General features: G+C 64.3%; 203 protein-coding genes, 2 tRNA genes, 3 rRNA genes and 12 pseudogenes (2 of these 220 running past the window's edge). 98 read left to right on the forward strand and 122 right to left on the reverse strand.

From position 1 onward, the window contains the following. Positions 1-727 carry the 3' portion of an aromatic ring-hydroxylating oxygenase subunit alpha gene (locus tag AADZ78_RS18685; protein WP_085250766.1) on the forward strand. The gene continues 425 nt to the left of window position 1, outside the view, so the window shows 727 of its 1,152 coding nt (coding positions 426-1,152); its start codon lies beyond the left edge, outside the window; it ends in the stop codon at positions 725-727. Here AADZ78_RS18685 and AADZ78_RS18690 read toward each other — a convergent pair. Next, a complete protein-coding gene (locus tag AADZ78_RS18690; RefSeq protein ID WP_085250765.1) occupies positions 684-2,024 on the reverse strand; it encodes a lipocalin-like domain-containing protein in 1,341 nt (446 codons plus the stop codon). The two genes, AADZ78_RS18685 and AADZ78_RS18690, sit on opposite strands and share 44 nt — an antisense overlap. Positions 2,025-2,081: 57 nt before the next feature. On the opposite strand from AADZ78_RS18690, the gene AADZ78_RS18695 reads away from it, so the two are divergent. Beyond that, positions 2,082-3,572 carry an aldehyde dehydrogenase gene (locus AADZ78_RS18695; protein ID WP_085250764.1) on the forward strand — a complete coding sequence of 497 codons (1,491 nt, stop codon included), beginning with the start codon at positions 2,082-2,084 and terminating at the stop codon, positions 3,570-3,572. On the opposite strand, the gene AADZ78_RS18700 is transcribed toward AADZ78_RS18695, so the two are convergent. From AADZ78_RS18700 to AADZ78_RS18755, 12 genes and pseudogenes are all read right to left on the reverse strand, one after another. After that, positions 3,544-3,990 carry a MaoC family dehydratase gene (locus tag AADZ78_RS18700; protein ID WP_085250763.1) on the reverse strand — a complete coding sequence of 149 codons (447 nt, stop codon included), beginning with the start codon at positions 3,988-3,990 and terminating at the stop codon, positions 3,544-3,546. The genes AADZ78_RS18695 and AADZ78_RS18700 overlap by 29 nt on opposite strands. Beyond that, positions 3,987-4,460, reverse strand: coding sequence for a MaoC family dehydratase (locus tag AADZ78_RS18705; protein ID WP_372510610.1), 474 nt, complete (start codon positions 4,458-4,460; stop codon positions 3,987-3,989). Before AADZ78_RS18705 ends, AADZ78_RS18700 begins: the two co-directional genes overlap by 4 nt. Positions 4,461-4,507: 47 nt before the next feature. Beyond that, positions 4,508-4,933 (reverse strand): nuclear transport factor 2 family protein, encoded by a 426-nt coding sequence (locus tag AADZ78_RS18710; RefSeq protein WP_085250761.1) that lies wholly within the window; start codon positions 4,931-4,933, stop codon positions 4,508-4,510. Between the two features lie 41 nt (positions 4,934-4,974). After that, positions 4,975-6,531 carry an AMP-binding protein gene (locus AADZ78_RS18715; RefSeq protein ID WP_085250760.1) on the reverse strand — a complete coding sequence of 519 codons (1,557 nt, stop codon included), beginning with the start codon at positions 6,529-6,531 and terminating at the stop codon, positions 4,975-4,977. After that, the gene (locus AADZ78_RS18720; protein WP_085250759.1) at positions 6,531-7,652 is read right to left on the reverse strand and encodes an aromatic ring-hydroxylating oxygenase subunit alpha; all 1,122 of its coding nucleotides are present in this window, start codon (positions 7,650-7,652) and stop codon (positions 6,531-6,533) included. Before AADZ78_RS18720 ends, AADZ78_RS18715 begins: the two co-directional genes overlap by 1 nt. Before the next feature lie 391 nt (positions 7,653-8,043). Next, positions 8,044-9,187, reverse strand: a pseudogene (locus tag AADZ78_RS18725) (IS3 family transposase). A 127-nt stretch (positions 9,188-9,314) separates the two neighbouring features. Then, on the reverse strand, positions 9,315-11,111 hold the full coding sequence (locus AADZ78_RS18730) for an IS1634 family transposase (RefSeq protein WP_239656174.1): 1,797 nt from the start codon (positions 11,109-11,111) through the stop codon (positions 9,315-9,317). Between the two features lie 373 nt (positions 11,112-11,484). After that, on the reverse strand, positions 11,485-13,464 hold the full coding sequence (locus AADZ78_RS18735) for a hypothetical protein (RefSeq protein ID WP_085251411.1): 1,980 nt from the start codon (positions 13,462-13,464) through the stop codon (positions 11,485-11,487). After that, complete coding sequence (locus AADZ78_RS18740; RefSeq protein WP_085251412.1) at positions 13,461-14,039, reverse strand: hypothetical protein; 579 nt, start codon at positions 14,037-14,039, stop codon at positions 13,461-13,463. Before AADZ78_RS18740 ends, AADZ78_RS18735 begins: the two co-directional genes overlap by 4 nt. Further along, the gene (locus AADZ78_RS18745) at positions 14,036-15,256 is read right to left on the reverse strand and encodes a dsDNA nuclease domain-containing protein (RefSeq protein WP_085251413.1); all 1,221 of its coding nucleotides are present in this window, start codon (positions 15,254-15,256) and stop codon (positions 14,036-14,038) included. Before AADZ78_RS18745 ends, AADZ78_RS18740 begins: the two co-directional genes overlap by 4 nt. 122 nt (positions 15,257-15,378) lie before the next feature. Further along, entirely contained in the window at positions 15,379-16,302 is a 924-nt protein-coding gene (locus tag AADZ78_RS18750; protein WP_085251414.1) for a hypothetical protein, read from the reverse strand. Between the two features lie 1,017 nt (positions 16,303-17,319). Beyond that, positions 17,320-19,698: a CaiB/BaiF CoA-transferase family protein gene (locus tag AADZ78_RS18755; RefSeq protein ID WP_085251416.1), complete on the reverse strand. Its 2,379-nt coding sequence runs from the start codon at positions 19,696-19,698 to the stop codon at positions 17,320-17,322. A gap of 68 nt (positions 19,699-19,766) precedes the next feature. Between AADZ78_RS18755 and AADZ78_RS18760 the strand changes: the two genes are divergently transcribed. Both AADZ78_RS18760 and AADZ78_RS18765 read left to right on the forward strand, forming a co-directional pair. Next, the gene (locus AADZ78_RS18760) at positions 19,767-20,588 is read left to right on the forward strand and encodes a FadR/GntR family transcriptional regulator (RefSeq protein WP_085251417.1); all 822 of its coding nucleotides are present in this window, start codon (positions 19,767-19,769) and stop codon (positions 20,586-20,588) included. A 17-nt stretch (positions 20,589-20,605) separates the two neighbouring features. Next, positions 20,606-21,337 (forward strand): SDR family oxidoreductase, encoded by a 732-nt coding sequence (locus AADZ78_RS18765; protein WP_085251418.1) that lies wholly within the window; start codon positions 20,606-20,608, stop codon positions 21,335-21,337. Here AADZ78_RS18765 and AADZ78_RS18770 read toward each other — a convergent pair. Beyond that, a complete protein-coding gene (locus AADZ78_RS18770; RefSeq protein ID WP_085251419.1) occupies positions 21,309-22,166 on the reverse strand; it encodes an LLM class flavin-dependent oxidoreductase in 858 nt (285 codons plus the stop codon). The genes AADZ78_RS18765 and AADZ78_RS18770 overlap by 29 nt on opposite strands. Before the next feature lie 58 nt (positions 22,167-22,224). On the opposite strand from AADZ78_RS18770, the gene AADZ78_RS18775 reads away from it, so the two are divergent. From AADZ78_RS18775 to AADZ78_RS18795, 6 genes and pseudogenes are all read left to right on the forward strand, one after another. Further along, positions 22,225-23,280, forward strand: a complete 1,056-nt coding sequence (locus AADZ78_RS18775) for an acyl-CoA dehydrogenase family protein (RefSeq protein WP_085251420.1) — start codon at positions 22,225-22,227, stop codon at positions 23,278-23,280. Beyond that, a pseudogene (locus AADZ78_RS29185) lies at positions 23,277-23,909 on the forward strand (acyl-CoA dehydrogenase family protein); the annotation flags it as partial. The gene AADZ78_RS18775 and the pseudogene AADZ78_RS29185, both read left to right, overlap by 4 nt. Positions 23,910-23,966: 57 nt before the next feature. Then, positions 23,967-24,380: pseudogene (locus tag AADZ78_RS29190) on the forward strand (acyl-CoA dehydrogenase family protein); the annotation flags it as partial. After that, the gene (locus tag AADZ78_RS18785) at positions 24,377-25,537 is read left to right on the forward strand and encodes an acyl-CoA dehydrogenase family protein (RefSeq protein WP_204079770.1); all 1,161 of its coding nucleotides are present in this window, start codon (positions 24,377-24,379) and stop codon (positions 25,535-25,537) included. The pseudogene AADZ78_RS29190 and the gene AADZ78_RS18785, both read left to right, overlap by 4 nt. Beyond that, positions 25,534-26,454, forward strand: coding sequence for an acyl-CoA dehydrogenase family protein (locus AADZ78_RS18790; protein ID WP_085251422.1), 921 nt, complete (start codon positions 25,534-25,536; stop codon positions 26,452-26,454). Before AADZ78_RS18785 ends, AADZ78_RS18790 begins: the two co-directional genes overlap by 4 nt. Continuing rightward, on the forward strand, positions 26,451-27,947 hold the full coding sequence (locus AADZ78_RS18795; RefSeq protein ID WP_085251423.1) for a class I adenylate-forming enzyme family protein: 1,497 nt from the start codon (positions 26,451-26,453) through the stop codon (positions 27,945-27,947). The genes AADZ78_RS18790 and AADZ78_RS18795 overlap by 4 nt, the downstream gene beginning before the upstream one ends. A 20-nt stretch (positions 27,948-27,967) precedes the next feature. Here the strand turns inward: AADZ78_RS18795 and AADZ78_RS18800 are convergent, their stop codons facing one another. The 4 genes from AADZ78_RS18800 to AADZ78_RS18815 all read right to left on the reverse strand — a co-directional run bounded on the left by AADZ78_RS18800 (position 27,968) and on the right by AADZ78_RS18815 (position 30,280). Continuing rightward, the gene (locus tag AADZ78_RS18800) at positions 27,968-28,105 is read right to left on the reverse strand and encodes a hypothetical protein (RefSeq protein ID WP_204800654.1); all 138 of its coding nucleotides are present in this window, start codon (positions 28,103-28,105) and stop codon (positions 27,968-27,970) included. Between the two features lie 422 nt (positions 28,106-28,527). Beyond that, positions 28,528-28,785: a hypothetical protein gene (locus AADZ78_RS18805; protein ID WP_239656702.1), complete on the reverse strand. Its 258-nt coding sequence runs from the start codon at positions 28,783-28,785 to the stop codon at positions 28,528-28,530. A 195-nt stretch (positions 28,786-28,980) separates the two neighbouring features. Beyond that, positions 28,981-29,916, reverse strand: coding sequence for a hypothetical protein (locus AADZ78_RS18810; protein WP_139828820.1), 936 nt, complete (start codon positions 29,914-29,916; stop codon positions 28,981-28,983). A 13-nt stretch (positions 29,917-29,929) separates the two neighbouring features. After that, positions 29,930-30,280, reverse strand: coding sequence for a hypothetical protein (locus tag AADZ78_RS18815; protein ID WP_139828821.1), 351 nt, complete (start codon positions 30,278-30,280; stop codon positions 29,930-29,932). Positions 30,281-30,681: 401 nt separating this feature from the next. Between AADZ78_RS18815 and AADZ78_RS18820 the strand changes: the two genes are divergently transcribed. From AADZ78_RS18820 to vapC, 19 genes are all read left to right on the forward strand, one after another. Further along, positions 30,682-31,902, forward strand: coding sequence for a cytochrome P450 (locus tag AADZ78_RS18820; protein ID WP_085251453.1), 1,221 nt, complete (start codon positions 30,682-30,684; stop codon positions 31,900-31,902). 165 nt (positions 31,903-32,067) lie between these two features. Further along, on the forward strand, positions 32,068-35,016 hold the full coding sequence (locus AADZ78_RS18825) for a BTAD domain-containing putative transcriptional regulator (protein ID WP_085251454.1): 2,949 nt from the start codon (positions 32,068-32,070) through the stop codon (positions 35,014-35,016). A gap of 521 nt (positions 35,017-35,537) precedes the next feature. Beyond that, positions 35,538-35,669, forward strand: a complete 132-nt coding sequence (locus AADZ78_RS18830) for a hypothetical protein (protein ID WP_264033204.1) — start codon at positions 35,538-35,540, stop codon at positions 35,667-35,669. Positions 35,670-35,839: 170 nt separating this feature from the next. Beyond that, on the forward strand, positions 35,840-36,631 hold the full coding sequence (locus tag AADZ78_RS18835) for a 3-oxoacyl-[acyl-carrier-protein] synthase III C-terminal domain-containing protein (protein WP_341343615.1): 792 nt from the start codon (positions 35,840-35,842) through the stop codon (positions 36,629-36,631). Then, the gene (locus AADZ78_RS18840) at positions 36,628-37,545 is read left to right on the forward strand and encodes a diiron oxygenase (RefSeq protein WP_085251426.1); all 918 of its coding nucleotides are present in this window, start codon (positions 36,628-36,630) and stop codon (positions 37,543-37,545) included. Before AADZ78_RS18835 ends, AADZ78_RS18840 begins: the two co-directional genes overlap by 4 nt. Beyond that, positions 37,535-37,798 (forward strand): hypothetical protein, encoded by a 264-nt coding sequence (locus tag AADZ78_RS18845; RefSeq protein ID WP_085251427.1) that lies wholly within the window; start codon positions 37,535-37,537, stop codon positions 37,796-37,798. The genes AADZ78_RS18840 and AADZ78_RS18845 overlap by 11 nt, the downstream gene beginning before the upstream one ends. Then, entirely contained in the window at positions 37,795-38,727 is a 933-nt protein-coding gene (locus AADZ78_RS18850) for a hypothetical protein (protein ID WP_085251428.1), read from the forward strand. The genes AADZ78_RS18845 and AADZ78_RS18850 overlap by 4 nt, the downstream gene beginning before the upstream one ends. Then, positions 38,724-39,821 carry an SDR family oxidoreductase gene (locus AADZ78_RS18855; RefSeq protein ID WP_169726347.1) on the forward strand — a complete coding sequence of 366 codons (1,098 nt, stop codon included), beginning with the start codon at positions 38,724-38,726 and terminating at the stop codon, positions 39,819-39,821. The genes AADZ78_RS18850 and AADZ78_RS18855 overlap by 4 nt, the downstream gene beginning before the upstream one ends. Positions 39,822-39,830: 9 nt before the next feature. Then, on the forward strand, positions 39,831-40,412 hold the full coding sequence (locus tag AADZ78_RS18860) for a ferritin-like domain-containing protein (protein WP_085251430.1): 582 nt from the start codon (positions 39,831-39,833) through the stop codon (positions 40,410-40,412). Beyond that, positions 40,412-41,341, forward strand: coding sequence for a 4'-phosphopantetheinyl transferase superfamily protein (locus AADZ78_RS18865; RefSeq protein WP_085251431.1), 930 nt, complete (start codon positions 40,412-40,414; stop codon positions 41,339-41,341). Before AADZ78_RS18860 ends, AADZ78_RS18865 begins: the two co-directional genes overlap by 1 nt. 23 nt (positions 41,342-41,364) lie before the next feature. Further along, positions 41,365-41,958 (forward strand): methyltransferase family protein, encoded by a 594-nt coding sequence (locus AADZ78_RS18870; protein ID WP_139828822.1) that lies wholly within the window; start codon positions 41,365-41,367, stop codon positions 41,956-41,958. After that, entirely contained in the window at positions 41,955-43,688 is a 1,734-nt protein-coding gene (locus AADZ78_RS18875; protein ID WP_085251433.1) for an AMP-binding protein, read from the forward strand. Before AADZ78_RS18870 ends, AADZ78_RS18875 begins: the two co-directional genes overlap by 4 nt. Next, positions 43,685-44,533 carry an SDR family NAD(P)-dependent oxidoreductase gene (locus tag AADZ78_RS18880; RefSeq protein WP_085251434.1) on the forward strand — a complete coding sequence of 283 codons (849 nt, stop codon included), beginning with the start codon at positions 43,685-43,687 and terminating at the stop codon, positions 44,531-44,533. Before AADZ78_RS18875 ends, AADZ78_RS18880 begins: the two co-directional genes overlap by 4 nt. 19 nt (positions 44,534-44,552) lie before the next feature. After that, positions 44,553-45,914, forward strand: a complete 1,362-nt coding sequence (locus tag AADZ78_RS18885; RefSeq protein ID WP_085251435.1) for a condensation domain-containing protein — start codon at positions 44,553-44,555, stop codon at positions 45,912-45,914. Between the two features lie 20 nt (positions 45,915-45,934). Next, positions 45,935-48,202 (forward strand): MMPL family transporter, encoded by a 2,268-nt coding sequence (locus AADZ78_RS18890; RefSeq protein ID WP_085251436.1) that lies wholly within the window; start codon positions 45,935-45,937, stop codon positions 48,200-48,202. A 53-nt stretch (positions 48,203-48,255) separates the two neighbouring features. Further along, complete coding sequence (locus AADZ78_RS18895) at positions 48,256-49,581, forward strand: cytochrome P450 (RefSeq protein WP_085251455.1); 1,326 nt, start codon at positions 48,256-48,258, stop codon at positions 49,579-49,581. After that, positions 49,578-50,726, forward strand: a complete 1,149-nt coding sequence (locus AADZ78_RS18900) for an LLM class flavin-dependent oxidoreductase (protein ID WP_085251437.1) — start codon at positions 49,578-49,580, stop codon at positions 50,724-50,726. The genes AADZ78_RS18895 and AADZ78_RS18900 overlap by 4 nt, the downstream gene beginning before the upstream one ends. 105 nt (positions 50,727-50,831) lie before the next feature. Continuing rightward, positions 50,832-51,059 (forward strand): type II toxin-antitoxin system VapB family antitoxin, encoded by a 228-nt coding sequence (locus tag AADZ78_RS18905; RefSeq protein ID WP_085251456.1) that lies wholly within the window; start codon positions 50,832-50,834, stop codon positions 51,057-51,059. Beyond that, positions 51,060-51,458: a type II toxin-antitoxin system VapC family toxin gene (vapC, locus tag AADZ78_RS18910; RefSeq protein ID WP_085251438.1), complete on the forward strand. Its 399-nt coding sequence runs from the start codon at positions 51,060-51,062 to the stop codon at positions 51,456-51,458. 279 nt (positions 51,459-51,737) lie between these two features. On the opposite strand, the pseudogene AADZ78_RS18915 reads toward vapC, so the two are convergent. Then, positions 51,738-52,099: pseudogene (locus AADZ78_RS18915) on the reverse strand (VapC toxin family PIN domain ribonuclease). Between the two features lie 141 nt (positions 52,100-52,240). Here AADZ78_RS18915 and AADZ78_RS18920 point away from each other — a divergent pair. After that, on the forward strand, positions 52,241-52,471 hold the full coding sequence (locus tag AADZ78_RS18920) for a DUF167 domain-containing protein (RefSeq protein WP_085251439.1): 231 nt from the start codon (positions 52,241-52,243) through the stop codon (positions 52,469-52,471). 127 nt (positions 52,472-52,598) lie between these two features. Continuing rightward, positions 52,599-52,750: pseudogene (locus AADZ78_RS18925) on the forward strand (DUF433 domain-containing protein); the annotation flags it as partial. Between the two features lie 533 nt (positions 52,751-53,283). Here AADZ78_RS18925 and AADZ78_RS18930 read toward each other — a convergent pair. Together AADZ78_RS18930 and AADZ78_RS29195 are read right to left on the reverse strand one after the other, a co-directional pair. Beyond that, positions 53,284-54,543, reverse strand: coding sequence for an HNH endonuclease signature motif containing protein (locus tag AADZ78_RS18930; protein WP_085251440.1), 1,260 nt, complete (start codon positions 54,541-54,543; stop codon positions 53,284-53,286). A 122-nt stretch (positions 54,544-54,665) separates the two neighbouring features. Beyond that, positions 54,666-54,821: pseudogene (locus tag AADZ78_RS29195) on the reverse strand (hypothetical protein); the annotation flags it as partial. 81 nt (positions 54,822-54,902) lie between these two features. Between AADZ78_RS29195 and AADZ78_RS18940 the strand changes: the two are divergent. From AADZ78_RS18940 to AADZ78_RS18955, 4 genes are all read left to right on the forward strand, one after another. Beyond that, on the forward strand, positions 54,903-55,913 hold the full coding sequence (locus AADZ78_RS18940; protein WP_085251441.1) for a hotdog fold thioesterase: 1,011 nt from the start codon (positions 54,903-54,905) through the stop codon (positions 55,911-55,913). A gap of 52 nt (positions 55,914-55,965) precedes the next feature. Continuing rightward, positions 55,966-57,183 carry an amidohydrolase family protein gene (locus tag AADZ78_RS18945; RefSeq protein ID WP_085251442.1) on the forward strand — a complete coding sequence of 406 codons (1,218 nt, stop codon included), beginning with the start codon at positions 55,966-55,968 and terminating at the stop codon, positions 57,181-57,183. Positions 57,184-57,312: 129 nt separating this feature from the next. Further along, a complete protein-coding gene (locus AADZ78_RS18950) occupies positions 57,313-57,738 on the forward strand; it encodes an anti-sigma factor antagonist (RefSeq protein ID WP_085251443.1) in 426 nt (141 codons plus the stop codon). A gap of 155 nt (positions 57,739-57,893) precedes the next feature. Continuing rightward, positions 57,894-59,855 (forward strand): SpoIIE family protein phosphatase, encoded by a 1,962-nt coding sequence (locus AADZ78_RS18955; RefSeq protein ID WP_085251444.1) that lies wholly within the window; start codon positions 57,894-57,896, stop codon positions 59,853-59,855. An 8-nt stretch (positions 59,856-59,863) separates the two neighbouring features. On the opposite strand, the gene AADZ78_RS18960 is transcribed toward AADZ78_RS18955, so the two are convergent. Both AADZ78_RS18960 and AADZ78_RS18965 read right to left on the reverse strand, forming a co-directional pair. Continuing rightward, on the reverse strand, positions 59,864-61,099 hold the full coding sequence (locus tag AADZ78_RS18960; protein ID WP_085251445.1) for an acyl-CoA dehydrogenase family protein: 1,236 nt from the start codon (positions 61,097-61,099) through the stop codon (positions 59,864-59,866). Continuing rightward, positions 61,096-62,229, reverse strand: coding sequence for an acyl-CoA dehydrogenase family protein (locus AADZ78_RS18965; protein ID WP_085251446.1), 1,134 nt, complete (start codon positions 62,227-62,229; stop codon positions 61,096-61,098). Before AADZ78_RS18965 ends, AADZ78_RS18960 begins: the two co-directional genes overlap by 4 nt. Before the next feature lie 158 nt (positions 62,230-62,387). On the opposite strand from AADZ78_RS18965, the gene AADZ78_RS18970 reads away from it, so the two are divergent. From AADZ78_RS18970 to AADZ78_RS18980, 3 genes are all read left to right on the forward strand, one after another. Further along, on the forward strand, positions 62,388-63,197 hold the full coding sequence (locus AADZ78_RS18970; protein ID WP_085251447.1) for a hypothetical protein: 810 nt from the start codon (positions 62,388-62,390) through the stop codon (positions 63,195-63,197). Beyond that, positions 63,194-63,865, forward strand: coding sequence for a hypothetical protein (locus AADZ78_RS18975; protein WP_085251448.1), 672 nt, complete (start codon positions 63,194-63,196; stop codon positions 63,863-63,865). The genes AADZ78_RS18970 and AADZ78_RS18975 overlap by 4 nt, the downstream gene beginning before the upstream one ends. A gap of 173 nt (positions 63,866-64,038) precedes the next feature. Further along, positions 64,039-65,265: a cytochrome P450 gene (locus AADZ78_RS18980; RefSeq protein ID WP_085251449.1), complete on the forward strand. Its 1,227-nt coding sequence runs from the start codon at positions 64,039-64,041 to the stop codon at positions 65,263-65,265. A 116-nt stretch (positions 65,266-65,381) separates the two neighbouring features. Here AADZ78_RS18980 and AADZ78_RS18985 read toward each other — a convergent pair whose 3' ends face one another. Further along, the gene (locus tag AADZ78_RS18985; protein WP_085251450.1) at positions 65,382-65,942 is read right to left on the reverse strand and encodes a TetR/AcrR family transcriptional regulator; all 561 of its coding nucleotides are present in this window, start codon (positions 65,940-65,942) and stop codon (positions 65,382-65,384) included. Between the two features lie 320 nt (positions 65,943-66,262). Between AADZ78_RS18985 and AADZ78_RS18990 the strand changes: the two genes are divergently transcribed. Further along, positions 66,263-70,516: a PPE family protein gene (locus AADZ78_RS18990; RefSeq protein ID WP_204903362.1), complete on the forward strand. Its 4,254-nt coding sequence runs from the start codon at positions 66,263-66,265 to the stop codon at positions 70,514-70,516. Positions 70,517-71,294: 778 nt separating this feature from the next. Here the strand turns inward: AADZ78_RS18990 and AADZ78_RS18995 are convergent. Further along, positions 71,295-72,122 carry an SDR family NAD(P)-dependent oxidoreductase gene (locus AADZ78_RS18995; RefSeq protein ID WP_085251457.1) on the reverse strand — a complete coding sequence of 276 codons (828 nt, stop codon included), beginning with the start codon at positions 72,120-72,122 and terminating at the stop codon, positions 71,295-71,297. A 203-nt stretch (positions 72,123-72,325) separates the two neighbouring features. On the opposite strand from AADZ78_RS18995, the gene AADZ78_RS19000 reads away from it, so the two are divergent. Then, a complete protein-coding gene (locus tag AADZ78_RS19000; protein ID WP_204800652.1) occupies positions 72,326-73,933 on the forward strand; it encodes a PE family protein in 1,608 nt (535 codons plus the stop codon). Between the two features lie 10 nt (positions 73,934-73,943). Here AADZ78_RS19000 and AADZ78_RS19005 read toward each other — a convergent pair whose 3' ends face one another. Both AADZ78_RS19005 and AADZ78_RS19010 read right to left on the reverse strand, forming a co-directional pair. Then, positions 73,944-75,164, reverse strand: coding sequence for a cytochrome P450 (locus AADZ78_RS19005; RefSeq protein ID WP_085251740.1), 1,221 nt, complete (start codon positions 75,162-75,164; stop codon positions 73,944-73,946). Between the two features lie 11 nt (positions 75,165-75,175). Next, positions 75,176-76,198 (reverse strand): LLM class F420-dependent oxidoreductase, encoded by a 1,023-nt coding sequence (locus AADZ78_RS19010; RefSeq protein WP_085251681.1) that lies wholly within the window; start codon positions 76,196-76,198, stop codon positions 75,176-75,178. A gap of 44 nt (positions 76,199-76,242) precedes the next feature. Between AADZ78_RS19010 and AADZ78_RS19015 the strand changes: the two genes are divergently transcribed. Further along, positions 76,243-77,742, forward strand: a complete 1,500-nt coding sequence (locus tag AADZ78_RS19015) for an acyl-CoA carboxylase subunit beta (RefSeq protein ID WP_085251682.1) — start codon at positions 76,243-76,245, stop codon at positions 77,740-77,742. Between the two features lie 240 nt (positions 77,743-77,982). Further along, positions 77,983-78,972, forward strand: a complete 990-nt coding sequence (locus tag AADZ78_RS19020; RefSeq protein ID WP_085251683.1) for an alpha/beta hydrolase — start codon at positions 77,983-77,985, stop codon at positions 78,970-78,972. Positions 78,973-79,062: 90 nt separating this feature from the next. Here AADZ78_RS19020 and AADZ78_RS19025 read toward each other — a convergent pair whose 3' ends face one another. Genes AADZ78_RS19025 through AADZ78_RS19035 form a run of 3 tightly spaced genes read right to left on the reverse strand, consistent with a single transcriptional unit; the run spans position 79,063 to position 81,535 of the window. Continuing rightward, positions 79,063-80,106, reverse strand: a complete 1,044-nt coding sequence (locus tag AADZ78_RS19025) for a TIGR03857 family LLM class F420-dependent oxidoreductase (protein WP_085251684.1) — start codon at positions 80,104-80,106, stop codon at positions 79,063-79,065. Then, positions 80,097-80,399 (reverse strand): polyketide cyclase, encoded by a 303-nt coding sequence (locus tag AADZ78_RS19030; RefSeq protein ID WP_085251685.1) that lies wholly within the window; start codon positions 80,397-80,399, stop codon positions 80,097-80,099. The genes AADZ78_RS19025 and AADZ78_RS19030 overlap by 10 nt, the downstream gene beginning before the upstream one ends. Next, positions 80,399-81,535 carry a PHB depolymerase family esterase gene (locus AADZ78_RS19035; RefSeq protein WP_085251686.1) on the reverse strand — a complete coding sequence of 379 codons (1,137 nt, stop codon included), beginning with the start codon at positions 81,533-81,535 and terminating at the stop codon, positions 80,399-80,401. The genes AADZ78_RS19030 and AADZ78_RS19035 overlap by 1 nt, the downstream gene beginning before the upstream one ends. A gap of 92 nt (positions 81,536-81,627) precedes the next feature. Here AADZ78_RS19035 and AADZ78_RS19040 point away from each other — a divergent pair. The 4 genes and pseudogenes from AADZ78_RS19040 to AADZ78_RS19055 form a co-directional block, all read left to right on the forward strand. Further along, a pseudogene (locus tag AADZ78_RS19040) lies at positions 81,628-81,870 on the forward strand (Rieske 2Fe-2S domain-containing protein); the annotation flags it as partial. Then, positions 81,870-82,286: pseudogene (locus AADZ78_RS19045) on the forward strand (isochorismatase family protein); the annotation flags it as partial. The pseudogenes AADZ78_RS19040 and AADZ78_RS19045, both read left to right, overlap by 1 nt. Continuing rightward, positions 82,283-82,903, forward strand: a complete 621-nt coding sequence (locus AADZ78_RS19050) for a PaaI family thioesterase (protein ID WP_085251688.1) — start codon at positions 82,283-82,285, stop codon at positions 82,901-82,903. The pseudogene AADZ78_RS19045 and the gene AADZ78_RS19050, both read left to right, overlap by 4 nt. A 78-nt stretch (positions 82,904-82,981) precedes the next feature. Next, complete coding sequence (locus tag AADZ78_RS19055; RefSeq protein WP_085251689.1) at positions 82,982-84,625, forward strand: acyl-CoA synthetase; 1,644 nt, start codon at positions 82,982-82,984, stop codon at positions 84,623-84,625. A 15-nt stretch (positions 84,626-84,640) separates the two neighbouring features. Here the strand turns inward: AADZ78_RS19055 and AADZ78_RS19060 are convergent, their stop codons facing one another. Beyond that, a complete protein-coding gene (locus tag AADZ78_RS19060) occupies positions 84,641-85,003 on the reverse strand; it encodes a hypothetical protein (RefSeq protein ID WP_085251690.1) in 363 nt (120 codons plus the stop codon). Positions 85,004-85,331: 328 nt separating this feature from the next. Between AADZ78_RS19060 and AADZ78_RS19065 the strand changes: the two genes are divergently transcribed. The 4 genes and pseudogenes from AADZ78_RS19065 to AADZ78_RS19080 all read left to right on the forward strand — a co-directional run bounded on the left by AADZ78_RS19065 (position 85,332) and on the right by AADZ78_RS19080 (position 88,449). Beyond that, positions 85,332-85,709: a bleomycin resistance protein gene (locus AADZ78_RS19065; protein WP_085251741.1), complete on the forward strand. Its 378-nt coding sequence runs from the start codon at positions 85,332-85,334 to the stop codon at positions 85,707-85,709. 80 nt (positions 85,710-85,789) lie between these two features. Further along, on the forward strand, positions 85,790-86,611 hold the full coding sequence (locus AADZ78_RS19070; RefSeq protein WP_085251691.1) for a hypothetical protein: 822 nt from the start codon (positions 85,790-85,792) through the stop codon (positions 86,609-86,611). A gap of 26 nt (positions 86,612-86,637) precedes the next feature. Further along, positions 86,638-87,073, forward strand: a pseudogene (locus AADZ78_RS19075) (SRPBCC family protein). 206 nt (positions 87,074-87,279) lie between these two features. Then, positions 87,280-88,449: an ATP-binding protein gene (locus AADZ78_RS19080; protein ID WP_085251692.1), complete on the forward strand. Its 1,170-nt coding sequence runs from the start codon at positions 87,280-87,282 to the stop codon at positions 88,447-88,449. A 13-nt stretch (positions 88,450-88,462) separates the two neighbouring features. On the opposite strand, the gene AADZ78_RS19085 is transcribed toward AADZ78_RS19080, so the two are convergent. The 10 genes from AADZ78_RS19085 to AADZ78_RS19130 all read right to left on the reverse strand — a co-directional run bounded on the left by AADZ78_RS19085 (position 88,463) and on the right by AADZ78_RS19130 (position 99,652). Next, the gene (locus AADZ78_RS19085; protein WP_085251693.1) at positions 88,463-89,656 is read right to left on the reverse strand and encodes an acyl-CoA dehydrogenase family protein; all 1,194 of its coding nucleotides are present in this window, start codon (positions 89,654-89,656) and stop codon (positions 88,463-88,465) included. Positions 89,657-89,660: 4 nt separating this feature from the next. Next, on the reverse strand, positions 89,661-90,698 hold the full coding sequence (locus AADZ78_RS19090; protein WP_085251694.1) for an acyl-CoA dehydrogenase family protein: 1,038 nt from the start codon (positions 90,696-90,698) through the stop codon (positions 89,661-89,663). Between the two features lie 3 nt (positions 90,699-90,701). Further along, positions 90,702-91,541 (reverse strand): amidohydrolase family protein, encoded by an 840-nt coding sequence (locus AADZ78_RS19095; RefSeq protein WP_085251695.1) that lies wholly within the window; start codon positions 91,539-91,541, stop codon positions 90,702-90,704. Continuing rightward, on the reverse strand, positions 91,538-93,154 hold the full coding sequence (locus AADZ78_RS19100) for an acyl-CoA synthetase (protein WP_085251696.1): 1,617 nt from the start codon (positions 93,152-93,154) through the stop codon (positions 91,538-91,540). Before AADZ78_RS19100 ends, AADZ78_RS19095 begins: the two co-directional genes overlap by 4 nt. A 3-nt stretch (positions 93,155-93,157) precedes the next feature. Next, on the reverse strand, positions 93,158-94,378 hold the full coding sequence (locus tag AADZ78_RS19105; protein WP_085251697.1) for an amidohydrolase family protein: 1,221 nt from the start codon (positions 94,376-94,378) through the stop codon (positions 93,158-93,160). A 161-nt stretch (positions 94,379-94,539) separates the two neighbouring features. Continuing rightward, positions 94,540-95,766, reverse strand: coding sequence for a CaiB/BaiF CoA transferase family protein (locus AADZ78_RS19110; RefSeq protein WP_085251698.1), 1,227 nt, complete (start codon positions 95,764-95,766; stop codon positions 94,540-94,542). A gap of 63 nt (positions 95,767-95,829) precedes the next feature. Next, positions 95,830-96,984, reverse strand: coding sequence for an acyl-CoA dehydrogenase family protein (locus tag AADZ78_RS19115; protein WP_085251699.1), 1,155 nt, complete (start codon positions 96,982-96,984; stop codon positions 95,830-95,832). Positions 96,985-96,993: 9 nt separating this feature from the next. Continuing rightward, complete coding sequence (locus AADZ78_RS19120; RefSeq protein ID WP_085251700.1) at positions 96,994-97,815, reverse strand: enoyl-CoA hydratase; 822 nt, start codon at positions 97,813-97,815, stop codon at positions 96,994-96,996. Positions 97,816-97,824: 9 nt separating this feature from the next. Beyond that, entirely contained in the window at positions 97,825-98,832 is a 1,008-nt protein-coding gene (locus AADZ78_RS19125; RefSeq protein WP_085251742.1) for a dihydrodipicolinate synthase family protein, read from the reverse strand. 22 nt (positions 98,833-98,854) lie between these two features. After that, positions 98,855-99,652: an SDR family NAD(P)-dependent oxidoreductase gene (locus AADZ78_RS19130; RefSeq protein WP_085251701.1), complete on the reverse strand. Its 798-nt coding sequence runs from the start codon at positions 99,650-99,652 to the stop codon at positions 98,855-98,857. Positions 99,653-99,754: 102 nt separating this feature from the next. Here AADZ78_RS19130 and AADZ78_RS19135 point away from each other — a divergent pair, with 102 nt between their 5' ends. After that, positions 99,755-100,528: a TetR/AcrR family transcriptional regulator gene (locus AADZ78_RS19135; RefSeq protein WP_085251702.1), complete on the forward strand. Its 774-nt coding sequence runs from the start codon at positions 99,755-99,757 to the stop codon at positions 100,526-100,528. Between the two features lie 3 nt (positions 100,529-100,531). On the opposite strand, the gene AADZ78_RS19140 is transcribed toward AADZ78_RS19135, so the two are convergent. Further along, a complete protein-coding gene (locus tag AADZ78_RS19140; protein ID WP_085251703.1) occupies positions 100,532-101,419 on the reverse strand; it encodes an enoyl-CoA hydratase/isomerase family protein in 888 nt (295 codons plus the stop codon). Next, a complete protein-coding gene (locus tag AADZ78_RS19145) occupies positions 101,416-102,078 on the reverse strand; it encodes a hypothetical protein (RefSeq protein ID WP_085251704.1) in 663 nt (220 codons plus the stop codon). The genes AADZ78_RS19140 and AADZ78_RS19145 overlap by 4 nt, the downstream gene beginning before the upstream one ends. A 106-nt stretch (positions 102,079-102,184) precedes the next feature. On the opposite strand from AADZ78_RS19145, the gene AADZ78_RS19150 reads away from it, so the two are divergent. The 6 genes from AADZ78_RS19150 to AADZ78_RS19175 are packed head-to-tail and all read left to right on the forward strand — an operon-like array spanning position 102,185 to position 109,056. Next, positions 102,185-103,006, forward strand: coding sequence for an enoyl-CoA hydratase/isomerase family protein (locus AADZ78_RS19150; protein ID WP_085251705.1), 822 nt, complete (start codon positions 102,185-102,187; stop codon positions 103,004-103,006). Then, positions 103,006-103,806, forward strand: coding sequence for an enoyl-CoA hydratase/isomerase family protein (locus AADZ78_RS19155; RefSeq protein ID WP_085251706.1), 801 nt, complete (start codon positions 103,006-103,008; stop codon positions 103,804-103,806). The genes AADZ78_RS19150 and AADZ78_RS19155 overlap by 1 nt, the downstream gene beginning before the upstream one ends. Then, positions 103,797-104,585, forward strand: a complete 789-nt coding sequence (locus AADZ78_RS19160) for an enoyl-CoA hydratase/isomerase family protein (RefSeq protein WP_085251707.1) — start codon at positions 103,797-103,799, stop codon at positions 104,583-104,585. Before AADZ78_RS19155 ends, AADZ78_RS19160 begins: the two co-directional genes overlap by 10 nt. Beyond that, entirely contained in the window at positions 104,585-106,036 is a 1,452-nt protein-coding gene (locus AADZ78_RS19165; RefSeq protein ID WP_085251743.1) for a class I adenylate-forming enzyme family protein, read from the forward strand. The genes AADZ78_RS19160 and AADZ78_RS19165 overlap by 1 nt, the downstream gene beginning before the upstream one ends. Then, on the forward strand, positions 106,026-107,549 hold the full coding sequence (locus tag AADZ78_RS19170; protein ID WP_085251708.1) for a class I adenylate-forming enzyme family protein: 1,524 nt from the start codon (positions 106,026-106,028) through the stop codon (positions 107,547-107,549). Before AADZ78_RS19165 ends, AADZ78_RS19170 begins: the two co-directional genes overlap by 11 nt. Next, entirely contained in the window at positions 107,542-109,056 is a 1,515-nt protein-coding gene (locus tag AADZ78_RS19175) for a class I adenylate-forming enzyme family protein (RefSeq protein WP_085251709.1), read from the forward strand. Before AADZ78_RS19170 ends, AADZ78_RS19175 begins: the two co-directional genes overlap by 8 nt. On the opposite strand, the gene AADZ78_RS19180 is transcribed toward AADZ78_RS19175, so the two are convergent. The 6 genes from AADZ78_RS19180 to fabG form a co-directional block, all read right to left on the reverse strand. Continuing rightward, positions 109,051-109,416: a hypothetical protein gene (locus AADZ78_RS19180; protein WP_085251710.1), complete on the reverse strand. Its 366-nt coding sequence runs from the start codon at positions 109,414-109,416 to the stop codon at positions 109,051-109,053. The genes AADZ78_RS19175 and AADZ78_RS19180 overlap by 6 nt on opposite strands. A 139-nt stretch (positions 109,417-109,555) precedes the next feature. Further along, a complete protein-coding gene (locus AADZ78_RS19185; RefSeq protein ID WP_085251711.1) occupies positions 109,556-110,245 on the reverse strand; it encodes a GntR family transcriptional regulator in 690 nt (229 codons plus the stop codon). A gap of 4 nt (positions 110,246-110,249) precedes the next feature. Next, a complete protein-coding gene (locus AADZ78_RS19190) occupies positions 110,250-111,443 on the reverse strand; it encodes an acyl-CoA dehydrogenase family protein (RefSeq protein WP_085251712.1) in 1,194 nt (397 codons plus the stop codon). Continuing rightward, positions 111,440-112,639, reverse strand: coding sequence for a CoA transferase (locus AADZ78_RS19195; protein WP_085251713.1), 1,200 nt, complete (start codon positions 112,637-112,639; stop codon positions 111,440-111,442). Before AADZ78_RS19195 ends, AADZ78_RS19190 begins: the two co-directional genes overlap by 4 nt. Before the next feature lie 2 nt (positions 112,640-112,641). Then, positions 112,642-113,853 (reverse strand): acetyl-CoA C-acetyltransferase, encoded by a 1,212-nt coding sequence (locus AADZ78_RS19200; RefSeq protein WP_085251714.1) that lies wholly within the window; start codon positions 113,851-113,853, stop codon positions 112,642-112,644. Further along, the gene (fabG, locus tag AADZ78_RS19205; RefSeq protein WP_204903361.1) at positions 113,850-114,590 is read right to left on the reverse strand and encodes a 3-oxoacyl-ACP reductase FabG; all 741 of its coding nucleotides are present in this window, start codon (positions 114,588-114,590) and stop codon (positions 113,850-113,852) included. The genes AADZ78_RS19200 and fabG overlap by 4 nt, the downstream gene beginning before the upstream one ends. A gap of 92 nt (positions 114,591-114,682) precedes the next feature. Between fabG and AADZ78_RS19210 the strand changes: the two genes are divergently transcribed. Next, positions 114,683-115,855 (forward strand): acyl-CoA dehydrogenase family protein, encoded by a 1,173-nt coding sequence (locus AADZ78_RS19210; protein WP_085251744.1) that lies wholly within the window; start codon positions 114,683-114,685, stop codon positions 115,853-115,855. A gap of 6 nt (positions 115,856-115,861) precedes the next feature. Here the strand turns inward: AADZ78_RS19210 and AADZ78_RS19215 are convergent, their stop codons facing one another. The 6 genes and pseudogenes from AADZ78_RS19215 to AADZ78_RS19240 form a co-directional block, all read right to left on the reverse strand. Next, a complete protein-coding gene (locus AADZ78_RS19215) occupies positions 115,862-116,923 on the reverse strand; it encodes a phosphotransferase family protein (protein WP_085251745.1) in 1,062 nt (353 codons plus the stop codon). After that, entirely contained in the window at positions 116,920-118,659 is a 1,740-nt protein-coding gene (locus tag AADZ78_RS19220) for an ABC transporter ATP-binding protein (protein WP_085251716.1), read from the reverse strand. The genes AADZ78_RS19215 and AADZ78_RS19220 overlap by 4 nt, the downstream gene beginning before the upstream one ends. Then, positions 118,656-121,223 (reverse strand): ABC transporter ATP-binding protein/permease, encoded by a 2,568-nt coding sequence (locus AADZ78_RS19225; RefSeq protein ID WP_085251717.1) that lies wholly within the window; start codon positions 121,221-121,223, stop codon positions 118,656-118,658. The genes AADZ78_RS19220 and AADZ78_RS19225 overlap by 4 nt, the downstream gene beginning before the upstream one ends. Next, entirely contained in the window at positions 121,223-121,933 is a 711-nt protein-coding gene (locus tag AADZ78_RS19230) for a TetR/AcrR family transcriptional regulator (RefSeq protein ID WP_085251718.1), read from the reverse strand. Before AADZ78_RS19230 ends, AADZ78_RS19225 begins: the two co-directional genes overlap by 1 nt. A gap of 56 nt (positions 121,934-121,989) precedes the next feature. Beyond that, positions 121,990-122,529: a GNAT family N-acetyltransferase gene (locus tag AADZ78_RS19235; RefSeq protein WP_085251719.1), complete on the reverse strand. Its 540-nt coding sequence runs from the start codon at positions 122,527-122,529 to the stop codon at positions 121,990-121,992. A gap of 5 nt (positions 122,530-122,534) precedes the next feature. Further along, positions 122,535-122,843, reverse strand: a pseudogene (locus tag AADZ78_RS19240) (DUF1778 domain-containing protein); the annotation flags it as partial. A gap of 594 nt (positions 122,844-123,437) precedes the next feature. On the opposite strand from AADZ78_RS19240, the gene AADZ78_RS19245 reads away from it, so the two are divergent. Further along, on the forward strand, positions 123,438-123,905 hold the full coding sequence (locus AADZ78_RS19245; protein WP_085251720.1) for an excisionase family DNA-binding protein: 468 nt from the start codon (positions 123,438-123,440) through the stop codon (positions 123,903-123,905). 3 nt (positions 123,906-123,908) lie between these two features. Further along, on the forward strand, positions 123,909-125,414 hold the full coding sequence (locus AADZ78_RS19250) for a PIN domain-containing protein (protein ID WP_139828864.1): 1,506 nt from the start codon (positions 123,909-123,911) through the stop codon (positions 125,412-125,414). A 663-nt stretch (positions 125,415-126,077) separates the two neighbouring features. Here the strand turns inward: AADZ78_RS19250 and AADZ78_RS19255 are convergent. After that, a tRNA-Leu gene (locus AADZ78_RS19255) sits at positions 126,078-126,163 on the reverse strand. A gap of 137 nt (positions 126,164-126,300) precedes the next feature. On the opposite strand from AADZ78_RS19255, the gene AADZ78_RS19260 reads away from it, so the two are divergent. Continuing rightward, positions 126,301-126,678, forward strand: coding sequence for a hypothetical protein (locus tag AADZ78_RS19260; protein ID WP_085251721.1), 378 nt, complete (start codon positions 126,301-126,303; stop codon positions 126,676-126,678). Next, positions 126,675-127,025 carry a DUF3817 domain-containing protein gene (locus tag AADZ78_RS19265; RefSeq protein ID WP_085251722.1) on the forward strand — a complete coding sequence of 117 codons (351 nt, stop codon included), beginning with the start codon at positions 126,675-126,677 and terminating at the stop codon, positions 127,023-127,025. Before AADZ78_RS19260 ends, AADZ78_RS19265 begins: the two co-directional genes overlap by 4 nt. Here AADZ78_RS19265 and rdgB read toward each other — a convergent pair. The 13 genes from rdgB to clpS all read right to left on the reverse strand — a co-directional run bounded on the left by rdgB (position 127,022) and on the right by clpS (position 135,478). Then, entirely contained in the window at positions 127,022-127,621 is a 600-nt protein-coding gene (gene rdgB, locus AADZ78_RS19270; RefSeq protein ID WP_085251723.1) for an RdgB/HAM1 family non-canonical purine NTP pyrophosphatase, read from the reverse strand. The genes AADZ78_RS19265 and rdgB overlap by 4 nt on opposite strands. Before the next feature lie 49 nt (positions 127,622-127,670). Further along, the gene (rph, locus tag AADZ78_RS19275) at positions 127,671-128,450 is read right to left on the reverse strand and encodes a ribonuclease PH (RefSeq protein ID WP_085251724.1); all 780 of its coding nucleotides are present in this window, start codon (positions 128,448-128,450) and stop codon (positions 127,671-127,673) included. 37 nt (positions 128,451-128,487) lie between these two features. Next, complete coding sequence (locus tag AADZ78_RS19280; protein WP_085251748.1) at positions 128,488-128,910, reverse strand: VOC family protein; 423 nt, start codon at positions 128,908-128,910, stop codon at positions 128,488-128,490. A 5-nt stretch (positions 128,911-128,915) separates the two neighbouring features. After that, entirely contained in the window at positions 128,916-129,398 is a 483-nt protein-coding gene (locus AADZ78_RS19285) for a helix-turn-helix transcriptional regulator (RefSeq protein ID WP_085251725.1), read from the reverse strand. Further along, positions 129,355-130,128 (reverse strand): cyclic nucleotide-degrading phosphodiesterase, encoded by a 774-nt coding sequence (locus AADZ78_RS19290; protein ID WP_085251726.1) that lies wholly within the window; start codon positions 130,126-130,128, stop codon positions 129,355-129,357. The genes AADZ78_RS19285 and AADZ78_RS19290 overlap by 44 nt, the downstream gene beginning before the upstream one ends. A gap of 70 nt (positions 130,129-130,198) precedes the next feature. Beyond that, complete coding sequence (gene murI / locus AADZ78_RS19295) at positions 130,199-131,014, reverse strand: glutamate racemase (RefSeq protein ID WP_085251727.1); 816 nt, start codon at positions 131,012-131,014, stop codon at positions 130,199-130,201. Then, positions 131,011-131,694 (reverse strand): rhomboid family intramembrane serine protease, encoded by a 684-nt coding sequence (locus tag AADZ78_RS19300; protein ID WP_085251728.1) that lies wholly within the window; start codon positions 131,692-131,694, stop codon positions 131,011-131,013. Before AADZ78_RS19300 ends, murI begins: the two co-directional genes overlap by 4 nt. A 76-nt stretch (positions 131,695-131,770) precedes the next feature. Continuing rightward, complete coding sequence (locus AADZ78_RS19305) at positions 131,771-132,742, reverse strand: cysteine synthase (RefSeq protein ID WP_085251729.1); 972 nt, start codon at positions 132,740-132,742, stop codon at positions 131,771-131,773. Between the two features lie 21 nt (positions 132,743-132,763). Continuing rightward, complete coding sequence (locus AADZ78_RS19310) at positions 132,764-133,036, reverse strand: MoaD/ThiS family protein (protein ID WP_085251730.1); 273 nt, start codon at positions 133,034-133,036, stop codon at positions 132,764-132,766. A gap of 37 nt (positions 133,037-133,073) precedes the next feature. Next, positions 133,074-133,487, reverse strand: coding sequence for a Mov34/MPN/PAD-1 family protein (locus tag AADZ78_RS19315; protein ID WP_085251731.1), 414 nt, complete (start codon positions 133,485-133,487; stop codon positions 133,074-133,076). Positions 133,488-133,500: 13 nt separating this feature from the next. Further along, positions 133,501-134,547, reverse strand: a complete 1,047-nt coding sequence (locus AADZ78_RS19320; protein ID WP_085251732.1) for a P1 family peptidase — start codon at positions 134,545-134,547, stop codon at positions 133,501-133,503. 10 nt (positions 134,548-134,557) lie between these two features. Then, positions 134,558-135,145 (reverse strand): DUF2017 domain-containing protein, encoded by a 588-nt coding sequence (locus AADZ78_RS19325; protein WP_085251733.1) that lies wholly within the window; start codon positions 135,143-135,145, stop codon positions 134,558-134,560. A gap of 24 nt (positions 135,146-135,169) precedes the next feature. Next, positions 135,170-135,478: an ATP-dependent Clp protease adapter ClpS gene (gene clpS / locus AADZ78_RS19330; RefSeq protein ID WP_085251734.1), complete on the reverse strand. Its 309-nt coding sequence runs from the start codon at positions 135,476-135,478 to the stop codon at positions 135,170-135,172. A gap of 66 nt (positions 135,479-135,544) precedes the next feature. On the opposite strand from clpS, the gene AADZ78_RS19335 reads away from it, so the two are divergent. Together AADZ78_RS19335 and AADZ78_RS19340 are read left to right on the forward strand one after the other, a co-directional pair. Beyond that, positions 135,545-136,843: a nicotinate phosphoribosyltransferase gene (locus AADZ78_RS19335; RefSeq protein WP_085251735.1), complete on the forward strand. Its 1,299-nt coding sequence runs from the start codon at positions 135,545-135,547 to the stop codon at positions 136,841-136,843. A 13-nt stretch (positions 136,844-136,856) separates the two neighbouring features. Beyond that, complete coding sequence (locus AADZ78_RS19340; RefSeq protein WP_085251736.1) at positions 136,857-138,854, forward strand: ATP-dependent DNA helicase; 1,998 nt, start codon at positions 136,857-136,859, stop codon at positions 138,852-138,854. A gap of 48 nt (positions 138,855-138,902) precedes the next feature. Here AADZ78_RS19340 and AADZ78_RS19345 read toward each other — a convergent pair whose 3' ends face one another. Further along, entirely contained in the window at positions 138,903-141,497 is a 2,595-nt protein-coding gene (locus tag AADZ78_RS19345; RefSeq protein WP_085251737.1) for a glycosyltransferase family 1 protein, read from the reverse strand. 237 nt (positions 141,498-141,734) lie between these two features. Between AADZ78_RS19345 and AADZ78_RS19350 the strand changes: the two genes are divergently transcribed. From AADZ78_RS19350 to AADZ78_RS19360, 3 genes are all read left to right on the forward strand, one after another. Continuing rightward, positions 141,735-143,822, forward strand: coding sequence for an alpha-1,4-glucan--maltose-1-phosphate maltosyltransferase (locus tag AADZ78_RS19350; RefSeq protein ID WP_139828866.1), 2,088 nt, complete (start codon positions 141,735-141,737; stop codon positions 143,820-143,822). Between the two features lie 7 nt (positions 143,823-143,829). Continuing rightward, the gene (gene glgB / locus AADZ78_RS19355; protein WP_085251739.1) at positions 143,830-146,037 is read left to right on the forward strand and encodes a 1,4-alpha-glucan branching protein GlgB; all 2,208 of its coding nucleotides are present in this window, start codon (positions 143,830-143,832) and stop codon (positions 146,035-146,037) included. Positions 146,038-146,238: 201 nt separating this feature from the next. Continuing rightward, the gene (locus AADZ78_RS19360; protein WP_204903360.1) at positions 146,239-148,179 is read left to right on the forward strand and encodes a PE family protein; all 1,941 of its coding nucleotides are present in this window, start codon (positions 146,239-146,241) and stop codon (positions 148,177-148,179) included. A 39-nt stretch (positions 148,180-148,218) separates the two neighbouring features. Here the strand turns inward: AADZ78_RS19360 and AADZ78_RS19365 are convergent, their stop codons facing one another. Together AADZ78_RS19365 and AADZ78_RS19370 are read right to left on the reverse strand one after the other, a co-directional pair. Then, positions 148,219-149,148: a thioredoxin family protein gene (locus AADZ78_RS19365; protein WP_085250483.1), complete on the reverse strand. Its 930-nt coding sequence runs from the start codon at positions 149,146-149,148 to the stop codon at positions 148,219-148,221. Between the two features lie 158 nt (positions 149,149-149,306). Further along, positions 149,307-150,488, reverse strand: coding sequence for an acetyl-CoA C-acetyltransferase (locus AADZ78_RS19370; protein ID WP_085250482.1), 1,182 nt, complete (start codon positions 150,486-150,488; stop codon positions 149,307-149,309). A gap of 77 nt (positions 150,489-150,565) precedes the next feature. Here AADZ78_RS19370 and mce point away from each other — a divergent pair, with 77 nt between their 5' ends. After that, the gene (gene mce / locus AADZ78_RS19375; RefSeq protein ID WP_139828702.1) at positions 150,566-151,024 is read left to right on the forward strand and encodes a methylmalonyl-CoA epimerase; all 459 of its coding nucleotides are present in this window, start codon (positions 150,566-150,568) and stop codon (positions 151,022-151,024) included. Here the strand turns inward: mce and AADZ78_RS19380 are convergent. Then, positions 151,021-151,308 carry a hypothetical protein gene (locus tag AADZ78_RS19380; RefSeq protein ID WP_085250480.1) on the reverse strand — a complete coding sequence of 96 codons (288 nt, stop codon included), beginning with the start codon at positions 151,306-151,308 and terminating at the stop codon, positions 151,021-151,023. The two genes, mce and AADZ78_RS19380, sit on opposite strands and share 4 nt — an antisense overlap. 9 nt (positions 151,309-151,317) lie before the next feature. Then, positions 151,318-151,929 (reverse strand): TetR/AcrR family transcriptional regulator, encoded by a 612-nt coding sequence (locus AADZ78_RS19385; protein WP_169726294.1) that lies wholly within the window; start codon positions 151,927-151,929, stop codon positions 151,318-151,320. Between the two features lie 160 nt (positions 151,930-152,089). Between AADZ78_RS19385 and AADZ78_RS19390 the strand changes: the two genes are divergently transcribed. Further along, complete coding sequence (locus AADZ78_RS19390; protein ID WP_239656174.1) at positions 152,090-153,886, forward strand: IS1634 family transposase; 1,797 nt, start codon at positions 152,090-152,092, stop codon at positions 153,884-153,886. A 95-nt stretch (positions 153,887-153,981) separates the two neighbouring features. Then, on the forward strand, positions 153,982-154,479 hold the full coding sequence (locus tag AADZ78_RS19395) for a nitroreductase/quinone reductase family protein (RefSeq protein WP_085252717.1): 498 nt from the start codon (positions 153,982-153,984) through the stop codon (positions 154,477-154,479). 25 nt (positions 154,480-154,504) lie between these two features. On the opposite strand, the pseudogene AADZ78_RS19400 reads toward AADZ78_RS19395, so the two are convergent. The 6 genes and pseudogenes from AADZ78_RS19400 to nucS all read right to left on the reverse strand — a co-directional run. After that, positions 154,505-154,612 (reverse strand): annotated as a pseudogene (locus AADZ78_RS19400) (endonuclease); the annotation flags it as partial. Between the two features lie 3 nt (positions 154,613-154,615). After that, positions 154,616-159,043: a protein kinase domain-containing protein gene (locus tag AADZ78_RS19405; protein ID WP_085252716.1), complete on the reverse strand. Its 4,428-nt coding sequence runs from the start codon at positions 159,041-159,043 to the stop codon at positions 154,616-154,618. Positions 159,044-159,050: 7 nt separating this feature from the next. Then, a complete protein-coding gene (locus AADZ78_RS19410) occupies positions 159,051-159,920 on the reverse strand; it encodes a DegV family protein (protein ID WP_169726392.1) in 870 nt (289 codons plus the stop codon). Between the two features lie 157 nt (positions 159,921-160,077). Beyond that, positions 160,078-160,947, reverse strand: a complete 870-nt coding sequence (locus AADZ78_RS19415; protein ID WP_085252714.1) for a DegV family protein — start codon at positions 160,945-160,947, stop codon at positions 160,078-160,080. Positions 160,948-161,118: 171 nt separating this feature from the next. Next, the gene (locus AADZ78_RS19420; protein WP_169726391.1) at positions 161,119-161,274 is read right to left on the reverse strand and encodes a hypothetical protein; all 156 of its coding nucleotides are present in this window, start codon (positions 161,272-161,274) and stop codon (positions 161,119-161,121) included. A 127-nt stretch (positions 161,275-161,401) separates the two neighbouring features. Further along, positions 161,402-162,073, reverse strand: a complete 672-nt coding sequence (nucS, locus tag AADZ78_RS19425) for an endonuclease NucS (RefSeq protein ID WP_085252713.1) — start codon at positions 162,071-162,073, stop codon at positions 161,402-161,404. A gap of 45 nt (positions 162,074-162,118) precedes the next feature. Between nucS and AADZ78_RS19430 the strand changes: the two genes are divergently transcribed. The 4 genes from AADZ78_RS19430 (at position 162,119) to AADZ78_RS19445 (ending at position 167,443) form a co-directional block, all read left to right on the forward strand. Next, entirely contained in the window at positions 162,119-163,738 is a 1,620-nt protein-coding gene (locus AADZ78_RS19430; RefSeq protein ID WP_085252712.1) for an adenylate/guanylate cyclase domain-containing protein, read from the forward strand. A 22-nt stretch (positions 163,739-163,760) separates the two neighbouring features. After that, on the forward strand, positions 163,761-165,395 hold the full coding sequence (locus AADZ78_RS19435) for an adenylate/guanylate cyclase domain-containing protein (protein ID WP_085252711.1): 1,635 nt from the start codon (positions 163,761-163,763) through the stop codon (positions 165,393-165,395). Between the two features lie 63 nt (positions 165,396-165,458). After that, positions 165,459-166,949 carry a DNA-3-methyladenine glycosylase 2 family protein gene (locus AADZ78_RS19440; RefSeq protein WP_085252710.1) on the forward strand — a complete coding sequence of 497 codons (1,491 nt, stop codon included), beginning with the start codon at positions 165,459-165,461 and terminating at the stop codon, positions 166,947-166,949. After that, positions 166,946-167,443 carry a methylated-DNA--[protein]-cysteine S-methyltransferase gene (locus AADZ78_RS19445; protein WP_085252709.1) on the forward strand — a complete coding sequence of 166 codons (498 nt, stop codon included), beginning with the start codon at positions 166,946-166,948 and terminating at the stop codon, positions 167,441-167,443. Before AADZ78_RS19440 ends, AADZ78_RS19445 begins: the two co-directional genes overlap by 4 nt. A 42-nt stretch (positions 167,444-167,485) precedes the next feature. Here AADZ78_RS19445 and rrf read toward each other — a convergent pair. The 4 genes from rrf to murA all read right to left on the reverse strand — a co-directional run bounded on the left by rrf (position 167,486) and on the right by murA (position 174,151). Further along, positions 167,486-167,598: ribosomal RNA gene (gene rrf / locus AADZ78_RS19450) — 5S ribosomal RNA — on the reverse strand. A gap of 83 nt (positions 167,599-167,681) precedes the next feature. Beyond that, positions 167,682-170,796, reverse strand: a 23S ribosomal RNA gene (locus AADZ78_RS19455). Positions 170,797-171,076: 280 nt separating this feature from the next. Continuing rightward, a 16S ribosomal RNA gene (locus AADZ78_RS19460) occupies positions 171,077-172,607 on the reverse strand. Together the 16S, 23S and 5S rRNA genes form the textbook arrangement of a ribosomal RNA operon. A gap of 287 nt (positions 172,608-172,894) precedes the next feature. Next, entirely contained in the window at positions 172,895-174,151 is a 1,257-nt protein-coding gene (murA, locus tag AADZ78_RS19465; protein ID WP_085252708.1) for a UDP-N-acetylglucosamine 1-carboxyvinyltransferase, read from the reverse strand. Positions 174,152-174,209: 58 nt separating this feature from the next. Between murA and AADZ78_RS19470 the strand changes: the two genes are divergently transcribed. After that, the gene (locus AADZ78_RS19470) at positions 174,210-174,806 is read left to right on the forward strand and encodes a cob(I)yrinic acid a,c-diamide adenosyltransferase (RefSeq protein ID WP_085252707.1); all 597 of its coding nucleotides are present in this window, start codon (positions 174,210-174,212) and stop codon (positions 174,804-174,806) included. A gap of 50 nt (positions 174,807-174,856) precedes the next feature. Here the strand turns inward: AADZ78_RS19470 and AADZ78_RS19475 are convergent, their stop codons facing one another. From AADZ78_RS19475 to argS, 21 genes are all read right to left on the reverse strand, one after another. Beyond that, positions 174,857-175,300 (reverse strand): DUF2550 domain-containing protein, encoded by a 444-nt coding sequence (locus tag AADZ78_RS19475; RefSeq protein WP_085252706.1) that lies wholly within the window; start codon positions 175,298-175,300, stop codon positions 174,857-174,859. A 7-nt stretch (positions 175,301-175,307) separates the two neighbouring features. After that, a complete protein-coding gene (locus AADZ78_RS19480; RefSeq protein ID WP_085252705.1) occupies positions 175,308-175,673 on the reverse strand; it encodes a F0F1 ATP synthase subunit epsilon in 366 nt (121 codons plus the stop codon). Positions 175,674-175,703: 30 nt separating this feature from the next. Further along, positions 175,704-177,155 carry a F0F1 ATP synthase subunit beta gene (gene atpD / locus AADZ78_RS19485; protein WP_085252704.1) on the reverse strand — a complete coding sequence of 484 codons (1,452 nt, stop codon included), beginning with the start codon at positions 177,153-177,155 and terminating at the stop codon, positions 175,704-175,706. A gap of 38 nt (positions 177,156-177,193) precedes the next feature. Further along, a complete protein-coding gene (locus AADZ78_RS19490) occupies positions 177,194-178,093 on the reverse strand; it encodes a F0F1 ATP synthase subunit gamma (RefSeq protein WP_085252703.1) in 900 nt (299 codons plus the stop codon). Between the two features lie 6 nt (positions 178,094-178,099). After that, entirely contained in the window at positions 178,100-179,749 is a 1,650-nt protein-coding gene (gene atpA / locus AADZ78_RS19495) for a F0F1 ATP synthase subunit alpha (protein ID WP_085252702.1), read from the reverse strand. Between the two features lie 33 nt (positions 179,750-179,782). Next, complete coding sequence (locus tag AADZ78_RS19500) at positions 179,783-181,123, reverse strand: F0F1 ATP synthase subunit B/delta (RefSeq protein ID WP_085252701.1); 1,341 nt, start codon at positions 181,121-181,123, stop codon at positions 179,783-179,785. Positions 181,124-181,128: 5 nt separating this feature from the next. After that, the gene (locus tag AADZ78_RS19505) at positions 181,129-181,644 is read right to left on the reverse strand and encodes a F0F1 ATP synthase subunit B (protein ID WP_085252700.1); all 516 of its coding nucleotides are present in this window, start codon (positions 181,642-181,644) and stop codon (positions 181,129-181,131) included. 9 nt (positions 181,645-181,653) lie between these two features. Next, a complete protein-coding gene (locus AADZ78_RS19510) occupies positions 181,654-181,899 on the reverse strand; it encodes a F0F1 ATP synthase subunit C (RefSeq protein WP_003406686.1) in 246 nt (81 codons plus the stop codon). A gap of 29 nt (positions 181,900-181,928) precedes the next feature. Continuing rightward, the gene (gene atpB / locus AADZ78_RS19515) at positions 181,929-182,681 is read right to left on the reverse strand and encodes a F0F1 ATP synthase subunit A (protein WP_085252699.1); all 753 of its coding nucleotides are present in this window, start codon (positions 182,679-182,681) and stop codon (positions 181,929-181,931) included. Then, on the reverse strand, positions 182,674-183,120 hold the full coding sequence (locus tag AADZ78_RS19520; RefSeq protein WP_085252698.1) for an ATP synthase subunit I: 447 nt from the start codon (positions 183,118-183,120) through the stop codon (positions 182,674-182,676). Before AADZ78_RS19520 ends, atpB begins: the two co-directional genes overlap by 8 nt. Positions 183,121-183,374: 254 nt before the next feature. Next, positions 183,375-184,592 carry a UDP-N-acetylglucosamine--decaprenyl-phosphate N-acetylglucosaminephosphotransferase gene (gene rfe, locus AADZ78_RS19525; protein ID WP_139828998.1) on the reverse strand — a complete coding sequence of 406 codons (1,218 nt, stop codon included), beginning with the start codon at positions 184,590-184,592 and terminating at the stop codon, positions 183,375-183,377. 30 nt (positions 184,593-184,622) lie between these two features. Then, positions 184,623-185,276 (reverse strand): L-threonylcarbamoyladenylate synthase, encoded by a 654-nt coding sequence (locus tag AADZ78_RS19530; RefSeq protein ID WP_085252697.1) that lies wholly within the window; start codon positions 185,274-185,276, stop codon positions 184,623-184,625. Further along, positions 185,269-186,141, reverse strand: coding sequence for a peptide chain release factor N(5)-glutamine methyltransferase (gene prmC, locus AADZ78_RS19535; protein ID WP_139828992.1), 873 nt, complete (start codon positions 186,139-186,141; stop codon positions 185,269-185,271). The genes AADZ78_RS19530 and prmC overlap by 8 nt, the downstream gene beginning before the upstream one ends. A 101-nt stretch (positions 186,142-186,242) precedes the next feature. After that, positions 186,243-187,319 (reverse strand): peptide chain release factor 1, encoded by a 1,077-nt coding sequence (gene prfA / locus AADZ78_RS19540; RefSeq protein ID WP_085252695.1) that lies wholly within the window; start codon positions 187,317-187,319, stop codon positions 186,243-186,245. A gap of 93 nt (positions 187,320-187,412) precedes the next feature. Then, positions 187,413-187,652, reverse strand: coding sequence for a 50S ribosomal protein L31 (gene rpmE / locus AADZ78_RS19545; RefSeq protein WP_085252694.1), 240 nt, complete (start codon positions 187,650-187,652; stop codon positions 187,413-187,415). A gap of 69 nt (positions 187,653-187,721) precedes the next feature. Further along, positions 187,722-189,581, reverse strand: coding sequence for a transcription termination factor Rho (gene rho, locus AADZ78_RS19550; RefSeq protein ID WP_085252693.1), 1,860 nt, complete (start codon positions 189,579-189,581; stop codon positions 187,722-187,724). 273 nt (positions 189,582-189,854) lie between these two features. Next, a complete protein-coding gene (gene thrB / locus AADZ78_RS19555) occupies positions 189,855-190,790 on the reverse strand; it encodes a homoserine kinase (protein ID WP_085252727.1) in 936 nt (311 codons plus the stop codon). Positions 190,791-190,798: 8 nt separating this feature from the next. Then, the gene (gene thrC / locus AADZ78_RS19560) at positions 190,799-191,881 is read right to left on the reverse strand and encodes a threonine synthase (protein ID WP_085252692.1); all 1,083 of its coding nucleotides are present in this window, start codon (positions 191,879-191,881) and stop codon (positions 190,799-190,801) included. After that, positions 191,878-193,203 carry a homoserine dehydrogenase gene (locus tag AADZ78_RS19565; RefSeq protein WP_085252691.1) on the reverse strand — a complete coding sequence of 442 codons (1,326 nt, stop codon included), beginning with the start codon at positions 193,201-193,203 and terminating at the stop codon, positions 191,878-191,880. The genes thrC and AADZ78_RS19565 overlap by 4 nt, the downstream gene beginning before the upstream one ends. A 3-nt stretch (positions 193,204-193,206) precedes the next feature. Next, complete coding sequence (lysA, locus tag AADZ78_RS19570) at positions 193,207-194,541, reverse strand: diaminopimelate decarboxylase (RefSeq protein WP_372510588.1); 1,335 nt, start codon at positions 194,539-194,541, stop codon at positions 193,207-193,209. An 80-nt stretch (positions 194,542-194,621) separates the two neighbouring features. Beyond that, positions 194,622-196,274, reverse strand: a complete 1,653-nt coding sequence (argS, locus tag AADZ78_RS19575; RefSeq protein WP_169726390.1) for an arginine--tRNA ligase — start codon at positions 196,272-196,274, stop codon at positions 194,622-194,624. A 114-nt stretch (positions 196,275-196,388) separates the two neighbouring features. Between argS and AADZ78_RS19580 the strand changes: the two genes are divergently transcribed. From AADZ78_RS19580 to AADZ78_RS19600, 5 genes are all read left to right on the forward strand, one after another. Next, positions 196,389-196,461, forward strand: a tRNA-Arg gene (locus tag AADZ78_RS19580). 78 nt (positions 196,462-196,539) lie between these two features. Beyond that, positions 196,540-196,737, forward strand: coding sequence for a hypothetical protein (locus AADZ78_RS19585; RefSeq protein WP_085252688.1), 198 nt, complete (start codon positions 196,540-196,542; stop codon positions 196,735-196,737). Next, positions 196,734-196,952, forward strand: coding sequence for a hypothetical protein (locus tag AADZ78_RS19590; RefSeq protein WP_085252687.1), 219 nt, complete (start codon positions 196,734-196,736; stop codon positions 196,950-196,952). The genes AADZ78_RS19585 and AADZ78_RS19590 overlap by 4 nt, the downstream gene beginning before the upstream one ends. Next, complete coding sequence (locus AADZ78_RS19595) at positions 196,949-197,134, forward strand: hypothetical protein (RefSeq protein ID WP_085252686.1); 186 nt, start codon at positions 196,949-196,951, stop codon at positions 197,132-197,134. The genes AADZ78_RS19590 and AADZ78_RS19595 overlap by 4 nt, the downstream gene beginning before the upstream one ends. An 18-nt stretch (positions 197,135-197,152) precedes the next feature. Next, complete coding sequence (locus AADZ78_RS19600) at positions 197,153-197,413, forward strand: hypothetical protein (RefSeq protein WP_085252685.1); 261 nt, start codon at positions 197,153-197,155, stop codon at positions 197,411-197,413. Positions 197,414-197,606: 193 nt separating this feature from the next. Here the strand turns inward: AADZ78_RS19600 and AADZ78_RS19605 are convergent, their stop codons facing one another. Continuing rightward, positions 197,607-197,867 (reverse strand): hypothetical protein, encoded by a 261-nt coding sequence (locus AADZ78_RS19605; protein WP_139828991.1) that lies wholly within the window; start codon positions 197,865-197,867, stop codon positions 197,607-197,609. 207 nt (positions 197,868-198,074) lie between these two features. After that, positions 198,075-198,263, reverse strand: a complete 189-nt coding sequence (locus AADZ78_RS19610; RefSeq protein ID WP_085252683.1) for a hypothetical protein — start codon at positions 198,261-198,263, stop codon at positions 198,075-198,077. A 289-nt stretch (positions 198,264-198,552) separates the two neighbouring features. Between AADZ78_RS19610 and AADZ78_RS19615 the strand changes: the two genes are divergently transcribed. After that, positions 198,553-199,074, forward strand: a complete 522-nt coding sequence (locus AADZ78_RS19615; RefSeq protein ID WP_139828990.1) for a hypothetical protein — start codon at positions 198,553-198,555, stop codon at positions 199,072-199,074. Position 199,075: 1 nt separating this feature from the next. Further along, complete coding sequence (locus tag AADZ78_RS29200; RefSeq protein ID WP_372510583.1) at positions 199,076-199,267, forward strand: helix-turn-helix domain-containing protein; 192 nt, start codon at positions 199,076-199,078, stop codon at positions 199,265-199,267. 161 nt (positions 199,268-199,428) lie between these two features. Here the strand turns inward: AADZ78_RS29200 and AADZ78_RS19620 are convergent, their stop codons facing one another. The 4 genes from AADZ78_RS19620 to AADZ78_RS19635 form a co-directional block, all read right to left on the reverse strand. Beyond that, positions 199,429-199,830, reverse strand: coding sequence for a type II toxin-antitoxin system death-on-curing family toxin (locus AADZ78_RS19620; protein ID WP_085252681.1), 402 nt, complete (start codon positions 199,828-199,830; stop codon positions 199,429-199,431). Then, a complete protein-coding gene (locus tag AADZ78_RS19625; protein WP_085252680.1) occupies positions 199,830-200,081 on the reverse strand; it encodes a ribbon-helix-helix protein, CopG family in 252 nt (83 codons plus the stop codon). Before AADZ78_RS19625 ends, AADZ78_RS19620 begins: the two co-directional genes overlap by 1 nt. A 602-nt stretch (positions 200,082-200,683) precedes the next feature. Beyond that, positions 200,684-201,166, reverse strand: a complete 483-nt coding sequence (locus AADZ78_RS19630; RefSeq protein ID WP_204903359.1) for a hypothetical protein — start codon at positions 201,164-201,166, stop codon at positions 200,684-200,686. Between the two features lie 39 nt (positions 201,167-201,205). Next, the gene (locus tag AADZ78_RS19635; RefSeq protein ID WP_139828989.1) at positions 201,206-201,937 is read right to left on the reverse strand and encodes a DUF433 domain-containing protein; all 732 of its coding nucleotides are present in this window, start codon (positions 201,935-201,937) and stop codon (positions 201,206-201,208) included. Positions 201,938-202,695: 758 nt separating this feature from the next. Here AADZ78_RS19635 and AADZ78_RS19640 point away from each other — a divergent pair. From AADZ78_RS19640 to AADZ78_RS19650, 3 genes are all read left to right on the forward strand, one after another. Next, positions 202,696-205,662 carry a PE family protein gene (locus AADZ78_RS19640; protein ID WP_085252726.1) on the forward strand — a complete coding sequence of 989 codons (2,967 nt, stop codon included), beginning with the start codon at positions 202,696-202,698 and terminating at the stop codon, positions 205,660-205,662. Positions 205,663-205,765: 103 nt separating this feature from the next. Continuing rightward, positions 205,766-206,629, forward strand: a complete 864-nt coding sequence (locus AADZ78_RS19645; protein ID WP_085252677.1) for a PPOX class F420-dependent oxidoreductase — start codon at positions 205,766-205,768, stop codon at positions 206,627-206,629. Positions 206,630-206,715: 86 nt separating this feature from the next. Then, positions 206,716-207,165 (forward strand): hypothetical protein, encoded by a 450-nt coding sequence (locus AADZ78_RS19650; protein WP_139828988.1) that lies wholly within the window; start codon positions 206,716-206,718, stop codon positions 207,163-207,165. Between the two features lie 6 nt (positions 207,166-207,171). On the opposite strand, the gene AADZ78_RS19655 is transcribed toward AADZ78_RS19650, so the two are convergent. Then, positions 207,172-207,828, reverse strand: a complete 657-nt coding sequence (locus tag AADZ78_RS19655; protein WP_139828987.1) for a winged helix-turn-helix transcriptional regulator — start codon at positions 207,826-207,828, stop codon at positions 207,172-207,174. 78 nt (positions 207,829-207,906) lie between these two features. On the opposite strand from AADZ78_RS19655, the gene AADZ78_RS19660 reads away from it, so the two are divergent. Together AADZ78_RS19660 and AADZ78_RS19665 are read left to right on the forward strand one after the other, a co-directional pair. Further along, on the forward strand, positions 207,907-209,475 hold the full coding sequence (locus AADZ78_RS19660; protein ID WP_085252675.1) for a DHA2 family efflux MFS transporter permease subunit: 1,569 nt from the start codon (positions 207,907-207,909) through the stop codon (positions 209,473-209,475). After that, complete coding sequence (locus AADZ78_RS19665) at positions 209,472-210,326, forward strand: alpha/beta fold hydrolase (RefSeq protein WP_085252674.1); 855 nt, start codon at positions 209,472-209,474, stop codon at positions 210,324-210,326. The genes AADZ78_RS19660 and AADZ78_RS19665 overlap by 4 nt, the downstream gene beginning before the upstream one ends. 10 nt (positions 210,327-210,336) lie before the next feature. On the opposite strand, the gene AADZ78_RS19670 is transcribed toward AADZ78_RS19665, so the two are convergent. After that, positions 210,337-211,125, reverse strand: a complete 789-nt coding sequence (locus AADZ78_RS19670) for an alpha/beta hydrolase (RefSeq protein WP_085252724.1) — start codon at positions 211,123-211,125, stop codon at positions 210,337-210,339. A gap of 24 nt (positions 211,126-211,149) precedes the next feature. Continuing rightward, entirely contained in the window at positions 211,150-211,539 is a 390-nt protein-coding gene (locus AADZ78_RS19675; RefSeq protein WP_372510582.1) for a hypothetical protein, read from the reverse strand. A gap of 157 nt (positions 211,540-211,696) precedes the next feature. Between AADZ78_RS19675 and AADZ78_RS19680 the strand changes: the two genes are divergently transcribed. The 3 genes from AADZ78_RS19680 (at position 211,697) to AADZ78_RS19690 (ending at position 214,056) form a co-directional block, all read left to right on the forward strand. Continuing rightward, positions 211,697-213,151, forward strand: coding sequence for a DUF2254 family protein (locus tag AADZ78_RS19680; RefSeq protein WP_139828986.1), 1,455 nt, complete (start codon positions 211,697-211,699; stop codon positions 213,149-213,151). A 136-nt stretch (positions 213,152-213,287) separates the two neighbouring features. After that, positions 213,288-213,623, forward strand: a complete 336-nt coding sequence (locus AADZ78_RS19685; RefSeq protein ID WP_085252672.1) for a DUF732 domain-containing protein — start codon at positions 213,288-213,290, stop codon at positions 213,621-213,623. 85 nt (positions 213,624-213,708) lie between these two features. After that, positions 213,709-214,056 carry a VOC family protein gene (locus AADZ78_RS19690; RefSeq protein WP_085252671.1) on the forward strand — a complete coding sequence of 116 codons (348 nt, stop codon included), beginning with the start codon at positions 213,709-213,711 and terminating at the stop codon, positions 214,054-214,056. Between the two features lie 9 nt (positions 214,057-214,065). On the opposite strand, the gene AADZ78_RS19695 is transcribed toward AADZ78_RS19690, so the two are convergent. Then, positions 214,066-215,289 carry a PucR family transcriptional regulator gene (locus AADZ78_RS19695; RefSeq protein WP_085252670.1) on the reverse strand — a complete coding sequence of 408 codons (1,224 nt, stop codon included), beginning with the start codon at positions 215,287-215,289 and terminating at the stop codon, positions 214,066-214,068. Between the two features lie 136 nt (positions 215,290-215,425). Here AADZ78_RS19695 and AADZ78_RS19700 point away from each other — a divergent pair, with 136 nt between their 5' ends. Then, positions 215,426-217,057, forward strand: a complete 1,632-nt coding sequence (locus AADZ78_RS19700; RefSeq protein WP_085252723.1) for a flavin-containing monooxygenase — start codon at positions 215,426-215,428, stop codon at positions 217,055-217,057. Here AADZ78_RS19700 and AADZ78_RS19705 read toward each other — a convergent pair. After that, positions 216,955-217,350 (reverse strand): annotated as a pseudogene (locus AADZ78_RS19705) (SRPBCC family protein); the annotation flags it as partial. The gene AADZ78_RS19700 and the pseudogene AADZ78_RS19705 sit on opposite strands and share 103 nt — an antisense overlap. A 52-nt stretch (positions 217,351-217,402) precedes the next feature. Between AADZ78_RS19705 and AADZ78_RS19710 the strand changes: the two are divergent. After that, positions 217,403-219,130 (forward strand): NAD-binding protein, encoded by a 1,728-nt coding sequence (locus AADZ78_RS19710; protein ID WP_204903358.1) that lies wholly within the window; start codon positions 217,403-217,405, stop codon positions 219,128-219,130. Here the strand turns inward: AADZ78_RS19710 and AADZ78_RS19715 are convergent. Next, complete coding sequence (locus AADZ78_RS19715; protein WP_085252720.1) at positions 219,091-219,969, reverse strand: LLM class flavin-dependent oxidoreductase; 879 nt, start codon at positions 219,967-219,969, stop codon at positions 219,091-219,093. The two genes, AADZ78_RS19710 and AADZ78_RS19715, sit on opposite strands and share 40 nt — an antisense overlap. Positions 219,970-220,007: 38 nt before the next feature. On the opposite strand from AADZ78_RS19715, the gene AADZ78_RS19720 reads away from it, so the two are divergent. Beyond that, on the forward strand, positions 220,008-220,421 hold the full coding sequence (locus AADZ78_RS19720; protein ID WP_085252721.1) for a VOC family protein: 414 nt from the start codon (positions 220,008-220,010) through the stop codon (positions 220,419-220,421). A 30-nt stretch (positions 220,422-220,451) separates the two neighbouring features. After that, positions 220,452-220,850: a VOC family protein gene (locus AADZ78_RS19725; protein ID WP_085252668.1), complete on the forward strand. Its 399-nt coding sequence runs from the start codon at positions 220,452-220,454 to the stop codon at positions 220,848-220,850. On the opposite strand, the gene AADZ78_RS19730 is transcribed toward AADZ78_RS19725, so the two are convergent. From AADZ78_RS19730 to AADZ78_RS19745, 4 genes are all read right to left on the reverse strand, one after another. Continuing rightward, positions 220,847-221,326 (reverse strand): Rrf2 family transcriptional regulator, encoded by a 480-nt coding sequence (locus tag AADZ78_RS19730; RefSeq protein WP_085252667.1) that lies wholly within the window; start codon positions 221,324-221,326, stop codon positions 220,847-220,849. The genes AADZ78_RS19725 and AADZ78_RS19730 overlap by 4 nt on opposite strands. A 49-nt stretch (positions 221,327-221,375) precedes the next feature. After that, a complete protein-coding gene (gene cysC / locus AADZ78_RS19735) occupies positions 221,376-223,229 on the reverse strand; it encodes an adenylyl-sulfate kinase (RefSeq protein WP_085252666.1) in 1,854 nt (617 codons plus the stop codon). Continuing rightward, entirely contained in the window at positions 223,229-224,158 is a 930-nt protein-coding gene (cysD, locus tag AADZ78_RS19740) for a sulfate adenylyltransferase subunit CysD (RefSeq protein WP_085252719.1), read from the reverse strand. The genes cysC and cysD overlap by 1 nt, the downstream gene beginning before the upstream one ends. A 137-nt stretch (positions 224,159-224,295) precedes the next feature. Continuing rightward, positions 224,296-224,787, reverse strand: coding sequence for a beta-class carbonic anhydrase (locus tag AADZ78_RS19745; protein WP_085252665.1), 492 nt, complete (start codon positions 224,785-224,787; stop codon positions 224,296-224,298). A gap of 215 nt (positions 224,788-225,002) precedes the next feature. Here AADZ78_RS19745 and AADZ78_RS19750 point away from each other — a divergent pair, with 215 nt between their 5' ends. From AADZ78_RS19750 to AADZ78_RS19765, 4 genes are read left to right on the forward strand one after another with little or no spacing between them, the layout of a single operon-like run. Then, positions 225,003-225,980, forward strand: coding sequence for an ABC transporter permease (locus AADZ78_RS19750; protein WP_085252664.1), 978 nt, complete (start codon positions 225,003-225,005; stop codon positions 225,978-225,980). Next, complete coding sequence (locus AADZ78_RS19755; RefSeq protein ID WP_085252663.1) at positions 225,977-226,891, forward strand: ABC transporter permease; 915 nt, start codon at positions 225,977-225,979, stop codon at positions 226,889-226,891. Before AADZ78_RS19750 ends, AADZ78_RS19755 begins: the two co-directional genes overlap by 4 nt. After that, the gene (locus tag AADZ78_RS19760; protein ID WP_085252662.1) at positions 226,888-228,726 is read left to right on the forward strand and encodes an ABC transporter ATP-binding protein; all 1,839 of its coding nucleotides are present in this window, start codon (positions 226,888-226,890) and stop codon (positions 228,724-228,726) included. Before AADZ78_RS19755 ends, AADZ78_RS19760 begins: the two co-directional genes overlap by 4 nt. Then, positions 228,719-230,398, forward strand: a complete 1,680-nt coding sequence (locus AADZ78_RS19765) for an ABC transporter family substrate-binding protein (RefSeq protein WP_239655089.1) — start codon at positions 228,719-228,721, stop codon at positions 230,396-230,398. Before AADZ78_RS19760 ends, AADZ78_RS19765 begins: the two co-directional genes overlap by 8 nt. Here the strand turns inward: AADZ78_RS19765 and AADZ78_RS19770 are convergent. Next, on the reverse strand, positions 230,368-230,686 hold the end of the coding sequence (locus AADZ78_RS19770) for an alpha/beta fold hydrolase (RefSeq protein WP_085252661.1). It continues 950 nt past the right edge of the window; 319 of the gene's 1,269 nt are visible here — the last part of the coding sequence; its start codon lies beyond the right edge, outside the window; its stop codon occupies positions 230,368-230,370. The two genes, AADZ78_RS19765 and AADZ78_RS19770, sit on opposite strands and share 31 nt — an antisense overlap.

The raw sequence follows: 230,686 nt of genomic DNA on the forward strand, positions 1-230,686 counted from the left end.
GTCCGACGGTTTGACCGAGCTTCCGGCTGCCGAATTCGCCGGATTCCTTTGGGTGGCGCTAGATCCCGGCACCACGCTGGATGTCGCAGCCCACCTGGGAGACCTGGCCGACGAGCTCGACTCGTGGGGCATCGGGCGGTGGTCGCCACTGGGCGAAAAGGTGCTCGAGTCCGCCATCAATTGGAAGCTCGCGGTCGATACCTTCGCGGAAAACTACCATTTCGCCACCGTGCACCGGCAGACCTTTGCCACCATCGCCCGTAGCAACTGCACAGTGTTCGACTCGTACGGACCCCATCACCGGTTGATCTTCCCACTCAACGCAATCCTGGAGCTCGACAACGTTCCCGAGGATCAGTGGGACCCGTTCCACAACATGGTCGTGATCTACGCGCTGTTCCCCAACATCGTGCTATCGGTGACGATCGCCAACGGCGAGCTGTTCCGGATCTATCCGGGCGCACACCCCGGCAGGTCTATCACCGTTCACCAAAACTCCACCCCGTTGGACCTTTCCGACGAATCCGTAGCCGCCGGCGCTCAAGCCGTCTTCGAGTACGCGCATGCCACGGTGCGCGACGAGGACTACCGGCTGGCTGAGGCGTTACAGGCCAACCTCGAGTCCGGCGCTCGCGACCGACTTGTGTTCGGCCGCAACGAACCCGGACTGCAGCACCGCCACATCACCTGGGATCAGGTGATAGCGCCAAGATCAGATCGTCGATAATGACACCGATGTTGTCATCCTGTCCGGGGCGCATCTTCGTCAACAACTCAATCGCCTCGCGGCGGTGTCCCGAGTTTACCAGCGGCACAAGCTGATCCATCGTCCCGCGCAGTTCGGACTCGAGGTTCGCGATAACGGCGGCCAGCACGTCGACCAGCTCCCAGTCCCGGTACAGCGCCAGCGAGCGCTCATTGAACGCGAAGGCACTCACCTGCTCCCCCGCGAGCATTCCGTGGTAACGGTATGGGCCCTCCATGTATTCAATGGGCAACCGATGTGCGGGCACGGGCACCAGCGGCTCCCCGACAATATCCAATCCCAGTGTGGTGCAGGTGATCCGGTGACGATCAGGTAGGTAGCGAGCCTGCGCAGGCGGCGGGATAAGGGGCCGTATCGAATTCGGCCACCGGACGTAGCTGCTGACTGTAACCTCGAGGTCTTCGGCGCACTCCGCTGCCCGTGCGGAGTCGGGATAGCTCGTCGTCACACCGGTAAACGGTTGCAGCGCATTACCGTTGCGTCGGTCGAACTGCCGCCAGACACTCATGTCCACGCCATTGTCGAAATTGATCGTGCGCCATTCGTGGGACCTCGCCCGCGGGTCGCCGCCGCCGCCCCCACCGCCGGCATACTTCGGAAACCACTGCCGGTCGACATGCCCCGCGGCGCCGGAAACCTGTTCGGACACCACGCCCCAGCGCAGCGTCCCGGTCATTGTCATCCCGGTCTGGAAGTAGGAGTACGTGTCGGCCTGACCAAAGCAGGCGATCTTGCCGTTATAGGTGGACGCCCCCACCGGCGTCGGGGCGCGAGTCGGCGTCACGGCCAGGTCCAGCCGCATGGGCCGACCGGTCTGGTCCGTACCTGGCAGGCTCACGCGGTAGCTGTAAGGCAGCAATTCGCCGTCATCGGCGCGGCAGGTAGACCACGATGCCGTGCCGGCACCGCTCTCGTATTCGAGGCGAAGATGCCCGACGGCGGCTGAGAACTTGGGCTTCGCACCCGGTTCCATGCTGGCCGGGGGCATGTCGTAATCGGTATAGGTGCCGTAGTCGCCGGCGTCCAGATCGAACAGCGCCAGCGTATAGAAATCGGCGACCACCGATCCCCCGGGCCGGTTCTTGTTGAAGATCGTCAGGAACGCGAATGACCGGCCGCTCTCGGGTGCGTCAAGTTGGCCCGCGATGAACCAGGTGTCCGACTCCTGGTCCGGGTGTGCGCCCTCGGCGGCGGGAAACTCCAGCCAGCTATCACCGGGCACCAGCTGGAAGGGGTAATCGCGCCAATCGCTGTTCATCAGGGGCCTCGAATCCGGCTATTTTGCTATGTTAGCAGCAATAGTAAAGTTACGGTCGTGACGGAAGCTCCCCGCCATCGCTCCTATGACGAACTGTTTATCGGGGGGCGCTGGCGTAAACCCGCCACGCCGGAGCGGCTCAGCGTGATTTCCCCACACTCCGAAGAACCGATCGGCCAAGTCCCGGCGGCCGGACCCGACGATGTCGATGCAGCGGTGGCTGCTGCACGGCAGGCCTTCGACCATGGTCCCTGGCCGCGGCTAGAGCCCGGCGAGCGGGTACGCAAGGTCGAAGAGCTGACCGCGATTTACGCACGACACCTCGACGAGATGGCCGACCTGATCACCGCGCAAATGGGTTCGCCGCGCAGCTTCAGCAGGCGTGGCCAGGCGGCCGGAGCGGCGACCATGATGCATTTGGCGCTGGCGGCCGCCCGCGGCTTTCCGTGGGTGGAACGCCGGCAGGGCGTGCTCGGCGAGGCGCACCTGCGTCGGGCTCCGGTGGGCGTGGTCGGGGCGATCGTGCCGTGGAACGTTCCGCAATGCGTGCTGATCCCCAAGCTGATCCCCGCCCTCATCGCCGGCTGCACCGTTGTCGTCAAGCCGGCACCCGAAACACCTTTGGACTCTTTGTGGTTGGCCGAGATGATCGAGCAACTTGATCTGCCCGAAGGGGTGGTATCGGTAGTCACCGGCGGGGCGTCGGTCGGCGAGGCACTGGTGCGCCATCCCGGCGTCGACAAGATCGCGTTCACCGGTTCCAGCGCTGTCGGACGCCGTATCGCCACCCTGTGCGGCGAGCAACTCAAAAGAGTGAGCTTGGAATTGGGTGGTAAGTCGGCAGCGATCATCCTCGACGATGCCGACGTCGACAAGACCGTCGCGGGGTTGCAGAACGCCAGTCTGATGAACAACGGCCAAGCCTGCGTCGCGCAAACCCGCATCCTGGTCAGCGAACGCCGCCACGATGAGATTGTCGACGCGCTGGCCACCATGATGTCGAACCTGCGAGTCGGAGATCCCACCGACGAGCAGACCGACATCGGACCCCTTGTCGCACAACGACAACAGCATCGGGTCCAGGACTACATCCGGTCCGGCCAGAAAGAAGGGGCCCGAGTCGTGCTCGGCGGCCAGGATAGTCCGGCGAAGCGCGGCTGGTATGTGCGACCAACGTTGTTCACCGACGCGACCAACCAAATGCGTATCGCTCGAGAAGAAATCTTCGGCCCGGTATTGACCGTCCTGACCTACCAGGACGAGGACGACGCCATCCGGATCGCCAACGACAGCGACTATGGTTTGGCCGGCTCGGTATGGACCGCCGATACCGCCCACGGCCTCGAGATCGCCGCCCGCGTCCGCACCGGCACCTACGGCATCAACATGTACCAGCTCGACATCAGCAGCCCGTTCGGTGGCTTCAAGCATTCGGGCATCGGGCGCGAGTTCGGGCCGGAGGGTCTCGCTGAGTATGTCGAGTTGCAGGCGGTGGTGTGCAACGGAAAGATGCCGGAGCTCAAGGGTTCTCCGGCAGCTGCAGGGTGATCTCGACCGGACAGCACAGTGCGCCGTGCTGGTTGGTCACCTCGACCTGGATGTCGACAAGATAGCGCGGCGGGTCGACCGAGGTATCACATCGCTTGGCCACCGCGCGCCCGCGACCGACCATCGTGTCGCCGGCGTAGATCGAGCCGATCAGCCGCATCGAGCGGCGCACCACACGAGCGCCCGGACCCGCCCAGTCGGTCGCGACCCGATCGGCGAATCCGGCAAGGTGCATGGTGTTGACGAAAATGGTCGGGTTTCCCTGGCTTTGGGCGTAAACCGGATCAAAGTGTCCGGGGAAATAGTCCCAGGTTGCCCCGGCGTTCTCCACCACCCGCTGATAGGTGATCTCGTCGACGACCTCCGGCAGGTCGACGGGAACGCTGATCGTGTTCCAATCCAGATCCGGACGAATCATGTGGGCGCTCCAGGAGTGAAGCGGAACAAGGTATTTCGGTTGATGGCCACGACCGCGCCGTCCTGGCGACGATAGGTCTCCAGCGTCTGAATGAAATGACCGACGCCAAGTCGCGTCTGCTTTTCCGGCGATACCGACACCAGCTCTTCGACAACGGTGAGCCGATCGCCTTCGACGATGGGCAGCAGGAACTCGACATCGTTTGCCGCATTGATGAACGTGGTACCCGGTAGCGGCACTCGCAACGCAAGCGAGGTCGCCGGTGCCCTCCCCTCAGGCTGCCACGGCGGAGGCACCAACCATCCCATGAGCAGCGCCGGCGGAGCCAGCAAACCCCCCCATCGTTGCCGGGCGTACTCGGGGTCCCAATACGAACGATTGTCGTCACGGACCATCGCGGCGAACAATTGGATGCGCGCGGCGCTGACCGCCGTCGCCGCGGTCCGCGGTTCACTCGCCGCGCCGACCATTGCCAGCGCGTCCTGGTAGGTACCGAAGGTCAGTTGGTAGCTCACGCTTACATGACGAGCCGGTGCCGGTTGGGCACCGAATCCCATTCGAGCACACGGGAAGTGAAGTACCATCCACCACGCTCGTAGACCAACCGATCCTGAACGGTCCCGGTGGCCCGCAGCGTCGCCTGGCCATTCACGGCGGCGAACAGCACGACGACACAGCGCTGGATCGCGTTGACCCCATCGACGTGGATTTCGTGATCGAGGCTGACCAGCCGTTGTCCGTCACCGCCGTCGAAGGCCGCGCGCAGCTCGGTGAACGTCTCGCCATCACGGGTATAGCTGGCACCGGAATGACGGAAGGTAGCGACCCAAGCGTCACGGTCGCCGTCGGAGTAGGCGCGATTGTGCCGCGCGGTCAGGTCTAGGATGGCAGCACGGCCCGTCGCGGCCTGCAGCATCTGCTGCTCCTGATAGGTCATGGTCATATTTGCTCACCAGCCTCCCGTGGACCTGACGAAACACTAGCTCACCGGCTCACGATGTATCCGTGGCTTTCACGATCCCAGGCACCCGGGCCTAAACCCCGAGCCCGCAGGAGGTCTTTACGTATCCGTCCGATGCCGTTCTTCGGGAGTTCACCAACCGTCTCGACGAATCTGGGCACGCAGAAGTAGGGCATGCGGGCAGCGCAATGGTCAAGCAACTCCGCGAAATCCAAAGCAGCCCCGGGGCGCAACGTCACGATTAGCAGGATGTCGTCCTCACCCAACTCGCTCGGTACTCCGACCGCGGCGGCTTCGGCTACCGCCGGATAGTCCATGGCGACGGTCTCGACTTCCACCGAAGAAACGTTCTCACCACGCCGGCGCAGCGAATCCTTCACGCGGTCGACGTAGGTCAGGTTTTGGTGGCTGTCGAGCTTGCCCAGATCGCCGGTGGGAAACCACTCTTCGTGGGCCTCCACCTGCAAATCGCGACCCACGTATCCTTCGCTCATTACATGCGGATACCTGGGCCGGCAGATGATCTCCCCGACCGCGCCGGCCGGTAGCTCAGCGCCTTCCTTGTCGACGATGCGCACGTCGAAATTCGGATTGGGTTGTCCCGATGTTCCGGGAACGCCCTCGTCGGCAACGCCTTTGACCGCGAGGGGAAACGCCTCGGTCATCCCATACATCGTGACGATGCGGCAGCCGTAACGCTTTTCGATCGCGTGGTAGGAATTCGCGTCGATGGGTGCGGCGGATATGAACCGCAACGGCAATCGCACGTCACGCGAATCCGCGGGCAGGTTCTGCAGCATCGACACCATCGCGCCGGCACCGGCGAAGCCGACGGCACCGTGGCCGCGCACATCGTCCCACACCTCGTTGGGATGAAAAGCGGCCGCCAGCACGGTGGTTCCGCCGACCAACATCGGCGCCAGCACGCTGGGCGCCGCGCTCAGGTGGAACAACGGCATCGCGGTCCACAACACCTCCCCCGGGCCGAATTCCCAGGCCGAAGCGACGGTCGCGGCGACGGTGAACAGGTAATGCCACGACGTGGCAACGGCTTTCGACGGCCCGGTGGTGCCCGAGGTGAAAAACAACGCGCCTATCTCCCCGGCATCCATCGGGGCAGGCTCACACATAAGACCACCGTTGAGCGAAACATCCTCCACCGCAACAATTCTCACTGGATGCAACCGGTCGACGACCTCCTCGACACGAGTGCGTCGCTCCGCGTCGGTGACGATCACCTTGGCCTGAGACAACCGAAGGTTGTGCCAGAGGAAGTCGCCCCTGTTCGCCGCGTTCACCGCTGCGCTCACCGCGCCGATCCGTGCCGCACCCAGCCAGAAATAGATCCATTCCGGGCAGGTCGCGGTGAACAATGCGACACCATCGCCCCGGCCAACACCGAGATCGGCCAGCACGTTGGCCGCCCCGCACGACCGTCGCCACATCTGCTCGAAGGTGATCTCGGTGCCGGCAACCGACATCATCACCCGATCGGGATGCTGCTCGGCTCGGCGATCCAGGACGGCCGGCACGGTGAAACGATCAACGCCGAAATCGGAAGGACCCAAGGGCCCGCTCATCACGCTCCCGCGGCGGCTGGGTCTGGGTCGCCCTCCGCGGTGTAGCCGAAGTCGTTGGGCGACGGTTGCTCACCCGGGTAGAAGCGGTGCGCCCAGCGACGCAGGGCCGCATAGTCGCGCGCCTCTTCGGGCGCCAGGTTCGGCTTCTCCAGGTATTTCATGTTCTCCCACGTGAAGAAGTCCTGTTTGATGACCTCTTGCTGCAGTGCCAGGAACTTGGCGGCACGGCCCGCGGGTACGTCGCCGGTGTCGCCGGGCTCGCGAATCGAAGCCTGGGTGTAGAAGTAGTCGGTGTAGTCCTCGTCGACCGGCGTCTGTCCGGTGACCTGGACGGTGGCCACCAGATCGCTTGGGAAGCGGACGATTCCCAGTCCCAGCGAGTAGTTGTCGTAGATGATCTTCGCGTCGACCGGACCGTTCGGGGTCAACCACGTCTTCGCCCTGCCGCCACCGAAATTGGCGTTGACCGTTGCGTGCAGGTGGTAGCCCGAGACCTCGAACGAGGCGGTGTTGGCCGGATTGGCGGCCTTGTGCACGTATTGCACGTGGTACGGGTCAGCGGCGTTCTCGATGATCATCTGCGGGTGCACTTTGACCCGGTTCAGCATCTGGGTGTGCGGATGCAGCGGGTAGTACTCGTTGGTCTCCAGCTCGGGCAGCACCGGCGGTTGCCAGTACGGCGCCCGGCCGTGGCGTTCGTGCCAGGCCAGGATGAACCCGTACCACTGGGTCGTCGGGTAGGTGCGGATGCGGACGTTGGTCTTGCAGCCGATCTTGCTATACGGAATCAGCGCGTTAGTGCCGTCGCCACGCCAGTGCCAGCCATGCCAGGGGCAGACGATTTCTTCACCTTCCACCGTGCCGCCTACGCCGAGGTTGGCGCCGAGGTGCTGACAATAGGCGTCCAGCACATGCACCTTGCCGGACGCGGTGCGGAACAGCACCAGCTCCTCACCGAAGTAGTGCATGCGTTTGACGTCACCGGCGGCCAGCTCGTTTGCGAATGCGACGATGAACCATCCCGTCGGGAACCGGTACGTCGACAGCGCGATGCCGCTGGGTCCGAATTCCCGTTCTGACGGATCGCTGGCCGGGTCTGAAATGGTATTCGTCACGAGCACTCCGGTTCGACTGCTGGGTCTATTTTTACTATTTTAGGCATTGCACGTCAACGCGGGCGCGGTAGTGCGGTCCGTCGCGGTGGATTTATCCGATTTAGCCCTATGGCGCAGTCGTTTTCCCGATGACTTGTTCGCCAATGCCAGTGGCGCTGCGCGGAGAGAGTGAACGACACGGCGGCCCATCCACCCGTTCTTCCACCGATCGTCTCAGAACGCAACGACTAGATCGCGCCATTCGTCCTGTCTGGGCCATTGCTGGAGGTGGCTTTCGATGCCCGCGGCGATCTGCCTGACCTGGCTGTGATCAAGGGTCCAGATGAGGATGATGCCGGTGGCGAGTCCCCGATACTGAGTCCACCCCGTTTTAGAGTCGGGTTTGTTTGATTCGGATTCAGTTGATCTCGTAGGCCACAGGGGTGTGGGTGTGTCTGCATGCCGAAGCGTACTCGGCCGGTGTGCGGTAGCCCAGCGCTGAATGGCGGTGTCGGTGATTATGTTCGTGCTTGAAGTCGCCGATGACCACGCGGGCCTCGAACAGGGTGTTCCAGTGGTTGCGGTTGAGGCACTCCTTACGTAGCCGGTTGTTGAACGATTCGATGTAGCCGTTGATCCACGGGCATCCTGGTGGGATGTAGAGCAATCCGGTTTGTTCTCGCAGAACCGTTGCAGTGCTTGGGAAACCAGCTCCGGGCCGTTGTCCATCCGCAGTACCTTTGGCGGCCCGCCGGCCACCGCGAACGCCGTTTCGAGTTCGGTGACGAGGCGTTCGGCTGTGATCGAGCGCTCCACGATGTTCAGCAGCGACTCACGGGTGTGCTCGTCGATCATCGAGGCGATCTTGATGGCCTTGCCGTCGGTGGTGGAATCGAACTGGAAGTCGATCGCCCACACCACGTTCGGCGCATCGGCCACCACCGGCGGGACCGAGGACACCCCGGGCCGCTTACGCGGCGACCGGATCTTGACCTGCAAGCCCTCCTCACGCCACAGGCGGTGGACCTTCTTCTTGTTGACCTCACGGCCCTCGTCGTAGCGCAACGCCGCCCAGGCACGCCGGAACCCATGGCAGGGGTGTTTGGTGGCATACGCGCGCAGCCAGGCCCTCATCTCGGCATCCGGATCGGCCGGAGTCTGCGCCGCAGGCAGGCGGCGATAGGTGGAGCGGGCAAGCCCAACAGCCTTGCACGCCAACCGTTCCGACATGCTCAGCGTGTGCTTGAGCATGTCCACGGCGCGGCGCTTGGCAGCTGGGCTCAGAATTTTCCCTTCGCGACCTCCCGCAGCGCGTCCTTCTCCAGTTCGGCCTCGGCCAACAGCCTCTTCAAGCGCGTGTTCTGCTCCCGCAGCTCCCGCAGCTCTTTAGCGGCATCAGTGTCCATGCCGCCGTAGGCGCGGCGCCAGTTGTACAGCGTGGCTGCTGAGACACCCAGTTCGGCGGCGATCTCGTCGCCGGTTTTGCCTTCAGCAGCCAACTCGTCCGCGCGGCGCAACTTGCGCACGATGTCCTCCGCGGAATGCCGCTTACGACCAGCCATGTGCTTCATCGTCCCTTCCAGCCCAACCTCGGGCCACAGGACTCTAAACCGAAGTTAAGGCTGTTGAACTAGGTGAATTCCCTGGTTGACCTGGGGATTGGCTGGTTTGGGTGGGTGGTGGTTCTGGCTACGCGGCGATGGTGAGGGGGATCGGAGCGTCAATGAGGTCGAAGGCGCGGCGCTGGGTGGGGGTGGGCTCGGTGAGTTTGTCGATTTCGATGTTGGTCTGGTGGTAGCGGATCCGGTCGCGGGTGAGGGTGGCCAGGTGATTGAGCAGGTCGCGGAAGCTTCGTACCGGGTTGCCAGCCGCGTCGTGTTTGGTGGAGGCTTTGGCGTGTGCAGCTGGGGAGCGCTGCGCGGGGGCGACGGGGTTGTCCCGATGCGGCGGTGTTTCGTCGGTGAATGTCAGTGGCGCCCAGGCCTTGCGCAGGTGCCAGATGAGGTAGCAGGCCAGCATGCAGATCAGCACGTGGGCTTTGACGCGGTCCTCGAGGCGGTGGTGGATGGGGCGTAGGTCGAGGTCGTCGGTCTTGATGATGCGAAAGTCGCGTTCGATGTTGGCGAGGTTTTTGTAACCCTCCACCACGGCGGCGGGGTCGAGGACCTTGGTGTTGACGCTGGTGCGCAGCACGTAGATGCCGTCGAGGGCGGCTTGGGCGTCGATGGCGGCCTGGTCGCGGTGGTAGGTGAACTCGGTGTCGGTGATCGTGAGGTGGAAGAGCTTGCCCACCTTGAATTTTCCGCTGACCTTGCCGACTGCGATGCCGATCTTGTCGGCGCCGGACAGGGTGGCTTTGGTGACGCGTTGGGCGATGTGGGCCAGTTCCTTCTCGGTGGCAGCCAGCAGGTCGTGGCGTTTGCGGGCACGTTCGGCGGCCAGGGCGGGGTTGCGGCAGGCGATCAGCCGTTCACCGGGGTAGTCGGGGTGGGTGATCTCGGCGAGATCCTGGGTATCGAACAGGCTCATCTGCAGCGGCCCGTCGTCGCGGGCGAGTTTGGCGATCGCGGGTGCGCGTAGCGCGGTGATCCAATCGAAGGCGGTTGGGGTGTCGGGGTTGTCGTTGAGTTCGCGCAGCGCGTCGATGCGGGCGGTGGTGATCATGCCGCGATCGCCGACCAGCACCAGCCGCTGGATGGCGAGCTTGTCCTTGATCACCTGCACGATCTGGGTGAACGCGGTCGGGTCGGCGGTGGCACCGGAAAACACGCGCACCGCGACCGGGCGGCCCTCAGGGTCGGTGAGCACCCCGTATTCGATCTGCTCGCAGCCCTTCTTGCCGTCGCGGGAGTAGCCGCGCGCGGCCAGCTCGCAGCATCGGCCGGTCACCCACGAGGAAGTCAGGTCGAACAACGCCATCCGGCCCGGGTTCACCGACTCGTTTAAATGCTTTGCCGCCAGCTTCTTTTCGATCCTATCCTGTCGGTCGGCCAGCCAGTCCATCCCGGCGTAGATCTCGTCGGTGGAGGCCTCGGCCACCCCCAAATCGACGCCGAGGGTGGTGTTGGGCCACCACGACAGGGTGGACAGCTTCGACTTGGGCCGCACCACCCGCGAGATGATCAACGCGAGCACGATATCGCGGGCTCGGCACGGCGGGCCCAGCACTGCGGCCAGCTCGAGCTTGCGCGCCATCGCGGCCACCGCCGCCACGTCCCCGTGTGGCAGCGACCGGGACTTGCTGAACTCGGAGCCGGCCGGCACCAGCGTGTGGCCCTTCAGCGTCGCCTCGATCGCATCGACGGCCTGCGGCGGCAGCATCGACAGGTTGGCCACGGTCTCGTTGCGCACCTTGGCCCCGTCTCGGTAGGTGCGGCGCAACAGTACAGACTCATAGACGCGCTCGTGGCCTTGCTTATCCACGTGAGTCTTCTTAACTCTGACTACGTGAGCTTTGCCGGTATTGCGTGGCACACCAAGAATCATAGCTGGATTCCGCTGCATTGATAGAAACGACACGCATCTATTCGTGACTACATATGAGCACACAACAACGCCCATATTGTCAGTTCAGACCACCAATACTCAGTCAAAACCATCGCAACTCCGATCTAAAACAGGCTGGACTCATTCACTGGGAACATGCCAGTAGGCCACCACCGCACCCTAAGAGCCCGGATTTAGTGTGCAAATTCCGACCCGACACCGACCGAAACCGCAGATCAGTGGGACTACCACAGAAAAATCGCCGGAAAATGTCCTAAGTCGGGTTCGTGTGCGACGGAAACGCTGCGGGCAGGCGTCCGTTTTCTAAAGTATTGGGACGTCACACTCCTACGTACGCGTGGTCGGCATGCGCTCACGAGGCAGGGGCTTTGCCCCCGGGCTCGGCCTCGGGCTCAGGGCCTTGCTCATTACTGGGGATGCCGATCAAACGAACAGCTTGGGAGAGCGTCAGCACTATTGACTCTGAAAGTCTGTCGCCTATCTCCGCCGGAAGGTCATTGTCGACCACAATCAACTGCAGCTGGTCGCCGTATTCTTGGGCAACTTCATCGAAGAGTTCATACATGTCGACGACTCGGTCACCTTCGAAGCCCTCCTTCCCAGAGTTGGCTGAGACTCCGTCCAACACGAGAAATCCCGGCATGCAGAGGCCTCGGTCGATCGCAACGGTGTGATGGGCAAGCGCATGCGCAACGTTGACAAGCGTCTTTAGGCCTTGGCTGGATAGCTCATCGAAGGTTCGAGCACTTATTTCAGGTAGGTAGGTGTCTCGGTTGATCTTGACGGTGAGAAGTTCACCGAGCTGAGGCACATGTAGTCGAGTGAGGTAATCGACCATACGCTTTTCAAGCGCCGCGATGTTCTCGTCGGCAGCTGCAACGCTACTTCGGTGCGCGTCAATTTGCTCTTCGATTTCAATTTTCTTTGCCTTCAGTGCATCGAGGCGACCAGCTTGGTCTGTTTGCCGCCCTACGAGAGTCAGGTACCGCTTGATCCATGCAATGTTCGCTGTGATCGTCGCAGTTTCGGACGCTACGCTTTGCAGCTCAGCTGCCCGTGCGGACACAAACTCGCCCGTCAACGATTCGAGTTGCGACGACGCTTCGGCCAACCGGACACCAGAGGCGGCTTCGTCATCGTGCAAACGAGAAAGGGTATCGGTTCTCTGCTCGATGAGTTGTCGCGTTTCGGCAATCTGGTAAGTCACGCGGTCTTGTTCCTGGATAAGCGCTTCTCGGTCGGGAGCGCTTTCAGGCTCGGGTTGCAAGCACAGGTAACACGTCGGACTCTTTGCGCGTTGTTGGTCGAGATCCTGACCGCAACGCGGACATACAATGAAACCGAAGTCGACCATCCATTCGTCGGCGACGATTGATCGAGTCAATCTCTTTGAGAGGCTCGACAACTGCTTTAGCAAATCCGAGAGATCGCGGAGTTGCGCCTGATGTTGGCGGATCTCTACCCGAAGCTCGTCCAAATGCTGCCTTGAGTTTAGGACCCGTGCACGAACGGAGGCGATTTCCCCGGCGGGCTCAACTTCGCTTGCAGTGTGCAGATCCTCGGCTTGTGTATGGAGCTGTGCAAGACGCGCCTCTTGCGACACCAGCTCGGCTTCCAACTCTTCAGGCTTACCGAGCGTCGTCCCTGCTAGAAATTCGCGAATTACCTCGGCTTCGCTTTCGGTGGCGCGAATTTCAAGGTCAGTTCGCCGAAGTTGCGCCGCGAAGCTTGCGAGCTGCTCATCGTATAGGCCATAGGCGATCTCGAAAACCCACCTGCGTTTGAGATCACGGAACTGGTCTCGGTGGCCGAACACTTGGGTATCCAGCTCGTCATCGAAGATGATGCAGTACAAGAGCCAGTCGTTAATTGTGACGGGTGATAGGTCATTGGTTGGCTCTCGTCGAGCACGTGGGACCTGCACGATCGGAAGATCTAATTGAGCAAGCAAAAACTCGCCATATCCGCCCTGTCCTGCCGCCGGTAATCGGATCGCGAGCGGGGTTTTATCGTCGTCCGTCGTCACGGATGCGAGATCGACTGGGGTCTCGCTCGTGGTAATCATGGGCCTGTAGATGTTCCAGGTTCGGTCACCGAGGACTACCCGGCCCTTCAGCGCTCGTACGGATTCCGTCTCGGGGGGCAGATGACGTGGAATGCTTCCGAGCAAGGCCCGGAGTAGGCGAATGAGGGTCGTCTTGCCCGTCGTGATGTCGCCTCTGACCAAATTCAGTCCACTTTGGAACATCACCATTCGCGAGCCGCCAATCAACTCAATCTGATCAACGCGAAGTCTGTGGCGGACAGAAGTCCCGGCTGCGGCGGCGGTCATTGAAGGTCCTCGTGCCATGTCGCATCTGCAACTTCAGGGAGGCCATAGAGCATCTTCTTCAACGACTCGCCCGTTAGGTCAAGGTGTCTCCGGAGCAGCGCAATCCGGCCTATGACTTCTTCGAAGGCTCCGTCATCCTCAAGGCGCTCGGCGAGAGCAGCCCCTGCTGCAGTCGTTCGATAGCCGAGGGCGCTCGTGCCCTGAGCCGGAACAATATCGATAAGCTTGCGGCCCACCAGCGAACCGAGCACTGCAAAATAGCTGGGGTCCCAAGGCCCGTATCGGTAACGCATCATCCGCGACTCCAACGGACTATCCTGCCGGATCAGATTATTCAGGTCTGTTTCCTTGATGCCCCGTGTGGCTAAGACAGTCGCTAGGTGCTTTGGGTACCTAAGCAGAAAGTCCAACTTTGCAAGTTTGACCCGTCCCTCGAGCGTTCGCGGACCAGTCTTTCTGCGACTGAACCCATCAATTAGGAGGAGTACGCGTGCCTCGGCCTCGCGGGATGCCCGGTAGATCGTACGACCGGAGTCTGCATTTTGGCCCGCCTGGGATAGTTCTTCGTCGCTCATGAAACCCCCCAGCCGAATCGACACTGATCAGAGACAGTGCACAAGTGGCCAACAAGCAACCGGTGATCGCGGTTGTAGAGTCGGTCGAGGTCGAGCGCCGCGGTGTTTGCCGCATTGCTCATGAGAGTGTGAAAGATGTGCTCTCCGGGTCGTTGCATGGTCACCCCGCTCGAAGCCGCGAGCGACGCAATCGAATGTGCCGTGTCGAGCAGTCGCAAATCAAGAGAACGCTCAGAATCGGCAGTCATTACGCCGGAAGCGCGAGCAGTCGTCGCCGCCACGTCTGCGTCTGCCCGAGCAACGAGCGCGTTCCGTACCGTTGCTTCGCGTGCCCCTGCTCGCACCAATTTCAATTCTAAGACTGTGGCTTCCCCCGTCGCCGCGCGTGCAAGTAGCTCTTGATCGGTGTCAGCAGGCAGCGGAGGGCAGATGGCTCGGAGCTGATCTTCGGTCAATGACTTGGACGCAATCGGATCCCATACGCCATCCTCCATCGGATTCACTTGGGCCGCCCTCATCGCAGCCCTAACGCTGGGGGGTAATGCGGTGGCGCTCTGGGCTGATTCGGCCGCTAGGAGGAGGGACTCATATAGCCGTTCGAGCTGATCCATAGTGAGAGCAGGCCAGATAGCGCCGAGCAGCCGGATGACCACCGCGTCGATGCAAGATCGGGCTGGTTGGTGACAACGAACAGATAGGCGCTCGAGGAAGTCGTCAAGTTTCACGCCCTTTAGGCCGAAGTCGCGGATCTTCTTCTTGGTAATCGAGGTGGCCGACGTTGGATCATTGAAAAAGTCGGTTGTTTCCTTGGCTTCCGACGGCGGTCCCTCCAGCCACACCTCGAATCGCGATCGGTCAACAATTCCTGCCGCATCCGCCAGGTCGTATGAAGCAGCAAGACGATCTACCGCGTGACCTTTTTCGCAGATCTTGGCAACACTCCAAGAGCCCCTGTCACGCGTCTTGAGTTGGGCGAAGCAAAAGCCTGACGCTTCGACAAACGCCAGATCCTCTACATGCTCACAGAGGACGGCCAGCGTGCCATCTCCCGCTAGCATCCCCAGCCACGAGCGTACTGCCAACTTAGCCTGCCACTGAAACCGTTCAAAGGTTGTTGTCCCGGTATCGTCTGATGAAATGCCAGCAAACGCTGCTACTGCTTCGGACTCGATGGGTGCGAAGCTGTCGCCTTCCCCGCCCACCGAATCGCTGGACATGTTCACACTCTGCCTGCCCTCAATGCGTCTTCATCGTGATGTGGAGCTGCGACTTCTCGTACGCGAGCAGTGGAGTCCGAATAGGCTTGGCAGCCCCGAATACCTGACATCTTGGCGCAAAGTCAGTCATTGCCGTACTCCTCACCGAAGTAGTGGGCAAGGTCGTCTTCGGTTCCTTCGACCTCGAAGATAGATTCGATTCCGGCCTGTTCCACAAGTTCGGTCCGATCCAGGACCAGGCCGCAGTTGGAGCAGCTGAAATACTCGGCGTAGACGGTGAGAGTGACTATGTATGCCCACTCGGCTTCGTCCACTTGATGCCCCTCGATTTCGCGGTCGTGGATTTCTTCGCCCTCGACCAGTCCCATCTCACCGCACGCTGGGCACGTGGTCTGATTGCAGCGAGGTAGCCCAGCCGACTTATCGAATCCTGGCGACCATTGCTTCGCGATCCGTGCAGGCAGCGTGCCCGCTCGGTATTGCGAGAGTCTTGTCTTTGCCTGTTGGATCAGCATTTCGGTCCGATGTTCTATATTTCTTCGATTCTGTTCAAGATTCTTCTCCACGATTGTCTCTCGGTCTTTTCCCACAAGCTCCGCGAGGTCCTTATCCACGGTGTTGTTCAGGATTATTGCTTGGCGCCAAAATAATGGCCACCAGGCTTCTTCTGGGATCGAAGTAAAGCCTGGCGTTGCCCCGTGGAGGTACTCATTTCGTGCACTGGTCAATTTTAGCGCTTCTTCCGCGCTAAACGGCCGAAATGCACGCTGGCAACGCAGAAAAACAGTCTTCGCGCGAACTGACATAAACTGCGCGTCACCGTCGAGAAGTCCTGTGGCGATTAGTAAGTTGGTTCCGTCTTCGCTCGGCTCCGCGATTAAGACGGGAGATGTGCGGGCGAGCGCAGCTTTCCCAAGAAGTTCTAACGCAAGGGTCGCCCATAGGGCACGCTCGTCAAACGAGCGTGCCTCCTTTTCATCCATCGCGCGATTCAGGAACATCTTTGCCTTGAGCCATAACGCGTCGTGGTCGTACGGCGCCGTCATTAGGCCTGCCTCAGCGGCACGCTGGTCTGGACCTCCTGGCTGTCGCTAACGCGCAACCCGACGCGCACCAGTCTTCGATCGGGCTCCGCAGTCGCATCACCTCGTGCATGCAGGACGAAGCGATTAGCAATCACGAGAACGACGCCCGCTACGTCCCACGAGAACTGGGTAGCAGCTGCCAACCGGGAATTTAGATAGTCGGCCGCACGCCTTGCACGCCCATCAGCGGCAGTCATGCAACCTGGGTCGTATCGAACACGACCAGACTGGACTGCGGACGTCAGAAAAGTCGCTTTGCCAGAACGAACTGTGAATAGGCCATTCCAAAGATCATTAGTAGGCCTAGCGTTATCGTTCGATCGAAAGTTCCAGAGAAACGTCGGCACACCAGTAGCTGAGGTGGAGGAGAGGACTACGTAATCCGGCGGATCGACGTGATGCGCTCCATCGGTGTGAAGCGGCTGCGGTCCGGCTCCATACATAGCGCTCAGCGACCGTTCGTGCGCTTCGGCGGCGGGAGACGGTTCAAGAATCGAGATCTGTGGTCCAGACTGCCTATCAGGCAACAAGTTGAAACCCGACAACCTCGCTTGGTCGATCAATCGACCCATTGGAATGTCACTGGTGCTAGACCAGCCACTTTGTCGCGCCTCATTGATCAATTCTGAAAGATCGTTCATCGGTCCGTCCTGCAGTGCTCATTCATCATCAAGAATCCGGTGCCAATGGAATGATAATCGGCACCCGATCTCCGGAAACGGTGTAAATAGAGGCGAGTGTCCCTTGGCACAGTGCTTCCGGGGCCGTGCCCGTATTATGACGCAGCCGGTCTCGCAAAGCGCCCCGACAAGCGCCCAGCCCTGAGCAGTTCTGATTGCGCACGCGGACGGTTAGATTTTCTCTCGATGGCCGTTGCTGACACTCCGCGATGTGGACAACCACACTGATCAACAGAGCGCTGAATGTCGATGCGCTGTAACGCCGCATCAACGAGCATCACTGCCTGACTGCCGATTCTCAAGAACCCTGAGGACGGGTCCCGATCACCCCGCTGTCTGCAAGTCGAGCGAGGTCCTCCACGGTCACCCCGCACAGTTCGCGCAGAACTTCGTCATTGTGCTCCCCCAGCGTCGGCGGCGGGCGTCGCAGCCATTCGCCCTGACCGGCGAGCAGGGCGAACGGCGGCGTCGGATACAGGCCAACTCCAGTCCGAGGGTGGTTCAGCGACTCAAAGAAGCCCCGGTGGCGCAGTTGCGGGTTGTCGGTCACCAACGATGGCGATACGACGGGCGCGGCCGGAATCCCGACGGTCGCCAGCCGCTCCACCGTCGACGCGAGATCTCGGCCGGCGAACCAATCGGAAAGGATGCCGTCGATCTCGTCGGCCCGCTGTCGTACTTCGGCCATCGTTACCGGCAGCCGGGACGCCATGCCCAGCACCCCAACCAACGCCTGCCACTGCCGGTCGTCACACACGCTGACCGCGATCCAATCGTCGTCCGAGCCGGCGCAGCGATAGATGTTCTGCAGAGCACCGCCGTGCCCACGGTTGCCGCGCCGGCTCAGGGTCTTCCCGAAGACCTCGTTCTCGATCGGCTGGATTGCGGTGGCATTCAGCACCGCTTCGACCATCGGCAGTTCGACTTGCTGGCCCGATCCGGTGCGCTCGGCGAAATCGAGCGCGGCCAGCACCGCGAATGCGGCGTGCACGCCGGCCAGCGGATCGCAGGCGCCGCGCGGCGTCACCGGGGGTGTTTCCGGCTGCCCGGTCACCCAGGTCAGTCCGCCGACCTGCTCCATGGTGGGGGCGAATCCGACGCGCTCGCGCCACGGCCCGTCCAGCCCGAATGCCGGCATCCGGGCGACGACCAGTTTCGGGTTCACTCCCAGCAGCACGTCGGCGGTGAGCCCGAAGTGGTCCATCACCCGGGGGGAGAAGTTCTCGATGACCACGTCGGCGGCGGCGACGAGCCCGAGGAACAACCGGCGCCCTTCGTCCGAGCCCAAATCCAGTGTGACCGAACGCTTGTTGGTGTTCATCGCGTGGAACACCCAGCCGTATTCCCACCAGTCGTCCACATCGGTGCGCATGCCGCCGGAGTACCGAATGCCGTCGGGGCGTTGGATCGACTCCACCTTGACGACGTCGGCGCCGAACGCGGCCAGCAGGTGAGTGGCGGCGGGCCCGGCCCAGAATGCGGTCAAGTCGACAATGCGAACACCCTGCAACGGCAATCCCCGTGGCGCCGGCTCCGACTCGGGTTCAGGTGCACGCCAACATGACTCGACGTTGTCCGCGCCCAGGGCTGCGGTACCGCGCACCGGTGCAGGCGCGCACCGCGACATCAACCACGGCGGGCGCGGCTGATGAAAACCGGCGGGGTTGCGGACAAACACGCCGCGTTCGGTCACGTAGTCCATGTCGCGGATGGTGGCGCCATTACCCAACGCCGCGATCGGCAACCGGAACAGTTGCCCCAGTGCGACGATCTCGTCGACGGTGCGTTCGGCCATCCACGGACCGATCAGCTCGCGGATCAGGTCGCGGTACTCCCAACGGCCGATCTGAAAACGCAGCTGCGGAATCTCGGCCAGCTGCGGGCATTCCACCATCGCGGCGAAGTCGAGCCACTGCTGACCGGTGACCATTGTGATCCCGACGTAGCCGTCCTTGGCCGGTTCGATCGAGGGCACCTCGAGGGTGCGCCGGACCGGAGGTACCTGCAGCAGCTGCGAATGCAGCCATTCACTGCTCTGCATCAGCGTGATCGCCTCGAGCATGGCCAGGTCGAGATGCTCACCCGGTCCGCCGCGCTCGACGCGGCGGCGCACGGCCAGCGCCCCGAACGCGGCGAACACGCCGCCCATGTACTCCCCGAGGTCGCCGCCGATCGAGATCGGCGGGCCGGCCGGGTCGCCGCGAAAGCCAGGCGACCCGGCCCAGGCTTGCAGCGTGAACTCGGTGGCCGCGCGATCGGCGAACGGACCGCTCCAGCCAAAGTCGGAGATGGTCACGATGACCGCCCGCGGATTGTCCGCCAGCAGGCGCGACGGATCGATGCCGAGGCCAGGCGCCCGCGACCGACCGGCGGTAACCACCACGACGTCGGCTGTGGCGAGTTCGACACGGTAGCGATCGGAATCCGGCGTCAGACTCAGGCTGGCTTTGCCGGCGTTGAGGTAGCTGAACAACGGGCCACTGGCACCGTCCGGTAAAAGCGAACAGGTAGCCGAGTACCGCCGCAATGGATCCCCTTGCGGCGGTTCGATTTTGCGTACCTGCGCACCTGCGTCGACCAACAGCTTCCCGCAGTAGCTGCCGGCTATGCGGTCGCTGACCTCGACGACACGCAATTCGTCAAGCGGTGTCGGCCGGTTACCGGCCTCGCGACTCACGCGGCTATTTATACCATTACTGCTAAAATAGCTAAGCCAGACAAGCACGCGAGCCCTGCGAGGACCGGATGACCGCCCTGGGAATTGGACCCGATGCCCGTCGCCGGTTGTCGGCGCCGAGGATCGCCGAAATCGTAGCCGATGAGTTGCGCCGCCAGATCATCGACGGCGAACTTGCCGACGGCGATCTGCTGCCGCGCCAGGAAGTGCTCGTCGAACAGTTCAACGTCAGCCTGGTCTCGCTGCGGGAAGCACTGCGAATCTTGGAGACCGAGGGTTTGATTTCCGTCCGCAGAGGAAACCGCGGCGGCGCCGTTGTGCACGCTCCCGCCAAGACCAGCGCCGCCTACATGCTCGGCCTGCTTTTGCAAAGCAAGTCCGTCGCGGTCGCCGACCTTGGCATGGCATTGCAGGAACTCGAGCCTGCGTGTGCGGCACTGGCGGCCCAACGGGCCGACCGTGCCGACACCTTGGTGCGGGAGCTCAAACAGATCAACGACGCCATGTCCGAGCACCTCGACGACGGTCCGCAGTTCACCGAAATCGGCCGCCAATTCCACGATCTCATCGTTCGCGGCTGCGGAAATCACACGATCATCGCAGTTGTCGGCAGCTTGGAAGCGCTGTGGACCAGCCATGAACAACAATGGGCCGACGAGAGCGCGGCGCGCGGCACCTACCCGTCGCTCGCCAAGCGCCGCGCAGTGCTCAACACCCACATCAAGCTGACCGAAACGATCGCCGAGGGTGATGTCGACCGGGCCCGGCGCCTCGCGGCCCGCCACCTCGCCGATACGCAGACCTACGTGTTATCCGGACGACCCGAGCAACGGATCTATGCGCTTTCCCCGCAAGCGTTGTCACGCCCTCGGGATATGCGCCGTCCATAACGGAAGCCGTCAAGTCTGTGAGAACCGCACTGGTCACCGGCGGGAGCGGTGGAATCGGAAAAGCGTGCGCTGCCAAGCTGTGTGAACTGGGCTATGACGTGGTGCTGGTGGCTCGGCGCGAAGCCCCGCTGCGCGCGGTAGCCTGCGAGCTGGGAGCGCGCTCCATCGTCGCCGACGCCTCCGACCCGGTCGGATTCCCTGCTGCGATAAGCGAACTCGAGACAATCGACCTCCTCGTTCATGCGGCCGGCACGCTGGGCGGAACTTACGCGCGCAAACAGACATTCGAGCAGTGGCGGACGATAATCTCGGCCAACCTGGATTCCTGCTTCGTGGTAACGTCCGCGGTGCTGCCGCGGATGCGCGCGGGTTCACGACTGGTGTTCATTTCATCGTCGGCGGCTCACGAACCGATGATGGCGCGGACGGCCTACTCCGCATCGAAAGCGGGGATGAACGCGTTCGCCCGCGCGTTGGCGCTCGAGGTGGACCGCGACGGCATCAGTGTGCACCTGGTGACGCCGGGGCCGGTGGAAACCGAGATGTTACAGGACGTTCCGTTCGAGATGTACGCGATTCAGGTGTCCGACATCGCCAATGCGGTCGCCTGGCTGGACACCGTCGACGCGTCGGTCGATCTGCCGGAGATCCGGCTCAGCGCCGTGCAGCGCGGTCCGTTCGCTCGCCCACCCATTGTCCCGACCGAGGCACGCCGACGCGCTAAGGCGCAGCGCTCGGGAACGCCTTGATCACCGATTCACCGAATTCGACAAGAGAATCCGGTACGGCGAAGTCGGCGAACCACACATAGAAACGCTCCACCCGCTGCGCCGCCAGACCGGCGAAGTGTGCGATCAATTGATTGGCATCACCACAGACCAGCCCCGATCCCAGATGACCGAATCGCCGGGTGCTCACCTGGTGCACGGCGGCCGGATCGCTGCCCGACCGGATGAAGCCCACCATCTGCTGCACCGATATCCGCGCCGAGCCCACTATCGGGGCCAATCGAGACAACTTGTCGAGATGGTTCGACTGCAGATTCCACCAATCCGCGTATCTGCGAACGAGTTCCATCATCCGGGGACCGCTACCACCCAGGATCAGCGGTATCGAATGGGCTCTCCTGGGCAGTTGGCTCGGGCCGGAACCAGCGTCGCCCCAATACTGCTTGATCAGGCCCAGATGCCGGCCGAGCTGCTCTACCCGCGCCACCGGATCCTGCTCGCCGACATCGAATCTGGTGAACTCCGCGGGCCAAGACCCCGAACCAAGGCCAAGCTCGAACCTGCCGTCGGACGCCGCGGACAGGGTGACGGCTTGCTTGGCAAGGACCGCAGGATGCCGGAACGCGTCACAGAGGACCAGGTGACCGATCTTCAGCCGCTGCGTCTTGGCCGCAACCCAGGTCGCAATGCTCATTGCCTCCCAAATGCTTTCGTTGGGCTGTCCAGGTGTCTCAAGGTGATCGATGAACGCGATCCCGTCAAACCCACTGGCCTCGGCATGCCGCGCCCGGTCCACGATATCGGCTACCGGCAGCCGCACCTGCGGCAGAAACAGAAACCACTCGACCATGCGTCCTCCGATTGCAACCGCGCGGCTAGTTTACTATTTTTATTATGTTAGGGGTCTTATGGATGTCGGTCTGACTTCGGAGCAGCTGGCGCTGCGCGACACCGTGCGCGACATGCTGCGTACCGAGTGTCCTCCCGACGTCGCCCGCCAGGCTCTGACCGATCCGGAGCGCTGGCGCACTCTGTGGAAGACCGTCGTGGACCTTGGCTGGACAGAACTCGCGGCATCAGCCGCCGACGGCGATTACGGCCCGGTCGAACTCTCGTTGGCTCTCGAGGAATGCGGTGCCGCCCTCGCACCTATCCCGTTGCTGAGCAGCGTCGGTCTGGCGGCAGGTGTGTTGCGGGCCTGCGGCCCAAACTTCGATGCGGTCCTCGCCGACATCGCCGCCGGTGTGGTCGCCACGCTGGCCGTGCACTCCCCCGGACACCGGCTACCCGGGCCACCGATGACGCTGCGGCATGGGCGCCTACGGGGACGCGCCGTGGCGGTCCCGAACCTGACGCGTGCGGAGTTGGTCGTCACGCTGGCCACCTCCGACGAGGGTCCGGTGGCCGCAGTTGCGCATGTGGGCGACGGTATGGCCATCCAGCCGGGCGAGTCCACCGATCCCGCACAACCCGTCGCCGACGTCGAAATCGACGCCGCACCCGTGGCCAACGCATCCCTGGAATCCGTCGACGCGGCCTTGACCGCACCGCTCGTCGCCGCCGCCGCCGACCTCGTTGGCGTCGCGAGCGCCACCCTGCACCGATCCGTCGAATACGCAAAGACGCGGCAGCAATTCGGCAAGCCGATCGGCGCCTTCCAGGGAATCAAACACGCGCTGGCCGACAACTACGTCAGCGTTGAGCGGGCCCGCAGCCTCACCTACGCGGCGGCCGCCCGTCCCGACGCTGACTGGATCGCCGCGGCGCTCGCCAAGGCAGCCGCCGCCGATGCCGCGGTCAGCTGTGCGCGCACCGCCGTCCAGGTGCATGGGGCCCTCGGCCAGACCTGGGAGCACGACATCCACCTCTACGTTCGGCACGCCTGGCAGGGTGCCGTCCTGCTCGGCGACAGTCGCGCGCTGTACCACGCGGTGGGCGCCCGCTTTGCCGGAGGCGCGCGATGACTGCTGTGATCGAGGAGTTCAACGCCTGGTTGACGGAGTTTCTGCCAGCCGACTATTACGAGCGCTATCGCCAGTACCGTTGGGATATCCAGCTGCGGCGGGACTATCAGCGGGCCGCCTTTGAAGCGGGATGGTTACAGCCCACCTGGCCGCGCAAGCACGGCGGTCGATCGCTGGGCCTGCAGGATGCGATGGAGATCCGTCTCGAGGCGGCCCTGCGCTCGGCACCCAAGTTGCCCAACATCGCCGGTCCCAACGTCGCCGCTCCTGGCATCCGGCAGTTCGGCACTCCCGAGCAGATCGACCGATATTTGGTACCGCTGCTGCGCGGCGACGAGTGGTGGGCGCTGGGCATGTCCGAGCCGGAGGCAGGATCGGATTTCGCCAGCCTGCGCACCCGCGCCGAGCGCGACGGCCCCAATGGTCAAGTGTTCCGGGTCAAGGGCAGGAAGATCTGGACCACCCAGGCCCACCTGTCGCGGTGGTGCACGCTGTATGCCCGCACCGATCCGGACGCGCCAAAGCACCGCGGCATCTCCTGCCTGATCCTCGACCTGCACTCACCTGGAGTGCGGATCGAACCGATCCGGATGGCCTCGGCGTCCGACGAGACGTTCTGCGAGGTTTTCCTCGACGACGTCGAGGTGCCGGCTGCGAACCTCCTGGGGCCGCTCAACGGCGGGTGGAGCGTTGCGCTGTCGTCGTTACACCATGAGCGGCAGATGATCTGGGTCATGAACTGGGTAGAGATCAAACGCGGACTCGACTCGATCCGGGGCACGCAAGACGAAGACATCTACGCCGAACTCGGCTCGCTGCTCGCCGACGCCGAAGCGCTGCGGGCCACCGGATACCGCGCCCTGGACAATGAACTCGCCAAGCGACCCAGCCCGGAAGCGGAGATCCTGAAGCTCCTAGGATCTGTTACATTGCAACGTGTTTGGGATCTGGGCGCGGCGGCCGCAGGCCCTAGCTCCGCCGGCGACCCAGGCCTGCTCTTCGAACGGCAAGATGCACTCGCGGCGACCATCTACGGCGGAACCTCCGAAGTCCAGCGCAACATCATCGCCGAGCGGCTGCTCGGGCTGCCCAAGGGATGACGACGATGGATTACGACCTCGGCGATGACGCGGACGAACTGCGAAGGCACCTACGGCGGTTGATATCCAACAATATTCCCGCCGACTTCTTGGGCGCCTGCACCGACGATCCGCGAGACCTTGCCACCACCGAGACATTCTGCAAGCTGCTCGCTGCCGAAGGGCTGCTGGCGCTGGCGTGGCCGAAAGAGTATGGCGGCAGCGGAGGTTCGATCTGGCAACAGACCGTGCTGCGCGAGGAAATGTGGGCACACCACGAACCGCGCGGTCCGCAATACATGGGCATCAACTGGGTCGGACCGGCACTGATGCGCTACGGGACGGCCGAGCAGAAGGAAAAGCATCTTTCGGCCATCGCATCTGGAGAAGTCATTTGGTGCCAGGGATTTTCCGAGCCGGAAGCCGGCACCGACCTCGCTTCGCTGCGGACCCGCGCCATACCGGACGGGGAAGGTTGGCGCATTACCGGACAGAAGGTATGGACGTCGTACGCACAAATGGCGACCTGGTGCGTGTTGGCGGCGTGCACCCACCCCGACGCCCCAAAGCCCAAGCGGCTCACCTTGTTTCTGATTCCGATGGATCGTCCGGGTTTCACCGTCCGACCGATCCCGTCGATGCTCGGACCTCATCACCTCAACGAGATGTTCCTCGACGGAGTGCAGGCATTCCCCGGCGACGTGCTGGGCGAGCCCGGCGACGGCTGGCGGGTGATACGGGAAGCGCTGGCGTTCGAGCGCGTCGGCATTGCACGCTACGCACGCTGCGAATCGCTACTGGACCGGATGCGCCGGCAACTCGCCGACGACTGGGAGCAGCTTCCCGAATCGATTCGCGCCCGATGGGTTCGGGCGCTCGTCGACCTGCGGGTGGCCAGACTGTTGGCCTACCGAGCCATCTCCTTGCAGGACGACGAATCGGCGGGCGCGGCCGCCAGCGCCGCCCGGATCGCCACCACCACTTGCGATCAGCAAGTTGCCGAGCTGCTTTTCGACATTTTGGGCCCGTCCGCACTGGACAGCGGCACATCGGCAGCGCTACATGGTGCGATCGAAGACCATTGGCGCTACGCACAGGCGGCCACCGTGGCGTCCGGCACCATCGAAGTGCAGCGAATGCTGGTGGCGCGCGACGTCTTGGGAGAACAGCACCGGTGAATCCCGAACTGCCACAGGCCATTACCGACTTCGCCGTCGTCGCCACCAAGCGGCTGACTCGGATCGGCGGGCCGCCGGCGGCGCTGCGGGCCGAGACCGACGACAGCGTTCGTGAGGCGGCACGCGACGGCCTGCGCGAGCTGGGCGCATTCGAGCTCGATGTCCGGTCGTCATCCGACGACGTGTTGGCTGCTGCAGTACTGTGCCAAGCCGCCGGCGCGACCGCGCTGCCCTATCCACTCGTCGAGGAGCTACTGGCGATCGACGGCGCCCGACTGGCTTTGGTGAATCCGCAAGCACCGCGCATCGACCACGGCGACCTGTCCGGAAGCTGGATCGCCGCCGATCTCGACGGCAATCGCTACCATCCGCGGCCGGCACCGCGAACGAGCGCAAAGCTGGGGCCCTTTCTGGTAGCCACCACCCTGAGCGCACCCGATGGAGCAGTGCCAACCAAGGACGTTAATCTTCACCTCGTGCTGGGGTCATGGCGGATTCTGGGTGCGATGCAGCAATGCCTGGATATCGTCACCGAGCACGTGCGCGCGCGAGTCCAGTTCGGCAAGCCGCTGGCAGATTTCCAGGCCGTCAGGTTCGCGGTCGCCGATGCTTCGGTCGCGGTGCGCGGACTTCACGAACTCGCCAAGTACACCATCTGGCGGTTGGAAACGACAGCGGCGCAAGTGCGTTCGTCCGACGCGCTGACGCTACGGCTCAAGGCCGCCGAGACCGCGCGACAGGTGCTGCGTACATCCCATCAGTTGCTCGGCGCCCTGGGCTTCTGCGACGAGTCCGACGTCAGCGTCCTCGACCGGCATACCCAACCGTTGACCCGGTTGCCGCTGGGGACCGAAGGACTCGCGCTGCGCCTGATACCCGACGTCCGTGACGGCCACCTGGAGACCCTTTTCACATGAGCCGCACCGAACCCATGACAGCCGTAGTGGCCGCGAACCCGTTCGAAGAAGGAATCCCCTTCGGGACCAAACTGCAGGAGCTCGCGCAGCAACGGCGCGACGACCCAGCCGTGACCATCGTTGCGCTGGACGGCACCGCGCAGCCGCTGACCTTCGGCGAACTCGACGCCCGGGCCAATCAGTGGGGGCGGGCATTGGCAGCAAGCGGAGCTGTAGCCGGTTCCCTAGTGGCACTTGCCATCCCGAATTCACAACACCTCGTGCTGGCCACGCTGGGGTGCTGGAAGATCGGCGCGATTCCGGTTCCCATGCACTGGGATCTACCCGAATGGGAGCGCAGCCGGGTGCGCGCGGTGATCGACCCCGTCGTCGTCGTCGACGAAGACAGCCGGTGGGAGCTGGCTACACGCGCCGCCGGCGAATCCGAAAGTCCACTGCCCGAAGCGGTTTCCCCCATGGCCAACGGAATCTGCAGCAGCGGTTCCACGGGCGTGCCCAAGGTCATTCTCAACTTGGCGCCGTCGTTGTGGATACCCCAGCAAGGTGAGCCGTTCTTGTCGAACTGGACACCGGTCGCCCAGCCGCAGACGATCATGGTGCCCGCGCCGATGTACCACACCAACGGCTTCGCCACGTTCCTCTTCCTATTGGCCGGCGACCATCTGGTGATCCTAGAAAAGTTCGATGCAGCACTGGTTTTGGACGTGATCGAGCACTATCAGATTAGCAATTTCACGGCCACCCCGACAATGCTGGCGCGCGTTGCGGCCCGGCCCGACGTCCGGCACCGGGACTTGTCCAGCATCGTGTTCGTCCTGCAGGGCGCCGCGGTGATGCCGCCGTCGTTGCTGCACACCTGGTTTGAGCTGCTCAGCCCGGAACAGATCGTGACGGCCTATGGGATGACCGAAAATCTCGGGCTCACCGCGCTGCGCGGTGACGAGTGGTTGACTCATCCGGGCAGCGTCGGGCGGGGCTTCCGGGACACCGAGATCCGGATTCTGGACGCCGAGAAACGACCGCTTGGCGCGGGCGAAGACGGTGACGTCTACCTGCGGGCCCCAATGAGCGCGGGATATCGCTACCTAGGCGGCGCCCCGCCGCTGCCGTCAACCGAGGACGGGTTTCGCTCCGCCGGCGACATCGGGCACCTGGACTCCGACGGCTATCTCTACATCGTCGACCGCCGGGCCGACATGATCATCACCGGCGGCGCCAATGTCTTTCCGGCCGAAGTCGAGTCCGCGCTCGCCGGCCACCCGGGTATCGCCGACGTCGTGGTCATCGGCATCTCCGACCCGCGCTGGGGGCGCCGGGTGCACGCCGTGGTGCAACCCGCGGAAGCGCTGACCGAGCAGCAAGTGATCGAGTACGCCAAAACCCGGCTGGCGCCGTACAAGGTTCCCAAGACGGTCGAGTTCGTCGAAGCCATCCCTCGCACCGCAGCCACCAAAGTCAACCGCTCGGCGATGATCGCGGCCCGGGGCGGATAGGAACATGAGACGTATTGCCGTCAATCCCCGCCGCTCTCGATGCGCGCCAGTGCCGAACCCGAGCGACGAAATGTGACCATCTCGCCGTCGACGCATCCGCGGTCGCCACCGCTGAACGATTGAGCATTCGAGAAATCGCCACAGTCAACCGCCGTCATTCCAGCGTCGTACGTTCCAATCATGTCGACGCTTTCACGCTGATTCCTTGATGGCCCTACTGCCTGACTTTTATTGGGCTGCGCAGTGAGGTCGTGGACTTTGTTGATGACTTCCGCGGTCGTCGATTTGGGTTGGGCAGCGGTGAATAGGGCGCACGACGCTCCAGATTCGCCCCGACCGGGCTCGCATACGTCCATACCGTGAACGAAAGGCGCTGCGCGACTGACCACGGTAATCACCTGGCTTGTGTGATTACCGATGCCGTCACGAACGATTACCGATTAGCTCGGCCGAAACCGGCACATCACCGCCCGCGCGCACATCGGCCACCGGCGCGCTCGGGGCGGCTCTCGCGTGCTGCGATGACGATCTGACGGCGTAGCAGCGACGGTCACCCGACGTGAGTTAGCTCTTGTTGATGCTACTCATCTATCGGCCACGCCAAAAAGTAAGCACCAATTGCGTTATCAACTGCCTTTCCGTATTCATTCGGAATGTGGCCCGGGCCATAGTTCGCGCTTAACGCGTGGATGAGCACATTCACGACGGCGCGGCTCTGGTCATTGGTTGGCTTCTCGGTTCCCTGAAGCTCGGCGAGGAGGTCGGGGTTACGGCGCGTCAATTCTTCCACGATAACGACACGATGTTCCGATGGAATAGCGTCGAAAACATTGCTCACGGATTTCTCCATCCATTACGGCTCTTCGCCCAGGCGGTCACCACTTTCCCATCCTTGTTCAAGACCACGACTGCATCTTTTCCCTCATATTCGTAAGTCCCGCCATACTGGTCCGGCTCAAACACGGGCGGTTGCGTTGGATTCGCAACGGCGTCCTGCAGTGCGCGGTCGTTGACTCCATGACCATCGCGGCCATTAACTTGCTCCTCTCCGTGTTTTTGTTAGTCCAGTGATTTGCGGTGGCGTCGGAAATGGTGGTGCACCCTCGCCTGGTGTGGGGAGTTCTGCACCCTCGACTGGTATGCCCAGGTCCGTTAAGCGGGCTCGGATGGCGGCCTGCCTCTCGAGGAGGTAACCCCTATCGGCCATGCAGGCGTCGTAGGCTGGCTGTTCGTTCGGCAGGACGAAGGTGCGTCCACATCGAGCGTTGTAGCGGGCAATGTCAGCGTTGACAGCCTCCCATGCTGCGCGGGCTTGCGCCTCGGTCATCTCTTTCGGGTCGTCCGGCCTGGGTAATCGCGGCTCTTGTTTCCAGCGGCTGTTGACGGCCTGGATGGCGCCCCTGCGGCTGTCGGTGGTGGTGTGCGCGGGTGCCGTCGCGTCGGTGGTAGCGGGGACGGGCCGGGCGAATTCGGTGACGGGCTGGCGCCAATGCGCCGGCGCCATACCCGCCATCTGCGCGGCCCCGGCGTGCAGCGTGGTGGCTATGGTTTCGTTGGCGCCTTGCAGCCGCACCATCCGGTGAGCGATGAAGCTGCGATGCGCCTGCGCCGTTTGTTGGCGGGCAACCCGCTCGGCGGGCGAGTTGTGTGAGCGGTTGTCGGTGACCGACAAGTCCGCACCCACACCGAAGCCGTCGATCTCGGCTTCGGCGATGGCCTCGAGCAACTGCTCACGCGCGCCGCGTAGGGCCTCGCCGCCCCGCTCGGCGACATCAGCCATCTGCTGTGCGTGACCGACAGCGCCGATCACTGCCGTCTTGTCGGCGTAAGCCATCTGCACGGCCGATCCGGCGGCCTGCCCCTGCCATTCGGTGCCACTGGGGCTACTCATTTGGTCGACGTAGGCGTTGGCGGCGCGCTCCAGCAGCGCTGCACGCACCCGCCAGTGCGCCGCGGCAGCGGTCAACATGTCGACCGTCTGATCAAATGCCTCGATACGCGATCGTGTCAGCGGCCCCTCGACGGCCCCCACAGCTAAAGCACCGCAACGGACTCGACCGACGCCAGCGCCGCGCTATTGGCTTCCTCCATCGCCGCAAACCCGCCGGACGCCACCACCAACGCCGCCGATACCGACCAAAGTCGCTGGCCGAATGCGCCGCAATACCCCCCAACGCGGCATGCACCGCCGCGGCGGCCACACCCCACAACTCCACCGACCCGCTCAAACTCCCCACCGACGACGCCACCTGCGCCGCATGCCCGCCGACGATCCCCGACGCGGCCCGCAACGCTCCGGCGACCACATCCAACGCCTCACTGCCACTTGCCACTTCGGCCCTCCACACCAACCGTACGGACCCCGAACTGCAGACATCGCCACATGAGGTTGTCACTCCGACGCCAGATAGTCGAACCAGCAGTGCCCTGAACCGTGAAACACGTCATGTGCGCAATGCCCCTCGCGGACGGAAATAGCTGGTCAATGTGACCGTAGTACTGGCAGCACGGCGCTGGTACATCTCGAAACAACGTTCAACCGCATCCTGCACAAGCGCAGGAGAAGTCGCAGGGCACAGATCCAAAATGATCTGTCCTGCGGCTCTGATGTCACTTGATGTGTCGCCTCGTCTTGAATGCCGCTCTACCACAAAGCTTTTGCCCGCCACAGCGTGGGCACCCACACAACCGGGGCTTTAGCCATTTGTCGGAGGGAGTTTCGCCAGTGGTCACGATGACGATGAACGCAGCAAAGGTACTGGCAGATCCTTGGGCCTACACCGACCACGAGCGGTTGCACACAGCGCTGACTCATCTGCGTGCCCATGCTCCGGTGTCATGGGTCGAAGCGCCCAACTACCAGCCCTTCTGGGCGATCACCAAGCACGCAGACATCATGGCCGTCGAGCGCGACAACGTGCTGTTCACCAATTCCCCGCGCCCGTTCCTGGCTGCTCAGGAGGTCGACCCGCGGTTGGCGGCGGGCGCACGCACGCTGATACACATGGACGGCCGGCAACACCGGGTAACACGTGCGATCGGCGCGGAATGGTTTAGCCCCAGGGCAATGCGGGCGCTGAAAGTCCGCGTCGACGAACTGGCCAAGATTTATGTGGACAAAATGTTGGACCGCGGCCCAGAGTGCGACTTCGTTCAGCAGGTTGCGGTCAATTACCCGCTCGACGTGATCATGTCGTTGTTAGGCCTGCCCGAGACGGCCTCTCCATGTGTGCTCAGGTTTACCCGGGAGTTGTTCGGCGCCAATGACAGCGGCTCCAAACGCACCACCATGACTGAAGGCCAGCTACCGGGATTGACCGAAGCGGTGCAATACTTCGGCGCGGTAATCGTGTCTAGGCGCGAGCAACCGACCGAAGACCTTGCGTCGGCAATCGCCAACGCCCGGATTGACGGCAAGCCGCTCTCGGATATCGATGCGTTGTCCTACTTGGGACTCTTCGCCACCGCCGGCCACGATACCGCGACCGCAACCATCGCCGGTGGACTGCACGCGCTGATCGAGAATCCAGACCAGCTCGCGCGCCTGCGCGATAATCCTGGCCTAATGCCGCTTGCCATTGAGGAGATGATCCGCTGGGTCACCCCGACCAAGCAGTTCATGCGCACCGCCACCAAAGACATCGCGGTACACGGAATTCCCATTGCCGCAGGCGACTCCGTGCTGCTCTCTTATGCGTCGGCCAACCGCGACGAGGACGTCTTCGACGAACCGTTCCGCTTCGACATCGGACGCCAGCCCAACAAACATTTGGCCTTCGGTCACGGTGTGCACTTCTGCATGGGCGCCGCCCTAGCCCGCATGGAAGTCAGTAGCTTCTTCACCCAGCTCCTGCCCCGGCTGAAATCCATTGAGCTGAGCGGTGATCCGGAATTCTTTCCTACGGTATTCGTCGGCGGCCTCGACCACCTGCCGATTCGCTACTCACTGAGCTAAGACGCCCGACGCCAGCTCGACCGGACAATTGGGGCACCGGAGGCGTTGCTGGCCGCGCTCAGGCCCGGCACGCGCATGGTTCGGCGGAGCCCCGATGGTCGTATGCTAAGCGGTACCGACACGCTGAGTTTGCTATGCGCTGTTTGCAGAGAGGGTGTGGCACGGTTGACGGTCGAGTTCCGGCTATTCGGCGGCGTCCAAGTTCTGGTCGACGGACGACGCCAAGATATCGGACCCGCCCGCCAACGATCTGTTCTGGTCGCGCTGCTGATCGATGTGAACCGCCCCGTGCGGCTGGATCAGATGGTGGATCGGGTGTGGGCGGATAACCCGCCGTATCGCGCCCGAAGTACCCTCGCGGTTTACGTGTCCCGGCTGCGGAATCTGCTGGCTGGTTCCGGAGACGTGACGATTTCGAGTGACCTGGGCAGCTATGTTCTCAGGGCCGACCCGTTATCGGTGGACCTGCACCGCTTCCGGTCTGTGGTCGCCCAGGCCCGGGCCAGCGCTGATCCGCATGAGGCCGCCGGCTTGTTCGACCGGGCCTTGGCGATGTGGTCCGGAGAGCCATTCGTGTTACTGGATACGCCCTGGCTAAATGACCTCCGTACCGCTCTGCAGGCGGAGCGGTTTTCCGTAGAACTAGACCGCAACGATGTCGCATTGCGTGTGGGGAGACACGACGCGCTGTTGGTCGAGCTATCTGCGGCGCAGGCCGCCAACCCATTCAACGAACGCGTGGCCGGACAGTTGATGCTGGCCCAATACCGGGGCGGCCGGCAGGACGATGCGTTGGAAACCTACCGTCGGATACGCGAGCGACTCGTGGCGAAACTCGGGGTTGATCCTGGCCCGGCGCTTCGCCAAGTGCATCAGCAGATTCTCGCCGGGGAGATCGAGGCGCCGGTGCCGACCCCGGCTGCATCGCTGGATCATCCGGTGCTGGCGCACCCGATCGCTGTGGATCGCTCACATTCGGGCCTGTTGCGACGCGCTACCAGCTTTATCGGCCATGAACACGAGCTGGGACAGATCGCCGAAGCGCTGGGTAAGGGCCCGTTGGTGACGCTCATCGGGGTCGGTGGTGTCGGCAAGACCCGGCTGGCCGTCGAAGTCGCGCGCCGCGAGCAGGACCGCTTCGGCGAAGGCGTGTGGATCTGCGAATTGGGGCCGTTGGAGCACGGCAACGCCGTGGCCCAGGCCGTTGCTGCAGCCGGTCGGGTGTGGCGACAGCAGGGCCTGGATCTTGAGGAATCGGTGATCGAGTACCTCCGGGCGCACGAGGTCCTCTTGCTGGTCGACAACTGCGAACACGTGTTGGAAGCGGCGGCGAGTTTGGTATCTCGGATCGTCCAAAATTGCCCGCGGGTGTCGGTGTTGGCGACAAGCAGGCAGCCGCTCGGCGTTGAGGGTGAGCAAATCGTCATTGTCTCGCCGCTGCTGGCCGAGGACGCGATCCGGTTGTTCGTCGATCGGGCCAAGGCCAGCCGACCGGACTTCACGCTGGACGAGCAACCGATGGGTGTGGTCGCCGAGATCTGTTCCCGCGTCGACTGCCTGCCCCTCGGCGTGGAGCTGGCGGCGGCGCGAACGCGGATGATGAGCACCCGCGACCTCGCGCGGCGTTTGGACGACCTGCGTCTGTTGGACCGCGCGGCGCCCGACGTCCATCCCCGGCAACAGAGCCTGGCCGCGACGATCGCCTGGTCCTACCGGCTGCTCACCGAAACCGAACAGTCGTTCTTCACCCGGCTTTCAGTGTTCGCCGGCACGTTCGACCTCGAAGCCGCCCACCGCGTGTGCGGTGCCCCCGGGGCCGCCGAGCACGACACGCTCAGGTTGCTTTCCGGCCTGGTCGACAAGTCGATGGTGGTCGTCCGCAACGTCACCGACCGGACCCGCTACGGAGTGCTGGAAACGTTGCGCGCGTTCGGGCGAGAGCGCTTGCAGGAGAGCGGGATTGACACGCGATGTGCGATGCGGCATGCACGCTATTTCGCCGAACTGGCCGAACGCGCCGGGGCCGGCTTGCAAACCGCGCAGGAGCGGGACTGGGTCGAGCGCCTGCTGCCCGATTACGACAACATGCGCGCGGCATTCGACCATGCGATGGAACGGCACGACACCGGCCTGGCGCTGCGATTCGGCGCGTCCACGCCCGAGTTTCTTGGCTGGCGCATGGGTTACGAAGACGCCGATCGGGCTGCGCAGCTCGGCGCCGTCGCCGACCCTGATCATCCGCTGTTCCCCGCCATAGTCGGGGTGGCCGCCCGCGCGGCGTGGAATCACGCCGACTTTGCGCACGCAAAATCGCTGGCGGCCATGGCGGGGGGACGGCGTCCCGCCCGCTGCACCGCACGCGTGGTTTATCCCTCAGACGTGCTGGCCGATATTGCGCTTTTCGAGGGCGACCGGCAGGGCGCTCGATCGTACTGGGATGCCGAGGTGGCGCTCGCTCGACGGGACGCTGACCCGATCAGGCTGGCGTGGACGCTTTATCTGTTCGCAGTCTGTGAGGCACTGGTGGGAAACCCTGACTCCGCCTTATCGGCCGCGCGGGAGGCCGTAGAGGTGGCCGACGGCACGGCCAATCCAACGGCACAGGCACTGGCCTACTTTGCCCTGGGCTTTGTGACGAGAAGGTCCGAACCCGAGCAAGCGCTGGCTTTGTTCGACGATGCGGCGCGGCTGGCCGCGGACGTGCAGAACTTCTGGGTGTACGGAACCGCGCTGATGGGGGCCGCGGCGACCCGGGCCATGCACGGCGAACCAACCGCGGCGGCGCAGATGCTGATCGCGGTGCTTGACCACTGGGACCGGTTCGGCGACGTGACCGAGCAATGGGTCGCCCTGCGCTATATCACGCGGTTGTTGTTCCGGCTCGGCAGTCACGAAGATGCCGCGTTCCTGCATTGCGCGCTCGTGAACGCCGGCAAGCCGCCTCCGTTGACCGCAGCCCAACTGGATGTCCTTGCGGACTGCCTGGGCCTGGCCGGTCTCGACGCCCGTGATGCGCCGACCAGCGGCGCGGTGTTCGCGCGGGCACGATCAAGCCTGCAACGGCATGTCGAACACGCGTCAATGTCTGCTACCGGGTCTGTTGCTGAGTCCTAGAAATTCGACATCGGCCGTCCGAGGCCCCTCTGACCAGGGGATTTTATAACTCGGCAATGATTCCCTGCAGGCGCGCCGGCAAGATCTTGCACGTGAGGGAATCGATCGTTCGGAAGCGAACCTGCCCTGTGGCAGCTACGCCGATGGGGATCGAGGTGGAGGCGGAGTCCAAACGATGGCACCCGGCTACCAAGGAGCAGTAAAGCAGTGCTGAGTCCTCAGCTCCACCATCCCGATTTCGTCGTCGACTCTGTCGAGGCACCGTCGCCCGCGCAGGGATAGCCGCGCTGAAGATCCGGGCACAGACATGTGTGCGTCGTAGTTGCCGCACGCCCGGGATGGTTGGCGCGGGCAAACCGCAATGAAATCGTCTGCCTATATGCCCTAGGGGGCATAGGTCAGATTTGAAAAATACTGTCCCACAACTTAAAACACCGCACTATACGTACACATATACCCCGTATAGGTATATAGCGGTGTATCCGGCGCAATGACAACAACCCCGGAGAAGAAAGAGTCCGATGACACAGGCTAGGAAGACGATCGCACGGTTTGGTTGTGCAACCGTGCTGGGAATGTCGTTTGGCGCTGCGGCGCCACGGACGGTGGCGGCGGCGTTCTACGACCTGAATTGGGAAAGCCCGGCATGGTAGCGGCATACGTCGATTCATTTGTCTATTCGCTCGGTGAGCGGAAGTGTGATGTCCGCGATTCGGCCGCGGCGGGCAAGCTGGTATCGAGCGCGGAGGATCTGGAGTCCGCTGGGTTTCGCTGGCATCACGTGTGCGAAACGTCAACCGGGCCATATGATCTGGCCAAGGCGGTGACCACCGAGCTTGCCGACACGGTCGGTTTGGCGGATATCGACGCGATCATCTACCCCACCTGCCTCCCGGTCAACGGCAACGTGGGCAGCCAGAAGATGTGGGAGCGTACTGGCGACGTCAAGCACCTCATGGACTTCCCGGCCAGTCGGCTTCAGGCCGACTTCGGATTAGATGGTGCGGTCGTCATCGGCCTCAATCAGCAGGGCTGCACGGGAATGCTGGGAAGCATCCGGCTAGCTACGACGATGCTTGCCGCGGAGGAGCAGTGGCGGCGGGTCCTGTGCGTAACCGCCGACCGCTTCCCGGAAACGGCGAGGTACGAACAGGCGTACAACCTGATATCTGACAGTGCGGCCGCCTGCATCGTCAAACGCGAGCCGCGCGGATTTCGGTACGTCGGCGCCCATCAAATCACCAACGGCGGGCTCGTCGACGCGGATGACGACGAGACCGTTGGCACCTTCTTCACCTATACGCATCGGGTCATCACCGAAACCCTGACGCGTAACGGACTGCGGATCGACGATGTGGCCTGGATTGTCACGCAGAACACCAACGACAAGGCGTGGCAGGTTCTCGCCAGATTCCTCGGCGTGGACATAGCAAAGGTCTGCTTCAGCTCGCTCGCCGATGTCGGCCACGCGATCTCGGCCGACCAGGTGATCAACCTGGTCGAACTCATCGGATCCGGCCGGATACGTCCGGGCGAGCTGTTGGCGCTCGTCGTGGCGGGCTCTGGTCTGACCTACCAGTGCGTAATCCTTGAAGCCACAACGGAGTTCGCATGACGAACGGTGCTGTGAGCTCCGGTCCGCGGCGGTTGCGTGATGCGCTGGCCACCATGGGCGAGACGTCGGCGCGACTCAGCCACCTCTCCCGGAAGTCCTATCAAAATCCCTACACCGCGGTGGACTGGCCCGAAGCCGTACATCCCGAGCGGGACTGGTTCAGCACCCCGGAGTATCTGAGTCTGTACGGCACGGCCATCTGGGACCAGTTGGCCGAACCTACCCGACGACTGCTCGCCTTCCACGAGGCGGCGAACTTCTACAGCCTGAACATCCACGGCGAGAAGTCGCTCATGCAGGGACTGGCGGCCCGCCTCTACCGCCGCGACCTGATGGACGTCGCCGACTACCTGCATCACTTCCTCGACGAGGAGAACAAGCACAGCATCTACTTCGGCGGGTTCTGCACCCGCTACGCGCAGGTGTACCGGACCCGGCAGCTCGCGCTGGATCACGAACGGCCGCCGAGCGACGTCGAAGACTTCCTCTTTTTCGCCAAAACGATGATCTTCGAAGAGATCGTCGACCGCTACAACTGGGTCCAGGCTCGAGACGCCCGACTGCATCCGATCGCCCGGTTCATCAACCACAACCACCACGTGGAAGAGGCACGGCATCTGGTTTTCGGGCGTCGGCTGGTGACCTTGCTGTGGGAGACATGTGCTCCGTCCTGGGACGAAGCGATGATCGCCGACGTGCGCGATCAGCTGGTGCAGTTCTTCGTCGCGAGCTGGCGGGAGTACTACAACCCAGACGTGTTCGCCAATGTCGGGTTCGACGACCCCTGGCAGCTCGCCGACGACGCGTGGAATGCCCCCCAGCAGCGGGAGCACCGGCGTGCGGTGTCCACCAAGTGTCTCGACTTCTTGTTGTCCAACCGGATTCTCCCCGAGGAGCCAGCCGATGCGTTCTGAACCAGAAATACGGGAGGCGTTGCGCCGCTGGGTGCTCGCCAAAGCGACAGGGCTCGAGCCGGTGGAACTCACCGACCAGACGCCGCTGTTCGAGGAGCGCCATGTCCGCTCGGTACATCTGCCGGAGTTGCTGCTGCTTCTGGAACGGTTGCGGGGCGCTCCGATCGACGTCGAGGATCTCCGTCCGGGCGACTTCCGGGACATCGATACGCTGCTACGCCGGTTCGGCGACGCGCGGGGGTTGACGGCATGAGCTCGATATCCCAACTCAAGGCTGGGGAACGCGTCGCCGCGCTGGCCCGGCTGGGGCTCGTCTGGCGAGATTCGGGCCAGGCCGGTTTGCGCGGTCAATTGCTTCGCCTGGCCGAAGAATGTGATCGTGCCTTTCAACGAATTGGCGCGGTGTGGCAGGCGCAAGACGAGCGACACCCGGCAACCCTGGCCGGTGACGTCTTGCAGCGCACTGACTACCTGGGGTCATTCCCGCAACAGGCGACTTTCGCGGTCCGGCTAGACCCGCAAGAGACGAACCTCGACGAGTTCGTCGCCGGCCCGGTGGTCGACGAGGCCGGCCACCTTGCCGTGACCCGCCTATCGCCGATCCGTGACGTCCTCACCCCGGCGGCCTGCTACCACGTGTACGCCGCCCACCAGGGTGAGACACTCGACCGCCCGCTGTACGTGACCACGCGCAACACCTGCTTTCGGCAGGAGACGGTCTACGAGCCGCTGCGGCGCCTGCGGAGCTTCACGATGCGCGAGATCGTGTGCTTGGCCGACAAGGCCGAGACCATCAACTTCGCCGAGGCGGCTCGCGAGCTGGTCGGTCGGTTCGCGACGCTCGTCGACGTACCCGTTAACTGGCAGTCCGCGACGGACTGCTTCTTCCGACCGGAGCGCAACCCGAAATACCTGTTCCAGCGCCTGCAGCCGGTGAAGCAGGAAGCTACCTACGGTGGCGGTCTGGCCATCGGGTCGGTGAACCTGCACCACGACCATTTTGGCGTGGGATTTCAGCTGAGCTATGGCGGCAAACCAGCAAGCACCGCCTGCCTGGCTTTCGGTATCGAGCGATGGTTGTTCGCCATCACCGACCGGCACGGCTTCGACCCGTCATCCTGGCCGGATGTGGAAGGCGCCGCCGCGTCGGCGTGCGCGGACGCGGCGGGGGTGCGCCGATGATCGGTATAACCGTCCTCACCGGTGCCGACGGCTACGTGGGGCACAAGATCGCCGCCGACCTGCTCGAGCACACAGACGACCGACTCGTCCTGGTGGTACGCGCGAGCGGTAAAGACGAGCTGGCCGCCAAACGGGCCAGACTTGAGCGGCTCCTCGGTCCGGTACTGGATCGCCGTACCACGATCGTGCCGGCGGACCTGCGGGAGGCAGACCCACTTGCCGACCTGGACACCAAGGGGGTGACGGCGGTGGTGCATGCCGCCGCGGTCATCCGATTCAACGTTGAACGGGACCTGGCCCAACGGACGAATGTCGATGGCACCGCCCGCGTCTGCGAGTTCGCGTCGCGCTGCCCCGACCTAGGACGTCTTGCCGTCATCTCCACCCTCTACGCGGCGGGAAAGCATCAGGGCAGGATCGCCGAGGCGCCACTTGGCGACGCCGGGTTCGTCAACCACTACGAATGGTCGAAGTGGGCCGCCGAACAACATGCTTTGGCCGCCTGCGCCGATCTGCCCCTGTCGGTGCTGCGACTGCCCACGATCATCGCGGACGACCTGTCCGGCACCGTCAGCCAGTACAACGCTTTTCACAACACGGTGAAGCTCTTCTTCTATGGACTGCTCTCCGTCGTGCCGGGGGCCAAGGACACCCCGGTCAGCGTCGTCACGGGCTCGTTCGTCGCAGCCGCGATCACCGCTCTTCTCGATCCGTGCAAGCCCGGCGGTGTGTTCAACGTGTGCCCCGAACACAAAAACAACGCGACGGTCGGCGAGCTGGTCGACACCGCGTACACCGTGTTGGAGCGCGACGAGGGATTCCGTCGGCGCAGGATCCTCCGGCCTCTGTACTGCGACCCGGAAAGCTTCAAGGACCTCGTTGAGACCGCAGAGGTGCTACGCAAGGGTCCGGTCAAGGAGTCGCTTGATTCGGTGGCTTCCTTCGGCGAGCAGCTCTTCTTATCAAAGGAATTCGCCACCGACGCGCTGTATGCGGTGTGGCCGGAACCCGTGATCGAGGATCCCCTCGCTCTCGTTGAATCGACCGTTTCCCATCTCGTCGCCACCCGCTGGGGACGAAATTCTCAAATCTAAGGAGATCCGATGAGCCTTTCCGAAAACGACCTGTGGCTGCTCAGCTACTACCGCCACTCAGAGATCAATGCGGCCCAATTTTTCGCCCGGGTGGCGCGGTTCGTCCGCGGGCCGCTCCTGCTCGACGTGACACACCACTTCGCCGACGAGGCCAACCACGCCAACTTCTGGACGAAGTGCATCGACGAGCTTGGCGAGCTGCCCCTGAAGACACAGCGTGCATACCAGGACCAGTACATCGACGCGATCGGGTTGCCGGCGAACGTCATGGAGGTCATGGCGATCACCCAGGTCCTCGAAAAGCGTGTGATCGGCCAGTACCGCCAGCACGTGCGGTTACCGGGTATCCATCCGGCGGTCAAGCAGACCATCGAAAAAATCATGCTGGACGAACGGTGGCATATCCAGTACGTCCGCGAGGCGCTCAAGGCGATGGAGGATAAGTACGGCGCCGAGGAGATCGAGCTGACACTCAAGCGGCATACGGCCGCCGACCAGGAGGTTTATGCCAAGACCCTCGACGAGTACAGCGAGCGTATCGCCGAGTTGACCGCCACTTACCACGCAGCCGCGGAAGCTCAAGCCCGCTGATGATCACGCTGCTCGCCACGACAACGACTCGGCCGCTGGATCCGGCCGTGCTCACTGCCGACGAATCTGCTCGGCTTGCGACGCTTGCCGGCGAGCAGCAGCGGCGGCAGTGGCTGACCTCGCGGCGCGCGCTACGACTGCTTCTGGGATTGGCCGGGCTACCGCCAGAGACGGCGCGCTATACCTTCCCGCACCCGCGGATCTCGTTGAGCCATACCGAACGGGTCGGCGCCGCGGCAGTGGTGGTCGATCCCACCCACCTGGTGACCGGCGTCGGGATAGACGTCGAGCCGGATCGCGACGCCGATCCCCGCGTGGCCCGGTTCTTTCTCGATAGACGCGCTCAGGCTTGGCTGGCCACCCTCCCCATCGCCGAGCGTCGGCGGCAGCAGGTCAGCCTGTGGACGGTAAAGGAGGCGCTGTTCAAGGCCGACATGAACAACGAGCGTGCGACGCTACGGGATTACGCACTCGTCGATCCGACCGCGGCCACCGGCTGCGCCGTCCGGAACCTGCCGCACGAAGAGCCGGCCCCCGGTCGATCCACGGTCTTCGGATACACCCGCACCAGACTGCCCGGAACCGGGGAGCACCTCTGCATGGCGGTGGCGTTCCGTCGTCCGACAACCCCCACATCAACGGATGCACCGATGCATTCACTACCGAGGAGAAACATGTCTACACAGGAAATCACGTTCGACGAGGTCGCCGAGCGCATCAGTGCCACTCTTTCTATTCCGCTGGCCAAGCTCACGCCGACGACCACCCTGGCAGACCTGGCCGCCGACAGCTTCATGCTCGTCGAGGCGGTCGTTGACCTGCAGGAGGAGTTCGACACCATGTTCACCCAGACACAGCTCCGCGAGGTCACCAATCTCGGCGAGCTGGTTGAGCTGTTGCAGCGGTCGCGGGTGACGTCGGATGCGTGACCGCAGCAGGTGATTGGCCGGTGATGAACACACCCCTCCTTGTTCTGTACGTCGTGAACTTCCTCGTGATCATCGTGACGCCCAGAATCTTCTTCCGGAAGGATGGCACCTTCAACCTCAGATGGTGGTTGACCGCCCTTCCATTCGGGCTGTGCCCGGCGGCACTCGTGGTGGCATGGGTGGCCGTGCTCGCCCCGTACCGACCGCGGAGCTGGGATGCTCCCTCGGAGCTACTCGCCACGCTCCTTGCGGCGGGCTCGCTCAGCCTGCTGTTTTTCACGCTGGGCACGCACCGCGTCCCGATCTCCCTGTGGCACCAGGTCAACGACACCCCGCGCCACATCGTGACCGAGGGTGCCTACCGCCGGATACGACACCCCTTCTACGCGTCGTACCTCCTCGCCGTCACCGGCGCCGTGGTGTTCTTCCCGTACTGGACGACGATTGCGCTGGCGATCTACGCCGGCGTGGTCCTGAACGCCACGGCTGCCAGCGAGGAACGCCGACTCACCGGCTCCGAATACGGGGCCCAGTACGCGCGATACCTGGCACGGACGGGCCGCTTCGTGCCTCGACTCAGGGAACCCCGCGCCCCCATCTCCGATGTGAGCACATGAAAGGAACGGATTACCAGGCCATGTCGATGTTCGTTGATTGGATGTTCGCGCCCCGGGACGACCGAGGGTTTTACCTGGCCGATGACGCCGGCGGCTGGCAACGCTTCACCTACCGCGCAATCGCCAAGGCGAGCGCCCAGGTGGCGGCCGAGTATCGCGCGGCCGGGGTACAGACCGGCGATGTCGTCTGCCTCACCGCGCCGACCACCTATGACACTCTGATCTCCCTTTTCGGCGTGTGGCTGGCCGGTGCGACCATCTGCCCGCTACCGGAGCCCTCCTTCCAATCCGATCAGGACTACGTCGATCACATCGGCGCGGTACTGCGCCGTGCCGAGCCCGCCGTCGTGGTCACCTCCGCGGAGATCGCGCCGTTGATGGGCAAAGCGATGGCGCAGGCCGGCATGTTTGGATCGCCGATGGTCGTCGACGGCCGGGCCGCGGTGGCGGGGGAACTGTCCGCAGCGCCGAACGGTTTGGCTGAAATCGCGCTGCTGCAGTTCACTTCCGGTTCCACCGGCAATCCACAGGGCGTACGCGTCTCCTGGGACAACCTGGCGGCGAACTTCGCCGTGCTGCGCCGCTGGACGCGGTGGGCTGAGGGGGAAGGAGGCGCCTCCTGGCTGCCGCTCTACCACGACATGGGACTGATCGGGTGCCTGCTGCCCGCCGTCGCCACGCAATCGGATTTGTGGCTGATGCGCCCACTTCAGTTCATCAGGGATCCCGGCCGATGGCTGTCATGCTTTGGACCCGGCAAGGCCCGGCATGCCGCGTCGCCGTCGTTCGCGTTTGCCTACCTCGCCCGGCGCATCACCCCCGACCGCTTGGTGAATTTCGACCTGTCCGCATGGCGCAGCGTCATCGTCGGGGCGGAAGTCGTCGATCCCTTGGCTCTGGCCGCGTTTGCGCGGTTCGCGGCGCCGGCTGGGTTCGCGTCCACCGCATTCGTCCCTGCTTACGGGCTTGCCGAGAACACGCTTGGCGTTACGTCGCCCGGCGGCGGTCAAGAGATGTTGCTGGTGCGCCCGGACTGGGCCTCCATGGGGATCGGCGAGCCGGTACGGATCCTCGAGCAGGCCCGGTTCAGCACCGATTGGGCCACGAACGAAACCGGCTGGCTGGTCGGACACGGGAGTCCCGGACCGGCGGACGGTATCGCGGTCCGAGTGATCGACGAGGACGGCACACCGTTGCCAGCCGGCCACCTGGGAGAGATCACGGTCACCGGTTCGTCAGTGGCTCTGGGCTATCACGGCCAGCATCCGGATCGGGCAACACGGTTCTCGGACGGGGTGTTGCGCACCGGGGACGCGGGCTTCTTCCACGGGGGCGAACTGTTCGTCGTCGGCCGGATGGGGGACAGCCTCAAACTCCGGGGCCGCAATGTCTACGTGGAGGATCTCGACGCAAAAGTGGCCGAGGCGGGGCCGCTCAACCGCGACCGGGTAGCGGTGGTGAGCAGCATGCACGAGGGTCGGGCGGGTCTGGTGGTGTTCGCCGAGGCCCGCCCGGGTTCGTGGACCGAAAAGGTGACCGAACGGCTGCGCGGCGAACTCGGCCCGGAGCCGCACATCACCATCGTGACCGGCCGCAGGGGCATGATCCGACGCACCTCCAGCGGCAAACCCCGACGTCGTCATATGTGGCAGCTGTTCTCCACGGGCGGGCTCAAGGGCGCAGTTGTCATCGACACCTCGGCCGAGCACGAGGAGAAATCAAAGTCATGAACAACAGCGCGCCAGTGTTGATCACCGGCTGTTCGTCGGGTGTGGGTCGGGCCAGCGCGCTGCGCTTCCTGCGCGCCGGGCATCCGGTCTACGCGACCGCGCGCCGTCCGGAGACGCTCACCGCCCTCGTCGAGCAGGGTGCCGTCGGCCTGCGGCTCGATGTCACCGACGAGGAATCGATGGTCGCGGCGGTCAAACGCGTCGAGGCCGACCACGGCGCGGTCGGCATCCTGGTCAATAACGCGGCCTACGGGTTGCAGGGCGCTGTCGAGGCCGTACTGCTCGACGACCTTCGTGCGCAGTTTGAGACCAACGTGTTCGGACTGGTCCGCCTGACACAGCTCGTCCTGCCCGGCATGCGTGCCCGGCGCTGCGGCCGGATCATCAATCTCTCCTCGATGGGCGGACACTTCACGCTGCCCGGCTCGTTCGGCGTGCACGCGTCAAAGCATGCGGTGGAGTCGATATCCGACGGCCTCCGAATGGAGATGCGTCCGTTCGGCATCAAGGTTGTCATCGTCGAGCCGGGTCCGATCGACACCTCGTTCGGCGAGACGCTCAACGCCAGCCTCCCCCCTCGCACCGGCGACGGCACCTACGACCGTTTCCACGCGGAGGTTGCAGCCCGGATCGACGCCGCCTACGAGCCGAAGGCCAGGAACTTCGTGCTCGGCGCCGACCAGGTCGCCAAGACCATCGTTAGGGCCGCGCATACCCGCCGGCCTCGGACCCGGTACCCGGTCGGGGCCTTTGCCAAATTCGCAGTCTCGATGAGCCAGCTGATGCCGGCAGCGGTCGTCGACGCATTCATTCGGTCACAGTTCCCCGTACCAAAGCCGCAATAGCAACCCCGAGGAGATATTGATGTCAGAGCGAATCCCGTTCAACCGAGTCGACACGGGGATCTTCCATTTCGACCAGGCGCCCGATCTCTGGAGCTGCCACTTCGAGGTGCGCGTGGCAGGACGACTGGACCCGGACCGCCTCGCCGCCGCCGCGCTCGAGGCGGTCCGGCGCCACCCGATGGCTCGCGCCCGGATGGCACCCTTCGGGCCCATGACACGGGCGCTGCATTGGTTGATCGACGACGAGGTCGCGGCGGTTCCACTCGAGATCGTCGACTGCACGACTGACGCCCAGGTCGAGGCGGCACGCGTGCGCCTGCTGAACTGGCGGATCGACCTGCGCGTCGGCCCCCCGCTTGCGCTGACGCTCGCCCACCACCCTGACGGCGACCACCTGATCATGAACATGAGCCACGTGGTGGGCGACGGAGTCAGCGTCTACCGGTTGATGTCATCGATCTGCCGCGTCTACACGGGCAGTGACGACCCACAGCCGGTCCTTCCGCTTGCCGAGGCACGCAACCTGCGCGGGCACATCGGATGGCGAACCCTAGCCGATGCCCGGACCCGGCTGCGTGCCATCGCGCGACACCTTTCCGACGCCCGCAACGACCCCGCCGTGTCTTTGGCCGTCGACGGCGGTTCGGAGGGCGTCCAGGGACAGGATGTCCACACGCTCCGGTTCGACCGCGACGAGGCCGCCCGCATCGCCGCTCGCCGGGTGAAGCCGGCGACGATCAACGACCTGCTGCTGGCTGCCCTGGCCGTCACGATCCGCCGCTTCAATGACCAGCGGGGCGTGGCCCCGGGACGGATCTCGTTATTGATGCCGATCAACCTGCGACCCGCCGAGTGGGGCACTGAGCTCGTCTCCAACATCGAGTCGATGGTTCCGGTGCGCGTTCCCGAGTACGCACAGTCCGACATCGTCACGGCTCAGGCAGCGGTCGCCGAGCGCACCGCGCAGCTGAAGAAGCAGCGGCTGGCAGGCACGATGGTCGACGTCCTCGGCATGGCCGGCATCTGGCCAGCGGGTCTGCGTCACGCGGCCGTCCGTTGGGCACTCGGTCTGCCGGGGGCCGAGACGGGGGTGCTGAGTAATCTGGCCAACCTGTCCCAGCCCTTCGACTTCGGGCCCGGGGCGGGTGTGGCGACCGAGCTGTGGGCCTCGGGGCCGGCCTGCACGCAGTTAGGCACCAGCGTGGCGGTCGCCACAATGAACGGCGAGATTTTCCTGACACTGCGCTACTGCCGCACCCAGTTCGACGCCGAGGGCGCAGCGCAATTCGCCGCGAGTCTGCGGGAGGTCCTGCTCGGCGAACCCGCACCGGGACTCGCCGCGAGCGTTGATCGAGGCATACCGCATCCGATGCCGGGCTGATTCGGGAAGCGCAAACGAACATGATCTTCACGAAGTTGAGCGCGCTCGCCCAGCGCGCTCCGCGAATCATCATCGCAACAGCAGCGTTACTTCTTTTGGCCGCAGGCATTTTCGGCGCGCCGGTGAGCGCACAACTGCCTGCCGGCGGGTATGACGATCCGGGGTCGGAGTCGGCGAAGGCTCAAGCAATTCTGGCCAACGACTTTCACGCCGGTGGCATGCCGATCGTCTTCGAGATCACCGATCCCAGCGGGGTGGACGCTCCTGCTGCACGCGCTTGTGCCCAGAATGTGCTTGAAGCGCTGCATAATTCGCGATACGTGCAGCAGATCAGCTCTTACTGGTCGACGTCGCTATCCGAGCCACCCGAGCCGGCGATCGCCGCATCGCTCGTCAGCAGTGATCACCGCACCGGCCTGATCGTCGCGCAGATCGCCGGCTCGGATAGCGATGCACCGCAGCGAGCTCACGACATCGCGAATCCCATCGTGGGCACCCACGGCGGTGTCACCGTGAAGCCCGGCGGTCAAGCAATCGCCTATTACGACGTCAATCGGCAGTTACGCAAGGACCTGACAACGATCGAAGCCATTGCGATGCCACTGTGTTTCGTTGTCCTGGTGTGGATTTTCGGCAGCGCGCTAGCCGCGATACTTCCCATTGCCGTGGCCGTCTTCGCGATAGAAGTAACAACCGCGGCGTTGCGAGCCCTATCCATGTTCACCAGTGTGTCGGTTTTCGCGCTTAACCTGGCCTCCGCCTTATGCATTGCTCTGGCGATCGATTACACCTTGTTCATCATTAACCGATATCGCGAAGAACTCGCCAGCGGTAAGACCCCCAGGCAGGCGATGGCGGTCACAATGAACACCGCAGGACGCACCGTCACCTATTCCGCGGTCACGGTAGCGCTGTCACTGGTGGCCATGACCATATTCCCGATGTACTTCTTACGTTCACTGGCTTACGCCGGACTCATCGGTGTGTCGCTGTGCTTGATCGGTGCCCTAGTGGTTGCGCCGGCGTTGTTAACGCTTCTCGGTGACCGCATCGACAAGTGGGACCTCCGCAAGCCCGCGTATCGGTTGATTGGTCGAGAGGCTCCGAAACACAAGGCGCCGCAGGAAACGTTCTTCTACCGAAGCGCCGTCTTCGCGATGCGCCACGCGGTACCGGTCGTGCTGCTGGTTACCACCTTGTACGTCATCCTCGGTATCCCAGCCCTCGGGATCAAGGTCGCTTACCCGGATGACCGGATGTTGCCGACCACCGCGCAAGCCCGTCAAGCAGGCGACACGATGCGAGAGTCATTTCCTCAGTCCGGCAATGCGATCCGGATCGTGATCCCATCCCGCGAACCGGCCTCGGCTGTGAGCGGATATGCGCTGCGGCTGTCGCGAGTGACCGACGTCGTTTCTGTCGCCGCACCGGACGGGACCTACGTCAACGGCAAACAGGTGAGCACCGACACCTACGGCGCAGCACAAGCCAAGGGTGCAACCTATCTGACCGTCTCGAGTTCACTCGATCCCTACTCCGCTGCCGGCAAGGCTCAACTCGCTGACCTCAAACACATCGAGGCGCCCGCGCCGACCCTGTTCGGAGGAGTTGCACAGCAGAACATCGATGATGTCAACGCAATAGTGAACAAAGTACCTCTCGCGTTCATTTTGATTGCGGCAACAACCTTGTTACTCGTATTCCTACTCACCGGAAGCATCCTGCTGCCGATCAAAGCGCTTGTTATGAATGTGCTGTCGTTGACTGCCGCGTTCGGCGCGATGGTCTGGATTTTCCAGGACGGCCATCTTGGCGGCTTCGGCACAACGGCCACAGGCCACATAAACGCCGAATTCATTCCGTTTATCTTCGGCGTCGCCTTCGGTCTGTCCATGGACTACGAAGTGTTCGTATTGTCTCGCGTCCGCGAAGAATGGCTCAACAACGACCGCGGGTCCGGCGCCAACGAGCGTGCGGTAGCACTCGGATTGGCGCGGACGGGCAGGATCGTGACCGCGGCCGCAACGGTGATGGCGATCGTTTTCGTCGCAACCATCACATCGCAGGTGCAGGCGGAGCGAATGTTGGGGACCGGACTGGCGATCACCGTCCTTTTGGACGCATTCCTGATCCGAACGATCCTCATACCAGCCTTCATGAGACTCCTAGGACGCGCGAACTGGTGGGCACCGACGCCACTGAGTCGATGGCACACCAGGTGGGGACTCACGGACGAGCCGCGCCGCGCCGCGCCCCAACCCTTCGAAGAGATTGGTCAGGCCGTATGACCGAAAATTGTTCAGCCAGTGCGGGTATCGATGACTTAACCGATGGAGGCCCCTTGCGGCAGAGACTGAACTGGGTTGCGCAGCATGGGTTCCTCCGCGGGGCCGTGCGGCTTGGAGTCCGGCTGGGCGACCTGCAGTCCCGGCTGCTCGCGGATCCCATGGTTAAGGCAAACCCGGCGCCGTTTTGCGACGAATTGCGGGCCATCGGCCCCCTGGCGTCGAGCTACGGCAGCCACCTCGCCGTTGATCATGCGGTCGTCCACGAGCTGCTGCGGTCCGAAGACTTCGAGGTGTTCTCGCTCGGATCGAACTTGCCGGCGCAGGCGCCACTGCGCTGGCTAGAGCGCCGCACTCGGGACGACGAGCTACTCCATCCGCTGCTGCCGCCGTCAATGCTGGCCGTTGAGCCGCCGGATCACACGCGTTATCGCAAGGCAGTGTCTTCGGTGTTCACGGCGAAAGCAGTGGCCGCATTACGCGATCGCATCACAGAGACTGCGTCGGCGCTGTTGGATCAGCTCACTGACCAGCCGACCGCCGTTGACATCATCAACCGTTACTGCTCGCAACTCCCGGTCGCGGTCATCGGCGACATCTTGGGCGTGCCCGATCACGACCGAAGCCGCATTCTTGAGTTCGGTGAGCTGGCAGCGCCCAGCTTGGATTTTGGGCTGTCCTGGCGTCAGTACCAGCAGATGCAGCGAGGGCTCAAAGGACTCCTGTTCTGGCTCACCGAGCACCTCGAGAAACTGCGGTCTAACCCCGGCGACGATCTGATGAGTCAGCTGATCCAAGCCTCTGAAAGTGGCCCCGCGGAAACACGTCTCACAGCAATGGAAGTGCGGGCAATCGCTGGGCTGGTGTTGGGCGCCGGCTTCGAAACAACGGTGAACCTGTTGGGCAATGGGATACAGACATTGTTGGACGCGCCCGAACAGCGGGACGCGCTGAACCAGCGCCCGCAGCTCTGGCCCAACGCGGTCGAGGAGATCCTGCGGTTGGAGTCACCGATTCAGCTCACCGGGCGAATAGCTCGCAAGAACGTCGAGGTGGCGGGTGCGGCCGTCAAGCGAGGCCAGCTGGTGGTGCTCTATTTGGCGGCGGCCAACCGGGATCCGTCAGTGTTCGCCGATCCGCACCGCTTTGACGTCGCACGCGCCAACGCCAACCGACATCTCACATTCGCCGGTGGTCGCCACTTCTGCCTGGGTGCCGCACTTGCCCGCGCCGAAGGCGAAATCGGATTGCGAATGTTCTTCGAGCGCTTCCCCGATGCGCGTGCGGCAGGCTCAGGAAGTAGACGGGAGACCCGAACTCTGCGGGGTTGGTCGCAGCTGCCGGTGCGGTTGGGAACTGCACGGACGGCGGTTGTCCAATGACGACGGGATTCCGGGTAGGTGTGCAAGACGGCTTGATTGCGGCACGACCGACGGCCAGCACTCTCGTTCGGGCCAATTACCTCGGCGCTGTTAGCAACCGCGTCGACTCGTTCTGGGTTCCAGATCACCTCAACGGCTTGTTCCCCCGTTCGTTGTGGAAGCAGAAGTATTGCGGTGCAACAAAACTGGTACCCAGGCTCGATGCGTACTTGGAGCCGTGGACCATGCTCGGCTACCTTGCCGCACATAACCGGGTCGGCCGACTGCGCCTTGGCGTCAGCGTCACCGACACCGGTCGGCGCAATCCTGCCGTCACCGCACAGGCTGCCGCGACACTGCATCAGCTGAGTCGTGGACGCGCGATACTCGGCATTGGAACTGGCGAACGCGAGGGCAACGAGCCCTATGGAGTGGACTGGTCAAAGCCAGTCGCGCGGTTCGAAGAAGCGATGGCCACAATCCGGGCGCTGTGGGACTCTGGCGGAGAACTGGTCAACCGCGATTCGCCATTCTTCCCGTTGCGGAACGCCTTGTTCGATCTCCCCCCGTACCAGGGTAGGTGGCCCGAGATCTGGATCGCTGCTCATGGCCCGCGGATGCTGCGCGCTACCGGTCGCTACGCCGACGCGTGGTATCCCGGGTTTCCGCACCAACCGAAGGACTACGCGCAACGCCTGGAAATCGTTCGCACCGCCGCATCCGACGCGGGTCGTGACCCCATGTCGATCACTCCCGCCGTGTGGCTGCCTGTTGTCACCGGCCGCACCCGCGCCGATGTTGACGAGGCGCTCGACTCCCCACTGATCAAGATCGGTGGACTGAATGCATCGGACGAAATCTTCGCCCGCCACGGCGCCCAGCACCCGTTAGGAGCAGGCTTCTCGGGAACGCAGGACTTGTTGCCACACGACATCGACGAACAAACAGCCCTGTCCTACCTCGACCAGATTCCGACCACGCTGCTCCGGGAAATCGGGCTCAACGGCACGCCCGAAGAGGCCATCGACCAAGCCGCGCAGTGGCGCGACTGCGGAGTGCGCTACATCGTCCTGGTTAACTTCAGTGCTTTCCAGCGGAGCCTGCGCAAAGGATTGGCATCGATTCAGCCGTTCAACAAGATCGTCCGCGAACTCAAGAAGTTTTAGACCGTCGCAGGCTTTCGGGGATGAATTTCCACCATACATTCCCCACCGGTCCTCCGGGCTCGACTAAGCGACACCTTGATACACATGAAGGTGCATAGTGGGGTGATGTCACGGACCAACATCGATATCGACGACGAACTCGTGGCCGCCGCGCCGCGGATGTACCGACTCGATTCCAAGCGGAGCGCCGTCGATCTCGCGCTGCGCAGGCTCGTGGGTGAACCGCTAAGCCGCGATGAAGCTTTGGCGCTCCAGGGCAGCGGTTTCGATTTCACCAACGATGAGATCGAATCATTCTCGGATGCGGACATAAAGCTCGCAGACGAGTCGTAGATGATTGTCGACACCTCAGTCTGGATTGAATTTCTCTCCACGTCGCAGTCGTTAGCCAGTCGTTGGTTGGCCGATCGCGTTGCCGCTAACTCGACGGTGATCGTGCCCGAGGTGGTGCTGATGGAGCTGCTGATCGGTACGACCGATGAGGACAGGGCCGCACTGCGGCGGCGGCTGCTGCAGCGATTCGACATCGAGCCGGTTGCCCCGGTCCGCGACGCAGAAGATGCCGCCGCCATTCACCGGCGCTGTCGTCGCGGCGGCGACACCTTACGCAGCCTGATCGACTGCCACGTGGCCGCGATGGCGTTGCGGATCGGCGTCGCTGCGGCACATCGTGACCGCGACTACGAGGTGATCCGCACGCATTGCGGACTACGCACCGAGCTCTTGTTCTGACACGCGCGCATCGCCGTACCCATGACAACCGGAATCGACGGTCCGCCGGTCGAACCCCGGGACGCCGGTTGGTCGCGTGTCCACCAACCTTCTGGCGGACATCGAACGGTTTCTCATGTTTTGCTCGGCCTGGTGTCCTGAGCATCAGGCTTGGTGATGACCGGTCACGCAAGCGCCCACGCGACGAAGACGACGGCAAAGACACCGCCGCTGTGATCTTGGCCCGGACGTTTGACCTGGAGAAAGAGGCCCAGCAGTTTAAGTATGGACTCCGGGCTGCTACGCGGTGACATGCAGGCGCTCGATCGGTTGCCCCGAAATCCGCGGTATCAGCTCGAAATCCTCGTCTAGCGCCAAGACCATGAGCCCGGGGTATCTCGGCGGGGCCGCGAAGAGGAGGTCAGGAATTGACGGTGCACGATGCTCGCCTCGATCGGCCAACAGAAGTTGCACTTCGACAGCACGGTCCTCGGCCGCCGGCGTCAGATATTCCACCGGCATCAGGGCAAGGGGCGCAGCGCGAACTCACTGCGTGCCTGCACCCTAGATCGGAACGAGAACCCAATCTCAAGGCGGGTGGCGGTGCTGATACGAACCGCGCCCCGTTCGATGCGATCGATCCACCCCCTGATGATCAACACATCTCCGCCCTCGTTACGGACTTTGCCAACTTCGGTCGCGCAGGCAAGTCAGCGCGCGCCCTCGTCGTCGACAGCAAGCGCGCCGCCGCGACCAAACCGCGCTCACGCAGCGCACCAAACAGAACGGTAGCGTTGCGCGACATGACCGACTCCGTCGTCGTCAAGGTCAAGCCCGGCAGTCGCAAGGGACCCCTGGTCGAGGTCGGCCCCCACGGTGAGCTGACAATTTACGTCCGCGAGCCGGCGGTTGACGGCAAGGCGAACGACGCGGTGACCCGATTGCTCGCGGCCCACCTCCAATTGCCAAGAAGTCGAGTCGAATTGGTGTCGGGAGCGACATCACGGCTCAAGCGATTCCGTCTGAGCCGCTAAGCAGGCGCCCGCTGTCGAGCGGGTGGTGGCGATGAGTCTGACTTCGTTTCAGAGTCGGGTTCGGGGAACACCACGACGCTGAAGTCTTGCCCGCATCGGCGAGGTACGACCGCACGTCGTGGTCAGCAGACCCCACCCGACCGGTAGCTACGCTCGGCTGCCGGTTCGTGGAGATCGCAGAAGCGTAGGTGCTTGAACGCCTTTCGCCGAGCGGGTGTACCGATGCGGCGGATCCGACCATCCGTCGACTGGCCGATCAAAAATGTCGGACCACATGCTGCCGTCGGCGCACAAGTCGTGAAGCCGCCACGGAAGCGGCTGCCGGACCAATCGTTTGGGGGTCGCTCGCGTGTGCGCGGAGATCAACTCCGATACGTGATGCCATGCCGCGGGAATAGGTTCGATCGGGATATGCACTGGCGCAAGGTCATGTCGACGGCTTCGCTTTAATGAGATCGACGACGTAGATGGGATCGACGCGCTCGTGCACCAGTCGTTGGGATCGCCGACGAATCGGGACGCTTTGTCGGTGGTGATGCGGTCGCGGTCGACGATCCAGCCCGGCCAAGCCCAGCGCCGAACGTGAACCGAGCAGGGTAACGCTCGGCCCCAACTAGCGCGCACCGTCAGCGCGGATCTTGATGAGGGCGTGCGGAGGTCGTCACGTCGCGGGTCGGCGGTGGTGCGGGTTTGATTGTCGGCCCCGATTTTCAGGATGCGGCAGAGCGGATAGTACGAACGAAATCCTTGATGCCCCAAACCGTTTAGGCTTCGCTCCAGGGTGCTGGTGCCGACCGGCACCGGTGACCGGCCTAGTTGTTTGTCGGTGGTGGTTGCGGCTGGAATGGTTCATACCACCACCAGTCGGCGCGCTCGCCGGTGGGTCCGGGGCAGGGCGCTACCTCAGGCGGAGGTTTCTTCGGTGGGCGGGCTAGCGATCCTGCGCTCAGCGGCCGACCGGCGCTATCGGTGACGGTCAGGTTGGTTGCGGGTCCGGTGATGGTGATCAGGCCTCGATGGTGCAGCCGGTGGTGATACGGGCATACCAGCACCAGGTTGGCCAGCTCGGTGGGGCCACCGTCTTCCCAATGCCGGATGTGATGTGCGTGCAGACCACGGGTGGCATCACAACCCGGAACCGCGCACGTGGGGTGGCGGTGCTCGAGCGCACGGCGAAGCCGGCGGTTGATCTGGCGGGTCGCTCGACCGGAGCCGATGACCTCGCCGTCGCGTTCGAACCAGACTTCATAGGTGGCATCGCACATCAGGTAACGGCGTTCAGACTCGCTGAGCAGCGGACCCAGGTGCAGCGCAGCGGCGCGCTGCTCGACGTCCAGATGCATCACCACGGTGGTGTGGTGGCCGTGGGGCCGGCGGGTCGCCTCGGTATCCCACCCAGCCTCGACCAGACGCATGAACGCCTCGACAGTGCCCGGCAACGGGGGTGCCTGATCGGATGCACCGTCGCGGTTGTCGTGATCGTGCTTCCACTCAGCGATCAGTGCGTCAAGATGAGACTGCAGTGCCGCGTCGAACTTCGCCGCGTCGAGGTGGGGAAGTTTGATCCGCCAGCAGCTGAACTCGTCGTCGGTGATCTTGGTGATCGAGGGCTGCGGTTGCGGTCGAGAATCGGGTTGGGGGCGCGGTGGGCGCGGTTCCAGCTTGAGCGCGGTGCGCAGCTGGTTGACCGTGGCGCTGCGGGCCAGCTCCGCATAGTGCTCATCGGATCCCTCGCCCGCTCGCGCCGCGATGACGCCGACCTGATCTAGCGACAGTCGGCCCTCCCGCATGCCTTGGGCGCAGCGGGGAAACTCCTCAAGCCGGCGCGCCACGGTGGTGATCGTGTGGGCGTTCGCCGATGACGAGCCGGTCTTCCAGGCCACCAACGCCGCCACCGACCGGGCGCCCGTAGCGCCGCACAGCTCGTCGCGATCCAGCTCTGCCACGATCTCCACGATGCGCCCATCAATCGCATTGCGCTGACCGGTCAGCTCCGCCAACTCCTCGAACAACACCTCAAGGCGCTGGTCAGGACGCACTGCAGCGGCGTCGGACGAGGCGGTCGAGGACATGACTTCATCATCGCAGCCGGGTACGACAACTCTGGGCTGCCCGATCCGCACCGGGGCTGTGCCGTCATCACCGGCGAAGAGATGCTCGGCCCCGCCGGTGCGGGCACACCAAGATCCAGCGCCGGCTCGTAGAACTTGCACAGGATCGCGGTGTGGTTGCCGGTCTCACGTTCGCGCGCGACCAGGTCGATTCCAGTGTCGGTCTTGCCCCTCCGGTCCGGCCAATCGATCCATCGCCACACCGCGTCGTACTGCTGCGCCATCGTCGGGTCCAGCTCGTGGAGCAGATTCGGGTTAGGGCTACCACCCATCCCATCCAACTTCACGGATATCACCGCAAGCGCGGTAACCTCATTCTCATGGCTGAAGTCACGCGTGCCGACCGCTTTATCAAGACGGCGGTCGAGATCCTGGGCGAAACCGGACGCACCGACTTCACTGTGCAGGAAGTCGTCGCGCGCTCCAAGACCTCACTGCGGGCCTTCTACCAGCACTTCAGCAGCAAGGACGAACTGCTGTTGGCGCTGTTCGACAGGACCATCGCGCAATCGGTGCAGGTTTGGCGCGCCGAGACCGCCGGACTGGACAGCACCGCCGCGCTAAAGCTGGTATTCGACCGCGTCGGCGCGCAGCCGGAAACAACTACCCAAGACAGTCTCAACCGGGCACTAAGCCTCTACAACCAACACCTCGCCGAAACCCGGCCGAGGGAATACGCCCGTGTTCTGTCCCCCCTTCATCGACTGATTCACGACATCGTCGTCCAGGGCATCACCGAGGGGGTCTTCAGCCCTGGCTTAGACGTCGGTGCAGCCGCGGCGATTGTCATGCAGACGATGGTGGGCGCACTCCGATTGCGTTGGCTGGGAACCGAATTGAACGGGTCCACCATCGACACCGGCCAACTCTACGACTTCTGCAGTCGCGCCCTCGGTATCCGTGACACCGACGGCCAATCCGCAACGCCCTCATTGGCCGAGCTGTTCGCGCAAATCGGGATGCGCCCGGCCACCGGTCACGGCGACGAGTTCGCGATGACGATGCCGGTCAGCCCCCAAGTGGTCAACACCTCCGGCGCACTGCAAGGCGGCTTGCTCGCCACGCTGGCCGACGTGGCGGGCGGGCAACTCGGCCTGGAATACCTACAGCCCGGCACCGCCATGACGACCGCCGATCTAGCGATCCGCTACCTACGACCGATCAGGCAGGGCTCGGCGCTCGCGGTCCCCCGGGTGCTGCGGGCCGGCCGGCGTTCTCTGGTGATGCAGATCGACATCTTTGGCGACAGTGACAGCGACAGCGAGCTGGCGGCGACGGCGACCGTGAATTTCGCCATCGTCAAGCACGATGGCGCACCCGTCGACAATTAGTGGTAACGTCATTACCAGCCACTGAGATCGAGATTTTTGCCAGGAGATCGCCATGCCTTCTCGCGAGCTTTCGTTTCCCGTGTTTGACGCCGATAACCACATGTACGAACCCCAGGAAGCGCTGACCAAGTTCCTCCCAGATAAGCGCAAGCACGTCATCGACTATGTCCAGGTCCGCGGCCGCACCAAGATCGTGGTGCGCGGGCACATTAGCGACTACATCCCGAACCCAACGTTTGAGGTGGTGGCGCGTCCCGGCGCGCAGGAGGAGTACTTTCGGCACGGCAGCGGAGGCAAGAGCTACCGCGAAGTGATGGGTGAGCCGATGAAGGCGATCCCCGCCTTCCGTGAGCCGGGTCCGCGCCTGGAGGTCATGGACGAGCTCGGCATCGACTACGCGCTCATGTTCCCCACGCTGGCCAGCCTGGTCGAAGAGCGCATGAAAGACGATCCGGAGATGACCCACGACGTCATCCATGCGCTCAATGAATGGATGTACGAAACCTGGTCGTTCAACTACCGAGACCGCATCTTCGCCACCCCGGTGATCACCCTGCCCATCGTCGACCGTGCGCTCGAAGAACTCGATTGGTGCCTGCATCGGGGTGCACGCACGGTGCTGGTCCGCCCGGCTCCGGTACCCGGCTACCGCGGCAGCCGATCGTTCGGCTTCGAGGAGTTCGACCCGTTCTGGCAAGCCTGCGTCCGCGCCGAGATCCCGGTCTCGATGCACGCCTCCGACAGTGGTTACTCCGAGCTGCTCAACATCTGGGAACCCGGCGACGAATTCCTTCCGTTCAAGCCGACGGCCTTCCGAAGCCTGGCGATGGGCCATCGGCCCATCGAAGATGCCATGGGCGCATTGGTCTGCCATGGCGCGCTGTCCCGCAACCCGGAACTACGCATTCTGTCCATCGAAAACGGTGCTGACTGGGTGCCGCACCTGTTCAAAGGGCTCAAAGGCGTCTACAAGAAGATGCCGCACGCGTTCAGCGAAGACCCGATCGAAGCGTTCAAGCGGTGCGTGTACATCAGCCCGTTCTGGGAGGACCGGTTCACCGAGATCGTCAACATGGTGGGCACCGATCGGGTGGTCTTCGGATCCGACTGGCCGCATCCCGAAGGCCTCAAGGATCCCATCTCCTTCGTAGACGAACTGTCCGGTTTCGGTCAGGAAGACGTCGAAAAGATCATGGGCGGCAACATGATGAAGGTGATGAAGGTTGCGAACCCGGCTTCGAAGCGGGTCTTCAAACCTGTCTCCGCCTGATCGATTCGCCAGCGGCGCACCCCCGCAGGTTCTATAGTTAGCCTATAGACGGTTTCGGCAGGTCTTGCGATACAAAGTCCGACTGTTTGTCGTCCGGGGGGTCCGGCGCGGTCGATTGGGGGATGGACCATGAACGTGCATTCAGCGGGGTCATTTACCACCCAGGTGGTATTGAGTGCGCGGCTCGCATCCGAGTTGGGTGAACCACACAGCACGCTCCGAGCGGTCACGCAGCGCAACGGTCCGGCGGTGGTCATTCGCGCGGGCGGCGAGGTCGACGCCGCTAACGAGCGAACCTGGCGACATCTGATCGGCGAAGCAGCCGCAATCGCCACCCCACCCGGATCACTCGTCGTTGACGTCAGTGGCCTCGATTTCATGGGGTGCTGTGCGTTCGCCACGTTGGCGGAGGAAGCACAACGCTGCCGCCGTCGGGGCATCGAATTGCGCCTGGTGAGTCGCGACCCGGGCCTCCCCCGGATCGTCGCTGCCTGTGGGTTCACCAACGTGTTGCCCGTTCATCGGGCCATGGAGTCTGCGCTGTCCATCGCATAGTTTGCGCATAACCTTCCTTCGGGTTCGCCGCGGCTCGTAATGAAATTGGTGCGGCGAGCTGGTAGCGGGCGTTGATAATCTGGTTGTTGCTGCTCGGCGAATTCGCCCGCGCACCCCGACTGTTTGCTGATTCGGTCCGTAGGAGGGACTGCCAAATGGCGGCCGAGATGGACTGGGACACGACGGTCGGCAGGGCCGAGGATGTGCGCCGCATCTTCGAGAGCATCCCCGCGATGATGGTCGGCCTGGAGGGCCCTGAACATCGCTTTGTCGCGGTGAACGCCGCATTTCGCGCATTCAATCCGTTGCTCACCAACGTTGGAAAGACCGCCAAGGAGGTCTATCCCGAACTCGAGGGCCAGCAGATCTACCACATGTTCGATCGGGTCTATCAAACCGGTGAGCCGCAATCCGGCTCTGAGTGGCGGCTTCAGGCTGATTACGACGGTTCAGGAATCGAGGAACGATTCTTTGACTTTGTCGTCACACCGCGGCGCCGGGCCGACGGATCGATCGAGGGTGTGCAGCTCATCTTCGATGACGTCACGGCCCGAGTGAAAGCCAGGCTGGCAGCCGAGGCGCGGGTGGAGGAACTTTCCGAGCGATACCGGCACGTCCGCGATTCGGCCACCGTGATGCAGCAGGCACTACTCGCACCTTCGGTACCCGTTGTCCCGGCCGCCGACATCGCCGCGGAGTATCTCGTCGCCGCGCAGGACACCGCGGCAGGTGGCGACTGGTTCGACGCCATAGCTCGCGGAGACCGGTTGGTGCTCATCGTCGGAGACGTCGTCGGTCACGGTGTCGAGGCTGCGGCGGTGATGTCGCAACTGCGCACCGCGCTGCGGATGCAAATCTCAGCGGGGCGCAGCATCGCCGAAGCGCTCGAGGCGGTGGACCGCTTCCGCGAGCAGGTACCGGGATCCAAGTCGGCCACCATCTGTGTCGGCTCGCTCGACTTCGCGACCGGCGAATTCCAGTACTGCACCGCCGGGCACCCACCGCCGTTGGTGGTGACCGCCGAAGCGAAGGCCCGCTATGTGGAACCCTCCGGAGCTGGTCCGCTCGGAAGCGGCACTGGATTCGCAGTACGCAGCGAAGTACTCAACGTGGGCGACACCGTCATGCTGTATACCGACGGACTGATCGAACGTCCAGGCCGGCCGCTGGGGGCCAGCACGGCCGAGTTCGCCGACTTGGCGGCCACGATCGTCAGCGGCGGCGGCTTTGTCCTCGATTCGCCGGCCCGGCCCATCGATCGCCTCTGTTCCGAGACGCTTGAATTGCTGCTCCGATCCACTGGCTACAACGACGACGTCACACTGCTTGCGGCACAGCGCCGGACGCCGGTGCCGGCGTTGCACATTACCGCGGATGCGACCATTTACGCCGCGCGCGCGATCCGGGCCCGGCTCCGTGACTGGCTTTCCGAGATCGGCGCCGATTCCGCCGACATCTCCGACGTCGTTCATGCCGTCTCCGAATTCGTAGAGAACGCAGTCGAACATGCTTACACCACAGAGGTTTCCGACGGAATCATCGTTGAAGCGGCGCTGGCTGGCGATGGCATTCTGCGGGCTTCGGTAGCCGACCGGGGCCAGTGGAAGCATCACCGCCAAGGCGAGCAGGGCCGCGGGCGCGGATTGGCGATGGCCGAGGCCCTGGTGTCCGAATCGCACGTCACCCACGACGCTGACGGGACGACTGCCGCACTTACGCACCGACTTTCGCGGCCGGCCCGGTTCGTCACTGACGCGGCGGCTGGCCGCCCAAGCTACCACCAGACACTCGACGACGAATTCGTTTCCCTGGTCACCGATGCCGGCCGCATCATCGTCCGGGGCGACATCGACTCGAACACCGCGCCGACCCTAGACCGCCAGATCGCCGTCGAAAGCCGCTCTGGCATAGCGTCATTGACGATCGACCTCAGCGCCGTCACCCACCTGGGATCGGCAGGGGTCAGCGCGCTCGCCGCGGCGCGCGAGCGGGCACATAAACAGGGCGGCGACTGTGTATTGGTGGCGCCGCCGGGCAGCCCTGCCCACCACGTCTTGTCACTGGTTCAGTTACCTGTTGTCACCGGCGATACCGAAAATGTCTTCGCCGAAGATTAGAACGGCCCCTAGCGCGCCCGACCGTGGCGCACCTGATTGAACGGCACGCCGCGATCGGCGGCGTACTCCCGCGGGAAGTTCAGGACTCGCTCGCCAATGACGTTGCGAGCCATTTCCGTTGTGCCGCCGCCGATGGCGACCGACTGCCGGGATAGGTAGCGGAATCCGGTCTGCAGTCCTTCGCCGTATTGCCCGACGACACCGGCGGCCCCCGCGATCGCGAGCGCCGTGTCGATCTCGAGGGTCACGGTCTCGGCATGGAAGAGCCTGATGAGCGTCCCAGCGGCCGGCGGCAAGGCGCCGTCTCGGACGCTGCGAGAGACGTGGTCGATCAGCTGCTCGGCAACCGCGCGATGCACCAGCGCTCGGCCGGCCATCTCCTTGACCCGATCGCTGTCGGCGTGGCCGGTCTGCTCCGCGAGGTCGGCGTAGTCGACCGGTGTTGTGTGGCCGCCCTCGCTACCGGAGCCGCTGGCGAACTCCGAGCCCTGCCCCACGGCGCGGCGTTCGTGGTACAGCTGCCGTGACGCCACCGCCCAGCCGCCGTTCACCTCACCGACCACGGCGTCGTCACCAACGTCCACCCCGTCCAGAAACTCCTCGCAGAATTCGGTGGAACCGTTCACCTGGGTGATCCGCCGCAATGTGATGCCCGGATGGGAGATCGGCACCAGGAACATGGTCAGGCCGTCGTGCTTGGGCACATCCCAATCGGTGCGGGCCAGACACAGTCCGTAGTCGGCAGCGAACGCGCTGGTGCTCCAGGTCTTGGCGCCGTTGATCACCCACCGGTCGCCCTGACGCTCGGCACGCGTGATAACACCAGCCAGATCGGACCCGCCGCTGGGTTCGGACAGCAGCTGCACCAGCACCTCGTCGCCGCGCAGCGCCGCGGCGATGTGCTGTTTCTTCTGCTCCGCACTGCCGGTGTCGAGCAGCGTCGCGCAGCAGATGGTGAACGTGGGCGTGTTGAGGATCAACGGCATCTCGTAGCGCAGCGATGCTTCGTCGAATGCTCGCTGGTATTCGTAATCCAAGCCCAGGCCGCCGTACTCGCGCGGGAAGCAGATCCCGGCAAATCCGCCTTCGTAAAGCCGCTTTTGCAGTTCTCGTGCGCGGCGCCAGGAACGTTCGTCGTCGCGGGGCGCGGGAGGCGGCGAGGCCGGATCTATGCGAGGCATGTTCTCGGCCAGCCAGGCACTGGCCCGTCCGGCAAACTCTGCAACCGATTCGGTGGGCGTCATCGCGCCGACCTCTCCGCCTCATACACCCGCAGGTTGTGTTCCTCGGGTGTGCCAAACATGGCCCGGTACAACGCAACTCGCCTCAGGTACAGGTGCAGGTCGTGTTCCCAGGTGATGCCGATGCCGCCGTGCATCTGCACGCAGCCTTGGACGATTCGGCCGGCAAGCTCTCCGACGTAGGACTTGGCGATGCTGGCCGACAGGCCGGCCGCGGGTGCGCGGGCGGATATGTCGGCGACGGCGGCCGCCGTGGTCGCACGGCACGCTTCCAGCCACATCTTCATATCCGCGAACGCGTGTTTAAGTGCCTGATACGACGCAAGCGGGCGGCCAAACGTGTGTCGGTCCAGCGCCCACCGGACGGTGAAGTCGAAGACCGTTTGCAGGATGCCGACCACCTCGGCGCACTGCAGCACCTGCGCGATTTGGCTTTGGCGCTCTATCAGCCTGGCGGTCTCGCCGGCTCCACCGACAGCTGCCGACCCAGCCACGGCAACACCGTCCAACTCCACTCGCGCATACTGCTTAACCAGATCCACCGATTGCTGGGCCGTAATCCGTACGCCGGGTGTAGCCGTTGGGACCAGGAACTGGCGGATCTCGTCACGGCATCGCGCCACGACCAGCAGTACCGCGCTCTGCGCCGCGGCTTCGACACGGTCTTTGATGCCGTCGATTCGGTAGCCGGTGTCGGTGGCTGTGGCTGTAACGGTGGGATCCAGCGGCGCCCACCCCCGGCCCGGCTCGCAAACCGCCCACGACGCCACCGTTTCACCGGACATCAGCGATCCGATCAAGTCGGCATGCGCCCGCGGATCGTCGCAGTCCACCAGCCCCGCGAGCACTGAGCTGACCGGGTACAGCGGACCGGGCGCCACCGTCTTACCAAGCTGTTCGGCGACCATGGCAAGATCGGCAACGCCATTGCCTGAGACGCTGCCGCCGCCCAACTCCTCCGGGACTAGCAAACCCGTCCACCCAAGCGCAGCGGCTCGTCGCCACCACGCCGGGTCAAAGGAAGTACCGGCGGCATGCAGCTCGCGGACGTAGCGCAGCGGCGCTTCTTTTTGTACAAATGCTTGGGTTGTTGAGGTAAAGAGTATCTTTTCGGGAGAGTCGACAGCGGTCATGACGCCGGCCGGACTTTCGGTGGAAAGTTTGGGTGGCTGACCATCGCCCCTGTTCGGTTCTCGTCGGAGTTGGCTGGCGACTCCGATGTTAGCAATGGGCAATACAGTAAGAGATACCGGAGTTCAGTCGATAATGAAGTTGACGAGCTATAACCGCCATGGCTGAGACGAGCGAACCACCGACGGATTCGGTGAACTCAAAGGCCGACGCAATGGCGTTGGTCGAGGAAGCCGAAGCTGAAGCCGCCGAAGCCGAAGCGCTCGCCGCTGCGGCGCGCGCCCGGGCGCGTGCTGCCCGGCTGCGACGTCAACTGGCCGGCGATGCCGACGCCGACTACGAGGACTTCGACGAGTACGGCGACGAGTACGACGACGAGTACGACGACGAGTACGACGAAGAGGACGCCGAGGACTACGAGGACGCCGAACTCGAGGCCACAAAGCCCGACTCATGGCGAAGCCGGTTGCCGAGCTGGGTGCGGATCCCCCCGCTGTCGACGCTTGCGACGGTGGCCGCGATCCTGATCATCTGCGGCTTTACCGCGTTCAGCGGATATATCGTCTGGACGCACCACGAAGCCACCGAGCGCCAGCAGCGCGCGGCGGCGTTTGCCGCGGGGGCCAGGCAAGGCGTCGTCAATATGACGTCTCTTGACTTCAACAAGGCCAAAGAGGACGTACAACGGGTCATCGATAGCTCTACCGGTGAATTCCGTGACGACTTTCAGGCACGGGCAGCCGATTTCACAAAGGTCGTGGAGCAATCCAAAGTGGTGACCGAAGGCACGGTCAACGCCACGGCGGTCGAGTCCATGGGCGACCATTCCGCGTTGGTATTGGTGTCGGCAACATCACGGGTCACCAATTCCGCGGGTGCCAAAGACGAACCACGCGCCTGGCGGCTGCGAGTGACGGTGACCGAGGAGGCCGGGCAGTACAAGATGTCGAAAGTTGAGTTCGTACCGTGAGCGATGAAGTGCGCGACACCGAGGCCACCGAAGCCCTGGAGATCGACGCGGATAGCGGAGCCGACGAATCGGCAACCGCGGAATCTGACGAAGCGCTTTCCGAGGAGTCTGACGAAGCGCCTTCCGAAGACGACTCCCCCGCGCCACGCCGGTTCTGGCGACGCGACTTGTGGCGTGTGCAGGTCAATGTGAAACCGGTTGCGGTAATCCTGATCCTGCTCGTGCTGATCTCCGGCGGGGTTACGGCGTGGCTGTATGTCAAGCAGTACAAGCCTGATCAGCAGACCGATCCCAGTGTCGCGCGGGCGGCCGTCAACGCCGCGTCTGATGGGACAGTCGCGCTGTTGTCGTACTCACCCGACACCCTCGACAAGGACTTCGCCACCGCCAAGTCCCATCTCTCCGGGGATTTCCTGTCCTACTACGACCAGTTCACGCAGCAGATCGTGGCTCCGGCGGCAAAGCAGAAGTCGTTGAAGACCACCGCTCACGTGATGCGCGCCGCGATATCGGAGTTGCACCCCCATTCGGCCGTCGTTCTGGTTTTCGTCGATCAGAGCACCACAAGCAAAGACAATCCGAATCCGACGATGGCGGCCAGCAGCGTGCTGGTGCACATGGCCCTGGTCGACGGCAAATGGCTCATTACCAAGTTCACGCCGGTCTAAAGCTAGCTGCCGAACGCACGACACCACTGCCGAGCGTGTAGCGCCCGGTTCTCTTGGGAGACAATCTAATCCGGATCTGCGGGCCTTCGTCTTCGAGCATGGGGCCAGCACCGGTTGGGGCTTCGTTGCTATTTATATTATGATAGCGATATTCCATCTCAGGAGGAGCGCTGATGACGCTCGACACCGATGCCAACCGCCAGGCCACTACCCTTGACCTCACCGGTCAAACCAGCCCCTACCCGTTCTTCGAACACATGAGGCGCACCGACCCGGTCTGGCATGGCGCCCTCGCGGACCACTCACAGATGCCGGAGGAATTGAGGCCCAACGACGAATGGGTCTTATTTGGTTATGACGCCGTGTTCCAGGCTTTCCGCGACGACCGGATCTTCACTTCCGCCAACTACGACAAGACCATCGGATTGGTCATGGGGCACACCATCTTGGCCATGGGCGGCAAAGAGCACCACGATCACCGCAATCTGGTGGCCAAGGCCTTCCGCGCGACAGCGCTGGAACGCTGGGAGCCGTCGGTAATCGGGCCCATCTGCAATCGGCTCGTCGACGAGATCAAAGACCATGGTGAGGCGGACCTGGTGAAAGCGGTGACCTTCGAATTCCCGACCCGGATCATCGCCACCCTGCTCGGACTCCCTCGCGAGGACCTTGACCTGTTCCGGCGGTTGTCGCTTGACCTCATCTCGATCCCGACCGACATCGTGGCGGGGTTGAATGCCGCGGCCGAGCTGCACGGCTACTTCCTCAACCAGGTCGAGCAGCGGCGCCGCAAACCGACCAACGACATCATCGGCGATTTGGTTGCCGCCGAGATCGACGGCGAAAAACTCACCGACGAGGCCATCATCGCGTTCTTGCGACTGTTGTTGCCCGCCGGCCTGGAGACCACTTACCGCTCGTCGGGCAACCTGCTGTACCTGCTGCTGACCCACCCCGATCAGCTGGCGATGGTCTACCAGGACCGGTCATTGATCCCCACAGCGATCGAAGAAGGTCTGCGCTTCGAAACGCCACTCACCATGGTGATGCGGACCACCACTCAAGAAGTCGAAATTGGTGGCAAGACAATCCCGTCCGATGCGCAGATCGATATGTGTATGGGCTCGGCCAACCGCGACGAATGCCGCTGGACCGACCCCAACACCTTTAACATCCGCCGACCGCGGCAAGCCCACATCGCGTTCGCCGGCGGGATCCACATGTGCCTTGGCATGCATCTTGCCCGCCTGGAAACGCGGGTAATGCTCAACAGCCTGTTCGACCGCGTCAAGGATCTGGCGTTCGTTTCCGACGACGGCACCGGTGTGGAGTCCAAGATCGTCGGGCTTACTTTCAGGTCGCCCAATAAACTTCCGGTCACGTTCGCGCCCGCCGCATAAGGAGCCGGGCGGCCATCCTGCATCACGTCGGCAGGCCGGGGTCTTTCGATGAATCGAACTGGACGCGCGCCCGGCGCCGGCGAGGATCGGCATTGCTGTCGTAACGAGTAAGCGGCTCAACGGCTCTGGACGAATGCCGGTGTGACAAAATTTGCGACCAGCTCGCGCTCGGCATCGTCGTCTTCGCCTGGCCAGTACATCAGTGTTAGCACGACGCGGACCCCCCATTTCGCGGCTTGCGGGTGACCGCCGGCGATCCCCATGAGTTCGGAAGCAAATTCGGCAAGTTGCGGCATCTCGGCTAGCCAGGCCACTTCGCGGGTGCCGCCGCGGACCGAAGACATCATGAGCCGGCACAGTGGCTCCGACCGGATTTCGTGGAGTGTCGACAGAATTGCGGTGGTGACTCGCTCCGGCCCGCTCAACGGCTCGACCGCCGAGCGCACGGAATTGGTGATGCGGGCCGCAACCCGGGCGACGACGCCATCTCGGATTTTGGCTTTGCCACCGACGTAGCGATAGATGGTCGCTCGCGAGCAGTGGACCCGGGCGGCCAACTTGTCGATATCAAGTCCGTTCATCCCGTCGTGTCTCATGAGGCAGATCGCCGCGTCGTAAATCCGTTCGGCGGCGGCTGCGCGGCGATCGCCGCCGACCACCCAATCCTCACCAGGCACTGGTCACATTTCCTTCCCGCTACGAAGCACCGGGAAATCCCACTTTCCAACGTTTGAGACGAAGATTACAGCTCTTCTCACTAACATCGCAGGTCGCACGCTCGCCGTGAGACCGCCCGGGCCAGACCAATGGGCGGCGTATTTCAGTTTGTCGCCACACCATTGACCTGCAGGTTTCCGCTGGTCAAAGTAGTTCGATCACACCCCTTGACCGGGGTTGCGGGATTCACGGATGTCGCCCGGTGGGCGTGGCGGATAACTCGACGACGGGCTGTCACGAGCTGTCACTCGCGTGCCGCGGCGTGAGGAAGGGTTGCGCAATGAGTTTCTTGGTGTTGCCGCCGGAGATCAACTCGGCATTGGTGTTCGCCGGGGCGGGGTCTGAGCCGCTCTTGGCGGCCGCAACGGCCTGGGCCAGTCTGGCAGATGAATTAAGTTCAGCTGCGGCATCTTTCGGATCAGTAACGGCAGAGCTGGTCGGCGGGTCATGGCAGGGTCCGGCGGCGGCGGCGATGGCGGCAGCGGCCACCCCCTACGCGGGTTGGCTTTCGGCGGCGGCGGTGCAGACACAGCAGGCGGCGACGCAGGCAGGCGCCATGGTGGCCGAATTTGAAGCTGTCCAGGCGGCGATGGTGCAACCGGTTGTGGTGGCGGCCAACCGCGCCGACCTCGTGTCGCTGGTGATATCGAACCTCTTCGGGCAAAACGCTCCGGCGATCGCAGCTATGGAAGCCACGTATGAAGAGATGTGGGCACTCGATGTGTCGGCGATGTCTGCCTATCATGCCGGAGCGTCGGCGGTCGCATCGGCACTGACGCCGTTCACCGATCCATTGCAGGCCGCCGCGTCAGCGGCCGCGGCCGAGGCCGTTCCGACCACCATCAATCTTGGGCTAGCCAATGTAGGCAGCGGGAACGTTGGCAACGCCAACAATGGTCTCGGAAACATTGGTAGCGGAAATCTCGGTAACTACAACGTCAGCTCCGGAAACCTCGGCAGCTCCAACATCGGCTCGGCAAACCTGGGCAGCAACAACGTCGGACTCGGGAACTCCGGCAGCAACAACTCCGGCTGGGGAAACATCGGCGATCTCAATACCGGGTTGGCCAACACTGGCTTCGGCAACTTCGGCCTCGCGAATACGGGCAACAACAACGTCGGCATCGGTCTTACCGGCAACAACCAGGTCGGTATCGGCGGGCTGAACTCAGGCGCCGGTAATGTCGGATTATTCAACTCGGGCACCGGAAACATCGGCTTCTTCAACTCCGGCACCGGAAACTTTGGCATTGGCAACTCCGGTAATTTCAACACCGGCCTTTTCAACTCAGGCCAGACCAATACGGGGTTCTTTAACGCCGGCTCGTTTAATACCGGCATGTTCGATGTCGGAAATGCGAACACCGGCAGCCTTAACACCGGCAGCTACAACATGGGCAGCTTCAATCCGGGGTCGTCCAATACCGGTACCTTCAACACGGGCAGCGCGAACACGGGTTTCTTCAACACCGGCAACATCAACACCGGCGCCTTCAATCTGGGCAACATGAATAACGGCCTGTTCAACACGGGCGACATGAATAATGGCGTTTTCTACCGCGGGGTGGGTCAGGGCAGCCTGAGTTTCAGCATTACGACACCTGATTTGACCCTGCCACCGCTTCAAATACCCGGGATATCGGTTCCCGCACTCAGTCTGCCCGCGATAACCCTGCCGTCGTTGTCGCTGCCGGCCGCATCGACACCCGACAACGTTACGGTGGGTGCGTTTAGCTTGCCGGGGTTGACGCTGCCGTCACTGAACATCCCGGCCACCACCACACCCGCCAACATCACCGTCGGCGCATTCAGCTTGCCCCAGTTGACCCTGCCCGCACTCAACATCCCCGCCACCACCACACCCGCCAACATCACCGTCGGCGCATTCAGCTTGCCCCAGTTGACCCTGCCCGCACTCAACATCCCCGCCACCACCACACCCGCCAACATCACCGTCGCCGCATTCAGCTTGCCCCAGTTGACCCTGCCCGCACTCAACATCCCCGCCACCACCACACCCGCCAACATCACCGTCGCCGCATTCAGCTTGCCCCAGTTGACCCTGCCCGCACTCAACATCCCCGCCACCACCACACCCGCCAACATCACCGTCGCCGCATTCAGCTTGCCGCAATTGACCCTGCCCGCACTCAACATCCCCGCCACCACCACACCCGCCAACATCACCGTCGCCGCATTCAGCTTGCCGCAATTGACCCTGCCCGCACTCAACATCCCCGCCACCACCACACCCGCCAACATCACCGTCGGCGCATTCAGCTTGCCGCAATTGACCCTGCCCTCACTCAACATCCCCGCCACCACCACACCCGCCAACATCACCGTCGGCGCATTCAGCTTGCCGCAATTGACCCTGCCCTCACTCAACATCCCCGCCACCACCACACCCGCCAACATCACGGTCAGCGGCTTTCAGCTGCCTCCGCTAGCGATTCCTTCGGTGACCATTCCATCAATGACGATACCCGCGGGTATCACGGTGGGCGCGTTCAGCTTGCCACCGCTAGCGATTCCATCGGTGACCATTCCTCCGGTGACGATCCCGCCTATTACGGTGGGTGCGTTTGATTTGCCTCCGTTGCAGATTCCGGCGGAGACTATTCCACCGCTGACGATACCCGCGGGCACTACCATCGGCGGATTTAGTTTGCCCCGATTGCACATTCCTCCGGTGATCATTCCGCCGGCGACGATACCTGGCATCACTTTGGGTGACTTTAGCCTACCGGCGATACATACTGCACCGATACCCGTTCCCCCAATAAACGTGGGCGGGTTTGTACTCCCCGGTATTGGCTGGAGTGACTTTATTAACACACCTCAGATAACGATCAATAATCTTTCAATACCTTTCCAGCTAAGCTTCACCACCAACATACCTGCACTTCAGCCGATACCCAACGGAACGAGCACTATCAACGGAAGCCTCAACATCGGCGACCAGTTCGGCGAACTCCACCTGCCATCACTGGCGATCCACCCATGGCAGTTGACCGTCCCCATCGTCGTCGACCCATTCGCTCTTCCCGGCTTCACCATCCCCGGGATCGACGTCCCCGCTATCCACGTCGACGGCTTCACCCTTCCCCAGATCACCACGCCGACAATCGCCACACCACCAGTGACCATCGACCCGATCGCTACCGAGGGGTTCGCGCTTCCCGAGATCACCATCCCGGCGATCACCACCCCGGCGTTTGCTATTGATCCGATCGGCGTCGGCGGGTTCACACTGCCGGCGATCACAACGCCGGAGATCGTCACCCCACCGCTGACCGTCGCGTCGATCGGTACCGGCGGGTTCACCCTGCCGGCGATCACAACGCCGGAGATCACAACGCCGCCGCTAACCATCAATCCGATCGGCGTGGGCGGGTTCACGCTGCCGCAAATCACCACCCCGGCGATCACCACACCACCACTAACCCTCGACCCCATCAACGTCGCCGGCTTCACCCTCCCCCAAATCACCACCCCAGCGATCACGACACCACCACTAACCCTCGACCCCATCAACGTCGCCGGCTTCACCCTCCCCCAAATCACCACCCCAGCAATCACCACACCACCACTAACCCTCGACCCCATCAACGTCGCCGGCTTCACCCTCCCCCAAATCACCACCCCAGCAATCACCACACCACCACTAACCCTCGACCCCATCAACGTCGCCGGCTTCACCCTCCCCCAAATCACCACCCCAGCAATCACCACACCACCACTAACCCTCGACCCCATCAACGTCGCCGGCTTCACCCTCCCCCAAATCACCACCCCAGCAATCACCACACCACCACTAACCCTCGACCCCATCAACGTCGCCGGCTTCACCCTCCCCCAAATCACCACCCCAGCAATCACCACACCACCACTAACCCTCGACCCCATCAACGTCGCCGGCTTCACCCTCCCCCAAATCACCACCCCAGCAATCACCACACCACCACTAACCCTCGACCCCATCAACGTCGCCGGCTTCACCCTCCCCCAAATCACCACCCCAGCAATCACCACACCACCACTAACCCTCGACCCCATCAACGTCGCCGGCTTCACCCTCCCCCAAATCACCACCCCAGCAATCACCACACCACCACTGACCATCCCACCGATCGGCCTGGCGGCCTTCACCACACCGCCGCTCACGATTCCCGGTATCCACCTGCCCAGCACCACGATCGGAGGGGTCGCCATCCCAGGGGGGCCGGGCTACCTCAATTCGAGCTCCGCACCCTCGTCGGGCTTCTTCAACTCCGGTGCAGGTGGCAACTCGGGCTTCGGCAACAACGGTTCGGGGCTCTCGGGTTGGTTCAACACAAACCCCACAGAGCTGTTCGGCGGCTCGGGTTACCAGAACTACGGTGGGCTATCCTCGGGCTTTTCTAATCTGGGCAGCGGCGTATCGGGCTTCGCGAACACGGGCGTCCTGCCCGTTGCGGTGATCAGCGTCGTATCGGGCTTTGCCAACATCGGCAACAACGTCGCGGGCTTCTTCCAAGGCACGAGAGCGTAACCCGTGACATCGTGACCGACGTTAATGGCGCCTACGGCCGACCCGATCGCGGCGGCAGATGCGCATGCATCGCGACATATCCGAAGCATGCCCTGGAATCTGGCCCCGCCCCGGCTTGGCTCACGGTTCGCAGCTCGGCATTGCTGGCGCCCGCTGACCTGTGAGTTTGCTTCGGGACGCGTCGAAAATTGCGCACTGAACCCAGACCTGCAGCGCGTCGCTCGAGTCTTCCTGGTGGGCCGGCCACTCAAGCGCACCTGGACGCGACGATAGCGAGCCGCGGCTACTCCGAACTACGTTGGCGCGCACCATGACTCAAATTTGACACGAGGTTCTGCTCTGGCTGTCTGTATTGCTCTCTAGTCACATCCGCAACTCTGGCCTGCGCCGGAGACTATGGTAGCGCTGCCCGCCTCCGCGCGACAACGCGGTTTCTGCAGGTCAACGCCACCCCGAAACCCGCACGGCCACCACCAACGTGGGCACAACACCGCAGCTCAGGCGGTTGTCGCTAGGAGCCGGGCACATCGGGTGTCCGCCGGGCGCAGCGACACATGTGACTGTTGTGACCGTGCGATGTGCCCGATTTATGGTGCACATCAATTTGATCCAAGACAGGTCCTACGGCCGACCCGACCGCTGCGGCAGATGCGCATGCATCGCAACATATCCGAAGCATGCCCTGGAATCTGGCCCCGCCATGCGGGCGGAGTCCGCAAGCGAACCCACCCGCGCCACCAAATCGACACTTGGGGGCTCGCTAGATCCGACTGCGCTGCTACACAAGCTTGCTCAGTGTGCGATCCCAGAGCTCGGCCCCAAGGCGGGGATCGTAAGCGGCGCGGTTGGCCTTCGCGATCTTGCGCCGTGAGTAGTATTCCCCTGGCCGCCAATCGATACCGGGTTTGGTTGATGCCAGCCAGACCAGTTGTTCGGCTCCCTCGTCCGATGTGGCAGTGAATCGGGCCGTCAGCGGCACATGGTGCTTCATGAAGGCGAGCGCCCGGGATCCCGATGCCTCACCGAAATTCGAGTTGACGTAGCCCGGATGCACCGTCGCGACCGATAGCCCCTCGGCGTGATAGCGCCGATGTAATTCCTTGGTGAACAACACAATTGCTAGCTTCGATCGAGCATAGGCGACGCTGGGCCGCCGCACGGCGGTGTTTTCCAGGTCGGCAACCCCGGTGATGCGAACCAGCCTATGCGACGAGCTTGTCGTGTTCACGATGGTGGCACGGGAATCCACCAGCAAATCCAACAACTGGGTGGTGAGCAAGAACGGCGCCAGATAGTTAACCTGATACGTCACCTCGTAACCATCGGGCGTGACATGGATCTTGTTGACCATCAACCCGGCATTGTTGACCAATACGTCAATGCGCGGATAGCTCGCGGGAAGTTTCGCAGCCAGGGCTCGCACCTGAGCCAAGTCGGCGAAGTCGACGACGAAGTGGTCTGCGTCCAATTCCGCTGCCACCGCTGCGGTCTTGCTCTGCGACCGACCTATCACGACAACGTTCTCGCCGTTCCAGCTGAGCTGGCGCGCCGCCGCGGCCCCGATGCCGTCACTGGCACCCGTGATGACAATCGTCTTACGTGTCATATCGTTGGCGTCCTCCTCGAGGAGTGTATCGATGCGCTCCAGGCGCGGATGGGTTCGCGTCGTCGCCCCGCGGTTGCCGGGCGACCAGTGCACTTTGCACATCGCGTTGCCGCCAGCTTGGTGAGTTTGACCTTCTTCGTTCGTTTTGCGGGCGCCATCATCTCGACCTGTGGTGGCGGCCATGACCCAGGCAGGAGTGCCAGATGTCATTTATGATCACGACGCCGGAGATGGTGTCGATTGCGGCAACTGATTTGGAGAGGCTGGGTGCGACGATCAACGCGGCGAACACAGCCGCGGCGCTCCCCACGACCAACGTGTTGGCCGCGGGTGCCGATGAGGTATCGGCGGCGATCGCGGCATCATTCGGCGCGCATGCCCAGGCATACCAGGCGCTCAGCGCACAAGCGGCGACATTTCATACCCAGTTTGTCCAGGCCTTGAACGCCGGAGCGGGCGCCTATGCGGCCGCCGAAGCCGCCAACGTCGAACAGAATCTGCTCAACGCGGTCAATGCGCCCACCCAGGCGCTGTTCGGGCGCCCGCTGATCGGCAACGGCACCGACGGCACGGCACCGGGGCAAGACGGCGGGGCCGGCGGGCTGTTGTACGGCAACGGCGGCAACGGCGCGGCCGGCACCAACCCCGGAGTGGCCGGCGGTAAGGGCGGTGCCGCCGGGCTGATCGGCAACGGCGGGGCCGGCGGGAAAGGCGGCGCCGGCGCGGCCGGCGGGGCCGGCGGGGCCGGCGGACTGCTGCACGGCAATGGCGGCGCCGGGGCCGCCGGCGGGGCCGACTTCGCCGGCGGTGGGGCCGGCGGCTTCGGCGGCAGCGCCGGGTTGTGGGGTAACGGCGGGGTGGGCGGCGCCGGCGCCACCGGCGGCTTCGGCGGCGGGGGCCTGGGCGGCGTCGGCGGGCGCGGCGGCAACGCCGGCATTCTGTTCGGCGCCGCCGGGGCCGGCGGCGCCGGCGGCGCGGCCGACTTCGGTGTGGCCGGCGGTGCCGGCGGAGCCGGCAGTCTGTTTGGCGCCGGCGGAACCGGTGGCACCGGCGGATTCGGCCAAGTCGCAGGCGGCGCCGGCGGTGACGGCGGGACCGGCGGGTTGTTCGGCGCCGGCGGGACCGGCGGGACCGGCGGACTCTCCCCCGGCGACGGCGGCACCGGCGGGGCCGGGGGCACCGGCGGGCTGTTCGGCGGCGGCGGCGCCGGCGGCACCGGCGGGCAGGGTACCAACGCCAACGGGGGTAATGGCGGGGCCGGCGGCAACGCCGGCATGCTGTTCGGCAACGGCGGCACCGGCGGCAACGGCGGGTCCAGCGAATTCAACGGGGCCGGTGGCGCCGGAGGCAGCGGCGGCAACGCCGGCATGCTGTTCGGCGCCGGCGGGACCGGCGGCAACGGCGGCAATGGCGGTGGTGGTGCGATTGGCGGTGGTCCGGGTGGCGGTGCGGGCGGCGCCGGCGGGGCCGCAGGCAAAGCCGGAACGCTGTTCGGCGACGGTGGCTCCGGCGGGAACGGCGGGAACGGCGGCGGGCAATTCCAAGGCCTCGCCGGCGGTGACGGCGGTGACGGCGGCGCCGCCAGCAACGCCGGGCTGTTCGGCAATGGCGGCGCCGGCGGCTCCGGCGGCAACGGCGGCTCCGGGACAACCGGTGGCGCCGGTGGTGACGGCGCCAACGGCGGCGACGCCTGGCTGATCGGCAACGGCGGAAATGGCGGCAACGCCGGGACCGGGGCGCCGCCTGGCCAGGCCGGCACCGGCGGCATCCGCCTGCGATTGTTCGGCCGGAACGGAACGAACGGGTCTTAACCCTGCCCGCTCAAACCACCGAGTAGCGAACCGGCAGATGCTTGAGGCCGCCGACGAAGGTCGTGGCTGTGAATTGCGGATCACCGGTCAGCTCAACGGATTTCAGCCGCGGCAGTAATTCGGTGAAGAAGCTGTTAACTTCCATGCGGGCCAGGGCGGCACCCATGCAGAAGTGCACACCATAGCCGAAGGCCACATGCCTGTTGGGTTCGCGGCCCACGTCGAAGCGGAACGGCTCGTCGAAAATGTCCTCATCGCGGTTAGCCGACACATAGGACAGCAGCACGGATTCACCTGCGGCGATGGGCATTCCGCGCACGGTCGTGTCCTTGGCGGACGTGCGCATGAAGTGCTTGACCGGGGTGACCCAGCGGATCATCTCCTCGGTCGCCAGCGGCATGAGGCCCAGATCGTTGCGCAGGCGCTCCAACTGGTCCGGATTCTCGATGAGCGCATGCAGGCCACCGGAGATGGTGGCGCTGGTGGTGTCGTGACCGGCGGTGGCGATGATCAAGTAGTAGGACACCGTTTCGATATCCGACAGCGGCTCGCCGTCAATGCGCGCGTTGGCGATCGCGGACGCGAGATCCTCGGTGGGCCGCTCGCGCCGCGACGCTGTCACCCCGTTGAAGTATCCGAACATATCCAGCAGCGCCGGCAACTGCTCGTCAGCCGTGGTGCCACGCTTGAATTCGCTGTCATCGCTGCCGAACAGCTCCTGGGTCAGCTTGAGCATGCGAGGGAAATCGGCTTCCGGCAAGCCGAGCAGCGACATGATGACGTAGAGCGGGAAATTGACCGCAACCTGCTGCACGAAATCGCATTCCGGGCCGACCGCCATCATCTTGTCGACGTAAGTCCCCGCCAATTCGTCGATGCGAACCTTCAGCGCCCGCATCGCCTTTGGGCGAAACCAGTCCGAGCCAATTGCGCGCACCACCCGATGCTGCGGGTCGTCCAGATGGATCAGTGTGCGCACGCCCGCGGCGGCCTGCAGCTCGTCACCCTCTTTCGTCGCCAAGACCGGGCGCGGCCAGTTGGTGAACAGCATGTTGTCGCGCTCGATGTCCATGACATCGGCATGCTTGGTGATCGCCCAGAACGGCCGGTAGTTCGGCACGTCGACCCACGACACCGGTGCGCTGGAACGCAGATGGGTCAGCGCATCGTGCAGCCGCGGCTCGTCGGTATACGCGACTGGATCTGCCAGCAGCTTGGCGGCCTCGTCGATCGTCGTCGTCCTCACTGGCGAAACTCCTTCAGTGCGGCGCTAATACAGTCCTGCGAAGCGCCATGGAAGATCGGCATCACGCGATCGACGATGCCCTCGCAACGACTACGAACGGCGGCGCCAACCTCTGCGACCGGGCCGACGACCGCGAACGCTCCCAACATGTCATCGTCGATGAGCGAGCCCATGGTGTCCCACTCCCCTTGCTTGGAGAGGCGATTCAGTTCAGTGTGCAGATCGCCCCACCCATGCAACTCAAGCACCTTGCGGTAAGCGGGTGTGGATCCATAGAAGGCGATTTGCTTGCGCGTGGCGGTGATCGCGGTAGCCAACTCGGCGTCGTTCTCGCCGGTGGCCACCATCACCTCGGCCGACACCTCGAAGTCGCCGCGGTCGCGACCGGAACGCTGAATGCCGCGCAGCAGCACCGGCATCGTCACCTCGGTGAGGTACCGCTTCGAGACCATAGGGTGTCCGAGGTGGCCGTCGGCAATCTCGCCACACATCTCGGTCATCGCTTCACCGACGGCGGCGAGGAAGATCTTCGGCGCGGAGTAGGGCTGCGGTTCGGGCGTGAACATCGGGGTCATGATCTTGTGGGTGTAGAACTCGCCCTCAAAGCGGAGCGTTCCGCCGTCGCGCCAGGCCGACCAGATCGCGTGCAGGGCGGCAACGAATTCGCGCATGCGACGCGCCGGATGACTCCACGGCATGCTGAATCGTTTCTCGATATGGGCCTGGATTTGCGTTCCAAGGCCAAGGATGAACCGGCCCTTCGAATAGGTCTGCAAATCCCAGCCCAGGTTGGCGACGATCATCGGATTGCGGGCGAACGCCACCGCGATATTGGTCCCGAGGTCGATCCGCGACGTGTGCTCGGCCGCTAGCAACAGCGGGAGGAACGGGTCATGGCTGGTTTCGAACGTCCAGCCCCCGTCATACCCGGTCCGTTCGAGGGCGCTGGCCGTCTGTGCCGCGCGAGTGAGCTGATTGGAGATGCCCCCATCGATCTTGAGGCGCGGGGCGCTACCCATTGGAGATACTTTACAGTAAGCAATCCAGTATGTAGGACGGATGCATGACGAAAGCCGAGGACTGGGAGGAGACGCTCGAGGATCTCGAACGTCGCCGTCAGCACGCGCGGAGTATGGGCGGGCCGGAGCGGCTCGACAAGCACCGCGGCAACGGCAAGCTCGACGCCCGCGCACGCGTCGAACGACTCCTCGATCCGGGCACATTCCGCGAAATCGGCACGCTTGTCGGCGGTGAGATCGCGGCGGACGCGATCGTCACCGGCTCCGGCCACATCAACGGAGTGCCGGTGATGGTGGGCGCGGAGGACTTTACGACAATGGCCGGAACCATCGCACCGGGCAGCAATTCCAAACGCTACCGCGTCGCCGAATTGGCGTTGCGCGACAAGATCCCGCTGGTGATGTTGCTCGAGGGAGCCGGGTTTCGCCCTACCGGTGTGCACTACGGGCGAACTCCGACCGACCTGTTAACTCAGGCTCGTTGCTCGGGCCGGGTTCCGACGGTCACGGCGGTGTTGGGCGCCTCGGCGGGGCACGGCGCGCTGGTCGCCCCGGTGTGCGACTTCTCTGTGATGAGCCAGCAGGGCGCGATCTTTACGGCTGGGCCGCCGGTAGTGAAAGAGTCTACGGGAGAAGACATTTCAAAGGAGAATCTTGGCGGGCCGGATGTTGCGTTGGCCAGCGGGGTAATTCACAATGTCGCCGAGGACGACGAAGCGGTGCTCGACACCATCCGCCGCTATCTGTCGTATTTTCCGCCGAGCGCCTGGTCCTATCCGCCTGTGCTGGCGCCGGATGACCCATCGGCCAGTCCGCGCCTGACGCCGGAGTTGCTGGGCATAGTCTCTCGGGATAACCGGCGCGTCTACGACATGCGCGCGGTGCTCGATGTGGTGTTCGATCGTCCCGATTGGTTCGAAGTCCAACCGTGTTTTGGCAAGGCGATGATCTGCGCCCTCGCCCACCTCGGGGGGCATCCCGTCGCCGTCGTCGCCAACCAGCCGCAAGTACTGGCGGGGTCCATCGACGCCGACGCCGCCAACAAGGCCGCGCACTTCATCATGGTGGCCGACTCATTCCACCTTCCGCTGATCTTCTTGGCCGACAACCCCGGCATGCTGCCGGGCAGTCGATCGGAGCGCCAGGGCGTGTTGCGCAGCGGCGCACGGATGTTCGCCGCGCAAACGGCGGCAACGACGCTGAAGCTCCATGTGACGCTGCGCAAGGCGTACGGCTTTGGCTCCATGGTGATGTCGCTGATCAGCTTCGACTCCCAGGTGGCCACATTTGCATATCCCGGAGCGACGATGGGCGCCATGGGCGCCGGGGCGCTGAGCCGCGCGTCGCACGCCGACGAAGATCTGTCCGCTAAGCTGCGCCACGCCGAGCTGCAAGCGTCTTATCGCTCGGCCGAGCACATGGGCTTCGACGAGCTCATCGATCCCCGCGAGACGCGTGATGTGCTACTCGCCGCCCTGCAGCGAGGCCTGCACAGCCGCCAGGCCGCCCCGGAACCAGTGACCCGCACGCTGATCATGCCCTGATTGTGGTTGCGCGAGTCCTACACCCGCACCCCCCGCATCATGGGCATTCAAGGATTGATCAACCCTTAGCCAACTTCTGCCCAACACTGTTGCCCTATCAATAGGACATCGACCGCGACCAGCGGCGGCGCTCGGGCACCTTCATTGCGTGCAGAGTCGCACGGCACCGACGTAGGAAGTGTTGAGCATGACCGCATTGAGTCAGCTATCCGGCTCTCCGCGCACCTTCGTCAGACGCAGATGCGCGGCCAACCTTGGGCTCCCTTTGGGGCTCCCGTCGAGGTCCTCGAGACCGAGCCCAGCATTGCCGCCCGACTGGTGGCCGTGGCATCGCGACTGACGATCAGGCCGATTCTGGCCATGGGCAGCTACGCGCCGCACCTGCCGTACCCGTGGGGCCTGGTCGACGTCGCGTCCCGAATCCGCCCGCGGTCACCAGGCACGATCGAAGCCACGATCAGTTTGCCCAACGCCACCGCGCACTTGTTCCGCGCGCCTGGAGTGCTGCCGGCGGACGGTACCCGAAGGGTGGTGCTCTACTCGCATGGCGGCTCGTTCCTGTTTGGTGGGGCGAACACGCACAGCAAGATGGTGAATGCGCTTTCACGATTCGCCGACTCGCCCGTTCTGGTGGTCAACTATCGGCTGCTCCCCAAGCACTCGATCGGGATGGCCATCGACGACTGCTACTACGCCTACCGGTGGCTTCGGCTGCAGGGATACCAGCCAGACCAGATCGTGTTAGCGGGGGATTCCGCGGGCGGCTATCTCGCACTTGCGCTCGCACTGCGACTGCGGGCAAAGGACGAGACACCGGCCGCGATGGAGGCGATCTCCCCGCTCATGCAGCTGGAATCTGCGCCCAAGCAATCGCATCCCAACATCAGGACCGACGCGATGTTTCCGGCCAGGTCGTTCGGTGCGTTCGCTGCGCTAGTAGCTGCCGCCGTCGCCAAGCACACGTTCAACGACACGCCCGCAGCCCTGTATGAGCCACTCGACCATGTCGAACCCGGCCTGCCAAAGACGCTCATCCACGTCTCGGGGTCCGAGGTGCTCCTGCACGACGCTCAGTTGGCCGCCGCAAAGCTGGCGGCGGCCGGCGTACCGACCGAGATCCGAGTCTGGCCCGGTCAGGTTCACGATTTCCAGGTCATCGCGCCGATCCTGCCCGAGGCGACCCGGTCATTGCGGCAGATCGGGGAGTACATTCGCGAGGCCACCGGCTAGCGGGCGCGCCTGCTCGCTTTGCAGTGGCGCGAGCGTGCGTGTCTGTACGGCGACACGCCGTATCGCGTGGCATTCTCCGCACGCTCGCGACTAATCGGTGCACCGGTAGGCGGCGACGATTGGCTCCAATTCGTCGGGTGTTGCCCCGTGCATGATCACGGCGTCGGCGCCGTAGTCGAACTCCTGGCGGATACGGTCGACGCACTGCTGGGCTGACCCGGTGGCCGACGGCTCCAGCCATTCGTCGGGAATCAACGTCGCGATGTGCTCGATCTGCTCGGACGTGGCCTTGTGATCGATCCCGCCGGCGATCGACGTCACCACCGGGTCCTCCCGAAACCGTTGCAGCACAGCGTGATCCCAGTTGTTTGTCCGCACCATCAGATCGCCATAGCCCTGCAAGTAGGTGGCCAGGCGCGCGACGGTCTTCTTCAGCCGAAGCCGCTGCGGTAGGTGGTCACCGACCGTCGCCAAGCACGACCACACTCGTACGCTGTCCGGGTCACGGCCGGCCTTCTCGGCGGCGGATTTGACGGCCATGACGCTGCGTTGCAACGTTTCCGGGGTGAAGTAGGTGTGCAGGATGACGTCGTCGAACGCGCGTCCGCCGAGCGCGAGCGTGTTGGGCCCGAAGGCCACCAGCGCCAATCGAATGTCTTCGTTGAAGTCCCGATCGAGAAACAGGATCGGGTACTTGCCCATCGGGCCATCGTGATTGAAGATCACCTCGCCGTGCCATAGCCGGCGCATCACCTGCGCCCAGTCCTCCATCTGCGCGGTCGTCACCGCCGGTATACCGAACGCGCCGTAGATCGCGGCAATGCCGCGGCCGATTCCCAACGTGAAGCGTCCGCCGGAGAGCCGATGCATGGTGGTCGCCCACGATCCCGTGATCAGCGGATGGCGAGTGTTGTGATTGGTTGCGGCGGTGGCGATCTGCATTCTGTTGGTGACTGCGCATGCGGCGCCGACGAGCGAGGAGGCTTCCTTGACGTTCCAGCGTTCGGAGATGAATGCGGTGCCGAAGCCCAACTCCTCGCCGCGGCGCGCCTCGTCTATCAAGGTCGCCGGGCCCTCTCCCCCGGCTCCGGCCAACAAGTAGTAACCCAATTCGTCGAGCGTGCTCACGTCCAAACTCCCTTGCCGTCGACGACACGGAACACCTCGATGCCGGCGACGTTGGTTTCGGTGCCGTCACCATCGTCGCCGGCGATCACAACGTTGAGGTCGAAGTGCAGCTTGTCGAACATCGCCCAGGTGTCTTCGACGCGCTTGACGGCCTGCTCGCGGGTTAGCGTGTGCGCCTCGGCGACCTCGTGGCGAATGACGGTGTCGGCGAACAACTCCTCGGCCAGCGCCAGGTTGCGTTCGTTCCAGACGACGAGGTTGTACTGTTCCACGACTTCGCGCGCGGTCCAGGCGGCCATTACTCGCACACCTCGGCGACCCCGCGCAGAAACCGCTCTGAGACCCGCTGCACGCGGCGGGAAAACACTTGACCGACGTGGCTGCCGTCGTACCAGTAGAGCTCACCGTCCCAGCGTTCTTGCAGCGCAATCGCGGGCTCGCGCATGGCCATCCGATCGTGCCAGGCACCGACGATGAGCCGGCGATGCGGCGGCGGCGCCGGGTCGACTGCCAGTGGATCGATGACGGAGGTCAACCGCGAAACCACCGGAGATACCAACAGCTCTCGGAATCCATTGCGCGACGGGCGCCAGCGCCCCAAGTGTCGCGCGATCATCGAGTTGAGTCCCAGGATCGGGGTATACAACGCTACCGCGTCGACGTTGCGCTCTAGGTGCGACACCAGCGCGGCAACCGGGCTGCCCAGCGAAATCCCGGCCACCATCATCGCGGTGGCCTTGGGTTGGATCCAGCGCAGCACCGCACGCACTTCCGACACGGCCCGCATCATCCCTGCGACGTTGCCGAGTGGATCTATGTCCGGATAGCGTGGCCATTCGCGACGCCGGCTACCGTGTCCAGGTTGCACGGGCATCGCGACGTTGAATCCCAGCTTGCGGTGCACCCTGTCGATTCGAGACAACAACATGTCCTCCGCGCCGCCCTGACCGGCGCCGTGCACCCAGACGAGCCAAGGTCGCGGCCCGTCGCGGTGCCGACACAGGTACACCACCGCTGTCGCGGGACCGCCAAAGCCCTCATCCAGCAGTGTCTTTGGCAACGTTGGCTCATGTCGGAATGTCATCCGCTGGTACGCCAACGCACCAATGCGACGGCGTCGTATCGTGCTAATCCGCAACGGTTCCGGGTCGACATGTGCGCCGCCAATGCCCAGCGCGGACAATTCCTCGGCGGCGGGGGAGCATGCGTCCAGCGTACGTATATCGGTGGGCAGATTTCCGCCCAGCAACGAAAAGCCGCTCAGCACAAGCTCATCCAGAAAGACCTCGCCGAACTGACGCACGCCGCGCCGCGAGGCCGGGACCCACCCGGTCGATTGGTTAAGGCCGGATACCGTCCGCGGGACCACAAGGGCGAACTCGCGGGCGATGTCCCGGGCACGAGTTGCGGGCGATAAGCGCTCCGCTCCGGTCATAAAGCTCCTTGCCGCGCTCTGGACGAACTTCCGAAGACCTGCTGAAATCTATACTGTAACGGATTTAGTATCATCCGCACCGAGGAGCCGACGTGGAAGTCCCATTCACCTGGAAGGTCACTGGCTGGTTCATGATCGGTTGGTCGCCCGAGTTTCCCGTCGGTGAGGTGCGGCCGTTGCACTACTTCGGCGAGGACCTGGTCGCCTACCGGGACGAGTCCGGTGAGCTGCACGTCCTGGAAGCGCACTGCAAACACCTTGGCGCGCACATCGGCCATGGCGGCAAAGTGGTCGGCGATTGCGTGCGGTGCCCGTTTCACGGATGGCGCTGGGGCGCCCCGATGGGCTCGGCGCCAACCACAACGCGCGGATTTTCGCCGGCAGGCGAGGCAGTGTCGACATCGCGCCTGGCTCTGCGGGAGCGGCACTGCTACCCGAATTAGGTCCTGAGCCAACAGATCTGGTGCTCAGCCGATGGCATGGCGTCGGACCGATGGGCGGCACCGACCTCGACGCGATCCTGCGCAACCTCGGGGTGTCGACCATCGTCGTGGTTGGCGTTTCGCTGAATATCGCGATACCCAACGTGGCGATGTACGCCGTCAACGCGGCCTATCGCGTCGTCGTACCGCGCGATGCGGTTGCCGGAATACCGACCGAATACGGCGAGGCAGTCATCGCCAACACGCTGTCGCTGCTGGCGACCATCACCACCACCGACGAACTGCTCAACATTTGGAAGGCGACATGACCGAGACCGCATCCGGGATCCGCGGCGGGTTTCCCGACATCAAACCTGTCGACGCACCGCATCCGGAGCTGGGGCGGTTCGCGGCGGCGATGCGGCGCCTGCAGGATCTGGCCGTCTCCACCAACCCGGAGGCCGCGTTGTGGACCAGCGCCGCCGAGCGGGTCGAAAGCGCCTGTGCGTTGCTCGAACGCCATCAGGTGCCCGAAGTCGAGGCACCCGGTGGCCGAGTCCTTGATCTGCCCGGGTTGGGGCATCCCTTGCTGCCGCCCTGGATTCTCGCGGAAGGCGGTCCTGACGGCGTGACCATGCAAGGCCACTTCACCCGATCCCACGTCGGCGGCAACAACGCCGTGCACGGCGGCATGATCCCACTGCTCTACGACTGGCTCTTCGGCATGGTGGTCTCCACCGCGAATATCCGCCCCACCCGCACGGGTTACCTGCACGTCGACTACCGCAGCATCACCCCCATCGACGAGCCGTTGACCTGCCACGGCCGCATCACCAATGTCGATGGTAGGAAGATCTTTATCGACGCGACCATGACCAGCGCCGACGGCACACTGCTCAACCAGGCCAACGGCCTGATGGTCCGGCTACTCCCCCACCAACCGTGATGCGCGAGCAGACACAGAATCGCACTGCGCGGGCCTCGCGAGTGCGATTCTGTGTCTGCTCACCGGAAAGGATTGACCTTGAGCGCTGCCTTCACAGTTCCTGAGGTCGCGGCGGCTGTCGCGAGCGCGATTGGCGAGCGTGACTTGGTCATCCAGGGCGGCCGGCGCTTCACCTACGCGCAGATCGTCGGGCGATCGAGCCGCCTTGCTGCCTATCTACATTCGCAGGGACTGGGGTGTCACACCGAGCGCTCCGCGCTGGCCGGCCACGAAGCGGGCCAGGACCTGCTCGGCATCTATGCCTACAACGGAAACGAATTCGTCGAAACGCTGCTCGGCACCTTCGCCGCGCGAGTCGCCCCGTTCAATGTCAACTTTCGCTATGTCAAGAACGAGCTGCAGTACCTGTTGTCGGACGCGGATGCGACCGCGCTTGTTTACCACGCCGCATTCGCGCCCCGGGTCGCCGAAATCCTAACGGACCTGCCCAAGCTGCGCGTGCTCATTCAGATCGCCGACGACTCGGGCAACGACTTGCTTGACGGCGCAATCGATTACGAGGATGCCCTGGCATCAGCGTCACCGGGCCCACCCCCAGTGCAGCACTCCCCCGACGACTTGTACGTCCTGTACACCGGCGGAACCACCGGCATGCCGAAGGGCGTGCTGTGGCGCCAGCACGACATCTTTATGACGTCGTTCGGCGGCCGCGATCTCTACAGCGGCCAGCCCGTCGCGTCTGTCGACGAGATCGTGGCGCGCGTGACCACGGGGCCGGGAACCAAGCTTATGGTGTTGCCACCGCTGATCCACGGCGCCGCCCAATGGACCGTAATGATGGCAATCACCACCGGGCAGTCCATCGTATTCCCCACTGTGGTGGACCATTTGGACGCCGAGGACGTCGTGCGCACCATCGAGCGCGAACGGGTGATGGCCGTAACCGTAGTGGGCGACGCAATCGCGCGGCCGCTGGTGGCCGCCATCGAGAAGGGCATCGCCGACGTATCGTCACTGGCCGTCGTCGCCAATGGCGGGGCGCTGTTGACTCCCTATGTCAAGCAGCGTTTGATCGACGTCTTGCCCAGCGTCATGGTCGTCGACGGCGTCGGATCCTCTGAGACCGGCGCGCAGATGCACCACCTGTCCAGCTTGGGCGCGGTCTCGACCGGCACCTTCAACGCCGGACCCGATACCTTCGTGGCCGCCGAGGACCTGTCCTCGATCTTGCCGCCCGGACACGACGGCATGGGCTGGCTGGCGCAGCGCGGTTACGTTCCGCTCGGCTACAAGGGCGACGCCGCCAAGACCGCGGCAACCTTCCCGGTCATTGACGGTGTGCGGTACGCCGTTCCGGGCGACCGGGCACGCCACTACACCGACGGCCGCATCGAACTGCTGGGCCGCGACTCGGTGACCATCAACTCCGGCGGCGAGAAGATCTTCGCCGAGGAGGTCGAAACCGCGATCGCCTCACATCCCGCGGTGGCCGATGTGGTGGTGGCCGGACGGCCGAGTGAGCGCTGGGGCCAGGAAGTGGTTGCGATCGTCGCGCTCGCGGAAGGGGGCAGCGCTGAGGCTGACGAACTGATCGCACACGCCGCAAAGTCCGTGGCGCGCTATAAACTTCCCAAAGCGGTCGTGTTCCGTACCGTGATTCAGCGCAGCCCGTCGGGTAAGGCCGACTACCGATGGGCGCGCGCGGAAGCGCTCAAAGGCTAATAGTGCGCGCCGCGGTCAGGTTGGGGGCGGGGCGGGCTCGTCGGGCGGAGCAGGCTGGTCGGGCGGAATCGCCCCGCCGCAGCCACCCGGGGGTGGCGGACCCGGGAGAGGTTCATCGCCGCTGACACAGTCGTAGTAGAACTGAGGGCCGACCACCCAGGTTTTCATCCACTGGTGCCAATACGACCCGTCGGGGTACTTCTCGCCGTCACACACGGCCAAATTGCCCCAACCCCATCGACCACCCGGGCACCAGCCCTTGGTCATGTCCGGCTGATGCGGGTCAGGCGGATCAGCGCTGGCAACCGCACCAGAAAACACAAGCGCCGCAGCACAACCCAATATCGCGGCGCCAAGGCGAGTGAGCTTCAACATCATTTCGACTCCTGAGTCGCGGCGATGAGGTGGTGGTGGTGGACGGGCCTTTCCCTAGGATGACCTGAAGTCCGGTTTACGACGCGATTATGGCATCAAACACTCGACCGCCGTCCAGAACTGATCGGAAATCACACCCAATCGCTCACCGGTCAATCCTCGACATTCAACGCCTTCTCATATGGGAGACATGCCCTACTCACACCGGCAGCACTATCCCGCTGGCCTGGCCGATCGGGTTGCTCGGGCCCGCCCCGGTGTACATGTCGTTGATCAGCCCGTGCCATCGGAGGAGTTAACGCACACGTGACAGACTCCTGGCGTGCCGCAAATCGACTTCACCTCAGTAGCGCCGATTGTTCCCGTCCGAAACCTCGACATCGCGCTAGCCCGCTACCGCCGACTCGGATTCGACGCCCGCGGCTACGAAGGTCCGGAACGCTACGGGTTTGTCGATCGCGGGTCCATCCAGATCCACCTCACCGAGTGGGCCGAGCACAATCCCCTCACCACCGCCTCCAGCGTGTATCTCTACGTGAGTGACGCCGATGCCCTCTATGCGGAATGGGCCACACTTGAGAACCTCGAGGGCCACCTGCACCCACCGCACGACACTCCGTACGGCTTGCGTGAATTCGCTTTCGTCGATGCGGATGGGACCCTGCACCGCATCGGGTCACCGCTCGAGCGCCCCAATCCGCTCGACTAGATCGCGAAGTAGCCAAGGAACGGTTCAGTGCCGGTTTCGACGCCCATATCGACGAAACGGCGCCGCGCTAGGATCCCCGGATGACCGACATGACCCCGGAAATGCGCGTCGCGGGTTGGCAGCGGGGGCTGCGGTGGGGGGCATGGCTGGGCTTCCTCGGCTTGGCAATCGCGCATTCTGATCGCGAATCCTTCGGTCCCGTCGAACTGTTGGCGCTCGCGGCGGCGATCGGCGTCAGCGTCTGGTGCATGGCCAAGCCACTTGGCGGCCCGAAGGTGGACATCGACGAACCGGCCCACGTGCGCGGCGCGTTCGTGTCGCGGACGAATTGGGGTCTAGTGCTGTTCGGTGTGGTGCTCACCATCGGAGGAATTGGCGCCACGGGCGCGGTCGTCTACGACGTGGCCACCGGTCGCGCCACCATCCGCGATGTGGTTAGCGACATGGGGTCCTTCGTCGTCGGCTGGACCGCCGAGGTCCTCACCGGCTGGTCGTACGACGGGCATTTGGAAGATACCCGCGGCTACGCGTTGTTCGTACTGGTCGTGCCGGGACTGTTGCTCGTCGGTTGGAATGTCGTTCCGTTCATCAAGCGAGGACGCGAGTTTCGCGTGGAACCGGATTCCTCGATTTCGATCCGTGGACCGCGCGGGTGGTTTCAGTTACTGGAATACCAGTACTCGGCAGTGTTCGGGGACGGAACGACGATCCGGTTCACCGCCGTGGGCGACGGGGCGCCGCCGATCGTCCTACCGCAAGCTCGGGTGTTTGCCCGGGAGACCGGCGCGCGGCTAAGCCGCGACGTGAGCGCAGCGTTTTTCCAGCAGCGACTCGCCCATCGCGGTTTCGCCATCGAAGCGATCGACGTGAAACGCGGTAGCTTCCTCGGACGTCGGCCGTAGCCGGAAGGGCCAGAAAGGAGATTGTCATGGTCGAGATTCACGTGGAGCGGACCATCGCTGCCCCTGTTGAACAGGTCTTCGACTGGCTGGCCGATCCGGCCAATTTGGCCACGGCGCCGTTGGCTCTCAGGGCCGGCTACGCGAAAGACTCGTCGGCCGCCGGGCGCGGGTGCGGTGCGCGAGGTGGTCGGTGTTGGCATGCGATTCCGCGAGGAGATCACGGCCTACGATCGACCGCACAGCTATTCCTACCTCATTGTCGGTTCATTCCCGCCGTTCAATCACAACGGCGGCACGTTGACGTTTACTGCGTCGGATGATGGCACCCGCGTCGACTGGTTGACCAACTACACCCACCCGGCACGTGCGGGCGGCAAACTGTTGGAGGCGGTCAGCCGTCCGCTGCTGCGCTCGAGTTTCCTGGCGGTGCTGGCCGCCTGCGCTAAGGCTCTTGAAAGGTAGCTGTGCGACCGCGCCCGTCGTGGGTGACGGTGAACAGCTCATGCGCTTCACGGCGGCGTGCCACCACGTTCTGGTGTTCGACTCCCAGGAGTCTCGGCGCTTGCCGACTCGGCGACTCGTACGTGCGAAACGGTGTCACGAGCAAAGCAGTGGTATGGGAATGCCCTTCCATGAAATATCAGCGCTAGGCGCTAGGATTGCATGTAATGCTGATCGACCGCCCCGACGCCGCTACCCGGCTACGACGCGCGTTGGACCGGGCACCTGTCGTGCTGCTCACCGGACCTCGCCAAGCCGGCAAGACCACCCTCAGCCGGCTGGTGGGCCAGTCGCCGCCGGAATGCACGTTTGACGCCGAGAATCCGGTCGACGCCGCGCGGCTCGCCGACCCGATGTTGGCCCTGTCTGGGCTCAGCGGGCTGATCACGATCGATGAGGCGCAACGGATACCGGATCTGTTTCCGGTCGTACGGGTGCTCGTCGACAGGCCGGGCATGTCCGCCCGGTTTCTGATTCTCGGCAGTGCCTCGCCCGACCTTGTCGGACTAGCATCTGAAAGCCTCGCCGGACGCGTCGAGTTGGTGGAGTTGTCCGGCCTGACCGTGCGCGATGTCGGAGCTTCGGCTGCTGATCGCCTCTGGTTGCGTGGCGGTCTTCCGCCGTCGTTCACGGCGCGCTCCGACGAGGACTCCGCGGCGTGGCGCGACGGCTACATCACAACGTTTCTGGAGCGCGATCTCGCTCAGCTCGGCGTGCGGATTCCGGCCGCGACAATGCGGCGCGCGTGGACGATGCTCGCCCATTTCCACGCCCAACTCTGGAACGGCGCCGAGCTTGCCCGATCGCTCGACGTGGCTCAGACGACGGCGCGACGCTACCTTGACGCGCTCACTGATGCACTCGTCGTCCGTCAGCTGACGCCCTGGTTCGCCAATATCGAAAAGCGACAACGCCGATCACCGAAGATCTATATCCGGGACACCGGTCTGTTACACCGGCTGCTCGGTATAGACGATCGGCTCTCCCTCGAACGCAATCCGAAACTCGGCGCTAGCTGGGAGGGGTTTGTGATCGAACAGCTTGCGGCCCTGCTCGCCCCGAGCCCGCTGTACTTTTGGCGCACCCAACAAGACGCCGAACTCGACCTTTACGTTGAATTATCAGGTCGCCCCTATGGGTTCGAGATTAAGAGAACATCGGCACCGTCGCTCACCCGGTCGATGCGCTCGGCTCTGGTCGACCTCCAACTGGCGAGGCTGGCGATCGTCTACCCTGGCCAACACCGCTTCCCCTTGAGCGACAAAGTCGTTGCCGTTCCCGCGGATCATCTCTTGACCACCCGCAGCGTCGATGAAGTGCTCGCGCTCCTGAAGTAACAGGCTGTCGTTATCAGAACGCCTTCTTCGCCGGCGATGAGTAGTGCGGCTTGCCGAGCCCCAACACATGCTGGGCGATCATGTTTCGGAAGACCTCAAGTGTCCCACCGTAAATCCCGGCCAACGGCGCGAATCGGTAGAGATACTCCGAAGTCCCGTTGTCGGCGGCACCATCGGTCTCGATGGGCAGCACCGAGGCGGGACCCGCGATGTCCATCAGATCGGCTCCGATGTCGCGCATGGCCTGCGCCTGCGCGACCCTGCCGAAGATGCTCGGAGTCGACAACGCCGCCTCCAGCCGGGCAACACTGCGGCCCAACCGATATGCCACCGATCCGTCGTCGATCGCACGCACCCTGGCAACGCCCGGCCCCGCGACGGCAGCCGCCACCGCGTCCACCGCCGCGGACATGAACCCTGCCTGGTGGGCCATGATCGTGACGTCCTGCAGCCCGTCCGGCGCCGGGACAACAGCGCCGTGCTCAGCGTCCAACGGTCCGCGCAGCACGGTCCAGCCGCCGTTGACCTCGCCGAGCCGGTATTTGTCGTCAACACGGACGTCGCCGTAGTACACGATGTTGGTTCGGTCGCCGTCGACGGTGCGAATGCCCTGGATCTCGATGCCCGGTAGGTCAAGGGGAACCAGAAACATGGTCAGGCTCTTGTGTTTCCGCGCATCCGGGTCGGTGTTGGTGATGAGAAACACGTACTGGCAGTTGTGCGCGCCAGTGGTGAACATCTTCGAGCCGGTGATCACCCACTGATCGCCGTCGCGCACCGCGCGGGTCTTGCACGTGGCGACGTCAGATCCGCCCTCGGGTTCGGTGTAGCCCAGGCACATCCGCACCTCGCCCCTGAAGACTTTGGGCAGCACCTCCTCGACCAGCTCAGGCTTGCCGAACGCGGCGACGGCCCGCGCCACCATCGACGTGGTGCCCCACGTCACCCACGGCGTATGGAAACGGCGCTTCTCCAGCTCCCAGATGCGACGGCGAACCCGGCTGAAACCGCCGTCCTCGAAAGCCTTCCACTCCTTCTCCAGATACCCGGCCGCGCCGATCGCCAGATGCACGCCTTCGTCGAAGTTGTCCCCGGTGTCACGGTCCCGACGGCGCACCTGGTCGGTCACGTGTTCGGCAAGAAACGCGCGAACCTCAGCCAGAAACGCCTTGTCCTCGGCGTCTAGCTCTACGAGTGTGAAATCCATTGCGTTAAGCGCTTTCGCGCTCGGCGACGAGCCGTCCAACTAGTTTGGCCGTGGCGCCCGGATCGCCGCCGGCCAGCGCCCAACCCCGGGCCCGCACCAGATACGCCGTCGCGGCCGCCTCCACGGACACCCCCAGACCGCCCTGGATGTGTACCGCCATGGTCGCGGCTTTGGGCGCCTCCTCGGCCATGAACACGAACGCGCACCCGGGCAGCTCAGGTCGCTCGTCGGGCTCGTTGTCGAGGAACCACGCCGCACGCCGGGCCAGGTTGCGGCCGCCCTGCACGGCAATCGCCATGTTGGCCAACGGATGCGAAATCGCCTGCAGCGTGGAGATTGGGACGCCGAGTGTGTAGCGGGTCTTGGCGAACTCGGCCGCGATCGTCATCGCCTGTTCGACGAGGCCGACCAGCGCCGCCGCACTCAACACCCGCCATTCGTCGAGCGCCCGACGATACGCAGCAACCGCGGTAGCGCCGCAGCCCAGCACAGTCCGCGAATCGGCCGCAGTCGGATCCACCCAGGCCATCGGAAGCTGGCCGAGGTTCGGCACCCGCGCGGGCCGGGTCGCAAACCGAAGCAACACCACGTCGTCGCCGTCCCGAACCAAAAGGCCATCAGCGACCGCCGCCGCAGGGATAAGTCGCGACCCTGCAACGGGTTCCAGCGCGGCGTCGATCCCGAGAATCCGGCTGCCCTCGATCACCTCGGTCTCGACACCGCCCAATCGTTCGGTCAGCCGTGCGGCACAGACATGGTCGATCCAGGGCACCGGGGCCAGCGCCCGGCCCAGTTCTTCGGCGACCAGCGCGAGATCCACCAGCGTCGCCCCGTCACCGCCGGCGTCCTCGCCGACCGCCATGGAGGTGGCTCCCATGGCGCACAACCGCTCCCACAGGCTCTTGTCGAACCCGGTTTCCTGTGCGGCCCACACCGTCTCGATCGGGCAGTGGGCCTCCAGCAGTTCGCGGTAAGCGGCCTGCAGGGCCTTGTGATCCTCGGTCAGGCTGTAGTCGAGGCGGCGCAATTCGTATCTATCCATCCCTTACCGCTCCTCGAAGAAGAATTCGTTGGCGTTGTTGTAGAGGTAGTTGTCCAGGACTTCGGGGGGCAGATCGAGAGCGTGAGCCTCGGGCACCACGCGGTGCTGGCGCAGCACCGGCCAGTCGGAGGCGAAGATGATCTTGTTCGGTCCTCGGGTGCGCATGTAGTGGATGAGACTCTCCGGCAACCTTTTCGGCGACCATGCCGACGTCATCAACCGTAGGTTGCGGTATTTGATCAGCATCCGGATCGCGATGTCCCACCACGGATCTGCGCCGTGGATCATGCACAGCTTCAATTCCGGGAAGCGCACGCACACCCGATCCAGGTGGATCGGGTTTTGCACCTCACCGGGAATCGGTGGCCCGGGAATGCCGGTGTTGACGCATAGCGGCAGGTCGAGCTCGGCGCACTTGGCATACAGCGGGTAGTACACGGCGTCGCTGGGCGGGTACCTGCCGTCGGCCCAGAAGCTCGGGCCGACAACGGCATACGCCACCGGAAGGTCGGCCACCGCCGCAGTCAGCTCCCGCAGCGGCGCCACCGGACGCAGCAGGTTGATGCCACCGAGCGCCAGCGCGAATCGGTCGGGGCGCGCATCGACGAACTTGCGAGCGGTCACCGACGGCTTGGCCAAGTTGTCCATCAGGATGGCCTTTTGCACGCCGTGTTCGTCCATCTCGTCCAGCAACTCGGACAAGTCCACCGGGTCGAACATCGACTCGGGCCCCTTGAAGTAGTCGTCGCGGACCTTGGTCATGAACTCGGGCTGGTTTTCCGTCTCACCGAAGTGGACGTTGACCAGACAGTCGATGACCGGCCGCGGGGTGGGCTGCGTCATCGGCGGCTCCTAACCGGCTGCGTGGCTTGTTGTTTGGCCCAACGGTAATCGGCCTTGCCATTGCCCAGCCGACGCACCTTGTCGACCACGATGAACGCCTTGGGCACCTTGAACCGCGCCAACTCCGCGCTGCAGTGCGAGCGCAATCCGTCATTGTCAGCTCCGTCGCGCAACTCGACGAGCGCCACCACTTCCTGCCCCCACCGCTTACTGTCCCGCCCGACCACCAACGCGTCGGCGACGCACGGGTGCGCGCGCAGCACCTCTTCGACCTCCTCGACGAAGACCTTCTCGCCACCGGTGTTGATCACCAACGAATCCCGGCCAAAGAGCCGAAGGGTGCCATCGGCGTCCACCGAGGCGCGGTCGCCCGATATCACCACCCGCTGCCCATCCACCACGGGGAACGTCCTGGCCGTCGCCAAACGATCATTGAAGTAGCCCAACGGGATTCGCCCGGCGCGCGCCACCCAGCCGATCTCGGGATCACCGGGTTCAAGAAAGCGACTATAGTCCTCCGACAGCACCCGCCCGCCCGTCCGCAGCACGAAGGTGTCGGCGCGGGCGCCGTACCGGCTGTGCCCGAAGCCCATATTTCCGGTCTCCGAGGACCCGTAACCGTTGATCAAGATGATGTGCGGCAGGTAGCCCAGCAGTGCCCGTTGATATTTGACGTTGGTGGCCGCCCCGCCGGTACCGATCGCAAGCAACGAAGACAGATCGTAGCCGCGCCGCCCGAGTTCGTCGACGAACGGCGCCGCGTATGCGTCGCCCACCATCGTCATCATGCCGACCTTCTCACGTTCGGCAATCTCGAGCGCCATAACCGGGTCGAACTTTTGCCGGGTGTCGTAGAGCACGGCCGTCTGTCCGCCCAGGAACGCCGCGAACGCGGTCCACATGCCCGCGGCGTGCATCAACGGCGAAACGGCGAACCACGGCGGGCCAGCGTTTCGCGCTCGCTGATGGATCTCGTCGACGGCAGCGTGGTCGTCACCGTTCATCGACGCAACATAGATGTCGGCCTGTCGCCACATCACACCCTTGGGCCGCCCGGTGGTGCCGCCGGTGCAGATCATCAGCACGTCGTCGGGTAGCGGCGTGTTCCCATGATCCGAACCACCCTGCGCCAGAGCATCTTCAAAGGCAACGGCACCGGCCAATTCGGCAAAGTCGCTGCCGTCGTCAACCGAAATCAGCGATTCGGCGCCCTCACAGGGCAGCACGTCGGCGAACTTGGCCCCTAGCGAGCGGTGGTAGACAATGCCGCGCGGCTTGACGTAGGCGAGCAGGTCGGCCACTTCGCGCGGTGTGTAGTAGTGGTTGACGTTGACCGGCACCACCCGCGCCTTCAGGCACCCGATAACCACGTCGGGGTACAGGTCGTTGTGCATGATGAGCGCGACGCGGTCCTGCCCGCACTCCCAGTTGCCCAGGGTGTCGCGTTCGGCATGCGCGCCAAAACCTTGTGCAGCCAGATAGTTAGCCAGCCGGCGAGTGCGTTCCGCGGATTCGGCGAACGTGCTGCGCCGCGACCCGCAGATCGTCATCACCCGATCGGGCACGGCCTCGGCGACCGCGTCGAGTACCGCCCCGATCGTCCATTCGCCCATGAGCTAGGCCGACACCGAAACGTTTACACCGAGCAGGTCAAGCGCATTGTCGCGCATGACTTTACGGGTGTCTTCGGCACTGAACTCCGGGAACTGTGGAATGTCGGCGGTGAACGACATCGGATCGGCAAGCCCCTCACCATGCGGCCAGTCCGAACCGAACAGGATCTTGTCCACCCCGATGGTTTCGGCGAGCAGCTTCACGTCGTCCTCGTAGTAAGGCGCGATCCACACATTGTTCCGCAGCTGCGCCACCGGATCCTCTTTGAAGTGATAGGGGGCGGTATTGGCCGCCTTCTTGAGCCGCTTGATCAACCGGTACACGAAGTACGAGCCGTTCTCGATGCTGACGACCTTCAACTTCGGATGCCGGGTAAAGACCTGGTGGACGATCATCGACGCCATGGTGTCGTGGATCGCCCTGTCATCCAACAAAACTTGGTCGAGCGGATCCTTCTTGCCGAACCCTTCGAAGGTGCCCTTGCCGCCCCACAGCGCATTGATCGCCAGATAGCCGCTGTCGCTGAGATGGAAACCGACGGGCACCCCGGCTTCGGCCAGCCGCGCCCAAACCGGATCGTGCAAAGGATCACCCAGCGAGCGCGGCTTGACCAGTCCGGGCACCGGGGCCGGACGTACCAGCACCAACCTGGCGCCCTTGCCTAACACGAACTCGACTTCCTCGACAGCCTTATCCGGGTCGGCCAGCGAAATGATTGGCGCCGAGATCATCCGGTGATCCGGCCGGTCGAATCCCCAGTCCTCGTCGAGCCACAGGTTGAACGCGTGCAGCGAGGCCATCGTGGCTTCGATGTCGTGCTTGAGCGCCTCCTCAACCCCGCAGGCGAACGTCGGCAGCATGAACGCCGTCTCGAGATTCTGGGTGTCCATGACTTTGACCCGGGCGGCCCGGTTCTGGTACTCGGGGTGGTTCGCCAGCCGGTCGACCTTCATCAGCGACGCCGGATCGACGCCCTCGGGGATCTCGCCGCGAAACAGCAGATCCAGACAGCCCGGCTCGATGATCGGGTCGAAGGTCGGGTTCGGGACGAACTGATTGATTCGCTCGCCGATGACCGCCCAGGTGCGCTTGCCGTCGTGGAGCATCTGCACACCGCGGCGCGTGAATTCCTTGGGCAGATGCCGGGTGAACGAGTCGATCGGTTCGTAGTAGTGGTTGTCGACGTCAATCGCCCGGTAGTCCAACGTCGTCATGATGGACATCCTCTCAATCGCTATGAGCTGTGAGCCGTCAGCCGTGAGCGTGATGACTACGTTCAAGAATAGGCGCGCAGTAGATACTGTATACCTATCGGTACTGCTTTCTACAAACCGGCCGCACCGCCAGCGCAGCCAATAAATGCCTGATCACGCGCCGTCTTCGGCTATGCGATGGCACCGCAGTTCTTCAGTTCTTCGATGCGGTCCCAGTCCATGCCCAGTTCGATCAACACCAACTCGGTGTGCTCGGAGGCCTGCGGGGCACGTGTGGTGGTCAACGGCTCATGGTTGAACTGCACCGGCCCGCGAACCACCTTGAACGGAGCTCCGCCGTCGGCGGCTTCCACATCGACGATCATGTCGTTGGCGATAGCCTGCTCGTCAACGCCGAGGTCCGTCGGGCTCTGGAACGGCGCCCACTGCCCTTTCATCGTCTTCAGATGCTGACGCCAATAGTCGAAGGGCTCGCCCGCAACGGCCTCAGCGATCAAATCGCTTGCGGCCGCTGCGTTTTCCATCAACGCCGGAGCGGTCGCGAACCGGGCATCGTTGGCGGCCTCAGCTAAGCCCAGGTGTTCGAAGGTGTCGCGGATGTACTCGGTCGGGCTCACGATGCACAAGTTGATGGTGCCGCCGTCGGACGTCTGGAAATTGCCCAGAAACGGATTGAATTCGGAGCCACCGGATTTCGGCATCTCTGCCCGCATGGCTGCACCGGTATCCATCGCCTGCGTCATGGTCGCCCCCGCCGCCCACCACGCCGTGCTGAGCAGCGAGACGTCAACCTCGAGGGCTTCACCGGTGCGCTCGCGATGCAGCAGCGCAGCCGCGATGCCGCCGGCGAGGTTCATCCCGCCAATGGAATCGCCGAACGCGGGAATGCCCTGACTCAGCGGCGCACCGAGCTCGGGCGGCGTCAGGCAGTGCCCGATGCCACTGCGAGTCCAGAACGCCGTACCGTCATAGCCGCCGACGTCGCGCTCGGGGCCCTTGTCCCCGTAGGCGCTGCCTCGCGCGTACACGATCTTCGGATTCGCCGCACGAATGTGCTCCACATCGAACCTGTTCTTCTGACGCACCGACGGCAGACAGTTGGTAAGAAACACATCGGCGCTCGTCGCGAGTTCGTAGATCACTTGCTGACCACCCGGCGTCGACACATCGATGCCGACGCTGCGCTTGCCGCGGTTGGGATGCTCGATGAGCGGATGCCGGTCGCGGTTGAGGTGGAAACCGCCCATGCGCAAGAAGCCGCGCTGGGTGTCACCGCGCACCGGATGTTCGACCTTGATGACGTCGGCGCCCCAGTCGGCGAGTATGGCGCCCGCCGCGGGAACGAACGTGAATTGTGCGACCTCCAGGACCCGGAAGCCCTCCATCACCTTGATCATGTGAACCCCTACTGTAGTACCAATATGGGCGCGTCGAGCGTGGGGGAAATGTACACATTTCCATCACTTTTCATCCATAGCACCCACGCTCGACGAGCTGAGTTGAGGCTTGCCCAAACCAAGCGTGTACTCCGCGATCATGTTGCGGAACACCTCGAGCGTCCCGCCGTAGATGCCCATCAGCGGAGCGAAGCGGTAGATGTATTCGGCGCCACCCGGCAGCGCTGAGACTGCACCGAGCATGTCCATCAGGTCCGGTGCGATGTCTCGCATGGTCTGCGCGATCGCGACGCGCCCGAAGATGTTTGGGGTGCTCAGCGCCGCTTCCATCCGAGCAACGCTGCGCCCCAGGCGATATGCCACTGAGCCGTCGGCGTAGGGCTGCCTGACGCATGCCGCGGCTGCGTCCACCGCCTCGGCCATCAACCCGGCCTGCTGCATCATCACCGACGTGTCCTGCAACCCGTCACGCCCGGCCCTTACCGCACCGTGCTCGACGTTGAGTGGCTCACGCAACACCGTCCAACCGCCGTTCACCTCGCCCAGCCGGTACTTGTCGTCGACGCGGACCTCGCTGTAGTACACGAGGTTGGTGCGCTCGCCGTCCACGGTGCGGATGCCCTGGATCTCGATACCCGGGGAATCCAGCGGAACCAGGAACATGGTCAGGCTCTTGTGTTTTCGCGCTATCGGGTCGGTGTTGGTGATCAGGAACACGTACTGACAATTATGGGCTCCGGTGGTAAACATCTTGGCGCCGTTGATGATCCAGCCATCACCAGCACGCACCGCACGCGTCTTGCACGTCGCAATGTCGGAGCCTCCCTCAGGCTCGGTGTAGCCCAGGCAGATCCGGACGCGGCCGGTGAAGACTTCGGGTAGCACCTCCGAAACGAGTTCGGGTGAACCGAACTTGGCCACCACGCGCGCCACCATGGCGGTGGTTCCCCACGTCACCCACGGCACGTGGGCCCGGCGCTTTTCCAGCGTCCAGATGCGTCGCTGCAATCGGGTCATTCCGCCCTCGGACGAGGCCGTCCACTCCGCCTCCAGATACCCCGCGGCGCCAAACGCCAAGTGCAGCTCCTCGTCGAAATTGTCCCCCGTCTCGCGGTCGCGCCGCCGGACCTCGTCGGTCACATGCTCGGCAAGGAAACTTCGGGCTTTGTCGAGGAAGGCCTGATCCTCGTCGGAGAGCGCGACACGGGAGAAATCCATCGTCTTGTCCTAGGAATCCAGCGGCGGAAACCGCGGCGGCCGCTTTTCCAAGAAACTCACGATCCCCTCGACGACGTCTGGGCGGGGCAGCGCCTCCCACATCAGCGCTTCGGCGGCCGCGGTGGCCGCCGCGACATCGCGGCCGGTGTCGGCATACGCCTGCCGTTTGATCGCCGAAAGTGCGGCCGGGGAACAGTTTTGGGCGATGTCCTCGGCGTACTCCAGCACCCGCGTCATCAGGCCTTCGGGCGCCACGACTTCCTTGACAAGGCCAAGCCGCGCCGCCTCGTCAGCAAGAAAGGTACGTCCGCTGAGCAACAAGTCCAGCGCTACGCCCCAGCCGGTCAGGCGCGGCAGTATCCAGGAGATGCCGAACTCGGCGATCAGTCCGCGGCGGGCGAATACCGCGGCGAACTTGGCGCCGGCCGCCGCGAACCTGACGTCACACATCAACGCCTGAGTCAGACCGATGCCGACGCAGGCACCGTTGATGGCGGCGATGACGGGCTTGCGCAGCTCGGTCACGAAATGCGGCGGACGCTCCCCTACCAAGTCCGCCACACTCTTGCCGCCCGCCTCGTTCAGCGAATCGCCGACGGCGGGCGCGGCACCCGGCGAGCCCAGATATGCGCCGGCACAAAAGGCCCGGCCCTGGCCGGTCAGCACGATCGCCCGGATTGCCGGGTCCTGTTCGGCGCGATCGATGGCGGAGTAAAAGGCGGGCGCCATATCGGGACCCCAGGCGTTGAGGCGTTCCGCGCGATTGAGGGTGACGATAGCGACGCCACTGGGAGTGGCCTCGTACAGGACCGCGTCCTCAGTGGCGTTCATCGGTTTCCGCTAAGCATGAACGAGTCCCAACCGCCGATAGGCGGCCTCGAGCTGAGTCTTGGCCTCGGGCGGCAGCTCAGCCTGCGGCGGTCGCGAATGCGGATAGGAACCAACGGGCAAACCGAGCAGCGACGCTGCGTATTTGAACGCACCGCCCCAGTGGGTGAAGTAGTCCGACCGTCCTGGGTAGCAGGTGAACCACGAGCCGAGGTCGATGTCGAATTGGTCCAGGCCAGACTCGCGTCCGTAATCCATGGCCTCGAGCAGCTTGTCGTTTTGGATCAGATCCCAATACTCGGAAAAGATTCTGCGCTGCGGGGTCTCGAACAGATAGCCGGCCGTGCCCAATTGTGCCGGGCAGACGATGCCGTCCCGCAGCCAGCCGGCGCGATATACCGTCTTGTCGCATTCCCAGACCATGAGATCCGGCGCCAGCTGGTGCAGCAATCGGCTGCTCTGGGGGCGGAAGGCGCCCTCCTTGGTGGCGCACACCGCGGGTACTTCGTCGTAGATGCGGGCGCTTTCGGCCGGGGTCAGCACGTAACCCGAGGACGGCGAATTGAACATGCCCAGCGCGATATCCGTGCGCGCGGCGATGTATTGGAAGAATCTGAGCACGCCCTCGCCGCCGTGCGCCTCCATCATCGGCGTTTGGATGTAGGCGATGTCGGCGCCCACCTGCTGTGCGTGCTGCGTCAATTCCAAGCAGTCCTTTGCCGCCATGGCCGCTGTGCACGCCTGCACGACGACGTCGGGGTTCGCGCTGTGCCCCACTTCGATTGCCGTCTCTAGCAAGCGCTTTCGCTCGTCGAGGGTCAGCGACCAGAACTCGGCGATCCCGCTGGTGCACCACAACATCGGGTGGCCGAGATCGGCGACGCAGTAATGCACCAAAGTCCGGTACGCGTCCCAGTCGATGTCGTCACCATCGGTGCCGCAAAACGGTGTATAGAGCGAGTCACCGATTCCGCGCAGTGCACCGCGTGCCCATTTTCTGGCTTCAGCGGCCGTGGCCATCATGTGCTCCTTCTACAGTCAGTCAGGTGAAATCCGAGCCGCCGTCGACGTTGATATTGGCCCCCGTCATATAGGAGTTGCGCCGCGACGCCAGGAAGGCCACGACCGGGCCGATCTCCTCCGGCAGGCCGGCTCGCGGCAAGTGCGCCGGGTGACCGAAATGCTCGGCGATCGCTCCCATTAGGGCGTAAGGGTCGTTGCCATCAACACCAACGGATTTGGCCCAGCCGACCAGCGACCCGGACGCGATGCTGCCCGGCGAGACGACGTTGACCAGGATCTCGTCCTTGGCCAGCAACAGGGACAGGTTCTTGGAGACACTCGTCAGCATCGCCTTGGCACCCGTATAGGCGGGCAGTATCACGCTTTGCCGCTGTGTCGAGTGCGCCGAGAAGTTAACGATCCGCGCCCACTGCGCCTTACGTAGCAGCGGAAGTGCGGAACGCACACAGCGCACCATTCCCATCACCCCCGCCTCGACCGCCTGGTGCCAGTGCTCGTCGGTCAGGTCTTCAAAGCTGCCAACCGAGCCCGGACCGACCGCGTTGATGAGCACGTTGAGTTCGCCGCCCCATCGCTTGGCCAGCTCGGCGAAGACTGCGTCGACCTGTTCAGCGTCGCAGACGTCGGCGACGAGCCCGAGGGCATCCGGGCTGCCGCAATGCGTAAGCTCGGCGGCGGCGCGTTCGACCTTTGATTGCTGCCGGCCGACCACAGCCACTTTCGCGCCGTCGGCGGCGAGGCAACGGGCGGTGGCCAAACCCATGCCACCACTGCCACCCACCACCGCCGCGGCGGCATCTGCCAGGCCTAGATCCATAGCACGTCGAGTGTTACCAAAAAGCCTACGATAGGCATTACAGTAGCAGACGGCGGATGTACCCCGGTAAGGTTGACAGACCGCGTACCAGAACAGCTCTTCATGGAGGTGCCCGTAGTGGCAAAGCAGGCAACCGTCGAGAAGCGTCAGCGACGCGAACGCGGTTCCATCAATCCCGATGACATCATCAGCGGCGCATTCGAACTCGCGGAGCAGGTGTCGATCGACAACCTGAGCATGCCGCTGCTGGGCAAACACCTTGGCGTCGGCGTCACCAGCATCTACTGGTACTTCCGCAAGAAGGACGATCTGCTCAACGCAATGACCGACCGCGCCCTGAGCAAGTACGTGTTCGCCACCCCGTACGTCGAAGCCAGCGACTGGCGCGAAACGTTGCGCAACCATGCGCGGTCGATGCGTAAGACGTTCATGGGCAACCCAATACTGTGCGATCTGATTTTGATTCGCGCGGCACTGAGCCCCAAGGCGGCGCGCCTGGGCGCCCAGGAAATGGAGCGTGCCATCGCCAATCTGGTGGAGGCGGGCCTGTCCCCAGAAGACGCCTTTGACACGTATTCCGCGATTTCCCTACACGTCCGCGGATCGGTGGTACTGCAGCGGCTCTTCGAAAAGAACCAGTCAGCCGACGGTGCCCCACGCACCATCGAGGACGCGGTGAGCATAGATCCACACAGCACTCCGCTGATCGCACAAGTCACAGGGAAGGGTCACCGCATCGGGGCACCCGATGAAACCAACTTCGAATATGGCCTCGACTGCATCCTGGATCACGCCAGCCGGTTGATCGCGGACGCCGCGAAGGCCGCCCGCAGGGCCCCGGCCCGCCAACGCAAGACCGCCGCGAAGTCGCGTTAACGGTCACTCCGCTTCGGGTTCCGGCACGTGAAAGTGCTCATCGCGCAACCGGAACGCTTCCTTGGTGCCGTGCTCCGCACGCGTCTTGACGAAGTTGAACTCCCCGGGCGCGAACTGCAGATTGGTGCCGAAGGCGTGGAAAAGGTAACTTGCGACTTCCTCGCCGCTGTAAGCCTGAGTCTGTTCGACCAAGCGGAACGCTTCCTTGGCGATGACGACACCATCGGCGGGCATCTTGGCCGCCTTCTCGGCCCAGTATCGAGCGCGTGCGGTGACCGAACCGGGATCGCAAGTGTCAGTGAAGATTCCGAGGTGCTCGATCTCGCCGGCCTCGATGATGTCGCCGGTCAGCAGCAGGCGTCGGACCAGTACCGGCCCCAAGCGGTGAAAAAACATGTGCAGGCTGCCCAGCGCGGGACCAAGGAAGCGCGTTGCCGGCATGCCGATCTTGGTATCGCGCGCAATGACCGAGATATCGGTCATCAGGGCGATCTCGAAGCCGCCGCCAAGGGCATATCCGGCGATCTCCCCCACCGTCACCTTCGGGAAGCCCAGGAAGTCGTGGTAGAAGCCAAATGACTTGCGGTCCACGGCAAGTCGGCGACGCTGACTGGGCCGGCGGTTGTCCGCCGGCGAGGCAGAGTCGCCGTACCAACCGTAGGCGTTGTTCATGTCAGCCCCGGTGCTGAAAATTCCGTCGGATCCGCGCAGCAGCACCACCGCGAGATCGTCGTCGTCGGCCACTTGGTCCAGACAGCGGGCGATGGCATCACGCATGGCGGCATCATAGGAATTGCGTTGCTTGGGGTTGTTCAAGGTGATAGTGGCGATTCGCCCGTCGTGATCGACCTCGAAAAGTACCCGCTGGTCCGAACCGTACGAGGAGGTCATGTAGCCGACTCCGTTCGCCGCGGGCCGAATTGGGATCCGGCAAGATTGTCGGGCTGCGACGCCAGCGTGTTGATCTCACCGATGCACAGCACTTCGTCGTCGAGCAGCAGGCGCGCCGTCGACGCGATGCCGCGTTCACTCTGCGACCGTGTGATGTCGAAGCGCAGCTCGGTCAACACCGGCGTGGGCCGTCGGAAGGTCACGGTCAGCGATCGCGTCTTACCGGAAAGCCCGGTGACGCAGCTCTGATGCTGTATGACGCAGTCGAAGAAGACGCCCAGAAAGCCGCCGTGTACCAGCCCTGGCGGGCCTTCATAGACCAGCGGGAAGATGACCCGGCCAGAAGCGGTTTCCGCGTCGAGGTGATCGAACTGGTACTCGGGAAAGCAGGGGTTGAACGCGCCGATGTTGGTTGCGTGGCTGAGGTAAACCCGACGTGAGTCGTCGGCGCGAGCGCCGATTCGAGGGGCAAGCTCGGGCGGTGCCGCAGCGGCTAGTTCTCGCTCCCAATCGGCGAATTGCGCCAGCATGGCATCGACCGTCGGGTGTGGGTGTTCGAGCGAGAGCAGCAACGAGCTGAGACGCCGGATGGCGCCGGCGGCGGCGACGGTCTGGGCCAGCGGCGTCTCACCGAATTTGGGTCCGGACTCAGGCCCCATACATCCCTTCCTCTTTGGGTTTCACCCGCTTATTCCGTCGGCAACGTTTCCTTGCTAACTTATACAGCGTAGCAATCGTATTGCCTACTGTAGGGGTAACGATATAGTGGGTCACGAGACCGACCCGGCCGGGACGAAGGGTTCGGTGACAACGTGCCGCGATGGCGCGGTGCTACGAATCACACTCGATCGCCCATCACACCGTAACGCGTTGACTCCCAACATGATCGAGGCATTCGTCGACGCGCTGTCCGATGCCGCAATCGACGACTCGTTGCGCGCTGTGCATATCCGCAGCACAGGTACCGACTTCTGCGCGGGCGCCGACTGGGTGGCCACCAACAGCGCCGACGCACCACGTCCTCGCGCCGGTGGCCTGGTGCGCCGTGTTCCCCACGCCGCTCATCGAGTCGTCGAGCTGGTGCACGGCATCCAGCTGCCGGTGGTCTGCAGCGTGCAGGGCTGGGCCGTGGGCCTGGGCTGCAATCTGGCGCTGGCCGCCGACTTCACCCTCGCCGTCACCGATGCGGTGTTCTGGGAGCCGTTCACCGAGCGCGGGTTCAGCCCGGACTCAGGGGCCACCTGGCTGCTGCCGCGACTGGTCGGCCTGGCGCGCGCCCGACGGATGCTGCTGCTCGGCGAGAAGGTAAACGCAACCGACGCCGCCGCCTGGGGCTTGATTCACCGGGCCGTGGACGCCCCGCAGCTCGACAAGACGGTCGAGGACCTGCTGTCGCGACTGGCCTGCGGGCCCACGGTTGCCATCGGGCTGGCCAAGCAGGCGCTGAACTTTGGCCAGCACGCAACCCTGAGCCAGTCCCTGACACAGGAGTTGTACAACTTGGAACTATCGTGTCGGACAAGTGATTTCAAAGAAGGCCTGCAGGCCTTTCGGCAACGGCGCGACGCGAAGTTCGAGGGCCGGTGATGTTCGACACCATTACCTACGAGGTGGACGCGCATACCGCCACCATCACGCTGAATCGCCCGGACGCCCTCAACGCGCTCAGCCCCCACATGATTACCGAACTGCGGGCCGCCTACGACCAGGCAGAAAACGACGACATGGTGTGGCTGCTCATCGTCACTGGCACGGGACGCGCGTTCTGCACGGGAGCCGACGTCAAAGCCATTCCCGGCGACGGCAAAGTGATCTACGACCGGCCTTATCTGTCGACCTATGAACAGTGGGAGGCACCTCAGGAAGGCACACCGCCATTTCGCCGCATGGCCAAGCCGCTGCTGGCCGCCGTTAACGGGTTGTGCTGTGGCGCAGGGCTGGACTGGGTCACGACCTCAGACATCGTCATCGCATCCGACAAGGCCACATTTTTCGACCCGCACGTCAGCATCGGATTGGTGGCCGGCCGCGAGTTGGTCCGGCTCGCCCGGGTGCTGCCCCGCACCGTCGCCCTGCGAATGGCGTTGCTGGGCAAGCACGAACGGATGAGCGCACAACGCGCCTTCGACCTCGGATTGATCAGTGAAATCGTCGAGCACGACCGGCTGCTGGAACGGGCTTACGAGATCGCCGATATCGTGAACTCCAATGCACCGCTGGCGGTCCGGGGCACGCGGCTAGCCATTCTCAAGGGTCTGGACCTGCCGCTGCACGAGGCCGAGATGCTCGCCGAAGCCTTCCGCGAACGGGTGCTACGGACACAGGACGCGCTGGAGGGCCCCAAGGCCTTCCTCGAAAAGCGGAAACCCGATTGGCAATGCCGATGAGCGCGTCGTTCGAAACCATCTTGCTCGACATCGATGCCGCCGACCACGTCGCGACCATTACGCTGAATCGCCCCAAGCAGTTGAATGCGTTCAACCGCACCATGTGTGAGGAGATGGCCCAAGCGTGGCGCGTCGTCAAACTCGACGACGCGGTGCACGCGGTGGTACTCAGGGCAGCAGGCCGCGCGTTCAGTGCCGGCCTCGATATCAAGACCCCCTATGGCCAACCGGAAAATGTGTGGAACCACGAAGACCCCGGTGAATTACTGAGTCCTAAGTGGCAGAAGATGTTCAAGCCGGTGGTATGCGCCGTGCACGGCATATGTACCGCCGGCGCGTTCTACTTCATCAACGAGTCCGATGTCGTCATCTGCTCGACGGATGCGACGTTCTTCGATTCGCATGTGTCGGCCGGTCTGGTCTGCGCGTTGGAGCCCGTCGGGCTGATGCGCCGCATCGGTCTCGGTGAAGCCTTGCGGATCGCATTGATGGGCAACGATGAACGGCTCGGCGCTGACACCGCGCTGCGAATCGGATTGGTCTCGGAAGTGGTTGAACCCGAGCAGTTATGGGCACGCGCACACGAGATCGCGGCGACCATCGCGGCCAAGCCGCCATCGGCCACCCAGGGCACCGTCAAAGCAATCTGGGAATCGCTGGACAAGCCCTACCGGGCCGCGATGGAACAAGGGCTCATCTACACCCGACTCGGCAATCCACTGGGCCAGGCGGAACTAGCGGCCGGCGAGGCCGCCGCGCATGAACCAACGATCCGGTGATGCACCCGCTGAGTCAACGCATCGCCGATGCGCTCGATCTGCAGCCGGGGGCAAACGCCATCGAGTATGACGGCCAATGGCTTTCGTGGGACGTGCTCGGCAACGCGGCACGGCGCATCGGGTCCCTCGCCGCACCCGATCCGCAGATCGGAATCCTGCTGCGCAACCGGCCCGCTCACGTGGCGGCGTTCCTCGGCGTGCTGCTAGGCGGCGGAACCGTAGTGACCCTCAATCCCGCCCGCGGCGACGACCGCGCCAGAGCCGACATCGACGCGCTGGGATTGCCGGTGATCGTCGGCGAATCCGACGATCTGGCGACACTGGTTGCTGACGTACCCGGCACCCGGACCGTGTCGCTCTCCAATGTCTTCGACCGGCCCGACGAACTACCGGCGGCACCGGCCGGTGCCCGGTGTGCCGTCGCGGTGCGCATGCTGACCAGTGGAACGACCGGCCCGCCCAAACGAATCGACCTGACTTACGACATGCTCGCACACAGCGCGATGGGCCCGGACTACGGCCGTGCGCCGGCGCCCCCCGAGCTCCGCCACGGTGTTGCGATCGTCAATTCACCTTTGGTGCATATTGGCGGCGTGTTCCGCGTGCTGCAATGCGTCGCTCAGGCGAGACCGTTTGTGTTGCTGGAACGATTCGAGCTCAACGCCTGGACCGCGGCCGTGCGCAAACACCGGCCCCGCACGGTGTCGCTGGTACCCGCCGCGTTGCGGACTGTGCTGCACGCCGACCTGCCGCGCGCCGACTTGGACAGCATCCGCGCCGTCACCTGCGGTACCGCTCCGCTATCGGCCGACGACGCCGATGCCTTCACCGCGAAATACGGTGTTCCCGTCCTGACCTCTTATGCCGCAACCGAATTCGGTGGCGGTGTCGCCGGCTGGACGCTCGCCGATTACCAGCAGTTCTGGAGAGCCAAACGCGGCAGTGTCGGCCGAGCCAACCCCGGCACACAACTACGAGTGGTCAATGAGCACGGCTCCCCACTCCCGCCGGACCAGGTTGGTCGGCTGGAGGTCAAACCGGGACAACGGGGCCCGTCGGCGCAGTGGATGCGGACCACGGATATAGCGCGCATCGATGCCGACGGCTTCCTCTGGATCGTCGGCCGGGCGGATCAGGCGATCGTCCGCGGCGGCTTCAAGATCCTGCCAGACGTTGTTCGCGTCGCGCTGGAGGCCCACCCCGCGGTGGCCGGCGCCGCCGTGATCGGGCGTTTCGACGAGCGTCTTGGGGCGACGCCGGTGGCCATGGTGGAATTGCGCCAATCGACATCCGCCGACACGGTCGAGTTGGTCGAATACCTGCGGTCCCGCCTGGCGCGCTACGAGATTCCGACCGATATCGCGATCGTCGACGCGATCCCGCGTACGGCGTCCGGCAAACCCGACCTGAACGCGATCCGGAGCTTCTTCGGTGCTGACCATGCCCGGTGATACGGTCGCCGACGTGCTGCGCCACCAATCCCGACGGCGCGCAGACCATCCGTTGCTGGTGTGCGACGGTGACCGGATCAGCTACAGCGAGGCCGATCGTCGCTCGGCGGAGCTTGCCCGTGGGCTGATCGCACTTGGCGCAGGCAAGGGAACCCACGTCGGGCTGCTTTACCCGAACGGCAGCGAGTTTGTCATTGGGATGCTGGCAGCGGGGCGTATCGGCGCGGTGGTTGTTCCGTTCTCCACCTTCGCCACCGCTCGGGAGCTGCGCGAACAGCTGGTCGACAGCGATGTGCGGATCCTCTTGAGCGCCGCCTCGTTTCGCTCCCACGACTATGTAAAGCGGCTAAGTCAGGTGCTGTCAGAGTCCGAATTCTACAGCGACGACCCATTGTTCTGCAGCGGCGTGCCGCAATTGCGCCACGTAGTTGTCGATTGCGAGCCTGTGTGTCAACGTGCCAACACGGTCGAACCCGCCCTGCTGGACGCACTGGAAGACGATGTCGACGGTTCGGACGTGCTGGCGATCGTGTACACCTCGGGCTCGGAGAGTACGCCCAAGGGAGTGGTGCACACCCATGCCGCACTGCTGCGACACCAGCGGAATCTCAACATGATTCGCGGCCTGACGGTAGACGACAAGCTGTTCTGCACTGCGCCGTTCTTCTGGATCGGCGGCTTTGCCTTTGGTCTGTTGGCCACTGTGGTTGCCGGGTCGACTCTGGTGTGCTCCAACGCCACCGACCCCGGCGCGATCCTCGACTTACTCGAGGCCGAAACGCCAACCATGACAAATGGTTTCGCCGCCAGCGTCGCGCATCTGGCCAACCATCCCAGCTTCACCGAACGCGACCTCTCGTCGACGCGACGGGGCAATCTCTATCCCATCATGGCGCCCGATGTCCGGCCGGCTGATCCCGAGCTACGGCACAACATGCTGGGGATGACCGAAGCCGGCAGTGTCGTGCTCATCAGCGAGGACGAATCCGACCAACCCGCGGGGCGGCGTGGCTCCTATGGCAGGCCGGCACCGGGCTTCGAGACCAGAATCGTTGACGGCGAACTCTATATCCGCGGGCCATTCGTGATGCAGCATTACTACAAGCGCAGTCGGGAAGAGTGCTTCGATGCCGACGGCTGGTTCCACACCGGGGATTTGGTGCGCGCCGATGGCGAGGGGTTCATGTATTTCATCGGCCGGCGCAGCGGAATGATCAAGACCGCGGGCGCCAATGTCTCGGCGGCCGAGGTGGAAAAGGCCATTGCCAAGCTCGGGCTGGTGGCGCACGTGGTGGGCATTCCGGATGCCGAGCGTGGACAGCTGGTGGCCGCCGTCATAGAGCTGGACGACGCTGATGACTTTGACCAAGCGGCGGCGCTCGATCGGCTCACGACGGAGCTGTCGGCGTACAAGATCCCCAAACGCTGTGTCGCCCTACCGCGCGCCGAGGTACCGCTGCTGTCTAGCGGCAAGGTCGATACGCGGCAACTGAAGAAGTTGTTCTGTGACTGATACCATCGATCACTTGGTGCGGTCGCAGGCCGCCAAGTGCCGTTCCAAACCCATGGTGATTGACCCGGCGTCACGCATCAGCTACAGCGAACTCGCCAGTTCCACAATGGATTTGGCCGCGCGATTCGTCGAGGCCGGTGTGGGCAAGTGCACCCGGGTGGGTCTAATCATGCCCAACGGCACTCGCTGGGTGCAGATCGCCATCGCGCTGACGCGCATCGGCGCGGTATTGGTTCCGCTGAGCACACTGCTGCGGCCCCGCGAGCTGATCGCACAGCTGCGGGTGGCTTCGGTGCAATTCCTGGTGAGCGTCGAAGAATTCCGGGGACACCGCTATCTTGACGACCTCCGTCCAACCGAGTTGCCCGCCTTGCGTCAGGTTTGGACGCCCGACCGGCTCGCCAATGCCGACGCTTCCGCAGGGGCCTGCCGCATCGTCGACGCGATGACCGAGACGGTGAACCCGGCCGACCCGCTGGTCATCATCTTCACCTCGGGCAGCAGCGGGTCACCCAAAGGGGTCATACACTCCCACGACAGCGCGTTAGGTGCGGTGCGATCGGGCCTCGCGGCCCGCTGCATCACCTCGGACACGCGCTTGTATTTGCCGATGCCGTTCTTCTGGGTCGGCGGCTTCGGTGGCGGAATACTGTCCGCGCTGGTCGCTGGCGCCACGCTGGTTACCGAGGAAGCACCAAGACCCGAAACGACGTTGCGTCTGCTGCAGGACGAGCGAGTCACACTGTTTCGAGGCTGGCCCGACCAAGCCGAAGCGCTGGCGCGGCACCGCGACCGCTCCGGCGTCGACCTATCGCCGCTACGGCCGGGCAGTCTGGAAGCCCTGCTGCCACCCGACCAGCGGGCTCAACCGGGAGCACGCGCGACCCTGTTCGGCATGACCGAAACATTCGGTCCGTACTGCGGCTACGCCGCCGACACCGACATGCCGCCGTCGGCCTGGGGTAGTTGCGGAAAGCCCTTTCCCGGCGTGGAGGTTCGCGTCGTCGACGTCGACAACGGCGCTCCCGTTCCGGCCGCGACCGTGGGCCTGATCCAGGTCCGGGGACCGCACACACTGCGCGGGATCTGCCGCCACAGCCGAGAAGACCTCTTCACCGCCGATGGCTTCTACCCCACCGGCGACCTCGGCCGGCTCAACGCAGACGGCTTCCTGTTCTACCACGGCCGTGCCGACGACATGTTCAAAGTCAACGGCGCGACGGTCTATCCCAGTGAGGTCGAGCGGGCGCTGCGCAGCATAGACGGGGTCGACAACGCCTTCGTCACCAACGTGCCCGTCGGCACGGGTCAACGGGTAGGCGCGGCGGTAGTGGGCCGCCGCGCGCTTAGCGCCGAGCAGTTGAGCCAGGACGCCCGGACGTTGCTGAGCGCCTTTAAGGTGCCGACGGTATGGCTGGTCCTGGAGTCCGACGACGACGTCCCACGCGGGCCCACCGGCAAGGTCGATTGGCGGCGGCTGCGTGAGCTGCTGCTGGGTGTCCTATGAAAGCTGCAGCCAGAGCTTGCAATTCATTGTCTGGAAGGCCGCTACCGTTGGGGGGATCACCACGGTCATCGGGCCCATAGAGGTGTTTGTGTTGACGATATCGGCAGGGCTCGGCGTAGGCGTGCTGTGCGTCGACCACACACACGTTGATAGCTCGGACACCCGGCCGAACACCAAAATCAGGGGATTGGACGGGCCCTCCGTGCGGTAGGTGCCCGGCGCAATGTCGGTTCCGACGAGAAAGACCCCATCCCCGGGGATTTGGTCTCCCGGTTCGGCAACGGCCGGCGACGCGACCACGACCGCCACCACACAGGCGACGAATCCGGCCGACGCGTGGAACGCGAGCGTTGGAAGCATTATTGTCTTCTCCCTATCATGTTGCCCACCCAAACGCAGCGTATGCCCAGCTGTGTTTGGGCAACAGCCATTTACCGAAATGACCGTGTTGAGTTTTGGCGGCTCGTCGCAATCGCTGGCCCGGCTGGGCCCTCGCCGTTCAGATATCCGATGGCGGTGGACCGACCACCACACCATGCGCGATGAGATGGTCTATCAACGGAATCGCGCTGGCGGCCAGGTGTTCCGACATCGCGGCGCGGGCAAGCTTGTCGTCGCGCTTCTTCAAGGCGGCTAACACCCGTCGATGGTCCTTCACCGCCTGGCTCGGCCAATGCGCGATGCTGGGAAACACCGATTCCGGTGCATAGCGGGTGATCTGCGACATCAACTGCGCGAGCTTGGGCGAGTCCGCTGCGATGTTGATGGCCCGGTGGAATGCGTGGTTGAGCCGGACCGCGCGCTCGTCGTCATCGGCGGCATAGGCCTTCTCGAGCTGAGCCTGAATGTCAGCGAGTTCCCGCAACTGGGCGTCGCTGATATTGATCGCGGCCCGCGCCGCCAGCTCGCCGCCGACGTGCGCCTGCACATTGGCGACGTCAGCGAGGTCGCGCTCGGTGAGCGGCAACACCACAAAGCCTCTGCGCGGCTGTTGGGCGACCAAACCTTCCGCGCGCAACGCGAACAGCGCCTCACGCACCGGTGTCACGCTGATCCCCAACTCCGCGGCCAGTTGGTCCAGACGAATGTACTTTCCCGCGGCGTATGTGCCGTCGAAAATCCGGCTGCGGACAAAGCGCGCGACATCTTCCGAAAGTTGCGGCCGTGCAGCGAAATCGGGAGCGGTCATCGCGTCAGACCCGATACTCGGCGAGTAGCCGCTTGCTGATGATGGACTTCTGGATCTCGCTGGTGCCCTCACCGATCAGCAGGAAGGGCGCATCGCGCATCAGCCGTTCGATTTCGTATTCCTTCGAGTAGCCGTAGCCGCCGTGGATCCGGAAGCTCTGCTGGGTGACCTCGGAACAGTATTCGCTGGCCAGATATTTCGCCATCCCCGCCGCGACGTCGTTGCGTTCTCCGGAATCCTTGAGCCGCGCCGCGTTGACCATCATCAGGTGCGCCGCTTCGACTTTGGTCGCCATCTCGGCCAGCTGGAATGCGATGGCTTGGTGCTCCGCGATCGGCTTGCCGAAGGTGTGGCGTTGCTGGGCATAGCGCACGGCGAGCTCGAAAGCCCGGATGCCAACCCCACAGGCTCGCGCCGACACATTGACCCGGCCGACCTCGATCCCGTCCATCATCTGGAAGAAACCCTGCCCAGTGGTACCGCCGAGGACGTCGTCGGCGCTGGCGCGGTAGCCGTCGAAGATGAGTTCGGTGGTCTCGATGCCCTTATAGCCCAGCTTGTCGATCTTGCCGGGAATCGTTAGCCCCGGCACCACTTCGCCGAAACCGACCGGCTTTTCGATAAGGAACGCGGTCAGGTTGCGATGCGCCCCCTCCGCGCCTTCATCCGTGCGCACCAGAACGGCCACCAGCGTGGAAGTGGCTCCATTGGTTAGCCACATCTTCTGGCCGTGGATGACATAGGTGTCATCGGGATCGCGTCGAGCCCGGGTGCGGATCGCGGCGACATCGGAGCCCAGCTCCGGCTCCGACATCGAGAACGCGCCGCGGGACTCCCCGGTAGCCATTCGGGGCAGCAAGCGCTGCTTCTGTGCGTCGGTGCCGTGCTGGCGCAGCATGTAGGCGACGATGAAGTGGGTGTTGAGCACGCCGGACACACTCATCCAGCCACGCGCCAACTCCTCGACACACAGGGCGTAGGTCAGCAGCGACTCCCCCAATCCGCCGTACTCCTGCGGGATCATCAGGCCGAACAGGCCCATGTCGCGCATCTGGTCGACGATTCCTTGCGGGTAGGTGTCGCCGCGCTCGAGTTCCGGCGCGTTGGGAATCACGTCCTTTTCGACGAATTGCCGTACCGTGGCGATGATTTCGGCCTGGAATTCGGTGAGGCCGAGTGTTTGGGCGAGTTTGGTCATGGGCCGTCTTTCCCTATCGTGTTGGCGCTCGTCAGCCGCGCGATGTCGGCGGCGGTCAAACCCAGGTATTCGGTGAGGACGTCGGCGGTGTCCTGACCCAGGGCGGGCGCGGGCGCGCTGGCGGGGTGCACGCCGTCGAACGCGGTCGGCAGGCCGGGGGCCAGATAGTCGCCGACACCCGGCTGGTGCAACCGGGAGAACAATGGATTGCCGGTCACCCGCTGGTCTTCAACCACTTCCCCAAACGTCCGATACCGCTCATATAGCACCGTCGTTTCCGACAAGGCCGCGGTGATCTCGTCGGCCGTGTGGTCGGCGAACCAGGTGGCGAACAGGCCGGAAAGCGCGTCCCGGTAACGGTACCGGTCGCCCTCCGCGGCGAAGTCCACCCCCAACGCCTCGGCGAGCGCCGACACCGCACGCCCGGTACCCGTCACGTCGACAAGGTCGCGAAAATGCCTGCCGGTCAACGTCACAACCATGAACGCGACCCCATCACGACTGGTGAAATCCTGGCCATACTGGCCGAAGATCGCGTTGCCCAGCCGCTGACGTTGCGTCCCGTTCACCTGTGGCTCGGTCAGCAATCCCAGATTGCCCGCGGTAGCCAGGGCGACGTCTTCCAGCGCCAGGCTGATGCGTGCCCCCACCCCGGACTGGTCACGACGACGGACCGCGGCGACAACGGCAAGCGCGGCATAAAGGCCGCAGCACACGTCCCACGCCGGCAGTGCATGGTTTACCGGACCGGCATGGTTGACCGGACCGGTGACAAGAGGGAACCCGGTCGCGGCGTTGACGGTGTAATCCACCCCGGTGGAGCCATTGCCGCGGCCGAGCAGCTGCACATGGATCACGTCCGGCCGCTGGGCCGCCAGCAGTTCATGGGTGAGCCAGGTCAGGCCCGCGGCGTTGGTCACAACGATACCGTCGCCTTCGATGATCAGCCGCGCAACCAGCTCCTGACCTTCGGTCGAACGCAGATCGATGGCGACCGAGCGCTTCCCCTTGTTCAGTCCGGTCCAGTAGATCGAGGTACCGGTTGCCGCGAGCGGCCAGCGGTGGATGTCGGAGGCGCCGCCGATCGGATCGATGCGAATCACCTGCGCGCCAAGCTGACTCAGTGTCATGCCGCACAGCGGCGCGGCGACGAAGCTGGACACCTCGACAACGCGGATTCCGTTCAGCGGCAACATGATCAGGTGACCCGTTCGAAGACCGCGGCAAGGCCTTGGCCACCGCCGATGCACATGGTCTCCAAACCGTAGCGGGCCTGGCGGCGGTCGAGCTCGCGCGCCAGGGTGGCCAGCATCCGCCCGCCGGTCGCTCCGACCGGGTGGCCGAGCGAGATTCCGGAGCCGTGCACGTTGGTGCGGTCCCGGTCGGCGGCGCCGAACTTCCACTCGCGCATCACCGCAAGCGCCTGGGCGGCAAAGGCTTCGTTGAGTTCGATGACGTCCATGTCGCGCAGGCTCAGGCCGGCCTTGGCAAGCGCGACCTCGGTGGCGGGCACCGGACCGATGCCCATGATGTTGGGCGCGACACCCGCCTGCCCCCACGACACCAACCGGACCAACGGCGTCAAGCCGTATTCGGCGGCCTTCTCCGGAGTGGTCACCACGCACATGGCGGCGGCGTCGTTTTGGCCGCTGGAGTTGCCGGCCGTCACGGTCGCATCAGGATCCTCTTTAAACAGAACCGGTTTGAGCTTGGCCAGCGATTCCACCGACGTGTCGGCGCGGGGATGTTCGTCGGTGTCGATCAAATCCTCGCCCTGCCGGGCTGGCACCGCAACCGGAATGATCTCCTGGGCCAGGATGCCGTCCTGCTGAGCGGCCACCGCGCGCTGGTGCGACGTCACCGCAAGCTCGTCTTGTTCCAGACGCGAAATGTCATACCGGCGGCGCAGGTTTTCGGCGGTTTCCAGCATTCCGCCCGGCACGGGGTAGTGCCGGCCGCCGGCGGTAGTACGGCCCCGTGTCAGCCCGTCATGCACCCGGACACCGGTTCGGCCACCGCCCCAGCGCATGTCGGTGGAATAGAACGCGACGTTGCTCATGCTTTCGCAGCCGCCGGCGATCACGAGATCGTTGTCGCCGCTGCTCACTTGCAGACACGCCTGGATCACCGCCTGCAGGCCGGACCCACAGCGACGGTCGACCTGCATGCCGGGAACCGTCACCGGCAGGCCGGCATCCAACGCGACTACGCGCCCGATCGCCGGCGCCTCACTGCTGGGGTAGCAGTGTCCGAGAATCACGTCTTGCACCGCGTCGGGCGCGATCCCGGTTCGTTCCAGCAGCCCTTTCAACGCGGCAACCCCGAGATCAACGGCGGTCTGCGACTTGAACATTCCGCCGTAGCGGCCGATCGGTGTCCGTATCGGTTCACAAATGACGGCGCTACTCATATGTGTCGGCCGCCGGTGACTTCCATGACGGTACCGGTCATATACGAGGACAGATCCGAAGCCAGGAACAACGCAACGCTTGCGACCTCGCTGGGCTCACCGGCCCGGCCCATCGGGACCTCGGCGACCTTTTCGTCCCAAATGCGTTGCGGCATGGCTTCTGTCATGGCGGAGCGAATCAATCCGGGAGCGATCGCGTTTACCCGGACGCCAAGGTAGGCAAGCTCTTTGGCCGCAGCCTTGGTCATCCCGACGATTCCGGCCTTGGCCGCCGAGTAGTTGGTCTGGCCGACCATGCCGACCTTCCCCGAGACCGACGACATGTTCACGATCGCGCCCCGCCTCTGCTCCCGCATGATCGCCGCCGCCAGCCGGGTGCCGTTCCACGTCCCCTTCAGGTGCACGTCGATGACCTGATCGAACTGCTCTTCGGTCATCTTGCGCATCGTCGCGTCGCGGGTGATCCCGGCATTGTTGACCATGATGTCCAGCCCGCCGAATCGCTCGACTGCGGTCCGGATCAGAGCCTCGACTTCGTCGGCCTGCGTGACGTCGCAACGCACGGCCAGCGCGACTTCGTTGCCACCGAGTTGCTTGGCCGCGGCTTCGGTCGCCTCCAGGTTCACATCACCCAGCACGATCCGCGCACCCTCGGCGATGAAGCGTTCCGCGATAGCAAAACCGAGACCTTGGGCACCACCCGTAACCACCGCTGTCCGCCCGCTCAGCAACGACACCTGTATCCCTCACTGTCATGGCCCAGATGGGCACCCATCGGTTCGAGCATCATATTTCATATAGGATCTTGCTCCGAAAGGAGCGTCCGCCGATGAGCACTGCCGATCTCCCCGAGGTTTCTGACGAGGACTTTCAGGAGATCCTGGCCCAGACCCGCCACTTCGTCCGCACCGCCGTGATCCCGCGCGAGCAGGAGATCCTCGACGCCGACCGGGTGCCCAACGACCTGCGCGACCAGGCCAAGACAATGGGGTTGTTCGGCTATGCGATCCCGCAGCAGTGGGGCGGCCTTGGCCTGAACCTCGTGCAAGACGTCGAGCTGGCCATGGAGCTGGGCTACACCTCGCTGGCGTTGCGGTCGCTGTTCGGCACCAACAACGGCATCGCCGGACAGGTGCTCGTCGGATTCGGCACCGACGAGCAGAAGGCCCGCTGGCTGGAGCCCATGGCATCCGGCGACGTCGTCGCCTCCTTCGCCTTGACCGAACCCGGCGCTGGATCAAACCCGGCGGGCCTACGCACCAAAGCCGTTCGCGATAACGATAATTGGGTGATCTCGGGGCAAAAGCGGTTTATCACCAACGCACCCGTCGCCGACCTGTTCGTGGTCTTCGCGCGCACTCGACCCGCCGACGACCGTGGCCCGGGTATCGCCGTCTTCCTTGTCCCCGCCGACGCCCCAGGAGTCGAAGTCGGCGCCAAGGACGCCAAGATGGGCCAGGAAGGCGCGTGGACGGCTGACGTCAGCTTTGCCGATGTCCGCGTCGACGGCGCCGCGCTGATCGGTGCCGACGCAGACATCGGCTACCGAGCGGCAATGACGTCGTTGGCGCGCGGCCGAGTCCACATAGCCGCCATCGCCGTTGGCGCCGCCCAGCGGGCGTTGGACGAATCGGTGGCATACGCCGCCACCGCGACCCAGGGTGGCACACCGATCGGTAACTTTCAGTTAGTGCAGGCGATGCTGGCCGACCAGCAGACCGGGGTGCTGGCCGGGCGCGCTCTGGTTCGCGATGCCGCACGGCAGTGGGTCACCTGCGAGGACCGGCGGATCGCACCGTCGGCGGCCAAGCTCTTCTGCACCGAAATGGCCGGCAAGGTAGCCGATCTCGCGGTGCAGATTCACGGCGGCAGCGGATACATGCGTGGCGTTCCGGTCGAACGCATCTACCGCGACGTGCGCCTACTGCGGCTGTATGAGGGCACCAGCGAGATTCAGCAGTTGATCATCGGGTCTAACCTGGTTCGGGCGGCGCAGCGCTGACCCAACTCAGCCGATCAGCTCGAGCGTCTCCAGATCGCGGATCGCCCGACAACCGCGGCGCAGCATGGTCACCACCATGTCGTCGCCGCGCTCGGTGCCGGCGGCGAAGGCGAATCCCAGTGCCGAGATCAGGACGACATGCGGCATGCCGAGCCGGTAATCGCGCCAACATGTTTCGCGGTCGTAGTCGTTGATGCCGTAGCCCGATAGGGCTTGGTAATACGCGTCGACGAGGTCTTCCTCGATGGCGGCCCGCAACTCGGAATTGAGACTGGTAGCGGTGAAGTACGCGAGATCCCGCGCCGGAAGGCCGACGCCGATGGTCTGCCAATCGACCACGCTTACCCAGGCGAGGTCGGGATCGAACAGCAGGTTGTCGAGGCGATAATCACCATGCAGCAGGGCGAATCGGTCCCGCTCGGCAAGTAGCCACGGCGCCACCAAACCCATTGTCGCACTTACTGTCTCACGATCATCGGGGCTGAGTCGGTCGCCGAGCTTGTCCAGTGTGACGTCGGCGCTCATCCGCGCGACCTCGCCCAGCCCCCGGGCGGATGCCTCATCCGGACGCTGAAACGCGATCTCGGGGAGATCAAGCCAGAACGGATCGCACCAGCCAGGTCCGTGTAAACCGGCCAGCGCGGTAACCGCCAACCGAGCCTCTCGTTCGCCACAGCCGGCGATCTGATCGCCCTGCACCGCGGGCGCCTGGTCGGCGAGTAGCAGCGCGAAGTCCATTGCGTCCTCGGCGATCCCGCTGTAGAAGCACTGCGGTGTCGGCACCTGGACCCGATCAACCATGTACGTGTAAAACGCGCACTCACTGCGATAGCCGATGGCGACCCGGCCACGCACGGTGTCATCCTGGGACGGCAGCTTGATCACAAAGGTTGGCGGCAATCCACCCGGGTTTGTCCGGTACTTGGCAGTCACCCGGTAGGTGGAGCCGGTCTGCCCGGTCCCGATGGCGTCGACGTCGGCCTGGGAGACCTCTACGGGTGTGCCCCGTTCACTGAGTACCGCCGACAACCACTCAGGCGTCACATCACCGGGATACCGGGGAATCACTCTGCGTGGATCCGCCACTCGGCGGCGTCGTGCTGCTGTCGCCAAAACTCGGCGAAACGTCCACTTGCAGTGAGCAATTCGTTGATCGAACCGTCCTCGACCACTCGGCCATCCTCGATAAAGAGGACGCGGTCGGCATGCCGAATGCTGGCCAACCGATGCGCGACGATCACCCGGGTACGCGATTGCGGATCGGCGGTGAGCGCGTCAACCACCGCAACCTCGTTCTCGGTGTCCAGGGCGCTCGTCGCCTCGTCGACCAGCAGTACCGGCGCGGGCTTCAGCAAGGCGCGCGCGATGCTGACCCGTTGCCGCTCACCGCCGGACAGCGCCGAGCCGGCTTCGCCGACGACCGTTTCCAGGCCGTCCGGCAACCTGCCCACCAGCTCGTCGACTCGCGCCAGCCGAACAGCCTGCGCAAATCGGTCGTCGTCGGCACCGGGGTCTCCGGCGCACACGTTGTCGCGGATCGTCCCGTGAAATAGGTAAGGATGCTGGAACACGACGCTGCTAACCGCCCTCCGGTGGTCGGCAGTCAGTGTGGCGGCGTCGACCCCATCGATGAGCACGCGGCCTCGGGTCGGCTCGTACAGACCGGCGATCAGCGCCAAGATGGTGCTCTTGCCAGAGCCGGAGGGGCCGACAATCGCCGTCGTGGTTCCCGCCTGCACGGAGAAGCTGATCCCGTCGAGCACCGGCCCACTTACGCCGTCATAGCTAAAGACAACGTCTTCGAAGTCGATGCGCGGAGCCGCGGCGCCGTCACGCAGCGCACCCGCTCCGGCCAGTACGACGGGCGCGCTCAGGACAGCACGAATGCGGTCGAGTGTGGCGCGAACGCTCTCCAGCGCCGGTGCGAGTTCGCTGACGGTGGTGAATGGCTCCAGGTAGCGGGCCATCACAACGATCAGCGCGATCGCCTCCGCCACCGTCAGCGTGCCCGTCACCGTCAGCGCGGTGGTGGCGCCCGCCAGCGCGACGAGAGCCAGCTGGCTGGCAAAAGTGAACAACAGCTGGCCCGGAATCTGCATGAGCAGCAACCGCATTGTCGCGCCGTGCTGCGCGTTCAGCGCGGAGCCCACCAGACTTCGCGCCGGCTCGACACGACGCGCGGCGCGCAACGCCTGCTGGGTCCGGGCGAACTCGATGATTCGCTCGGTGAGCGCGGTGTTGGCTGCATCGGCCGCCTTGTCCGCGCGACGCGTGAAGCGGGCCGAGGCCCACAACGCCGCTAGCAACAACGGCACCCCGGCCAGCGCCGCCACCCCGAGCTGCCAGGAGATCGGCAACAAGGCCAGCGCAATGACCGCGGGCAGCAGGATCGCCGAGGTCAGCGGGGTCAGCAAGTTGACCACCAGACCAACGAGTTCCGGCCCGGTTGAGGCAATCGCCTGCCGGGAGGCCGCGGTGTTGTCGGCGGTGAACCAGTCCAGCCGAACACCGGGAAGCCGATCGGCCACGTGATGCTGCGTGTGGTCGAGCACGGCAAAACCAAGATCGAAACCGATTCGCGCCGTGATGGTGTCGATCACCCACCCCGTCACGGTCGCGGAGGTGAGCCAGCCCAGCCAGACCAATGCTCGTTGCGGTGCGTCGCTGAACAACGCCCCCACCAACGGGACCAGCAACACCGTGCCGACCGCGCGCACCACCACGGACACGAATGCGAGCACGGCATAGCCAATCACTTTGGGGCGGAGCTCTTCTGGAACAAGGCGTATCCAGGTGCGGATCATCGGGCACCCTCTTGAGCCGCCGTGACGGCCATCGGATGGCCCTGGCCGGTTTCCCAGAGCCGGCGGTATCGCCCATCGGCGGCGAGCAATTCCTCGTGGGTGCCGCGTTCGACGATTCGGCCATGATCGAGCACGACTATCTGGTCGGCTCGAGTGATGGTGTGCAGTCGATGAGCGATCACCAGCACGGTGCGATCGCGAGTCAGACGGTTAAGGGCTTGCTGCACAAGGTATTCCGATTCCGGATCGGCGAAGGCGGTGGCTTCGTCGAGAATGAGCACCGGGGTATCGGCGAGGATCGCGCGGGCAATGGTAAGGCGTTGCCGTTCGCCGCCCGATAGCGCGGTGGTTGCGCCCAGTATGGTGTCGTAGCCCTCCGATAGCCGCAGCACCCGGTCATGGATTTGCGCCTCGCGGGCCGCGGCCTGCACTTGTGCGCTGGTGGCATCGGGGATGGCCAACGCGATGTTCTCGGCGGCGGTCCCGTGCACGAGCTGGGTCTCCTGCAGCACGAACCCTACCCGCGTGTAGAGCCCGTCAGCCGTCAGGGAGCGAATATCTTGCCCCCCAACACGTATCGTTCCTTGCTCGACATCGTGGAACCGAGCCAGCAAGGCGGCCAGCGTCGACTTTCCCGACCCGGAGGGGCCGACGAGCGCGGTAACGGTGCCCGGCCGTAGCTCCAGCGATACATCCCGGATCACCGGCACCCCCGGGCGATAGCTGAAGCTGACGCGGTCGAACATCACCGTCGCCGGTGAGTCCGGAGCCGGCGCTTGGTGTGGCGGTTCCTGCACGGCGAGTTCGGGCTCGTCGAGCGCGATTTGAAGTCGACGAGCGGCGAGCATCCCGGCTCGGATACCCCCGACGCCATAGCCGATGCCGAGCAATCGGACCCCGAATGTGGTGCCCAACAACAAGAATGGCAGTAGGTTGACCGGGTCCATCCGCTGGGTGATGACGAACATGGTGCCGGTCACCGCGATCAGCCACAGGAACGTCGCGGGCCGGGTGACCAGATCCATCACCGTTTTCTTACCGGCGAGGGGGCGCTGCCAGGCGACCAGGAAGCCGATGTAGGAGTCCAAGCGGCGCCGGAAGCTCGACGCCGCCGCGCCGCCGAAGACGCGAATCACCGGCTGGCCCTCTAGGTAGGCGCCCGCCTCGCCGTTCATTCTCTCGGCCCAGCGCTGAGCTTGAACGACGCGCGGGGCGGACTGAACCGCGAGTGTCGACATCATCACGACGTACACCAGCACCGGCCCAAACAACACCAGCGCCACCCGCCAGTCGACGACGAACAGATAGACCAGCACCGCCACCGGCGCGACGATTGCGTTGACCGCGTCCGGGATGGCATGAGTCACCAGGTAATGCAGAGATAGCGTGTCGTCTTGCACCAGTTGCTTGATCGACCCCGACCCACGCTCGGTGAACCAGCCCAGCGGTAGCGCGGACATCTTGCTCAACAGTCGTGAGCGCAACCCGCGCGCGAACCGCGCGTCGACGACGTGCAGCCACAACATGAGGGCGGCGCCGAGCGCAGCGCCAAGGCCCAGCAGCGAAATGGCGGCCAATCCGATGTCCCACAGCCGCGATGCTTCTGCGCCGGATACCAGTAGTCGAGCCAGTTCCACCAGCAGCACATAGGGTGCCAGCTGCAGCAGCGTTATCACCGCCTGCAGCAGCCCGGAGAGGATCAGCGCCGACCGCAGCGGCGCGAGTAACCGGCCCGCGGCCTGGGTGCGCCAACTGCCGCGGGAAGGCGGTGCGGCCGTAGGTTGTTGGGCCACCGGTTCGGCAGCTTTCGGTTCGCCACCGCGGCGGGTGCCCATCTCACGGCCTGCGCTCCAATACGCCTGCGCGTGTACCTCGGACTTGGGGAACCCGAACGCATCACGCAGCCGCTTGCGGACGTTCTTGAGCGTCGTCGCCTCGGGTGTCACCCAGGCATACCAATTCGACCAATCCCGGCTCTCGATCGCGTCGGCCAGTGATTTCTCGTCGCACCGGCTCACCCAATGCACCCGCAGCCGGGGATGGTGCGCGATGGGGATCAGCGTGTCGTTGTCGTCGTGTTGCTCGAGATACATCTCGATCGGGACATCGTCTGGCACCGTACCGACGATCCCGTTCATCCCCGGGATCGATGCCGAGTCTCCGATGAGCAGGTAGCCGGCCGGTTGCTCCTCGGGCGCGCTGAACCGTGACGAGCCCATCAGCGCCATGACCGCGATGGTCGCGCCGGGTTTGACGGTGCGCGCCCACAGCGAGGCCGGACCGGCCGGGTCATGCAACACAACGTCGACCGCGAAGCGGCCGGTAGCGGGATCTGCTTCGGAAATCGTGTAGGCCCGCTGGAATTCGGTATTGGACCCTTTGGGGTCGGGAAACCAGAACCGCAGCCAGGCCGCCGGCTCGGTCTCGGCGTCCTCGAACAGCGTCGGCGATACCATTCTTATCCGGACGAAATGCGGTGCGATGAGGAAGGTTTCGATCACCGTTGCCATGTGGTCGCGCGCTCCATAACCCCGCAATATCGCGCCCTGCAACCCGCGTGCCATCAACGGTCCTCTCCCGTGGCGTGCGCCGCCACGACTTCTAAGATCGGGCGACCCGGCGGAATCTCTCCGACCAGACCGCGGATCGACGCGGCCAACAACAGCCGCACAAACTCTGAACTCGACAGCTGCGGCAACGCGATGTGAGCCGCACTCAGCTGTGCGTTACCGGCCAACCGGCCTGCAACGGCATCGCGCTCCGCGGCGAAGCCGTTGGCCTGGTCACCGCCGGTTGCGATGGTGTTGCTCTCGTCCCGAGCGGCGAGACTAATCGCCACCGTGGCGACCGCGCTGCTCAACACCATGGCCGCATCCGCGGCGTACCCGTGGTGGCTCAGCGCCTCGACCTCGGCTACCAATAGCCGCATGCCGGCATCGCCGCGTGGGAACAACACCTGCAGGTATGCCGCGAGGCCGGGGTGGTCAATGGCGAAGTGCCACAGCTGCATTCCGAACGAAAGCAGGTGCCGTTCGACATCTTCCTGCGGGTCTTCGCGCAGCTCGAGTTCGGCGAGCAGGCTCTCGCCGACCAAACGCTCGAGTTCCCAACGGCTTTCGACATGGCGGTACAGGGCCGTCGCCGATACACCGAGTTGGGCCGCGACGGCGTTGACGCTCAGCCGTCGCATACCCAGCTCGCGACCGACCCGGACGATGTCGTCAACGGCGATGAGCGGCGGTCGCCCTCCGAGACGTGACGTCACGGTCTTCATCAGACAGTGCACCCAGACCTAGTAAGTTACCCCCACAAACTAAGGGTTACCTTAGCTTAGGTCAACCGGTGCTGGCGTGTTGGCCCCGGCGGCGGCGTCGCGATGAGCGCGCGGGCATCCTTCATCGTCAGCAAAAGGTGCATCGGGTCGGTCGGGGAAGGTTCGAAGTCGTACCGGGCGTAGAACGCGCGCGCGCCGTCGTGCAACGCGTGCACCAGTATCGCCCGTACGGCGACCTGCTCGGCCACCCAGATACACCGCCTGATCGCATCGCGCAGCAGATGTCTGCCCAAGCCGTTGCCCTGCTCTTGACGGTCGACCGCCAGCCGCGACAACAGGACCACCGGTATCGGATCGGGCATGTTGCGGCGTACCTTCCCCGGCACGCTGGCATGCTCCACAGACGACGACGCCAGTGCGTAGAAGCCGACCACCCGGCGCCCCCGGCACGTCACGAAACAGCGCGACGCCGCCTGCGCATGGTTGGCCAACGCCCGCCGACGCAGGTACTCGTCCAGGCTGTTTTCGCCACTGTCGAAGGTGGCAACCTCGTCAGACTCGCTGATCGGCCGCGGGCGGCTGTAACCGCCAGCCACGCGGGTCAGCTCTCAAAAATCGACGGCTCGGCGAACAGCTTGTCGAGCGCCGGCTTGGATACGACCGGCCGGTCCAACCTCGCCTGGAACTCTGCCCAGGCGGCGTCATCGAGGGCGAACAGTCGGCGGTCGGCCAGCACGTCGCGGGCATGCGCAAGCGTCGCCGTGACGGTGAAGTTGGTGAGGTCAGTTCCCTCGACTTCGGCGGCACGGCGAATCAACGCGTCCTGCTCAGGGGTCACGCGCACCGCGATACGCTCAGTCTTGGTAGCCATGTCCCCCATTGTGTGCCCGATAGGCGTACAGATCAAGGAAGAGTGTGGCGCTACACGGCAGCATCCGCACTTTCGCACGACTGAGCCAGCAAACACAGGACATACTTCGGCGTCCCACCGTTGGTGGGGGCGGAGGGAGTCGAACCCTATTCAGCTACCTGATCAGGGGTCTGATTTCGCCTCTACCTGCACAAATAAGCTACGACACTTAACGCCAGTTATCTGTAACTCTCGAAAAATTGTGGGCACGATGTGGGCACGGGAAGCCTGGAGACAGTGCAAACGCATCGCAGCCCCAGCACCTCCGCCGCCTAACGGCAAGAGGAATCGGAGCAAACACCGACCACCACGCTGTGCCGCCCCGCGTTGACCGCGTGTCACTGCATGGGGTGTAACCCTTGGCTATTGCTCCAGCCCGGCTGCGCCGCAGGGCCGCGAACAGTTGACATCCCGCGCGGGGCGAAAACGCTAAACTCCTGATCAGCGGTTGTTTTGGGAAACTACGCAAGGGGCCAAGCTGGATCTCTTGCGCGTCCGAAAGCCTGGCGACCTGAGTCACTTCGACTCATGATGTCGCTTGTCCTGGTCTAGCCGGACCTACTGCTTTCGTTTTTTTCGATTTATCATGGGCTGATGGATGTTCTTGCTGATCACACTGTTCTGCCGCCCGGCGGCTCAGAAGAAGGATCGCAGTTGAAAGATCTGGCCGAGATCCTCGACAGCGACGCGGAGCTGTTGTTGGTCACCCCAGACGGCCAGACATTCAAGTTGAGCAGGGAGCTTCGCAACGTCCTTAGCCACGCGAGTAGAGCGCTGGGCACAGGCCACGGCGTGACACTCGAACCGCGCTCCGCTCTGCTGTCCACACAGGGGGCAGCCGACCTGCTGGGGGTATCGCGGCCCACCCTGGTGAAACTGTTGAAGTCCGGCCAAATCGCATTCACCCAGCCGGGTCGGCACCGGCGCGTGCAGTTGAAGGATTTGCTCGAATACCAACAGCGGATCAGGCAACGGAGGCGTAGCGAATTGGAAGCGATGACTGACGAGGCCGCAGAAGACGACGCCTACCGGCACATCAACGGCTTTACGGAGACTCGCTGACCTGTGCCCAAGATTCGTGTCCTGCTGGACGCCTGTGTGCTTTTGCCATATCAGCTCGCCGATCTACTGCTTTGGCTGGCCGACGCCGAGATGTATGAGCCGTTGTGGTCAGAGGAAATCCTGGCCGAGGTTGAGCGAAACCTGACCGGAAAGTTCGGTGTCACACCCGAAAAGGCGTCACGGCGGCTAGGGCACATGCGATCAGCCTTCCCAAACGCGTTAGTCGAGGGTTACGAAGATTTGATCCCAGCCATGACGACGCACCCCAAAGACCGCCATGTGGCCGCAGCTGCGGTGCGTGGCGGAGCCGCACTGATTGTGACCGCGAACCTCCGCGACTTTCCGCCAGAATCGTTGTCACAGTACGACATTGAAGCCGTCCACCCTGACGACTTCCTACAAGACCAACTTGACCTCGACCGAGAGGCCACGCTTGCCTGCCTCGCTGAGCAACGCAAACAGTACACACGTCCACCGTTTACTTTCAGAGAGTTCTACCTCAGGCTGAGGACGACCGTACCCAATTTCACCGACCTCGCCGTTTCTGCCGAAGCTGCTGCTTGGGACCCCAACGAACCGATGCCGTTCGAAATCGTATCCGGACCCGAACTGATGCAAGCATGCTTCCCAGATGGGGGGCCAAAGCCCACCGACGCGCTGGGAGCGGCGTTCATATGGTGGAGCGCGCTGCTCGACAGAGCCCAATGCACCACGGCCCTACACAGTTTGACCTGGCATCCGCCAGCATGGGGCGACTACGAGGAGGCTTTTGAGCGGCTCTCAAACGCCGGAATGATGCAGTTCGTCGAGCGTTGTCCTGACGGCGACGATATCGCGTACGTAAAATTTCTGCCCAATCCCGGAGATCATCCGATACGAGCATTTGGTGACGCGCTGCTGCCGAACGTCCACGTCCTGACGATGCGTCTCTGCTCAGATGGTTGGTGGCGGGCATGGGGCCTGTCGGAGAACTACTTCCCCAGCGCTGAGGAAGTTCGAACCCTCAGAACCATGACCGGCGAGGCGCGCGACGCTCGACTTGAGAGCCATATCCGCGAGTTCCTGTCGGCGCTCAACGAGCGACTAGAGCGGGATCAATTCGTCAAGCAGCGCATGGCGGATGTCGCCCGCCCGGCCCCCCGCGACGTAGAAGACTTTCGCCGCTACATCAGCGAGTTCAGGGCGGTTCTCGTGGAGGCCATTGGTGACAAGTACGAGCGGATCGCAACTCACGGCCCCGCGATATTGGAGTTGACCGATGAACCGGAAATCACGGAACGCGTCCCCAAGATGCTGGGATTAGCGGCGCAAGAGGGCCGCGATGCGATCAAAAAGATCGAGAGCCTTGACGAGATAAGACAGCGCACCGATGGCGTGACGGGCTTAAAGACGTTGATCACGTTTGCCGTTGCACAAGCCCGCATCCCGCGCCTCAATCGCCAACTCAACGAGCTGACTGTTGAGCTTACAATCTACTGCCTGCGGCGCTTTCCGCCCGCCGAACAATAACCGTATCGTGAACGTTCACGCTGAGCGTGAAGACTGCAGCAAATGCGTGAGACACCTTGGCATAGACGGGCTTCGGCTTAGCCTTCACCGGCATGACCACCTGGCGCGACATCAAGCCTTGGCTACCGATGACCAAATCAGGATGCTGGAATCCGACGAAGCATCCGGGCACCCCGACTGGGTTCTGCCGCGCAACGCGCGGGACTACGCAACCCAAAATCTTTGGTGGCAAAGCAATTTAGCAGCCGGGAATGTATCGCGCGCCGACGCGCAACACCGAGCGGACTGACCCTGCCGAAACGCGGACCGGCGTTCCGGCTCGCCGAACCGACAACACCCGTTGCGGCAGGCAACCTTCACCGCCGACTACCGGATTGGGTGCTGATCAATATGGCTCGCGATATGGCCCCGGGGAGGCGTTGTGGCCGTTCAGCAACTCGGTTGAGTCGCGCGACTCACGTTGGCGCGGGAATGTCGCGTACGCGTGCACAACCTGGTGACGACCCACCGATAGAAAGGGCTCGATTGCTGGCAGAGCGGTGAAGTCAGGCTGGTGCCTGTGGCTACACCGGAGGCGAACCAACGTTGGCGAAGCGTCCTGCTGGAAACCGAGCAGTTGCATTCGCTGCCGCGCGGCCAACGAGTGCGTGCACAGTTGAGCGTTGGTGCGGGCGGAGGGACTCGAACCCTCACGCTCTTTCGAGCAATGGCACCTAAAGCCATCGCGTATGCCATTTCGCCACGCCCGCTGGCCCTCGCGATCTTATCGCTTCGTCTGTCCACGACTTGTCGGCGGTGCAGCCCAACTTGGCTTCCGTAGCCGAAAGGCTTTGGCGTGTCCCTCGCAGACGGCTGTGTCGTGAGCCGCTCGCGGTACCGTCGAGGGGTGTCCACTACACGTCGTCGCAGGCCCGCGCTGATCGCCCTGGTGATCGTCGCGGCCTGCGGCTGCCTGGCCCTGGGGTGGTGGCAGTGGACCAGATTCCAATCGGTGTCGGGCACCTACCAGAATCTCGGCTACGCGCTGCAGTGGCCGCTGTTCGCCTGGTTCTGCATCTACGCGTACCGCAAGTTCGTTCGCTACGAAGAGATACCGCCGACGCCGCGAAACAACGGACCCACCGAAATACCCGCCGGACTGCTCCCCGAGAGACCCAAGCCCGCGCAGCCACCACCCGACGACCCCGCACTGCAGGAATACAACGCCTACCTTGCCGAGCTCGCCAAGAGCGACGCCGAAAAGCAGAACAGGACAACCGCATGACCACACCCGAGACACCCGAAGCGCAGCAGTCAGTCTTTCCCCCCGAGAAGGTCCGTACGGCGCTGGCCGGCTACCGGGTCATGGCGTGGACGACGGGTATCTGGCTTATCGCGCTGTGCTACGAGATCGTCTCGCATCTCGTCTTCCACCACGAAATCCGGTGGATCGAGGTCGTGCACGGCTGGGTCTACTTCGTCTACGTGTTAGCCGCATTCAACCTCGCCATCAAGGTCCGTTGGCCGATCCCCAAGACGGTCGGTGTCCTGCTCGCCGGCACCATCCCACTGCTGGGCATCATCGTCGAGCACTTCCAGACCAAGAACATCAAGGCGCGCTTCGGGCTTTAAGCCAGCGCTCGCAGCGCCGGCAGTAATAGTCGCAGCGCGCGACCACGGTGGGATACCGCATCCTTCTCCGCCGGGCTCAGCTGCGCGGCGGTGCGCTCGGACCCGTCGGGAATGAAGACCGGGTCATAGCCGAACCCGCCGTCACCGCGCGGTTCCCGGGCAATCGCGCCCGGCCACTCGCCGCGCACGACGACCTCGCCGGAACCCGATACCAGCGCGCACGCCGAGACGAACGCGGCACCGCGCCGCTCGTCGGGCACGTCACGCAGCTGCGCCAGCAGCAGTGCGGTGTTGCCGGCATCATCGCCATGGCGACCCGACCATCGCGCCGATAGCACGCCAGGCATCCCGCCCAGCGCGGCCACCTCCAAACCGGAATCGTCCGCGACCGTCGCCAGACCGGTCGCGGCGAACCCACCGCGCGCCTTGGCCAATGCGTTGTCCTCGAACGTCGCTCCGGTTTCCGGAGCCTCGTCGAACGGCGCCACGTCATTGAGCGACACCAGCGTCAACCCGGACACCCCGGCGCCGTCGAGCATCCGGCGCAGTTCGGCCAGCTTTTTGGGGTTGCGGCTGGCAACCAGAAGCTTGGTCACAAGCGCCGCTCCTCCTCTTCGCTCCCGCTCTGCATCGTCGCCGGCGCGGTCAGCTCCCGAACGCCTTCGGCGGCGGCGGTCCCTCGGGCAACACACCCGGGTACGGCAACGCCAGCGCTTCGCGCTGCGCGGCAAACAACTTGTCGCAGGCGCCAAGCGCCATGTCGAGCAACTTGTCCAGCGTTGACCGCGGGAACGTCGCGCCCTCGCCGGTGCCCTGCACCTCGACCAGCGTGCCGGTGTCGGTGGCGACGACGTTCATGTCGACCTCCGCGCGTGCGTCTTCCTCGTATGGAAGGTCCGCCCGGATCCTGCCGTCGACCACGCCGACGCTGACCGCGGCGATCGCACACGACAGCGGCCTGGGATCCAACAGCTTGCCCGCCGCCGACAAGTAAGTCACCGCGTCGGCCAGCGCCACATAGGCGCCGGTGATGGCCGCAGTGCGGGTCCCGCCATCGGCCTGCAACACATCGCAGTCGACTGCGATGGTGTTCTCCCCCAGCGCCGCCAAGTCGATACACGCCCGCAGCGACCGGCCGACCAGCCGACTGATCTCCTGGGTGCGCCCACTGAGCCGGCCCTTCACAGATTCGCGGTCTGAGCGACTATGGGTGGCCGACGGCAGCATCGCGTACTCCGCGGTGAGCCACCCCAGACCCGATCCTTTGCGCCAGCGGGGCACGCCTTCGGTGACGCTGGCGGTGCACAGGACTTTGGTATGACCGAATTCGATCAGCACCGATCCCGCGGGGTTTTCGGTGAATCCCCGGGTGATGACCACCGGGCGAAGTTCGTCGTCAAGGCGGCCGTCTTCTCGTTTGGACACGACGCCACACTAGCCCGGCATCCAGTTGAAGAGTCTGTCAGCGCCGCTCTTGGATGCGCACCATGTTGCCAGCGGGATCACGCAGTGCGCAGTCACGAACCCCGTACGGCTGCTCGGTCGGCTCCTGGACCACCTCGCCATTGCCAGCTTGAAGGCGGGCCTGTAACCGCTCGAAGGTGCCATCGAGATCTTCGGTGGCCAACAGGAGCATGCCATAGGTGCCCTTGGCCATCATTTCCGAGATGATGCGGCGCTCCTCGTCGGTGATGCCGGGCGTGGCATTGGGCGGGTACAGAACGATGGAGGTCTCGGGCTGGTTGGGCGGGCCGAGGGTGACCCAACGTACCTTGCCCTTCCCGACGTCGAGGCGAACCTCAAAGCCGAGGACGTCGCAATAGAACGCCAGGGATTCCTCCGGGTCCTCGTGCGGGAGAAAGCTCGAGTGAATGGTGATGTCCATGACGCTCACGCTAGGTGCAGCCCGATGCCGGGCGCTTCTCGATTCCTGACCGGTCTGGACACCTGCTTTTCCACACACGACGGGATTCCCGCGGTCACGTGAGCCGTCTGGTCCCGATAAGCGCGGGGCGGCATGCCGACCAACTCGGTGAACCGAGTACTAAAGGTGCCCAGCGACGAACAGCCAACGGCGAAGCAGACTTCCGTGACAGACAGATCGCCGCGACGCAACAGCGCCATCGCGCGCTCGATGCGGCGCGTCATCAGGTAGGAGTATGGCGACTCCCCGTAGGCGATCTTGAATTGGCGACTCAGGTGCCCGGCAGACATGTTCACGCCGCGGGCGAGTGCCTCGACGTTCAGCGGTTGCGCGTACTCGCGGTCCATCCTGTCGCGGACGTGGCGCAGCAGCTTGAGATCGCGTAGGTGTTCCGCTGTTGTGTTGTCAGGCCCGCCGGACTTCGAACGTCTCACCGCAGACCACCGCATGCACGGGACCGTCGAATTCGGCCTTGGCCTCGGTGATCACATCCTCACGCGAGGTCCAGGGCGGGATATGGGTCAACAGCAATTCGCGGACGCCGGCCTGCGCCGCAGCCCTCCCGGCATCAGTGCCCGACAGATGCAGGTCGGGCGGATGTTTTGGTGAGTGCGTCCAGGAGGCTTCGCATAAGAAAACGTCGGCGCCGCGAGCCAGGTCGACAAGCTGCTCGCAGGCGCCGGTATCGCCGCTATAGGCCAGCGTAGCCCCGGTGGGATCAGTGAACCGCATGCCGTACGACTCGGTCGGGTGAGCAACCACCCGAGGCACCACCGTGATCGCGCCGAACGTCACCGGCTCACCGTCGACCCAGTGGTGCACGTCGAAGATGTCCGAGCAATCGTCGATTTCCCCGCCATATGGCGACGACGCCGCACCCAACCGCGACCAGGTGTCGCTCGGGCCGTACAGCAATGCCTTGCCTTTGGGACGCGACGGGTGGTAGCGACGCCACACGAATAGTCCGGGCAAGTCCAGGCAGTGATCGGCGTGCAGATGCGACAACAGCACGTGCACCGAGCCGGGATCGGTGTGCCGTTGCAGAGCACCGAGCACGCCCCCGCCGAAGTCGATGACCATCGGCGGCGTGCCGGCAGCTCGGAGCAAATAGCCCGATGCAGGCGAATCCGGACCCACGACGCTCCCGGAGCATCCGAGCACGGTTATTCGCACGGACACTACTGTGCCATGCCTGTTACCACGATGGAGAAAACATCGCCGCATTGCGTGACCAGAATCATCCCCATACCTATGAAACGTGGGTGTGACGGACAGGTTCAACACCGGTTAAAGCCGGGCCGAGGAATCGCGCCGCGAGTTTGGTGAACGCCTCGGGGTCACCCGTCGCTTCGAACATCCGGGTGGCCGGCGGCGCATCATGAGGGCGCAATAGGTCCGTTTCGGTGAGCACCCGGACCACCTCCTTGGCGGTCTCCTCGGCACTGGAGACCAGCGTGACGTTGTCCCCCATCGCCAGTTGAATCAGTCCAGACAACAGCGGATAGTGGGTGCAACCCAGCACCAGAGTGTCGACCTCGGCGCGCTGCAACGGCTCCAAATAACCCTCAGCCAATCCGAGCACCTGACGGCCGCTGGTGACCCCGCGCTCGACGAAGTCCACGAAGCGCGGGCACGCCACGGCCGTGATTTCGGTGTCGCGGGCAGCGGCGAACGCGTCCTGGTAGGCATGCGAGGTGATGGTCGCCCGCGTGCCGATGACGCCGATGCGGCCGTTGCGCGTGGCCGCAACCGCTCGGCGCACAGCCGGCAGGATCACTTCGACCACGGGTACCTCGTAACGCTCACGAGCGTCCCGCAGGCACGCCGCAGATGCCGAATTGCATGCGATCACCAGCGCCTTAACCCCCCGGCCGACCAGGTCGTCACCAATGGCCAGCGCGTGCGCACGAATCTCCGGGATGGACAGCGGACCATACGGGCCATTGCCGGTGTCGCCGACGTAGATGATGTCCTCGTCCGGCAGTTGGTCAATGATCGCCCGCGCAACCGTCAGTCCCCCGACGCCGGAGTCGAACACTCCGACGGGCGCCAGCGGCGAATTCATGTCTTCACGTGCGACGAACCGAGGGCCCGTTTTCGCTCGCGAGCCTTGCGCTCCGGTGCTGACAACAGATAGGCCGCCACTACGCCAGCGATCGCCCCGCACAGGTGACCCTGCCACGACACCCCGGGGGTGCCGGGCAGCACGCCGAGCAGGACGCCGCCATAGACGAACAACACGACGACGCCGACGACGATCTCCCACACCTTGCGGGTGAAAAACCCGAACACGATCAGGAACGCTAGCCAGCCGAAGATAAGGCCCGACGCACCGATGTGGTTGGTCTCGCAGCGCACGCCGACGTATGGGCAGTGCGCGCCGACATTGCCGATCAGCCACGTGCCGAAGCCACCGAGAATCCAGACGATGGCCGTGGCGAAAACGAACCGTGACAAGCCCGCGAGCGTCATCAGGAAACCGAGCACGAGCGCCGGAACGGTGTTTGCGATCAGGTGATCCCAATTCGCGTGGAGTAGCGGCGCGACGAGGATGCCCCACAGCCCGTCGGTCTCCAGTGGTCGGATGCCGTTGCGGTCGAGGCGATGATTGGTCAGGCCGTCCCACAACTCGATGACCCACAGCAACACGACGAACGTAAGGATCGTGGCCCCGCCGACCATCCAGCGTGGCCGCTTCTCCGGCCGCGTCGCAGGTGTGTGCGGATGTCCGGCTGACCCAGTCATGCGCGCCGCTCCTCTCCCCCGCAAGCGGGAGGTGCCCCCACATCGCTTTCATGCTCTGCATCGTCGCCGGCGCGGGTCATGCCCATAGCTGCCCTTCCAGAGCGGTTTCGGCATCATCCAGGCTACCGGCGTAGGCACCGGTCGACAGATACTTCCATCCGGCGTCGGCTACCACGAAGGCAATGTCCGCGCGCTCGCCGGCCGCCACCACGTTTGCGCCCACTCCGAGCGCAGCATGCAGGACCGCTCCGGTCGAGATGCCCGCGAAGATGCCTTCGGCATCCACTAGCTCGCGCGTGCGGCGCACCGCGTCGGCGGCGCCGACCGAGTACCGGGTACTGAGTACCTCCGGGTCATACAGTTCGGGCACAAATCCTTCGTCGATGTTGCGCAGCGCGTACACCCCCTCGCCGTAGCGGGGTTCGGCCGCCACGATCTTCACGTCGGGGACATGTTCGCGGAGAAACCGCCCGGTCCCCATCAGCGTGCCCGTGGTGCCGAGGCCGGCAACGAAGTGGGTGATCTCGGGCAGGTCGGCGAGCAGCTCGGGGCCGGTGCCGAAGTAATGCGAGTCGGTATTGGCCGGATTGCCGTACTGATACAACATCACCCACGATGGGTTGGCCTCGGCTAGTTCTTTGGCGGTCGACACCGCGGTGTTGGATCCGCCTTCGGCCGGGGAGAAGATGATTTGCGCGCCGTAGAGCTCCAGGAGCTGACGTCGTTCCACCGAGGTGTTCTCCGGCATCACACAGATCAGCCGGTAACCCTTGAGTCTGGCCGCCATTGCAAGCGAAATGCCGGTATTTCCGCTGGTGGGCTCGAGGATCGTCGCGCCCGGCGTGAGCAGTCCGTCGCGCTCGGCCTGCTCAATCATCCGCAGCGCCGGCCGGTCCTTGATCGACCCGGTCGGATTGCGGTCTTCGAGCTTCGCCCACAGCCGCACGTGCGGCCGGTCCGGCCCGTCATCCCAGCGCGGTGACAGCCGCTGCAGGCCAACCAGGGGCGTGTTGCCCAGGGCCTCCAACAGCGAGTCGTATCGCGTCATCGGCTCGGTTCAATCACCGGCTCACCCGCCCGCCACGGCGGGCAGGATGGTGACCGAGTCGCCGTCGGCGACCGCGGTGTCCAGGCCCCCGGAAAACCGCACGTCTTCGTCGTTGACATAAACATTCACGAAGCGGTGCAGCTTGCCGTTATCGATCAGACGCTCGGAGATACCCGAATAGTTGGCCTCCAGGTCGCTAATAACCGCACCCAGCGTGTCGCCGCTCGCGGAGACGCGTTTCTGGCCACCCGTATGGGGCCGCAGGATGGTCGGAATCGAGACGGTGACGCTCATGAGGGCCTTTCTCGAGGCTGTTTGATCATTTGACTGGCTAGTACTGCTCGACGACGTTGACAAGTTCTTCGGTGACGGCACCGTCGACGATGCGATAACTGCGGAGCTCGTGGCGGTCGGGGTCGCGCGTGGACACCAGTACGTAATGCGCGTCCGGTTCGGCCGCCAGGTCTATGTCTGTGCGACTCGGGTACGCCTCGGTCGCGGTGTGCGAGTGATAGATGACCACGGGCGCTTCCTCTGCTTCCTCCAGCGCCCGCCACACTGTGAGCTGCTCTTGGGAGTCGAAACGGTAGAAGGTCGGCGAGCGCTCCGCATTGACCATCGGGATATGCCGTTCGGGACGGTCGCTACCCTCCCGGCCGGCCAGCACGCCGCAGGCTTCGTCGGGGTGGTCTCTGCGTGCATGGGCGACCATGGCATCCACCAGGTCGGCACGTATCACCAGCACGTCCGCCCTTCCTCTATAGGTTGGCTTGCACCCCGAATGCCCCGGGCAACACGTCGCGGTAGGTTGGTATTCCGGCTACCGACGCGGCGGCCATTACCCCGACCAGCACCGCACGAGCCAGGCAATCGGCCGCGGCCGCGCCGATCGCGGTGACTAGCTCCGTCTCCGGGGACAGCGCGGCCGGCGTGTCAGCGGCCGGGGGCACCTCAACCGCCCCGGTGGCCAGCGCGAACACTGTATCGCCGTCCAGCGGGGTGTGCGAGGGCCTGATGGTACGGGCCAGCCCATCGTGGGCGGCAATCGCGACGCGCCGGCAAGCCGCAACGCTCAGCGCGGCGTCTGTCGCGACCACGCCGATCGTCGTGTTGAGCGGGCTGAGCGTGCACGGCAGCTGCGCCAACGCATCGACCTGCGCGGCCGGCGGGGCCGTCAACGCGAACTCGTCGATCAGGTCCGCCATCCACGGCAGGCCGGTGGCCGGATCAATGACATTGCCGACGGAGTTGACCACCACCATCGCTCCGACGGTCACATCGGATGCCAAGGTCATCGATGCCGTCCCCACGCCGCCCTTGAGGACGCCGGCGCGCGCCCCTACCCCCGCGCCGACGGTTCCGACGGCGACGGCCGCACCGTCGGCGCCAGCGGCGGCCTTACATGCGGCGTAGCCGAACTCCGCCGTAGGCCGACAATCCCAACCGCCGACGGGCAAGTCGAAGATCACCGCGCTCGGCACGATGGGCACCACCCCAGTCCCCATCGCCACGCCGCGCTGATGTTCTTCCAGCCAGCGCATGACGCCGTCCGCGGCGGCCAGACCGTAGGCGCTGCCGCCGGCAAGCAACACCGCATCGACAAACCGCACGCTGTTGGCCGGGTCCAGCAGATCGGTCTCCCGGGTCCCGGGCGCGCCGCCCCGGCAGTCGACCGCACCGACCGTCCCGGGCGGAGCCAGCACCACCGTGACCCCGGAGGCCCAGCCGGCGCCGAGGGCCGCATCCGGGGCCAGCCGCTGGTGGTGGCCGACACGGATGCCTCCGACGGCGGTAATGGAATTCATCCGGCCGCCATCACGATGATCGGGACCCCATCAACACCAGGACCAGGTATTCCTGCAGCACCGTCAGCCACTGGTACACGTCGAAGTGCGCGGCCAGCGGATGGTCGGCCGGCAGGCGCTCCGGACCCCGCGGGCCGATCTCAAGCATCACTCCCAACGTCAACCGAAGATCGTTGACCGCCGTAATCCACGCGTTGGCGCTGTCCTCGGTGAGCTCTAGCCGGCCGCCGTTCTCCGGAACCGTATCCAATAACTGCTGCGCGGCAACACGTTTGGCGTCGAGAATCTCCGGCTCGTGCAGGCTGCGCAGCGCGGCATTGAGGCTCTCGGCGCTCTCGGCGGCCAACGGGTTGTCGTCCTCGCCCTTGTAGAAGTCGGGGAGCAGCCGACGCAGCGTCGGATCCACCGGACGCTGCGTATGCCCGGTCCTGATACCGGTGATCTCTTCGAGTTCGTCTGACGGCGAGGAGGATTGGCGCTCATCGATCAAACCGATCATGGCGCCTACCAGGTTCTTGAGCAGGGCTGCCTCATGCGGAGCCAACGACGACCGAAATCTGGGTCCATTGCGGGTCTCGACGCGCTTCCATTTGCGCACGGTGGATCCGGATACCCTCGAATCTCACCGGTCCTGCTGCATCGTCGCCCACAACCCGGCGGCGTGCAGTTTGGACACGTCGGCTTCCATAGACTCCCTGCTGCCCGCCGAGACCACTGCCTTGCCTTCGTTGTGCACTTGCAGCATCAACTTGGTGGCATGGGGCTCGCTGTAGCCGAACAACTTCTGGAACACATAGGTCACGTAGGTCATCAAATTGACAGGGTCGTCCCACACGATGGTGACCCATGGGCTGGCCGTCACGTCGACGGGCGCAGACTCGCGTTGCCCAGTGGTGCCCGGCTTGGCGGGAGCTGACGTGGCAACAACCATGGCCCCAGAATACCGAGCCCCGGGCGTTGATACCGAGCCAGTGATGCGAACCGATAACGTTGCGCTGTGAACTTAGCGGGGCTGCTGACCGACAAGTACGAGTTGACGATGCTGGCGGCGGCGCTGCGCGATGGCACCGCCGATCGCCGGACCACGTTCGAGGTGTTCGCCCGGCGTCTTCCCGCGGGTCGCCGGTACGGGGTGGTCGCCGGAACCGGGCGACTGCTGGAAACCTTGCCGGAGTTCAGGTTCGACGATGAGGCGTGCGAGCTGCTGGCCCATTTCCTCGACCCCAACACGCTGCGCTACCTGCGCGATTTCCGCTTCGGCGGCGACATCGACGGCTACGCCGAGGGCGAGCTGTACTTCCCCGGCTCCCCCGTGCTGTCGGTACAAGGCAATTTCGCCGAATGCGTGCTGATCGAAACGCTGGTGCTGTCGATCCTCAACCACGACACCGCGATCGCGTCGGCGGCGGCACGCATGGTCAGCGCCGCCGGCGACCGCCCACTGATCGAGATGGGCTCGCGCCGGACCCACGAACGGGCCGCGGTCGCCGCGGCCCGCGCGGCCTATATCGCCGGCTTCGCTGCCTCATCCAACCTGGAAGCCCAGCGGCGGTACGGCGTGCCCGCGGAGGGCACCGCGGCGCACGCGTTCACCATGCTGCACAGCCAAGAAGACCGGGACGCAAAGATGGCCGAGCTGGCCGCGTTCCGTGCCCAGGTCAACGCCCTGGGGTCCGGCACCACGCTGCTGGTGGATACCTATGACGTGACGACCGGCGTGGCCAATGCCGTGGCGGCGGGCGGTGCGACGCTCGGCGCGGTGCGCATCGACTCGGGCGAACTCGGCGTCCTTGCCCGCCAGGTGCGTGACCAACTCGACCGGTTGGGCGCCACCCAGACCCGCATCGTGGTGTCGGGCGATCTCGACGAGTTCAGCATCGCCGCGCTGCGCGCCGAGCCCGTGGACGGTTACGGCGTGGGCACGTCGCTGGTCACTGGATCGGGCGCACCGACGGCGAACATGGTCTACAAGCTCGTCGAGGTGGATGGCATCCCGGTGCAAAAGCGCAGCAGCCACAAGGAGTCCCGCGGCGGCCGCAAGGAGGCGCTACGGCTGTCACGCCCGACCGGCACCATCACCGAGGAGATTGTTCATCCGGCGGGTCGCCCGCCAACCATCGACGAGCCGCGCCGAGTGTTGACCACGCCGCTCGTGCGGGGCGGTCGGGTGGTGGCCGATGCAAGCCTGGCTACGGCGCGAAAGCTTGTGGTGTCTGGATTGCACAGCTTGCCTTGGGAGGGGCTGAAATTGGCGCCCGGCGATCCGGCGATTCCGACGCAGACGATCCCGGCCTGAGCACAAGGAAGTCATCACGTCCGACGTTTCTGTGTCCGTGCCCGAGCTGTTGGCCATCGCCGTGGCCGCGCTCGGGGGCAGCGAACGCGCCGGCCAGCTGGAGATGGCGACCGCGGTAGCGGAGGCCTTCGAAACCGGCGAGCACCTGGTCGTCCAGGCCGGCACCGGCACCGGCAAATCACTTGCCTATCTGGTTCCCGCGGTTGTGCGTGCGATCGGCGACGACGGGCCGGTTGTGGTGTCGACAGCGACGATCGCGTTGCAGCGTCAACTTGTCGATCGAGATCTGCCTCGGCTGGCCGACTCACTCGCCGCCGCACTGCCTCGCCGGCCGCAGTTCGCGTTACTCAAAGGGCGACGAAATTATCTGTGCCTCAACAAGATTCATCAGGGCGGCGAGTCTGCCGAGGATGACGAGCGGCCGCAGGAGGAGCTCTTCAACCCGATGGCGGTCACGGCCCTGGGCCGCGATGTGCAACGTCTCACCGAGTGGGCGTCGACCACCGATACCGGTGATCGCGACGACCTCAAGCCCGGCGTGCCGGACCGATCGTGGTCCCAGGTCAGCGTGTCGGCGCGGGAATGCATGGGTGTGGCCCGCTGTCCGTTTGGCTCCGAGTGCTTCTCCGAACGAGCACGCGCCGCTGCCGCCCGCGCCGATGTTGTCGTCACCAACCACGCACTGCTTGCGATCAACGCTGTCGCGGATTCGGCGGTGCTGCCTGAACACACGCTGCTGGTCGTCGACGAAGCACACGAGTTGACCGACCGAGTGACCTCGGTTGCGACGGCGGAATTGACGTCGGCCGCCCTCGGCGTTGCGGCGCGGCGCATCACGCGGTTAGTGGACCCCGAACTGACCCAGCGGCTGGAGGCGGCGTCGGCCACCTTCGCCTCGGCGATCCACGACGGGACACCCGGTCGCATCGATCATCTCGACCAGGAGATGGCTGCGTATCTGGCCGCGCTGCGCGACGCTGCCGGCGCGGCACGCTCGGCGATCGACACGACCAGCGATGCGAAGGCGGCGTCAGCGCGCGCCGAAGCGGCTGCGGCACTGATCGAGATCTCCGATACCGCGTCGCGGATCCTGGAGTCGTTCGGCCCCGCCATCCCCGATCGCACCGACGTGGTTTGGCTGGACCACGAAGACAACCGCGGTTCGCCGCGCGCCGTGCTGCGTGTGGCTCCGCTGTCGGTGGCTGGGCTGCTGGCCGGTCAGGTGTTCTCCCGTTCCACGACGGTGTTGACGTCGGCCACGCTGACCGTCGGCGGGTCGTTCGACGCGATGGCCACCGCGTGGGGCCTGAGCGATGCCGATCATCGCTGGCGCGGGCTGGACGTCGGATCGCCGTTTCAGCACGCGAAGTCCGGAATCCTTTACGTGGCAGCCCATCTCCCGCCGCCCGGCCGTGACGGCACCGGCACGGCCGAGCAGTTGACCGAAATCGCCGAACTCATCGCCGCCGCCGGCGGGCGCACGCTGGGACTGTTCTCGTCGATGCGGGCGGCCCGGTCCGCCGCCGAAGCCATGCGCGAACGGCTCGCCACGCCGGTGTTGTGCCAGGGCGACGACAGCACCTCGGCGCTCGTCGAGCAGTTCGCCGACGACCCCGAGACCTCCCTGTTCGGGACTTTGTCGCTGTGGCAGGGCGTCGACGTGCCGGGTCCGTCGCTGTCGTTGGTGCTGATCGACCGCATCCCGTTCCCACGTCCGGACGACCCACTGCTGAGTGCCCGCCAGCGTGCGGTGGCAGCGCGTGGCGGCAACGGGTTCATGGATGTCGCGGCAAGCCACGCCGCTTTGTTGCTGGCGCAGGGATCAGGCCGGCTGCTGCGCCGCATCACCGACCGTGGCGTGGTGGCAGTGCTGGACTCGCGAATGGTCACCGCCCGATACGGCGGTTACCTGCGCGCCTCGCTACCGCCGTTTTGGCAGACCACCAACCCCACGCAGGTCCGCGGCGCACTGCAGCGGTTGGCTGCGGCCTCCCCGCGCGAGCAGACGTGAAAGCCCCCGAATCCCCGGGGAATCGGGGGCTTTCACGTCTGCTCGCGGTCAAGCCAGGGTGACCAGGCCAAGCTCGTTGCTGGCGGCCAGCATCGGATGACGGGGCAACACCCGCACCGTGTACCCCAGCGCGCCCGCCAGCGGCAACGGTGTCGTCGTCGAGAAGACCTGGTTGCCGCCTTCGGCGCCACCGGCATATGACATCTCGACGGTGACCGGATCCAGCAGCGCATCGCCGGCGTCCACCCTGCCCAGCACCGCCTGCACCGTCACTTCGTCAGGCGCCAGCCCGGCCAGCTGCACGGTCGCGGTCAGCGTCAGCTTCGATCCGAGCAGTGGCGTATCCGGCAGACCCGTGCTGTCGACATCAGTGATTTCGATCTTCGGCCAGGCTTCTTCCACGCGGCCGCGGTATGCGGCCAGCTCGCGGGCCGCACCGAACTCGCTTCCGTCAGCTTGTATCGCGATTGTCCGGCGCAACGACCGCGCCGCCGGCGTGTAGTAATGCTCGACGTAGTCGCGCACCATCCGCGAGGCCAGCACTTTCGGACCAAGCGTCTGCAAGGTGTGCCGCACCATTTCGATCCACCGCGGCGGCACACCATGCTCATCGCGCTCATAGAACTTTGGCGCCACGGCCTGCTCCAGCAGGTTATATAACGCGCTGGATTCCAGGTCGTCGCGACGGTCCTCGTCGGCTACGCCGACGGCAGACGGTATCTCCCAACCGTTTTCGCCGTCGTACCACTCGTCCCACCAGCCGTCGCGGATGGAAAGATTCAAACCACCATTGAGCGCGCTCTTCATGCCTGACGTACCGCAAGCCTCCAACGGCCGCAGCGGGTTGTTCAGCCAGACATCGCAGCCCCAATACAACAGCCGGGCCATCGACATGTCGTAGTTGGGCAAAAACGCGATGCGATGCCGCACCTCCGGCCGGTCGGCGAACCGCACCACCTGCTGGATCAACGCTTTCCCGCCGTCGTCGGCAGGGTGCGACTTCCCGGCGACAATCAGCTGGATGGGCCGCTCCGTATCCAGCAGCAGCTGTTCGAGCCGATCCGGATCGCGCAGCATCAGGGTCAGCCGCTTATACGTCGGAACCCGCCGGGCGAATCCCACGGTAAGCACATTGGGATCGAATGCCGTTGAAATCCAGCCTAATTCGGCCTCTGACGCGCCGCGTTCCAGCCACGATTGGCGCAGCCGCACCCGGACGTCCTCGACCAACAGCGCGCGCAGCTGCGAGCGGATCCACCACAGCTGTCCGGGGTCGACCTGCTGCAACCGCAGCCACACGGCGGGCTCGCTGAATGAATCCGATCCGGCCAGTTCGCGGCCCAGCTGTAGCCACTGGGGTGCGGCCCAGGAGCGCGCATGCACGCCGTTGGTGATCGACCCGATCGGCACCTCGTCGGGGTCGAAACCCGGCCACAGCTCGTTGAACATCGCCCGGCTCACCCGGCCATGCAGGAGCGAGACGCCGTTGGCCCGTTGCGCCAGCCGCAGGCCCATGTGGGCCATGTTGAACTTGGTCGGATCGTCCTCGGCGCCCAGCGCGAGCACCCGATCGGTCGGCACCCCCGGCAGCAATGTGGACACGCCATCGCCGAGGCTGTCATCGAAGTGGCGCCGCACCATGTCCAGCGGGAACCGGTCGATACCGGCGGGCACCGGGGTGTGGGTGGTGAACACGGTGCTGGATCGCACGACCGACAACGCGGTGTCGAAGTCCAATCCCGAATCGGTCACCAGCTCTCGGATGCGTTCTACCCCAAGGAATCCCGCGTGGCCCTCGTTCATGTGGAACACCTCGGGCGCCGGCAGCCCCTCGATGGCGGTGTACGCACGGATCGCCCGCACTCCGCCGATACCCGCAAGGATCTCCTGCTTTATGCGGTGTTCCTGATCGCCGCCGTACAAACGGTCGGTGACGCTGCGCAGTTCATGTTCGTTTTCCGGGACGTCGGAATCCAGCAGCAGCAATGGCACGCGACCAACCTGAGCAACCCAGATCCGCGCCCGCAGCTGCGCGGAATCCGGCATGGCCACCTCGACCAGCACCGGGTCACCTTGGGCATTGGTCAGCAGCCGCAGGGGCAGCCCCTGCGGGTCCAGCGATGGATACGTCTCATGCTGCCACCCCTCGGCGGTCAACGACTGACGAAAGTAGCCGGAGCGGTAATAGAGACCCACCGCAATCAGCGGCAAACCCAGGTCGGAGGCGGCCTTCAGATGGTCGCCGGCGAGAATCCCGAGGCCGCCGGAGTAGTTGGGCAACACCTCAGCAATGCCGAACTCCATCGAGAAGTAGGCGATCCCGGTTGGGCCGGCCGCCCCGTCGACCTGGTGCTGTTGGTACCACAGCGGACGGCTCAGGTAGTCGTTCAAATCGGCCGCCAGCGTATCGAGCCGGCGCAGAAACTCCTCATCGATGGCCAACTCGTCAAGCCGCGCGGGCTTCACCGCACCCAGCAGCGCCACCGGATCGTGGCAATTCGCCCACAACTTTGGGTCGATGGTCGCGAACAGGTCTTGCGTCGACTTCTCCCAGGACCACCGCAAGTTGGTCGACAGCTGGTCCAGCGCGGCAAGACGATCAGGTAGGTGAGCACGGACGGTAAACCGGCGGAGGGCTTTCACGCATCCTTACCTTACTGAGGATTCCGCCGCGCGCAGGGCCACCAGTCACCGTTCACCTCCCGGTGTGTGACCGGACACTAGGGTGGGTACGGCTAGGTGTTGGGACGCAAAGGTTGCTTCCCGACACAACCCAAGCAAAGGTTTCCCCACGAGAGGAAGTTTCCCGACGACAAGCATTCCGCGACGAAACACACCGCGGTTTTGCCGCCGAATCGGACGCACAGGAACGGAGTGGTGGTGCCCGGTCGCGTCGAGATCGATAATGTCCAGCCCGTCGTCTCGTGCGGCGCGTACCCCGCCAAAGCGGTGGTCGGCGAGGTAGTCCCGGTCAAAGCCTCGGTTTGGCGCGAAGGCCACGAGGCGGTGGCAGCCACCCTAGTAGTGCGCTATCTCGGGACGGACTACCCGCACGTTGCCGACGTACGCCGGCTCAAGGCCGTCCAGGCCCCCGAGGCCAGTCCGGTAGCCAGGCCGGCCCCATCGCAGCGCGTCAAACCGCTGCTGCTGCCAATGACCATGGGCGAGCAGCCGTACGTTTTCCACGGTCAGTTCACCCCCGACCACATCGGACTGTGGACTTTCCGGGTCGACGGCTGGGGTGACCCGATCCACACCTGGCGCCATGGACTGGTGGCCAAGCTGGACGCCGGCCAAGGCGAGACGGAGCTGTCCAACGACCTGTTGGTGGGCGCAGCGCTGTTTGAGCGCGCCGCGACCGGTGTGCCACGTCAGCAGCGCCAACCCTTGCTGCAGGCCGCAGCGGCGCTGCGGACTCCCGGGGATCCGCTCACCCGCACCGCGCTGGCCCTGACGTCGGAGATCGAAGAACTTCTGGGGAACTTTCCGTTGCGGGAGCTGGTGACCCGGGGCGAGCAGTTCGGGGTCTGGGTGGATCGGCCGTTGGCCCGCTTCGGCGCCTGGTACGAAATGTTTCCGCGCTCCACCGGGGGGTGGGACGCCGACGGCAACCCCGTGCACGGGACGTTTGCCACCGCCGCGGCGGCGCTCCCCCGTATCGCGGCGATGGGATTCGACGTTGTGTACCTGCCGCCGATCCATCCGATCGGCAAGGTGCACCGCAAGGGCCGCAACAACAACCCCACCGCCGCTCCCGGCGACGTCGGATCGCCCTGGGCGATCGGTAGCGCTGAAGGCGGCCACGACGCGGTTCACCCGAAGCTGGGCACCATCGACGACTTCGACGATTTCGTCGCCGCGGCGCGCGAGCTCGGCATGGAAGTGGCCCTGGACCTAGCGCTGCAATGCGCCCCGGATCATCCGTGGGCCCGCGCGCATCGCCAGTGGTTCACCGAATTGCCCGACGGCACCATCGCCTACGCGGAAAATCCGCCGAAGAAGTATCAGGACATCTATCCGCTCAACTTCGACAACGATCCGGCCGGGCTGTACGACGAAGTGCTGCGCGTGGTACGACATTGGATCGACCACGGCGTCAAGTTCTTTCGGGTCGACAACCCGCACACCAAGCCTCCCGATTTCTGGGCCTGGCTGATCTATCAGGTGAAGTCGGTCGACCCCGACGTGCTGTTCTTGTCCGAGGCGTTCACCCCGCCGGCCCGCCAGTACGGCCTGGCCAAACTGGGTTTCACCCAGTCGTACAGCTACTTCACCTGGCGCACGGCCAAGTGGGAGCTCACCGAGTTCGGCAACGACATCGCCGAGCTCGCCGACTACCGCCGGCCCAACCTGTTCGTCAATACCCCCGACATCCTGCACGCCGTCCTGCAACACCAGGGTCCGGGCATGTTTGCCATTCGCGCGGTGCTGGCGGCGACCATGGGTCCGGCCTGGGGGGTGTATTCCGGCTACGAGCTGTTCGAGCACCGCGCGGTGCGCGAGGGCAGTGAGGAATACCTCGATTCCGAGAAATACGAATTGCGTCCCCGCGACTTTGCGGGCGCCGTCGCCGAAGGCCGATCACTGGAACCGTTCATCGCCCGGCTCAACGAAATTCGCCGGCTGCACCCCGCACTGCAGCAGTTGCGCACCATTGCGTTCCATCACATCGACAACGACGCATTGCTGGCCTACAGCAAGTTCGATCCGACCACCGGCGACTGCATATTGGTGGTGGTGACGCTCAACGCATTCGGGCCCGAGGAGGCAACGCTGTGGTTAGACATGGCAGCTTTGGGTATGGAGCCCTACGAACGGTTTTGGGTGCGCGATGAGATTTCCGGCGAGGAATACCAATGGGGACAAGCCAATTACATTCGCATTGAGCCCGAGCGAGCAGTCGCCCACATCATCAACATGCCGCTGATACCGAACGAATCCCGAACCACGCTGCTCCGCAGGAGGTGAGGCCCCGATGAGCCGAACCGAGAGCCGAACCAACCACGTCACCGCGATGCACCTGGCGCCCGATCCAGCTGCGCTCGCCCGCTTGCTGACCGGCACACACCATAATCCGCACGACATCCTGGGCGCCCACGAGTACGGCGATCACACCGTGATTCGGGCGTTGCGCCCCCACGCGGTCAGCGTCGTCGCGCTCGTCGGTGCTGACCGGTTCCCCATGAAACACCTCGATTCCGGCCTATTCACGGTGGCGCTGCCGTTCGTCAACCTCATCGACTACCGGCTGCAGGTGACCTACGAGGGTTCCGATCCCTACACCGTCGCCGACGCCTACCGATTCCTACCGACCCTGGGCGAAGTCGACCTGCACCTGTTCGCCGAAGGCCGCCACGAACGACTTTGGGACGTCCTCGGTGCCCACCCTCGCTCGTTCACCACAGCCGACGGTGTCGTCGACGGGGTGTCATTTGCGGTGTGGGCGCCAAACGCCAAGGGCGTCAGCCTAATCGGTGAATTCAATGGGTGGACCGGCAACGACGCACCGATGCGGGTGCTGGGCTCTTCCGGGGTTTGGGAGTTGTTCTGGCCCGGCTTTCCCGCCGACGGTCTGTATAAGTTCCGGGTGCACGGCGGCGACGGTGTCGTCACCGAGCGAGCCGACCCGTTCGCGTTCGGCACCGAGGTGCCACCGCAGACCGCGTCCCGGGTGACGGTGAGCAGCTACAGCTGGGGTGACGCCGGCTGGATGGCGCAGCGTGCGCGACGGAATCCGGTGTTCGAGCCGATGAGCACCTATGAGGTCCATCTTGGCTCCTGGCGTCCTGGGCTCAGCTACCGCCAGCTTGCCTCCGAGCTCACAGATTACGTTGTGGCACATGGGTTTACCCATGTCGAACTGCTGCCTGTCGCCGAGCACCCATTCGCCGGATCCTGGGGATATCAGGTCACGTCCTACTACGCGCCGACATCACGCTTCGGCACACCCGACGATTTCCGGGCGTTGGTCGACGCCCTGCACCGCGCTGGTGTCGGTGTCATTGTGGATTGGGTGCCAGCGCACTTTCCCAAGGACGCCTGGGCGCTGGGACGATTTGACGGTACGCCGCTCTACGAGCATTCCGATCCGAAACGCGGAGAGCAATTGGATTGGGGCACTTACGTATTCGATTTCGGTCGCCCAGAAGTGCGAAACTTCCTGGTGGCCAACGCGTTGTACTGGCTGCAAGAGTTCCATGTCGACGGCCTGCGCGTGGACGCGGTGGCATCGATGCTCTACCTGGACTACTCGCGCCCGGAGGGGGGCTGGACCCCGAACATCTATGGCGGCCGGGAAAACCTGGAAGCGGTGCAGTTCCTGCAGGAGATGAACGCCACGGCGCACCGGGTTGCGCCGGGCGTCGTCACCATCGCCGAGGAGTCGACGTCTTGGCCTGGCGTGACCCGACCGACCAATCTTGGCGGCCTTGGCTTTTCGATGAAATGGAACATGGGGTGGATGCACGACACGCTGGATTACATCAGCCGTGATCCGGTGTACCGCAGCTACCACCACCACGAGATGACGTTCTCGATGCTCTATGCGTTCAGCGAGAATTACGTGCTGCCGCTCAGCCACGACGAGGTGGTCCACGGCAAGGGCACGCTCTGGAGTCGAATGCCGGGCAACAATCACGCCAAAGCCGCCGGGCTGCGTAGCTTGCTGGCCTACCAATGGGCCCATCCAGGCAAGCAATTGCTGTTCATGGGCCAGGAATTCGGGCAGCGCGCCGAATGGTCGGAGCAGCGCGGTCTGGACTGGTTCCAACTCGACGAAAACGGTTTCTCCAACGGCATTCTGCGCCTCGTGCGCGACATCAACGACATTTACCGCAGCCGCCCGGCGCTGTGGAGTCAAGACACCAGCCCCGAAGGCTATTCGTGGATCGATGCCAACGACTCGGCCAACAATGTCTTGAGCTTCCTGCGCTACGGCGCTGACGGCTCAGTCATGGCTTGCGTGTTCAATTTCGCAGGGTTGGAACACAGCGGCTACCAGCTCGGCCTACCGTGTGCCGGCCGCTGGCGTGAGGTGCTCAACACCGACGCGGCGGTGTACAACGGCTCCGGGATAGGCAATCTCGGTGGTGTTGACGCAACCGATGCCCCCTGGCACGGCCGCCCGGCATCGGCGGTGCTGGTGCTGCCGCCCATGTCGGCCCTGTGGTTGGAGCCTGAGTAGCGCGAGCAGACGTGAAAGCCCCCAAAACAGGCTTGTTTTGGGGGCTTTCACGTCTGCTCGCCGGAGATCAGTAGAGCGCGACTGGGCAAAATGCACAACGGTTGGGTGCAATTGTGGTCATTTTGTCGTCGAAAACTACTACTCAGCTCGATCGAATAATCGATACTGGCCCGCGATGAGCCTTGTCGGGAGGTATGTGGAATGTCGTTTTTGATCACGACCCCTGAGGTAGTGGCCACAGCGGCGACGGATTTGTCGAGCATCGGGTCGGCGATCGGCGCGGCAAACAGCGCCGCGGCGGCCTCCACCACCGAGGTCCTGGCCGCGGGTGCCGATGAGGTGTCGGCGGCCGTTGCGGCACTGTTTCGGCAGCACGGCCAGGCTTATCAGGCGCTCAGTGCCCAGGCGGCGACATTTCATGGCCAGTTCGTGCAGGCACTGACCGCGGGCGCCAACTCCTACGCCAGCGCGGAGGCCGCCGCGGCGTCGCCGCTGGAGGCATTGCTCAACCTGATCAATACTCCAACCCAGTTGCTGTTGGGGCGACCACTGATCGGCAACGGCGCCAACGGCGCTCCGGGGACGGGGCAAAACGGCGGGGCCGGCGGGTTGTTGTACGGCAACGGTGGAGCTGGAGGGTCCGGCGCCGTCGGCCAAGCCGGCGGCGCCGGTGGGGCAGCAGGGCTTTTCGGCGCCGGCGGCGCCGGCGGCGCCGGCGGCGATGCCCCTGCCGGCACCGGCGGCGCTGGCGGTGCCGGCGGCAGCGGCGGGCTTCTGTGGGGCGCGGGCGGAACCGGTGGGGCCGGCGGTAACGGCTTCACCGGCAACGGCGGAGTCGGCGGGGTTGGCGGCGCTTCTTTGCTGTTCGGGTCTGGAGGCGTCGGCGGCGCAGGCGGGGGCGGTAATACCGGCGGCGGGGCTGGCGGGGCCGGCGGTCGCAGCGGATTCTTAGAACTGTTCGGCACCGGCGGCGCCGGCGGCGTCGGCGGGTTCACCAGCGACAGCGGGTCCGGCGGGGCCGGCGGGGTTGGTGGGGCCGGCGGGCTGTTCAACAACGGCGGCGCCGGCGGAGCCGGCGGATTCGCTGTCGAAGATGCCATCGGCGGAGCGGGCGGAGCCGGCGGAGCCGGCGGCATTCTCTTCGGCAACGGTGGCGCTGGCGGCACCGGCGCCATGGGCAGCTCCGGCTCGGACGGCATGGCTGGCGGCGCTGGCGGGACCGGCGGGGCCGGCGGACTGTTCGGTTCGGGAGGCGCCGGCGGTGCCGGCGGCGACGGCGGGCTCAGCACCGACATCAGCGGTGTCGCCGGTGCCGGCGGTGCCGGCGGCGACGGCGGGGCCGGCGGGCTGTTCGGATCGGGAGGCTCCGGCGGGACCGGCGGGGCCGGCGGGAATAGCACCGGAGAAACCTCAACCGCCGGGATCGGCGGCGTCGGCGGCGCCGGCGGGGCCGGCGGGCTGTTCGGGCCCGGTGGCTCGGGCGGCACCGGCGGGGCCGGCGGGAACGCCGCCGGGAACGACTCGGCGGACGCCAATGGCGGGGCCGGCGGCGCCGGCGGCGCCGGCTTGCTGTTCAGCTCCGGCGGCTCGGGTGGAGCGGGCGGAAGTAGCGAGGCCATTGCGGGCGCCGGCGGCGCCGGCGGGGCCGGCGGACTGTTCGGCTCCGGCGGATCGGGTGGCACCGGCGGATCCGGTGTCGACAATGTCGCCGGCGGTGCCGGCGGAGCGGGCGGCAATGCCGGCATGTTGGCCGGCTCGGGCGGAGCCGGGGGCGCCGGCGGGTTTGGCAATACAGCCGGCGACGGCGGCGTCGGCGGCAATGCCGGCCTGCTCTACGGCGACGGCGGCACTGGCGGTGCCGGTGGGATCGCCATCGACGCCAACGGCGGGGCCGGCGGCCGCGGCGGCAACGCGGGGCTGATCGGCAGCGGCGGCACTGGCGGCGCCGGCGGCGCGACCTTCGGAGCGGGCAAGGCCGGTGGTGTTGGCGGCGTTGGCGGCAACGCCCAACTGATCGGCAACGGCGGTAACGGCGGCAACGGCGGCGCTAGCTTGGTACCCGGTGCCGGTGGAGCCGGCGGCGTCGGCGGTGCCGGCGGGTTCTTCGGCTTGTCTGGAATCGACGGGTTATCGGGTGGCTGACATGGCCTTGGAGCGCACGGCAACTGACTTGTTGGGCTTTTAGTAAAGCGCGTTGGCGAGGTTGCGCCGGCCCGCGATCACCTCGGGGTCCGCGGGGTCGAAGAGCTCGAACAGCTCGATCAGCCGGGTGCGCACTCTGGTGCGCTCGTCGCCAGATGTGCGGCGCACCAACGCAATCAGGCGTTCGAACGCCGCAGTGACATCCTGGTTGAGGATTTGCACGTCGGCTGCGGCCAACGCGGCTTCGAGGTCGTCCGGTGCGGCGTCGGCGATCACGACGGCATCAGGCCGCTGCGCAGTTGCGCGCGTGAGGAATTCGATCTGCCGGATGGCCGCCTTCGCTTCGACGCTGCCCGGATCCGCGTCCAATACCGCCTGATATGACTTCTGCGCGGCGTCGAAGTCTCCCGCCTCGAGTTCCCGTCTCGCCTGTGCGACGACTGGATCGACTTCGGTTGACTCCTCGGAACCCCTTGGGCCCTTGAGCTTTCCGGCCGTCGCCGAAACCAGGGAGTCCAGCCAGCGCCGTAGCTGATCGGCGGGCTGGGGCCCCTGGAAGCTCGACATCGGCTGTCCTGCAGCCAATGCCACCACGGTCGGAACCGCTTGGACGCCGAATATCTGGGCCACTCGAGGCGCAACGTCGACGTTGACCGACGCCAACCACCACTTGCCCTTGTCGGCTGTGGCCAGGCCGGTCAGCGTGTCAAGCAGGTCGACGCACACATCACTGCGCGGTGACCACAGCAAGACCACCACCGGCACCTCGTCGGACCGGACGATCACCTCGTCTTCAAAGTTGACCTCGGTGATGTCGGTGACACCAGGGCCACCCGCGCCGGCCCCTGCCGACGGCACCCGACCCGCTGCGTCAGCCGCCGCTGGGCTTGGTTGGGCTCGTTGCTTGAGGCCGGACAGGTCGACCGCACCAGCCATTGCAGGCCCGATCGGGGGTCGCGGACGCGTCACGGGATCCAGTCTGTCACGCCGCCTCGGTCCCGATTCACCCGGTCGCGCCGACCCGGATATTGCTGAAACGCGGCTTCCACGCGCCGCGCTGGGCAGCTATGACCAATCTCACACCAGCTTTCGCGGGCGGCGTTCCAGCAACGTCGCGGTAGGGCGCCTTAACCCGCCCGCAGGATCAGCGCATCGCCCTGGCCGCCGGCACCGCACAGCGCCGCCACCCCGTAGCCCGAGCCGCGGCGCGCCAGCTCCAGCGCTACATGCAAAGTAATTCGCGCTCCCGACATACCGATTGGATGCCCGACGGCGATCGCGCCCCCGTTGACGTTGACAATCTCGGGATTTACCCCAAGTTCCTTGGTCGAGGCGAGCGCCACCGCGGCGAACGCTTCATTGATCTCGATGACATCGAGCTGGTCGACCGAGATGCCCTCGCGGTGCAGTGCCTTCTTGATCGCGTTGGCCGGCTGCGATTGCAGGGTGGAATCCGGCCCTGCCACCACGCCGTGCGCACCGATCTCGGCCAGCCACGTCAGGCCCAGCTCCTGGGCTTTTTCCTTGTTCATCACCACAACCGCGGCCGCACCGTCGGAAATCTGCGACGCCGAGCCGGCGGTAATGGTGCCCTCCTTGCGAAACGCCGGCTTAAGCGCTGCCAGTGAGTCCGCGGTGGTGTTGGCGCGAATACCCTCGTCTTCGCTGAACTGCAGTGGATCACCCTTGCGCTGCGGGATATTCACCGTGACCACTTCGTCGGTGAACACGCCATCCTTCCATGCCGCGGCCGCTTTCTGGTGCGACCGCGCAGCGTATTCGTCCTGTTCCCGGCGGGTGAACATGTCGATATCGTTGCGTTGCTCCGTCAGAGCGCCCATCGGCTGGTCGGTGAACACATCGTGCAGGCCGTCATAGGCCATGTGGTCCAAGACCGTGACGTCTCCGTACTTGTAGCCCGACCGGCTATCCATCAACAGGTGGGGCGCCTTCGTCATGGACTCCTGCCCACCGGCCACCACGACATCGAACTCCCCGGCCCGAATGAGCTGGTCAGCAAGGGCGATGGCGTCGATGCCGGACAGACACATTTTGTTGATGGTCAGCGCCGGCACATCCCAGCCAATACCAGCGGCGACTGCCGCCTGGCGCGCAGGCATTTGGCCCGCTCCCGCGGTGAGCACCTGACCCATGATCACGTACTCGACCAAGGACGCCGGCACGTTCGCCTTCACCAGAGCGCCCTTAATCGCAATGGCGCCCAGATCGGTGGCGCTGAAATCCTTGAGCGAACCCATTAGCTTGCCTATCGGCGTCCGGGCTCCAGCAACGATCACCGACGTCGTCATGACTACCTCCTAGGGGCACTGGAATTCAGATCCGGGATACCGGAGAAGCAGATTCTTAGCCTTGAGGTTACCGTTGTGTGATGACGACTGATCAAGTTGACGCGCGTCACGTTCTGGCCACCGCTCTGGTGACCGGTCTGGATCATGTCGGCATCGCCGTCGCCGACCTCGATGCTGCGATTGAGTGGTATCACGACCACCTGGGCATGATCCTGGTGCACGAGGAAGTTAACGACGATCAGAAGATCCGCGAGGCGATGCTGGCGGTGCCAGGATCCACCGCGCAGATCCAGTTGATGGCACCTAGCGACGACTCGTCGACGATCGCCAAGTTTCTGGACAAGCGCGGACCGGGCATCCAACAGCTGGCATGCCGGGTCAGCGATCTCGACACCCTGTGCCAGCGATTGCGTAGCCAAGGCGTTCGGCTGGTCTATGAGGCCGCCCGCCGCGGAACCGCGAATTCACGGATCAACTTCATCCATCCGAAGGACGCCGGCGGAGTTCTGATCGAATTGGTCGAACCGGCGCGCTAGGACCACTTTCGGGTCGGACCGCGATTCGCGCGGTTGGCCCAGCACGGAGTATGCCAGTGCCGGCGGTCTTGAACCGCTCCCGGCAATTCTGCTGGCCAAACCACCACATGTGCAGTGCCAGAACGGATTTCGTGATCGCATCCCGGGCAGCGATAGGTCTTCACGGCGCGGGACGCGGCGACCGGACGGACTTCGTATTCATAGCCATCGGGTCCGGCTTCCACCCGACGCAGCGCCGGAAACACCGACTGTTGCCGGCGTGGCGGTTGGCGGCGCCGAGCCATCAGTCCACCTTAGTCGGCCTGCACGTCAACACAGGCTGCGAATACCAGCTCGACGACACCCTCGATGAAGTCGTCGTTCAGCGGCTCACCGGTGACCAGCAGCCGGAAGTAGAGTGGGGCGAGCAACGCTTCGATCACAGGTCGGGACGCTGCCCGCGCATCGATCTCGCCACGGGCCCTTGCCCGTTCGACGATGGTGCGGTCCAGCCGCAGCCGTTCGGTCCAAAATTGGCTGCTCGCGGCGGCCAATTCGGGATTGGCCGGCGACTCACCGGCGACGGCACGGACCACGGCGACGCCGGCGGGCGAGGTCTGGATCGCGACGGAGCGGCGGGCTAGCTCCATCAGGTCTCCGCGCAAGGAACCGGTGTCGGGAACGGCGACGGTTTGCTCCGCTTGGTGCAGCATGGCGTCGAGGACAAGCGCCACCTTGGTGCGCCAACGCCGGTAGATCGTGGTCTTGTGGACGCCGGCGCGCGTCGCGACGCCTTCCGGGCTGACGCCGGAGTAGCCGCTTTCGGCCAGTTCCTCGAGGGTTGCCGAGATCACCGCCGAACGGATGCGCGCACTACGCCCTCCGGGCCGCCGTGACGTGACGGGCAGTTCCGCTGGTGGCTGCACGGTGCTAATGTTAACGCAACATTTTGTTGCGTTAGTCCGAAGTTGCGATGGTTTTGACTGAGTATTGGTGGTCTGAACTGACAATATGGGCGTTGTTGTGTGCTCATATGTAGTCACGAATAGATGCGTGTCATTTCTATCAATGCAGCGGAATCCAGCTATGATTCTTGGTGTGCCACGCAATACCGGCAAAGCTCACGTAGTCAGAGTTAAGAAGACTCACGTGGATAAGCAAGGCCACGAGCGCGTCTATGAGTCTGTACTGTTGCGCCGCACCTACCGAGACGGGGCCAAGGTGCGCAACGAGACCGTGGCCAACCTGTCGATGCTGCCGCCGCAGGCCGTCGATGCGATCGAGGCGACGCTGAAGGGCCACACGCTGGTGCCGGCCGGCTCCGAGTTCAGCAAGTCCCGGTCGCTGCCACACGGGGACGTGGCGGCGGTGGCCGCGATGGCGCGCAAGCTCGAGCTGGCCGCAGTGCTGGGCCCGCCGTGCCGAGCCCGCGATATCGTGCTCGCGTTGATCATCTCGCGGGTGGTGCGGCCCAAGTCGAAGCTGTCCACCCTGTCGTGGTGGCCCAACACCACCCTCGGCGTCGATTTGGGGGTGGCCGAGGCCTCCACCGACGAGATCTACGCCGGGATGGACTGGCTGGCCGACCGACAGGATAGGATCGAAAAGAAGCTGGCGGCAAAGCATTTAAACGAGTCGGTGAACCCGGGCCGGATGGCGTTGTTCGACCTGACTTCCTCGTGGGTGACCGGCCGATGCTGCGAGCTGGCCGCGCGCGGCTACTCCCGCGACGGCAAGAAGGGCTGCGAGCAGATCGAATACGGGGTGCTCACCGACCCTGAGGGCCGCCCGGTCGCGGTGCGCGTGTTTTCCGGTGCCACCGCCGACCCGACCGCGTTCACCCAGATCGTGCAGGTGATCAAGGACAAGCTCGCCATCCAGCGGCTGGTGCTGGTCGGCGATCGCGGCATGATCACCACCGCCCGCATCGACGCGCTGCGCGAACTCAACGACAACCCCGACACCCCAACCGCCTTCGATTGGATCACCGCGCTACGCGCACCCGCGATCGCCAAACTCGCCCGCGACGACGGGCCGCTGCAGATGAGCCTGTTCGATACCCAGGACCTCGCCGAGATCACCCACCCCGACTACCCCGGTGAACGGCTGATCGCCTGCCGCAACCCCGCCCTGGCCGCCGAACGTGCCCGCAAACGCCACGACCTGCTGGCTGCCACCGAGAAGGAACTGGCCCACATCGCCCAACGCGTCACCAAAGCCACCCTGTCCGGCGCCGACAAGATCGGCATCGCAGTCGGCAAGGTCAGCGGAAAATTCAAGGTGGGCAAGCTCTTCCACCTCACGATCACCGACACCGAGTTCACCTACCACCGCGACCAGGCCGCCATCGACGCCCAAGCCGCCCTCGACGGCATCTACGTGCTGCGCACCAGCGTCAACACCAAGGTCCTCGACCCCGCCGCCGTGGTGGAGGGTTACAAAAACCTCGCCAACATCGAACGCGACTTTCGCATCATCAAGACCGACGACCTCGACCTACGCCCCATCCACCACCGCCTCGAGGACCGCGTCAAAGCCCACGTGCTGATCTGCATGCTGGCCTGCTACCTCATCTGGCACCTGCGCAAGGCCTGGGCGCCACTGACATTCACCGACGAAACACCGCCGCATCGGGACAACCCCGTCGCCCCCGCGCAGCGCTCCCCAGCCGCACACGCCAAAGCCTCCACCAAACACGACGCGGCTGGCAACCCGGTACGAAGCTTCCGCGACCTGCTCAATCACCTGGCCACCCTCACCCGCGACCGGATCCGCTACCACCAGACCAACATCGAAATCGACAAACTCACCGAGCCCACCCCCACCCAGCGCCGCGCCTTCGACCTCATTGACGCTCCGATCCCCCTCACCATCGCCGCGTAGCCAGAACCACCACCCACCCAAACCAGCCAATCCCCAGGTCAACCAGGGAATTCACCTAGTTCAACAACCTTAACTTCGGGTTAGTGAGGCACGTAATGAAGCGCTACCAGCAGGCCGGTGCGTTTCCGCGGTTGATCAGGCGGACGGCAGGGACACGTCCGATGGCGTGGCTCTACGGCCACATCCAGGAGCCGCTCGATCGCTTCGTCTGCCGACTCAGTTCGGGCCGGACGACACTGACCTCGTTGCTCGGCGACGTCGACACCACGATCCTCACCACGACCGGCGCAAAGAGCGGCTTGCCGCGAACGCACGTCGTGCTCGGGATGCCCGATGGCGAGCGAGTGATCGTTGTGGCGTCCAATTACGGTCGTGGTCGCCACCCAGCCTGGTATTACAACCTCATCGCCAACCCCCGCGCCTCCATCGAGATCGACGGTGTCACCCGCGACGTTGTGGCTCAACGACTGACTGGCGAGGAGCGGGAACGCTACTACCAAAGAAGCGTCGATATCTATCCAGGATTCGACCTTTACCGCCGTCGGGCAAACCGCGAAATCCAAGTGCTCGCACTCGATCCCGTGGAACTCTAACTCTGGATCGGTCGAGTCGTGCGAGTCAGAACAACCGGTACTCGTCGCTGCCCATCCCCCATATCTGGTCGTAATCCAGTGTCGCACAACGGATACCGCGGTCGGTGGTCAGGGTGCGGGAGAACGGCCGAATCGGCTATCGCCAGCACACCTCATAGACTCGCTGAGGGTCCCGCAGCCCCTTGAGCTGCTCGTCCCGGGGTTCCCCGAATCGGAACTCGTGACTGCCGGCGACCAGTCCACGCAACACCCCCGAGACGAGGATCTCACCGCCGGTCGCTTTCGCCCCAATCCGCGCCGCGAGGATCACGGTGTGCCCGAAGAAGTCCTCCCGTTCGCGGATCACCTCTCCGGTGTGCAGTCCGATCCGGACGCGAAGCACCTGACTGCCGGACTGATCGCGTAGCGCGGCCAACTCGCGCTGGATTGCGATCGCGCAGCGTAGCGCGCTGCGGGCACTGGCGAACGCGACCATGAATCCGTCGCCCTGCGACTTGACCTCGAAGCCGTCGTGCGCCACCAGCTGGCCGCGGATGAGCGCGTTGTGGCGGTGCAGAACCTTTAGCCAGCGGTCGTCGCCAAGCTGCTCGGTGAGCACGGTGGAGCCCTCGATGTCCGAGAACATGATCGTAACGGTGCCGTCGGGCGCTGCTACCGCTCGGAGGTCGGGCCGGTCCAGCTCAACAGATTGCACAACACTATCCAGAGCCGACCAGCCGAGCGTCGATCTCTGCTCCTGGTGCTCCTGGCGCAGCCGCGTAAGTCGCTCGGCCTCCAGGCGCACGCCGATCTGCCGCGCAACGGCAAGTCCCCGGTCGATCAGGTCCATCGCCTTCTCCCGGTCGGCCGGCTCAGATCTGTTGAGCAGTGTCCGAGCGTACTCATAGCAGACCCGTGGAGTCACATAGTCGCAGCCCATCTCCGCGTTGCGCACGAGCGCGAGTTCAAAGTGGTGCGCGGCGTCCTGGTGACGGGCGGCTGCCGCCGCGGCCAAGCCGAGGAATGCGTGGTTGGAACCAAGGCAGCCGGCGCCAGCCAGAAACAAGGTGCAGCGATCTTCGTAGGGCAGCAGCAGCTCGTACAGGTTGCTGGCGGCGTCGCGGTCCCCGATCGCGACCGACGCAATCGACAGCGCGCAGATCGACGTCAACGAGTCACCGCTGCGCCGCAGCGCCTCGAAGCCGTTAGCCGCAAGCTCCGCGAACCTAGAGCGGGCCTCATCGAGCTGGCCGATCTCGGTGAGCAGCCACACATACGCCGACGGCCACGCCTGGCCGTAACGTGCGGCGGCCTCGCGACCGGCGTCGCGCAGCTGTCCCAAGCTGCCGTCCGCGAACCGTGTCAGGAACGACTGAGCGCCAAACACAACCGCCGCCACCTCCCGCCGGGCACGCTGGCCGATCGTCAGCGCCGTCTGCGCGAGACGCTCGGACTCCTTGAAGCGCCCCTGCATCAACGCCCGCATCGTGCGGAATACCGCCGCCTGCCTCAGGTAGCGCGGCTGGCGCAGGTCGCCCGCCAACCGGTCGCACTCAGCGATCTCCTCATCGACCGCATGAAAGTCGCCGAGCTGAGCAAGCGCGATTAGCCGCAAATGGTGACCCTCGAACTCCATGTCGCGGTCACCGACGATCCGGGCGAGCCGCACCATCTCCTCGCCCGATGCGATCGCCTCATCGATCCGGTCGGGGCCCAGGGTCGACCACTGGCGGCTGTGCATGGCCAGTAGCAGGATCTTCGTGTCACCGACCCGCTCGGCCATCTCGATGGCTTGCGCGCTTGCCCGGTCGGCGTCCTTGAGGTCGCCCTTGCAGCGAAGCTCGAGGGCCAGCCGAGCAAGCACTGTCACCCGCAACGCGCTGTCCCGCGCCGGCAACACCCCAAGCGCCTCATCCAACATTGCTATCAGCCGTTCATCGGCGCGATCGGTGATCGAGAAGCCACCGGGACCACCACCGTATCCAAGCGCGGCACGGGCATAGTGGTCGTTCAGCGCAAGCTCACGCGCGGTCACCGCCGCCTCGCCGAATGTCTTACGGGCACCCTCGGCTTCGCCGGCTCGCCACTGGGCGTCCCCGAGCGCGAGCAGCAGATCACATCGGCGTTGCGGCACCACTTCCGAGAGCGTGTCGAACAGCCGCAGCGACGTCGCGTAGAGGCTAACCGCGTCTTCGTACGCATACGTCGCAGCCGCCCGTTCGCCCGCCCACCAGGCGTAGTCGGCTGCCTTGGCGATGTCACCCCGTGGCGCCGCCTTCGCGAAGTGGTATGCGATCGCAGACAGATGGGACTCGATCCGGTCTTCGTAGATCTGCTCGAGCGCCTCGCCGGCGGCGGTGTGCAGCTGGGAGCGGCGCAGTGCGGGCAGATCGTCATACAGAGCGTCGGGGGTTGCACCGTGCGCAAAGACGTATCCTCCCGGCTCGCCGGTAGCCCGCACGATCGCCCCCTCCAGCGCTGGCTGCATCCGCGTCAGCACGGCCCCTGCCTCGAGCCCGCTCACGTGCGTCAGGATTGGCAGATCGAACTCACGGCCGATCACTGCGGCCGTCGACAGCAGCTCACGTGTCTCGGCCGGGAGCTTCTCCAACCGATGGGAGACGGCCTCGCGGATACCTCGGGGGATCCCGAGCCCCTCGCCGTCCCGGATGCGGATAACCCAGCGACCGTCGCGCCAGTCAAGCACTTCGGAGTCGATCAGGTGACGGATGATCTCTTCGGTGAAGTAAGGGTTGCCTTCCGATTCACGGCAGACGGTATCCGCGAGCGTGAGTTCGTCGCGGCGCTCAAGCGGTTGTTGCAGCACGGCTTCGAGCATCGCCCTGACGTGTTGATCGGATAGTCCTCGCAGCCTGATACCGGCGTAGCCCCGCTCCTTGCTGAGCGCCGTGAGCACCTCATTCAGATAGTGTTCGCCGGGGAGCTCGTCGTCGCGGTAGGTGCATAGGAGGAATACGCGCGAGCGGGCAAGTTCGCGCACGACGAATGCCAGCAGCATCAGCGAGGGACGGTCAGCCTGATGCAGGTCTTCGAGGAATATCGCCAGCGGCTGGCGGTTGGAAGCGCCAACCAGGAACCGCGACACCGAATCGAACAGCCGGAATCGTGCCTGTTCTGAGTCCAGCGTCGGCGATTCAGGGATCTCCGGAATACGCTCGCGCACCTCGGAGACGATCTGTGCGATCTCAAACGCGCCAGAGCCGAGGTCAGAAGCTACCGTTTCGGCGTCGTGATCGCGCGCATAGTCGCGGATTACCTGCACCCACGGCCAGTAGGCAGGCGCACCCGCGCCTGCATAGCAGCGCCCCCACAGAACCTGCGCGCCCCGCAGTGCCGCATAAGCCGCGGCCTCCGACGCGAGCCGGGTTTTACCGATACCCGACTCACCACTTACGAGCACCGTGCGCCCACGGCGGCCGACCACGTCATCGATCGCCGCGCGCAGTGCCTGGATCTCCCGCTCTCGGCCGACGAAACCGCTGTCCGTGATCCGGTCCAGCGCCGCCACATCGTGAGTCAAGCTATCGCCACCAGCGGCGGCGGCAGCGATCAGCCCGAGTGCGTCGCGAACCTCGGTTGCGTGTTGGGGACGTGCGTCTGGCGACTTCGCCAGCATCCTCAGCAGCAACTGGTCTAGCGCCGCTGGGACCCCGGGCCGATGCCCGCTCGGCGCGACCGGCGCGGTCGCAACGTGCTGCGATACCACCGCGGCGGCTGATTCGCCCACAAAGGGTGGTATCCCACAAAGCAATTCGTACAACAGAGCGCCCAGCGAATAGATGTCCGAACGCGCGTCGGAACCGCGACCGAGGCTCTGCTCTGGCGGCATATAGGCGACCGTTCCGATCATCGTCCCCACAGCCGTCACGCGCGTCCCGCCTTCCGCGGCCGCGAGCCCAAAATCGCCGATCTTGGCCGTGCCGTCGGGCGCCAGCCACACATTCTGCGGCTTGACGTCACGATGCACTACGCCGTGGGCGTGCGCGTGCGCGAGCCCGCTGGCGATATCGCCGCCGATCCGGACCACCTCCTCGACCGCGAGCCGGTGCTCCGCCGCGTCCGACAGCAACCCATAAAGGTCACCGCCGGCCATGTACTGGCTGATCAGATAGAGCTGCCCCGCCTCTTCGCCGAAGTCATACACGTTGACGATGTTGGGGTGCTCGCCAAGCTTCGCCATTGCCTCGGCTTCCCGGCGCGCGCGGCGCAAGGCGGTCTCGTCCGAGTCGGCGGCCTTATACAGAGCGGCGGCCACCTCACGGTGCAGCCGTGTGTCGGTGGCCAGATACACCCTTTTGCCGGCACCCTCGCCGAGCAGGCGGCTCAGCGTATAACGCCCGTCTCCAACCGCCCGCACCGGAACTGCCGGCTGCACCGGCCCGGATCGGGCCCCCAGCTCAGTGCCGCACTCGTCGCAGAAGCGGACCGAGGCCGAGTTACGCGCACCGCACCGCGGGCATGCGAGCTCGGCCGTGATCGGGGCGCCACAGGCACCGCAGAACTTGGCCTGCGCGCGGTTCCCGGCCCCGCACTGACTGCATTCGACACTGGCGACCGTGCTCATTGATCGGTTACCTCAACGCAGCACCGGGAAGTCCGCCGACCAACAGCGCCCCCGGACCCGTGTGGGTTGCGACTACCGGTCCAATCTCGGCGATGAACTCCGGCGCCGTGCCGAAAAGCTCGCCGAGGCGCTCCACCAGCCGCTTCGCCTCCTCGTGCGCATGCGCGTGCTGGACGAACCATCGGTCGCTACCTACCGCGCGCCGCTGGCGCATCAGGTCGACGAGCCGCTCGACCCCACGCCGGTAGGTACGCACGCGCTCGACGGCCTTGAGCTCCGATTCGATCGCCAAGATCGGCTTGAGGTCGAGCGCCGATCCGATCCACGCGGCCAGAGTGCCAACCCGATCGCTCCGCCGGAGGTACTCGAGCGTGTCCACCAGGCCCCAGCCCTTGACCGCCGCACGGGCCTGGCGTACCCGCTCGATCACGCCCTGGACGTCGGCTCCCGCGGTCGCGGCACGCGCCGCCGCTAGCGCTTGGAGTCCAAGATGGCCGCCCAGGCCGGCCGAGTCGATCACCATCACCCGCTCGCCACCTCGGTCCTCGGATGCCAGCCGTGCGGCTGCCTGTCGAGCCATCGAGCAGGTCTCGGAAATGCCGGAGGAGATCAGGACCGAGACGACAGCGCTGTGCTGCCGCAGCAGCCGTTCAAAGACGACGACAAAATCCTCGACGGTCGGCGCCGACGTCGCAGCAACGCTCTTCGATGCGTCCAGGTGGGCATAGAACTGTGCGAAATCACCATCGAACTCCGCCTCGCGCAGCGCGCCGGCACCCACGTCGTAATACGACGACACCACCGTGATACCGACGCTGTCGACGAGCGCACCCGGCAGGTAGCAGGTGCTGTCAGTAACCACCGCGACGTCTGCCACCCGCACCCTCCAGCCAGGTCCCGACAGCTGTGAATACCCGCTCGCAGAGCATTATCGGACTCGGCGTGAACCACCGTCCAGCCACAAACCGTAACAGCTGACTTTCGCCAAATCGCCATCCCCAGGAATCGGCGGCAACCGCGCGCGCATCGGTCAGCTACCGCAGCGCTGTCCCGGGAAGACCTGCGACCCCTAACATCCCCGGACCGGTGTGCGTCGCGACTACCGGCCCGACTTCAGAGATGAACTCAGGCTCCCTGCCCAACACTTCCACGAGACGCTCGGCCAGCCGCTGTGCGTCCTCGTGCGCACATGCGTGTTGGACGAACCATCGATCGGCACCCACCGCGCGGCGCTGGCGCATCAGCTCGACCAACCGCTCGATAGCGCGCTTGCGCGTCCGCACGCGCTCCACGGCCTTGAACTCCGATTCGACCATCAAGATCGGCTTGAGGTCGAGCGTAGATCCAATCCATGCGGCCGCGCTGCCGATCCGGCCGCCGCGCCTCAGATACTCAAGAGTGTCGACAAGGAACCACGCTCGGGTCTCCTGGCGCGCCTGGCGCGTTCGTGCGATCACCTCTGAGGCGTCTTCCCCAGCGGCCGCTGCCCGCGCCGCCGCGAGGGCCTGAATACTCAGGTGGCCGGCCGTGCCGGCGGAGTCAATCACCACCACCCGCTCACCACCGCGGCCGTTAGACTCCAGCCTTGCGGCGGCATCCCGAGCTATAGCGCAGGTCTTGGAAATCCCCGAGGAGATGAGGACCGAGACGACGGTCCGGTGCTGCTGCAGCAGCGGTTCAAACACCGCGACAAAATCCTCGACGGTGGGGGGAGACGTGGTCGCGACGCTCTTCGACGCGTCCAGCTCCGCATAGAAGCGCGCGAAATCACCATCGAACTCGGCCTCGCGCAGCGGGCCGGCACCAACGTCGTAATACAGCGACACCACCGTGATGCCGAGGCTGTCAACGAGCGTGGCCGGAAGGTAGCCGGTACTGTCGGTCACCACCGCGACATCAGCCATGCGCGCCCCAACAGTGCACCAGCTCCGTGATCCCCGGCACGGCTTCACCGGCTGCTCTCGGCGCTACCTCGCCCATGCCCGCCACCTGGCGATGTGGCAACGTCGCTGAAACGCCTCCGTGGGCCACGAAAATTTTGTTGTACCTCCCTAACGGGCGCGCCGTCGCTGAGCTCAGGCGAGGGACACCGAGCCGAGCTCATTGCGGGCGGCGCGCATCGGATGTTTGAGCAGCACCCGCACGGCGTAACCAACGGCGCTGGCTGCCGGCAGCGACGTCGTCGTCGAGAATATCTCGTTGCCGCCCGTGAAAGTGCCTATATGCGACATCTCGACGTGGGCTCAGCCAGCCACGCGCTCGGCCGCACCTGGTATTCATGGCCATCGGTCCACTTCCGCCCGCCGCGCAGTCAGGTACATCGGCCGTAGCCGGCGCGGCAGTTGCGGCGCCGAGCCATCAGAACAGCCGGTACTCGCCGCTGTCCATACCCCTCATCTGGTCGTAATCCAGTGTCACACAACGGATACCGCGATCGATGGCCAACGTGCGCGCCTGTGGCTTGATCTGCTGAGCGGCGAACACCCCTTTGACCGGCGCCAGGACACTGTCGCGGTTGAGCAATTCGAGATAGCGCGTGAGCTGCTCCACGCCATCAATCTCGCCGCGCCGCTTGATTTCCACCGCGACCGAGCCACCCCGTTCATCGCGGCACAACAGGTCGACAGGTCCGATCGCGGTCATGTACTCGCGACGGACCAACGTGTACCCCTCGCCCAGCAGCTGAACATGCTCGGCAAGCAACGCCTGTAGGTGTGTCTCCACACCATCCTTGACCAGACCGGGGTCCACGCCCAGCTCGTGGCTGGAGTCATGCTCGATCTCCTCGACGGTGATACGCAGCTGTTCGCCGGACTTGTTCGCAACGACCCACACCGGCGCCACACCGCTGAGCTCTTCGGTCAACCAGCAGGGCGGGCTCATCCAATTCAACGGCTTATAGGCGCGGTCGTCGGCGTGCACGCTGACCGATCCGTCGGCCTTGAACAGCAGCAGCCTGCGCGCCGAGGGCAGATGCGCGGTGAGCCGGCCAACGTAGTCCACGGTGCACCGGGCGATGACTAGACGCACCCGACCCACCTTAGGGCCTGTCCGACAAATTAGGCTGACGCCACCATGTCGCCGCTGAAGGCCTCCAATAAAAGCATTGCGCAGCGCCTGGGCCGGGCGCTCGAGATGGTGACCCGGCAGAGCGGCCGGCTCACCGCGACCCCCGAGTATGGCTCCTGGTTACTCGGACGGGTCTCGGACAGCCGATCTCACCGGTGGCGGCGCATGAAGCTCATCGTGTACAGCTATACCCTGCTATCGAACGTCACCGGGATCGCCGTCGCGGTACTTGTACTGAGCTTCGCCTTTCCGGCACCAAGCATCTACACCGACGCACCGCGGTGGGTTACCGTCGGAGTCGCGCCGGCCTACGCCACGTTCGCGCTGGCCCTGGGGACCTACTGGATCACCACACGAATCGTCACGGGATCTACCCGGTGGGCGATCGAGGAGCGAAGGCCCAGCACAGCCGATGAGCGCAACACCTTGCTTGCCCCGTTTCGGGTGGCTGTCATCCATGTTGTCTTGTGGGATTTCGGGGCGGTGCTGCTGGCAACGCTGTATGGCCTGGCCAACCGCTTATTCATCCCGATCATATTGTTCACGGTGTCCATCTGCGGTGTCTTGGTAGCCACGAATAGCTACTTGTTCACCGAATTCGCCCTGCGACCAGTGGCGGCTCAAGCGCTCGAGGCGGGACGAACACCACGGCGGTTCGTGTCGGGCATCATGGGCCGAACAATGACGGTGTGGACGCTAGGTTCGGGCGCACCCCTGGCCGGCATCGCCCTCACGGCGCTGTTCGCGCTGTTGGTGCACGATCTAACCGAGACCCAGTTGGGGGTCGCGATCCTTATCCTGGCGACGGCAACATTGATCTTCGGGTTCCTTGTGATGTGGATCGTGTCGTGGTTGACCGCGACACCGGTTCGGGTCGTGCGCGCGGCGCTCAAACGCGTCGAGCAGGGTGATCTGCACACTGACGTCGTGGTATTCGATGGGAGCGAACTCGGCGAGCTGCAACGCGGTTTCAACGCGATGGTGAACGGCCTACGGGAACGCGAACGGATACGCGATCTTTTCGGCCGCCACGTCGGGCGTGATGTGGCCGCGGCCGCCGAACGGGAGCGACCAAAACTGGGTGGCGAAGAACGCCACGTCGCCGTCGTCTTCATCGACATCATCGGCTCCACCCAATTGGTCCGCAGCCGGCCGCCAGGCGAAGTCGTCCACCTGCTTAACCGGTTCTTCACAATCGTGGTCGAGGAGGTCGACCGCCACAGTGGGTTAGTCAACAAGTTCGAAGGCGACGCGTCGCTGGCGATCTTCGGGGCCCCGAATCGGCTTGATTGTCCCGAGGATGAGGCGCTGGCCGCCGCACGGGCCATGGCGCAGCGACTGGCAACCCAAATGCCCGAGTGTCAGGCCGGCATCGGTGTGGCGGCGGGCCAGGTCGTCGCCGGCAATGTCGGCGCGCACGAACGATTCGAATACACCGTGATCGGCGAGCCCGTCAACGAGGCCGCCCGGCTGTGCGAACTGGCGAAGTCACACCCCGACAAATTGCTGGCCTCCGCGGCGACGCTGGACCGCGCCAGCGAAAATGAACGCGCCCAGTGGTCTTTGGGTGAGACGGTGACGCTTCGGGGGCACGACGAATCCACCCAGCTAGCTCACCCGTCCTGACGCCGCTTAGGCTGACGCCAACATGTCGCCGAAGAAGGCTGCCAAGAAAAGCACTGCACAGCGCTTGGGCCGGGTGCTCGAGCGGGTTACTCGGCAAAGCGGGCGACCCGATACCCCAGCGTACGGCTCCTGGCTGCTCGGGCGAGTTTCGGAAAGCCCAAACCGCCGGCGCGTACGCATCCAGATCATCCTCACCGTGATGATCGTCAGCACCAACCTGGTCGGAACCGGCGTCGTATTGCTGCTGGTAACGGTGGCCATCCCGGCTCCCAGCGTGCTCGACGACAAGCTGTTGTGGATTACTTTCGGGGTCGCACCGGCATATATCGTGCTCGCGCTGGCAGTGGGCGCATTTTGGATCACCCGGCAGACCGTCCTCGCGCTGCGGTGGGCCATCGAGGAACGCACCCCGACCCGCGAGGACGAGCGCAACACCTTTCTCGCCCCATGGCGAGTCGCGATCGTCGACCTCGCCCTCTGGGAAGTCGGCGCGGTGCTGTTGACGATCCTGTATGGGATGGCCGACCACGCGTTCATCCCGCGGTTTCTGTTCGGGGTGAGCTTTTGCGGCGTCCTCGTCGCAACCGGCTGCTACCTGCTGACCGAGTTCGCGCTGCGCCCGGTGGCCGCTCAGGCACTCGAGGCGGGACCGCCGCCGCGGCGGCTCGCGCCGGGCATCATGGGCCGAACCCTGACGGTGTGGCTGCTCGGTTCCGCGGTGCCCGTCATCGGCATTGGGCTGGTGGCGTTCTTCGAGCTCTTGTTGCGGAACCTGACCCAGACCGAGTTCGCGGTCGCGGTGCTGATTCTCTGCGTGGCGACGGTGATCTTCGGATTCATCTTGATGTGGATCATGTCCTGGCTCACGGCGACACCGGTGCGGGTGGTACGTGCCGCGCTCAAACGCGTGGAGCAGGGCGACCTGCGCGGCAACCTGGTTGTCTTCGACGGGACCGAACTCGGTGAGCTGCAGCGGGGTTTCAACGCGATGGTCGCCGGCCTGCGGGAGCGCGAACGGGTACGCGACCTGTTCGGCCGGCACGTCGGGCGCGAAGTAGCCCTAGCCGCCGAACGCGAGCGACCCAAGCTAGGCGGTGAGGAACGGCACGTCGCGGTGGTGTTCGTCGACATCATCGGCTCCACCGAGCTGGTAACCAGCCAACACCCGACCGAAATCGTCAAGTTGCTCAATCGTTTCTTCGCGATCATCGTCGAGGAGGTTGACCGCAACCGCGGACTGGTCAACAAATTCGCGGGCGATGCATCGCTGGCCATCTTCGGCGCGCCCAATCTCCTCGACAACCCAGAAGACAATGCGCTGGCCGCGGCCCGCGCGATCGCCGACCGATTGGTCAACGAGATGCCTGAGTGCCAAGCCGGTATCGGTGTCGCGGCCGGGCAGGTCGTCGCCGGCAACGTCGGCGCCAAGGAACGGTTCGAATACACCGTCATCGGCGAGCCGGTCAACGAGGCCGCACGGCTGTGCGAGCTGGCGAAATCGCGCCCCGGCAAATTGTTGGCTTCTTCGCAGGCCCTGGAAGGCGCGAGCGAGGACGAACGCGCCCGGTGGTCCTTGGGTAGGCACGTCAAGCTTCGCGGGCACGACCAACCCACTCGGTTGGCGAAGCCGATCGAGCCGGCCAAGCCCGCGAAGTAACTCATCCACATTAATGTCGTTTTTCCGCCAGTCTTGTCGGAGGGCGGGTGTAACTGTGGAACTGTGCATGAAGATTTCGAACGCTGCTATCGAGCCGTCCAGGCCAAGGACGCCCGGTTCGACGGCTGGTTCGTCATTGCGGTGCTGACCACCCGGATCTACTGCCGGCCCAGTTGCCCGGTGCGGCCACCGTTCGCCCGCAACGTACGGTTCCTGCCGACCGCAGCGGCCGCACAGCGCGAAGGCTTCCGGGCCTGTAAACGATGCCGTCCCGACGCTTCTCCGGGCTCCCCGGAATGGAACGTGCGTGGTGACGCCGTTGCGCGCGCAATGCGGCTGATCGCCGACGGCACGGTGGACCGTGAGGGTGTCACTGGCCTTGCCGCCCACCTCGGATACACCACGCGCCAGCTGGAGCGACTGTTGCAGGCCGAGGTTGGCGCTGGTCCGCTCGCGCTTGCCCGCGCGCAACGGATGCAGTCCGCCCGCGTGCTGATCGAAACAACAGACCTGCCGTTCGGCGATGTCGCCTTCGCGGCCGGATTTTCCAGCATCCGCCAGTTCAATGAGACCGTTCGCCTGGTGTGCGACAGTACGCCGACGGCGTTGCGCAAACGCGCAGCCGCCCGGTTCGGGTCCGCCGCTACCTCGGCGGGGACGGTCTCGCTTCGGCTACCGGTGCGCACGCCATTCGCATATGAGGGTGTTTTTGGTCATCTGGCCGCCGGTGTGGTGCCGGGCTGCGAAGAGGTCCGTGATGGCGCGTATCGCCGCACGCTGCGGCTCTCGTGCGGCAACGGCGTCGTGAGCCTGACGCCGGCACCCGATCACGTGCGATGTGTGTTGACGCTCGACGACTTCAGGGACCTTGCGGCGGCCACCGCCCGGTGCCGACGGCTGCTCGACCTCGACGCCGATCCTGAAGCGGTGGTGGAGGCCCTCGGCGCCGACCCGGAGCTGGGCGCGGTGGTGTCCAAGGCACCCGGTCAACGTATCCCCCGCACGGTTGACGAGGCCGAACTCGCAATCCGCGCGGTCCTGGGCCAACAGGTATCTACCAAGGCGGCACGCACCCACGCCGGCAGACTGGTGGCCGCCTACGGAGATCCGGTGCAGGATGGCGCGGGCGCATTGACCCACACCTTCCCGTCCGTCGAGCAACTCGCCGAGATCGACCCCGCGCACCTGGCCGTCCCCAAAGCGCGACAACGGACGCTAAGTGCCCTCGTTGCCGGCCTTGCCGACGGAAGCGTCATCCTGGACGCCGGATGCGACTGGACACGCGCGCGCAGGCAATTATTGTCACTGCCCGGCGTCGGTCCCTGGACCGCCGAGGTGGTCGCCATGCGCGGGTTCGGTGACCCAGACGCCTTTCCGGCCAGCGACCTCGGCGTACAGCTGGCTGCCCAGCAACTGGGCCTGCCCAAGCAACAACGTGCCCTCACGGAACACAGCATCCGCTGGCGGCCCTGGCGTTCCTATGCCACCCAACATTTGTGGACCACGCTCGACCATCCGGTAAACCTATGGCCACCACAGGAGGTTGTCGCATGATTAACTACCGCACCATCGAAAGTCCAATTGGACCGTTGACGCTGGCCGGATATGGCTCGGTGTTGACGAACCTGCGAATGGTCGACCAAACCTACGAGCCGAGCCGCAACGGCTGGACGCCCGATCGTGGGGCATTTGCTGGGGCCGTCGATCAACTCGATGCGTATTTCGCGGGCAAGCTCACCGAATTCGATATTCAGCTGGATCTGCGCGGGACAGACTTTCAGCAGCGGGTATGGAAGGCATTGCTGACAATCCCCTACGGAGAAACGCGGTGCTATGGCGAAATCGCCGAGCAGATCGGTGCGCCCGGTGCCGCGCGCGCCGTCGGCTTGGCGAATGGCCATAATCCCATCGCCATCATCGTGCCGTGTCATCGCGTTATTGGCGCCAGCGGGAAACTCACCGGATACGGCGGCGGGCTCGACCGGAAGCAAACTCTGCTGGAATTGGAGAAAAGCCGAGAATCGGCGAGCCTGACATTGTTTGATTGACATGCAAAAACACCCCCGGCTAGCGGGGGTGTTTTTGTGTATGTTCGGCAGTGTCCTACTTTTCCACCCGGATGGGCAGTATCATCGGCGCTGACAGGCTTAGCTTCCGGGTTCGGGATGGGACCGGGCGTTTCCCTGTCGCTATTACCGCCGTAACTCTATTTAAATTTGTACTGGTGGGGGGTGTGGTGTTCAACGACAAATAGTCGTGAAACTAAATAGTGGTTGCGATTTGTGTGTTGGTAAGTTTTCGGCCGGTTAGTGCCAGTTCCCTGCACCCATTGCTGAGCTTCCAGGTCTGGCCTATCGATCCCGTGTTCTGCGGGGGGCCTTATCCCTCTAAAAGGGTGAGAAGCCTGATCTTGGAGAAGGTTTCCCGCTTAGATGCTTTCAGCGGTTATCCTGTCCGAACGTAGCTATCCAGCGGTGCCCCTGGTGGGACAACTGGTGCACTAGAGGTTCGTCCGTCCCGGTCCTCTCGTACTAGGGACAGGTTTCCTCAAGCTTCTGACGCGCGCGGCGGATAGAGACCGAACTGTCTCACGACGTTCTAAACCCAGCTCGCGTGCCGCTTTAATGGGCGAACAGCCCAACCCTTGGGACCTGCTCCAGCCCCAGGATGCGACGAGCCGACATCGAGGTGCCAAACCATCCCGTCGATATGGACTCTTGGGGAAGATCAGCCTGTTATCCCCGGGGTACCTTTTATCCGTTGAGCGACACCCCTTCCACTCGGGGGTGCCGGATCACTAATCCCGACTTTCGTCCCTGCTTGACGTGTAGGTCTCGCAGTCAAGCTCCCTTGTGCATTTACACTCGCCACCTGATTGCCGTCCAGGTTGAGGGAACCTTTGGGCGCCTCCGTTACATTTTAGGAGGCAACCGCCCCAGTTAAACTACCCGCCAGGCACTGTCCGTGAACCGGATATACGGTTCGACGTTAGGTGTCCAATACGATCAGAGTGGTATTTCAACAACGACTCCGCCCCAACTGGCGTTGAGGTTTCACAGTCTCCCACCTATCCTACACAAACCGTACCGAACACCAATACCAAGTTGTAGTGAAGGTCCCGGGGTCTTTTCGTCCTGCCGCGCGTAACGAGCATCTTTACTCGTAGTGCAATTTCGCCGAGTCTATGGTTGAGACAGTTGAGAAGTCGTTACGCCATTCGTGCAGGTCGGAACTTACCCGACAAGGAATTTCGCTACCTTAGGATGGTTATAGTTACCACCGCCGTTTACTGGGGCTTAAATTCTCCGCTTCACCCTTGCGGGTTAACGGGTCCTCTTAACCTTCCAGCACCGGGCAGGCGTCAGTCCGTATACATCGTCTTGCGACTTCGCACGGACCTGTGTTTTTAGTAAACAGTCGCTTCTCACTGGTTTCTGCGACCGGTTTCCGCTCCCACCGCAAGGGTGTTCACGGCATGCCGGTCCCCCTTCTCCCGAAGTTACGGGGGCATTTTGCCGAGTTCCTTAACCATAGTTATCTCGTACGCCTTGGTATTCTCTACCTGACCACCTGTGTTGGTTTGGGGTACGGGCCGTATGTGTGCTCGCTAGAGGCTTTTCTTGGCAGCAGAGGATCACCGAATTCGCCTCAACCGGCTATGCATCACCTCTCAGGATTAGTGAGCGACGGATTTGCCTATCGCTCTCCCTACGGGCTTGCCCCAGTATTACCACTGACTGGTACGGCTGCCTTCCTGCGTCACCCCATTGCTTGACTACTACCAGCGAAGGTCCCACGCAGCCCCAGAACTCCACGCCCCCGAAGGGGAATGATCGATCCGGTTTTGGGTGGTTAGTACCGCTGATTCATCACGGGCGCCCACACACGGGTACGGGAATATCAACCCGTTGTCCATCGACTACGCCTGTCGGCCTCGCCTTAGGTCCCGACTCACCCTGGGCGGACTGGCCTGGCCCAGGAACCCTTGGTCTTTCGGCGGGCAAGGTTCTCACTTGCCTTGTCGCTACTCATGCCTGCATTCTCACTCCCCCACCCTCCACCACCGGTCACCCGGCGGCTTCGCTGAATGAGGGACGCTCCCCTACCCACACCCACTCAAATGTGGATGTGCCGCGGCTTCGGCGGTGTGCTTGAGCCCCGCTACATTATCGGCGCACAATCACTTGACCAGTGAGCTATTACGCACTCTTTCAAGGGTGGCTGCTTCTAAGCCAACCTCCTGGTTGTCTCTGCGACTGCACATCCTTTCCCACTTAGCACACGCTTTGGGGCCTTAGCCGGCGATCTGGGCTGTTTCCCTTTCGACGTACGGAGCTTATCCCCCGCCGTCTCACTGCCACGTTTGACACCACGGCATTCGGAGTTTGGCTGACGTCAGTAACCTAGTAGGGCCCATCGGCCATCCAGTAGCTCTACCTCCGTGGTGAACCACGCAACGCTGCACCTAAATGCATTTCGGGGAGAACCAGCTATCACGGAGTTTGATTGGCCTTTCACCCCTACCCACAGCTCATCCCCTCAGTCTTCAACCTAAGTGGGTTCGGGCCTCCACGCGGTCTTACCCGCGCTTCACCCTGGCCATGGGTAGATCACTCCGCTTCGGGTCCAGAACATGCCACTACACCCCTTACGGGGATACGCCCTATTCAGACTCGCTTTCGCTGCGGCTACCCCACACGGGTTAACCTCGCGACATGTCCCTGACTCGCAGGCTCATTCTTCAAAAGGCACGCCATCACCCCACAAGGAGGCTCTGACGGATTGTAGGCACACGGTTTCAGGTACTCTTTCACTCCCCTCCCGGGGTACTTTTCACCATTCCCTCACGGTACTAATCCGCTATCGGTCATCGAGAAGTATTTAGGCTTACCGGGTGGTCCCGGCAGATTCACAGCGGATTTCACGGGCCCGCTGCTACTCGGGAATTGATACAAGGCAGGTGTTGGGTTTTCACGTACCGGGCTCTCACCGTCTACGGCAGACCATCCCAGGCCACTTCCGTTAACCACAACACTTTCTGACTGCCCCTCAGCCGAGTAGAGCTGAGATGTATCACTCCCACAACCCCGCACACACAACCCCTACCCGGTTATCCATGCATGCGGTTTAGCCATGTTCCACGTTCGCTCGCCACTACTTGCGGAATCACAATTGTTTTCTTCTCCTACGGGTACTGAGATGTTTCACTTCCCCGCGTTCCCTCCCGCACCCTATATATTCAGATACGGGTAACACGACATAACTCGTGTTGGGTTTCCCCATTCGGAAATCCTCGGATCCACGCTTGGTTGACAGCTCCCCGAGGCATATCGCAGCCTCCCACGTCCTTCATCGGCTCTCGATGCCAAGGCATCCACCATGTGCCCTTAGACACTTACAAACACTACAAAAACCAAAGAATTAAATTGCACAAAAGAACACGCCACCCTACGGGTAGCGCATCCAATTGATGCTCGCAACCACTATCCAATTCTCAAACACCACACCCCACCACCAAGATGGCGGGGACAACACCTTGGAACAAGCCCGAGTGTTGCCTCAGGACCCAATAGTGTGTCTGGCTTGTTTGTTGTCGTGCACCCGGCTCTCGTCCACTACAGACGAGAACCCCTCACGGCTTACACCCCACCAGTTGGGGTGTTTTTCGTGGTGCTCCTTAGAAAGGAGGTGATCCAGCCGCACCTTCCGGTACGGCTACCTTGTTACGACTTCGTCCCAATCGCCGATCCCACCTTCGACAGCTCCCTCCCAAGGGTTAGGCCACTGGCTTCGGGTGTTACCGACTTTCATGACGTGACGGGCGGTGTGTACAAGGCCCGGGAACGTATTCACCGCAGCGTTGCTGATCTGCGATTACTAGCGACTCCGACTTCACGGGGTCGAGTTGCAGACCCCGATCCGAACTGAGACCGGCTTTAAAAGGATTCGCTTAACCTCACGGCATCGCAGCCCTTTGTACCGGCCATTGTAGCATGTGTGAAGCCCTGGACATAAGGGGCATGATGACTTGACGTCATCCCCACCTTCCTCCGAGTTGACCCCGGCAGTCTCTCACGAGTCCCCGGCATTACCCGCTGGCAACATGAGACAAGGGTTGCGCTCGTTGCGGGACTTAACCCAACATCTCACGACACGAGCTGACGACAGCCATGCACCACCTGCACACAGGCCACAAGGGAACGCCTATCTCTAGACGCGTCCTGTGCATGTCAAACCCAGGTAAGGTTCTTCGCGTTGCATCGAATTAATCCACATGCTCCGCCGCTTGTGCGGGCCCCCGTCAATTCCTTTGAGTTTTAGCCTTGCGGCCGTACTCCCCAGGCGGGGTACTTAATGCGTTAGCTACGGCACGGATCCCAAGGAAGGAAACCCACACCTAGTACCCACCGTTTACGGCGTGGACTACCAGGGTATCTAATCCTGTTCGCTCCCCACGCTTTCGCTCCTCAGCGTCAGTTACTGCCCAGAGACCCGCCTTCGCCACCGGTGTTCCTCCTGATATCTGCGCATTCCACCGCTACACCAGGAATTCCAGTCTCCCCTGCAGTACTCCAGTCTGCCCGTATCGCCCGCACGCTCACAGTTAAGCCGTGAGATTTCACGAACAACGCGACAAACCACCTACGAGCTCTTTACGCCCAGTAATTCCGGACAACGCTCGCACCCTACGTATTACCGCGGCTGCTGGCACGTAGTTGGCCGGTGCTTCTTCTCCACCTACCGTCAATCCGAGAAAACCCGAACCTTCGTCGATGGTGAAAGAGGTTTACAACCCGAAGGCCGTCATCCCCCACGCGGCGTCGCTGCATCAGGCTTGCGCCCATTGTGCAATATTCCCCACTGCTGCCTCCCGTAGGAGTCTGGGCCGTATCTCAGTCCCAGTGTGGCCGGACACCCTCTCAGGCCGGCTACCCGTCGTCGCCTTGGTAGGCCGTCACCCCACCAACAAGCTGATAGGCCGCGGGCCCATCCCACACCGCAAAAGCTTTCCACCACAAGGCATGCGCCTCTAGGTCCTATCCGGTATTAGACCCAGTTTCCCAGGCTTATCCCGAAGTGCAGGGCAGATTACCCACGTGTTACTCACCCGTTCGCCACTCGAGTACCCCCGAAGGGGCCTTTCCGTTCGACTTGCATGTGTTAAGCACGCCGCCAGCGTTCGTCCTGAGCCAGGATCAAACTCTCCAAACAAAAACCCCTCGATAGCGAGGTGAATTTACAATCAGAGATACCTGACAAGACGCCAAGAACTGGCATCTGAAAATGCGACTACACCCACACACGGGGAGTGCAAGGTGTAGTCAAAAAAACAACAACAAACAAAAACACCAAACACACTATTGAGTTCTCAAACAACACGCTCGCTTGTTTTTGCCCTCTTCGGGGCAACCCTGCCAGCTTAATACAGACCAGGCAGAGCAGTCAACCCCCGGTTTTTGGTCATCTCGTGGGATGACCGTGCTAACGGGGGCCGATGTCTACAAGCATACCCTCTCAATCTCGCCTCCCAAACCAACCAGGTTCTCCACGAACAACGGGTAGCCCCGATCGATGTGGAAGACGTCGTGAACCTCGGTGTCGCCGTCGGCGACCAATCCCGCCAGCACCAGGCCAGCACCGGCGCGGATGTCGGAACACCAGACCGGCGCGCTTGACAATTGCGGGAGACCCCGCACCACGGCGTGGTGGCCGTCGGTGCGGGCGTCTGCGCCAAGCCGAATCATCTCTTCGACGAACCTAAACCGCGCCTCGAAGACGTTCTCCGTGATCATCGAGGTGCCATCGGCGATCGAGGCCAAGGCGATGGCCATCGGCTGCAGATCGGTCGGAAAACCGGGGAACGGCAATGTCGCAACATTGACGGCTTTCGGGCGCTCGTACTGGGCCACTCGGAAACTGTCGTCCGTCTGGGTCACGGTGGCGCCCGCGTCGTGCAACTTGTGCAGCACCAGCTGAAGATGCGCCGGATCGACGCCCGTCACCGATATGTCGCCGCGCGTCATTGCGGCGGCGATGCCCCATGTCGCGGCCACGATGCGGTCTCCGATCACCCGGTGCTCGGTCGGATACAGTCGCGGGACACCGGTGATGGTCATCGTCGGCGAACCCGCACCTTCGACTTGCGCACCCATCTGGTTCAACATCGTGCAGAGGTCAACCACGTCGGGCTCGCGCGCCGCATTGTGAATTGTGGTGACACCCTCGGCCACGACGGCGGCCATCAGGATGTTCTCGGTAGCTCCCACCGAGGGGAACTCCAACTGAATCTCCGCACCGCGCAACGTATCTGCCTGGGCCACGACGCAACCATGCTCGATGTTGCAGCGTGCACCCAACTGCCGCAGGCCCGCCTGGTGCATATCCAGCGGACGGGATCCGATCGCGTCGCCACCCGGAAGCGCGACCCTTGCCTGCTTGCACCGCCCGACCAGCGGCCCCAGCACACAAACCGAGGCCCGGAACTGGCGCACCGCGGCGAAGTCGGCGTCGTACTTCGGCTCGTCGGGCGAGGTGATTCGGGCCACGTCGCCGTCGAGTTCGACGGTGGCGCCTAGCCCACGCAGTACCTCCGCCATCAGTGGCACATCGAGGATGTCGGGACAGTTAGTGATGGTGCTGGTGCCCTCGGCCAACAACGCTGCGGCCATAAGTTTGAGAACGCTGTTCTTGGCACCCCCGACAGCTACTTCGCCTGACAACCGGTTGCCACCAGTCACGACGAAACGCTCTGCCACCCGGGTCAGTGTAGTGAAGCGCTATCGGCTTTGTCAGTCGGACAAGTACGGTTTGCGTATGGCCGTACACTTGACCCGTATCTATACCCGTACCGGCGACGACGGAACCACCGGGTTGAGCGATTTCTCGCGGGTCTCGAAGAACGACTCTCGTCTGGTGGCGTATGCGGATTGCGACGAGGCGAACGCCGCAATCGGTGCGGCAATCGCGCTTGGCAGTCCCGACCAACAAATCACAGAGGTGTTGCGACAGATCCAGAATGACTTGTTCGACGCCGGTGCGGATTTATCGACGCCAGTGGTCGAGAATCCTGAGCATCCTCCGCTACGTGTCACCCAGCCCTACATCGACCGACTGGAGGGCTGGTGCGACACCTACAACGAGTCCCTTCCGGCGCTGAATTCCTTTGTGCTGCCGGGCGGTTCGCCGTTATCGGCGGTACTGCATGTTGCCCGCACCGTGGTACGCCGCGCCGAGAGGTCGGCCTGGGCCGCGGTCGAGGCTTACCCGGGCGGTGTCAGTGCGCTGCCGGCGAAGTATCTGAACCGGCTATCGGATCTGCTGTTCATTTTGTCGCGGGTGGCTAACCCGCAAGGAGACGTGTTGTGGCGACCGGGCGGCGACAGGACGGCGAGCAGTCGCGAAAGCCCCTGAAAACCACGGCTTTTAGGGGCTTTCGCGACTGCTCGCCGCCAGTACGCGCGTCAGACGCTGCGGCGACGAGCCCGCGGTGAAGGACGCGACTCCACCCACGACAAGAACGCGGTCAATGCGCTGTGATCAAGCGCGAGCTCGTAACCCTGCCTACGGTCCTGGGTGGTGTCGCGCAGTTCGAGTATCACGATCTCGTCGGTCATGATGTCGAACTCGTCGCCTCGTGGCGCGCGCCGGGCCACGATCTCCAAACCCCGCCTGCTGAGCCGACGATCTGGCCACAACCGCAGACTGGACAGACGGTAGAACGCCGCTTCGCCGCCGCGGTAGCGGATCACTCCGTGGCGCCAGCCGTGTCCGCCGACAGCGGGAATGTCCCTCATGATTCCCGCCGTTCCGCCCTGGCGCAGTTTCCACAACCGGTAACTCAATGCCAGGACGGCCGTGCCCAGCAGAACTACGAGCACGGCCATGCCGATCATGGGCGCGCTCATCGGGCTGCTAGTCGATCGCGCCGATAGCGCGCAGTCTGGCGCGGCCCCTGGCGGCGATCTTCGGGTCGTCGGACTCGGAATCCCGCTTCGCGGCGCTCTCGTCGATGTCCTTCTCGAACTCGGCGGATTCGGCGAGAATGCTGACGCCCTCTTCCGTCACCGACAAGAAGCCACCATCCACCGCGATCCGCAGATCCGCTTTGCCTTCCCGCTCGACTCGCACCATGGCGTCGTCGACCAGTTGCGCAACCAGCGGGATGTGGCGCGGCAGGATGCCGATCTCGCCGACGGTGGTGCGGGTGAAGAGAAAGGTGCCCTCGCCCGACCAGATCTTGCGGTCGACAGCAACGATTTCAACGTTCAATTCCGCCATTCCACACCACCTTTCGACTCAGCCGGACGGTTAGAGCTTGGCCCCGAGGCTCTCGGCCTTCTTAGCGAGGTCATCGAGGCCGCCGATCAGGAAGAATGCCTGTTCCGGTACGTGGTCGAAGTCGCCCTTCGACAACTTGTCGAATGCTTCGATGGTCTCCTTCACCGGGACCGTCGAACCCGGCTGGCCGGTGAACTGCTCGGCCGCCATCATGTTCTGCGAGAGGAACCGCTCAATGCGCCGGGCCCGCCCGACCAACTGCTTGTCCTCTTCTGACAGCTCGTCGATACCAAGGATGGCGATGATGTCCTGAAGATCCTTGTAGCGCTGCAGGATTCGGATTACCTCCTGTGCCACACGGTAATGCTCGTCGCCGACGACACCGGGGTCCAGGATCGTCGAGCTCGACGCCAACGGGTCGACGGCGGGGAAGATGCCCTTGGAGAACACCGACCGCGACAGTTCGGTGGTGGCATCCAGGTGCGCGAATGTCGTTGCCGGCGCGGGGTCGGTGTAGTCGTCGGCCGGCACGTAGACGGCCTGCATCGACGTGATCGACCGGCCTCGCGTCGACGTGATGCGCTCCTGCAGCTCACCCATCTCGTCGGCCAGTGTGGGTTGGTAACCGACCGCCGACGGCATGCGACCCAGTAGCGTCGACACTTCCGATCCGGCCTGGGTGAACCGGAAGATGTTGTCAATGAACAACAGCACGTCCTGGCCCGCCTCGTCACGGAACCATTCGGCCATCGTCAGCGCGGACAGCGCCACTCGCATACGGGTGCCGGGCGGCTCATCCATCTGACCGAATACCAGGGCGGTGTCCTTGAGCACGTTGGCTTCTTGAAGCTCGACCCATAGGTCGTTGCCCTCGCGGGTGCGCTCCCCGACGCCGGCGAACACCGAAGTGCCACCGAAGTTTCGGGCGATGCGGTTAATCATCTCCTGGATCAGCACCGTCTTGCCCACCCCAGCACCACCGAACAGCGCGATCTTGCCGCCGCGCACATACGGTGTCAGCAGGTCGACGACCTTGAGGCCGGTCTCGAGCATCTCGGTCCGAGGTTCCAGATCTTCGAAAGCCGGCGGCTTGCGGTGAATTGACCAGTGCTCGAACTGTTCTCCGTACCCCGGCTCGTCCAAGCAGTCGCCCAGCGCGTTGAAGACATGTCCTTTGACGCCCTCACCGACCGGCACCGAAATCGATCTACCGGTGTCGGTTACCTCGACGCCGCGCACCAGTCCGTCGGTGGGCTGCAGGGAGATGGTGCGCACCAAGTTGTCGCCGAGGTGCTGCGCCACCTCCAACGTGAGGGTTTTTGCGAGCGACTCGAAATTGATCTTGGCGTGCAGCGCGTTGAACAGCTCCGGGACGGAACCACGCGGAAACTCAACGTCGACGACGGGCCCGGTCACCCGTACCACGCGGCCGCTGGTTTCGGTGTTTGTCGACTTTTCAGTGGTTTCAGTAACAGCTGTCATACTTTCTTCGCTTCCTCGTGGGGCTAACCTGGCTTGGCCTAGCGGGCATCGGCGAGCGCATTTGCGCCACCAACGATTTCGCTAATCTCCTGGGTGATCTGTGCCTGCCGCTCGCGGTTTGCCATCAGCGTCAGAGCCTTGATCAGGTCGTCTGCGTTGTCGGTGGCCGACTTCATCGCCCGCTGGCGCGAGGCCAGCTCCGATGCAGCGGATTCCAGCAGCGCCGCGTACACACGAGTGGTCAGGTACCGGGGCAGCAGCGACTCGAACAGCGTCGTCGCATCGGGCTCGAACGAATACAGGGTCCGCGGTCCACGGTCCTCCTCCACGTACTCCACCACCATGGGGGCAATCCGGTGAGCCTCCGCCGACTGCGACAGCATCGACTTGAATTCGGTATAGACGATGTGCAACTCGTCGACGCCCTCTTCCTCGCCGCTGCCAGCGCCGAGCATGAACGCATCGACAAGAGTCGAGGCGATCTCCGCGGCGTTCTCGTACTTTGGTTGCTCGGAGAAACCCGTCCAGGACTCGGTGATGTCCCAGTTGCGGAACGTGTAGTAGTTCAGCGCTTTACGGCCCACCACGTACAGCACCGGCGTCTTACCCTCATCGCGCAGCAGCGAGAACAGCTCCTCGGAGCGACGGAAGATACTGGCGTTGTACGCACCGCACAAACCGCGATCGGACGACACCACAAGCACGCCGGCCCGTTTCGGTTCGGGACGCTCGACGAGCAGCGGATGGTCCAGGGCGGCCTCGGCCGCCAACGTGGTCAGCATCCGGGTGATCTCGAAGGCGTAGGGCCGGGCGGATTCGAGCCGAGCCTGCGCCCTAGCGATGCGCGACGTCGCGATCAGCTCCTGGGCCTTGGTGATCTTCTTGATCGACCCGGCCGAGCGAATCCGTCCCCGTAGTTCGCGAAGTGTGGCGGCCATGGTTGGCTACTTCTTCTTCTTCGGTGCCGGCTTTTTGACCTTCACCGCTTCCTTGGCCAGCTTCTCCTCGTCTAGGGCCTCGACATGTTCGTCGGGCACCACTGAGGCGCCACCGGTGGCCGCGAAGCCCTTCTTGAAGTTCTGGATGACCTCGGTGAGCGCGTCGGCGTTTTCGTCGGTGAGCTTTTGGCTCTCGCGGATCTCTTGGAGGATCTTCTCTTCGGAAGCCCGCATGTGGTCCAGTAGTTCGGTTTCGAACCGTCTGACGTCCTCGACGGGCACCGAGTCCAGGTGACCGCCGGTGCCTAGGAAGATCGAAACCACCTGTTCCTCAACCGGCATCGGCTGATATTGCGGCTGCTTCAGCAGCTCGACCAGTCGTGCGCCACGCTCCAACTGCGCCTTCGATGTGGCATCCAGGTCAGAAGCAAAGGCGGCGAACGCTTCCAGCTCGCGGTACTGCGACAGATCCAGACGCAGGGACCCGGCCACTTCCTTCATGGCCTTGATCTGCGCGGCGCCGCCAACGCGGGATACCGACACACCGACGTTGATGGCGGGCCGGACGCCCTGGTTGAACAGGTCGGTCTCCAGGAAGCACTGACCGTCGGTGATCGAGATGACGTTGGTGGGGATGTAGGCCGAGATGTCGTTGGCCTTGGTCTCGATGATCGGCAGGCCCGTCAGCGAGCCGCCGCCGAGTTCGTCGGACAGTTTGGCGCAACGCTCCAGCAGGCGGGAGTGCAGATAGAACACGTCGCCCGGATAGGCCTCACGGCCGGGCGGTCGGCGCAGCAGCAGCGAGATCGCGCGGTACGCCTCGGCCTGCTTGGTCAAGTCGTCGAAGACGATCAGCACATGCTTGCCGTCGTACATCCAATGCTGTGCGATCGCCGAACCGGTATACGGTGCAAGCCATTTGAAGCCGGCGGAGTCCGAAGCCGGCGCCGCGACGATGGTGGTGTAGTCCATCGCGCCGCCCTCTTCCAGCGCTCGGCGGACCGCGGCGATAGTGGTGCCCTTCTGCCCGATGGCCACGTACACGCAACGCACCTGCTGCTTGGGATCACCGGTTTCCCAGTTCTGCCGCTGGTTGAGGATGGTGTCGACGCAGACGGCGGTCTTGCCGGTCTTGCGGTCGCCAATGATCAGCTGGCGCTGCCCGCGGCCGATCGGGGTCATCGCGTCGATCGCCTTGATCCCGGTCTGCAGTGGCTCCTTCACACCTTGCCGCTGCACCACCGACGGTGCCTGGAGCTCCAGCGCACGCCTGGTATCGGAATCGATGTCTCCGCGCCCGTCGATCGGCTGGCCGAGCGGATTGATCACCCGCCCCAAGAACCCGTCGCCCACCGGAACCGACAGAACCTCCCCGGTGCGCTTGACCTGTTGGCCCTCTTCGATGTTCTCGAAGTCACCCAAGATCACCGCGCCGACGCTGTGCTCATCCAGGTTGAGCGCGACACCGAGAACTCCGCCCGGAAACTCGAGCAGCTCCTGGGTCATCACCGACGGCAAACCTTCGACGTGCGCGATGCCGTCGCCGGCGTCGACCACGGTACCGACTTCCTCGCGAGAAGTGTCGGACGTGAAAGAACTTACGTATTCTTCGATGGCGCTCTGAATGTCATCAGCGGAGATTGTCAAGTCGGCCATGGCTTTTCGTCTTCCTACTTCGGTTTTTCGTTTTTAGTCGGGCAATTGCGCTTTGGCAGCGGCCAAACGAGACGAGAGCGTTCCGTCGATTATCTCGTCACCCACAGCGATCAAGAGCCCACCCAGCAGTCCGGCGTCGACCTGCAGCTGCACCGCGACCGGATGACCGTAGATACGGCTCAACACTTGGGTGAGGCGGGTACGCTGGGCGTCGCTGAGCTCGGCCGCGGCACTGACCTGTGCGACGATTTCACCGCGGCGCGCCACCGCAACCTCGGCCAGGAACAGCACGGCCTCTTCGGCCGGCTGGCCTCTCAATAGCTCGACAGTCTGCGACAACAGCGCGACGACAACCGGGTTGACGTCGCCGCTTGAGCTCTCAAGTACCTTGCGCAGCAACCCGATACGGCCTTCGGCTGGGCTCGTGCGATCGCCTAACAGGATGGCGAGTCGCGGTTGCGCGTCGAGGATGCGGGAGAACCGGAACAACTGGTCTTCGACCTCGTCGACCTGGCCGTCGCGTTCGGCGACTTCCAGCAACGCTTGACGAGACACGTGCTCGATCGCGTCGATGAGATCGTTGTTAGCCGACCAACGCTCCGAGACCGCCGCGCGTAGCACATCCAGCGTGGCGGTGCCGACTTTGCCGGACACCAGCCGCTCGATCAACCTGACCCTGGGTCCCGAGTCTTCGGCGGGCACGGTGAGATAACGGGTGACGACGATTTCGCGGTCTAGCATCTTGGCGACCGACACCAGCTCGCCGGCAAGTGCCGAAAGGCCATTTGTGTCAATGTTCCTGGCTATCGTGTCGAATCGATCCACCAGGCCGCCCAGCGCTCGCCGACTCGCCGAACGCATCTTGGCCAACAACGGATACTCGACGTCGGCCGCCTCGGGCGCCATGGCCTCGAGCTCGTCGAGGAAACGATCGACCGTGGCCGACTGCTGCGCCTCATCAGCAACATAGTCGCGGACCAATTCCCCTGCCAGGCGCACGGATTCGTGGCCGAGCTCCAGCCGAAGCTGACGGGCCAGCTGCGTGCGCAGCAGCTCGACCTGACTGACGCCCTGCACCTTGATGCGTTCCGCCTCGGCTTCGGCGTGGGCCTGCAGTTGTTCCGCGATGCGTTCGGCGTCCGTCTTGGCCTCTTCGACGACCCGCTGCGCCTCCGCCTTGGCCGCCTCCACGGCCTTGCTATGGGCCGTGGTCGACTCGGTCAGTCGGTCGGCGGCTGCAGCCGCATCTTTTAACTGCTGGCGCACCACTTCTTGCCGGGCGCTCATCAAACGGCGGACCGGCGGCACCACATAGCGCCACACCAGGAGCACGATGGCCGCGAAACCGACCAACTGTCCGATAAATGTCGACATGGGAGCTACCTCGTCGCAGCCGGGGTGGTGACCTCGACACCGAGGATTCGACTGGCCAAAGTCGCCGACATCGTCCCAACGTTGGCGCGCAAGTCCGATTCCACGGCGTCCCTCTCCCGCTTCAGTTGCTCGTTTGCCTGCTGCAACGTCGATGCCACTTCCTGCTCGGCACGGGCACGCGCGTCTTCGACGACCTTACGACCCTCTGCGCGGGCAGTGTCGCGGTAGGAGGATGCCTGGATTCGGGCTTCCTTCATGGCTTCTTCGTAATCGGCCTCGGCGGCGGCGAACTGCTCGGCCGACTTCTTGTTGTCGGCGTGCGTCTTGGCGACCATGGCGTCGCGTTCCCGCAACACCTTCAGGATCGGCGGCACCACGAACGTGCCGATGACGCCGAGCACCACCAAGAAGATGGCCAGCACGAAGAAAAAGGTGCCGTTGGGAATGAGGAAGTTGCTGTTCTTGCCACCTTCCTCTGCCGCCTGACTCGAGGCCAGGACAATAGAGTTCAGGTCACCCATCGCAGCGAATTACTTGACGGGAGTTGCAAAGACGAACAGCGCCATAAAGGCCAGGTTGATGAAGTAGGCCGCCTCAACCAGACCGACGGTGATGAAGAACGGCGTGAACAGCCGTCCCTGCGCCTCGGGTTGCCGGGCAACACCGGAGATCAGCGCGTTACCGGCGACACCGTCACCGATACCGGCGCCGATGGCGCCACCGGCCATGATCAGTCCGCCGCCGATGAGGGCGCCGGCAGCGATTGTGGGGTCCATTTCTTATCCTCCTTGATAACCAGTGGTGTCTAGTGGTGGTCTTCTTCCAGCTCCATCGCCTGGCTGAAGTACAAGATCGTCAGCAGCGCGAAAATGAACGCCTGTATGGCGCCGACGAACAAGTCAAACGATTTCCAGATCGCATTCGGCAACCACAGGATGTACGGCGGAAATAGCGCGATCAGCGCGACCAGAATGCCGCCGGCGAAGATGTTGCCGAAAAGTCGGAGCGACAACGAGATCGGCTTGGCAAGTTCTTCGACGACGTTGATCGGCGCGAGGATTGCTACGTGCCCCTTGAGCAGCTTGATCGGGTGTCCGACGATGCCACGACGCCAAATCCCGGCCGTGTGGTAGCAGACGAAGACGAAAAGAGCTAGCGCCAGTACGTAATTGATGTCCGCGGCCGCCGCCGAGAGCACTTCGGTGGTCTTGCCGCTCTCCTCGGTGTACTGCAGCGGAAGGACGGACAGCCAGTTGGAGATCAGGATGAACACAAAAATGGTCACCGCGAGCGGCAGCACGAACGGTGCGATACGCATCCCAATGGCGCTCTCGACCTGATTGCGCATCTGTATGGTGATGGCCTCGAAAAACAGCTGCACGCCGCCCGGCACATCCGTCGAGGTGACCTTCGCGCGCAGGTAGAAGGCCAGGGCGATCACGATCACGGCGGCGATCGCAGTCGACAGCACGGTGTCGGTGTTGACGGTCATACCCAGCCAGGTGGCGGTGTGGTGCTCGCCGACTTCGATCTGGGCGGCCAGGATCGACTCAGTCATCGCCGGTGCTCCCTTCCGATACCGCAGGCTCCCCGGTACGCAGCTTCTTCCAGACCGGCAGCGCGGTCGACAGCACCAACACCACCTGGAAGAGCGCCAACCCGAACACCACACCGAGTCCAGCGGGCCGGAAAACGTACGCGATGATCAACCCGATAATGGTGATAATTGCCAGCCGCGACGCCGAATTCAGTGCCATCGACCTTTTCAGCGGATGGTCTTTTGCGGTGATCGACTCAACCGATCGCCGCACCAACAGTGCGTTGAGCAAACCCAGCAGCAGCCCGATACCAAAGAACAGCCCAACCATTAGGTGCCCGGCCAAAGCCGCGACGGCCGTCGCCACCGCCGTCAGGGCAATGCTGATGACAAAGAGCCGCACCGGACGGAAAGCAACAGCGGGAAACACCAACGGCGCGTCCTGCGCTGGTGTCGTCACTGCAGCACCTCAATCCCAGGTTGGTGGAGCGGAAACCGCCCGATCAACTGATCGGTGGCCCGCCGAGCGTATCGCAAGGGTCGCGCTGGAATCACCCAAGGGGTAGCTCCCTGTGTCGGTCGTCAATCGGCGCGAGCGGATACGGATCCGACGGGCCGGGGGGCCGGCAACCCGCGAGGTTGTTTTCGGGGTTCTAGCTGCACCGTACCACAAGGTAGACATCACTACTACCCGTTGTCGTAGGCGTGGCCGGGCTAATCCAGGTCCGGGTCGTAGTAGTAGTCATCTCGGCGGCGCAGCAGCGGGATCACCGTCGCGACGCCCGCGACAAAAATCGCGCCCAACATGACCGCCGCGGTATGGCGTGGGTTGAAGAAGATCGTGCTCGCGGCGCCGAACGCGACGATGCTCACCCACAAGTAGATGATCAGCACCACGCGCCGATGCGAATGACCGATCTGCAGCAGCCGGTGATGCAGGTGCATCTTGTCGGGGCTGAACGCGCTGCGGCCCGCGCGGGTGCGGCGCACGATCGCGAGCAGCAAGTCCAGCATCGGTACCAACATGACGGCCACTACCAGCAGGAACGGCGACAGCAGAGCAAACACATCACGGGCGCCGTAGGCGTTCTGCGAGATTGGCCCGGCAGCCGTCGTGGAAGCAGCGGCGAGCATCAAGCCGATCAGCATCGAACCGGAATCGCCCATGAAGATCTTCGCCCGGTGGAAATTGTGCGGCAGAAAGCCCAGACATGCGCCGGCAAGCACCACCGAAATCACCGCCGGCGGGTAGTACAAGACGTCGCCGCCGTGGTCGCGGAGCAGGCCGACCGAGAACATGCAGATCGCCAGGGCCGTGATGAGGCCCAGCCCGGCGGCCAGTCCGTCGAGACCGTCGACGAAGTTCATCGCGTTGACGATCGACACGGTCAACGCCAGGGTGAGCAGGATCGACGAGGCCTGGTCCAACACGATGGTGCCGACCCCGCCGAACGGGATGTACAGCACACTCCACGCGACACCCATGGTCACCAGCACGCTTGCCGCGGTGATCTGGCCGGCGAATTTCGTCAGCGCGTCCAGGCCCCAACGGTCGTCGATCAGACCGATGCCCATGATCACCGCACCCGCCACCAACACCGCCGGCATGCCGTTGGAATAGACGAACCCGCGGGTCAGCGCCGGAAGCTGGGAGGCGAGAAAGACCGCGGAAACGACACCGAGAAACATCGCCAGTCCACCCATCCGGGGGGTTGGCTTCACGTGCACGTCCCGTTCGCGCGGATAGGCGACGGCTCCCAGGCGGGTAGCCAACACCCGCACCGGCCCGGTCGCGAAGTACGTGATGATGGCTGCGGTCAGCCCGACGAGCGCAAGCTCGCGCAGCGGGACACCGGCGCTGCGATCAGAAAGCGCGAGCAAGCCCCCGGCAAGGCTGGCCACATCGCTGGACACGTCGCGACCGTACTGCACCAACCTGAGACACCCACGGGCAATCAATGCCTACGCGGTCAAGTTCGCCGGGTCCAGCCCGAGCACTTCGGCGATCCGCTCAGCGCTGACCGGCCCCGATCGCAGGATGCGTGGAGTGGCTCCGGTCAGGTCGACGATCGTCGAGGCGGCCTGCCGCGTGGACGTACCCGCGTCGAGATAGACGTCGACGTGATCGCCGAACTGCCGGCGCGCATCGTCGGCGTCGACGGCGGCCGGCTCGCCGGAGATGTTGGCGCTGGAAACCGCCATGGGCCCCACTTCGCGCAGTAACTCGATGGCGACCGGGTGCAACGGCATTCGCAACATCACGGTGCCGTAGGCATTGCCAAGGTCCCACTGCAGGGACGGCGCCTGCACGACAACCAGGCTCAGCGCACCCGGCCAGAACGCGCGGATCAGCTCGCGTGCGCCATCGGGCATCGAGTAGACCAGGCCCTCGATCGTGTGCCAGGAGCCGACCAGCACACCGACCGGCATGTCGCGTCCGCGCCCCTTGGCCGATAGCAGCGCATCGACTGCGGTGCTGTCGAAAGCATCGGCGCCAATTCCGTAGACGGTGTCCGTGGGCAGCACGACCAGTCGGCCGGCCTTGAGCGCCCCCACCGCGGCCTCGATTCCTCGCGAGCGCTGATCGGGGTCAGCGCAGTCGAACACGCTACTCATCGGCGCCGCCCCCCGTCCTGCGGGCAGTGACGAACCTTGGCCGTCCGGCGAGATCTCGGTGTGCCATCACGTTGTCGAAAGCGCCTGTGCTGTTGATCAATTCGACGGTTGCTTCCGATGTACTGTCATCGTGTTCGACGGCGAACAAACCACCGGGACCCAGCCAGCGCGCAGCGAGGCGGACAATGGACGGAATCACCGCCATACCGTCCGGCCCACCGAACACCGCATCCGGTGGATCATGCTGTGCCACTTCAGGTTCCAGAACGGCACCGTCAGGAACGTAGGGCGGGTTGGCGACGACGAGGTCGACCCGTCCGTCGAGTTCGGGGAGCAGTCCGGGCTTGGTCACGTCGGCTAGCACGAGTTCGACCCCGGTGCCCTCGGCGTTGCGGCGTGCGAAACCGAGGGCGGCCTCGGAGTTGTCGATGCCGAGGATTCGGCCATCCGGCCGATGCTGGGCCAGCGCGACCGCCAATGCGCCGGATCCGGTGCACACGTCGACGATCACGGGTCGCGCCGGAAGCGACTGCGCGTTGGCCCACGCCCAGATCGCCTCAGTCTCCGGACGCGGGATGAACGCGCCAGGGCCGACCTGCAGCAACACCGGCCCGAAGGACACCGTCCCGGTGAGATGCTGCAACGGCATTCGCCGCGAACGCGCCGCGACAGCTTCGCGGTAGCGCCCGAAAAACTCCTCGCCGGGCGGCTCGATTAATGGCAGCCGGCCGCGTTCGACGCCCACCAGGTGAGCCGCCAACAGCTCGGCGTCACACCGCGCCGAGACAATGCCCGCTTCGGCAAGTAACGCCGCGGCGGAGTCGATCGCACGCCGCAGCGAGGTCGAGCGCCCCAGGGAGGCCATTGCGCCGCTCCTCTCCCCCGCAAACGGGTGGGGGTACCTCCCACTCGTGGGGGAGTGCCCCCACATCGCTCTTACGCTCTGCATCGTCGCCGGCGCGGAAGTCATGTCTGTTGTTGCAGCCGGGCCTGCTTGTCGGCGGCTCCCAGCGCGTCGAACAGCGCGTCCAGGTCACCGTCGAGGACTTGATCGAGATTGTGTGACTTAAAGCCGATCCGGTGATCGGTGATCCGGTTCTCCGGAAAGTTGTAGGTGCGAATGCGTTCGCTGCGGTCGACTGTTCGGATCTGGCTGGCCCGATCCGCCGAAGCGTCGGCCAGCGCCTGCTCCTCGGCCAGTGCCTGCAGGCGTGCGGCCAACACCTGCAACGCACGAGCCTTGTTCTGCAGCTGAGAGCGTTCGTTTTGGCAGGTGACGACAATCCCGGTGGGCAGGTGAGTGATCCGGACCGCGGAGTCGGTGGTATTGACACCCTGGCCGCCCTTGCCCGAGGACCGGTATACGTCGATGCGCAAATCCGACTCGTCGATGTGCACCTCGCCGACCTCTTCGGGTTCCGGATAGACCAGCACGCCTGCCGCCGAAGTATGCACGCGGCCTTGGGATTCCGTCACTGGGACCCGCTGCACCCGGTGGACCCCGCCCTCGAATTTCATTCGCGACCACACGCCGTCGGCGCTGTCGCCTTTGCTCGCAATGGCCAGCGTCGCGTCCTTGTAGCCGCCAAGATCCGACGTCGTCTCGTCCAGAACCGTCACCGTCCAGCCATGCCGCTCGGCGTAGCGGATGTACATCCTGGCCAAGTCGGCCGCGAACAAAGCCGACTCTTCGCCCCCCTCACCGGATTTGACTTCGAGCACGATGTCATCGGCGTCATGGGGGTCGCGCGGTGCCAGCATGTCGGTGAGTTGGGTGTCCAGTTCGACTACCCGTGATTCCAGTTCGGCCACCTCGTCAGCGAACGATTCGTCGTCGGCGGCGAGTTCACGTGCGGTCTCGAGGTCTTCGCGCGCGGACACCAACTTGCGGTGGGTGGCGACGATCGGGGCCAGTCGGGCAAACCGGCGTCCGACTTTGCGCGCCTCGTCCGGCTTGCTGTGCAGTTCCGGATCTGCCAGAGCAAGCTCGAGTTCGGCATGTTCGGCGAGCAGCACGTCAATCGTCTGTACGGGCTGCGTCATGCTGACCTTCCTCCTGAAACCGGCCGACTGCCGCAACCGCAACCGACGCCCGGCCTGCGCCGATTCAGCACAGTTCGGGCGTCGGTAAGCCAGCTATTTGTCGGCCGATTCGGCCTTGTCAGCCGCCTTGCGCTTGCCGTAACGCTTCTCGAAGCGGGCGACCCGGCCGCCACTGTCCAGAATCTTCTGCTTGCCGGTGTAGAACGGGTGGCACTGCGAGCAAACCTCGACCACGATGCGGCCACCGGGCTTGGTGCTGCGCGTATGGAACGTATTGCCGCATCCGCACACCACGGTGGTTTCCTCGTAGGCCGGATGAATGTCAGTCTTCATGCTGTCCTCTGTGATCGAAGTCGAACACCGATTATGCCAGGTCAACCACTGCCCACCCAAAGCACGGGGCTAGTCGTTGTCCATCGACCCCGGCGTCGTCTTGGACACCTGGACCAGGAATTCGTAGTTGTTCTTCGTCTTGCGCAGCTGCGACATCAGCAAGTCGATTGCTTGGTGGGAATCCAGCCCCGACAGGACTCGGCGCAGCTTGTGCACGATGGCGAACTCGTCGGGCGACAGCAGGAGCTCGTCCTTGCGGGTGCCGGAGGGGTTGACGTCGACCGCGGGGAAAACCCGCCGCTCGGCGATCTTGCGGTCCAGCTTGAGCTCGGCATTGCCGGTGCCCTTGAACTCCTCGAAGATGACCGTGTCACCGGTGGATCCGGTCTCGACCATCGCGGTAGCGATGATGGTCAGCGACCCACCTTCCTCGATGTTGCGTGCGGCGCCCAGGAAACGCTTGGGCGGGTACAGGGCGGTCGAGTCGACACCACCGGACAGGATGCGGCCCGACGCCGGTGAGGCGTTGTTGTAGGCGCGGCCCAGTCGGGTGATCGAGTCGAGCAGCACGACGACGTCTTTGCCCTGCTCCACAAGCCGCTTGGCCCGCTCAATCGCTAACTCGGCGACCGACGTGTGGTCCGACGGCGGCCGGTCGAACGTTGAGGCGATGACCTCTCCCTTGACCGAGCGCTGCATGTCGGTGACCTCTTCAGGCCGCTCGTCGACCAGCACAACCATCAGGTGGCATTCCGGGTTGTTCCTGGTGATGGCGTTGGCGATGTCCTGCAGAATCGTCGTCTTGCCGGCCTTGGGCGGCGACACGATCAGGGCACGCTGGCCCTTGCCGATCGGCATGATGAGGTCGATGACGCGAGTGGTCAGCCGTTCGGTGGTGGTCTCCAAACGAAGCCGCTGGTTGGGGTACAACGGCGTCAGCTTGCCGAACTCGGGCCGCTTCTTGGCATCTTCGATCGATCCACCGTTGATGCTGTCCAGACGCACCAGCGGGTTGAATTTCTGCCGCGGATTTCTGTCGCCTGCCTCTCCTTCTCGGGGCACCCGAACCGCGCCCGTCACCGCATCACCGCGGCGCAGGCCGTTCTTGCGCACCATGTTCATCGACACATACACGTCATGCGGACCGGCCAGGTAACCGGAGGTACGCACGAACGCATAGTTGTCCAGGACGTCAAGGATGCCGGCCACCGGCTGGACAACGTCGTCCTCACGCAGTTCGGCTTCGGCGCCGTCGCCCGTCCGTTCACCGCGGCGCCGGCGGTCGCGAAAGCGGCGTCCCCGCCGGCCCTGGCGTCCCTCGCCGTCCTCGTCGGTACGAGTTTGTTGCCCCGAGCCCTGTTGATCACCGCTTTGATCGGTACCCGGCTCCGGGGCGCGGCCGTCGGTCTTGGTGTCCGGTTGGGTCGCTTGGCGGGTGTCAGCGCCCCGGGTGGCGGTGTCCTCGGTCGCGGTAGCGGGCGATCCCGCTTCCCGGGAGCCTGCGCGTCGTTCCCTACGCGGCGCGTCGCCGGAGGAATCGCTCTGGCCCTCTTGGGCCTGGGTTCGGGCGGCTGCTCGAGGAGCTTCTTGGGCAGCCGGGGTCTCGGCGGCCGGCGAGTCCGCATTGCCCGATTGCTGGCCGGATTCTTGAGTTAGGGCACCACCGGCTGATACGCCGTTGGCCTGTCCCCTGATTTCCTGAATCGCGGCAATCAGTTCGTTCTTGCGCATGCCCGAGGTCCCCTTGACGCCGGCTTGGTTAGCTAGCGCGCGCAGTTCGGGCAGCACCATGGTGCTCAGTGAGCCTGTCGGCACGGTGGATTTGACGTCGGGATTGGTTTTGACGTCTGGAGTCTCTGTGGTCGCGGAATCCGATTGCTTATTGGCGTCGGTGCTTCCGCCAGCCGTGATGAGGTCCGTATCAGTCACGGATTTCCTTTCTCTCCCCCGCTGATTACGTCAGACGAGGGTTCTTGCATTCAGCCAAGCATTCAGCCAAATCGCCGAGTGCGCCCAATAGTCGACTCTGCAACGGTGATCGCCTGGGGCGGCGAAAACGGCGAACCTCGTCCACGAGAAGAATTGGTGTTGTCCTAGCGGCAAGGCAGTATGGATGCAGATGCAGATGCTGCGATTGCTGGACGGCTCCGAGGATAGCCCGCTTCCTGGCCGGAAGCAAGCAAACCCCCGCGCCGGTGCGGATTAACCGGGAACTGTGACTCCTGGGCTCCAGCGAACTCCGTCGCCGGTGGTCGTCGCCGTGATGGCAAATCCGTTTGCGGCGCCGTACTGCACCGCTTCTCGTGGCAACTCTGGCTCAGTGGTCAGTGCAATCAATGCAGGACCCGCCCCAGATAGCGTTGCTGCCACGTTATGACGCCGCAGCAGCCGTAAATATTCCGCCGACGCCAGCATTGCTTGGGCGCGCTGAGGCTGATGTAGCACGTCTTCGGTGGCCGCCATCAGCAGATCGGGCCGCTCGGTGAGCGCTACCACCAGCAACGCGGCGCGGCTGACGTTGAACCGCGCGTCGTCGTGACTGACCTGGGCGGGCAGCAGTACCCGCGTCTCCGCGGTCGACGAACGCTCCTCGGGAATCGCGCAAAACAGGTGGATATCGGGATGAAGGCGCAACGGCACCGCCGAGTATTTTGGCGGCCCCGCGCTGCGGTCGATCCAAGAAACCACCGCACCACCCAGCACAGCGGCCGCGGCGTTGTCGGGATGCCCCTCGAACTCCGAGGACAGCTGGATCAGCTGCGCCGCGCTTAACGGTGTCGAATCTGTCTGTGCAACAAGCCCGTTGACAGCCGCGAGACCGCTGACCACTGCCGCCGCGGAGGAGCCGAGACCGCGGGAATGCGGGATGTCGTTGCGGCACCGCACCACCAGGCCGGGGGCGCTGACCTCAAGGGCCTGCAACCCGTGTCGGATGGCGCGCACCACCAGGTGGTCGGGACCCAGCGGAACTTGGTCGGCACCCTCCCCCTCGACCTCCACTGCCAAGCCGGAACCTGTTGTCTCGACAATGATCTCGTCGCAAAGACGCAGCGCCAAGCCGATGCTGTCGAAGCCCGGGCCGAGGTTGGCACTCGATGCCGACACCACTGCGCTCGCCACGAGTCCGGCAGGCAGCACTAACCCCACTAGGCCAGCCCCAACTTCTCGACGACGGCGATGGGGTCAACGGGCAACGGCGACACGCTCGGCATGTCCCGCAGTGCCGTGTCGGGATCCTTGAGGCCGTTGCCGGTAACCGTGCACACCACCGTCGACCCGCGAACCACCCAGCCGTCATCGATGGCCTTGAGCAAGCCCGCAATGCTGGCCGCGGACGCGGGCTCGACGAAGACGCCTTCGGCTTGGGCAACCAGGTGGTATGCGGCCAGGATTTCCTCGTCGGTAGCGGCCAAGAAACGGCCCTTGGACTGCTGCTGCGCCTCTACGGCCGAAGTCCACGACGCGGGTGACCCGATGCGGATCGCGGTAGCGATCGTCTCCGGATGACTCACCGGTTCGCCAAGAACCAAGGGCGCCGCGCCCGCGGCTTGCGTGCCGAGCATGCGGGGCAGCTTGTCGATCAGTCCCTCGCGGTGATACTCGGTGTATCCCTTCCAATACGCAGTGATGTTGCCGGCATTGCCAACCGGAAGGGCATGCACATCCGGTGCGGCGCCCAACGCGTCGACGATTTCGAACGCCGCCGTTTTCTGCCCCTCGATGCGCACCGGGTTGACCGAATTCACCAAGGAGATTGCCGGGAAGTCGGCGGCCAACTTGCGGGCCAGTTCCAGGCAGTCGTCGAAGTTCCCGTCGATCTGAATGATCTTCGCGCCGTGCATCACCGCCTGGGCTAGCTTGCCCATCGCGATCTTGCCCTGCGGTATCAGCACCGCGCAGGTGATGCCGGCCCTGGCGGCGTATGCCGCCGCCGATGCCGAGGTATTTCCGGTCGATGCGCACAACACCGCCTGCTGCCCACGCGCCAGTGCGTCGGTGACCGCCATCGTCATGCCGCGGTCCTTGAAGGACCCGGTGGGGTTGAGGCCCTCGACCTTGAGGTGGATCGTGCAGCCGGTCCGCTTGGACAGTCTCGGTGCCGCGATCAGCGGAGTGCCACCTTCGAGCAGCGTGACGGGAGTCCAATCGTCACCCACCGGGAGCCGGTCCCGGTATGCAGCGATCACGCCGGGCCAGGGCTGATGGATGGCCGTCCGTGGAACGCTCATAGACCGGTTCCTTCCAGTCGCAGCACACTCGTGACGCCCTGCACGACATCCAAGTCGGCCAGCGCCTCAACGGTTTCCGAGAGTGCGGCGTCGGTGGCCAGGTGAGTGACCACCACGATGCGGGCTCCCACGCGTTGGCCATCCGCGTCGACCATGCCTTCCTGACGCACCTCGGCGATGCTGACTTCGCGTTTGGCGAATTCCGCTGCCACGGCTGACAATACGCCCGGCTTGTCGGCGACATTCATGCTGACGTAGTAACGAGTGCTGATGAAACCCATTGGCGCTATCGGCAATTGAGCGTACTTGGATTCACGTGGTCCGCGGCTCCTCATGACTCGGTTACGGGCGGCCATCACCAGGTCGCCGGTGACTGCCGACGCGGTGGGCGCGCCGCCAGCGCCCTGGCCGTAGAACATCAGCCTTCCTGCGGCTTCGGCTTCGACCACCACGGCGTTGAAAGCACCGTTCACCGTGGCCAGCGGATGCGACAGCGGCACCAACGCCGGATAGACCCGGGCCGAAACCCGTTGCTGTCCTTCGTCGGTGGTGATGCGCTCACAGATCGACAGCAGCTTGATGGTGCAACCCAGGGCGCGCGCCGACTCGAAATCAGCCGGGGTGATCTTCGTGATGCCCTCGCGATATACGTCGTCGGCGGTGACCCGAGTGTGGAAGGCAATCGATGCCAGAATCGCGGCTTTCGCTGCGGCGTCATAGCCTTCGACGTCCGCGGTGGGATCGGCCTCTGCGTAACCCAGCGCGCTCGCGTCGGCAAGAGCCTTGTCGTAGTCAGCGCCGGTGCTGTCCATCTCCGAAAGGATGTAGTTGGTGGTGCCGTTGACGATGCCTGCCACTTTTAGCACCGTGTCACCGGCCAGCGACTGGGTCAGCGGGCGGATGACGGGTATGGCACCGGCGACGGCGGCCTCGAAATACAAGTCCACATGGGCGCTTTCGGCGGCTCCCGCAAGCTCCCCAGTCGATGTGGAGAGCAACGCCTTGTTCGCGGTGACGACGGACTTACCACGCTCGAGTGCGGCCAGGATCGCCTTGCGCGACGGTTCCACCGGGCCCATCACTTCGACGACGATGTCGACGTCCTCGCGCGTGACGAGTTCTTCGATGTTATCGGTGAGCAAGTCGATCGGCACACCGCGGTCGGCGGCAACCCGGCGCACCCCCACGCCGCGCAGCACCAACGGGGCGCCAATGCGGCCCGCGAGATCGTCGGCACTGCCGTTAATGATTCGGACAACTTCGCTGCCGACGTTGCCCAACCCGAGTACCGCTACGCCGACCGGCTTTTCGTCACCGGGCACGGGTCACCTCACCTCCAAACTCAGCAGATCGTCGACCGTCTCCCGGCGCAGGATCAGGCGGGCCTCGCCCGCTCGCACCGCGACCACTGCGGGACGGCCAATCATGTTGTAACGGCTCGATAGCGAATAGCAGTAGGCGCCGGTGGCGGCCACTGCGACCAGGTCGCCAGGCCGTAGGTCGTCGGGCACCCACGCGTCTCGCACGATGATGTCGCCGCTTTCGCAGTGCTTTCCGACGACCCGGGCCGCAACGGCGGGTGCATCGCTGACGCGCGAGACCAGTCGGACGTCATACAGCGCGTCATAGAGGGCAGTGCGGATGTTGTCGCTCATGCCGCCGTCGACACTGACATAGCGCCGGTTGGTCGTGGAGCTGATGTCGACGTCCTTGACCGTACCGACTTCGTATAGCGTGATGGTGCCCGGTCCGGCGATGGCACGTCCGGGCTCGACCACCAGCCTGGGCGTAGACAGCCCGACCGTTGCTGATTCGTTTCTCACGATGGCGCCCAACTTGGCCGCCAGCTCGGCTATCGGCGGCGGATCGTCGGCTGCCAGGTACGAGATGCCCAGGCCGCCACCGAGATCGACGGTGGACAGCTGCGCCGTCGTTGCCGGGCCAAACTCGTCGACAATCTCATGAAGCAGGCCGATCACCCGGTGGGCGGCGAGTTCGAAGCCGGCGACATCGAAGATCTGCGAACCGATGTGGCTGTGCAGCCCGACCAGTCGCAGGTGATCAGTGGCGAATACCCGCCGCACTGCCGCCATGGCGGCCCCGCTCGCTATCGACAGCCCGAACTTCTGATCTTCGTGGGCGGTGGAGATGAACTCGTGCGTATGAGCCTCGACACCGACGGTGAGACGCACCAGGACATCCTGGACGATTCCGGCCTCCCCCGCGATTGCGTCCAGGCGCTCGATCTCGGTCATCGAGTCCAGCACGATATGGCCGACGCCGGCTTTGACCGCGGCGGTAAGCTCTGCGACCGATTTGTTATTGCCGTGCAACGTGATTCGATCTGGCGGGAAGTTCGCGTGCAGCGCGACGGCCAGCTCCCCCCCGGTGCACACATCGAGGGAAAGCCCTTCTTCCTCGATCCACCGCGCTATTTCGCTGCACAGGAAGGCCTTGGCGGCGTAGTGCACGTTGGCGCCACCACCGAATGCGGCGGCGGTCTCTTTGCACCGGGACCGAAAGTCGTCCTCGTCGATGACGAACAGCGGTGTTCCGTAATCGTGGGCCAGATCGGTCAGTTTGATGCCGGCAATGCTGGCCACGCCAGCTTTGTCACGAGTGGTGTTGCGAGGCCACACATTCGGCGCCAACCGCAACAGCTCATCGGCCGACTGCGGCCGTAGCGGGCTGTCGGCGTGGCGGGTCTCTTCGGCGTGCCGGGGACCGGCGGGATGGACGTTCACATTCGCTCCGGGGCGCTGACGCCAAGGATTGCCAGCCCATTGGCGATGACCTGGCGGGCGGCCTGGCACAACGCTAGGCGCGCGGTATGCAGGTCGGTGGGCCGCTCGTCGCCTTGGGGCAGCACCCTGCACGAGTCGTAGAAGCGATGGTAGTCGCCGGCGAGGTCTTCCAGGTAGCGACATACCCGGTGCGGTTCTCTTAGCGAGGCGGCCGTTTTCAGTACCTTTTGGAAGTCGCCGATGGTGCGCAGCAGCGTGCCCTCTTTGTCGTGGTTGAGCAGTTCGAGGTTGGCGGTATTGGGGATCAGGCCGAGTTCTGCGGCGTTGCGGGCCAGTGCCGACAACCGGGCATGCGCGTATTGCACATAATAGACCGGGTTTTCATTCGATGCCGAGGACCACAGCGCCAGGTCGATATCGATCGCAGTGTCCACTGACGAGCGGATCAGGCTGTACCGCGCGGCGTCGACACCGAGGGCCTCGACCAGGTCGTCGAGCGTGATCACGGTGCCCGCCCGCTTGCTCATCCGGACCGGCTGGCCGTCGCGGACCAGGTTGACCATCTGCCCGATGAGCACCTCGACGGTTGCCGGGTCTTCACCGAACGCCGCCGCGGCCGCCTTGAGCCGGGCTATGTACCCGTGGTGATCGGCGCCGAGCATGTAAATGCACAAGTCGAAACCGCGCTGCCGTTTGTCCAGGTAGTACGCGAGATCACCCGCGATGTAGGCCGGCTTGCCGTCGCTTTTGATCACGACGCGGTCCTTGTCGTCGCCAAAAGCGCTGCTGCGCAACCAGGTTGCGCCGTCCTTCTGGTAGATGTTGCCGGTTTCGCGAAGCCTGGCGATGGCCTGGTCGACGCGGCCGCTGGTGTGCATCGAGTCTTCATGGGTATAGACGTCGAAGTCGGTGCCAAACTCGTGCAGCGACTCTTTGATGTGGGCGAACATCAGGTCGACGCCGATTTCGCGGAACGTCTCGCGCATCTCGGCCTCGGGCAGGCTCAGCGCGTCGGGCGCCTTCTGCAGTACCTGTGCGGCGATGTCGATGATGTAGGTGCCCGCGTAGCCGTCGGCCGGCGTGGGCTCACCCTTGGCGGCGGCGACCAGGGAGTTGGCGAAGCGGTCGATCTGGGCGCCATGGTCGTTGAAGTAGTATTCGCGCACCACGTCGGCGCCTTGTGTAGTGAGCAAGCGGCCCAGTGCGTCGCCGACGGCGGCCCAGCGGGTGCCGCCGATGTGGATCGGTCCGGTCGGGTTGGCCGAGACGAATTCCAGGTTGACCTTCTGGCCCGCCAGTAGCTGCGAGTGGCCGTAGGTGTCGCCGGTGTCGATGACGTTGTTGACGACCTTGGCCTGCGCCGAGGCCTCGAGGCGCATATTGATAAAGCCCGGTCCGGCGACTTCCGCTTTCGCGATGCCGTCGGCCTTTGTCAGCGCCTCGGCGAGCCAACCGGCGAGGTCACGGGGGTTGGTACCAATCTTTTTAGCGAGCTGGAGCGCGAGGTTGCTCGCGTAATCGCCGTGTTCGGGATTGCGGGGGCGTTCCACGGTGACCGCCGGCGGCAACGCAGACACGTCGAGGCCATGCTCGGCCAGCACCGCAGTCGCGGTGGCTCCGAGCAGCTCAGCCAGGTCGGCGGGGGTCACGATCGTCCATCCTATTGGCTGGCGTGCTCGCGCCTCGAATCCATCGCGGTCGTTAGGCCGTGACCTCGATGCGCTAGTCTGGCGGGGCCCGATGGCGCAGTGACTTACTAGTGCGCCCCCGTAGCTCAGGGGATAGAGCGTCTGCCTCCGGAGCAGAAGGCCGCAGGTTCGAATCCTGCCGGGGGCACGATCTGACCAGCGCAGATACAAGCCCGTGCAAGTTTCGTGCAACTAGCCGGCGTGGCTCCGAACGAATTGGAGTCCCATGCCAACCACCATCCAATCCCCTCTGTACCACCTGGCCCGCGCCCGCAACGACCTGCTGGACGCCCGGATGGCGGCCCTCGATGCCGCGCACGCCCTGGCGCCCGGCTCGCGCCGCAATCGGGCAACGGAGCTGGCCGAGAAGATCACCGACACCCTCGGCTTCTGTGAGCGGCTTCAGATGGCGGTGACCCGATGAGCACGGCCAATGCTGCCGAGCTTCGGCGGCTACGTGGGGAGTTGCTGCAGCGAATTGCGGCGCATCCGGCGAGCACGTGGTCACCGAGCTTGCTCGCGCTGGTCGTCGCCGCCGTCGACCTCCAATTCGGCGGCACCAGCGGCGACGGCGACGCCATCAACGGCGCAGGCCGGACCCGCCCCGGGCTGCGGGTGGTTAGGCCAGATGAGCGATGACCGAAACGGACCAACGCGAACTCAACTGCCTACGCCGCGAACTCCTCAACCGACTTGACAGGCTCCCGATGGAGAATTGGTCATGCCTGCTGTTGCGGGCGGTCATCGGGGTATTCGACCTTCAGTTCGGGGAGCCACCACCTGAGCCGCGGCCAGACGTCCGGCTGCACATCGTCAAGTAGCGCCCTTTAGGTGGAACGATGAACCTCATGACCGGGGACAGCGACGACGGCGAGTTCGCTATCACGCTGCCAGGGTTCCTGGAAGTCGAACCGGGCAACTTCAAGCCGTTGGAGACATGTCTTCGACGTGAAATCGAATCCGAAATCCGCTGGCTGACTGCACAGGCCGAAGTTATACAGGAAGAGCTGCCACCGCATCCATCCAGGGATCAACTGGAACAGCTCGGCGATCTGGTCTTCCGCGCCAAGTCGCTGGACTGGTATCTGGAAAACCAATAGGGGAATGATACCGGCCTTAGCGAGTCACCAGCTTGAGCGCTGCAAGCAGGCCATCGTGCGGCTGCTCGGCGTGCACGGTCATCATGACCGCGCACGACAGCGGCGGCCGGGCATACCGAGCGCTACGTCGCCGTAGACGATTCCGAGATCCGCGCGGCCCGCGGCGTGGCGCGTGGTGGAGGAGCGGGACCGGCTACCCTACCCAGGCTCTGACTTCTGGGGCCTGGTCAGCAAGCCAGTCGTCGAGCCGCACTACCTTCAGCCGAGTGGGCTCGCTAGGCAAGATGCCCGCCGCCCGCAGGGCCTCGTCGACGGCTTGGCGCAGTGTCGCGGCCTCGACTATGTAGGACGCGGTAAGCACGCTGGTATCTCGGTCGATAGTGACGCCGGCACGGAGTTCCTCGGCGATTTCGGCTTGGGTGTCCTCGGTGATCCGATCGGCCGCTGCCGTCACCCATACATGCCACTGTCCTGTCATAGTTGCCCTTGTCTACACGAACGCCCCGACAAATTATCGAGGGTTGGGGGTAGCGGCGTGCGCGTGGCGGGAGGCGATAGACCGTCTCGGGCGTACCTGAGTAGACCCCGCCCAATCGAGCAACGGCGCTTTTCAGGGGGCGCAAGTCTCGGCGACGTACGTCGCCGAGTCGCAGCCTTGCGACTACTCGGGCAGCTTGAGCCGGTTGCGCGCCCGCACCTTCGCCAGCACGTCCGCGACGATCTCGTCGGCGCGCTCGTCAGTGAGCCGCTCACCGTCGACGATGATCTCCTCCTTGGCCAGGTCGATGTCTTCGACCACGGTGTCGTCGCCGAAGTGGATCGCGGCCGGATTGATGTTGCGCCTAGTCATGATTCACCAGTTCTCTCGCGCTTCCTCGCGATCTTAGATCGAACATCCCCTAGGACCTAGGCGGTCGGCCAGTTCACGGCGCAACCGGGTGAGGAGGTAACGCGCGTAGGCGTGCGCCCCGGCTACCCCTGCTGGGCGCGAGGGCGCGAGGCGTTTCCAACAGAGGCAGACACCCGCAAGCAGGAAGCGATCGACCGAGCTCGACCCGTTCAGGTGACGACCTAGCGGAGAGATCCCCGTCGCCGTGACGGCGGACTGAGGTGTCAGTGCATGTCCGTAGTCTGCCGCCATGACCCCAACACCACCCAGTAGGGCACAGCTCGCCGAACTTGCTCAAACACATCTGTATTACGAGGTAGCCATGTTGCGGGGCGCTCTTGCCGAACAGACGTTGATGCGGAGAAAACATCCCGGTATGCATGCGCGGTACGACCGGGCTGACCCGATCAGGATCGCCTGCATGGTGAACTTCGAGGCCGTGTTGTTGCACGCCCGGATACTCAACGACTTCTTGACGGTCGAGCCGAGGTATCCCGATGACGCATGGGCGGGCGATTTCATTGTCAACTGGCAGCCGCCGAACCCCAGCCCCCTCAAACGCATACGGCCATTGCTCAGAGAGCAGATCAACAAGCAGCTTGCGCACTTCAGCCTTAAGCGAGTCGGGCACAAGGGGTTTCCGATGGACCAAATCGTGAACGAAGTGATGCGAGATATGGGCACGTTCGCCAACGACACCACCAACGTGTGTCACGCGGAATTGGCGGGTGTACGGACGCTATTGACGCGCAGTCCGTGGCCGACAGTCTGACATGTCGGTGGGTTGGTGTAGACAGATCAAGCATGGCAATGCGCTGGTGGGTACCCCGCGCGAGGAGCGGGCGGAAGTCGTTGCTTCACTAAGGGAATCAGGGCTGAGCTTACGGGCCATTGCTGCGGCCACTGGCGATAGCCATATGACAATCCAACGCGAGTTGGCAGGTGTATCAAAATGTTACACCTGATCTAGCCCCCGAATCCGAACTGCCGGAGCCGCAGTGTTGCCGACAAGATTCACGGCATAACCGCAACCGTGTCGTTCCGAAACTCGCGGGTGCCAGTAGTCATCCCAGGACTGGTAACCCAATGCCGCCCAAGCACGCTGGGCGTACGCCACCCGAGTCTCTTATTCGGGTGCCAGGTGATCGGGCAACTCGAACGGCTGCGCCCAATCCTTAAGCGTGGCGGCGATGGTCGGCACGTCTAATTGCCCTTCCGCTACGTCGACCATCAGGCCGACAATGTCGGCATCGTCGACGCGCACAATGTAGCCGTTCAACTGATAGAACACGTGGGTTGCTGCCCACGCGGTGCGCTTGTTGCCGTCGATGAATGGGTGGTTGCGCGCCAGGCCGTGCAGCAGCGCCGCCGCTTTCTCGTGGATCGTGGGAAAAGCATCCTCACCGAACGCGCTCGACTGTGGCCTCATCACTGCCGATTCGAGTAGCCCGAAGTCCCTCAACATGTCCGGCCCGGTGAAGCGCTCGTTGAGCATCTGCACGTTGTCGGTGTTGAGGTACATCGTCATCAGAGGTGTTCCAGCTTCTCGAACGCGGCGGCGTGCTGCTGCAACACTCGCTCGAACGCAGCCCGCACCATATCCGTCCGGGCGTGGGCCTTTAGGTACTCGGCCACGGCTTGCTTGATGACGTCGTTGATCGACGTGTCGGTGACAAACGCATAGTTGCGCAGCGTGTCGGCCAGTTCGGCTGGCAGGCGCACAGGAAAGCGCGCCGCTTCCCGAGCCGTGGAAACATCTTTAGGGGTCGGCTGTGTCATAGCACCATGATGTCATGGCACCCGGCAGCCTGTCCACAGGAGTTTTCCCAGCTCACAGCGTTGGCGAGCGGCCCGGACACCCGCATCACGCCGTACCCTCGTCCGCCTGACACTAGATTTGTCGCAAACCCCGCCGACATATTCACAACACCCACTAACTCGTATCTAGTCGCGAACCACGTTGCAGCACAACAATATTCGCACACAAAGTCGGTGTACACCAACGGTTTGGGGTTCGGCGGACAGGGCAAGGTGTCCTCCAAGACGGCAAAGCAAAAACTAGGCATGAACAGCAGTGTTAGCGCTACAGCAAATGTCCGAATGTCAGCAGTCCTCGCTGGCGGCCCGAAGCCCAGACTCCGCAATTTCCCCAGACCCCCTGCGCCCAAACTCTGTCCGAAAGCCCGCAGCGCGTCGTCCTGGCTATGGGCGTAGATGCGTGCCGTGGTGGAGGCGTCGGCCTGGCGGAGCCACTTCGCGATGACAGCCAGCGGTACGCGCGCAGATGCAGCACTGTCCCGCGGGAGTGTCGGGCGTCGCGTAGTCGGATCGGACGCCCACCGACCGCCTTTGCCAGCATGGGCCACATCCGCGTGAGCGTGTCAGGCGTGTACGGCTCTCCGAACACCGTGAGGCGGGCAGTCGCGTTGCCGGGGTGCATCCGTGCGCCGGGTGCACACTGTTGGCCGGCGGCCCACGGTGGCACGAACTCGTCGACGGTGTTCTCGTTGAGCATGTAATCCACGGGCCGGCCCGCTGTCGTCGATGATCCGCTCCATTCGCGGCCAGTGCCGTACCACCCGCACGAGCCATTCCCACGTCGAGAGATCCCGCTTGCCGCCGATGCAGAACACCCGTAACCCGCTCTCCCACAGTCTCTGAACCTCGACAGGCTTGGTGCGCAGCTTCTTGTCGCGGGCGATCACGACGAGGCCCCGGGCGGCCACAGCCTGAATCCAATCGGTGTCGTCGGCGCGACGTGGGCATTCGGGGATGAGCGGGTGCCCGCAGTGAATCGTGTCTTTGCGCGCTGCCGCCAACGCGAGGCCGAGGCCCATCGCGCTCTCGTCGACATAGAACCGCACGAGGCGCTCGACGGCGACCATCCTCGGCGGCCCGCCGGCCTAGCTGGCTCGAGACGCGTACGCGTCGGCCGTCTTGAGCTCGTAGCGCACGGCCGCCTGGACTACATGCGGCGCCAAGTCGTACAGCTCGGCGATCATCTCGATCGGGTCGCCGGCGACGTAGAGCTCGCGAATGATCTCCGTCGGGACGCCCTGTGCGGACGGTTCACCGAACCGCTGCAATGGATTGACGACGACGTCGCGGATCGTCGGGTCGGGGTTAAGACTGGCGATCACCCGCTGCTTCTTGGCGGTCTTGGCCCAGTCCCATTGCAGCGAGTCGGAGAACTCCTGAGCTTCTGGTGACCAGTCGAGCATCTGCTGGTCGGTCCGCACAACGACTAAACGGAGGCGACGGTGCAGGCCGACGTCGTCCTGAACTTTGCGGACGAGCTCGCGGCCCTCGGCGGCCAACCATGTATTGGCCGACGCCAACGGGTAACGGGTGTTGAGCTCGTCGCGAAGTTTCTCGACGGCTGGCCGCATCTTGATGAGCGGCACCCCGGCGTCGCGGTATTCGGCGAGGAGCCGGGCCTCGATGAATTCGCCCCAGGTGACTATCTCGTCGCCGGTGCGCTCGGGGCGGATCACCGGCGGGTAGCTTCTACCGCCGCGCTGGTAGCCGTCGATCCACCGCGCAGAAGTGCCGCCTTTGAGGCCGAGAATGCGGTCGACCTGGCCGAACCCGTACACGGGCCGGTCTTGCAAGTCGGTCACTTTGGCAGTACCCACGACCACATCATGGCAGTAGCCACCCACACGCCAACGGTGAACAGGTGCTTCCGTAATCGCACCGGTAGCTGTCGTTGTTACGACGTTGTCACAACTCAGCCAAGACTCCCCAGCGGACGGCCTCGGGCTCTCATGGACCCGTGCAACCTAATAGCGCAGATCAAGGCGACAATTCTGCCCTAACAGCCACGCCCCGATAGACGCCGATAGACCGCCGTGAACGCGTCTGAGCTGTCTCCGGAGCAGAAGGTCGCAGGCTCGAATCTGCCGGGGCACTCATTCCAGCGGCCAACACGCCCGAAAAGCGGTACTTACCTATCCACTACCTATCCGCTCATCCCATTGCTTGCAGGGCCGTTTTCATTTTTCGTCAATCGATCAATCGGCCGCGACGGGCCATCGGGCGTTGGGCCCGCCAGAACACCTCCCTTCAACTTGGTTGCGCCGCAATATCGTTCATGCCATTCCCAGGTTCGCTCGACGCCCGAACTACTCGACCTGACTGCTCACGGAGCTCAGACCGCGCGCGGACTACTTTTCGAATTCAGCAACGATCGCTTGCGTTATCTCGATGCATTCCAACGCGATTGCAGACATAACTAGAGGGGACGCGATACCGCGCGGATAGGACGTTGAACTTACCTCCGCGTAAACTTCGCATTTTCCCGCGCGTGGCGCGGGTCACAACTAGGCTCATCTTTCCTTGACACACATCAACTAACTGCACTGCCTCGCAGTAGGTCGAAGGGGAGATGGCCATGTCGTTCTTACTCGCGGAACCAGACTTGGTGACGGCGGCTGCCGGCAACTTGGCTGGTATTCGCTCGGCGCTGAGCGAAGCCGCTGCCGCAGCATCGGCCCCCACGACCGGGCTGGCGGCCGCCGCCGCCGATGAGGTGTCGGCGGCTATCTCGCGACTGTTCGGCGCGTACGGCCAGGAATTTCAAGCGCTCAACGTCCAGGCGATGGCATTTCATGGCAATTTCGTGAGCTTGTTGAATGGCGGCGCGGCGGCCTACGCCGCCGCCGAGGCCGCCAACGCTTCGCCGATGCAGGCCCTGGCCGCCGCGGTAAATGCGCCCGCCGAGTCGCTGCTGGGGCGCCCGCTGATCGGCAACGGCGCCGACGGGCAGGCGGGTACCGGGTCGAATCCCGGCGGAAACGGCCAGCCCGGCGGAATTTTGTACGGCAATGGCGGCAACGGCGGGGCAGGCGGCCCCGACGGCGGGGCCGGCGGTAACGGCGGTGCCGCCGGGTTGATCGGCAACGGTGGTGCGGGCGGTGCCGGCGGTACCGGCGCGGCGGGCGGCGCCGGTGCCATGGGCGGACTGTTGTACGGCAACGGCGGCGCCGGTGGTAACGGAAACGGTGCCGGGGCCGGAGGGGCCGGCGGCAACGCCGTGTTCTTCGGCGACGGCGGGAACGGGGGAAGCGGGCCTACGGGCGGCACCCCCGGCCGCGCCGGGCTAGTCGTCGGCAACGGCGGCAATGCGGGGGCAGGGTCTGGGCTGGCCGGCGCGGACGCCGGGTTGTTCGGCAACGGAGGCGCCGGGGGCTCCAGCGCCACCAAGGCCGGCGGCGCTGGCGGAAATGCCTTCTTCGGTAATGGCGGTAACGGCGGTAACGCCGGCGTGGCGGAGATTTCGGATCCCCTCGCTAGCACGGCCGGCGGAGCCGGCGGAAATACCCTTGTCGGGAACGGCGGTGCCGGCGGTGCCGGTGGCGTCAACGTCATTGGTGCCGGCTCGGCCGGCGGAGCCGGTGGCAGCGTTGGGCTGTGGGGCTTCGGCGGTGCCGGCGGTGCCGGCCATGCCGGCACTTCGGTTTTGGGCGTCGGCATGAACGCCGGGGACGGCGGCCGCGGCGGCAACGCCGGGCTGCTGTTCGGCGGCGGCGGCGCCGGTGGGGCCGGTGGCACAGGTGCCGATACTTCGTTCGTCGGAGTCAGCGCCGGCGCCGGCGGTAGCGGGGGCGCCGGAGGCAACGCCAGCTTGGTGGGTAACGGTGGGGCCGGTGGCGCCGGCGGTGCTGGTGGTGCTGCCGGTCTGGCCGCCAACGCCGGCGGAGCAGGCGGTGCCGGCGGTCACGGTGGTGCCTCCGGGCTGTGGTACGGCGACGGTGGGTCCGGCGGGGCCGGGGGCAACGGTGGGGCTGCGGCGGGCGCAGGTAACTCCGGTGCCGGCGGTGCCGGCGGAAACGGCGCCAACGCGTCCTTCATCGGCCACGGTGGTGCCGGCGGGGCCGGCGGTACTGGTGGGGACAGCACCCTTTCCGCGCTCGCCGGTAATGCCGGTGTCGGCGGTACCGGTGGACACGGTGGTGCCGGCGGGGCGCTGTACGGCAACGGCGGGGACGGTGGGGCCGGTGGCATCGGCGGAAAGAGCGCTGACCACCCCGCCGGTACCGGCGGAGCCGGCGGAAACGGCGGCAACGGCCAATTAATTGGTAACGGTGGCCACGGTGGGGCCGGGGGTACCGGCGGGGCGTCGACTGTCCTGCTCACCGGCGACGGCGGTGCGGGCGGGGCTGCCGGAAGCGGCGGTAACGCCGGACTGCTGTACGGCAACGGCGGGAACGGCGGGGCCGGCGGGGCCGGCGGCGCCACCAGCGCCGCCGTTAGCGGTAAAGGCGGGGCCGGTGCCAACGGCGGTACCGGAGGCAACGCCACCTTTATCGGTGATGGCGGCAACGGTGGCGCAGGCGGCGCCGGCGGCACCGGCCCCACGGCCGGGGCAAATGGGAACGGTGGTAGTGCCGGTCACGGCGGCGTGTTCGGCAAAGGCGGCACAGTCGGTCCACCTGGCGCGGCCGCGGTGAGCTTCCCCAGCTTGAGCTCCAGCCTTCCCATCGTGGGGCCCTATGAAGACCTGATCACCAACACGATCAACAACCTGTCGAGCATTGGCAATGGCGTGCTTGCTAACCCGGCGCCATTCCTGTCGCAGTTCCTCGCCAATCAGTTCGGCTACGGCCAGCTGACCCTAACCGCGCTCACCGACGCCACGCGGGACTTCGCCATTGGGGTGGCGGGCATACCGCCAAGCCTGCAAGCGGCCTTCCAGGCCCTCGCGGCGGGCAACGTCAGCGCCGCGGTGAGCGACGTGTTGGGGGCGGTGGTAAACGTCTTCGTCAGTGGTCTTGACGCGAGCGACTTGTCGAACATCCTGCTGCTCGGTCCCGTGGGAGACCTGCTGCCCATCGCGAGCATCCCCGGAGCCATGTCGCAGAACTTCACCAATGTGGTCACGACGCTGACGAGCACAAACCTCGCCTTCACGATCACGCTTGATCCTCCTGGCGGGGTGATGACCTTTGGATTGCCGCTGGCGATGACCCTCAATGCTCTGGGTTCCCCGGTCACCACGGCGATGGCGTTTGGACAAAGCACGACCGCGTTTATCAGTGCTGTGCAGGCCGGAAACCTTCCGGCGGCAGCGAGCGCCCTGATCGGTGCTCCCGCAAACATCGCCAACGGCTTCCTCAATGGTGAGGGCACTGTCCCGTTGGCGCTGCCGCCGTCGACGACGGGGGGCATTCCGGTGACCGTCAACATTCCGGTCGGAGGCATTATCTCGCCGCTGCGCCCCTTGACGGCGACGATTGATTTACCCCCATCTCTCGGGGGCCCGATTACCCTGACGCTCGGCGGCACGCCTGCGGGCGGGATCATTCCCGCAGTGCTGAGCTACGCGCCCGAACAGCTCGCGCAAGCCATCGGTGCTTAGTCGCTAGCGGCCGGCCAGCTGGATTGTGCCGCCGCGCGTCACACATCTGCATGCGGCCTCGTCTAACACGTGACGACGAAAGCTGCTTGTAAGGACGGCCATCATGAATCCCACTGGAACAGCGGCGCGCCTGTACGTCAGCGCGGTGACGGCACTGATCGGACTGCTGATCATTGCGATAGGGATTTGGTGTCTGATCGATCCCGGTTCGTTCGCCGAATTCGTCGGATTCGCCGAACATGAGCACTTCCTGCACGACGTCGGGGCATTCCAGCTGGGTCTCGGCGCGATGCTGCTGCTCGCTCTGATCTGGTCGGATGCGTTGGCCACGGCGATAGCCGGATTCTTCCTAGCCAACACGGTTCACACCGTCAACCATGTGGTGGACCTGCACCTTGGCGGCTCGCCCGCCCAAGCGTGGCTGCTCGGCGCGGCGTCGGTGGCACTTGCCGTCGCCTTCGCACTGCGGTTGCGTCAGCTCGGCTACGTCTTGGGCAACGTCACCTGCACCACCGATCCGGCACTAGCCCCATTCGTGCGCCAGAAGACCATCAGGCTCACGACATTTCGCAAGGACGGTACGGCCGGAACAAGTCCCGTCAGCATCGTGGTGGACGGCGATCGCGCGTATTTCCGTAGTTTCGAGCAGGCCGTCAAGGTGCGCCGGATTCGACGCAACCCAAACGTCGAATTCGGCCCGGCGACAATGTCGGGTAACGCAACCGGCGACATGCAGCCCGGCCGGGTGCGGTTGCTCGACGGCGCCGACTACGAAAAGGCGGCGCGCCTCCTTCGGCGCAAGTACCCGCTGCTTCACGGCTTGCTTGTCCCGGCTGCGCACCGCCTCGGCCGGTCCAAGTATGGCCGCACGGTGCACGCCGAATTGATTCCGCTCGCGTCTTTCAACAACGATGCCCGCCTGGCGCCAGGTAGGTGGGCCAGCTCTCGGCCTGGCTCCAACCCATAGGAGTCGCCTATGAACAGTCCTGAACACCCGATTTCACCTGAGAGATTGCTGGTAGCGTTCGCTCGATGGCGCCGAAGGCGGTAAACATGAGGATCACGACATTCGTCGCCGCAACCGCGGTCTTTGCTGGCGCGGGATTTTGCACAACAGCACCACCAGTGTGGGCTGAAGTCCCGGCGATGGACGGTGTCTACACCTACGCAGACGAGGACGGCATTGTAGCAACCTGGACCATCAACACGACGTGCACCCCACACTGCGTCGCCCATGTGACGACCGCGCCAGGTCAAGGTTTTGACGCCGCGCTGGTTGATGGCCGTTACTCCGTTACGCGGACGGTCCCGGAGGGCGCACTCTGCCCCGCGTTCACCGCCGGTGCCAACGGCGCCTCGGACGAAGGCGGCCTGCATCCGGTTACCGTGTATCAATGGTGGGATCCGCTAACCCTGTCCGGCGAGGTGGACTTCTTGCACAGCCCCGCACCCTGCGGTCTCGCTGACCGACATGACAGATTTACTCTCACGAAAGTCGGCTAGCGACGGTTAAGCGTCCAGACCTGGGTCGGCCGACAGCCGGAACGCCGCGCGCATCTCCTTGACCGCAGGCCCATCGCCATCGAACGTCACCCGACGCAACGCGGCCTTGCGCTCGGCCGCGGTCGGGGCAAGCCGGGCGGCGATGAGATCGGCGGCGGTCGCGGTCACGGTCACGTCGGGTGAGCCCTGTGCGGCCGTCAGCCCGCCGTCGCGCACCGCGAATTCGAAGCGGCGGGCATCGATGTCGACGCGGTACGACGCACTTACCCGCGTGCCGCGCTCGAATGCCAGCAGGACACCGGCGAGGAAGCCGTTCAGCGGCGTAAGTGCGGTCTCGTCTGGTTCGACTAGGTCCAACCCGAAGGTGGCGATCGCCTGGATGACGGGCGGGATCTTGCGCCAGCCGGCAGCGCTGAGCGTGTACACGGTGCGCGCGATCGGCGGCGGCAGTTCGGTGCGGTCGACGAGCCCGGCATCTTCGAGCTCACGCAGGCGGTCTGCCAGCAGGTTGGTGGCGATCCCGGGCAGCGCGGCGCGCAGGTCGGCGTAGCGACGCGCACCGCCGAGCAACTCGCGCAGGATCAACAGCGTCCAGCGCTCCCCGAGCACGTCGAGGCCACGCGCGATCGGGCAGTTCTGCTGGTAGTTCCTCCGGGCCGGCACACCAGAAACTATACCATGTAGACAAACTTTAGGAATAGATAGTTGATTTTTTTGTCTATAAGATTTATGTTCTCTTCCATGCGCACACCGGTCTTCAAGAACCACCCGCTCGCCGCACTCGTGGTCATCTGCCTCAGCGTCTTCGTCATCAGCGTCGACGCCACCATCGTCAACGTCGCACTGCCCACGTTGTCCCGCGAACTCAACGCCGATACCTCGCAGCTGCAGTGGATCGTCGACGCATACACCCTCGTCATGTCCGGCCTACTGCTGTCGGCCGGCAGCCTGAGCGACCGATCCGGCCGCCGCGGCTGGCTCAGCGGCGGACTCACCCTGTTTGCGATCACGTCTGCCGTTGCGGCGCAAGCGAACTCGGCGGGCACCCTGATCGCCGGGCGCGCCGCGATGGGCGTCGGCGCAGCCGTGATCTTCCCGACGACCCTGGGCCTGATCACGAACATCTTCACCGACCCGGTTGAGCGGGCCAAGGCGATCGGCGTGTGGGCCGCCATGGTCGGCGTCGGCGTGGCCGCCGGGCCGATGACCGGCGGCTGGCTGCTCGAACACTACTGGTGGGGCTCGATCTTCCTGGTGAACGTCCCGGTTGCCGCGGTGGCAATTGTCGGCGGCATCCTGTTCGTCCCTACGTCGCGCGACCCGGCGGCCCCGCCCGTCGACGTACCCGGGTTGATTCTTTCCGCGACCGGAGTGACGGCGGTGGTCTACACGGTTATCGAAGCCCCGAACTGGGGATGGGCCAGCATCCGGACCGCGGCGGGTTTCGCCGTCGGCGCCGTCGTCCTCACCGCATTCGCCCTGTGGGAACGGCGCATCAGCCACCCGATGATCGACGTGTCGGTGTTCGCCAACCGCCGGTTCTCCGGAGGCAGCCTGGCTGTCACCGCGGGCTTCCTGACGCTGTTCGGCTTCATCTTCGTCATCACCCAGTACTTCCAATTCATCAAGGCCTACAGCGCATTCGAGACCGGTGTGCGGCTGCTACCCGTCGCCGCATCGATCGCGGTCGGCAGCGTCGTAGGACCGCGGATCGTCGAGAGGATCGGCAGCACGGCGGTGATCGCCGGCGGCCTGACGATCTTCGCGGCTGGCTTGGGCTGGGCGTCCACGGCCGACGCGGGCACACCGTACCTGCAGATCGCGATGCAGATGGTGCTCCTCGGCGGCGGCCTGGGGTTTACGTTTTCACCAGCCACCGACGCGATCATGGGCTCACTGAGCGCCGACAAGGCCGGTGTTGGCTCCGCCGTCAACGACACCACCCGTGAACTCGGCGGTACCCTCGGCGTCGCGATCGTGGGCAGCGTCTTCGCCTCCGTGTATACGGCCCGGCTCGCCTCGAACTCGGCGATCTCGGCGTTGCCCACCGAATTGCGATCCACGATGCGGGATTCGATGGCCGCCGCGGAACAGGTCATCAGGCAGCTGCCTGCCGGTCTGGTCGCCGACGTTCGCAACGCCGTCAATACCGCATTCCTCGACGGCATGCAGATCGGATCGCTGGTCTGCGCCGGTCTCGCGCTGGCCGCGGCCGCCGTCGTCGCCATGATGCTTCCGGCGCGGGCGCACCAAACGGCTTCCGTCGCAGGCGAAATCGAAATCGATACATCAGAGGAGGTCCGCGCATGAGTTACACAGAGTCGTGGAGTGGCGACCACGGCAAGGTCGAATACTTCACCCGATCGGACGGGTCGCGCCTGCGGTACTACACCGCGGGCACCGGCCCGGCGCTGGTGCTCATACACACCGTGCGCACGCAACTCGACTACTTCCAGCGCGTCGTCCCGCTGCTGTGGGATTTCTACACCGTCTACGCGCTCGACCTGCCCGGCATGGGATGGTCCGACATTGTGCCGGGTGTGCGGTACGAAGAGCCGGAGCTGCGGGCCTCCGTCGTCGAGTTTGTCAGCGGATTGGACCTGCACGACGTCACATTGGCCGGTGAATCACTAGGCGCCGCACTGTCTTTGGGTGTCTCGATCGACCTCAAGGACCGAGTGAGCCGCGTCGTTGCCTTCAACAGCTACGACTACCCGAGCGGACTCGAGCGGGGAAATCTATTCGCCCGCTTCATCGTCAGCTCGGTGCGGATGCCCGGACTCGGACCGCTCCTCGCTGCGATGGAAAACCGTGCGATCATGCGCGGCGTGATGCGCGGCGGTTTCGTCGACAAGAGCAAACTGACCAAGGAATTCCTGGTCGAGCTCCGCAAAAGCGGTCACCGCAAGGGGTACTCGAGGGTGTCCCGAGCGATCTATCGCAGCCTCAAGGGATTCCAACGGGCGCGAGACCGCTATCCCGACGTCAGCGTGCCGGTCACGCTGGTGTACAGCGAGCAAGACTGGTCTCGCCCGCAAGAACGGGATCACGTCGCCAGCCTGCTGACGGATGTCCAGCGGATCACGTTGCGAGACACCGGCCACTTCTCCGCGCTCGAACGACCCAACGACGTGGCGCGCATCCTGCTGCAGGCGCGGTGACAAGCCACCTTCAGAGCCCCTGGCCCACGAGCCAGCGGTCCATTCTTTCGGCCACCGCCTGCCATCCCGGTTCAAGCATCATGTCGTGGCCCATGTCGGGGAAGATCTGCGCCTCGGCGCCGTAAACCGCGGCGGTGCGGTGAATTTGGCGCTGGGAGACGATAACGTCGCGCTCGGCTCCCAACACCAGCATCGGGACACGGTTGACGCGTTTGGTCTTCACCAAATCGAGGGCGAGCATGTCCAGGAAGGCCCGGTAGGACTCGTCTTGGACTCGCTGTTGATAGCTGTTGACGTGATCTTGCGGTGTGGACGCCGAGAACAACAGGTCGCGCACCAATTCCGGGGTTGCCACCAGCGGGGCCAGCCGCAAGGAAGCGTGGACTCTGACGAATGGCACAGGGTGGCGCCGCGCGATGTCCAGGGTCACCCGCAGTACGCCGGTGGGCGGAATGGGTGCGACGAGAATGGCGGCGGCAGCGGTGTGTCGTTCCAGGTATTTCTGGATGACGAAGCCGCCCATCGAGTGCCCCACCAGAACGGGCTTAGCCGATAGTTGCGCCGCCGCCGCGGCGATATCGCCTACGTATTCCTGAATTCCGGTCCAGCGCAGCCGCGCCCGGCCGGAACTCGCGCCATGTCCGCGCAGGCTCGGGGCGCAACAGGCGTACCCGCGATCGACGAAGAAGTCGAGAAAGCGCTCGTCCCAACACCACGCTCCATGCCAGGCGCCGTGGACAAAGAGAAGCGGTACGGGATGGGACTCCGTAGCGGACCCCTTTTCGATCATTTCAAGCATGTTCAACATCCACCCCGCCCCGCCTCAGCTCACCGAGCGGAAGTCAGGTGTTGAGGGCAAGTTGGCGGGCATGGAAGTCGAAGTGTTGGCGCCAAGCTCGTGTCGCAATGCCAGGACCACCCGATCGAGTTTTGCCCCCATCCGGCGACGGTTGTATACGAGAGCAGCAGCACAAGAACCGTAGTAGTTGACTAAGTGAAACGGCTTGGTTGTGGCGTTGAGAACGCGGGCGTAGGCCTGGCTGGCACGATCAGGCAATCGGCCAAACAATCGCACCAGATTGCAGCAGGCGTTGGACAACCATGTAGCCGAACACGATGTGGAACAGGCGAGCAATCGATGACATTCGACGCGTGCCCGCCCTAGATCGGCGGCGATCGCAGCACGGTCCACCCTGCCGCCGTTGACTGCCATGGCGCTTCCTTACTGATCTAGGCGGTTGGCTGTCGGCAGCCGCCAGTTCTGTCAGCGCTATGGCCGACAGGTTTGCGGCCACGATAACGTCTGTCCGGGTGCTGCGAATGCTGTTCGCGCTCGCGCTGGCTGTCCTGGCGCATGTACCGAGGCAAACTTGCCGCCTAGCCCTCGGGCGCGGGTGCATGCTTTATCCGTGACCGTGAGCAACCTGCTGAGCCGCCGTAGTGTCATACGGGATTACCTGCAGGGCGCAGTCTGGGTGCTGCCGACACTCGGCGTTGCGCTCGGGCTCGGGGCCGGCGCCGCCCTGTCGATCATCCCGGTAACGCCCGACTCGATGATCGACAAGGTGATGTTTCAGGGCACCGCGGGTGATGCTCGGGGGGTGCTGATCGTGGTGTCCGCCACGATGATCACCACCATCGGCATCGTCTTCTCGCTGACGGTCTTGTCCCTACAGATCGCCGCGAGCCAATTCTCGGTGCGGTTGCTGCGCACCTTCCTGCGCGATGTGCCCAACCAGGTGGTGCTGGCGATCTTCGCCTGCACCTTCGCCTACAGCACCGGTGGCCTTCACACCGTCGGTGAGCACGTCGACGGGGGCGCGTTCGTTCCCAAGGTCGCGGTCAGCGGGTCGCTCGCACTGGCGTTCGTCAGTATCGGCGCGCTGATCTACTTCCTGCACCACCTCATGCACTCGATCCAGATCGACACGATCATGGAAAAGGTGCGGCAGCGCACGCTGGGACTGGTCGACGAACTGTATCCAGAACCGGATACGGCGGATCGACAACCGCAGATGCCGCCCACACCGCCGGTCGAAGCGAAGCCGTTGTTGGCGCCGCAATCGGGCTATCTACAAACCGTCGACGTCGGCGACATCGCCGAATTGGCGGCGGCCAGCGGGCACACGGTGCAGCTGGCCACCTTCGTCGGCGACTACGTCACCGCCGGGTGCGTACTCGGCTGGTGCTGGCGTAGGGGCACGACGACAACCGCACCGCAGCCAGACTTTGCGCGACGCTACCTGCGACATGTCCATATCGGATTCGAGCGCACACTGCAACAGGACGTCCGGTTCGGATTGCGGCAGCTGGTCGACATCGCGCTGCGAGCACTATCGCCCGCCATCAACGACCCGTATACGGCCATTCAAGTCGTCCACCATCTTTCGGCCGTGGCGTCGGTACTGGCGTCACGGGCGCTGCCCGACGACGTGCGCCGCGACAGTGCCGGCGAGCTCCTCGTCTGGCTTCCCTACCCCGGCTTTGCTACGTACCTGCACGTCGGATGCGCACAGATCCGCCGCTACGGGTCGCGTGAACCGCTGGTGCTGGCTGCGCTGCTGCAGCTGCTGAGCGCGGTTGCCCAGAACTGCGTCGACCCAGCGCGCCGCATTGCGGTACAGACCGAAATCGCCCTGGTGGTCCGGGCGGCACAGCGCGAACTCACCGACGAATCGGACCGGGCCATGGTCGTCGGCGCCGCGGCACGGGCGACCGAGGTCGTCGATCAGCCCGGGACGTTGGCGCCGCCACCGTCCGCGTTCGGCCAGGTGGCCGCCGCCAAAGCGGCGGCGTCGACAATCGCCGAACACGGCGGCCGCTAGTAGCGCCCCCAGGACGGCAACCAGCTGTTTGGATTTCGCCAAGAATCTCTTGAGAATCCGTCAAGGCACCCGGCTGAGTCTGGGGTCAACGCAATCCAGCGTCAACCACCAGTTCAAAGCAGCACCGGAGACCACAATGTTCACTCGCCGTTTCACCGCCAACCTGGCCCGCACCAGCCTGACCGCCGCCGCTCTCGGCCTGGCCGCGCTCGGCTTCGCCGGTTCCGCCGGCGCGAGCTCTACCGACGACGCGTTCCTGGCCCAGCTACGGGCGGACGGGATCACGCCGCCCAGCGCCGCGCGCGCCATCAGCGAAGCGCACACCGTGTGCAACGCCCTCGACGAGGGACAATCGAGCACCGAGGTCATCAACGGGGTGGCCAAGAGGACCGGCCTTAGCGCCAAGGGCGCCAAGACGTTCGCAATTGACGCCGCCGAGGCCTACTGCCCCGAGTACGTCACCTCGGCCTAACAACGAATACCACGGATGCGGGGACCCACGCGGGTCCCCGCGTTTGTCAGTGCAGCGGACGGCGACGGGCATATCGTGTCTGCTCATGGGCCTGAGGTTCGACGAGATCTGTATCGACGCAGCGAATCCGACCGAACTGGGAAAGTGGTGGTCGCAGGCGCTGGGGTGGCCGCATGATGTCGACGAGGACGGTGACGTTCGATTGACCCCACCACCCGGCGCGGGCCCGAACTGGCTGTTCCTGCGGGTCGATGACAAGCGAATCGTCAAGAACCGCATCCACTTCGACTTCCGGCCGGACGACCAGCGTGCCGAGGTCGAACGGCTGCTAAAGCTCGGCGCACACCACGTCGACATCGGCCAAGGAGAGCAGAGTTGGGTCGTGCTCGCCGACCCCGAAGGCAACGAATTCTGCGTGCTCGCGGTGGAGTAGTCGGCTAAATCACTGTTGCCCGCGCCAGCGCAGCACGTCCAACGCAACGGCCACCGTGACACTGCATTCTTCCAATGGGCGGGGCAGCAGTTGGTCGGCACGGTGCAGCCGCCGGAACAACGTGTTGCGGTGCGTGAAGAGGCGGTTCGCGGCGCGAGAGGCGTTGCACTGCTCGTTGACGAATATCCGGACGGTGTCCTGCAATTCGGCGTCGGCGTGTTCGAACTCGCCGAGCGTGTGGTGAACGAACTCGGCCGCGCGGTCCGTGTCGGCGGTAATGAGGGCGGTCAGTTCGACGTCGGTGAACACCGCAATGCGTTGCGGTGAATGCAACCGCGCCATCATGTGCTGGGTGGTGACGGCGTCGAAATGGCTGCGCCGAAACCCGTCAATGCCGTTGGCGGTCGGTCCGATGGCGACTCGGATGTCGGCCATGGAGTCGATCGCGTCGTGCAGGGCTTCGAGGTTTATCTGGTCACCGGTTTTGCTGCCGGGCACCCAGGCCCACCGAGTGGCCGTGCTGGCCAGCACGATCAAAGGCCGGGCACCGGCCGACTGACCGAACGCCTCGGCGACCTTGTCCAGCCGGGCCAGATCACCGGCCGGGGCGTCACTCCAGATGACTGCCGCGGTATGGGCACCGGTCAACGCATAGCCGAGTCGGCCCTCGGCCCGACGCCTCGGTATGGGCGCACCCTGCAGGATCAGCGTGACGGTTTCGCGTCGTTCGGCGTGGCTACCACCGGTGAGGTCGTCATGCTCCACTTCGATCTGGCCAGCGATGAAAGCCAGCGTCGCGTCGACAAACGCGCTCGTTGACCGGGAGCACACGTCGAGAAGTTCGTGCAGTTCGGATGGATCCGAGGTCAATTCGAACGCGATTTCCATGAAGCGTCGCCAGGCCACCCCCTCGCCCACGCGATAGGCGTCCAGCGAGTAGGCGTTGAGTCCGCGGCGCACCAGCTCACGCGCGATGTTGATCGGCTCGGGCCCGGTGTTCGCCGCTACCGGTGCGCCCGGGTCGCGCACGTTCGCGGTTGCCCAGAAGTAGAGGTTGGCCCGGTTACTACGGCTTACCGCCGCGGCCAGTTCCGGATCCGCCGCGATGGCCGGACTGGCGGCAAGAACCGCACGGTCAAGTTCCGCTAGCCACTCGGGCCGCGCGTTGACGACGATCTGCGCGCACTGCCGGATCAGCTCCTGACACCGAGGTGACGGCCGCTTCCACGTCATCAAACGACTCTAGCCTTGATGGTGCATAATGCACCACTTGCTGACGATATTGAGTCATTTTGCGCTATTGCGCTGGTTCTTGGATCGGGACGATTGGTGCATCGAGTTCGGCCCCACCACCAAGGAGTTGTTAGTCATGCACGTCGACGTTCTGATCGTCGGCGCCGGGATCTCCGGCATCGGCGCCGCCTATTACCTGCAGAAACACCACCCCGGCCGCACCTACGCCATCCTCGAGGCGCGCGGTGCCACCGGCGGCACGTGGGACCTGTTCCGCTACCCCGGCATTCGGTCGGACTCCGACCTGCACACCTTCGGCTACGAGTTCAAGCCCTGGCGCGACGATCACGCGATCGCCACCGCCGACAAGATCCTGAGCTACCTGCGCCAGACCGCCGCCGAGAACGGCATTGACGAGAAGATCCGCTTCCACCACAAGGTGCTCGGGGCACAGTGGTCCAGCACCGACGCGCGCTGGACGGTCGACGTGGCGAACGTCCAGACCGGCCAACGGGTGCAGTTCGGCGCCAACTGGATCTTCATGGCCGGCGGGTACTACCGCTACGACCAGGGCTTCACCCCCGAGTTCAAAGGTCGCGACCGATTCGAAGGCCAGATCGTGCACCCGCAGCACTGGCCCGAGGACCTCGACTACACCGGCAAGAAAGTCGTCATCATCGGCAGCGGCGCGACCGCGGTGACCCTGGTGCCCGCGATGGCCGGCACGGCCGCGCACGTGACGATGCTGCAGCGCTCGCCGACCTACATCATGGCGGTGCCGTCGAAGGACGCCTTCGCCAATACTGCCAAGAAGGTACTCGGTGACAAGCGCGGCTATGCCCTATCCCGGCGCAAGAACATCTTCAGGCAGCGCGCCGTCTACCAGTTCTGCCAGACCTTCCCGGGCACCGCCAGGAAGTTGATCCGTCACCTCAACGCCAAGCAACTGCCCGCGGGCTTTCCCGTCGACGAACACTTCAACCCGACCTACAACCCGTGGGATCAACGGCTGTGCGCGGTGCCCGATGGCGACCTGTTCAAGGCCATCGCCGACGGCAGCGCCTCGGTGGTGACCGACCGCATCGCGACATTCACCGAGACCGGGATCGAGCTGGAGTCCGGCGCGCACCTGGACGCCGACATCATCGTCACCGCAACGGGTTTGAACCTACAGATGTTCGGCGGGGTGTCGTTGAGCGTGGACGGTGACCCGGTCGACGTTGCCGAGACCTTCCCGTATAAGGGCGTGATGCTCTCCGGTGTACCGAACTTCGCGTTCGCGGTCGGCTACACGAATTCGTCGTGGACACTCAAGGTTGGGCTGCTGTGCGAATACTTCTGCCGGCTGTTGAGCCACATGGACGCCAACGGCTACGACATCGCGCGTCCCGAGGCCGACGACCCGGAGATGGCGGCGACCCGACCGCTGCTGGACCTCTCCGCCGGGTACGTCCAGCGTGCGTTGCACCTGATGCCCAAGCAGAGCGACGTCGCACCGTGGCTGATGTCATCGAGCTACTACCGCGATGTCAAGCTGCTTCGCAACGACTCGGTGGCGGACCCCAACTTGCGGTTCGCTGCGTCCGCACCGAACTACGCCGACGTTTCGGCGGCCGCTTTGACGCGCCGCAGCGTCTCCTCGATACCGCGGTTTACTTGGCGTCCCCGCGGGATAAGCGCCTCGGCCAGTCTGTTGGCTATGGAGCACCACAGGAACTCAAAAGACTCGGTGAGCAATGTTCCCGTCCCAGACGGCTCCAGCGTGTAGCGCCAACGTGTTTCGCGACGACCAGCCCCGTCGTTGACGGTCGTGAAGCCGAACTCGCGTCCCCGGTCGGCGGTATCGACAACCGCGGTTCTTTCCCAGCGAAGCCGGCCCAGCCGGTTGTACCCGCGAAACCGCGCGCCCGGGACCGCTGAGGTGGCGCCGTCCAGCCACTCGCATCGGTAACACTCCGGACTCCATTCGCCCATCCGGGTCACGTCCGCGATGAGGTCGTACACGAGTTCCGGGGGTGCGGCAATGTCGATCCTGCTCTGGCCGCGCCGGGCTGTGGGCATGGCCCAAGTATTCCATTGGCACAATTCGTGCTATGCCGGACAACCGAGACGCATGATCATGCGCGACCACATCGTCGTCAGCGGTGACGACGCATTGGCGACGACAATCGCCGAGGAACTGAAGACCGCGGGCGCCAACATCGTCAAGCTCTCCAGCGACGACCTCGCCGACGCTGACCTCGGCCACGCGGTCGCCATCATCTGCGCCGGAGATGACGACGACCAAAACCTCGAAATCGCGTTACTGGCAAGGAAAGCCAACTCGGACGTGCGGGTGGTGGCCCGACTGGCCAACGATGTGTTGCGCGAAGCGATGGCCGCCGGCAACGGTCCCGGCGCCATCCTCGACGTCGCCGACCTAGCGGCGCCCTCGGTCGTCGAGGCATGTCTGGCGCGCACCGCGCATCCCCTCGAGGTGGCCGGCATCAAGTTCGTGGTCGCCGGCACCGAGGCACCGCATGATGCGACCCTGCGCGAGCTCTACGGCGACCTGGCACCGGTTGCGGTGATCCACGGTAAGAACTCGTCGTCCCCCGGCGAGTTGGTGGCATGTCCCGGACGAGATCTGCGGGTGCACGCCGGCGACTGGACCGCGGTGATCGGCTCCGCTGACGAGTTGGCGGCCCGCGGCATCAAGATCCCACCCCCGTGCGCAACGCGCTCCCGCCGGTCCCGGCTGCATCGAATCGCCGACGCGGTACGCACCCTGCGGGACGACGTCAACCCGATGTTTTATCGCGCGGTCGCCGCCATGCTGATCCTCCTGGTCGGCTCCACGATCTTGTTGCGCTTCGCCTACGAGAAACCGGGGATGGGGTGGATCGACGCGTTGTACTTCAGCACCGAGACGATTGCGACGGTCGGCTACGGCGACTTCAGCTTTAGCCACCAGCCCACCTGGCTGCGGCTGTTCAGCGTCATGTTGATGTTCGCCGGCGTGATTGCCACCGCCCTGCTTGTCGCATTCGTTGCCGACCTGCTGCTGTCACGGCGCTTTGCGTATTCGGCCGGACGCCGGCGGGCGCGTCATCTGCGCAACCACGTCATCGTCGTCGGGCTGGGATCGTTCGGCAGCCGCGTAGTCAGTGATCTGACCGCCGCCGGATACGACGTCGCGGTCATTGAGCGCGACGAGAACAACCGCTTCCTGTCGTCGGCGGCCGAGCTCGACGTGCCGGTCATTTTCGGGGATGCAACGCTTCGCCAGACGCTGGAATCGGCGTGCGTCGACCAAGCCCGCGCCGTAGCGGTGCTCACCCAGGACGACATGGTCAACATCGAGACCGGGATCGTGTTGCGTGAAATGCTGAACCGGCCCGACGTTCCGCTTGTGCTGCGCGTATACGATCGCACGCTGGGAAGCGCTGTGGCGCAGCGCTTCGGGTTCGACAACGTTCGGTCCACGGTTGATCTGGCGGCACCGTGGTTCATCGGCGCCGCGATGGGTCTGCAAGTACTGGGGACGTTTTCAGTCGGGCAGCACTCCTTCACGGTCGGCGGGATGCATGTGGTGGCCGGTAGCGAACTCGATGGGCTGCCGATGCAGGAATTGTCCACCCAAACCCGCGTCATCGCGATCACTCGGCCGGACGCACCGGTACGGTTGCACCCTCGCCGCGACGCCCGGCTGCGCGCCGGTGACACCGCCTATCTCGTCGGCCCGTATAGCGAGTTGCTCGCGACGCTGAGCAAGGGACAGCCGTCCCAGCCTCGCGGCAACTTGCCCGAAGCGGCGACACGTCAGAACTCGGCGGCCACCGCGGCGGCTCGCCACAGTTGACTGATGTTCGAACTGGTCGGGATGAGGTGGACTTCGTCGGCACCGATGCCGGCAAACCTTCGCAGCACCGCCAGCAGTTCCTCTTCGGTGCCGGCCCAGCCGGTCATCGGCGCCATCACATCGACGTATTCGGCGGGGATCCAGTTCATATAGCGCCGCAGATGGGCATGCACCTGCTCACGGGCCTGGTCCTGCGGCCCGAATGCGAACCAGAAGGAGGTCGTTAACAGGGGGTTGGGCTTGCCGGCCTCGGCCCACGCCGCCCGGGCCACGTCGAACAGCTCGTTCTGCTTGGTGGTGTCAAGGTCCAAGGTGGTGCCGGCCAGTCCGTCGGCCCAGACCGCGGCGCTGCGAACGGTCTTCGGTACGATAGTGCCGACGAGTAGCGGCGGACCACCGGCCTGGATCGGCGCCGGCCCGACCGGCCGCACCGAGTCGGTCGTTTTTTCGCCGGCCCACACCCGTTGCATCACCGCCACCCGTTCGGCCGCGCCGCGCATCGTCTGCGTCTTTGGGTCGGCGCCGGCGGCATGGTAGTCCTCCTGCCTGCCGCCGACACCGATTCCCACTGTTAACCGGCCGCCGGAAAGCATGTCTCCGGTTGCCAGCCCCTTGGCCAGCATCACGGGATCATGCAGCTGCGGCACGATCACCGTGGTAACCAGCCGCACCCGGTCGGTCCATGCAGCCAGCGCGCCGAGCAGCGTCAAGCTGTCGGGATTGTCGAACGCGATGCGCTCGCCCCAGCACAGTGACGAGAACGGACCCTCATCGATCGCACGTGCCCAGTTCTGCAGCACCGTCGCATCCAGGTCAGGCTCCATCACCGGCATCGTCATCCCGATCTTCACGAGCCGATTCTGGCAGCATGGAACCGATGGCCTTAACCAGCACATCCATTGCGCATGTTCGGCTCACGGTGACCGACATCGAGCGATCCCGGCGGTTCTACGAGAGTGTCTTCGATTGGCCGGTACTCATTGAGATTCCCGACAACGCCGACGAGGCAACGCGGCGCCGGTTGGGATTCCTGTTCGGCGGTGTCATCTACGACCTCGGCGGCGCGCTGCTGGGTCTGCGGCCGGTCGCCATGGACCGCTTCGACGAGAACCGCACTGGCCTGGACCACATCGCGTTCCGGGTAGGCAGCAAAGCCGAACTAGATGCCGCGGCTGCACATCTCGACGATCTTGGCATCGGCCACGAGCCGATCAAAGACATTGGGCCGTCTTACATTTTGGAGTTTCGCGACCCCGACAACATTGCTCTGGAGCTGACCACCCCCAAGTAATCTCCCGGAGAGAAGAACAGAGGTAAGAAGATGCCGATTAGTTTCAACCACACCATCGTCGCGTCACGCGACAAACGCGAGTCCGCGGAGTTTCTCAGCGACCTGTTTGGCCTGCCGAGCCCGACGCCGTATGGCCCGTTCATGGTCGTCGGGCTCGAACACGACGCGAGCCTCGACTACGCCGATGTCCCCGAAGGGCAGGAGATCCGGCCGCAGCATTACGCGTTCCTCGTTTCCGAGGACGAGTTCGACGCGATCTACGGCAAGATCACCGCACGCGGCTTGCCGCACTGGGCGGACCCGGGCGCCGAGCGCCCCGGCGAGATCAACCACCGAGACGGCGGCCGCGGAGTGTACTTCCAAGATCCGGCCGGGCACGCGATGGAGATCCTCACCCGACCCTATGGCTCGGGGGCTAACAACTCTTAGTGACGCTTGGCGCCGTGGCGCTTGCTCTCCTGATCCCGATAGTCATCGGCAAGTCGCGCAACGTGTTCCGGCAGCAATCCAGCGGCGACATCGGCCAGGGTTGTTTCTTCCAACACCGACCGCATGCTGGCCCGCAGCGCCCGCCAAACGTCGGTGAGTGCCACGGTAGGTCCGGAGTACGGTAGGTCGCCGAGCCCCATGTCGCGGACGCTGGCCAGTGGACCGTCGATGCAGCGCAGCACGTCGGCGATGCTGATCTCGTTTCCCGGGCGCGCCAGTTCATAGCCGCCCTCGCGACCGCGGTGGCTTCGCACCAAACGGTCGGTGCGCAAGTTGGTCAGGATGTCGACGAGAAATTGTGGTGGTATGCCTTGCGCATGTGCCAAGTCTTCGGTCTTGACCAAGGTTCCGCTGTCGGCCGTGGCCAGCTGGATCATCGCGCGCACCGCGTACTCCGCTTTGGCCGACATCCGCATGGTCACCGATTGTGCCACCGTTCCGCTGCGAGATTGCTGTGGTTTGCTGCTAGGACCCCGGCCCGAGCAAGTCGATGATTGCCTGTGCCTGCTCGTCGAGGTTGCGCTCGGGGGTGAGTCGCAGATGGGGATTCTTCGGCCGCTGATACGGGCTGTCGATGCCGGTGAAGTGCGTGATTTCACCCGCTCTCGCTTTGGCGTAGAGCCCCTTGGGGTCACGCCGCTCGCACTCTTGCAGCGGCGTATCGCAGAACACCTCAAAAAATTCGAATCCGGCGTCGGCGTGAATCTTTCGAGCCATTTCGCGGTGCTCGGCCAGCGGGCTGATGGCCGGCACCAGCACGATTTGGCCAGAGTCGGCGAGCAGCGTTGCCACATGCGCCAACCGGCGCAGGTTCTCCGCACGGTCGGCCATGGAAAAGCCGAGGTCGGCGTTCAGGCCGTGCCGGAGGTTGTCACCGTCGAGAACGTAAGCGGGGGTTCCATTTTCGAGAAGTTTCTTTTCGACCAGCATCGCGACCGACGACTTCCCGGCGCCGGAAAGGCCGGTCAACCACACGGTCCTGCCTCGACACCCGCGATCTTCGACGGCGACCAATGACTTGTGCCGCACGGTGTTCGGACTTGCCTGATGCGCCGAAACCTCGCGCAACACCATGCCAGCCGCCACGGTGCCGTTGGTGTCGGGGTCGATGAGGATAAACGAGCCGGTGCTGGCATTGCGAGTGTACTCATCGAGTAACAGCGGTACCTGAGTGCGCAGCGAGATGCGGCCAAGCTCGTTGAGCTTCAACGCCGTTGCGCTCTTGTCGCGGTGCAGGGTGTTGACATCCAGCCGGTAGTCGAGCGCAGTCACCCTGGCGCGCGTGGTTCGGGTGGTGTGTTTGATGACGTAGTCGCGTCCGGGCTGCAGCGCTGCCGAATCCGCCATCCAGCACACGGTCGCGTCGAATTCCTGGGTGACTCTGGGCTGGTTGTGGGTGCGTGCGATCATGTCGCCGCGCGAAACATCGATGTCGTCTGCCAAACACACCGAGACGGCCATCGGTGGAAACGCTTCTGCCACCGGCCCGTTCGAGCCTTCGATGGTGGTGATCTGGGTGGCCTTACCGATCGGCAATACGACTACCTCGTCGCCGGGCCGCATTACCCCGCTGGCCACCGTTCCGGCGTAGCTGCGGTGGTCCTGATGCTCGAGAGTGTGTGGCCGGATGACGTACTGAATCGGGAACCGTACGTCGACCAGGTTACGGTCACCGGCGATATAGACCTCTTCGAGATGGGAAAGCAGCGCCGGTCCCTCATACCAGGGTGTCTGGTCGGATCTGGTGACTACGTTATCGCCGTGCAGCGCCGAAATCGGGATCGAGGTTACGTCCTGCACGTCGAGGCGGGCGGCGAAGGCATGAAATTCGTCCCGAATCGACTCGAAAGCCTTTTGGTCCCAACCGATCAGATCCATCTTGTTGACGGCGAGCACCAGGTGGCGGATGCCCAACAGCGATGCCAGGAAGGCATGCCGGCGGGACTGCTCCAGCAATCCGTGCCGGGCATCGACCAACACGATCACCAGTTGAGCCGTGGACGCACCGGTCACCATGTTGCGGGTGTACTGGATGTGTCCCGGGGTATCCGCAATGATGAATTTCCGCTTGGGAGTAGCGAAGTAGCGATAGGCGACATCGATGGTGATGCCCTGTTCGCGTTCGGCCCGCAGGCCGTCGGTGACCAGAGCCAGGTCGGTGTACTCGTGGCCGCGGTCCCTAGATGTCTGCTGCACCGACGCCCACTGGTCTTCCATCACGGCTTTGGAGTCGTAGAGCAGGCGCCCGATCAGGGTAGACTTGCCGTCGTCGACCGAGCCCGCCGTAGCAAGCCGCAGCAGCGTAGTGGGTGCCGCCATCAGAAGTAGCCCTGCCGCTTGCGGTCTTCCATTCCGGCCTCCGAGATCCGGTCATCGGCCCGGGTAGCGCCCCGTTCGGTCAGCCGCGACACCGCTGTCTCGGCGATGACCTCCGACGCGGTGGCGGCCGTCGACTCCACGCATCCGGTGCAGGTGACGTCGCCGACGGTACGGAACCGCACCATGGTTTCGAAGACCTCTTCTTCGGCGCGCGGCTGCATATGCCGGTGCACCGCAAGAAGCATCCCGTCGCGTTGAAAAACCTTGCGCCGGTGCGCGAAATAGATCGAGGGCAACTTGACCTTCTCGGCACCCACATAGGACCAGATATCGAACTCGGTCCAATTGGACAGCGGAAAGACCCGGATGTGCTCACCCTTGTGATGACGTCCGTTGTAGAGATTCCATACCTCGGGCCGCTGGGCCTTTGGGTCCCACTGGCCGAACTCGTCGCGGAAGCTGAACACCCGCTCCTTGGCCCGCGCCTTCTCCTCGTCGCGCCGGGCTCCCCCGAATGCCGCGTCGAACTTGTTCTCCCGGATCGCGCGCAGCAGCGTGACGGTCTGTATCGGGTTTCGCGACGGGATGGTCTCGACGACCCGGCCGGCGTCAATGTCGTCCTGCACCGACGCCACCACCAACCGGACCCCGGCGTTCGCCACCAGCTCGTCGCGGGTTGCGATGACCTCATCGAAATTGTGACCGGTGTCGACGTGCATCACCGGGAAGGGCAGCCGCCCCGGCCGAAATGCCTTGAGCGCCAGGTGCAACATGACGATCGAGTCCTTGCCACCGGAGAACAACAGCACCGGTCGCTCGAATTCGGCAGCAACCTCTCGAATGATGTGGATCGCCTCAGCCTCCAGCAAGCGCAGGTGACTCAACTCGTACTGCCCCGGTGCGGGACTGACCTTCACGTCGCTGGCCATGATCACCTAACTGGAATTCTCAATAAAGTTGGTAGAACTGATCATATTTATGATCATTACCAGCTATAGAACCAGCCATCGTCGCCGCTGTCAATGAGAGTCCTTGACCGCGCTTAGGCGGCGGCCGGCGGACTGAGCTACAGCGTGACCTCGTCGAGTTTGCCGGTGGCGACGTCGAAAACGAACCCGCGCAATGACACGTGCTTGGTCACGAACGGACTGTTCTCAATGCGGCGTAACGACTGCCGGACGTCCTCGGCGGGGTCCGGGAAGGCCTCGGCCGCCCAGGGTGGCTTGACCCCGATCTCGTTCTGAATGTCTCGCTTGAAGTCGTCGTCGGTGAAGGTCAGCATCCCGCAGTCGGTGTGGTGAATCAGGATGATCTCGCGAGTCCCCAGCAGCCGCTGGCTGATGGCCAGCGAGCGAATGGCATCGTCGGTGACGACTCCGCCGGCGTTGCGGATGACATGCGACTCCCCCTCGTTGATCCCGAGCACCCGGTAGACATCGATGCGGGCATCCATGCAAGCCAAGACGGCGACGTGTTTGCTCGGCGGCAGGGGCAACGGTCCTTTGAAGGTGCTCGCGTATTTGGCGTTGTTGGCCAGGTAGTCGTCGGTAACCGTCACGCAAGTCTCCTCGGGGTTCGCGGTATGGAATTTGCTGCGCCGATCAAATGCCAGACAGAAGCCGCCGTGGATCGTAGCAACCGGCTAGCAGGATTTCACTGGTGCGGATCAGCCAGATCGGAATGCTTCCTAGCCGGGCGCGCCAGGCGAACCGTCCGGGCGCCACGCCGTCCCTCGGCTCGCTACCCTGTCCCAATGCGGCACGGTGGTCGGGCATGACACGCTTTCTCGCGCGCCGGTTGCTCAACTACCTCATCCTGTTGGCGCTCGCGTCGTTCCTGACTTATTGCCTGACCTCGCTGGCCTTCTCGCCGCTGGAAAGCCTGATGCAGCGCAGCCCGCGTCCACCGCAAGCCGTAATCGACGCCAAAGCCCACGATCTCGGCCTGGACAAGCCCATCCCGATTCGCTATGCCAACTGGGTTTCGCACGCGGCGCGCGGCGATTTCGGAACCACCATCACCGGCCAACCCGTCTCCGCCGAACTAGGGCGCCGCATCGGGGTAAGCCTGCGGCTACTCGTCGTTGGATCTGTGGTCGGCACCGTGCTCGGCGTCGTGGTCGGGGCGTGGGGCGCCATCCGCCAATACCGGTTCAGTGACCGCGTCGTCACCATGCTGGCGTTGCTGGTGTTGAGCACGCCAACGTTCGTGGTGGCCAACCTATTGATTTTGGGCGCGCTGCGGGTCAACTGGGCGGTAGGCCTTCAGCTGTTTGACTACACCGGGGAAACCTCACCGGGCGTGACCGGCGGAACGTGGCGAGTCTGGGGCGACCGTTTGCAGCATTTGGTGCTGCCCTCGCTCACGCTGGCGCTCGGCGCTGCCGCCGGCTTCAGCCGCTATCAGCGCAACGCGATGCTCGACGTGCTCGGCCAGGATTTCATCCGCACCGCCCGCGCCAAGGGACTGACGCGGCGGCGCGCGCTGCTCAAGCACGGACTGCGCACCGCGCTGATACCGATGGCGACGCTATTCGCCTACGGGGTCGCCGGACTTGTCACCGGAGCGGTTTTCGTCGAGAAGATTTTCGGCTGGCACGGCATGGGTGAGTGGATGATCCGGGGCATTTCGACCCAAGACACCAACATCGTCGCGGCGATCACCGTGTTTTCCGGCGCGGTCGTCTTGCTGGCCGGCTTGTTGTCCGACGTCATCTACGCCGCACTGGACCCGAGGGTGCGGGTGTCATGACGGTGGCCGATCAACCCGTGGCCGATCTAACGGGGGCAACGGAATTCGCCTCACGCCGCACCCTGGTGCTGCGCCGGTTCCTGCGCAACAGGTCGGCCGTGGTGTCACTGACGCTGCTGGTGCTGCTGTTCATCGGCTGCTATGCGCTACCCCCGCTGCTGCCCTACTCATACCAGGATCTGGATTTCGACGCGTTGCTGCAGCCGCCGAACACCCATCACTGGCTGGGCACCAACGCGCTGGGCCAAGACCTGCTGGCGCAGATCTTGCGGGGCATGCAGAAGTCGATGCTGATCGGGGTCTGCGTGGCGGTGATCTCCACCGGAATCGCGGCGACCGTCGGGGCGATCTCGGGTTATTTCGGTGGCTGGCGGGACCGGGCGCTGATGTGGGTGGTCGATCTGCTGCTGGTGGTCCCCAGCTTTATCTTGATCGCCATCGTCACGCCGCGCACCAAGAACTCGGCCAACATCATGTTCCTGGTGTTGCTGCTGGCCGGCTTCGGCTGGATGATCAGCTCCCGCATGGTGCGCGGCATGACTATGAGCCTGCGCGAACGCGAATTCATCCAGGCCGCAAGGTATATGGGTGTCTCCAGCCGCCAAATCATCGTCGGCCACGTGGTACCGAATGTGGCATCCATCCTCATCATCGACGCCGCCCTGAACGTCGCCTCCGCAATTCTCGCCGAAACCGGCTTGAGCTTCCTCGGTTTCGGCATTCAGCTTCCGGATGTGTCGCTGGGCACCTTAATCGCCGACGGCACCCAATCCGCGACCACCTTCCCTTGGGTGTTTCTGTTCCCGGCCGGTGTTTTGGTGCTGATTCTGGTGTGCGCCAACCGGACCGGCGACGGCCTGCGCGACGCCCTGGACCCGGGCAGCAGAACGCTGCGGAAGGCTGCCCGATGAGTCCGCTGCTGGAGGTCTGCGACCTGGCCGTCACGTTCCCCACCGACCGTGATCCGGTGACCGCGGTGCGCGGCATCAGCTACCGCGTCGAGCCCGGCGAAGTGGTGGCAATGGTCGGCGAATCAGGATCGGGCAAGTCCGCGGCCGCGATGGCCGTGGTCGGCCTGCTACCGGAGTACGCCGAGGTGGGCGGCTCGGTCCGGTTGCAGGGCACCGAACTACTGGGACTTGGCGACGACGCAATGTCGCGGTTCCGCGGCAAGGCGATCGGTACGGTGTTTCAGGATCCGATGTCTGCGCTGACCCCCGTCTACACCGTCGGTGACCAGATCGCCGAGGCGATCGAGGTGCATCAGCCCCGTGTCGGCAAGAGGGCGGCTCGCCAGCGTGCGGTGGAATTGCTTGAGCTCGTTGGTATCTCACAGCCAGCGCAGCGCGCCCGCGCGTTTCCGCACGAGCTGTCCGGGGGCGAACGGCAACGTGTCGTCATCGCGATCGCGATCGCCAACGATCCCGACTTGCTGATCTGCGACGAACCCACCACCGCACTGGACGTCACCGTGCAGGCCCAGATCCTCGAGGTGCTCAAGAAGGCGCGCGACGTCACCGGTGCGGGCGTCCTGATCATTACCCACGACCTGGGAGTGGTCGCCGAATTCGCTGACCGTGCACTGGTAATGTACGCCGGCCGGGTCATCGAGTCGGCCGGTGTGACTGACCTTTACCGTGATCGCAAAATGCCCTACACCGTAGGGCTGTTGGGCTCGGTCCCCCGCCTGGACGCCGCACAGGGTACCCGGCTGGTTCCCATCCCCGGGGCGCCTCCGTCGCTGGCCGGCCTCGATCCCGGCTGCCCGTTCGCGCCGCGGTGCCCCCTGGTCATCGACGAATGCCTTGCGGCCGAGCCGCCTTTGATCGAGGTCGGGGAGCAACATCGGGCTGCCTGCATCCGCACCGACCAGGTCGCCGGGCGCAGCGCCGCAGACATCTACGGGGTCAACACCAAAACCGGCGCGCCCGAGCCCGGTGGCTCCACCATCGTCGTGCGGGTGCGTGATCTGGTCAAGACCTACCCGCTGACCAAGGGCGTGGTGTTGCGCCGAGTCATCGGCGAGGTCCGCGCAGTCGACGGTGTGAATTTCGAGCTACAGCAAGGCCGCACGTTGGGGATCGTCGGCGAATCCGGCTCCGGCAAGTCGACCACCTTGCACCAGATCTTGGAACTGGTTGCGCCACAATCGGGATCGATCGAGGTTCTCGGCACCGATGTCGCCATGTTGAGTGCCGCGAGCCGGCGATCGCTGCGGCGCGACATTCAGGTTGTTTTCCAGGATCCGGTGGCCTCTTTGGACCCGCGACTGCCCGTCTTCGACCTGGTGGCTGAACCGTTGCAAGCCAACGGGTTCAGCAGGAGCGACATCCACGCGCGGGTCGCCGAGCTACTCGACATCGTGGGACTGCGCCGCGCCGATGCCAGTCGCTATCCCGCCGAGTTCTCCGGCGGCCAGAAGCAGCGTATCGGCATCGCACGAGCGCTGGCTTTGCAGCCCAAAATCCTTGCTCTCGATGAACCGGTGTCCGCGCTTGACGTCTCTATCCAGGCCGGCATCATCAACCTGTTGCTCGATCTGCAAGAGCGGTTCGGCCTGTCGTATCTGTTTGTTTCCCACGATCTTTCGGTGGTTAGACACCTCGCCCACCAGGTTGTGGTGATGTTCAAAGGCACCATTGTCGAGCAGGGCAACAGCCAGGAGGTCTTCAGCCATCCGAAGCACGAGTACACCCAGCGCCTGTTGGGCGCGGTGCCGCAACCGGATCCGAGGCGACGTGGCTAGCCGGCGCGGCGGACGGGTTGCGGCGGCACTGCTCGTCGCAGCGATCGTGCTGTCCGGATGCTCCGCAGCCTCCCAGCTGGCTGTGCCGGCCGCCGGAAACACCGTTCTGGGCGCCACCAGCGACATCAACCCGCAGAATCCCGCCACCCTGCGCGACGGCGGCAACCTGCGGCTCTCACTCGCCGATTTCCCGGCCAACTTCAACATCTTGCACATCGACGGCAATGAGGCTGGTGTCGCGGCGATGATGAAAGCCACCTTGCCGAGCGCGTTCATTATCGGGCCGGACGGCTCGACGACGGTCAACACCGACTACTTCACCAGCATCGAACTCACCAGTACCGAGCCTCAAGTGATCACCTACACCATCAACCCGAAGGCATTCTGGTCCGATGGCACCCCCATTACCTGGCGCGACATCGCCAGTCAGATCCATGCCACCAGTGGCATCGACAAGGGGTTCGAGTTCGCGTCGCCGAACGGCGCGGATCGCGTCGCCTCGGTGAGCCGCGGCGTCGACGACCGCCAAGCCATCGTGACTTTCGCCAAGCCCTACGCCGAATGGCGCGGCATGTTCGCCGGCAACGGCATGCTGATGCCAGCGAGCGTGACCACCACGCCCGAGGCATTCAATAAGGGCGCGCTCGAAGGCCCGGGTCCCTCCGCGGGTCCGTTCATCGTGTCCGACCTGGACCGGGCCAAGCAGCGAATCACCTTGACCCGCAACCCCAAATGGTGGGGAAAGCGCCCACGGCTGGACAGCATCACGTACCTCGTACTCGATCCCGCCGCGGATTTGCCGGCGCTACAGAACAACACGATCGACGCGACCGGAATTGCCTCGCTGGACCAGCTCACCATCGCCGAACGCACCAAAGGCATCTCCATTCGACGGGCACCGGCCCCGAGCTGGAGCCACTTCACTTTCAACGGCGCGGCCGGGTCGATTCTCGCCGACCCGGCGCTGCGGCTGGCGGTGTGCAAAGGAATCGACCGTCGGACTATCGCCAAAGTTGCCCTGTACGGCCTTACCAGTGATCCGACGCCGCTGAACAACCACATCTTCGTCGCCGGGCAGGACGGGTATCAGGACAACAGCGGTGTTGTTGCTTATGACCCCGAACAGGCGAAACGCGAACTCGACGCCATCGGCTGGAGGCTTAACGGCAAATTCCGCGAGAAGGACGGTCGCCAGCTCCTCGTGCGCATGTTGTTCTATGACGCGCAGAGCAGCCGGCAGTTCGCGCAAGTCGCTCAGCACAGCCTCGCGCAGATTGGCGTCAAGCTTGAACTTCAATCCAGATCCGGCAGTGGCTTTTTCAGCAACTACGTCAACGTCGGGGCTTTCGATATAGCGCTATTCGGCTGGGTCGGCGACGCCTTCCCGCTGTCATCGCTCACCCAGATCTACACGTCCGACGGGGAGAGCAACTTCGGCAAGATCGGTACCCAGGAGATCGACACCGCCATCGAGCACACGCTCGAAGAACTTGACCCCGGTAAGGCCCGCGCGTTGGCCAACGAGGTCGACAAACTCATCTGGGCGGAAGGATTCAGCCTGCCACTGACCCAATCCCCAGGTACCGTCGCGGTCCGCAGCACCCTGGCCAATTTCGGCGCGAGGGGCCTGGCCGATTTGGACTATACCGCCATCGGGTTCATGCGTACCTGAGCGGAGCGCCGCACGGACGGTACCTTCGGCAACGCATGCTCGACAGTGGCGACCACCTGGATCGCCTTCCACAACAGCCGCAGGGCCAGCCGCGGCGGCAACGCGTCCAGCATCGGCGCCTGCTCGGCAAGCCCGTCGATGTCGCCGCGACACACTGCACTGGCGATGGCCAAGGCGGCGGGCTCACGAAAGTCCACCGCGCTGTGCCCCATGGTAGGCAAGGACAGCAGTACGGCATCCGGCACCAGCGACGCTATCCGCTCGGCCACCGCGGGCGGGGTGATGAGG

The sequence above is a fragment of the Mycobacterium riyadhense genome, assembly GCF_963853645.1.
In the GTDB taxonomy this organism is placed as follows: domain Bacteria; phylum Actinomycetota; class Actinomycetes; order Mycobacteriales; family Mycobacteriaceae; genus Mycobacterium; species Mycobacterium riyadhense.

What these genes read in the sequence shown, in the direction of transcription:
- AADZ78_RS19190 (WP_085251712.1), bottom strand. Translation starts at nt 111,443, where the DNA reads ATGACCAAACTCGCCCAAACACTCGGCCTCACCGAATTCCAGGCCGAA.
- atpB (WP_085252699.1), bottom strand. Translation starts at nt 182,681, where the DNA reads ATGACTGAGTCGATCCTGGCCGCCCAGATCGAAGTCGGCGAGCACCAC.
- AADZ78_RS18855 (WP_169726347.1), top strand. Translation starts at nt 38,724, where the DNA reads ATGATCGGTATAACCGTCCTCACCGGTGCCGACGGCTACGTGGGGCAC.
- AADZ78_RS19360 (WP_204903360.1), top strand. Translation starts at nt 146,239, where the DNA reads ATGTCGTTTTTGATCACGACCCCTGAGGTAGTGGCCACAGCGGCGACG.
- AADZ78_RS19300 (WP_085251728.1), bottom strand. Translation starts at nt 131,694, where the DNA reads ATGACTGGGTCAGCCGGACATCCGCACACACCTGCGACGCGGCCGGAG.
- AADZ78_RS19665 (WP_085252674.1), top strand. Translation starts at nt 209,472, where the DNA reads ATGAGTTACACAGAGTCGTGGAGTGGCGACCACGGCAAGGTCGAATAC.
- clpS (WP_085251734.1), bottom strand. Translation starts at nt 135,478, where the DNA reads ATGGTTGTTGCCACGTCAGCTCCCGCCAAGCCGGGCACCACTGGGCAA.
- AADZ78_RS19755 (WP_085252663.1), top strand. Translation starts at nt 225,977, where the DNA reads ATGACGGTGGCCGATCAACCCGTGGCCGATCTAACGGGGGCAACGGAA.
- AADZ78_RS19380 (WP_085250480.1), bottom strand. Translation starts at nt 151,308, where the DNA reads ATGGCTCGGCGCCGCCAACCGCCACGCCGGCAACAGTCGGTGTTTCCG.
- AADZ78_RS19500 (WP_085252701.1), bottom strand. Translation starts at nt 181,123, where the DNA reads ATGTCGACATTTATCGGACAGTTGGTCGGTTTCGCGGCCATCGTGCTC.
- AADZ78_RS19320 (WP_085251732.1), bottom strand. Translation starts at nt 134,547, where the DNA reads ATGAATTCCATTACCGCCGTCGGAGGCATCCGTGTCGGCCACCACCAG.
- AADZ78_RS19480 (WP_085252705.1), bottom strand. Translation starts at nt 175,673, where the DNA reads ATGGCGGAATTGAACGTTGAAATCGTTGCTGTCGACCGCAAGATCTGG.
- AADZ78_RS19020 (WP_085251683.1), top strand. Translation starts at nt 77,983, where the DNA reads ATGCGCGGCCAACCTTGGGCTCCCTTTGGGGCTCCCGTCGAGGTCCTC.
- AADZ78_RS19180 (WP_085251710.1), bottom strand. Translation starts at nt 109,416, where the DNA reads ATGCTTCCAACGCTCGCGTTCCACGCGTCGGCCGGATTCGTCGCCTGT.
- atpA (WP_085252702.1), bottom strand. Translation starts at nt 179,749, where the DNA reads ATGGCCGACTTGACAATCTCCGCTGATGACATTCAGAGCGCCATCGAA.
- AADZ78_RS19280 (WP_085251748.1), bottom strand. Translation starts at nt 128,910, where the DNA reads ATGGACATCACCATTCACTCGAGCTTTCTCCCGCACGAGGACCCGGAG.
- AADZ78_RS18800 (WP_204800654.1), bottom strand. Translation starts at nt 28,105, where the DNA reads ATGACGGCGGTTGACTGTGGCGATTTCTCGAATGCTCAATCGTTCAGC.
- AADZ78_RS18700 (WP_085250763.1), bottom strand. Translation starts at nt 3,990, where the DNA reads ATGATTCGTCCGGATCTGGATTGGAACACGATCAGCGTTCCCGTCGAC.
- AADZ78_RS19720 (WP_085252721.1), top strand. Translation starts at nt 220,008, where the DNA reads ATGGCCTTAACCAGCACATCCATTGCGCATGTTCGGCTCACGGTGACC.
- AADZ78_RS19090 (WP_085251694.1), bottom strand. Translation starts at nt 90,698, where the DNA reads ATGGATAGATACGAATTGCGCCGCCTCGACTACAGCCTGACCGAGGAT.
- AADZ78_RS19685 (WP_085252672.1), top strand. Translation starts at nt 213,288, where the DNA reads ATGTTCACTCGCCGTTTCACCGCCAACCTGGCCCGCACCAGCCTGACC.
- AADZ78_RS18905 (WP_085251456.1), top strand. Translation starts at nt 50,832, where the DNA reads ATGTCACGGACCAACATCGATATCGACGACGAACTCGTGGCCGCCGCG.
- AADZ78_RS18890 (WP_085251436.1), top strand. Translation starts at nt 45,935, where the DNA reads ATGATCTTCACGAAGTTGAGCGCGCTCGCCCAGCGCGCTCCGCGAATC.
- AADZ78_RS18745 (WP_085251413.1), bottom strand. Translation starts at nt 15,256, where the DNA reads ATGTCCAGCGATTCGGTGGGCGGGGAAGGCGACAGCTTCGCACCCATC.
- AADZ78_RS19050 (WP_085251688.1), top strand. Translation starts at nt 82,283, where the DNA reads ATGACCGAGACCGCATCCGGGATCCGCGGCGGGTTTCCCGACATCAAA.
- AADZ78_RS19615 (WP_139828990.1), top strand. Translation starts at nt 198,553, where the DNA reads ATGACCCCAACACCACCCAGTAGGGCACAGCTCGCCGAACTTGCTCAA.
- AADZ78_RS18845 (WP_085251427.1), top strand. Translation starts at nt 37,535, where the DNA reads ATGCGTTCTGAACCAGAAATACGGGAGGCGTTGCGCCGCTGGGTGCTC.
- AADZ78_RS19195 (WP_085251713.1), bottom strand. Translation starts at nt 112,639, where the DNA reads ATGTTGCCGCTGAACGGAATCCGCGTTGTCGAGGTGTCCAGCTTCGTC.
- AADZ78_RS18995 (WP_085251457.1), bottom strand. Translation starts at nt 72,122, where the DNA reads ATGACACGTAAGACGATTGTCATCACGGGTGCCAGTGACGGCATCGGG.
- AADZ78_RS19435 (WP_085252711.1), top strand. Translation starts at nt 163,761, where the DNA reads ATGTCGCCGAAGAAGGCTGCCAAGAAAAGCACTGCACAGCGCTTGGGC.
- AADZ78_RS19595 (WP_085252686.1), top strand. Translation starts at nt 196,949, where the DNA reads ATGACCGAAACGGACCAACGCGAACTCAACTGCCTACGCCGCGAACTC.
- AADZ78_RS19585 (WP_085252688.1), top strand. Translation starts at nt 196,540, where the DNA reads ATGCCAACCACCATCCAATCCCCTCTGTACCACCTGGCCCGCGCCCGC.
- AADZ78_RS19125 (WP_085251742.1), bottom strand. Translation starts at nt 98,832, where the DNA reads ATGGCCACGGCCGCTGAAGCCAGAAAATGGGCACGCGGTGCACTGCGC.
- AADZ78_RS29200 (WP_372510583.1), top strand. Translation starts at nt 199,076, where the DNA reads ATGTCGGTGGGTTGGTGTAGACAGATCAAGCATGGCAATGCGCTGGTG.
- AADZ78_RS18920 (WP_085251439.1), top strand. Translation starts at nt 52,241, where the DNA reads ATGACCGACTCCGTCGTCGTCAAGGTCAAGCCCGGCAGTCGCAAGGGA.
- AADZ78_RS19105 (WP_085251697.1), bottom strand. Translation starts at nt 94,378, where the DNA reads ATGTCCATCATGACGACGTTGGACTACCGGGCGATTGACGTCGACAAC.
- AADZ78_RS19660 (WP_085252675.1), top strand. Translation starts at nt 207,907, where the DNA reads ATGCGCACACCGGTCTTCAAGAACCACCCGCTCGCCGCACTCGTGGTC.
- AADZ78_RS19475 (WP_085252706.1), bottom strand. Translation starts at nt 175,300, where the DNA reads ATGAGCGCGCCCATGATCGGCATGGCCGTGCTCGTAGTTCTGCTGGGC.
- AADZ78_RS19070 (WP_085251691.1), top strand. Translation starts at nt 85,790, where the DNA reads ATGACCGACATGACCCCGGAAATGCGCGTCGCGGGTTGGCAGCGGGGG.
- AADZ78_RS18730 (WP_239656174.1), bottom strand. Translation starts at nt 11,111, where the DNA reads ATGATTCTTGGTGTGCCACGCAATACCGGCAAAGCTCACGTAGTCAGA.
- murI (WP_085251727.1), bottom strand. Translation starts at nt 131,014, where the DNA reads ATGAATTCGCCGCTGGCGCCCGTCGGAGTGTTCGACTCCGGCGTCGGG.
- AADZ78_RS19030 (WP_085251685.1), bottom strand. Translation starts at nt 80,399, where the DNA reads ATGGCCGCCTGGACCGCGCGCGAAGTCGTGGAACAGTACAACCTCGTC.
- AADZ78_RS19505 (WP_085252700.1), bottom strand. Translation starts at nt 181,644, where the DNA reads ATGGGTGACCTGAACTCTATTGTCCTGGCCTCGAGTCAGGCGGCAGAG.
- AADZ78_RS19060 (WP_085251690.1), bottom strand. Translation starts at nt 85,003, where the DNA reads ATGATGTTGAAGCTCACTCGCCTTGGCGCCGCGATATTGGGTTGTGCT.
- AADZ78_RS19220 (WP_085251716.1), bottom strand. Translation starts at nt 118,659, where the DNA reads ATGATCCGCACCTGGATACGCCTTGTTCCAGAAGAGCTCCGCCCCAAA.
- AADZ78_RS19085 (WP_085251693.1), bottom strand. Translation starts at nt 89,656, where the DNA reads ATGGATTTCACACTCGTAGAGCTAGACGCCGAGGACAAGGCGTTTCTG.
- AADZ78_RS19405 (WP_085252716.1), bottom strand. Translation starts at nt 159,043, where the DNA reads ATGAGCACGGTCGCCAGTGTCGAATGCAGTCAGTGCGGGGCCGGGAAC.
- AADZ78_RS18885 (WP_085251435.1), top strand. Translation starts at nt 44,553, where the DNA reads ATGTCAGAGCGAATCCCGTTCAACCGAGTCGACACGGGGATCTTCCAT.
- AADZ78_RS19675 (WP_372510582.1), bottom strand. Translation starts at nt 211,539, where the DNA reads ATGGCAGTCAACGGCGGCAGGGTGGACCGTGCTGCGATCGCCGCCGAT.
- cysD (WP_085252719.1), bottom strand. Translation starts at nt 224,158, where the DNA reads ATGGCCAGCGACGTGAAGGTCAGTCCCGCACCGGGGCAGTACGAGTTG.
- AADZ78_RS19640 (WP_085252726.1), top strand. Translation starts at nt 202,696, where the DNA reads ATGTCGTTCTTACTCGCGGAACCAGACTTGGTGACGGCGGCTGCCGGC.
- AADZ78_RS18770 (WP_085251419.1), bottom strand. Translation starts at nt 22,166, where the DNA reads ATGGTCGAGTGGTTTCTGTTTCTGCCGCAGGTGCGGCTGCCGGTAGCC.
- AADZ78_RS18760 (WP_085251417.1), top strand. Translation starts at nt 19,767, where the DNA reads ATGACCGCCCTGGGAATTGGACCCGATGCCCGTCGCCGGTTGTCGGCG.
- AADZ78_RS19145 (WP_085251704.1), bottom strand. Translation starts at nt 102,078, where the DNA reads ATGGGGCCTGAGTCCGGACCCAAATTCGGTGAGACGCCGCTGGCCCAG.
- AADZ78_RS19530 (WP_085252697.1), bottom strand. Translation starts at nt 185,276, where the DNA reads ATGAGTAGCGTGTTCGACTGCGCTGACCCCGATCAGCGCTCGCGAGGA.
- AADZ78_RS18955 (WP_085251444.1), top strand. Translation starts at nt 57,894, where the DNA reads ATGGCGGCCGAGATGGACTGGGACACGACGGTCGGCAGGGCCGAGGAT.
- AADZ78_RS19230 (WP_085251718.1), bottom strand. Translation starts at nt 121,933, where the DNA reads ATGAAGACCGTGACGTCACGTCTCGGAGGGCGACCGCCGCTCATCGCC.
- AADZ78_RS18810 (WP_139828820.1), bottom strand. Translation starts at nt 29,916, where the DNA reads ATGTTGACCGCTGCCGCGGCGCACTGGCGGGTGCGTGCAGCGCTGCTG.
- atpD (WP_085252704.1), bottom strand. Translation starts at nt 177,155, where the DNA reads ATGACAGCTGTTACTGAAACCACTGAAAAGTCGACAAACACCGAAACC.
- AADZ78_RS18960 (WP_085251445.1), bottom strand. Translation starts at nt 61,099, where the DNA reads ATGACGCCCACCGAATCGGTTGCAGAGTTTGCCGGACGGGCCAGTGCC.
- AADZ78_RS19310 (WP_085251730.1), bottom strand. Translation starts at nt 133,036, where the DNA reads ATGAGCGTCACCGTCTCGATTCCGACCATCCTGCGGCCCCATACGGGT.
- AADZ78_RS19155 (WP_085251706.1), top strand. Translation starts at nt 103,006, where the DNA reads ATGTTCGACACCATTACCTACGAGGTGGACGCGCATACCGCCACCATC.
- AADZ78_RS19590 (WP_085252687.1), top strand. Translation starts at nt 196,734, where the DNA reads ATGAGCACGGCCAATGCTGCCGAGCTTCGGCGGCTACGTGGGGAGTTG.
- AADZ78_RS19165 (WP_085251743.1), top strand. Translation starts at nt 104,585, where the DNA reads ATGCACCCGCTGAGTCAACGCATCGCCGATGCGCTCGATCTGCAGCCG.
- AADZ78_RS19700 (WP_085252723.1), top strand. Translation starts at nt 215,426, where the DNA reads ATGCACGTCGACGTTCTGATCGTCGGCGCCGGGATCTCCGGCATCGGC.
- AADZ78_RS19600 (WP_085252685.1), top strand. Translation starts at nt 197,153, where the DNA reads ATGAACCTCATGACCGGGGACAGCGACGACGGCGAGTTCGCTATCACG.
- AADZ78_RS19265 (WP_085251722.1), top strand. Translation starts at nt 126,675, where the DNA reads ATGACCACACCCGAGACACCCGAAGCGCAGCAGTCAGTCTTTCCCCCC.
- rpmE (WP_085252694.1), bottom strand. Translation starts at nt 187,652, where the DNA reads ATGAAGACTGACATTCATCCGGCCTACGAGGAAACCACCGTGGTGTGC.
- AADZ78_RS19415 (WP_085252714.1), bottom strand. Translation starts at nt 160,947, where the DNA reads ATGGCTGATGTCGCGGTGGTGACCGACAGTACCGGCTACCTTCCGGCC.
- AADZ78_RS18980 (WP_085251449.1), top strand. Translation starts at nt 64,039, where the DNA reads ATGACGCTCGACACCGATGCCAACCGCCAGGCCACTACCCTTGACCTC.
- AADZ78_RS19080 (WP_085251692.1), top strand. Translation starts at nt 87,280, where the DNA reads ATGCTGATCGACCGCCCCGACGCCGCTACCCGGCTACGACGCGCGTTG.
- AADZ78_RS19170 (WP_085251708.1), top strand. Translation starts at nt 106,026, where the DNA reads ATGCCCGGTGATACGGTCGCCGACGTGCTGCGCCACCAATCCCGACGG.
- AADZ78_RS18785 (WP_204079770.1), top strand. Translation starts at nt 24,377, where the DNA reads ATGACGACGATGGATTACGACCTCGGCGATGACGCGGACGAACTGCGA.
- AADZ78_RS18940 (WP_085251441.1), top strand. Translation starts at nt 54,903, where the DNA reads ATGGCTGAAGTCACGCGTGCCGACCGCTTTATCAAGACGGCGGTCGAG.
- vapC (WP_085251438.1), top strand. Translation starts at nt 51,060, where the DNA reads ATGATTGTCGACACCTCAGTCTGGATTGAATTTCTCTCCACGTCGCAG.
- AADZ78_RS19370 (WP_085250482.1), bottom strand. Translation starts at nt 150,488, where the DNA reads ATGACGACGTCGGTGATCGTTGCTGGAGCCCGGACGCCGATAGGCAAG.
- AADZ78_RS19430 (WP_085252712.1), top strand. Translation starts at nt 162,119, where the DNA reads ATGTCGCCGCTGAAGGCCTCCAATAAAAGCATTGCGCAGCGCCTGGGC.
- AADZ78_RS18870 (WP_139828822.1), top strand. Translation starts at nt 41,365, where the DNA reads ATGAACACACCCCTCCTTGTTCTGTACGTCGTGAACTTCCTCGTGATC.
- AADZ78_RS19160 (WP_085251707.1), top strand. Translation starts at nt 103,797, where the DNA reads ATGCCGATGAGCGCGTCGTTCGAAACCATCTTGCTCGACATCGATGCC.
- AADZ78_RS19710 (WP_204903358.1), top strand. Translation starts at nt 217,403, where the DNA reads ATGATCATGCGCGACCACATCGTCGTCAGCGGTGACGACGCATTGGCG.
- AADZ78_RS18930 (WP_085251440.1), bottom strand. Translation starts at nt 54,543, where the DNA reads ATGTCCTCGACCGCCTCGTCCGACGCCGCTGCAGTGCGTCCTGACCAG.
- AADZ78_RS19120 (WP_085251700.1), bottom strand. Translation starts at nt 97,815, where the DNA reads ATGAACGCCACTGAGGACGCGGTCCTGTACGAGGCCACTCCCAGTGGC.
- AADZ78_RS18820 (WP_085251453.1), top strand. Translation starts at nt 30,682, where the DNA reads ATGACGATGAACGCAGCAAAGGTACTGGCAGATCCTTGGGCCTACACC.
- AADZ78_RS19035 (WP_085251686.1), bottom strand. Translation starts at nt 81,535, where the DNA reads ATGACCGGAGCGGAGCGCTTATCGCCCGCAACTCGTGCCCGGGACATC.
- AADZ78_RS19305 (WP_085251729.1), bottom strand. Translation starts at nt 132,742, where the DNA reads ATGACGCGATACGACTCGCTGTTGGAGGCCCTGGGCAACACGCCCCTG.
- AADZ78_RS18690 (WP_085250765.1), bottom strand. Translation starts at nt 2,024, where the DNA reads ATGAACAGCGATTGGCGCGATTACCCCTTCCAGCTGGTGCCCGGTGAT.
- AADZ78_RS18875 (WP_085251433.1), top strand. Translation starts at nt 41,955, where the DNA reads ATGAAAGGAACGGATTACCAGGCCATGTCGATGTTCGTTGATTGGATG.
- AADZ78_RS18840 (WP_085251426.1), top strand. Translation starts at nt 36,628, where the DNA reads ATGACGAACGGTGCTGTGAGCTCCGGTCCGCGGCGGTTGCGTGATGCG.
- AADZ78_RS18865 (WP_085251431.1), top strand. Translation starts at nt 40,412, where the DNA reads ATGATCACGCTGCTCGCCACGACAACGACTCGGCCGCTGGATCCGGCC.
- AADZ78_RS18705 (WP_372510610.1), bottom strand. Translation starts at nt 4,460, where the DNA reads ATGGTCGGCGCGGCGAGTGAACCGCGGACCGCGGCGACGGCGGTCAGC.
- AADZ78_RS18750 (WP_085251414.1), bottom strand. Translation starts at nt 16,302, where the DNA reads ATGACGGCGCCGTACGACCACGACGCGTTATGGCTCAAGGCAAAGATG.
- AADZ78_RS19000 (WP_204800652.1), top strand. Translation starts at nt 72,326, where the DNA reads ATGTCATTTATGATCACGACGCCGGAGATGGTGTCGATTGCGGCAACT.
- prfA (WP_085252695.1), bottom strand. Translation starts at nt 187,319, where the DNA reads ATGACGCAGCCCGTACAGACGATTGACGTGCTGCTCGCCGAACATGCC.
- AADZ78_RS19445 (WP_085252709.1), top strand. Translation starts at nt 166,946, where the DNA reads ATGATTAACTACCGCACCATCGAAAGTCCAATTGGACCGTTGACGCTG.
- AADZ78_RS19620 (WP_085252681.1), bottom strand. Translation starts at nt 199,830, where the DNA reads ATGACGATGTACCTCAACACCGACAACGTGCAGATGCTCAACGAGCGC.
- AADZ78_RS19140 (WP_085251703.1), bottom strand. Translation starts at nt 101,419, where the DNA reads ATGACCTCCTCGTACGGTTCGGACCAGCGGGTACTTTTCGAGGTCGAT.
- AADZ78_RS19225 (WP_085251717.1), bottom strand. Translation starts at nt 121,223, where the DNA reads ATGGCACGCGGGTTGCAGGGCGCGATATTGCGGGGTTATGGAGCGCGC.
- AADZ78_RS19110 (WP_085251698.1), bottom strand. Translation starts at nt 95,766, where the DNA reads ATGATCAAGGTGATGGAGGGCTTCCGGGTCCTGGAGGTCGCACAATTC.
- AADZ78_RS19610 (WP_085252683.1), bottom strand. Translation starts at nt 198,263, where the DNA reads ATGACTAGGCGCAACATCAATCCGGCCGCGATCCACTTCGGCGACGAC.
- AADZ78_RS19200 (WP_085251714.1), bottom strand. Translation starts at nt 113,853, where the DNA reads ATGAGTAGCGCCGTCATTTGTGAACCGATACGGACACCGATCGGCCGC.
- AADZ78_RS18880 (WP_085251434.1), top strand. Translation starts at nt 43,685, where the DNA reads ATGAACAACAGCGCGCCAGTGTTGATCACCGGCTGTTCGTCGGGTGTG.
- AADZ78_RS19760 (WP_085252662.1), top strand. Translation starts at nt 226,888, where the DNA reads ATGAGTCCGCTGCTGGAGGTCTGCGACCTGGCCGTCACGTTCCCCACC.
- AADZ78_RS19470 (WP_085252707.1), top strand. Translation starts at nt 174,210, where the DNA reads ATGGCCGTACACTTGACCCGTATCTATACCCGTACCGGCGACGACGGA.
- AADZ78_RS19625 (WP_085252680.1), bottom strand. Translation starts at nt 200,081, where the DNA reads ATGACACAGCCGACCCCTAAAGATGTTTCCACGGCTCGGGAAGCGGCG.
- AADZ78_RS18970 (WP_085251447.1), top strand. Translation starts at nt 62,388, where the DNA reads ATGGCTGAGACGAGCGAACCACCGACGGATTCGGTGAACTCAAAGGCC.
- AADZ78_RS19730 (WP_085252667.1), bottom strand. Translation starts at nt 221,326, where the DNA reads ATGCGGATGTCGGCCAAAGCGGAGTACGCGGTGCGCGCGATGATCCAG.
- AADZ78_RS18715 (WP_085250760.1), bottom strand. Translation starts at nt 6,531, where the DNA reads ATGAGCGGGCCCTTGGGTCCTTCCGATTTCGGCGTTGATCGTTTCACC.
- thrC (WP_085252692.1), bottom strand. Translation starts at nt 191,881, where the DNA reads ATGAGCGTTCCACGGACGGCCATCCATCAGCCCTGGCCCGGCGTGATC.
- AADZ78_RS18945 (WP_085251442.1), top strand. Translation starts at nt 55,966, where the DNA reads ATGCCTTCTCGCGAGCTTTCGTTTCCCGTGTTTGACGCCGATAACCAC.
- AADZ78_RS19715 (WP_085252720.1), bottom strand. Translation starts at nt 219,969, where the DNA reads ATGACGATGCCGGTGATGGAGCCTGACCTGGATGCGACGGTGCTGCAG.
- AADZ78_RS19185 (WP_085251711.1), bottom strand. Translation starts at nt 110,245, where the DNA reads ATGACCGCTCCCGATTTCGCTGCACGGCCGCAACTTTCGGAAGATGTC.
- AADZ78_RS18860 (WP_085251430.1), top strand. Translation starts at nt 39,831, where the DNA reads ATGAGCCTTTCCGAAAACGACCTGTGGCTGCTCAGCTACTACCGCCAC.
- AADZ78_RS18990 (WP_204903362.1), top strand. Translation starts at nt 66,263, where the DNA reads ATGAGTTTCTTGGTGTTGCCGCCGGAGATCAACTCGGCATTGGTGTTC.
- AADZ78_RS18775 (WP_085251420.1), top strand. Translation starts at nt 22,225, where the DNA reads ATGGATGTCGGTCTGACTTCGGAGCAGCTGGCGCTGCGCGACACCGTG.
- AADZ78_RS19010 (WP_085251681.1), bottom strand. Translation starts at nt 76,198, where the DNA reads ATGGGTAGCGCCCCGCGCCTCAAGATCGATGGGGGCATCTCCAATCAG.
- AADZ78_RS19285 (WP_085251725.1), bottom strand. Translation starts at nt 129,398, where the DNA reads ATGCGGTGGTCTGCGGTGAGACGTTCGAAGTCCGGCGGGCCTGACAAC.
- AADZ78_RS19095 (WP_085251695.1), bottom strand. Translation starts at nt 91,541, where the DNA reads ATGACGCAGCCCACCCCGCGGCCGGTCATCGACTGTCTGGTCAACGTC.
- prmC (WP_139828992.1), bottom strand. Translation starts at nt 186,141, where the DNA reads ATGGCCTCCCTGGGGCGCTCGACCTCGCTGCGGCGTGCGATCGACTCC.
- AADZ78_RS19650 (WP_139828988.1), top strand. Translation starts at nt 206,716, where the DNA reads ATGAGGATCACGACATTCGTCGCCGCAACCGCGGTCTTTGCTGGCGCG.
- AADZ78_RS19490 (WP_085252703.1), bottom strand. Translation starts at nt 178,093, where the DNA reads ATGGCCGCCACACTTCGCGAACTACGGGGACGGATTCGCTCGGCCGGG.
- glgB (WP_085251739.1), top strand. Translation starts at nt 143,830, where the DNA reads ATGAGCCGAACCGAGAGCCGAACCAACCACGTCACCGCGATGCACCTG.
- AADZ78_RS19135 (WP_085251702.1), top strand. Translation starts at nt 99,755, where the DNA reads ATGGAGGTGCCCGTAGTGGCAAAGCAGGCAACCGTCGAGAAGCGTCAG.
- AADZ78_RS18950 (WP_085251443.1), top strand. Translation starts at nt 57,313, where the DNA reads ATGAACGTGCATTCAGCGGGGTCATTTACCACCCAGGTGGTATTGAGT.
- AADZ78_RS18830 (WP_264033204.1), top strand. Translation starts at nt 35,538, where the DNA reads ATGACACAGGCTAGGAAGACGATCGCACGGTTTGGTTGTGCAACCGTG.
- AADZ78_RS19725 (WP_085252668.1), top strand. Translation starts at nt 220,452, where the DNA reads ATGCCGATTAGTTTCAACCACACCATCGTCGCGTCACGCGACAAACGC.
- AADZ78_RS18740 (WP_085251412.1), bottom strand. Translation starts at nt 14,039, where the DNA reads ATGAGCGACGAAGAACTATCCCAGGCGGGCCAAAATGCAGACTCCGGT.
- AADZ78_RS19130 (WP_085251701.1), bottom strand. Translation starts at nt 99,652, where the DNA reads ATGGATCTAGGCCTGGCAGATGCCGCCGCGGCGGTGGTGGGTGGCAGT.
- cysC (WP_085252666.1), bottom strand. Translation starts at nt 223,229, where the DNA reads ATGGCGGCACCCACTACGCTGCTGCGGCTTGCTACGGCGGGCTCGGTC.
- AADZ78_RS19015 (WP_085251682.1), top strand. Translation starts at nt 76,243, where the DNA reads ATGACGAAAGCCGAGGACTGGGAGGAGACGCTCGAGGATCTCGAACGT.
- AADZ78_RS19395 (WP_085252717.1), top strand. Translation starts at nt 153,982, where the DNA reads ATGAAGCGCTACCAGCAGGCCGGTGCGTTTCCGCGGTTGATCAGGCGG.
- AADZ78_RS18965 (WP_085251446.1), bottom strand. Translation starts at nt 62,229, where the DNA reads ATGACCGCTGTCGACTCTCCCGAAAAGATACTCTTTACCTCAACAACC.
- AADZ78_RS18850 (WP_085251428.1), top strand. Translation starts at nt 37,795, where the DNA reads ATGAGCTCGATATCCCAACTCAAGGCTGGGGAACGCGTCGCCGCGCTG.
- AADZ78_RS18900 (WP_085251437.1), top strand. Translation starts at nt 49,578, where the DNA reads ATGACGACGGGATTCCGGGTAGGTGTGCAAGACGGCTTGATTGCGGCA.
- AADZ78_RS19210 (WP_085251744.1), top strand. Translation starts at nt 114,683, where the DNA reads ATGAGCACTGCCGATCTCCCCGAGGTTTCTGACGAGGACTTTCAGGAG.
- AADZ78_RS19115 (WP_085251699.1), bottom strand. Translation starts at nt 96,984, where the DNA reads ATGGATTTCTCCCGTGTCGCGCTCTCCGACGAGGATCAGGCCTTCCTC.
- AADZ78_RS19100 (WP_085251696.1), bottom strand. Translation starts at nt 93,154, where the DNA reads ATGGGCGAATGGACGATCGGGGCGGTACTCGACGCGGTCGCCGAGGCC.
- AADZ78_RS19510 (WP_003406686.1), bottom strand. Translation starts at nt 181,899, where the DNA reads ATGGACCCCACAATCGCTGCCGGCGCCCTCATCGGCGGCGGACTGATC.
- AADZ78_RS19690 (WP_085252671.1), top strand. Translation starts at nt 213,709, where the DNA reads ATGGGCCTGAGGTTCGACGAGATCTGTATCGACGCAGCGAATCCGACC.
- AADZ78_RS18795 (WP_085251423.1), top strand. Translation starts at nt 26,451, where the DNA reads ATGAGCCGCACCGAACCCATGACAGCCGTAGTGGCCGCGAACCCGTTC.
- AADZ78_RS19750 (WP_085252664.1), top strand. Translation starts at nt 225,003, where the DNA reads ATGACACGCTTTCTCGCGCGCCGGTTGCTCAACTACCTCATCCTGTTG.
- AADZ78_RS19245 (WP_085251720.1), top strand. Translation starts at nt 123,438, where the DNA reads ATGGATGTTCTTGCTGATCACACTGTTCTGCCGCCCGGCGGCTCAGAA.
- AADZ78_RS19645 (WP_085252677.1), top strand. Translation starts at nt 205,766, where the DNA reads ATGAATCCCACTGGAACAGCGGCGCGCCTGTACGTCAGCGCGGTGACG.
- AADZ78_RS19695 (WP_085252670.1), bottom strand. Translation starts at nt 215,289, where the DNA reads ATGACGTGGAAGCGGCCGTCACCTCGGTGTCAGGAGCTGATCCGGCAG.
- AADZ78_RS18735 (WP_085251411.1), bottom strand. Translation starts at nt 13,464, where the DNA reads ATGACCGCCGCCGCAGCCGGGACTTCTGTCCGCCACAGACTTCGCGTT.
- AADZ78_RS19420 (WP_169726391.1), bottom strand. Translation starts at nt 161,274, where the DNA reads ATGTCGCATATAGGCACTTTCACGGGCGGCAACGAGATATTCTCGACG.
- AADZ78_RS19390 (WP_239656174.1), top strand. Translation starts at nt 152,090, where the DNA reads ATGATTCTTGGTGTGCCACGCAATACCGGCAAAGCTCACGTAGTCAGA.
- AADZ78_RS18710 (WP_085250761.1), bottom strand. Translation starts at nt 4,933, where the DNA reads ATGACCATGACCTATCAGGAGCAGCAGATGCTGCAGGCCGCGACGGGC.
- AADZ78_RS19670 (WP_085252724.1), bottom strand. Translation starts at nt 211,125, where the DNA reads ATGCTTGAAATGATCGAAAAGGGGTCCGCTACGGAGTCCCATCCCGTA.